220 protein-coding genes, 1 tRNA gene and 1 pseudogene (1 of these 222 cut by a window edge) are annotated in these 230,686 nt (G+C 35.5%); 136 read left to right on the plus strand and 86 right to left on the minus strand.

The window, feature by feature from the left end:
• Nucleotides 1-137 precede the first annotated feature (137 nt).
• The 7 genes and pseudogenes from J3T98_RS07755 to J3T98_RS07785 all read left to right on the plus strand — a co-directional run bounded on the left by J3T98_RS07755 (nt 138) and on the right by J3T98_RS07785 (nt 5,481).
• Nucleotides 138-704: a pseudouridine synthase gene (locus tag J3T98_RS07755; protein ID WP_065733537.1), complete on the plus strand. Its 567-nt coding sequence runs from the start codon at nt 138-140 to the stop codon at nt 702-704.
• Nucleotides 705-858: 154 nt separating this feature from the next.
• Nucleotides 859-1,782: pseudogene (gene ftsY / locus J3T98_RS07760) on the plus strand (signal recognition particle-docking protein FtsY); the annotation flags it as partial.
• A gap of 9 nt (nt 1,783-1,791) precedes the next feature.
• The gene (ftsE, locus tag J3T98_RS07765; RefSeq protein WP_267362552.1) at nt 1,792-2,451 is read left to right on the plus strand and encodes a cell division ATP-binding protein FtsE; all 660 of its coding nucleotides are present in this window, start codon (nt 1,792-1,794) and stop codon (nt 2,449-2,451) included.
• On the plus strand, nt 2,451-3,419 hold the full coding sequence (ftsX, locus tag J3T98_RS07770; RefSeq protein WP_267362553.1) for a permease-like cell division protein FtsX: 969 nt from the start codon (nt 2,451-2,453) through the stop codon (nt 3,417-3,419). The genes ftsE and ftsX overlap by 1 nt, the downstream gene beginning before the upstream one ends.
• A 163-nt stretch (nt 3,420-3,582) precedes the next feature.
• Nucleotides 3,583-4,443, plus strand: coding sequence for an RNA polymerase sigma factor RpoH (rpoH, locus tag J3T98_RS07775; protein WP_065733540.1), 861 nt, complete (start codon nt 3,583-3,585; stop codon nt 4,441-4,443).
• Between the two features lie 168 nt (nt 4,444-4,611).
• Nucleotides 4,612-5,196, plus strand: a complete 585-nt coding sequence (locus tag J3T98_RS07780) for a DUF2975 domain-containing protein (RefSeq protein WP_267332154.1) — start codon at nt 4,612-4,614, stop codon at nt 5,194-5,196.
• 75 nt (nt 5,197-5,271) lie between these two features.
• Nucleotides 5,272-5,481 (plus strand): helix-turn-helix domain-containing protein, encoded by a 210-nt coding sequence (locus J3T98_RS07785; protein WP_065733542.1) that lies wholly within the window; start codon nt 5,272-5,274, stop codon nt 5,479-5,481.
• A gap of 4 nt (nt 5,482-5,485) precedes the next feature.
• On the opposite strand, the gene J3T98_RS07790 is transcribed toward J3T98_RS07785, so the two are convergent.
• Nucleotides 5,486-6,175 (minus strand): aspartate/glutamate racemase family protein, encoded by a 690-nt coding sequence (locus J3T98_RS07790; protein WP_267362554.1) that lies wholly within the window; start codon nt 6,173-6,175, stop codon nt 5,486-5,488.
• A 148-nt stretch (nt 6,176-6,323) separates the two neighbouring features.
• Here J3T98_RS07790 and J3T98_RS07795 point away from each other — a divergent pair, with 148 nt between their 5' ends.
• The 3 genes from J3T98_RS07795 to cobB are packed head-to-tail and all read left to right on the plus strand — an operon-like array spanning nt 6,324 to nt 8,701.
• Nucleotides 6,324-7,163 (plus strand): VanW family protein, encoded by an 840-nt coding sequence (locus J3T98_RS07795; protein ID WP_267362555.1) that lies wholly within the window; start codon nt 6,324-6,326, stop codon nt 7,161-7,163.
• Nucleotides 7,156-7,962 carry a hypothetical protein gene (locus J3T98_RS07800; protein ID WP_267362557.1) on the plus strand — a complete coding sequence of 269 codons (807 nt, stop codon included), beginning with the start codon at nt 7,156-7,158 and terminating at the stop codon, nt 7,960-7,962. The genes J3T98_RS07795 and J3T98_RS07800 overlap by 8 nt, the downstream gene beginning before the upstream one ends.
• A gap of 46 nt (nt 7,963-8,008) precedes the next feature.
• A complete protein-coding gene (cobB, locus tag J3T98_RS07805) occupies nt 8,009-8,701 on the plus strand; it encodes a Sir2 family NAD+-dependent deacetylase (RefSeq protein WP_267362559.1) in 693 nt (230 codons plus the stop codon).
• On the opposite strand, the gene mtgA is transcribed toward cobB, so the two are convergent.
• Together mtgA and mobB are read right to left on the minus strand one after the other, a co-directional pair.
• The gene (mtgA, locus tag J3T98_RS07810) at nt 8,698-9,390 is read right to left on the minus strand and encodes a monofunctional biosynthetic peptidoglycan transglycosylase (RefSeq protein WP_065563836.1); all 693 of its coding nucleotides are present in this window, start codon (nt 9,388-9,390) and stop codon (nt 8,698-8,700) included. The genes cobB and mtgA overlap by 4 nt on opposite strands.
• A gap of 45 nt (nt 9,391-9,435) precedes the next feature.
• Nucleotides 9,436-9,930 (minus strand): molybdopterin-guanine dinucleotide biosynthesis protein B, encoded by a 495-nt coding sequence (gene mobB / locus J3T98_RS07815; protein ID WP_065563835.1) that lies wholly within the window; start codon nt 9,928-9,930, stop codon nt 9,436-9,438.
• A gap of 62 nt (nt 9,931-9,992) precedes the next feature.
• On the opposite strand from mobB, the gene J3T98_RS07820 reads away from it, so the two are divergent.
• Nucleotides 9,993-11,024 carry a threonine aldolase family protein gene (locus J3T98_RS07820; protein WP_267362560.1) on the plus strand — a complete coding sequence of 344 codons (1,032 nt, stop codon included), beginning with the start codon at nt 9,993-9,995 and terminating at the stop codon, nt 11,022-11,024.
• 115 nt (nt 11,025-11,139) lie between these two features.
• Here J3T98_RS07820 and mobA read toward each other — a convergent pair whose 3' ends face one another.
• Nucleotides 11,140-11,733: a molybdenum cofactor guanylyltransferase MobA gene (gene mobA, locus J3T98_RS07825; protein WP_267362561.1), complete on the minus strand. Its 594-nt coding sequence runs from the start codon at nt 11,731-11,733 to the stop codon at nt 11,140-11,142.
• A gap of 230 nt (nt 11,734-11,963) precedes the next feature.
• Here mobA and J3T98_RS07830 point away from each other — a divergent pair, with 230 nt between their 5' ends.
• Nucleotides 11,964-12,233: a YihD family protein gene (locus J3T98_RS07830; RefSeq protein WP_267362562.1), complete on the plus strand. Its 270-nt coding sequence runs from the start codon at nt 11,964-11,966 to the stop codon at nt 12,231-12,233.
• Between the two features lie 14 nt (nt 12,234-12,247).
• On the plus strand, nt 12,248-12,991 hold the full coding sequence (locus J3T98_RS07835; protein WP_267362563.1) for a DsbA family protein: 744 nt from the start codon (nt 12,248-12,250) through the stop codon (nt 12,989-12,991).
• Nucleotides 12,992-13,067: 76 nt separating this feature from the next.
• Here the strand turns inward: J3T98_RS07835 and J3T98_RS07840 are convergent, their stop codons facing one another.
• Entirely contained in the window at nt 13,068-15,035 is a 1,968-nt protein-coding gene (locus tag J3T98_RS07840) for a MacB family efflux pump subunit (RefSeq protein ID WP_267362564.1), read from the minus strand.
• Between the two features lies 1 nt (nt 15,036).
• Nucleotides 15,037-16,227: an efflux RND transporter periplasmic adaptor subunit gene (locus tag J3T98_RS07845; protein ID WP_267331090.1), complete on the minus strand. Its 1,191-nt coding sequence runs from the start codon at nt 16,225-16,227 to the stop codon at nt 15,037-15,039.
• A gap of 580 nt (nt 16,228-16,807) precedes the next feature.
• Between J3T98_RS07845 and J3T98_RS07850 the strand changes: the two genes are divergently transcribed.
• Nucleotides 16,808-17,062, plus strand: coding sequence for a YfhL family 4Fe-4S dicluster ferredoxin (locus tag J3T98_RS07850; RefSeq protein WP_065733593.1), 255 nt, complete (start codon nt 16,808-16,810; stop codon nt 17,060-17,062).
• Here the strand turns inward: J3T98_RS07850 and ispH are convergent.
• The 6 genes from ispH to folE form a co-directional block, all read right to left on the minus strand.
• A complete protein-coding gene (gene ispH, locus J3T98_RS07855) occupies nt 17,059-18,009 on the minus strand; it encodes a 4-hydroxy-3-methylbut-2-enyl diphosphate reductase (protein WP_065563829.1) in 951 nt (316 codons plus the stop codon). The two genes, J3T98_RS07850 and ispH, sit on opposite strands and share 4 nt — an antisense overlap.
• A gap of 1 nt (nt 18,010) precedes the next feature.
• Nucleotides 18,011-18,475 (minus strand): signal peptidase II, encoded by a 465-nt coding sequence (gene lspA, locus J3T98_RS07860; RefSeq protein WP_220225366.1) that lies wholly within the window; start codon nt 18,473-18,475, stop codon nt 18,011-18,013.
• A gap of 102 nt (nt 18,476-18,577) precedes the next feature.
• Nucleotides 18,578-21,385, minus strand: a complete 2,808-nt coding sequence (ileS, locus tag J3T98_RS07865; RefSeq protein ID WP_267362566.1) for an isoleucine--tRNA ligase — start codon at nt 21,383-21,385, stop codon at nt 18,578-18,580.
• A gap of 38 nt (nt 21,386-21,423) precedes the next feature.
• On the minus strand, nt 21,424-22,362 hold the full coding sequence (ribF, locus tag J3T98_RS07870) for a bifunctional riboflavin kinase/FAD synthetase (protein WP_267354194.1): 939 nt from the start codon (nt 22,360-22,362) through the stop codon (nt 21,424-21,426).
• A gap of 187 nt (nt 22,363-22,549) precedes the next feature.
• Nucleotides 22,550-23,047 (minus strand): hypothetical protein, encoded by a 498-nt coding sequence (locus J3T98_RS07875; RefSeq protein WP_220225363.1) that lies wholly within the window; start codon nt 23,045-23,047, stop codon nt 22,550-22,552.
• A gap of 16 nt (nt 23,048-23,063) precedes the next feature.
• A complete protein-coding gene (gene folE, locus J3T98_RS07880; RefSeq protein WP_065733552.1) occupies nt 23,064-23,720 on the minus strand; it encodes a GTP cyclohydrolase I FolE in 657 nt (218 codons plus the stop codon).
• Nucleotides 23,721-23,925: 205 nt separating this feature from the next.
• Here folE and polA point away from each other — a divergent pair, with 205 nt between their 5' ends.
• The 12 genes from polA (at nt 23,926) to J3T98_RS07940 (ending at nt 37,580) form a co-directional block, all read left to right on the plus strand.
• Nucleotides 23,926-26,700, plus strand: coding sequence for a DNA polymerase I (polA, locus tag J3T98_RS07885; RefSeq protein ID WP_267362568.1), 2,775 nt, complete (start codon nt 23,926-23,928; stop codon nt 26,698-26,700).
• 230 nt (nt 26,701-26,930) lie between these two features.
• A complete protein-coding gene (gltX, locus tag J3T98_RS07890; protein ID WP_267362569.1) occupies nt 26,931-28,355 on the plus strand; it encodes a glutamate--tRNA ligase in 1,425 nt (474 codons plus the stop codon).
• 44 nt (nt 28,356-28,399) lie between these two features.
• Nucleotides 28,400-29,986 carry an intermembrane phospholipid transport protein YdbH family protein gene (locus tag J3T98_RS07895; protein ID WP_267362570.1) on the plus strand — a complete coding sequence of 529 codons (1,587 nt, stop codon included), beginning with the start codon at nt 28,400-28,402 and terminating at the stop codon, nt 29,984-29,986.
• Between the two features lie 18 nt (nt 29,987-30,004).
• Nucleotides 30,005-30,190, plus strand: a complete 186-nt coding sequence (locus tag J3T98_RS07900; protein WP_065563820.1) for a YnbE family lipoprotein — start codon at nt 30,005-30,007, stop codon at nt 30,188-30,190.
• A 106-nt stretch (nt 30,191-30,296) separates the two neighbouring features.
• Entirely contained in the window at nt 30,297-30,635 is a 339-nt protein-coding gene (locus J3T98_RS07905) for a YdbL family protein (RefSeq protein ID WP_267337758.1), read from the plus strand.
• 158 nt (nt 30,636-30,793) lie between these two features.
• Complete coding sequence (gene asnB / locus J3T98_RS07910; RefSeq protein ID WP_065563818.1) at nt 30,794-32,467, plus strand: asparagine synthase B; 1,674 nt, start codon at nt 30,794-30,796, stop codon at nt 32,465-32,467.
• A 313-nt stretch (nt 32,468-32,780) separates the two neighbouring features.
• A complete protein-coding gene (locus tag J3T98_RS07915; protein WP_065733558.1) occupies nt 32,781-33,761 on the plus strand; it encodes a D-isomer specific 2-hydroxyacid dehydrogenase family protein in 981 nt (326 codons plus the stop codon).
• 48 nt (nt 33,762-33,809) lie between these two features.
• Entirely contained in the window at nt 33,810-34,628 is an 819-nt protein-coding gene (locus J3T98_RS07920) for a PTS mannose/fructose/sorbose/N-acetylgalactosamine transporter subunit IIC (RefSeq protein ID WP_416380420.1), read from the plus strand.
• A gap of 38 nt (nt 34,629-34,666) precedes the next feature.
• On the plus strand, nt 34,667-35,527 hold the full coding sequence (locus tag J3T98_RS07925) for a PTS system mannose/fructose/sorbose family transporter subunit IID (RefSeq protein WP_065563815.1): 861 nt from the start codon (nt 34,667-34,669) through the stop codon (nt 35,525-35,527).
• Between the two features lie 27 nt (nt 35,528-35,554).
• On the plus strand, nt 35,555-36,052 hold the full coding sequence (locus J3T98_RS07930; protein WP_267362572.1) for a PTS system mannose/fructose/N-acetylgalactosamine-transporter subunit IIB: 498 nt from the start codon (nt 35,555-35,557) through the stop codon (nt 36,050-36,052).
• Between the two features lie 16 nt (nt 36,053-36,068).
• A complete protein-coding gene (locus J3T98_RS07935) occupies nt 36,069-36,512 on the plus strand; it encodes a PTS sugar transporter subunit IIA (RefSeq protein WP_267362573.1) in 444 nt (147 codons plus the stop codon).
• 126 nt (nt 36,513-36,638) lie between these two features.
• Entirely contained in the window at nt 36,639-37,580 is a 942-nt protein-coding gene (locus J3T98_RS07940; RefSeq protein WP_267362575.1) for a hypothetical protein, read from the plus strand.
• 72 nt (nt 37,581-37,652) lie between these two features.
• Here J3T98_RS07940 and satP read toward each other — a convergent pair whose 3' ends face one another.
• Nucleotides 37,653-38,225 carry an acetate uptake transporter gene (satP, locus tag J3T98_RS07945; RefSeq protein ID WP_065733562.1) on the minus strand — a complete coding sequence of 191 codons (573 nt, stop codon included), beginning with the start codon at nt 38,223-38,225 and terminating at the stop codon, nt 37,653-37,655.
• Between the two features lie 228 nt (nt 38,226-38,453).
• Between satP and dnaK the strand changes: the two genes are divergently transcribed.
• Together dnaK and dnaJ are read left to right on the plus strand one after the other, a co-directional pair.
• Entirely contained in the window at nt 38,454-40,367 is a 1,914-nt protein-coding gene (gene dnaK / locus J3T98_RS07950; RefSeq protein ID WP_267331099.1) for a molecular chaperone DnaK, read from the plus strand.
• 126 nt (nt 40,368-40,493) lie between these two features.
• Nucleotides 40,494-41,630, plus strand: coding sequence for a molecular chaperone DnaJ (dnaJ, locus tag J3T98_RS07955; protein ID WP_065563809.1), 1,137 nt, complete (start codon nt 40,494-40,496; stop codon nt 41,628-41,630).
• A 200-nt stretch (nt 41,631-41,830) separates the two neighbouring features.
• Here the strand turns inward: dnaJ and grcA are convergent, their stop codons facing one another.
• Both grcA and J3T98_RS07965 read right to left on the minus strand, forming a co-directional pair.
• On the minus strand, nt 41,831-42,214 hold the full coding sequence (grcA, locus tag J3T98_RS07960) for an autonomous glycyl radical cofactor GrcA (RefSeq protein WP_065563808.1): 384 nt from the start codon (nt 42,212-42,214) through the stop codon (nt 41,831-41,833).
• Nucleotides 42,215-42,381: 167 nt separating this feature from the next.
• Complete coding sequence (locus J3T98_RS07965; RefSeq protein ID WP_267362576.1) at nt 42,382-42,948, minus strand: DJ-1/PfpI family protein; 567 nt, start codon at nt 42,946-42,948, stop codon at nt 42,382-42,384.
• 242 nt (nt 42,949-43,190) lie between these two features.
• Between J3T98_RS07965 and J3T98_RS07970 the strand changes: the two genes are divergently transcribed.
• The 7 genes from J3T98_RS07970 (at nt 43,191) to J3T98_RS08000 (ending at nt 51,684) form a co-directional block, all read left to right on the plus strand.
• Nucleotides 43,191-44,711, plus strand: coding sequence for an MFS transporter (locus tag J3T98_RS07970; RefSeq protein ID WP_267362578.1), 1,521 nt, complete (start codon nt 43,191-43,193; stop codon nt 44,709-44,711).
• A gap of 38 nt (nt 44,712-44,749) precedes the next feature.
• Nucleotides 44,750-45,889, plus strand: a complete 1,140-nt coding sequence (locus J3T98_RS07975) for a glycoside hydrolase family 88/105 protein (protein ID WP_065563806.1) — start codon at nt 44,750-44,752, stop codon at nt 45,887-45,889.
• Between the two features lie 95 nt (nt 45,890-45,984).
• Nucleotides 45,985-46,674 (plus strand): uracil-DNA glycosylase, encoded by a 690-nt coding sequence (ung, locus tag J3T98_RS07980; protein ID WP_267362580.1) that lies wholly within the window; start codon nt 45,985-45,987, stop codon nt 46,672-46,674.
• The gene (gene gntR / locus J3T98_RS07985; protein WP_267357775.1) at nt 46,671-47,669 is read left to right on the plus strand and encodes a gluconate operon transcriptional repressor GntR; all 999 of its coding nucleotides are present in this window, start codon (nt 46,671-46,673) and stop codon (nt 47,667-47,669) included. Before ung ends, gntR begins: the two co-directional genes overlap by 4 nt.
• 149 nt (nt 47,670-47,818) lie before the next feature.
• The gene (gene upp / locus J3T98_RS07990) at nt 47,819-48,445 is read left to right on the plus strand and encodes a uracil phosphoribosyltransferase (RefSeq protein ID WP_065563803.1); all 627 of its coding nucleotides are present in this window, start codon (nt 47,819-47,821) and stop codon (nt 48,443-48,445) included.
• 116 nt (nt 48,446-48,561) lie between these two features.
• Complete coding sequence (locus J3T98_RS07995) at nt 48,562-49,788, plus strand: uracil-xanthine permease family protein (protein WP_416380635.1); 1,227 nt, start codon at nt 48,562-48,564, stop codon at nt 49,786-49,788.
• 642 nt (nt 49,789-50,430) lie between these two features.
• Nucleotides 50,431-51,684, plus strand: coding sequence for a hypothetical protein (locus tag J3T98_RS08000; protein WP_267362582.1), 1,254 nt, complete (start codon nt 50,431-50,433; stop codon nt 51,682-51,684).
• 167 nt (nt 51,685-51,851) lie between these two features.
• On the opposite strand, the gene lysS is transcribed toward J3T98_RS08000, so the two are convergent.
• From lysS to J3T98_RS08020, 4 genes are all read right to left on the minus strand, one after another.
• Nucleotides 51,852-53,366 (minus strand): lysine--tRNA ligase, encoded by a 1,515-nt coding sequence (gene lysS / locus J3T98_RS08005; protein WP_065733572.1) that lies wholly within the window; start codon nt 53,364-53,366, stop codon nt 51,852-51,854.
• 25 nt (nt 53,367-53,391) lie between these two features.
• Nucleotides 53,392-54,490, minus strand: a protein-coding gene (gene prfB / locus J3T98_RS08010; RefSeq protein ID WP_141677433.1) for a peptide chain release factor 2 whose coding sequence is annotated in 2 segments (ribosomal slippage) — nt 53,392-54,414 and nt 54,416-54,490 — 1,098 coding nt in all. Because the reading frame shifts where the segments join, the coding sequence is not laid out codon by codon here.
• 166 nt (nt 54,491-54,656) lie between these two features.
• On the minus strand, nt 54,657-55,283 hold the full coding sequence (locus J3T98_RS08015) for a Fe-Mn family superoxide dismutase (protein WP_065563798.1): 627 nt from the start codon (nt 55,281-55,283) through the stop codon (nt 54,657-54,659).
• Between the two features lie 186 nt (nt 55,284-55,469).
• Nucleotides 55,470-56,192, minus strand: coding sequence for a type 1 glutamine amidotransferase (locus J3T98_RS08020; RefSeq protein WP_267362583.1), 723 nt, complete (start codon nt 56,190-56,192; stop codon nt 55,470-55,472).
• 636 nt (nt 56,193-56,828) lie between these two features.
• Here J3T98_RS08020 and J3T98_RS08025 point away from each other — a divergent pair.
• From J3T98_RS08025 to J3T98_RS08070, 10 genes are all read left to right on the plus strand, one after another.
• Nucleotides 56,829-59,261 carry an excinuclease ABC subunit UvrA gene (locus tag J3T98_RS08025; RefSeq protein WP_267362584.1) on the plus strand — a complete coding sequence of 811 codons (2,433 nt, stop codon included), beginning with the start codon at nt 56,829-56,831 and terminating at the stop codon, nt 59,259-59,261.
• 17 nt (nt 59,262-59,278) lie between these two features.
• The gene (locus tag J3T98_RS08030; RefSeq protein WP_267362586.1) at nt 59,279-60,289 is read left to right on the plus strand and encodes a serine hydrolase domain-containing protein; all 1,011 of its coding nucleotides are present in this window, start codon (nt 59,279-59,281) and stop codon (nt 60,287-60,289) included.
• A gap of 240 nt (nt 60,290-60,529) precedes the next feature.
• Nucleotides 60,530-61,912 (plus strand): MATE family efflux transporter, encoded by a 1,383-nt coding sequence (locus J3T98_RS08035; protein WP_267362587.1) that lies wholly within the window; start codon nt 60,530-60,532, stop codon nt 61,910-61,912.
• A gap of 625 nt (nt 61,913-62,537) precedes the next feature.
• Nucleotides 62,538-63,128, plus strand: a complete 591-nt coding sequence (locus tag J3T98_RS08040; RefSeq protein WP_220225343.1) for a hypothetical protein — start codon at nt 62,538-62,540, stop codon at nt 63,126-63,128.
• Between the two features lie 51 nt (nt 63,129-63,179).
• Nucleotides 63,180-63,620 (plus strand): hypothetical protein, encoded by a 441-nt coding sequence (locus J3T98_RS08045; protein ID WP_267362588.1) that lies wholly within the window; start codon nt 63,180-63,182, stop codon nt 63,618-63,620.
• On the plus strand, nt 63,571-63,855 hold the full coding sequence (locus tag J3T98_RS08050) for a hypothetical protein (protein ID WP_267362589.1): 285 nt from the start codon (nt 63,571-63,573) through the stop codon (nt 63,853-63,855). The genes J3T98_RS08045 and J3T98_RS08050 overlap by 50 nt, the downstream gene beginning before the upstream one ends.
• Nucleotides 63,856-63,931: 76 nt before the next feature.
• Nucleotides 63,932-64,516 carry a hypothetical protein gene (locus tag J3T98_RS08055; RefSeq protein ID WP_141673979.1) on the plus strand — a complete coding sequence of 195 codons (585 nt, stop codon included), beginning with the start codon at nt 63,932-63,934 and terminating at the stop codon, nt 64,514-64,516.
• A 402-nt stretch (nt 64,517-64,918) separates the two neighbouring features.
• Complete coding sequence (locus J3T98_RS08060) at nt 64,919-65,896, plus strand: hypothetical protein (RefSeq protein WP_267362590.1); 978 nt, start codon at nt 64,919-64,921, stop codon at nt 65,894-65,896.
• A gap of 30 nt (nt 65,897-65,926) precedes the next feature.
• Nucleotides 65,927-66,211: a hypothetical protein gene (locus J3T98_RS08065; RefSeq protein WP_267362591.1), complete on the plus strand. Its 285-nt coding sequence runs from the start codon at nt 65,927-65,929 to the stop codon at nt 66,209-66,211.
• Between the two features lie 78 nt (nt 66,212-66,289).
• A complete protein-coding gene (locus J3T98_RS08070; RefSeq protein WP_267362592.1) occupies nt 66,290-66,706 on the plus strand; it encodes an SUKH-3 domain-containing protein in 417 nt (138 codons plus the stop codon).
• 308 nt (nt 66,707-67,014) lie between these two features.
• On the opposite strand, the gene J3T98_RS08075 is transcribed toward J3T98_RS08070, so the two are convergent.
• From J3T98_RS08075 to tyrA, 18 genes are all read right to left on the minus strand, one after another.
• Nucleotides 67,015-67,090 (minus strand) — tRNA-Asn (locus J3T98_RS08075).
• Between the two features lie 49 nt (nt 67,091-67,139).
• Nucleotides 67,140-67,742: a YiiX/YebB-like N1pC/P60 family cysteine hydrolase gene (locus J3T98_RS08080; protein ID WP_267362593.1), complete on the minus strand. Its 603-nt coding sequence runs from the start codon at nt 67,740-67,742 to the stop codon at nt 67,140-67,142.
• Nucleotides 67,718-68,296 (minus strand): biotin transporter BioY, encoded by a 579-nt coding sequence (locus tag J3T98_RS08085; protein ID WP_065633178.1) that lies wholly within the window; start codon nt 68,294-68,296, stop codon nt 67,718-67,720. Before J3T98_RS08085 ends, J3T98_RS08080 begins: the two co-directional genes overlap by 25 nt.
• Before the next feature lie 120 nt (nt 68,297-68,416).
• Nucleotides 68,417-69,049: an MBL fold metallo-hydrolase gene (locus J3T98_RS08090; RefSeq protein ID WP_267362594.1), complete on the minus strand. Its 633-nt coding sequence runs from the start codon at nt 69,047-69,049 to the stop codon at nt 68,417-68,419.
• 19 nt (nt 69,050-69,068) lie between these two features.
• A complete protein-coding gene (locus J3T98_RS08095) occupies nt 69,069-70,451 on the minus strand; it encodes an MFS transporter (protein WP_267357751.1) in 1,383 nt (460 codons plus the stop codon).
• Between the two features lie 112 nt (nt 70,452-70,563).
• Entirely contained in the window at nt 70,564-71,529 is a 966-nt protein-coding gene (gene panS / locus J3T98_RS08100; protein ID WP_267362596.1) for a ketopantoate/pantoate/pantothenate transporter PanS, read from the minus strand.
• A gap of 43 nt (nt 71,530-71,572) precedes the next feature.
• On the minus strand, nt 71,573-72,364 hold the full coding sequence (locus J3T98_RS08105; RefSeq protein ID WP_267362598.1) for a TatD family hydrolase: 792 nt from the start codon (nt 72,362-72,364) through the stop codon (nt 71,573-71,575).
• An 8-nt stretch (nt 72,365-72,372) separates the two neighbouring features.
• Nucleotides 72,373-75,534 carry an exodeoxyribonuclease V subunit gamma gene (recC, locus tag J3T98_RS08110; protein ID WP_267362600.1) on the minus strand — a complete coding sequence of 1,054 codons (3,162 nt, stop codon included), beginning with the start codon at nt 75,532-75,534 and terminating at the stop codon, nt 72,373-72,375.
• A gap of 262 nt (nt 75,535-75,796) precedes the next feature.
• A complete protein-coding gene (locus J3T98_RS08115) occupies nt 75,797-76,222 on the minus strand; it encodes a F0F1 ATP synthase subunit epsilon (RefSeq protein WP_065734998.1) in 426 nt (141 codons plus the stop codon).
• Nucleotides 76,223-76,248: 26 nt separating this feature from the next.
• Complete coding sequence (gene atpD, locus J3T98_RS08120; protein WP_025314341.1) at nt 76,249-77,631, minus strand: F0F1 ATP synthase subunit beta; 1,383 nt, start codon at nt 77,629-77,631, stop codon at nt 76,249-76,251.
• A gap of 47 nt (nt 77,632-77,678) precedes the next feature.
• On the minus strand, nt 77,679-78,548 hold the full coding sequence (gene atpG / locus J3T98_RS08125; RefSeq protein ID WP_065563776.1) for a F0F1 ATP synthase subunit gamma: 870 nt from the start codon (nt 78,546-78,548) through the stop codon (nt 77,679-77,681).
• Nucleotides 78,549-78,562: 14 nt separating this feature from the next.
• Nucleotides 78,563-80,104: a F0F1 ATP synthase subunit alpha gene (gene atpA / locus J3T98_RS08130; RefSeq protein ID WP_065563775.1), complete on the minus strand. Its 1,542-nt coding sequence runs from the start codon at nt 80,102-80,104 to the stop codon at nt 78,563-78,565.
• Between the two features lie 11 nt (nt 80,105-80,115).
• The gene (atpH, locus tag J3T98_RS08135; RefSeq protein ID WP_065563774.1) at nt 80,116-80,649 is read right to left on the minus strand and encodes a F0F1 ATP synthase subunit delta; all 534 of its coding nucleotides are present in this window, start codon (nt 80,647-80,649) and stop codon (nt 80,116-80,118) included.
• A 13-nt stretch (nt 80,650-80,662) separates the two neighbouring features.
• Nucleotides 80,663-81,133, minus strand: a complete 471-nt coding sequence (atpF, locus tag J3T98_RS08140; protein ID WP_065563773.1) for a F0F1 ATP synthase subunit B — start codon at nt 81,131-81,133, stop codon at nt 80,663-80,665.
• A 24-nt stretch (nt 81,134-81,157) separates the two neighbouring features.
• The gene (gene atpE / locus J3T98_RS08145) at nt 81,158-81,394 is read right to left on the minus strand and encodes a F0F1 ATP synthase subunit C (RefSeq protein ID WP_065563772.1); all 237 of its coding nucleotides are present in this window, start codon (nt 81,392-81,394) and stop codon (nt 81,158-81,160) included.
• A 36-nt stretch (nt 81,395-81,430) separates the two neighbouring features.
• Nucleotides 81,431-82,213, minus strand: coding sequence for a F0F1 ATP synthase subunit A (gene atpB / locus J3T98_RS08150; RefSeq protein ID WP_267362601.1), 783 nt, complete (start codon nt 82,211-82,213; stop codon nt 81,431-81,433).
• 246 nt (nt 82,214-82,459) lie between these two features.
• Nucleotides 82,460-83,791, minus strand: coding sequence for a phosphoglucosamine mutase (gene glmM, locus J3T98_RS08155; protein WP_065563770.1), 1,332 nt, complete (start codon nt 83,789-83,791; stop codon nt 82,460-82,462).
• Nucleotides 83,792-83,878: 87 nt separating this feature from the next.
• A complete protein-coding gene (tyrA, locus tag J3T98_RS08160) occupies nt 83,879-85,000 on the minus strand; it encodes a bifunctional chorismate mutase/prephenate dehydrogenase (protein WP_065734995.1) in 1,122 nt (373 codons plus the stop codon).
• A 114-nt stretch (nt 85,001-85,114) separates the two neighbouring features.
• Between tyrA and xthA the strand changes: the two genes are divergently transcribed.
• The 3 genes from xthA (at nt 85,115) to J3T98_RS08175 (ending at nt 89,069) form a co-directional block, all read left to right on the plus strand.
• Nucleotides 85,115-85,921, plus strand: a complete 807-nt coding sequence (gene xthA / locus J3T98_RS08165; protein ID WP_370632635.1) for an exodeoxyribonuclease III — start codon at nt 85,115-85,117, stop codon at nt 85,919-85,921.
• A gap of 18 nt (nt 85,922-85,939) precedes the next feature.
• A complete protein-coding gene (gene xseA / locus J3T98_RS08170; protein ID WP_220225329.1) occupies nt 85,940-87,283 on the plus strand; it encodes an exodeoxyribonuclease VII large subunit in 1,344 nt (447 codons plus the stop codon).
• A 109-nt stretch (nt 87,284-87,392) separates the two neighbouring features.
• Nucleotides 87,393-89,069, plus strand: a complete 1,677-nt coding sequence (locus J3T98_RS08175; RefSeq protein ID WP_220225328.1) for a molecular chaperone HscC — start codon at nt 87,393-87,395, stop codon at nt 89,067-89,069.
• 109 nt (nt 89,070-89,178) lie between these two features.
• Here the strand turns inward: J3T98_RS08175 and J3T98_RS08180 are convergent, their stop codons facing one another.
• Together J3T98_RS08180 and J3T98_RS08185 are read right to left on the minus strand one after the other, a co-directional pair.
• Nucleotides 89,179-91,794 carry a J domain-containing protein gene (locus J3T98_RS08180; RefSeq protein WP_267362603.1) on the minus strand — a complete coding sequence of 872 codons (2,616 nt, stop codon included), beginning with the start codon at nt 91,792-91,794 and terminating at the stop codon, nt 89,179-89,181.
• Nucleotides 91,791-92,489 carry a DUF1266 domain-containing protein gene (locus J3T98_RS08185; RefSeq protein WP_267332107.1) on the minus strand — a complete coding sequence of 233 codons (699 nt, stop codon included), beginning with the start codon at nt 92,487-92,489 and terminating at the stop codon, nt 91,791-91,793. Before J3T98_RS08185 ends, J3T98_RS08180 begins: the two co-directional genes overlap by 4 nt.
• Before the next feature lie 243 nt (nt 92,490-92,732).
• Here J3T98_RS08185 and dolP point away from each other — a divergent pair, with 243 nt between their 5' ends.
• Nucleotides 92,733-93,305: a division/outer membrane stress-associated lipid-binding lipoprotein gene (dolP, locus tag J3T98_RS08190; protein ID WP_220225325.1), complete on the plus strand. Its 573-nt coding sequence runs from the start codon at nt 92,733-92,735 to the stop codon at nt 93,303-93,305.
• A 25-nt stretch (nt 93,306-93,330) separates the two neighbouring features.
• On the opposite strand, the gene J3T98_RS08195 is transcribed toward dolP, so the two are convergent.
• The 5 genes from J3T98_RS08195 to J3T98_RS08215 all read right to left on the minus strand — a co-directional run bounded on the left by J3T98_RS08195 (nt 93,331) and on the right by J3T98_RS08215 (nt 98,105).
• Complete coding sequence (locus J3T98_RS08195) at nt 93,331-93,741, minus strand: SufE family protein (RefSeq protein ID WP_220225324.1); 411 nt, start codon at nt 93,739-93,741, stop codon at nt 93,331-93,333.
• A gap of 52 nt (nt 93,742-93,793) precedes the next feature.
• Nucleotides 93,794-95,008, minus strand: coding sequence for a cysteine desulfurase CsdA (csdA, locus tag J3T98_RS08200; RefSeq protein ID WP_267353558.1), 1,215 nt, complete (start codon nt 95,006-95,008; stop codon nt 93,794-93,796).
• Nucleotides 94,965-95,843, minus strand: a complete 879-nt coding sequence (locus J3T98_RS08205; RefSeq protein ID WP_220225322.1) for a U32 family peptidase — start codon at nt 95,841-95,843, stop codon at nt 94,965-94,967. Before J3T98_RS08205 ends, csdA begins: the two co-directional genes overlap by 44 nt.
• Nucleotides 95,844-95,963: 120 nt before the next feature.
• Nucleotides 95,964-96,959: a ubiquinone anaerobic biosynthesis protein UbiU gene (ubiU, locus tag J3T98_RS08210; protein ID WP_065563761.1), complete on the minus strand. Its 996-nt coding sequence runs from the start codon at nt 96,957-96,959 to the stop codon at nt 95,964-95,966.
• 195 nt (nt 96,960-97,154) lie between these two features.
• Complete coding sequence (locus J3T98_RS08215; RefSeq protein WP_267362605.1) at nt 97,155-98,105, minus strand: tetratricopeptide repeat protein; 951 nt, start codon at nt 98,103-98,105, stop codon at nt 97,155-97,157.
• 181 nt (nt 98,106-98,286) lie between these two features.
• Here J3T98_RS08215 and J3T98_RS11235 point away from each other — a divergent pair, with 181 nt between their 5' ends.
• Nucleotides 98,287-98,364, plus strand: coding sequence for a hypothetical protein (locus J3T98_RS11235; protein ID WP_416380636.1), 78 nt, complete (start codon nt 98,287-98,289; stop codon nt 98,362-98,364).
• A gap of 96 nt (nt 98,365-98,460) precedes the next feature.
• Here the strand turns inward: J3T98_RS11235 and J3T98_RS08220 are convergent, their stop codons facing one another.
• From J3T98_RS08220 to J3T98_RS08235, 4 genes are read right to left on the minus strand one after another with little or no spacing between them, the layout of a single operon-like run.
• Nucleotides 98,461-98,790, minus strand: coding sequence for a hypothetical protein (locus tag J3T98_RS08220; RefSeq protein ID WP_267362607.1), 330 nt, complete (start codon nt 98,788-98,790; stop codon nt 98,461-98,463).
• Nucleotides 98,791-98,792: 2 nt separating this feature from the next.
• Nucleotides 98,793-99,035, minus strand: a complete 243-nt coding sequence (locus tag J3T98_RS08225) for a hypothetical protein (protein WP_267337276.1) — start codon at nt 99,033-99,035, stop codon at nt 98,793-98,795.
• Nucleotides 99,025-104,850 (minus strand): hemagglutinin repeat-containing protein, encoded by a 5,826-nt coding sequence (locus tag J3T98_RS08230; protein ID WP_267362609.1) that lies wholly within the window; start codon nt 104,848-104,850, stop codon nt 99,025-99,027. Before J3T98_RS08230 ends, J3T98_RS08225 begins: the two co-directional genes overlap by 11 nt.
• Before the next feature lie 58 nt (nt 104,851-104,908).
• Nucleotides 104,909-106,597 carry a ShlB/FhaC/HecB family hemolysin secretion/activation protein gene (locus J3T98_RS08235; RefSeq protein WP_267362611.1) on the minus strand — a complete coding sequence of 563 codons (1,689 nt, stop codon included), beginning with the start codon at nt 106,595-106,597 and terminating at the stop codon, nt 104,909-104,911.
• 318 nt (nt 106,598-106,915) lie between these two features.
• On the opposite strand from J3T98_RS08235, the gene suhB reads away from it, so the two are divergent.
• Nucleotides 106,916-107,719 carry an inositol-1-monophosphatase gene (gene suhB / locus J3T98_RS08240; protein ID WP_267362612.1) on the plus strand — a complete coding sequence of 268 codons (804 nt, stop codon included), beginning with the start codon at nt 106,916-106,918 and terminating at the stop codon, nt 107,717-107,719.
• Nucleotides 107,720-107,793: 74 nt separating this feature from the next.
• On the opposite strand, the gene J3T98_RS08245 is transcribed toward suhB, so the two are convergent.
• The gene (locus J3T98_RS08245; protein WP_416379940.1) at nt 107,794-108,108 is read right to left on the minus strand and encodes a winged helix-turn-helix transcriptional regulator; all 315 of its coding nucleotides are present in this window, start codon (nt 108,106-108,108) and stop codon (nt 107,794-107,796) included.
• 198 nt (nt 108,109-108,306) lie between these two features.
• Here J3T98_RS08245 and J3T98_RS08250 point away from each other — a divergent pair, with 198 nt between their 5' ends.
• Nucleotides 108,307-110,481: a heavy metal translocating P-type ATPase gene (locus J3T98_RS08250; RefSeq protein WP_267362613.1), complete on the plus strand. Its 2,175-nt coding sequence runs from the start codon at nt 108,307-108,309 to the stop codon at nt 110,479-110,481.
• 40 nt (nt 110,482-110,521) lie between these two features.
• Here J3T98_RS08250 and tilS read toward each other — a convergent pair whose 3' ends face one another.
• Both tilS and metC read right to left on the minus strand, forming a co-directional pair.
• Nucleotides 110,522-111,829 carry a tRNA lysidine(34) synthetase TilS gene (gene tilS / locus J3T98_RS08255; protein WP_267362615.1) on the minus strand — a complete coding sequence of 436 codons (1,308 nt, stop codon included), beginning with the start codon at nt 111,827-111,829 and terminating at the stop codon, nt 110,522-110,524.
• 11 nt (nt 111,830-111,840) lie between these two features.
• The gene (gene metC, locus J3T98_RS08260; RefSeq protein ID WP_267362616.1) at nt 111,841-113,058 is read right to left on the minus strand and encodes a cystathionine beta-lyase; all 1,218 of its coding nucleotides are present in this window, start codon (nt 113,056-113,058) and stop codon (nt 111,841-111,843) included.
• A gap of 97 nt (nt 113,059-113,155) precedes the next feature.
• On the opposite strand from metC, the gene J3T98_RS08265 reads away from it, so the two are divergent.
• Nucleotides 113,156-113,773: a 4'-phosphopantetheinyl transferase family protein gene (locus J3T98_RS08265; RefSeq protein WP_267332100.1), complete on the plus strand. Its 618-nt coding sequence runs from the start codon at nt 113,156-113,158 to the stop codon at nt 113,771-113,773.
• 68 nt (nt 113,774-113,841) lie between these two features.
• Here the strand turns inward: J3T98_RS08265 and J3T98_RS08270 are convergent, their stop codons facing one another.
• A complete protein-coding gene (locus J3T98_RS08270; protein ID WP_267362617.1) occupies nt 113,842-114,615 on the minus strand; it encodes a tyrosine-protein phosphatase in 774 nt (257 codons plus the stop codon).
• A 101-nt stretch (nt 114,616-114,716) separates the two neighbouring features.
• Between J3T98_RS08270 and pepB the strand changes: the two genes are divergently transcribed.
• The 3 genes from pepB to J3T98_RS08285 all read left to right on the plus strand — a co-directional run bounded on the left by pepB (nt 114,717) and on the right by J3T98_RS08285 (nt 117,453).
• Nucleotides 114,717-115,997 carry an aminopeptidase PepB gene (gene pepB / locus J3T98_RS08275; RefSeq protein ID WP_267362618.1) on the plus strand — a complete coding sequence of 427 codons (1,281 nt, stop codon included), beginning with the start codon at nt 114,717-114,719 and terminating at the stop codon, nt 115,995-115,997.
• Nucleotides 115,998-116,055: 58 nt separating this feature from the next.
• A complete protein-coding gene (locus tag J3T98_RS08280) occupies nt 116,056-116,649 on the plus strand; it encodes a tetratricopeptide repeat protein (RefSeq protein WP_065734983.1) in 594 nt (197 codons plus the stop codon).
• A gap of 210 nt (nt 116,650-116,859) precedes the next feature.
• On the plus strand, nt 116,860-117,453 hold the full coding sequence (locus J3T98_RS08285) for a tetratricopeptide repeat protein (protein WP_267362620.1): 594 nt from the start codon (nt 116,860-116,862) through the stop codon (nt 117,451-117,453).
• Between the two features lie 82 nt (nt 117,454-117,535).
• Here the strand turns inward: J3T98_RS08285 and J3T98_RS08290 are convergent, their stop codons facing one another.
• Complete coding sequence (locus tag J3T98_RS08290) at nt 117,536-118,105, minus strand: peptidylprolyl isomerase (protein WP_220225316.1); 570 nt, start codon at nt 118,103-118,105, stop codon at nt 117,536-117,538.
• Between the two features lie 244 nt (nt 118,106-118,349).
• On the opposite strand from J3T98_RS08290, the gene J3T98_RS08295 reads away from it, so the two are divergent.
• The 3 genes from J3T98_RS08295 (at nt 118,350) to robA (ending at nt 120,711) form a co-directional block, all read left to right on the plus strand.
• Complete coding sequence (locus tag J3T98_RS08295) at nt 118,350-119,021, plus strand: phosphoribosyltransferase family protein (RefSeq protein ID WP_176713969.1); 672 nt, start codon at nt 118,350-118,352, stop codon at nt 119,019-119,021.
• 102 nt (nt 119,022-119,123) lie between these two features.
• Nucleotides 119,124-119,702, plus strand: coding sequence for a Fe-S biogenesis protein NfuA (gene nfuA / locus J3T98_RS08300; RefSeq protein ID WP_065562971.1), 579 nt, complete (start codon nt 119,124-119,126; stop codon nt 119,700-119,702).
• Nucleotides 119,703-119,787: 85 nt separating this feature from the next.
• Entirely contained in the window at nt 119,788-120,711 is a 924-nt protein-coding gene (robA, locus tag J3T98_RS08305; RefSeq protein ID WP_065562955.1) for an MDR efflux pump AcrAB transcriptional activator RobA, read from the plus strand.
• A gap of 32 nt (nt 120,712-120,743) precedes the next feature.
• Here the strand turns inward: robA and trpR are convergent, their stop codons facing one another.
• Entirely contained in the window at nt 120,744-121,034 is a 291-nt protein-coding gene (gene trpR, locus J3T98_RS08310; RefSeq protein ID WP_267362621.1) for a trp operon repressor, read from the minus strand.
• A gap of 11 nt (nt 121,035-121,045) precedes the next feature.
• Nucleotides 121,046-122,974, minus strand: coding sequence for a murein transglycosylase (gene sltY / locus J3T98_RS08315; RefSeq protein WP_267362622.1), 1,929 nt, complete (start codon nt 122,972-122,974; stop codon nt 121,046-121,048).
• Between the two features lie 163 nt (nt 122,975-123,137).
• On the opposite strand from sltY, the gene iscR reads away from it, so the two are divergent.
• From iscR to rplQ, 35 genes are all read left to right on the plus strand, one after another.
• Entirely contained in the window at nt 123,138-123,593 is a 456-nt protein-coding gene (gene iscR, locus J3T98_RS08320; RefSeq protein WP_065562952.1) for a Fe-S cluster assembly transcriptional regulator IscR, read from the plus strand.
• A gap of 37 nt (nt 123,594-123,630) precedes the next feature.
• A complete protein-coding gene (locus J3T98_RS08325; protein WP_065734977.1) occupies nt 123,631-124,845 on the plus strand; it encodes an IscS subfamily cysteine desulfurase in 1,215 nt (404 codons plus the stop codon).
• 15 nt (nt 124,846-124,860) lie between these two features.
• Complete coding sequence (iscU, locus tag J3T98_RS08330; RefSeq protein WP_267362623.1) at nt 124,861-125,247, plus strand: Fe-S cluster assembly scaffold IscU; 387 nt, start codon at nt 124,861-124,863, stop codon at nt 125,245-125,247.
• On the plus strand, nt 125,247-125,570 hold the full coding sequence (gene iscA / locus J3T98_RS08335) for an iron-sulfur cluster assembly protein IscA (protein ID WP_065562949.1): 324 nt from the start codon (nt 125,247-125,249) through the stop codon (nt 125,568-125,570). The genes iscU and iscA overlap by 1 nt, the downstream gene beginning before the upstream one ends.
• Before the next feature lie 14 nt (nt 125,571-125,584).
• On the plus strand, nt 125,585-126,103 hold the full coding sequence (gene hscB, locus J3T98_RS08340) for a Fe-S protein assembly co-chaperone HscB (protein ID WP_065562948.1): 519 nt from the start codon (nt 125,585-125,587) through the stop codon (nt 126,101-126,103).
• A 38-nt stretch (nt 126,104-126,141) separates the two neighbouring features.
• Nucleotides 126,142-128,001, plus strand: coding sequence for a Fe-S protein assembly chaperone HscA (gene hscA / locus J3T98_RS08345; RefSeq protein WP_267362624.1), 1,860 nt, complete (start codon nt 126,142-126,144; stop codon nt 127,999-128,001).
• Between the two features lie 14 nt (nt 128,002-128,015).
• Nucleotides 128,016-128,354 carry an ISC system 2Fe-2S type ferredoxin gene (gene fdx, locus J3T98_RS08350; RefSeq protein WP_065562946.1) on the plus strand — a complete coding sequence of 113 codons (339 nt, stop codon included), beginning with the start codon at nt 128,016-128,018 and terminating at the stop codon, nt 128,352-128,354.
• Nucleotides 128,355-128,685: 331 nt separating this feature from the next.
• Nucleotides 128,686-128,997: a 30S ribosomal protein S10 gene (gene rpsJ, locus J3T98_RS08355; RefSeq protein ID WP_006120582.1), complete on the plus strand. Its 312-nt coding sequence runs from the start codon at nt 128,686-128,688 to the stop codon at nt 128,995-128,997.
• Nucleotides 128,998-129,028: 31 nt separating this feature from the next.
• Nucleotides 129,029-129,655: a 50S ribosomal protein L3 gene (gene rplC, locus J3T98_RS08360; RefSeq protein WP_034902384.1), complete on the plus strand. Its 627-nt coding sequence runs from the start codon at nt 129,029-129,031 to the stop codon at nt 129,653-129,655.
• 16 nt (nt 129,656-129,671) lie between these two features.
• Nucleotides 129,672-130,274 carry a 50S ribosomal protein L4 gene (rplD, locus tag J3T98_RS08365; RefSeq protein ID WP_065562944.1) on the plus strand — a complete coding sequence of 201 codons (603 nt, stop codon included), beginning with the start codon at nt 129,672-129,674 and terminating at the stop codon, nt 130,272-130,274.
• Nucleotides 130,271-130,573, plus strand: a complete 303-nt coding sequence (gene rplW, locus J3T98_RS08370; protein ID WP_034885052.1) for a 50S ribosomal protein L23 — start codon at nt 130,271-130,273, stop codon at nt 130,571-130,573. The genes rplD and rplW overlap by 4 nt, the downstream gene beginning before the upstream one ends.
• 18 nt (nt 130,574-130,591) lie before the next feature.
• Complete coding sequence (gene rplB / locus J3T98_RS08375; RefSeq protein ID WP_065562943.1) at nt 130,592-131,416, plus strand: 50S ribosomal protein L2; 825 nt, start codon at nt 130,592-130,594, stop codon at nt 131,414-131,416.
• A 19-nt stretch (nt 131,417-131,435) separates the two neighbouring features.
• Complete coding sequence (gene rpsS / locus J3T98_RS08380; RefSeq protein WP_024496505.1) at nt 131,436-131,714, plus strand: 30S ribosomal protein S19; 279 nt, start codon at nt 131,436-131,438, stop codon at nt 131,712-131,714.
• 13 nt (nt 131,715-131,727) lie between these two features.
• Nucleotides 131,728-132,060, plus strand: a complete 333-nt coding sequence (rplV, locus tag J3T98_RS08385) for a 50S ribosomal protein L22 (protein ID WP_034884235.1) — start codon at nt 131,728-131,730, stop codon at nt 132,058-132,060.
• A gap of 14 nt (nt 132,061-132,074) precedes the next feature.
• Nucleotides 132,075-132,812 carry a 30S ribosomal protein S3 gene (gene rpsC / locus J3T98_RS08390; RefSeq protein WP_065562942.1) on the plus strand — a complete coding sequence of 246 codons (738 nt, stop codon included), beginning with the start codon at nt 132,075-132,077 and terminating at the stop codon, nt 132,810-132,812.
• A 12-nt stretch (nt 132,813-132,824) separates the two neighbouring features.
• Nucleotides 132,825-133,235, plus strand: coding sequence for a 50S ribosomal protein L16 (rplP, locus tag J3T98_RS08395; RefSeq protein WP_025314389.1), 411 nt, complete (start codon nt 132,825-132,827; stop codon nt 133,233-133,235).
• A complete protein-coding gene (gene rpmC, locus J3T98_RS08400) occupies nt 133,236-133,427 on the plus strand; it encodes a 50S ribosomal protein L29 (RefSeq protein WP_034902373.1) in 192 nt (63 codons plus the stop codon).
• A gap of 1 nt (nt 133,428) precedes the next feature.
• Complete coding sequence (gene rpsQ / locus J3T98_RS08405) at nt 133,429-133,689, plus strand: 30S ribosomal protein S17 (RefSeq protein WP_025314391.1); 261 nt, start codon at nt 133,429-133,431, stop codon at nt 133,687-133,689.
• Between the two features lie 195 nt (nt 133,690-133,884).
• A complete protein-coding gene (rplN, locus tag J3T98_RS08410; RefSeq protein ID WP_025314392.1) occupies nt 133,885-134,256 on the plus strand; it encodes a 50S ribosomal protein L14 in 372 nt (123 codons plus the stop codon).
• Between the two features lie 10 nt (nt 134,257-134,266).
• Nucleotides 134,267-134,581, plus strand: coding sequence for a 50S ribosomal protein L24 (gene rplX / locus J3T98_RS08415; protein WP_034884230.1), 315 nt, complete (start codon nt 134,267-134,269; stop codon nt 134,579-134,581).
• A 17-nt stretch (nt 134,582-134,598) separates the two neighbouring features.
• Nucleotides 134,599-135,138, plus strand: a complete 540-nt coding sequence (gene rplE / locus J3T98_RS08420) for a 50S ribosomal protein L5 (RefSeq protein WP_025314394.1) — start codon at nt 134,599-134,601, stop codon at nt 135,136-135,138.
• Between the two features lie 11 nt (nt 135,139-135,149).
• A complete protein-coding gene (rpsN, locus tag J3T98_RS08425) occupies nt 135,150-135,455 on the plus strand; it encodes a 30S ribosomal protein S14 (RefSeq protein ID WP_025314395.1) in 306 nt (101 codons plus the stop codon).
• Nucleotides 135,456-135,472: 17 nt separating this feature from the next.
• The gene (rpsH, locus tag J3T98_RS08430; RefSeq protein WP_034884228.1) at nt 135,473-135,865 is read left to right on the plus strand and encodes a 30S ribosomal protein S8; all 393 of its coding nucleotides are present in this window, start codon (nt 135,473-135,475) and stop codon (nt 135,863-135,865) included.
• Nucleotides 135,866-135,876: 11 nt separating this feature from the next.
• Nucleotides 135,877-136,410, plus strand: coding sequence for a 50S ribosomal protein L6 (rplF, locus tag J3T98_RS08435; protein WP_065562941.1), 534 nt, complete (start codon nt 135,877-135,879; stop codon nt 136,408-136,410).
• A 9-nt stretch (nt 136,411-136,419) separates the two neighbouring features.
• Complete coding sequence (gene rplR, locus J3T98_RS08440) at nt 136,420-136,773, plus strand: 50S ribosomal protein L18 (protein WP_025314398.1); 354 nt, start codon at nt 136,420-136,422, stop codon at nt 136,771-136,773.
• 14 nt (nt 136,774-136,787) lie between these two features.
• Nucleotides 136,788-137,288 carry a 30S ribosomal protein S5 gene (rpsE, locus tag J3T98_RS08445; RefSeq protein ID WP_025314399.1) on the plus strand — a complete coding sequence of 167 codons (501 nt, stop codon included), beginning with the start codon at nt 136,788-136,790 and terminating at the stop codon, nt 137,286-137,288.
• Between the two features lie 6 nt (nt 137,289-137,294).
• Nucleotides 137,295-137,474 carry a 50S ribosomal protein L30 gene (rpmD, locus tag J3T98_RS08450; protein WP_025314400.1) on the plus strand — a complete coding sequence of 60 codons (180 nt, stop codon included), beginning with the start codon at nt 137,295-137,297 and terminating at the stop codon, nt 137,472-137,474.
• 5 nt (nt 137,475-137,479) lie between these two features.
• Nucleotides 137,480-137,914, plus strand: a complete 435-nt coding sequence (rplO, locus tag J3T98_RS08455; protein WP_065562940.1) for a 50S ribosomal protein L15 — start codon at nt 137,480-137,482, stop codon at nt 137,912-137,914.
• A gap of 8 nt (nt 137,915-137,922) precedes the next feature.
• Nucleotides 137,923-139,260, plus strand: coding sequence for a preprotein translocase subunit SecY (gene secY, locus J3T98_RS08460; RefSeq protein WP_065562939.1), 1,338 nt, complete (start codon nt 137,923-137,925; stop codon nt 139,258-139,260).
• A gap of 26 nt (nt 139,261-139,286) precedes the next feature.
• Nucleotides 139,287-139,400 carry a 50S ribosomal protein L36 gene (rpmJ, locus tag J3T98_RS08465; RefSeq protein ID WP_034884218.1) on the plus strand — a complete coding sequence of 38 codons (114 nt, stop codon included), beginning with the start codon at nt 139,287-139,289 and terminating at the stop codon, nt 139,398-139,400.
• Between the two features lie 171 nt (nt 139,401-139,571).
• On the plus strand, nt 139,572-139,928 hold the full coding sequence (rpsM, locus tag J3T98_RS08470) for a 30S ribosomal protein S13 (RefSeq protein ID WP_034884217.1): 357 nt from the start codon (nt 139,572-139,574) through the stop codon (nt 139,926-139,928).
• Nucleotides 139,929-139,943: 15 nt separating this feature from the next.
• The gene (rpsK, locus tag J3T98_RS08475; RefSeq protein ID WP_025314405.1) at nt 139,944-140,333 is read left to right on the plus strand and encodes a 30S ribosomal protein S11; all 390 of its coding nucleotides are present in this window, start codon (nt 139,944-139,946) and stop codon (nt 140,331-140,333) included.
• A gap of 46 nt (nt 140,334-140,379) precedes the next feature.
• Entirely contained in the window at nt 140,380-141,000 is a 621-nt protein-coding gene (rpsD, locus tag J3T98_RS08480; RefSeq protein WP_065558591.1) for a 30S ribosomal protein S4, read from the plus strand.
• A gap of 25 nt (nt 141,001-141,025) precedes the next feature.
• Nucleotides 141,026-142,015 (plus strand): DNA-directed RNA polymerase subunit alpha, encoded by a 990-nt coding sequence (locus J3T98_RS08485; RefSeq protein WP_065562938.1) that lies wholly within the window; start codon nt 141,026-141,028, stop codon nt 142,013-142,015.
• 29 nt (nt 142,016-142,044) lie between these two features.
• On the plus strand, nt 142,045-142,431 hold the full coding sequence (rplQ, locus tag J3T98_RS08490) for a 50S ribosomal protein L17 (protein ID WP_034884211.1): 387 nt from the start codon (nt 142,045-142,047) through the stop codon (nt 142,429-142,431).
• A 180-nt stretch (nt 142,432-142,611) separates the two neighbouring features.
• Here rplQ and J3T98_RS08495 read toward each other — a convergent pair whose 3' ends face one another.
• The 3 genes from J3T98_RS08495 to slyD all read right to left on the minus strand — a co-directional run bounded on the left by J3T98_RS08495 (nt 142,612) and on the right by slyD (nt 144,261).
• Nucleotides 142,612-142,815: a SlyX family protein gene (locus J3T98_RS08495; RefSeq protein WP_065562937.1), complete on the minus strand. Its 204-nt coding sequence runs from the start codon at nt 142,813-142,815 to the stop codon at nt 142,612-142,614.
• 48 nt (nt 142,816-142,863) lie between these two features.
• Entirely contained in the window at nt 142,864-143,535 is a 672-nt protein-coding gene (gene radC, locus J3T98_RS08500) for a RadC family protein (protein WP_065562936.1), read from the minus strand.
• Nucleotides 143,536-143,694: 159 nt separating this feature from the next.
• Nucleotides 143,695-144,261: a peptidylprolyl isomerase gene (slyD, locus tag J3T98_RS08505; RefSeq protein ID WP_267362626.1), complete on the minus strand. Its 567-nt coding sequence runs from the start codon at nt 144,259-144,261 to the stop codon at nt 143,695-143,697.
• Between the two features lie 242 nt (nt 144,262-144,503).
• On the opposite strand from slyD, the gene ppnP reads away from it, so the two are divergent.
• Nucleotides 144,504-144,794: a pyrimidine/purine nucleoside phosphorylase gene (gene ppnP / locus J3T98_RS08510; protein ID WP_065562934.1), complete on the plus strand. Its 291-nt coding sequence runs from the start codon at nt 144,504-144,506 to the stop codon at nt 144,792-144,794.
• Between the two features lie 105 nt (nt 144,795-144,899).
• Here the strand turns inward: ppnP and fabI are convergent, their stop codons facing one another.
• On the minus strand, nt 144,900-145,688 hold the full coding sequence (fabI, locus tag J3T98_RS08515) for an enoyl-ACP reductase FabI (RefSeq protein WP_065562933.1): 789 nt from the start codon (nt 145,686-145,688) through the stop codon (nt 144,900-144,902).
• Between the two features lie 190 nt (nt 145,689-145,878).
• Between fabI and tehB the strand changes: the two genes are divergently transcribed.
• Nucleotides 145,879-146,748 carry an SAM-dependent methyltransferase TehB gene (gene tehB / locus J3T98_RS08520; RefSeq protein WP_267353583.1) on the plus strand — a complete coding sequence of 290 codons (870 nt, stop codon included), beginning with the start codon at nt 145,879-145,881 and terminating at the stop codon, nt 146,746-146,748.
• A 34-nt stretch (nt 146,749-146,782) separates the two neighbouring features.
• On the opposite strand, the gene fmt is transcribed toward tehB, so the two are convergent.
• A complete protein-coding gene (gene fmt / locus J3T98_RS08525) occupies nt 146,783-147,742 on the minus strand; it encodes a methionyl-tRNA formyltransferase (RefSeq protein WP_267362628.1) in 960 nt (319 codons plus the stop codon).
• Nucleotides 147,743-147,994: 252 nt separating this feature from the next.
• Nucleotides 147,995-149,863, minus strand: coding sequence for an SLC13 family permease (locus J3T98_RS08530; protein WP_065562930.1), 1,869 nt, complete (start codon nt 149,861-149,863; stop codon nt 147,995-147,997).
• A gap of 260 nt (nt 149,864-150,123) precedes the next feature.
• On the opposite strand from J3T98_RS08530, the gene J3T98_RS08535 reads away from it, so the two are divergent.
• A complete protein-coding gene (locus J3T98_RS08535; RefSeq protein WP_065562929.1) occupies nt 150,124-151,845 on the plus strand; it encodes a thiamine pyrophosphate-dependent enzyme in 1,722 nt (573 codons plus the stop codon).
• 89 nt (nt 151,846-151,934) lie between these two features.
• Here the strand turns inward: J3T98_RS08535 and edd are convergent, their stop codons facing one another.
• The 5 genes from edd to J3T98_RS08560 all read right to left on the minus strand — a co-directional run bounded on the left by edd (nt 151,935) and on the right by J3T98_RS08560 (nt 157,387).
• Complete coding sequence (gene edd, locus J3T98_RS08540) at nt 151,935-153,740, minus strand: phosphogluconate dehydratase (protein ID WP_267337340.1); 1,806 nt, start codon at nt 153,738-153,740, stop codon at nt 151,935-151,937.
• 48 nt (nt 153,741-153,788) lie between these two features.
• Nucleotides 153,789-154,319 carry a gluconokinase, GntK/IdnK-type gene (locus J3T98_RS08545; protein WP_267332089.1) on the minus strand — a complete coding sequence of 177 codons (531 nt, stop codon included), beginning with the start codon at nt 154,317-154,319 and terminating at the stop codon, nt 153,789-153,791.
• A 215-nt stretch (nt 154,320-154,534) separates the two neighbouring features.
• Complete coding sequence (locus tag J3T98_RS08550; protein WP_218058430.1) at nt 154,535-155,698, minus strand: ABC transporter permease; 1,164 nt, start codon at nt 155,696-155,698, stop codon at nt 154,535-154,537.
• On the minus strand, nt 155,695-156,831 hold the full coding sequence (locus J3T98_RS08555; RefSeq protein WP_267362629.1) for an HlyD family secretion protein: 1,137 nt from the start codon (nt 156,829-156,831) through the stop codon (nt 155,695-155,697). The genes J3T98_RS08550 and J3T98_RS08555 overlap by 4 nt, the downstream gene beginning before the upstream one ends.
• Nucleotides 156,832-156,889: 58 nt before the next feature.
• Nucleotides 156,890-157,387, minus strand: a complete 498-nt coding sequence (locus J3T98_RS08560; protein WP_065562925.1) for a MarR family winged helix-turn-helix transcriptional regulator — start codon at nt 157,385-157,387, stop codon at nt 156,890-156,892.
• 278 nt (nt 157,388-157,665) lie between these two features.
• Between J3T98_RS08560 and nirB the strand changes: the two genes are divergently transcribed.
• From nirB to cysG, 4 genes are all read left to right on the plus strand, one after another.
• A complete protein-coding gene (nirB, locus tag J3T98_RS08565) occupies nt 157,666-160,188 on the plus strand; it encodes a nitrite reductase large subunit NirB (protein ID WP_267357703.1) in 2,523 nt (840 codons plus the stop codon).
• A 3-nt stretch (nt 160,189-160,191) separates the two neighbouring features.
• Nucleotides 160,192-160,524, plus strand: a complete 333-nt coding sequence (nirD, locus tag J3T98_RS08570; RefSeq protein ID WP_065562923.1) for a nitrite reductase small subunit NirD — start codon at nt 160,192-160,194, stop codon at nt 160,522-160,524.
• 22 nt (nt 160,525-160,546) lie between these two features.
• On the plus strand, nt 160,547-161,314 hold the full coding sequence (gene nirC, locus J3T98_RS08575) for a nitrite transporter NirC (protein ID WP_267357702.1): 768 nt from the start codon (nt 160,547-160,549) through the stop codon (nt 161,312-161,314).
• Nucleotides 161,315-161,425: 111 nt separating this feature from the next.
• Nucleotides 161,426-162,799 (plus strand): siroheme synthase CysG, encoded by a 1,374-nt coding sequence (cysG, locus tag J3T98_RS08580; protein ID WP_267362630.1) that lies wholly within the window; start codon nt 161,426-161,428, stop codon nt 162,797-162,799.
• A 37-nt stretch (nt 162,800-162,836) separates the two neighbouring features.
• On the opposite strand, the gene narL is transcribed toward cysG, so the two are convergent.
• Together narL and narX are read right to left on the minus strand one after the other, a co-directional pair.
• The gene (gene narL, locus J3T98_RS08585; protein WP_065562920.1) at nt 162,837-163,490 is read right to left on the minus strand and encodes a two-component system response regulator NarL; all 654 of its coding nucleotides are present in this window, start codon (nt 163,488-163,490) and stop codon (nt 162,837-162,839) included.
• A 3-nt stretch (nt 163,491-163,493) separates the two neighbouring features.
• The gene (gene narX, locus J3T98_RS08590; protein ID WP_267362631.1) at nt 163,494-165,302 is read right to left on the minus strand and encodes a nitrate/nitrite two-component system sensor histidine kinase NarX; all 1,809 of its coding nucleotides are present in this window, start codon (nt 165,300-165,302) and stop codon (nt 163,494-163,496) included.
• 232 nt (nt 165,303-165,534) lie between these two features.
• Here narX and rplU point away from each other — a divergent pair, with 232 nt between their 5' ends.
• From rplU to cgtA, 4 genes are all read left to right on the plus strand, one after another.
• A complete protein-coding gene (gene rplU, locus J3T98_RS08595) occupies nt 165,535-165,843 on the plus strand; it encodes a 50S ribosomal protein L21 (RefSeq protein WP_065562918.1) in 309 nt (102 codons plus the stop codon).
• 15 nt (nt 165,844-165,858) lie between these two features.
• Nucleotides 165,859-166,119, plus strand: a complete 261-nt coding sequence (gene rpmA, locus J3T98_RS08600; protein ID WP_034883716.1) for a 50S ribosomal protein L27 — start codon at nt 165,859-165,861, stop codon at nt 166,117-166,119.
• An 86-nt stretch (nt 166,120-166,205) separates the two neighbouring features.
• Nucleotides 166,206-167,186 carry a DMT family transporter gene (locus tag J3T98_RS08605; RefSeq protein WP_065562917.1) on the plus strand — a complete coding sequence of 327 codons (981 nt, stop codon included), beginning with the start codon at nt 166,206-166,208 and terminating at the stop codon, nt 167,184-167,186.
• Nucleotides 167,170-168,333 (plus strand): Obg family GTPase CgtA, encoded by a 1,164-nt coding sequence (cgtA, locus tag J3T98_RS08610; protein WP_267362632.1) that lies wholly within the window; start codon nt 167,170-167,172, stop codon nt 168,331-168,333. The genes J3T98_RS08605 and cgtA overlap by 17 nt, the downstream gene beginning before the upstream one ends.
• Before the next feature lie 334 nt (nt 168,334-168,667).
• On the opposite strand, the gene J3T98_RS08615 is transcribed toward cgtA, so the two are convergent.
• Genes J3T98_RS08615 through nth form a run of 3 tightly spaced genes read right to left on the minus strand, consistent with a single transcriptional unit; the run spans nt 168,668 to nt 170,236 of the window.
• The gene (locus J3T98_RS08615; RefSeq protein WP_267357696.1) at nt 168,668-169,027 is read right to left on the minus strand and encodes a hypothetical protein; all 360 of its coding nucleotides are present in this window, start codon (nt 169,025-169,027) and stop codon (nt 168,668-168,670) included.
• A gap of 33 nt (nt 169,028-169,060) precedes the next feature.
• Nucleotides 169,061-169,591 carry an endonuclease SmrB gene (smrB, locus tag J3T98_RS08620; protein WP_065562914.1) on the minus strand — a complete coding sequence of 177 codons (531 nt, stop codon included), beginning with the start codon at nt 169,589-169,591 and terminating at the stop codon, nt 169,061-169,063.
• A 6-nt stretch (nt 169,592-169,597) separates the two neighbouring features.
• Nucleotides 169,598-170,236: an endonuclease III gene (gene nth, locus J3T98_RS08625; protein ID WP_065562913.1), complete on the minus strand. Its 639-nt coding sequence runs from the start codon at nt 170,234-170,236 to the stop codon at nt 169,598-169,600.
• 256 nt (nt 170,237-170,492) lie between these two features.
• Between nth and putP the strand changes: the two genes are divergently transcribed.
• The 11 genes from putP to adk all read left to right on the plus strand — a co-directional run bounded on the left by putP (nt 170,493) and on the right by adk (nt 181,597).
• Nucleotides 170,493-171,980: a sodium/proline symporter PutP gene (gene putP, locus J3T98_RS08630; RefSeq protein WP_416380637.1), complete on the plus strand. Its 1,488-nt coding sequence runs from the start codon at nt 170,493-170,495 to the stop codon at nt 171,978-171,980.
• 41 nt (nt 171,981-172,021) lie between these two features.
• Nucleotides 172,022-173,293, plus strand: coding sequence for a tyrosine--tRNA ligase (gene tyrS / locus J3T98_RS08635; protein ID WP_218060057.1), 1,272 nt, complete (start codon nt 172,022-172,024; stop codon nt 173,291-173,293).
• A 4-nt stretch (nt 173,294-173,297) separates the two neighbouring features.
• Nucleotides 173,298-174,164: a pyridoxal kinase PdxY gene (pdxY, locus tag J3T98_RS08640; protein WP_267362634.1), complete on the plus strand. Its 867-nt coding sequence runs from the start codon at nt 173,298-173,300 to the stop codon at nt 174,162-174,164.
• Nucleotides 174,165-174,250: 86 nt separating this feature from the next.
• Nucleotides 174,251-174,691 carry a helix-turn-helix domain-containing protein gene (locus J3T98_RS08645; RefSeq protein ID WP_267362635.1) on the plus strand — a complete coding sequence of 147 codons (441 nt, stop codon included), beginning with the start codon at nt 174,251-174,253 and terminating at the stop codon, nt 174,689-174,691.
• 86 nt (nt 174,692-174,777) lie between these two features.
• The gene (gene ispG, locus J3T98_RS08650) at nt 174,778-175,887 is read left to right on the plus strand and encodes a flavodoxin-dependent (E)-4-hydroxy-3-methylbut-2-enyl-diphosphate synthase (protein ID WP_267362636.1); all 1,110 of its coding nucleotides are present in this window, start codon (nt 174,778-174,780) and stop codon (nt 175,885-175,887) included.
• Between the two features lie 24 nt (nt 175,888-175,911).
• The gene (hisS, locus tag J3T98_RS08655; protein ID WP_267362637.1) at nt 175,912-177,189 is read left to right on the plus strand and encodes a histidine--tRNA ligase; all 1,278 of its coding nucleotides are present in this window, start codon (nt 175,912-175,914) and stop codon (nt 177,187-177,189) included.
• A gap of 23 nt (nt 177,190-177,212) precedes the next feature.
• Nucleotides 177,213-177,980, plus strand: coding sequence for a YfgM family protein (locus tag J3T98_RS08660; RefSeq protein ID WP_065734950.1), 768 nt, complete (start codon nt 177,213-177,215; stop codon nt 177,978-177,980).
• A gap of 26 nt (nt 177,981-178,006) precedes the next feature.
• Nucleotides 178,007-179,179 carry an outer membrane protein assembly factor BamB gene (gene bamB, locus J3T98_RS08665; RefSeq protein ID WP_267330564.1) on the plus strand — a complete coding sequence of 391 codons (1,173 nt, stop codon included), beginning with the start codon at nt 178,007-178,009 and terminating at the stop codon, nt 179,177-179,179.
• A gap of 18 nt (nt 179,180-179,197) precedes the next feature.
• Nucleotides 179,198-180,664: a ribosome biogenesis GTPase Der gene (gene der / locus J3T98_RS08670; protein WP_267362638.1), complete on the plus strand. Its 1,467-nt coding sequence runs from the start codon at nt 179,198-179,200 to the stop codon at nt 180,662-180,664.
• A gap of 3 nt (nt 180,665-180,667) precedes the next feature.
• The gene (locus J3T98_RS08675; protein ID WP_267362639.1) at nt 180,668-180,919 is read left to right on the plus strand and encodes a zinc-ribbon domain-containing protein; all 252 of its coding nucleotides are present in this window, start codon (nt 180,668-180,670) and stop codon (nt 180,917-180,919) included.
• A gap of 33 nt (nt 180,920-180,952) precedes the next feature.
• Complete coding sequence (gene adk / locus J3T98_RS08680) at nt 180,953-181,597, plus strand: adenylate kinase (protein ID WP_267330565.1); 645 nt, start codon at nt 180,953-180,955, stop codon at nt 181,595-181,597.
• 46 nt (nt 181,598-181,643) lie between these two features.
• Here the strand turns inward: adk and J3T98_RS08685 are convergent, their stop codons facing one another.
• Complete coding sequence (locus tag J3T98_RS08685; RefSeq protein WP_267337355.1) at nt 181,644-182,921, minus strand: bifunctional O-acetylhomoserine aminocarboxypropyltransferase/cysteine synthase; 1,278 nt, start codon at nt 182,919-182,921, stop codon at nt 181,644-181,646.
• A gap of 67 nt (nt 182,922-182,988) precedes the next feature.
• Complete coding sequence (gene ybeD / locus J3T98_RS08690) at nt 182,989-183,255, minus strand: DUF493 family protein YbeD (RefSeq protein WP_034883735.1); 267 nt, start codon at nt 183,253-183,255, stop codon at nt 182,989-182,991.
• A 181-nt stretch (nt 183,256-183,436) separates the two neighbouring features.
• On the opposite strand from ybeD, the gene gss reads away from it, so the two are divergent.
• The 13 genes from gss to J3T98_RS08755 all read left to right on the plus strand — a co-directional run bounded on the left by gss (nt 183,437) and on the right by J3T98_RS08755 (nt 203,886).
• Nucleotides 183,437-185,329, plus strand: a complete 1,893-nt coding sequence (gss, locus tag J3T98_RS08695; RefSeq protein ID WP_220225278.1) for a bifunctional glutathionylspermidine amidase/synthase — start codon at nt 183,437-183,439, stop codon at nt 185,327-185,329.
• 212 nt (nt 185,330-185,541) lie between these two features.
• Entirely contained in the window at nt 185,542-187,182 is a 1,641-nt protein-coding gene (locus J3T98_RS08700; protein WP_267362640.1) for an SrfA family protein, read from the plus strand.
• Nucleotides 187,183-187,190: 8 nt separating this feature from the next.
• Nucleotides 187,191-190,217 (plus strand): virulence factor SrfB, encoded by a 3,027-nt coding sequence (locus J3T98_RS08705; protein ID WP_065562899.1) that lies wholly within the window; start codon nt 187,191-187,193, stop codon nt 190,215-190,217.
• Nucleotides 190,214-192,886 carry a putative virulence factor gene (locus tag J3T98_RS08710; protein ID WP_267362641.1) on the plus strand — a complete coding sequence of 891 codons (2,673 nt, stop codon included), beginning with the start codon at nt 190,214-190,216 and terminating at the stop codon, nt 192,884-192,886. The genes J3T98_RS08705 and J3T98_RS08710 overlap by 4 nt, the downstream gene beginning before the upstream one ends.
• Nucleotides 192,887-193,012: 126 nt before the next feature.
• Nucleotides 193,013-194,074, plus strand: a complete 1,062-nt coding sequence (locus J3T98_RS08715; RefSeq protein WP_267362643.1) for a hypothetical protein — start codon at nt 193,013-193,015, stop codon at nt 194,072-194,074.
• A gap of 12 nt (nt 194,075-194,086) precedes the next feature.
• On the plus strand, nt 194,087-196,051 hold the full coding sequence (locus J3T98_RS08720) for a vWA domain-containing protein (protein WP_267362644.1): 1,965 nt from the start codon (nt 194,087-194,089) through the stop codon (nt 196,049-196,051).
• 3 nt (nt 196,052-196,054) lie between these two features.
• Nucleotides 196,055-196,768 (plus strand): ABC transporter ATP-binding protein, encoded by a 714-nt coding sequence (locus J3T98_RS08725; protein ID WP_267362645.1) that lies wholly within the window; start codon nt 196,055-196,057, stop codon nt 196,766-196,768.
• A 10-nt stretch (nt 196,769-196,778) separates the two neighbouring features.
• On the plus strand, nt 196,779-198,002 hold the full coding sequence (locus tag J3T98_RS08730) for an ABC transporter permease (protein WP_065562894.1): 1,224 nt from the start codon (nt 196,779-196,781) through the stop codon (nt 198,000-198,002).
• The gene (locus J3T98_RS08735) at nt 197,959-199,566 is read left to right on the plus strand and encodes an SUMF1/EgtB/PvdO family nonheme iron enzyme (protein ID WP_267362647.1); all 1,608 of its coding nucleotides are present in this window, start codon (nt 197,959-197,961) and stop codon (nt 199,564-199,566) included. Before J3T98_RS08730 ends, J3T98_RS08735 begins: the two co-directional genes overlap by 44 nt.
• Entirely contained in the window at nt 199,566-200,255 is a 690-nt protein-coding gene (locus J3T98_RS08740; RefSeq protein ID WP_065562892.1) for a hypothetical protein, read from the plus strand. Before J3T98_RS08735 ends, J3T98_RS08740 begins: the two co-directional genes overlap by 1 nt.
• A gap of 1 nt (nt 200,256) precedes the next feature.
• Nucleotides 200,257-200,742, plus strand: a complete 486-nt coding sequence (locus J3T98_RS08745) for a hypothetical protein (protein ID WP_065562891.1) — start codon at nt 200,257-200,259, stop codon at nt 200,740-200,742.
• Nucleotides 200,743-200,800: 58 nt separating this feature from the next.
• On the plus strand, nt 200,801-202,255 hold the full coding sequence (locus tag J3T98_RS08750) for a VWA domain-containing protein (RefSeq protein WP_267362649.1): 1,455 nt from the start codon (nt 200,801-200,803) through the stop codon (nt 202,253-202,255).
• A 53-nt stretch (nt 202,256-202,308) separates the two neighbouring features.
• Nucleotides 202,309-203,886, plus strand: coding sequence for a VWA domain-containing protein (locus tag J3T98_RS08755; protein WP_267362651.1), 1,578 nt, complete (start codon nt 202,309-202,311; stop codon nt 203,884-203,886).
• 105 nt (nt 203,887-203,991) lie between these two features.
• Here J3T98_RS08755 and gyrB read toward each other — a convergent pair whose 3' ends face one another.
• The 7 genes from gyrB to J3T98_RS08790 form a co-directional block, all read right to left on the minus strand.
• Nucleotides 203,992-206,403 (minus strand): DNA topoisomerase (ATP-hydrolyzing) subunit B, encoded by a 2,412-nt coding sequence (gene gyrB, locus J3T98_RS08760; RefSeq protein ID WP_220225268.1) that lies wholly within the window; start codon nt 206,401-206,403, stop codon nt 203,992-203,994.
• 42 nt (nt 206,404-206,445) lie between these two features.
• Entirely contained in the window at nt 206,446-207,516 is a 1,071-nt protein-coding gene (gene recF / locus J3T98_RS08765; RefSeq protein WP_065562887.1) for a DNA replication/repair protein RecF, read from the minus strand.
• A 46-nt stretch (nt 207,517-207,562) separates the two neighbouring features.
• A complete protein-coding gene (gene dnaN, locus J3T98_RS08770) occupies nt 207,563-208,666 on the minus strand; it encodes a DNA polymerase III subunit beta (RefSeq protein ID WP_267362653.1) in 1,104 nt (367 codons plus the stop codon).
• Nucleotides 208,667-208,681: 15 nt separating this feature from the next.
• Nucleotides 208,682-210,034: a chromosomal replication initiator protein DnaA gene (gene dnaA, locus J3T98_RS08775; protein ID WP_065562885.1), complete on the minus strand. Its 1,353-nt coding sequence runs from the start codon at nt 210,032-210,034 to the stop codon at nt 208,682-208,684.
• A gap of 157 nt (nt 210,035-210,191) precedes the next feature.
• Nucleotides 210,192-211,292, minus strand: coding sequence for a porin OmpA (ompA, locus tag J3T98_RS08780; protein WP_267339095.1), 1,101 nt, complete (start codon nt 211,290-211,292; stop codon nt 210,192-210,194).
• A 180-nt stretch (nt 211,293-211,472) separates the two neighbouring features.
• Entirely contained in the window at nt 211,473-212,381 is a 909-nt protein-coding gene (locus J3T98_RS08785) for a recombination-associated protein RdgC (RefSeq protein WP_065562883.1), read from the minus strand.
• A gap of 97 nt (nt 212,382-212,478) precedes the next feature.
• Nucleotides 212,479-213,228, minus strand: coding sequence for a MipA/OmpV family protein (locus J3T98_RS08790; RefSeq protein ID WP_267362655.1), 750 nt, complete (start codon nt 213,226-213,228; stop codon nt 212,479-212,481).
• 170 nt (nt 213,229-213,398) lie between these two features.
• On the opposite strand from J3T98_RS08790, the gene J3T98_RS08795 reads away from it, so the two are divergent.
• The 3 genes from J3T98_RS08795 to J3T98_RS08805 all read left to right on the plus strand — a co-directional run bounded on the left by J3T98_RS08795 (nt 213,399) and on the right by J3T98_RS08805 (nt 216,792).
• Nucleotides 213,399-214,808 carry an aspartate aminotransferase family protein gene (locus tag J3T98_RS08795; protein WP_110422514.1) on the plus strand — a complete coding sequence of 470 codons (1,410 nt, stop codon included), beginning with the start codon at nt 213,399-213,401 and terminating at the stop codon, nt 214,806-214,808.
• A 65-nt stretch (nt 214,809-214,873) separates the two neighbouring features.
• Nucleotides 214,874-215,923: a GNAT family N-acetyltransferase gene (locus J3T98_RS08800; RefSeq protein WP_065562882.1), complete on the plus strand. Its 1,050-nt coding sequence runs from the start codon at nt 214,874-214,876 to the stop codon at nt 215,921-215,923.
• On the plus strand, nt 215,920-216,792 hold the full coding sequence (locus J3T98_RS08805; protein WP_267362657.1) for an arginase family protein: 873 nt from the start codon (nt 215,920-215,922) through the stop codon (nt 216,790-216,792). The genes J3T98_RS08800 and J3T98_RS08805 overlap by 4 nt, the downstream gene beginning before the upstream one ends.
• 49 nt (nt 216,793-216,841) lie before the next feature.
• Here the strand turns inward: J3T98_RS08805 and J3T98_RS08810 are convergent, their stop codons facing one another.
• From J3T98_RS08810 to J3T98_RS08825, 4 genes are read right to left on the minus strand one after another with little or no spacing between them, the layout of a single operon-like run.
• The gene (locus tag J3T98_RS08810; RefSeq protein WP_220225264.1) at nt 216,842-217,243 is read right to left on the minus strand and encodes a DMT family transporter; all 402 of its coding nucleotides are present in this window, start codon (nt 217,241-217,243) and stop codon (nt 216,842-216,844) included.
• Between the two features lies 1 nt (nt 217,244).
• The gene (locus J3T98_RS08815) at nt 217,245-217,601 is read right to left on the minus strand and encodes an EamA family transporter (protein WP_065562879.1); all 357 of its coding nucleotides are present in this window, start codon (nt 217,599-217,601) and stop codon (nt 217,245-217,247) included.
• Nucleotides 217,602-217,606: 5 nt separating this feature from the next.
• Complete coding sequence (locus J3T98_RS08820) at nt 217,607-218,434, minus strand: alpha/beta hydrolase (protein ID WP_267362658.1); 828 nt, start codon at nt 218,432-218,434, stop codon at nt 217,607-217,609.
• Nucleotides 218,435-218,444: 10 nt separating this feature from the next.
• A complete protein-coding gene (locus J3T98_RS08825; protein ID WP_267362659.1) occupies nt 218,445-219,173 on the minus strand; it encodes an MtnX-like HAD-IB family phosphatase in 729 nt (242 codons plus the stop codon).
• A 158-nt stretch (nt 219,174-219,331) separates the two neighbouring features.
• Between J3T98_RS08825 and J3T98_RS08830 the strand changes: the two genes are divergently transcribed.
• The 3 genes from J3T98_RS08830 to glnS all read left to right on the plus strand — a co-directional run bounded on the left by J3T98_RS08830 (nt 219,332) and on the right by glnS (nt 223,283).
• The gene (locus J3T98_RS08830; protein ID WP_267357656.1) at nt 219,332-220,060 is read left to right on the plus strand and encodes a winged helix-turn-helix domain-containing protein; all 729 of its coding nucleotides are present in this window, start codon (nt 219,332-219,334) and stop codon (nt 220,058-220,060) included.
• On the plus strand, nt 220,057-221,400 hold the full coding sequence (locus J3T98_RS08835) for an ATP-binding protein (protein WP_065562875.1): 1,344 nt from the start codon (nt 220,057-220,059) through the stop codon (nt 221,398-221,400). Before J3T98_RS08830 ends, J3T98_RS08835 begins: the two co-directional genes overlap by 4 nt.
• 206 nt (nt 221,401-221,606) lie before the next feature.
• A complete protein-coding gene (gene glnS / locus J3T98_RS08840) occupies nt 221,607-223,283 on the plus strand; it encodes a glutamine--tRNA ligase (protein ID WP_220225260.1) in 1,677 nt (558 codons plus the stop codon).
• A gap of 74 nt (nt 223,284-223,357) precedes the next feature.
• Here the strand turns inward: glnS and J3T98_RS08845 are convergent, their stop codons facing one another.
• Both J3T98_RS08845 and J3T98_RS08850 read right to left on the minus strand, forming a co-directional pair.
• On the minus strand, nt 223,358-224,764 hold the full coding sequence (locus J3T98_RS08845) for a DUF3999 family protein (protein WP_267362660.1): 1,407 nt from the start codon (nt 224,762-224,764) through the stop codon (nt 223,358-223,360).
• A 131-nt stretch (nt 224,765-224,895) separates the two neighbouring features.
• On the minus strand, nt 224,896-227,907 hold the full coding sequence (locus tag J3T98_RS08850) for a DUF2339 domain-containing protein (RefSeq protein WP_267362661.1): 3,012 nt from the start codon (nt 227,905-227,907) through the stop codon (nt 224,896-224,898).
• Between the two features lie 294 nt (nt 227,908-228,201).
• On the opposite strand from J3T98_RS08850, the gene purL reads away from it, so the two are divergent.
• Nucleotides 228,202-230,686: the 5' portion of a phosphoribosylformylglycinamidine synthase gene (gene purL, locus J3T98_RS08855; protein WP_267362662.1), read on the plus strand. Its footprint extends 1,418 nt past the window's final position; only the first 2,485 of its 3,903 coding nucleotides appear in the window; its start codon is at nt 228,202-228,204; its stop codon lies beyond the right edge, outside the window.

Raw genomic sequence — 230,686 nt, forward strand, 5'->3', positions numbered from 1 at the left:
GCCGTAGTGCCGATGGTAGTGTGGGTATTACCCATGTGAGAGTAGGGTGCCGCCAGACTTTTAAATTAGAGCGAAAGCCCAGCAGCAATGCTGGGCTTTTTTGCATTCTAAGGTTATTTAATTCTTCTGAGGATAGAATGAGTTCATTAATCGCTTTTAATAAACCATTTAATGTCGTGACACAGTTTTCTGCTCATGAAAAATATCAGACATTAAAAGATTATATATCCATGCCTAGATTTTATCCTGCTGGTCGTTTAGATACTGACAGTGAAGGATTATTATTACTGACCAATGATGGTAAATTGCAGTCTAAAATTAGTTCTCCAAAATTTAAATTACCTAAAACCTATTGGGTACAAGTTGAAGGGTTAATTGATAAGCAAGCGATTGATAAATTAATCAGTGGTGTACAATTAAAGGAATTTCACACCGCACCTGCAATCGTGGATTTTTTGGAAGAGCCTATTAATTTGTGGCAACGAGTCCCACCTATTCGAGAACGCAAAACAATTCCCACTTCATGGATAAGTATTACTATAACAGAAGGAAAAAATCGACAAGTTAGAAGAATGTGTGCCGCCGTTGGATTTCCTTGCTTACGTTTAATTCGAGTTCAGATTGGCAAGTATAATTTATTTACTCACAACCTACCCCAAGGCGAATGGCGATCTATTACTCTCAACGATCTTTATATTAAATAATTAAATTTAATTCACGATCCTTAAAAGATTCAAGGATCAAATAGATCAATAATATGACTCTCTTTGATCGAATACGTTGGGCTTTATAATAAAACTAAGATAAAATGATCATTGATATTGATCATGGGATAAGTTATTTATGATTGAACAAAAAAAAGAAGGTTTTTTTTCTCGTTTAAAAAAAGGTCTTTTTAAAACTAAACAAAATATAGGATCTGGTTTTCTTAGCTTATTTAAAGGAAAAAAGATCGATGATCAACTGTTTGAAGAATTAGAAGAGCAATTGATCATTGCTGATGTTGGTTTCGATACCACACAAAAATTAATAAGCACATTAACACAACAAGCTTCAAGAAAAGAATTAAAAGATGCTGATGCATTACATGATCTATTAAAAAATGAAATGAAATCTATTTTAGATGGTGCTCAACAACCTCTAAATATAGAAAGTCATAAACCTTTTGTTATATTGATGGTTGGTGTAAACGGTGTTGGAAAAACGACGACAATTGGCAAATTAGCTCGTCAATTTCAACAACAAGGTAAATCAGTTATGCTTGCAGCTGGCGATACTTTTCGCGCTGCTGCTGTTGAACAATTACAGGTTTGGGGTGAACGTAATAATATCCCAGTAATCGCACAACACATTAATGCTGATTCTGCATCGGTAATTTTTGATGCCATTCAAGCTGCAAAAGCGAAAAATATTGATGTATTAATTGCTGATACTGCAGGACGTTTGCAAAATAAATCACATCTGATGGATGAATTAAAAAAGATTGTACGAGTAATAAAAAAACAAGATGAAACTGCTCCTCACGAAATCATGTTAACAATAGATGCAGGAACAGGCCAAAATGCTATTAGCCAAACTAAATTATTTAATGAAGCTGTTGGTGTAACAGGGATGACATTGACTAAATTAGATGGTACTGCGAAAGGTGGTATTATATTCAGCATTGCTGATCAGTTTAATATTCCAATCCGTTATATCGGTGTCGGTGAAAAAATAGAAGACCTAAGACCATTTGTTGCTGATGATTTTATTAACGCACTGTTTGATGAAGCAGAAGAATAGAGATAAATCATGATTCGATTTGAACGTGTTAGTAAAGTTTATTCTGGTGGAAAGCCAGCTTTGCAAAATATAACATTTACTTTATCGCAAGGGGAAATGGTTTTCTTAACAGGCCATTCAGGTGCAGGTAAAAGCACATTAATGCGTTTGATTTGTGGTTTAGAAAAAGCGAATGATGGTAAAGTATTACTTAATGGTGTTGATGTTTCTCGTTTAAAAAAACATCAAGTGCCGTTTTTGCGTCGTACAATAGGTATGATATTTCAAGATCACCAATTATTATTAGATCATACTGTTTATGAGAATGTGGCTTTTCCATTAATCATTTTAGGAAAACCAGCCGAAGAAATTAAAAGACGAGTTTCAGCAGCATTAGATAAAGTTGGATTGATTGATAAAATGAAATTTTATCCAATACAGTTATCTGGCGGGGAGCAGCAGCGCGTAGGAATAGCTCGAGCTATTGTTAATCGCCCAACCGTATTACTTGCTGATGAACCTACTGGTAATTTAGATGATAAACTTTCAAAAGATATATTGAAATTATTTGAAGAGTTTAACCAGACTGGTGTAACTGTACTGATGGCAACGCATAACATGGGGCTTATTCGTCGAAAACACCATCGAATACTCAATTTAAATCAAGGACGTTTAGAGGTTAAAAGTTGATGATAAAGGCCAAGATTAAACCATCTAAACAAAAAAAGAATAATAGCTTTCTAGGGCGGTGGAAAAGGCAGATTGGCTATGCATGGCATAATGTATTTAACTATTTTTATCAAAATATATTTGCCTCTTTGCTGACTATTTTTGTTATTGCTATTTCAATTACTTTACCGACAATAGGCTATTTACTATTAAAAAATGCAAATCAAGCAGCAGAGCAATGGTATCCAACTCCTAACGTAACAGTTTATATAAATAAAACACTAACGCCAGAGCAAACTAATAATTTAATTGACCAATTTAAAACGATTCCTGAAGTTCAAAATGTGACTTATCTTTCTCGAGATGAAACACGCGATGAATTCAAAACTTGGTCAGGATTTGATGATGCACTTGATTTACTTGCTGACAATCCATTGCCTGCAGTTGCTATCATTTTTCCAGTTGAAGAAGCTAAGCAAACTAATAAATTACATGATCTACAAGCACAATTACGAAATATAGATGGTGTCGATGATGTACAGCTTGATGACAGCTGGTTTACGCGATTAACAGCATTAACCAATATGGTCAAATCAATAGTATGGACGATTTCAATCTTTATGATCATTGCTGTGTCACTGGTTATTGGGAATAGCATTCGGTTAAATATATTTGCTCGCAGGCAAACGATTATGGTTATGCAATTGATTGGGGCAACGGAAGGCTTTATTTTACGACCATTTTTATATAATGGTATTTTTACTGGATTAATTAGTGCTATTTTGGCTTTGGTTCTATCGAAAGTATTTATCCTTCAAATAGATTCAACCATGTTGCATGTATCGGATGTTTTTGGAACAATAGTTAATATAAATGGTCTTTCATGGGATGAAAGCTTATTAATTATCTTATTCTCGATGATTATAGGTTGGTTTTCAGCATTTATTGCTACTAAAAAGTATTTGAATAAAATGGTTATAGCTTCATAATGGTGAATTAAATATTTGCCATTTTTACCAGATCCTACATAATAAAAATTATGATAAAAATGTGAACTAAATCACTTTTTAGTGGTCTAAATTAAAAGAAAGAATTTAAATTGTTACACAAGTAAGATGTAACAAAATTAGTCTAATTTAAGGGGGGAATTAAATGAGTACTGATTTAAAAATGCAAGCAGGTGCTTTAATCCCACAAGGAAATATTGAATCATATCTTCGTATGATAAATACTTATCCGATGCTAACAGCTGAGGAAGAAAAGTCTCTAGGTGAAAGACTTTATTATCATGATGATGTTGATGCAGCAAGACAATTAATTTTGTCTCATTTACGCTTTGTTGCGCATATTGCGCGTGGATATTCTGGTTATGGTTTACCACAAGCTGATTTGATTCAAGAAGGTAACATTGGTTTAATGAAAGCGGTACGTCGTTTTAATCCAGGAATGGGAGTACGTTTAGTCTCTTTTGCGGTACACTGGATAAAAGCTGAAATTCACGAATACGTACTAAAAAACTGGCGTATTGTAAAAGTCGCAACCACTAAAGCGCAAAGAAAATTATTTTTTAATTTGAGAAAAAATAAACAACGTTTAGGTTGGTTTAATAGTGCTGAAGTTGATATGGTTGCTGATGAGCTTGGCGTAAGTCGTAAAGATGTACTAGAGATGGAATCACGAATGTCAGCGCAAGATATGTCATTTGATATTGATAGTGATGACGATGATAATTCAATTGTTGCTCCTGCGCTTTATTTAGAAGATGTTAATTCTGATTTTTCTAAATCAATTGAAAATGACAATTGGGAAAATGATGCAACTGATAAATTACATGATGCATTATCTCAATTAGACGAGCGTAGCCAAGATATTATTAAAGCGCGTTGGTTAGATGCTGATGATAGCAAATCAACATTGCAGGTTTTGGCTGATAAATATAGTGTTTCGGCTGAGCGTATACGCCAACTCGAAAAAAATGCAATGAAAAAACTACGTGTTGCTATTGAAGCATAAATAATTAGTTAATTTTTTGAAGCCTTGCCGTTAAACAGTAAGGCTTTTTTATAATCACAAATAAGTGAATAACGATAAATTATTATCGTTTCACTTTAATAAATTGTTGTTTTTTTATTTCCCTCAGCTTATACTCTATTTGGTAAATTTAACCAAAAGGAAATAAAAATGAACACAGATATAGCTAAAAATCAGACTCGCTTAAATCAATATTGTAAATTGATGTCAGTATTAATTTTGATCCCTATCTTATTATGTATGCTGATTGGAACGATATCGCCTTTGTTATTTTACTTTTTTGATAAGAACAATATTGGGTTTGGATCGGATGGATATTCTTTTTTCATTTCCACGACAATGGATGATAGCATCGACATTTCTACAGACCTAAACTTTTGGCAAGCTGCCTTAGCAACACTTATTGATACCGGCAGAATTGTTATTTTAATTTATGCTTTTAATCAACTACGATTAATGCTGGTTAATTTTGCGCAAGCAGACTATTTTTCTGTTAAATCAACAAAATACTGTTATAACTTTGGTAAATTTTTGGTGATTTGGGCGGTAATGGGCGTACTTTCAGAACCGGTAATAACGGCAATATTAAGTTACAATCAACCTGAGCGTTATTTTACGGTATCGTTTACTAGCGAAGATTTTATGACATTACTTTTAGCAATCAGTATTATGCTAATTGGTCAGATCTTAAAAAAGGCCTGTCAGATCGCTGAAGAAAATAGACAGTTTATCTAAATATGGCATATAAATAATAACGTTGAGTACGATACAATGACGTTAACCTAGAAAACGATTTAATAGGATCTTAATGTGGCAATTATTATAAATTTAGATGTAATGCTGGCTAAACGCAAAGTTAAATCCAAAGACTTGGCAGCCGCAATCGGTATTACTGAACAAAATTTATCATTACTAAAGCAAGGTAAAGTAAAAGGATTCAGACTGGCAACCCTCGAGGCAATCTGTAAACACTTAGATTGCCAACCGGGTGATATATTAGAATATACTGATAAAGAGTAAATGATTAACTTATTGCAAATAAGGCGGCTTCCTCGGCATGCAATAAAGCGGTATCAAAAAATGGCGTCAGGCAATCTGCCTGTTGGATTAACAAGCCAATTTCAGTGCAACCCAGTATAACGCCTTGTGCTCCTTGCTTAACAAGTTTATCAATAATATCAAGATAAGCTTGTTTAGCGCTTGGCTTAATTATGCCATGGCAGAGTTCATCATAGATAATTTGATTGATGATCATTCTATCTTGCTCATCGGGAATAAGCACTTTTAAACCTTTATTAATCAGTTTTGATTTATAAAAGTCTTGTTCCATCGTATATTTTGTTCCAAGTAAAGCAACGGTTTGAATATTTTCTTTGATTAAGTGCTGTGCCGTAACATCAGCAATATGAAGAATGGGAATATCAATGGCAGCTTTAATCTGATCTGCGACTTTATGCATAGTATTAGTACAAATCACGATGAAATCTGCCCCAGCTAATGCTAGTCTTTTCGCTGCATCAATTAAAATAAGCGCACTTTTATCCCACTCACCATTGGCTTGGCAATGTTCAATTTCTTGAAAGTCTACACTATATAAAAGCGTTTTCGCTGAATGTAATCCCCCTAATGATTGTCCTACCATTTGATTGATCACTTGATAATAAGTTACGGTACTTTCCCAGCTCATTCCACCGATTAAACCTATTGTTTTCATTTTATTCATCCTTAACGTACTAAATCATAATACAACTTCTTTAAGATAGATTTTAATTTATTATTAAAAGTTTATGTATCTCTTCTCTCAAAAAGATAGTACTAATGTTATAATTTATCTTATTGGAATTTAAGATAAAAAACAATTAATGTCTAAACCTTTATCCAGTTATCATCCCTTACTTTATTGGTTAAGGGTAAATCAGCGTCGCTTGTTTCGTCATTTGTTTTGGTATTGTTCTTCACGTCAATATAGCTTAAAACGTAGTCATGATTTACGTTTACCTTTTCGCTATAAAAAACATACCTCTAAATTAATATGTCGATTGGGTAACAGCGATATTCAGCTTCAATACAATAAAGTCACAAACCTAAAAATTGCCGTTGATTCGTTAAATGGAATCTTAATTAAACCTGGTGAATATTTCTCGTTTTGCCGATTAGTCGGAAAACCAACTAAAAAGCGAGGATTTTTGAATGGAATGGAACTTTCATTTGGTGTAGCTCGTTCCGGTATTGGTGGTGGTATATGCCAGATTAGTAATCTAATTCATTGGTTAGCTCTCCATTCAGAACTCCAAATAGTTGAACGAGCAAATCATAGCTTTGATCCTTTTCCTGATGATGGTCGAGTGTTGCCTTTTGGTTCGGGTGCCGCTGTTTTTTATAATTATATTGATCTTATTATTTATAATCCTACCGATAAAACATTTCAAATTATGCTTTATGTTGGAGAGCACCAACTAGAAGGTGAGCTATTATGTGATGAAGAAAGACTATACAGCTATCATGTTTATGAAAAGCAGCATGCCTTTATTAAAAGGCAAGGTGTTATCTATAGAAAAAATGAAATCTGGAGAGATACCATGACCAAAAACAATGTCGGTGGTGCCCCGGTATGTATTCGTTCTGAAATGATGTATAAAAATAATGTAATTGTAAAATACGAAGTGAATGGAGATTTGATAATAAATGGAGAAAATGAGTAAATATCTATTATTAATACCAATAATGTGTTTAGTTTTATCTTTTTCATGTTTTGCTGATTCAAAAGTGATTCATGTTGTTGTCGCTTTATGTGATAACAAATATCAGCGAATAGCTCCGGTTCCTAAAGCAATTGGTAATGGTCAAGATCCAAAAAATAATCTTTATTGGGGGGCGGCCTATGGTTTTAAAACCTATTTTGATAAACAAAAAGAGTGGCAACAGATAAAAATAAATAAACCAGAGAATAGTAAAATTTTGGAAGAAATAATTTATAAACATAAAACAAAAGATGTCTATATTATAGCACAGGCTTATGATGGTAAATATATTGATGATGCTGTTAATGATTTTATAACCTATTCAGCTGGGAAGAAAGAAGCGTCTTATTCAATCGATAATACTCAAATTATCGCAGGGGGAAAAGCCAATTTAGTTATTTATATTGGTCATGACTCCTTAATGGAGTGGTCATGGCGAAATTATTTACCCGATAATTTACGCTGGGACACTTTGCCCAAAAATGTACAAGAAAAACAAAAATCACGCTATGCAGCAGTATTTGCTTGTAAAAGTCAGAAATATTTTACACCACCACTATCTCGTTTAGGTATTAACCCGTTGATCTTAACCTTGCACCGTATGGCGCCAGAAGCTTATAGTATTCATGCTATGATCAATAGTTGGTTGGATGGTAAATCAAAAGATGAAATAAAATTTGAAGTAGCAACAGCTTATAGTCAATATCAAAAGTTAAGCAAACCAGCCTTACATATATTTACGACAGAATATAGTCAATAATCTGTTTCATTGATAATAAGGCTTATTAATAAGAAGGAAGATAGATATGCTGCAAAAACCTAAATTTGTTATCTTAACTGGTGCGGGTATTTCTGCGGAATCTGGACTATCGACATTCCGTGCACAAAATGGATTGTGGGAAGGGTATGATGTTAATGATGTTGCAACCTATGAAGGTTATAGTCGCGATCCCATTGCGGTCCATTCTTTCTATAATATGCTACGAAAAAAATTACAAAGCCCTGAGGTAAAACCAAACTTAGCGCATTTTGCTTTAGCTGAGCTTGAACATAAGCTCGGCAGTGAAAATGTATTAATTGTGACACAAAATGTTGATAATCTTCATGAGCGGGCGGGTTCTAAAAATATTATTCACATGCATGGCGAATTATTGAAAGTTCGTAATGAGCAAACCGGGCAAATTATTGATTGTCATCAAGATGTGGATTATGTAAAAAATAAGCTTATTCGTCCTCACATAGTATGGTTTGGTGAAATCCCATTAGAGATGAATAAAATTTACCATGCGCTTTCACAAGCTGACTATTTTATTTCGATTGGTACATCGGGCAATGTTTACCCGGCAGCGGGTTTTGTAGAGGTTGCTAATCAATCGGGGGCAAAAACTGTTGAGCTCAATTTAGAGCAGAGTTTGGGGGAAAGTTTATTTCAAACCAAAATTTACGGCCCAGCAAGTAAAATTGTGCCTGAATTTGTAGAAACATTAAGCGTTAATTAATTAAGTTTCTTCAAATATTTTTTCGTATCTAAATTTTCCATTTGGCCTAGGATCCATTTTGCTTTTTTTTGTGTAAGGATATTAGGATTAACTGGACTCCATTTTCTAGGATTAGGTAAAATTGCAGCCAGTAAACTAGCTTGCTCTTTGGTTAATTGCTTTGCACTGACACCAAAGTAGTGGCGTGAAGCGGCCTCAATACCAAAAATCCCTTCCCCCCATTCAACGCTATTTAAATAAATCTCAAGTGTCCGTTGCTTTGACCAAATAAGCTCAATCCAAACTGTGAACCATGATTCAACACCTTTGCGGATCCAATTTCGCGATGACCATAAAAAAATATTTTTCGCAACTTGCTGAGTGATGGTACTGGCGCCACGGATTTTTCTATTATTTTTATTATAATTTAGCGCACGGTTTATTGCCTTAAAATCAAATCCCCAATGATTGGCAAATTGCTGATCTTCAGCAGCTATAACGGCAATCTTAATATTATCTGAAATTTGATCCCAATCTTTCCAAATTCGTTGTTGATTAATATTCCAGTTAGCGATCTTTCTTTCGACCATCAGCATGGAACCCCAAGGATTAACCCAACGCATAAGCAGAATAAGAAAAACAGAGAAAAGCATTAATCCAATTAGGACTTTCTTGGCAATGCTTATAGTTTTTCTTAGTCGAAATTTCATAATGATAATATTAGTTAAAAAAACAGTTAAGTAAAATACGATATATTAACGGCAAAATAAATAATTATTTATAAAATTCACAATTTGCTCTGGTTGATTAATATCTAATACAGGTAAAGATGTTATTAACGGCTCATCGCTAGCAACAGCAATGGTGAAATCATCAATAAATAATGGTTTTTGACATTGTTTTAGATGACACATAATTTTAGGAATTTGTTCATCTTTAAATCCCTCAATTAATATCACATCAACATCGGTAAACCGATTAATAAGCGTTTTTAGATCTGCTGGGGTATCTGGTGTTTCTTCAATCAATGCGTAACGTTTATCGCAGGCAACAATAGTTTGTAATGCCCCCGATTTGCGTAGCTCATAACTATCTTTACCAGGGATATCTAACTCAATATCATGATGGGCATGTTTTAATGAACCTACTTTAATATTTTGCAAAACCATTAACTGAATAATCTTTTTTAGCAAAGTGGTTTTACCACATCCACTATATCCAGTAATACCAATAATTTTTTTATTATTCATAGATTCTCAACAATAACGTGCTATATTTAAACGTAAATATTATTTTATACAAGATTAATGATATGTACGATTTTTTAAATGATTATAATCAAACAGTACACCCTAAATTGTTAGAAGAATTTATCAATATCAATAATAAAAAGTTGATTGGATATGGCTTAGATGATTGTTGTAATGATGCAATCGATCAGATTAGGAAAAGATTAAAATCCCCGAATGCAGACATACATTTTATGGCTGGTGGGACAATTACCAATTTAACAACCATTTCACATATGCTAAAACCATATCAGGCTGTGATTGCAGCGGAAACCGGACACATCAATGTGCATGAAACGGGTGCAATTGAAGCCACAGGGCATAAGGTTGTAACGGTGAAAACTGAAGATGGAAAATTAACACCAGAATCCATAAAACCTGTTTTAGATTATCATTGTGACGAGCACATGGTCCAACCAAAGCTCATATACATTTCCAACACTACCGAATTAGGTACCCTATATACCAAACAAGAGCTAAAAAAACTGTATCAATTTTGTCAAAAAAATCATTTATATCTTTATTTAGATGGTGCGCGTTTAGCTATGGCATTAGGCGCTAAAGATAATGACATTACTTTCCCTGATTTAGCCAAATATACCGATGTATTTTATATTGGTGGCACTAAAGTTGGTGGTTTTGCTGGTGAAGCGTTGGTATTTAATAATCATAATATTAATCGCGACTTCCGTTTTAATATGAAACAAAAAGGAGCAATATTAGCTAAAAGTTGGATTATAGCTGTACAATTTAAAGCGTTAATGCAAAATAACCTTTATCTTTCATTAGGCAAACATAGCAATATGATGGCTGAAAAACTTACAAACTTATTTGAAAATGAGGGATTCACCTTTGCAGCCAAACCACAAACCAACCAGCTGTTTGTCAATTTACCGAATCAATTAGCCAAAAAAATTACTTCACGTTATGCTGTGGATAATTTAGGGCAAAGTGATCCAAACCATATTTGTTTACGTTTTTGCACTTCGTGGTCAACACAAGAAGTTGAAATAGAAAGCTTTGCTCAAGAATTAAAAAAATTGCTTAAAAAATGACAGTAAGTTTTTATCTATCAAACTGTTAATAATTAAAATATAAAAAAAGTTGAGGAACGGGGTTTTTAAACAAAAAAATCAATAAGCTAATGCATAAAAAGGCCCGATTTGTGATTTATTTATTCGCCTCAATTGCCAAATTGGCACTTTCTAGCATATCAACTGTATTAATATTGATAAAACTAGTAGGCGTATCGCTAAAATCAACAGCAGTTGCATGAATCTTCTTTAAAAACAGCATCAGTTTGCGATCACCGTTTTCTAAATATTTTTTTAGTTGAGCAATGACAGATTTATTGATTAATAAAATGGTTGGATGATTATCCTTACCATCAAAAGGAAAAATAGCTTGATGAGTAGCTGAAAATTTTGCTAATCGAGCGAGCAAATCATCTGGTAAAAAAGGGGTATCACAACTAACAAATAAGTTCCAATCTGTATTGCTTCGTAATAAGCCACTATAGATTCCGGCAAGCGGCCCTAAAAATCCTTTTAAATCATCACCAAAAATAGGGTAGTTTAGCGAGCCATACTGATCAGCATGCTGATTACAATTAATCATTATAAAATCGACTTGAGGTTTGATGTGATCAATTACATGTTGAAAAAGTGGTTTCCCAGCTAATAACATCAAGCCTTTATCCACACCATTCATGCGGTTACTCTGACCACCAGCTAAAATAATAGCAGTAATAGGCAGTTTTTCCATAAATTCTTTCTCTTTTACATTGCCAAAAAGCAAAATAACATTACTATATAGCAAAGTTATTTTTTAGACATAAAAAATATATGTTTATGAATCTCTCTAAATGGACAATTGAAATTTAAAGCCGAGTATATACTAGAAGCTTATTAATATATAGATTGTAAAGTAAAGATTAACATAAAGGTTTATGTCATCACCTATCAACTTAGTTGAATAATTAAAAGGTAGTTATTATGAAATGTCATCGTATTGATGAGTTAATTGAGTTATTACAACCAGCTTGGGAAAATGATTCAGATCTCAATTTATTACAGCTTTTAGATAAATTGGGTAAAGAAGCTGGTTTTGAGGGTAATTTAAAAGATCTTAGTGATGAAGTTTTAATTTATCATTTAAAAATGCGTAATTCAGATAAAAACGAAGCTATACCTGGATTAAAAAAAGATTATGAAGATGATTTTAAATCAGCAATATTAAAAGCTCGCGGAATTATTAAAGAATAAGGAGAATAAATTAAATGAAAAAAACGCTTATTGCTATTGGAGTATTATTAACTTCTATAACCTGTTTTGCGCAAGAAGCGCCGGCAGATAATAAAAATGATACTCAACCAACTACAGCAAATGTTGCTGAGCAATTAAAACCGATTGAACAAGGTGAACAATATGGTGTTTTACCATTTGAACCCTCTCCAGATAAAGAAGTTGTAGAGTTTTTCTCATTCAATTGTCCTAGCTGTTTTAAATTTGAAAGCGAATATCATGCAACAGACGCGATTGCTAAAGCTTTACCAAATGGTACTAAATTTAAACGTTACCATTTAGAAAATTTTGGTCCATTAGCTAAAGAGCTAGCTGAAGCATGGGCGGTGGCTAATGTATTAGGTATTGAAGATAAAGTGTCAGATGCTCTTTATAAAGCAGTGCAAACCGAGCGTAAATTAAAAACTGCTGATGATATTAAAGCTGTCTTTGCTGACTTAGGTGTTGATGCTGAACAGTTTGATAAAACCAAACAAAGTTTTTTAGTTAAAGCGTTTATGACACAACAAACTGAGGCCTATAATCAATTAACACCGGAGTCAATTCCAACTGTTGTGGTTAATCGTAAGTTTTTTGTGAACTCGCGTGGTCTTAATACTAAAAATACCACTGATTATGTCAAAGATTATGCGAGAGTTACTGCCTACTTAGTGGATTTAGATCCGCATGTTAAGGTAGAAAACGATAAAAAAACTGAAAGTGAAGAACAAAATAATTAATTTTTAAACAGTTATTAACAAATTGTCATCCCTTTGCAGTTTATCGTGCAAAGGGATTTTATTTTAACAGCGCTTTTTATTCTCTTTCTAATGCATAAATTGGATCAAGTTTTGCGGCTCGTTTTGCTGGAAAATACCCAAAAATTATGCCAATTATACTTGAACAGCTAAAGGCAGCAATAATTGAAATGATTGAAAAACGCATTGCAAATATTGTGACAAAATAATTAAAAATTCCACCGACCATAAATGATAATAAAATACCTAATGTTCCGCCGATTAGACACACTAATACTGCTTCGATTAAAAACTGTTGCAGTATATCACTTGAACGTGCACCCACTGCCATGCGTACGCCAATTTCTCGGGTTCTTTCTGTGACGGATACTAGCATGATATTCATAACACCAATCCCACCCACTAACAGTGAGATAAATGCAATGGCTGAGATTAATAATGTTAATAGCCAAGCCGAAGAATTAACCGTTTCACGGATGCTATCTGAATTAAAGATAAAAAAGTCTTTAACACCATGCCGTTGTATCATGATTTTATTAATCGCTTGTTCAGCAACTGATAAATCAACATTATCATTAATCCGAACCGTAATACTTCTTAACGATGTTTGTCCAACCATGCGATTAATGACAGTGGTATAAGGTAACCAGATATTAAGACTCTCATTATTACCAAATCCCTGTTGTTGTTTGGCGGCAACACCGATTATTCTTACCGGTAATTGACCCACCATAAGAATTTTTCCAATTGGATTTTCATTCTTAAATAACTGTTTAACGGTATTTTCATCGATAACGGCATCTTGTGCTGATGATGCAACACTAGCTTGGTCAAAAGCAATACCTTGGGTGATGTTATAACCACGAACGGCAAAAAATTGCTCTCCCACACCATTTACTGTACCAGTCATCGCCAAATTTTTGACTCGAAAATAGACTGATGTTGCCAGATTTGGGGTCGTGCTATGAACAAAATTCTGTTTCGCTAAAAAGTCAGCATCGGATGAGCGAAGGGTGGTAATTTTATCTGCATTACGATCCCCAAATCCGCTACCGGGATAAATCTCTAGCGTGCTTGTTCCTAATGAGTTTATATTCGAGAGTATTTTTTGTTTTGTGCCTTCTCCTAATGCAACCATAGAAACGACAGAGGCTATGCCAATGATGATACCAAGCATGGTTAGAAAAGTGCGTAATCGTTGAGAACGCATCGACAATATCGCCATATTAAAGGCGTCTCGAAAACGATTGTATTTAGCTTGAAAGTTGTCTTGGGTTTTAGTGGTTTCAATCTGTTTAACTTGGCGATTATCTTTTTTTTCTTCTACCTGATAATTAGGATTGATTGAATCTGAGATAATATTTCCGTCACTGATTTCAATAATTCGCTCTGCACTTTGGGCAATATTGCTATCATGCGTTACAATAATCACCGTATGCCCTTGTTTATGAAGTTCTCGCAAGATAGCCATAACTTCTAATCCGCTTTTACGGTCAAGTGCGCCTGTTGGTTCATCTGCTAAAATAACTTGTCCGCCATTTATTAAGGCTCGAGCAATACTGACACGCTGTTGTTGACCTCCTGATAATTGACTGGGTTTATTACTAATTTTATCTTCAAGCCCTAAACGCGTTAATATTTCAATAGCTCGTTTTTTTCGTTGTTCATTAGTGATTCCTGCATAAATGGCGGGAATTTCAACGTTACCTTGTGCAGTTAAGGCGCTTAATAAATGATAGCGTTGAAAGATAAATCCAAAATGTTCACGACGTAATTCAGCTAATTCATCGGGTGATAATTTATTGGTGGTACGACCTCCAATGGTATAGCCCCCCGAGCTTGGTTTATCTAAACAACCTAAAATATTCATTAACGTCGATTTGCCTGAGCCAGATGCACCAATAATGGCAACCATTTCACCGGCATTAATCGTTAAATTGATATTTTTAAGCACTTGTATGGTTGAATCACCGGCTGGAAATTCACGAACAATATTTTCAAGTTTGATAAGTGGATTATTTGTCATATCAAAATCTTATCCTCGGCGTGCGTCCATTAGGATTAAATAATGCGCCATTGTTACTACCAATAATGACGACTTCACCTTCTTTAAGTCCCGATTTGATTTCCACATTGATATTATTATTGATACCTAGACTGACTTCTCGTTCTTCAACATTATTATGTTGATCAAGTAGATAAATAATCGCTTTATTATCTGCTAAATTTTTTTGAACAGCTTGGGATGGAATAGTCAGTACATTTTTCGCTTCAGCTAACACAATATATACTTGAGCTGTCATTGAAATACGTAAAAGATGATCAGGATTATCAACATCAAATAATCCATTGTAATAAATTGCGCTTTTGGAGGTAGATGATGAGCTTAACGTAGAGTTTTCGCTATTAATTGAGTCAGGTGCAGGCTCAATCGATCTTAATGTTAATCCCTCAAACCGCTTGTTTGGTTGTCCTAATATAGTGAAATAAACGGGCATACCTTTTTTAACACCAATAACATCGGCTTCCGAAATTTGTGCTTCAATGGTCATTTTATCCAATTGAGCGACTTTAACGATAGTCGGAGCACTTTGTACCGAGTTTACCGTTTGCCCTTGGTCGACAGGAATGGCAACAATAACACCATCAATTGGTGAGCGTATTTTGGTATAACCTAAATTAACTTTTGCAGTATCAACTGCCACTTGAGCGCTAACAATATCTGCATCAAGCGCTGCAATATCAGCTTTGATTGCATCAAGATCGGCTTTTGCTGAATCTAAATCTGATTGGACACCAACCCCTTTTTTAACTAGTTTTAATTGGCGTTCATAAGTTAGTTGATAGTTAACTAATTTTGCTTGCTTAGATGTACGCTGAGCTTCCAAGCTGTTTAATTTTGCTTCAGATTGTTTGAGATCGTTACTTTGTTTAAGATCATCAATCTCAGCTATCATATCTCCCTGCTTAACTTCATCGCCAAGTTCAACATACAATTTTTTGATTTGTCCAGAAACTTGTGCACCAACACTAACTTGTTTAAAAGCGCTTATAGTGCCATCAGCAAGAACCGTTTTCTCAACATTCCCTTTTGTTACTGGTGACGTAATATAATTAACGGCCTGCTCTGAAGGAAAAAAAATTAATTTTCCTAGATAAAGCACAACTAAAGTGGCAATAAAGATAACGATATATTTGAATCTAAAGAATTTTGCCAATTTTTCATCCTTTCGTTTTTGTTATTTTTTGAGCATTGTATCGTATTAATTTCATTTGCAATGATAACTAAAGATAATAAATTGTAATTTTTATGAAAATTTTTAACTGTATTAAAGATATTTCTGAATTGATAGAAAAAATCACCTTTCTTTCAATATGTACTTAAAAATTTAATTATAAATATCATTAGATAATCATACATAGGAATACCTGTTTATTGCACAAAAGAAGTAAGCAATTCCTAATTAACTTACTAATGAAAATTAGTGAAGCTTTGAGCCGTTCCTTTGTTCAATTTACTAATAAAACTATTTTCGCGTCAAGCTGATAAGTTTCTAAAATAATTCTAAAATTCCAATAACTATTTAGGTGGATAATCTGATTAGGAACACTTATTTTGATATGCATTAGGCGTTAATTTCCAAATTTATGCAATTTTAGACCTTCAAAAACCCCGTTCCTCAAAATTTTTTGCAAAAGTTTTGTCAATACTCAATGTAAATGTAGATCCGTATTAGGATTTATTTAGGATTGCGTTATAATGGCGCAAATTTTTTATTCGTTAAAGATATTGTAGCAATGGCGTTAAAAATAACTGATAAGTGTATTAATTGTGATATGTGTGAACCTGAATGTCCAAATGAGGCCATTTCAATGGGGTTCGATACTTATGAAATTGATCCAAATAAATGCACTGAGTGTGTCGGTTATTATGATCATTCTACCTGTCAACGCGTCTGTCCAATTCAAAATGCGATTATTGCTGATCCAGAGCATGTCGAAACCCAAGAAGAGTTATTAGAAAAATTTAAGCAACTAACACATGCTTCTTAATCAGTTGTTTTAACTTCTATACGTAACTCTTTGGGAATTTCAAAAGTAATATTTTCTGAAATACCTTCGGTTTCAATCATTGATGTGCAACCTAAACTTTTTAGATGCTCAATAACTTGTTTAACTAAAATTTCTGGGGCAGAAGCGCCAGCGGTGACACCAATAGTTTGAGCATTTTCTAGCCATTTAAGATTGATGTCTGAGGCGTAGTCGATTAAGTAGGCATTTTTGCTGTTTCGTCTTGCAAGCTCTGCTAATCGACTGGAGTTTGATGAATTTTTAGATCCAACCACTAAGACAATATCGGCTTGAGATGATAACTGCTTAACTGCTTGTTGGCGGTTAGTTGTGGCATAACAAATATCGTTTTTACGAGGGCTACGAATATTGGGAAATCGATTTTTTAACGCTTCAATGATTTCTGCGGTATCATCAACCGATAAGGTTGTTTGTGTTGTAAAACAGAGATGATTGTCATTTTTTACTTGCAAGTTTTGTACATCTTTAATTGATTCGACTAAATAGATTCCACCTGCTGGATTACTATATTGTCCCATCGTGCCATCTACTTCAATATGGCCAGCATGACCAATAAGAATAACCTCTTCACCTCGATAGCTTGCTCTGGCGACTTCCATATGAACTTTAGTTACTAAAGGGCATGTTGCATCGAATATTCGTAGCTGACGACGTTTGGCCTCATCACGAACTGTTTTAGATACCCCATGGGCAGAAAAAATAAGGATACTATCGTCTGGGACATCATTGAGATCTTCGATAAATATTGCGCCAAGTTCTTTAAGACGGTTAACTACGTAGCGATTATGTACAACTTCATGGCGAACATAAACAGGAGCACCAAATAGCTCAAGCGCGCGTTCAACGATAGTAATAGCTCGATCTACTCCAGCACAAAAGCCACGAGGATTAGCGAGTATAATCTGCATATTAGTCAGTCTTTTTAGCATAATTGCTTAGGATGTAAAATCCAATACCTAAACAAATCGCACAATCAGCAATATTAAAAGTTGGGTAGTGCCAATCACCAAAATTGACATCTAGAAAGTCGACAACAAATCCATGGTAAAGACGGTCAAATAGGTTTCCTAATGCACCACCTAAAATTAATGCTAATGAAAAATTTTCTAATTTTTGCTTATGGTTACTGCGATATAACATATAAACAATTACGACACTAACAGCAAAAGCTACGGCAGCAAGTATCCATCGTTGACCTTCAAAAATACTGAAAGCTGCGCCAATATTATGTACATAGGTGATAGAGAAGAAGGGTAAAAGATTTACAGATTCAAATAAGTAAAAATTATTTATAATCCAGAATTTACTTGCGATATCGATAATAAAAACTACAACCGCAAATAATAACCAGAGAAGTCCGTTATCTTTTTTCATATAATTTATGCTCATTATTATAATACCGCCGACAATCGTCGGCGGTAAGTGTTCTTAATTGCTATAAAATTATTTTTATAGCCCTATTTATTTTTATATCACTTAGGCAAAATGTCTAACTTCACCATTACCATGAATGTTTTGTTCACAACGTTTACATAAGTGAGTGGTTGGGTTGTTATCAACTGTAAAATGCCAGCAACGAGGACATTTATCGCCTTGTGCTTTAGCAAGTTCAATTTTAAGACCTTGAATATCACTTTGTACCGCATGTTGTGGTGCATTTTCTAAAGGTTTCACCGTCGCTTGTGAAGTCAGTAATACAAAGCGTAATTCGTTTTCTAATTTAGCGAGAGCCGTTGCTATTTCGCTATTAGCATAAAGGGTTACCGCTGCTTCAAGTGATCCCCCGATAACTTTATCATTACGGCCTTGTTCTAAAACTTTATTGACTTCACTTCGAATAGCTAAGATTTGAGCCCAATAAGCACTGTTTAATGTTTCACTATCTGATAAGGTAAATAGCAAGGTATACCATTCATCTTCAAATACAAATTCAGATTTTTCAGAAGCAGGTAGATATTGCCAAATTTCATCAGCAGTGAATGATAAAACTGGTGCAATCCAACGAACCATCGCTTGAGCGATATGATATAACGCAGTTTGACAACTATGGCGCGCAACACTATCGCTTTTTGCAGTATATTGACGATCTTTGATAATATCTAAATAGAATGAGCCCATTTCGATTGAGCAAAATTGCATAATACGTTGTACGACTCTATGGAAATCGTAGTTTTCATAAGCTTGAATGATTTGCTCTTGAGCTTCTTTAGCTATACTGACAGCCCAACGATCAAGTACTACCATATCTTCTGGTTTAACCATATCTTTAGCTGGATCGAAACCATTTAAGTTAGCCAGTAAGAAGCGTGCGGTATTACGAATACGACGGTAGCTATCGGCTGCACGTTTAATGATTTCATCTGAATAACTCATTTCGCCTGAATAATCAGTCGATGCAATCCACAAACGTAAAATATCTGCCCCAAGTTTATTCATCACTTCTTGTGGGGTCACAATGTTACCAAGTGATTTAGACATCTTACGTCCTTGTCCATCGACCACAAAACCGTGAGTTAATACTTGTTTATACGGTGCTTTGTTATCAATTGCCGTTGATAGCATTAATGAAGACATAAACCAACCACGATGCTGATCTGAACCTTCTAAGTACATATCAGCTTCGTGTCCTGCAAATTCAGGACGCACGCCAACCACTGAGTAGAATGTTGAGCCTGAATCAAACCATACATCTAGTGTATCGGGCACTTTACGATAATCATCAGCATCAGGACCTAATAAATCTTTAATATCGGCACCCCACCATGCTTGAATACCGTTTTGTTCAACCAATTTAGCCACTTTCTCAACTAGTTGTAGTGTGTCTGGATGTAACTCTTCAGTTTCTTTATGCACAAATAGCGTCATAGGCACGCCCCATGTGCGTTGACGTGAAATACACCAATCAGGACGGTTCGCTACCATAGTTTCAATTCGAGCTTGTCCCCAATCTGGAATCCAACGAACTTGTTTGATCTCTTTTAGTGATTGAGCACGTAAACCTTGTTTATCCATACTGATAAACCATTGTGGTGTTGCACGGTAGATAACAGGCGTTTTATGTCGCCAGCAACAAGGATAGCTATGTTCAATGTTTTCAAAGTGTAGTAAAGCATTGCGTTCTTTTAATAGTTCAACTACCACTTTATTAGCTTTGAAAACAAATAAACCATCTAAACCAACACCTGTTCCAGGTAAATAACAGCCATTGCCACCAACTGGGTTAGCAACTTCAAGCCCATATTTTTGACCAACTAAAAAGTCTTCAACACCGTGACCAGGCGCCGTGTGCACTGCACCTGTACCTGCGTCAACTGTCACATGTTCACCAAGTACAATTGGTTCATCAAACTCAAGGAAAGGATGTTTAAAGCGTAATAGCTCAAGCGCATCACCTTTACAGCTGCCAAGTACTTTCCATTCTGAAATTTCGGCACGTTTCATGACTGATTCGACCAGATCAGCGGCTAAAATTAAGCATTCTTTATCGTTTATTTGTACTAGTTGATACTCAAATTCAGCATTTAAGGCAATACCTCGGCTGGCAGGTAATGTCCAAGGTGTTGTCGTCCAAATCACGGCATAAATAGTTAGGTCGGTATTAACACCAAATTTACTTGCAACAGCTTGGTTATCTACGGCTTTGAATTTTACATCTATTGCGGGCGATGATTTATCATAATATTCGACTTCAGCTTCCGCTAAAGCTGACATACAATCTGTACACCAATAAACTGGTTTAGCACCTTTGACTAAATGCCCATTTTGAATCACTCTACCTAAAGCACGAATAATATTCGCTTCAGTATCATAGTCCATTGTACGGTATGGATTTTGCCAATCCCCAAGCACACCCATGCGAATAAAATCAGCTTTTTGTAGTTCAACTTGTGAGGCAGCATAATCGCGACAAATTTGGCGAAACTCAGCTGGTGTTACTTTTACACCTGGTTTACCGACTTGCTCCTCGACTTTTTGCTCAATCGGCAAACCATGACAATCCCATCCTGGAATATATGGGGAGTCATAACCACTTAAGCCTTTTGATTTGATAATAATGTCTTTAATTATTTTATTAACGGCATGACCAATATGAAGTTTTCCGTTTGCATAAGGAGGGCCATCATGCAGAATAAAAGCTTTTTTGCCTTTTTTGCCTTGACGGATTTTGCGATAAAGTTCTTTATCGTACCAATTTTGCAACATCGCCGGTTCACGTTTAGCAAGATCACCTCGCATAGGGAATCCGGTTTCCGGTAAATTCAATGTGTTTTTATAGTCTGTCATGCTGATTTATTCCAGTTAATTTTTGTTGAAACTACTTTTTAATTGGTTAATTTTGCACTGATCTGTTTCGCAGTGCAAACATCTTGTGCAATTTGTTGTTTTAAATCGGTTAGCGAATCAAATTTTTTCTCGTCGCGTAACTTATGAACGAATATAACGTCTAAATATTGTCCATAAATATCACCTGAAAAGTCAAATAGATTAACCTCTAAAATAGCCTTTTTGCCTTCAATGGTTGGTCTTATACCGATATTGGCAATGCCATGATAATGCTGATTACTACAACAGTTTTTGACTTTTACAAAATAGACGCCTTGTAAAGCGGTTTTTTTTCGATTTAAATGAATATTGGCTGTCGGAAATCCTAATTGTCTGGCTAACGCATTGCCATGAACCACTTTCCCTTCAATGGCATAATTACGGCCTAAAAGGCAATGAGCCAATTTAAAATCACTATTAAATAACGCCTCACGAACAGCTGTACTGCTGATCCTTAAATCATTCCAAACAAACGTGGGCATACTCTCAACTACAAATTGATTGTTATGAGTATATTGTTGTAAAAGATTAATATCACCTTTACGCTCACGACCAAATCGGAAATCATCGCCAATAACAATATATTTAGCTTGTAATTTGTTTATCAACCAATCTTGAATAAAATCTGGGGCTAACATATTGGCAAAGGTTTGGGTAAATGGCACCGCAATAATATAGTCGATACCCAATTTTTTAATTAATTCCACTTTTTCTTTAAAAGACGTTAACCTAGCGGGAGCATTTTGTTTGCAAAAAAACTCTAAAGGTTGAGGCTCAAATAACATAACCACTGTTGGTAAGTTTAATTTCTTACTTTGTTTTATTAAATGGTTAATTAATTGTTGGTGTCCTAAATGCACGCCATCAAAGTTGCCCAATGTAAGTACACATTGAGTAAATTGATTGTTTAAATTATCAATACCGCGAATGATCTTCATGAAAGCGTGCTATTAATTGTGATGTTTTAACTAAAATAGCTGTGAATTATACCAATCTTTCTTAAAGATGCACGTAATATAAAGTTGATTTTCGGTTGTATTTGATTTTGGGATTTTGATGAATAATCAATTCCCATACGACTGTCACAAAAATCCACTGAATTTAGATTGGCGTGAATTTGGATTGTTACCAAAAAATCCGACAATAAGCCAGTTCTTTTGCCCGTTTTTTATATTCAGCTTGTTGCTCATTAGGAATAAAAAAACGGTTTTTTTCTATCTCTTCGCACTCTTTTACATCGCGTTTAATGTGCTCTGCTTCTTCTTTTGAAATTCGAAAGAAATGGGTATTAAATATACCGATTTTTGTATCATCATCCATAGTCACTTTGTTTTCTAAACCAAAATTTCTTTCTGATGGATAAGCCAGTCCGTCGAAATTGTCTTGTGATTTTGTGAGTTTTCGCATCGCAATGGTTTGACCATTACCATAAACGTAGTTTTCATTGATAAAGTAATTGTCTCCTTGTTTACTTATTTCAACAAGATTGGCGATCGACGCCGTATGTTTATAATCCGGACCACCTTCAACCCAAAAACCAATAAATTTATCATTATGATTAGATTCCTGTTCAGAACAGGCTGTAATAAACAGTATCATAAACATGAGTGATAAATATTTCATTCAATATCCTTTATTATTAATGATTTAATGCGCGTAAAAACTCTTGTCGGGTGCTTGGATTAGTTTTAAAGCCTCCCCCTAATGCGGTCGTGGTAGTTAAACTATTGGAATCTTTAATACCTCGAGCTTTAACACAATAGTGAGTAGCATCAATTGAAACAGCAACATTAACTGTTCCTAATAGCGTCTGTAGTGCCACCAAAATTTGTTGGGTTAATCTTTCTTGCACTTGCGGGCGCTGGGAAAAGAATTCAACAATCCGATTGATTTTTGATAAACCAATCACTTTATCTTTTGGGATATAAGAAACGGTGGCTTTACCGTCAATGGTCACAAAATGGTGCTCACAAACACTGGTTAAAGTAATATCACGAACGGTAATCATTTCATCAACCTGCATTTTGTTTTCAATCAGGGTGATTTTGGGAAAGTTATGATAGTTAAGTCCGGAAAAGATCTCATCAACATACATTTTTGCAACGCGGTGCGGAGTTTCAGCAAGACTATCATCACTTAAATCGAGTTCCATAAGTTTCATGATTTCTCGAAAATGTGCTTCTATTTTTGCTTTCCTTTCGCTATTGTCCATAGGTAAACGACATGATGGGGTTTCAAGATTTTTAGCTGCTAGTGCTTTTTTGACCTCTTGTGCTGCAGGACTTAATTCTGTCATTTATTTGATACTCAGACGAAAATAGATATCAGTATTATATAATAGTGATATAGGGATATACAGTATTTTTAATTAATCAATTTGACTTAAAGATCGATGCGATCTCGAATATTTTTACACTATATTATCGGTACTCACAAGAATATTGTTACTAATTAGGTTATACTAATAATAACTGTATTAAATAACATTTGGGTAACTATTAATGCCAAATAATACGCCAATTATTTTGATTGATGGCTCTTCTTATCTTTATCGTGCTTTTTTTGCATGCCCTCCATTAACTAATTCCAAAGGTGAACCTACTGGGGCTATTTTTGGTGTGGTCAATATGATACGCAGTCTAATAAATCAATATGATCCAACTCATATTGCTGTCGTTTTTGATGCAAGTGGCGGATCTTTCCGTAATGAACTTTATAGCGAATATAAAGCTACTCGTGAAGAAATGCCTGAAAATTTACGACCTCAAATCGAACCAATTCATACTATTTTAAAAGCGATGGGATTACCACTGCTTTGCGTAGATGGAGTTGAGGCTGATGATGTGATAGGCACATTGGCTAGACAAGCGGAAAAAGAAAATCTTGAGGTACTAATCAGTACTGGTGACAAAGATATGGCACAATTAGTCAGTGATAAAATCACACTAATAAATACCATGAATAACACAATTCTTGACCCAGAAGGTGTTATGAAAAAATTTGGTGTTCCACCAGAAAAAATGATTGATTATTTAGCACTAAGAGGTGATACGTCTGATAATATTCCTGGTGTTCCGGGAATTGGTGAAAAAACGGCACTAAATTTATTAACGCATTTTGAAAGTTTAAATGATATTTATAGCCATTTGGATGAAATTCAAAAATTGCCTATTCGTGGTGCTAAATCATTGAAAAGTAAATTGGCTGATCATAAGAAAGAAGCTGACCTTTGTTATTTATTGGCGACAATTAAAACGGATGTTCCATTAGATTTTACGACGGAACAATTGCTTATAGGTGATATCGATACAACTAAATTAGTTGAATTGTTTGCTTATTATGATTTCCACCGTTGGCAAAAAGAATTAATCACGGGTAACTTTTTAAATCAGCAAAGTCAAATTCCTGTCGAAATTGAAGGGGAATTGTCCTCGATTGACCAAGAGGAGCTAGAGACTGAAGTACACGAAAAGGATTATCAATGTATTTTAACCAATACACAATTAGATGAATGGATTGCAAAATTAACTAGTTGTGAAGCCTTTGCATTTGATACGGAAACGGATAATGTCGATCATTTCCATGCTAGGCTTGTTGGGATATCGCTAAGTGTTACTCCACATCAAGCTGCTTATATTCCTCTAGCTCATCAATACCTAGGTGTTCCAGAGCAGTTACCGCTTAATGATGTATTGGCAAAATTAAAACCAATATTAGAGAATCCTCAAATTAAAAAAATCGTCCAAAATGCCAAATTTGATTACAGTGTATTGGCGAACTATGGCATTCAAGTGCAGGGTATTGCTTATGACACCATGTTAGAGTCCTATGTATTAAATAGCACTCAACGACATGACATGGATAGTATGGCAAAACGCTATTTGAAATATAAAACAATTACTTATGATGAATTAACTAAAGTTGGTAGAAAGCAATCAAGTATCGATACTATTGATGTTGAAAAAACAACCCAATATGCAGCAGAAGATGCGGATATTACTCTTCAATTACATCAAAAATTATGGCCACAGCTAGAAAAAAATGAAAAACTGACTAAGTTATTTTCAGACATTGAAATGCCGCTAGCAATTATTTTAGCTGACATGGAAAGAACAGGGGTTCTTGTTGATGCTGAACAATTAAAAGCGTATTCAAAAGAACTTAGCAAAATATTAAAGGATACTGAAGAAGAGTTACAATTCCTTGCGGGTGAAAAATTTAATCCGGGTTCACCAAAACAAATTCAAGCAATTTTATTTGATAAACACCAATTACCCGTACTCAAAAAAACGCCTAAAGGTGATCCTTCAACAAGTGAAGAAGTATTAAATGAATTAGCAAATACATATGTATTACCTCGTAAAATTTTATATTACCGAGGGTTAGCCAAATTAAAAAATACTTATACCGATAAACTACCGTTGATGATTAGTCCAATTGATCACCGAATTCATACCAATTATAACCAAATTGGTACTGTAACAGGACGATTATCATCAAACGACCCTAATTTACAAAATATTCCTGTTCGAACCGAGGAAGGTCGCCGTATTCGTCAAGCATTTATCGCCCCAAAAGGTTATAAAATTATTTCAGCTGATTATTCGCAAATTGAGCTACGTATTATGGCGCATTTATCGCAGGATAAAAGTTTGCTAAATGCTTTTGCTAATGATAAAGACATTCATCGGGTGACAGCGAGTGAAATTCTAAGTAAACCAGAGCCAGAAGTTACCGCAGAAGAGCGAAGAAGAGCTAAAGCTGTAAATTTCGGATTAATTTATGGCATGAGTGCTTTTGGGTTATCTAAACAAATTAATATTCCTCGTAAAGAAGCAAAATTCTATATTGATCGTTATTTTGAACGTTATCCTGGTGTACAAGTGTATATGGACAGAATTCGTCAACAAGCATCCGAGCAAGGCTACGTTGAAACCTTATCAGGAAGACGATTATATTTACCAAAAATTAGCTCATCTAGAGTTAATGAAAAACGAGGTGCTGAGCGTGCAGCAATTAATGCGCCAATGCAAGGTACAGCAGCTGATATTATTAAAACAGCTATGATCAAGATGAGTGAATGGATTAAAACCCAGCCTAACGGGAATATCAGAATGTTAATGCAAGTACACGATGAACTTGTATTTGAGGTTAAAGAAGAGCTTGTTAGTGAATATAGTAAATCTATTAAATCTATCATGGAAAATTGTTATCAACTCTCAGTACCATTAAAAGTGGATGTTGGTATTGGTAATAATTGGGATGAAGCTCATTAATAACTTTGATAATTTATATTTTTATACTCGATTTTATATTGAGTAACTACTTAAATTAGTTGCTAATTTTGTCTATTACTGACGGCTTGCTCAAACCTTTTGACGTGTTAAAATAAGCAACTAAATTGAACTTATTGCAATTGCCTTTCCTATTGATGGAAAGCGGTTAAATAAAAAGAGCATAAGTGATAAATTGACATTTTAGGGCTCTTTATTAATAGGATTATTTCATGAAAATTAAAACCCGTTTTGCACCAAGCCCAACTGGTTACTTACATGTTGGTGGTGCACGTACTGCGCTTTATTCGTGGCTTTATACCCGCCATGCGCATGGCGCCTTTGTATTGCGTATTGAAGATACCGACCTTGAACGTTCAACACCAGAGGCGATTGATGCGATTATGGAAGGTATGAATTGGTTAAAATTATCATGGGATGAAGGCCCATATTTCCAAACCAAACGTTTTGATCGTTATAATCAAGTTATTGACGAAATGTTAGCCAATGGAACGGCTTATCGTTGCTATTGCTCAAAAGAACGCTTAGAGAAATTGCGCGAAGAGCAAATGGCAAAAGGCGAAAAAGCGCGTTATGATGGTCATTGTCGTTGTGATGAAGTACAAAAACAGCATTCACATACCGAACCACATGTTGTTCGCTTTGCTAATCCGGTCGATGGCGTTGTTATTTTTAACGATTTAATTCGTGGTCCTATTGAAATTGCCAATAAAGAGCTGGATGATTTAATCATTCGTCGCACTGATGGTTCTCCAACTTATAACTTTTGCGTCGTTGTTGATGATTGGGATATGGAAATCACCCATGTTATTCGTGGTGAAGATCATATTAATAATACGCCTCGTCAAATTAATATTTTAAAAGCACTAGGGGCACCATTACCTGAATATGGTCATGTATCAATGATTTTAGGTGACGATGGACAAAAACTCTCTAAACGTCATGGCGCAGTGAGTGTGATGCAATACCGTGATGATGGTTATCTGCCAGAAGCCTTGCTTAACTATTTAGTTCGTCTAGGCTGGTCTCATGGCGATCAAGAGATATTTTTCGTACCAGAAATGATTGATTTCTTTTCATTAGATGCAGTAAGTAAATCTGCCAGTGCATTTAATACTGAAAAATTACTTTGGTTAAATCATCATTATATTAATCATTTAGATGCTGATTATGTTGCACAGCATTTAGTTTGGCATATGAATCAGCAAGGTTATGATTTAACACAAGGTCCTGATTTAATTACTATAGTGAAACTATTTGGTGAACGTTGTAAAACATTGAAAGAAATGGCAGAGTCATGTACTTATTGCTATCAAGATTTTGATGAATTTGATGCTGATGCAGCTAAAAAACATTTACGACCTGTTGCAAAAGAACCTTTAGAGGCAATCAAAGCTAAAATTGCAGCAATTTCAGATTTTGATTGGCAAATTGATAAAATTCATCATGCTATTGAGGCAACAGCCACCGAGCTTGAAGTCGGGATGGGTAAAGTAGGTATGCCACTTCGTGTTGCAGTGACGGGAATTGGGCAATCGCCTTCTGTTGACGCAACTGTTTATGCTGTTGGTAAAAAACGTACATTAGCAAGAATTGACAAGGCATTGGCTTATATTGCTAACAGAGAACAAGCATAATAATCGCCGATACTATTCGGCGATCCACTTGTTGAGAGTTTATTATGGCTCGCTTAAAAAAACGTTATTGGATTCCATCTCTTATATTACTCATAATAGTGATATTAAGCTTATATGGTTGGCGATATTGGTTATCATTCAAGGATGAACATAATCTTTCTATAGATTGGCAAGGTATTGATATCGGCCTCGGCGGATTATCTTTTGATGAGCTAACTATTTCACAACAGCCACAATTATCGTTAAAAGCGAGCAATGTCAAACTATCGTTGTCAACCTTTACGGCAAAAAGTATTGATATTTACTGGTCCGATTCAACTGATAAATCAGGCTTGCCAAAGGTGACAGATACACAAGAGCTCAATCAATCTTCTTCTAATTCTTCCACTGTATCGACTATCATTTATTGGCTTCCAAATAATATCAATGTCGACTCTTTAACATTTTATCAACAGAAAAAAGAGTTAGTTAATCTGAAAGTTCAGGCCACTAAAGAGCAAAATACAATACAACTTAATCTATCAAGTAATAATCAACACACATTAACTGCTAACCTTTCGTTTGATCAGTTAAATTCTTGCTTCGAAATCAAAGAGGGGGTCTTGACGACTTCCTTGAATCAATTTGGAATAGAAAAAGGTAATCTGACTTTACCATTTACTGGGGTTTTAACTAGCGATAAAGTTATTTTAAAGAGTTCAGACAACGCTTTTTTTAATATTGAAAAAGCGAAATTTTCAGATGACTTAATTGTTAAACCATTAGTAGGAAAGCTGACCTTTGAAGTAACAATACCTATTTCGCTTGAATCGAAACAAATTAATGCAAAATCAACATTAACAATTAATAAATTTGATGGCATATTTAAAGCGAGTGAATTTAAATCCGCAGTTGGCAACATCGATATTTCATTTAATAACAATCAATTTACTATTTCAACGCCCGCATTGACTATTCAACAAGTTAATATTGGTGTTAATTTCGAGAAGATTAGATTAGCAGGTAGTTATTCAGCATCGCTAAATGCACCGAGTAAAGGGTTAGTGAAATGGACGAAAGCGCAAGCCGCTATTTTTTCTGGCTCAGTTTTTCTTGATCAGGGACAATTGAATTTAGCTAAATTACCCCAACAATTTAATTTAAGGCTAAAAAAGATACAATTGAAAGATATCTTGGCTAAATATCCTGCCGATGGTTTAGCTGGAGATGGGGCAATTGATGGCACTTTGCCAATAACATTATTACCGTCCAGTAAAAAAGGGACAGCTTTTAATGAAGTCGTCATAAAAAACGGCCAGTTAGTTACGGTTAATGAAGGATATTTACAGTTTGAAAATACGGCACTGAAAAATTATGCCCAAGCTAACCCGAATATGAAAATTCTCACTGATATAATCAAAAATTTTCATTATACTAAGTTGTCGGGTATGGTGAGTTATCAAAATGAAATTGCTAAATTAGGACTAAATATTCAAGGTAATAACCGTGATGTTGAAAATGGTAAAGCGGTGAATTTGAATATAAATCTTGAAGAGAATATTGCAAAACTATTAATAAGTTTACAACTTTCCGATCAAATTAACGAACCTATTCGCAAACGTATTGAAGCGTATTTAAAAAGGAAATCTTGATAGATAAGAGGTTATTCTATGATTAAAACTATTATTACAATTATAGTGTGTAGTGCTGTACTAATGGGTTGTACGCCAACGGTTAAAGTGCAAGCACCAAATGAACCAATTAATATCAATTTGAACGTTAAGATTGATCACGAAATTAATATCAAAGTGGACAAAGCGCTAGATAATATTATTAATAAATCAGGTTTATATTAATATTAATGAGTGCATAAACACGACTTTTATAGCAAAACATTTAAATTTCAACCGTTTTTACATATTTAATTCATCTTAATACGATGTATTTAATAAGGAGTCTGTTATGAATAAAAAAGCGATAGTAGCATTATTATCAATCTTATTAGCTATGCCAGTTTTTGCTTTAAATTTAGATCAAGCGATTAATTCACTACCTCAAGCAAAAGCAAATGGTTTAGTTGGAGAACAAACCGATGGTTATTTAGGCGTTGTAAAAAATGAAGGTAATGCAAGCGAAATTGCCCAATTAATTAATCAGGCTCGTAAACAAGAGTACCAAAAAGTATCAGCTGAAAGTAACGTGCCACTAGTTGAAGTTCAAAACAAAGCAGGAAGTAAAGCTCAAGAAAAAACGCCTGCTGGTCAATACATCAAACAGCAAGGGCAGTGGATAAAAAAATAAAAGCAATCTTTATTATAGGAAAAGTATAACGATATTGTACTTTAATTGTTAATCAATAATGTGTATCCTGTTATTTTTGTGATTTGCTTGCAATAATATTTAATATAAATTTTATTAGTAAATAGTATCGCTATAGCGATTTTAAATGGAGAAATTCAATGTGTTCGATTTTAGGTATTCTTGATATTAAATCAGATCCGGAACAGCTACGAACAAAAGCATTAGAGCTATCAAGCCTGCAACGTCATCGTGGCCCTGATTGGTCTGGTATTTTTGCTTCTGATAAAGCGATTTTAGCTCATGAACGTCTATCAATTGTAGATGTTAATACTGGATCTCAACCGCTTTATAATAAAGATAAAACATTAGTTTTAGCGGTTAATGGCGAAATTTATAATCATCAAGAACTCCGAAATCAGTACAAAGATCGTTATGAATTCCAAACAGGCTCTGACTGTGAAGTGATCTTAGCTTTATATCAAGAAAAAGGTATACACTGTCTTGATGACTTACAAGGTATGTTTGCGTTTATTCTTTATGATATTAATAAAGGCACCTATTTTATTGGTCGTGATCATATCGGTATCATTCCGATGTATATGGGACATGATGAAAACGGCACGTTTTACGTTGCGTCTGAAATGAAAGCATTGGTTCCGGTTTGTAAAACGATTGAGGCTTTTCCTCCTGGAAGTTACTTATCAAGTACAGAAGGTGAAATTAAAACCTATTACAAACGTGATTGGATGGAATATGATAACGTCAAAGATAATAAGACAGATATCAATGAACTTCGTGTTGCACTAGAAGAGTCTGTAAAAAGTCATCTTATGTCAGATGTTCCTTATGGCGTTTTATTATCTGGTGGACTTGATTCTTCTGTTATTTCAGCAATTACTAAAAAGTTTTCTGCTCGTCGCGTTGAAGATCATGAAAAATCAGAAGCATGGTGGCCACAATTGCACTCATTCGCGGTTGGTTTAAAAGGTGCCCCAGATCTCAAGGCTGCACAAGCAGTTGCTGATCATCTAGGTACTGTTCACCACGAAATTAACTTCACCATTCAAGAAGGTATTGATGCAATCCGTGATGTTATTTATTTTATCGAAACGTATGATGTAACAACGATTCGTGCCTCAACCCCAATGTATTTAATGGCAAGAAAAATTAAAGCAATGGGTATCAAAATGGTCCTATCAGGTGAAGGTGCTGATGAAGTATTTGGTGGTTACCTCTATTTCCACAAAGCGCCAAATGCCAAAGAGTTTCATGAAGAAACTGTCCGAAAATTAGCCGCGTTACACATGTACGATTGTGCACGTGCTAATAAAGCAATGGCTGCATGGGGCGTTGAAGCGCGTGTACCTTTCTTGGATAAAAAATTCTTAGATGTGGCAATGCGTATTAATCCGAAAGATAAAATGTGTGGTAGTAACGGTAAAATGGAAAAACACATTGTTCGTGAAGCATTTGAATCTTACTTACCAGCATCAGTGGTATGGCGTCAAAAAGAACAATTCTCTGACGGTGTAGGCTACAGTTGGATCGATACCTTAAAAGAAATTGCTGAAAGCAAAATTACGGATCAACAGCTAGAAAATGCAAAATTCCGTTTCCCATACAATACGCCAACATCAAAAGAAGCGTATATGTATCGTGAGATTTTTGACGAATTATTCCCTGTTGAAAGTGCAGCACACTGTGTACCAGGTGGTCCAACCGTTGCTTGTTCAACTGCAAAAGCAATTGAATGGGATGAATCATTTAAAAATCTAAATGATCCGTCAGGCCGTGCAGCAGTTGGTGTACATAATGATGCTTATAAAAAATAGCAATCTTAAATTTTATAAAGGGCATGATTGCCCTTTTTTATTATGTCTTGAACTAGCTAATGCTACATTCCTAAAGCTATATTCTTAAAGCCCTCCAGCATTATTAGTATATTTTCTGATAGAAAATAATTATCCCCTTATCAAAGCTGATTTTTATAATATTTGTTAAATATGTGATCTAAATTCACTTTTTTTTAAATCATATTAATTATAATCAATGTTACCTGTCACATTTAAGTCAGAAAAAGGATGAATAACGTTCATTTTAAATAAAAAGCAGTGACGTTTATCATTCATTGATTAGGAGTATGGAGTGGATAATTATAAAATTGCGATAATTAACTCAAGTAGTTTTGGAAAATATTTTCCAGATCATTTAAAACGATTAGAAAAAATTGGTGAAGTAAAGCATTTTACTTTTGATAATGATATACCAGGGAAGGAATTAGCAAAGGCTTTAGAAGGTTTTAATATTTTTATTGCTAGTGTTAGACCTTTTTTTAACAAAGATTTTTTTGATAATAAAAAAGACCCTTTGTTTTTAATTTCTCGTCATGGAATAGGTTTTAATAATGTTGATGTTGTTGCTGCAAGGGAACATGGAACGATTGTAACAATTGTACCGCCTCTAGTGGAGCGAGATGCTGTAGCCGAAAATGCAGTGACTAATTTACTTGCATTAATTAGGCAAACAGTTCAGTCACAAGCTGCAGTGAAATCAAATGATTGGAAAAAAAGAGCCTCTTTTTTGGGTATCAATGTTACGGGTAAAGTTGTTGGCGTTATTGGCTGTGGGAATATTGGAAGCCGTGTGGCAGAAATTTTTAAACACGGATTTAATGCGCGCTTACTTGTTGTAGATCCAAACGTAAATAAACAATGGGCTAATCAACATAATATTGAAATTGTTGATTTAGAGTATTTGCTAAAACATGCGGATATCATTTCTCTAAATGCTTCATTAAATGAAACTAGTTATCATATCTTAAAAGATCACCAATTTTCTTTAATGAAAAAAGGCGTTTACATCACCAATACAGCTCGAGCTGAACTAATTGATGAAAATGCACTATTACATGCATTGAATGAGGGTATTGTTGCGGGTCATGCTACTGACGTAATGTATGTCGAGCCTTCATATAACGACAATCCTCTAGTTCAGCATCCAAAAGTTCTTGTTACTCCACATACATCAGCTTATGCCATTGAGTGTTTGCAGGGTATGGGTGAGAAATGTGTCGAAGATGTAGAGAAATTTGTCAATAAGCAAGAATTACAATCAATTGTTTCTTAAAATTTTTTAAATATTATAAAAAAATCGAGGAGTTTATATATGCAAGAAATGCATGTAACGTTTCTTCAAGCAACCATTATTTCAATATGGGTTGCAATGGTAATGTCTCGGGGGCTGGGTGGAGCAACATTAACACTCAGATTCTCACCGATGATGACGGGGTTAATTGTTGGAATAGTCTTTAATGATATTTCAAACGCGATGATAATAACCGCAGCAATACAGTTAATTTATATGGGTGTGTTTTCTCCTGGCGGACAAATGCCATCAGAACCCGCAATTGCAACAGCTGTCGCTGTACCTGTCGCATTACTCGGCGATATGCAACCAGCAGCAGCGGTGGCGGTAGCCGTACCTGTTGGTTTGTTAGGATCGTATTTATACCAATTAAGATTTTTCCTCAATACAATGATTATGAAATTAACTGAACGATATGCTGACGAAGCTAACAGTTCGGGATTAACTTTATCAATTATTATCTTACCAATCATTTGTAGTGTCGCACTCTTTTTACCATTTATGTTTGTCGCACTCTATTTTGGTGCGCCAATAATTGCAGATATCATTAAATCCAATGCTGGTGGACTTGTTTTCCATGTCCTTAATGTAATTGGTGGTGGTCTTGCTGCAGTAGGTATTGCGCTAACTATTTATGTTATCGGTAAGAAAAATTACATCATTTTCTTCTTATTAGCTTACTTCATGGCCGTAATTGCAAAACCACTGAATATCACAATGGTTACCTACGCAATTGTCGGCGCTATTGTTGCGTTTATCTTTGTCCTTGCAAAGAATGAAGCGGTTAATTCTGCGGCTGAGCAACCTAGAAGTAATTCAAATAATCAAGTAGATGATGACGATTATTAATCTTTAATTGATTAATAAATTAAAAAGAGGAATTTATAATGACTGAAATCGTACAAGAAAGTATTGATCTCAAACCAGAAGCAATAACTAAAAAAGATATCACTATTGCATGGTTACGTTGGTATTATGCAAATGAAATCCCACACTCATTTGACCGCTATCTAGCCGCTTCTTTAATGTGGGGATTGATGCCAATTCTCAAAAAATTATATAAATCAAAAAGTGAGCTTTCAGCAGCTTATCAAAGACACTTATTGTTCTTTAACACTCAATTAACCTGGGGTGGCGGAACAATTTCAGGAATTATGGCGTCACTAGAAGCTGTAAGAGCAGATGAAGTTTATCAAAAGAAACCGATCAGCATTGATAACGACGTTCTCTATAATACAAAAGCTGGTTTAATGGGGGCTTTAGCCGGAATAGGTGACGCAATCGACTCTGGAACAGTGCAATATATCTTTATTGCAATTGCGCTTCCTTGGGCTCAAGAAGGCCTAGCAATTGGTGCTTTATTTCCTTTCATTGCATTTGTTATCTATCAACTTTTTGTTGGGTACTATTTTGCTCAGTTAGGATTCAAATTGGGTAGAAATGCAGCTACTGAAGTGGTTGGTAATAAAATGCAAATGGTCATTGAGGGCTTATCCATTCTAGGTCTATTCATGATGGGTATTTTAGCTGCTAACTACATAAAAGTATCATCAAGTTTGAAATTCAATTTATCCGGTAAAGAATTTGTCATCCAAGATACGTTGGATAAAATCCTACCGGGTGTATTGCCTCTTATGGTCGTGATGGGATTATATTTCTATTTTTCTAAGAAAGGGTTAAAAGTAACTCAAGCATTAGTTGGATTAACAATAATACTTGGTGTATTAGCAGCCATTGGAATTTTATAAAATTAAAAAAAATATAGAGGTTAAATTATGGGAAAAGTAGTGTTAGCGCGTGTAGATAGCCGCCTTATTCATGGTCAAGTTGCAACTAATGTCTCTAAAGCAGCTGGAGCAAATGCGTTATTTGTAGCCGATGATTACTCAGCAAATGATGAATTTACTAAAAATATTATATTAGGTGCTGGGGCAAGTACAGGACACAAAATAAGAGTATTAAAAGAAGATGGCGCGGTAAGATATTGGAATGATCGCCAGTATGATGATTTTAATGTTATTTTGATAACAAAAAATATAGAAGTTATATATAAAATCATTAAAGCGGGTGTGCCAATAACTAATCTTAATATTGGAGGTTTACCGCTAGTACCTGGAGCAACTTCAATAATTAAAGAAGTATCGATTAATAAAGAACAACTTGATTTACTAATCGATTTACAAAACAGCTTCCCTAATATGGATATCTATTTTCAAGCGACGCCTTCGTTGAAAAAAGTCACATTAAACGAAGCGATTAAGATGTTTGAATAATATAGGTATCGAAAATATGATAGGTGTTTTATTAGTTAGTCATGGCAAAATGGCTGAAGGGATTAAAGATAGTGTATCAATGATTGTTGGAGAACAAGATAAATTTGAATCGCTATCACTCAATCCAGGACAAGATATTGAACAATTAAAAGATAATTTATTTGATTGTTCAAAATCTCTAGACTCAGGGCAAGGTGTCTTAATTTTTGTTGATTTATTGGGTGCCTCGCCTTATAACGCATCAATGCGATGTTTGCCAGAATGGGAAAAATTAGGTATGAATGTCCGCGTCATTACCGGTATGAATTTGCCAATGGTAATTAATGCTGTATGTAATAGAGATTCATTACCACTACTTGATTTGGCAAAAGAGTGTGTTGAAACTGGACATGAGAATATCCAAGAAGCGATTGGCAATATGGCTAATTTTTCCAAATCTCAAAATGAAGATGATTATTGATTAAACTAACATCTTCTATAGATAATATTATTTGATAATTATTATTTTAATATTATCTATTTGTTTCGCTGTTAGTGTGACTAATATCGCACTAACAGTTCTTCTAAATTTAAATAATTATTAAAAATGGATAAATTTAAAGACCTTGTACTAAGATACTGTGTCATTTTTGGCAAAAGATTTACGTCTAAAGAAAAAATCACTTTTTTAAGAGTGATATCTAAAGAACTTACTCAATTGGGCTATATAGTTGATGCTAAATTAGCAAAATTAAAGTTAGCAACAAGACGGTATGAAAATTATTACAACGCTTATATTGGTAATTTAGATCAAGCTGAATTAATCATTTGTACCTATTATGATACTGGTATTAAAAATTTTAATTTTAATAAAAAATATGCATTCACGCCTCACTTTAGTAAATTAGGCTATTTTATAAGTATTTCGCCAATTATTTTCTTATTCATCACCTCATTGGTATTAAATTACTGGGTGTTCATACCAAAAATTCAGTCGCAGGGTTTTTTTAGTATTCCCGGCATATCGTCTATTGTTTCGACTATTTTATTATTTTTTATTATTTTGAAATACAAAAGTGGCATTCCGAATCAAAAGAATTTTGTTTGTAACTCTTCAAGTATTATTACAATTATCAATTTAATTAATAAATTAGATAAAAAAGAAAAGAAGAAGATTGCTTTTGTTTTATATGATGATGGTAATAATGGACAATATGGCCTAAAGATGCTGGAAAGCTATGCAAAACAATTGAAAAATAAAAAATTCATATTTATTGATAGCATTGGAAATGGTGATGAATTGATTTATTTAAAACCTGAAGGGTCAAACATTCATTTAGAAAATATTGTTTTTAAACAAGGAACAATGGACATTCAATTTCCAAATTACATTATGATGACATCGGGAACAATGGATAACAGTGGTAAAATTATGATAAATAACGCTTTTAGCTCAAAAGATAATAATTTATCTGAAGAAACAATAAATAAACATACCCAGTCTCTTTTAAATGTATGTAAATCATTGATAAATTCAAATAAAAATTAAAAGCTAGATTTTTTATTTTCCTTTTCAAAAAAATCACATCTACCAATTTTGTTAGTAGATGTGATGTTCTTATCAATGCTGAGATTTTGCACCAACTGGTAAAATTGTACGTCCATATTGTTCATTTAGCACTTCAGCCATCGCTAAATAAATAGCACTGGCACCGCAAATAATACCCTCAAAACCGGCAATATGAATGATGTCATGGTTACCACAAATGTTACCAATTGCTAATAAAGCAAATAAAACAGTTAAACTTGCAAAAACAAATTGTAATACTCGATTACCTTTTAAAGTACCGATAAACATAAATGCGGTAAAAATTCCCCATAATGCCAGGAAGATACCCACAAAAGTTGCATCAGTTGGTGCTGTTGCTGGTGATGTCGGTAAATACCAAATACCAACAAGAGCGATCCAAAAGAAACCATATGAAGTAAACGCTGTAGTACCAAAAGTATTACCTTTACGAAATTCTAAAATTCCAGCGATCACCTGTGCCAGTCCTCCATAAAAAATACCCATTGACACAATGGCCGTCATGACAGGAAAAAAACCTGCGTTATGAATATTTAATAAAATTGTAGTCATACCAAAACCCATTAAGCCGAGAGGACCAGGGTTTGCTAATTTAGTTTGTTCCATAAAGATCCTATAAAGTAATTCTTATAATAAAAAAGGCGGCAATAATAAGTGTAGAGAGCTCTATAATCAAGATTTAAGAAAAAATAATTTATTTTGCCCCTTGATATTAAAAATATTGTTCCCATTTATGTGAAAACAATTACATATCTTTGTCAAAATAAAGACTTGAAATTAAATATTTAAGACTTATATACAAAGAATAAAATACAGGTTTGAGGAGAAACGATTATGGGTAAAATTATTGGTATCGACTTAGGTACAACAAATTCATGTGTTGCAGTAATGGATAACGGCCAAGCAAAAGTATTAGAAAATGCCGAGGGTGATCGCACAACCCCATCGATTATTGCTTACACACAAGATGGCGAAATTCTAGTTGGTCAACCAGCTAAACGCCAAGCAGTAACCAATCCACAAAATACATTATTTGCGATTAAACGTTTAATCGGTCGTCGTTATGAAGACGCTGAAGTACAACGTGATGTTGGCATCATGCCATATAAAATTGTTAAAGCAGACAATGGCGATGCATGGGTTGATGTTAAAGGCCAAAAAATTGCTCCACCACAAATTTCTGCTGAAGTATTGAAGAAAATGAAAAAAACAGCAGAAGATTATCTTGGTGAGCCAGTAACTGAAGCAGTAATTACTGTTCCTGCTTATTTTAATGACGCACAACGTCAAGCAACTAAAGATGCTGGTCGTATTGCTGGTTTAGATGTTAAACGTATTATCAACGAACCAACAGCAGCAGCATTAGCGTATGGTTTAGATAAAGATGTCGGTAACCGCACCATTGCAGTTTATGACCTTGGTGGTGGTACATTTGATATCTCAATTATCGAAATTGATGATGTTGATGGTGAAAAAACATTCGAAGTATTAGCAACTAATGGTGATACTCACTTAGGTGGTGAAGACTTTGACTCTCGTTTAATTAACTATTTAGTTGATGAATTTAAACGTGAACAAGGATTCGATCTTAAAAATGATCCACTTGCAATGCAACGTTTAAAAGAAGCAGCTGAAAAAGCGAAAATTGAATTATCATCAGCACAACAAACTGATATTAACTTACCATATATCACTGCTGATGCAACTGGACCAAAACACTTAAATATCAAAGTGACTCGCGCTAAACTTGAATCATTAGTTGAAGATTTAGTTAAACGCTCAATGGAACCAGTTAAAACAGCATTAAAAGATGCAGGTCTTACTGTTTCTGATATTAAAGATGTGATTTTAGTTGGTGGTCAAACACGTATGCCAATGGTACAAAAAGCCGTTGCAGACTTCTTTGGCAAAGAACCACGTAAAGACGTTAACCCTGACGAAGCAGTAGCAGTAGGTGCTGCGGTACAAGGTGGTGTATTAGGTGGTGATGTTAAAGATGTATTATTACTTGACGTAACACCATTATCATTAGGTATTGAAACAATGGGTGGTGTAATGACTACCTTGATTGAGAAAAACACAACTATTCCAACTAAACATAGTCAAGTGTTCTCAACTGCTGAAGATAATCAATCTGCGGTAACCATTCATGTGTTACAAGGTGAACGTAAACGTGCAAGTGATAACAAATCATTAGGTCAATTTAACCTTGATGGAATTCAAGCTGCACCACGCGGTATGCCACAAATTGAAGTAACATTTGATATCGATGCTGATGGTATATTGCATGTATCAGCAAAAGATAAAAATACTGGTCGTGAACAAAACATTACCATTAAAGCTTCTTCAGGATTAAGTGAAGAAGAGATCCAAAAAATGGTAAATGATGCAGAAGCAAATGCTGATGCTGACCGTAAATTTGAAGAATTAGCTCAAATTCGTAACCAAGCTGATCATCTTGTTCACTCAACTCGTAAACAAGTGACTGAAGCTGGCGATCAATTATCAGCTGATGACAAAACCGCTATCGAAAGCGCCGTGAGTGATTTAGAAAATGCTGCACGCGGTGAAGATAAAGCAGAAATCGAAGCTAAAATTAATGCATTAATGGAAGCTTCAAAAAAATTACTTGAGTTAGCTCAACAACAAGCTCAAGCTGATCAATCTGCAAGCCAAGCAAATAGCGCAAACTCTGCTGATGATGTAGTTGATGCGGACTTCAAAGAAGTTGATGATGAGAAAAAATAAGCATTAACTAATATGTTTTTTAATGAGTTATTTCAACGAGTTTTAAACATGTAAAACATTAAACGGGCGCGAGGTAACTCAAGCCCGTTTAGTTGTTTATATAATGATTAAAGTTAAAGGTTAATTATGGCGAAGAAAGATTATTATGAAACATTAGGCGTAAGTAAAAGTGCTACTGAAGCTGAGATAAAAAAAGCCTACAAACGCCTAGCCATGAAATATCATCCGGATAAAAATCAGGATAATAAAGCAGAAGCTGAAGCGAAATTCAAAGAAGTCAAAGAAGCTTATGAAATCTTAACCGATCCACAAAAGAAAGCCGCTTATGATCAGTATGGACATGCTGCTTTTGAACAAGGTCAAGGTGGTGCTGGAGGCGGTGGCTTCGGCGGATTTGGTGGTTTTGGTGGAGGTTCTGCATTTGATGATATCTTCAGTGATTTCTTCGGTGGTGGACGAGGACGAGGTCAAACCGCGTCACGAGGCGATGATTTACAATACAACATCTCATTAACGCTAGAAGAAGCAGCAAGTGGCGTAAGTAAAGAGATAAAAGTACCAACATGGGTAACTTGTGATGTATGTCATGGACAAGGAACAGAAAAATCATCTGATGTCGTAACGTGTGATACATGTCATGGCGCTGGTGTTGTACAAATGCGACAAGGCTTCTTTGCTGTACAGCAAGAGTGTCCAACCTGTCACGGTCGTGGAAAAATCGTTAAAAATCCATGTAAAAAATGTCATGGTGAAGGACGTATTCAGAAAACGAAAACACTATCTGTTACCATCCCTGCTGGCGTGGATACCGGAAACCGTATTCGACTTTCAGGCGAGGGTGAAGCGGGACTTAATGGCGCCCCAGCTGGAGATTTATACGTTCAGGTACAAGTAAAACCACATGCAATCTTTGAACGTGATGGTACAAACTTACATTGTGAAATTCCAATTAACATTGTTTTAGCATCACTTGGTGGTGAAGTTGAAGTACCAACACTAAATGGTAAAGTCAGCTTAACCATACCAGCTGAAACTCAAACAGGTAAAATGTTCAGATTGCGTGGAAAAGGAATTAAATCATTACGCGGTAGCGCAGTAGGTGATCTATACTGCCACGTAGTGGTTGAAACCCCAGTAAACTTAACTGGCAAACAAAAAGAGTTACTAAAAGAATTGGGTGAAAGTTTCAAAGCGGACAAAAACTCAAAACACAGCCCAAAAGAAAAAAGCTTTTTTGATAAAGTGAAAAAGTTTTTTGGATAAAATCAATTATCACTTAATAGCGAAGCAGGGTTTCCTACTTCGCTATTTTTTTGATACTCAAACAAGACTAAATGTATCTGTAAATATTAAATGTAAATTTGACCCGGCGCAGTAGTTAACTTGGGTGAAATAAAACCTAAATTAAAAGTTAAAAAAAACCCAGCATAAAGCTGGGCGAAACTTATTGTCAAATAAGAAACTTAGATTTTAGTTGTAAAAGTACGAGCAATAACATCGCGTTGTTGTTCAGCTGTTAACGAGTTAAAACGAACAGCATAACCAGAAACACGAATAGTTAATTGTGGATATTTTTCTGGATGTTGAACAGCGTCTTCTAAAGTCTCACGACGAAGAACGTTCACATTTAAGTGTTGACCACCTTCAACTTTAATTGTTGGTGCTACATCTAATGGAATTTCACGATATTCGATTTGACCAAGTTCAGCAGTTGGGACAACTTGATCTTCTTTATAAACTGATTTTGCAGCAACACAACGAGCTTCTTTTGTTGAATCATCTAATAACCAGAATGAGTTAAGTAGTGCTTTATTATCAGCTTTAGTAATTTGGATACCTGTAATCATTTTAAATCCTCCTAATGGATCTGGACGTTATTGTCCTAAACTATTGAGACTAATATAGCACTTTCAAAATTTGATTAAAATCAAAAAAAGCTATTAATCTGATAAGTTTTACCGTTGATTAGCTTTTTAACAATTAATAAGGTATAAACTTCAATTATATTGGGGGGTTAATAATTGATATAAATATGTTCGGCTTGAAAGTGAACTTCATCTTTATCTATTTTTAACGATTCTGCTAGTGTAAAAGCGAATTTAAATGCCATACCCAGCCCTTTACCACTCAAAAGATTTCCGTCACAGACAACATCTTGATCAACAAAGATCCCATCTTGAACATTTTTATATAAATCACCAGAACAGACATATTTCCGACCATTTAATAGCTTATTCTTACTCAAAACTTTTGCTGCTGCCGAGCAAATCGGGCAAATCCACTTATTTTCCTTATCGTGGCGTTTAATAAAATTAATCACATTGGGATTATTGCCTAAATTAACTGTGCCATCTGGCCCACCTGGTAAAATCACTGCATCGTATAGCGTTGTTTGTTTATCCTTAAGCAATGCATGAGCTCTCATCTCAATACCATGGTAACTTTTAACCTCAATATCATCTTGGCAGGCTAATAGATGAACGGCTATTTTTACTCGGCAAAGTGCGTTATAGATAATAATGGCTTCAGCTTCTTCAAAACCTTCAGCTAATAAAATGCCTACTTTTGGGATCTTCATCATAAATACTCATAATAATGATTGAAATTTGAATCATTGTTTCATAAATTTTTTTACCAAATAAAAATTATTTTATAAAAATAAGATATATGTGAACAAAATCACATCGACTTTCAAAATTTTGCCATTTTTATAAAAAGTTGGCATATATATTAAAGTTTAAGAAAAGCACCCACCATAGACTAGCTAAAGAATGTGAAAAGGATATTTATTTTTTGAAATAAGGAAAAATGAGTGGGGCAAATATGAAAAAGAGAGTGATAGGTTTAAAAAATTACTTAGCTTATGGCGCTGGTGATTTTTTAGGTGCGGGAACAACAGCATTGACTGCTGTGTGGTTATTATATTTTTATACAAATTTTTGTGGACTAACGCCTATCGAAGCCACATTTATTTTTGCGGCAGCAAGGGTTCTTGATGCAGTGATTAGCCCATTGATGGGTTATTTAACGGATAACTTTGGCCGAACTCGATTAGGTAAACGTTTTGGTCGTCGTAAATTCTTTATCTTACTTGGTATTCCACTCATATTTAGCTATAGCGTAATGTGGGCACCTGGTATGAATTATCTCTACTACTTAATCACCTACCTCTTCTTTGACATGGTCTACACCATGGTGCTGGTTCCATACGAAACATTAGTTCCTGAAATGACCGATGATTTTAAACAAAAAACCAAATTTTCCGGTGCACGAATTTCAATGGCACAATTATCGGCAATATTAGCCGGGTTCTTACCGGGGATTTTACTCAACTATTTTGGTAAAGATAATGCAATATCATTCTTCTATGCAAGTTTAGTCTTCTCAATCCTATGTTCTTTTGCCCTTTGCATGGTATACCTATTTACATGGGAAAGACCAAATGAACTAAAATCGAAAGAGGCTTTACAAGCAGAACAACTAGCTGCTTCATTATCCTTTAAAGAAAGTATCCGCCATTTGGTTATCGAATTATTATCCACCTTCAAAATAAAAATCTTCAGACAGCATTTAGGCATGTATCTTGGTGGATATATTGCTCAGGATGTATTTAACGCCGTCTTTACCTATTATGTAATTTTCGTTCTATTACAAGAGCCAACCGTTGCTTCAATGCTAATTGGAACCATGTCTATCACCCAATTTGTTGCTGTACTTTGTATGATGCCATTATGCATAAAATATGGTCCAGCGCCGGCATACCGAGCTGTCGTAACTATCTTTGGCTTAAGTTGCCTCTCTTATGGCATCATTTGGTATTACAACTTAAGCCACATTCACACTTTACTTGTTACCATCTCCGCAATAGCTGGATTAGGTCGAGGTGGTATCAACTACGTACCTTGGAATATCTACACTTATATTTCAGATGTTGATGAAATTATTACCGGCAAACGCCGAGAAGGTATTTTTGCCGGCGTAATGACATTTACCCGAAAAGCTTCACAAGCGGGAGCAGTAATGTTGATTGGTGTATGTTTACAATGGTCGGGCTTTGTGAGTGGCCAAAATCAGCAACCTGAACAAGTCTCGCTAACTATCTTATTCTTATTAGTGATTGGAACAATATTCGTTCTCTCATTAGGATTTTTCATTTCGTTAAAATTCAAATTAAATCTAACCACTCACAATATTTTAATCAATGAAATTAATAATATAAAAGGTATTGGAACAAGTTCTGAAAGACGAATTAGTGATGAAGGCAAACCGGTTGTAGAAATGTTAACTGGTATGCCGGTTTCCCAGCTCTGGGGAAATAACAATATAGGTTATAAAAATAAATAAAAAAAGAATTCAAATTTAATGATTAGTAGAGGTACAAAATGCAGATATTTCCTGTAAAACATAGCAAATTACTTTGTAAACCTGAATATATAATTTCACGTTCTGAATTAAAACAACTGATACATAAAATTATTAATAATCTAATTAATATCAAAGATGAAACCGGTGAATTTCTATTACGCTTAGATGATGGACGTGTAATAGACACTAAAGGTTGGAATGGCTGGGAATGGACTCATGGCATTGGACTTTATGGTATGTATCAATTTTATCAACAAACAGGCGACAAACCGACGCTCGACATTATTGACGACTGGTTTACACAGCGCTTATCAGAAGGAACACCAACCAAAAATGTGAATACGGTTTGTCCATTTCTAACGTTAGCCTATCGATATGAAGAAACCAAAAACCCTGTTTTTCTACCATATTTAGAACGTTGGGCTGACTGGGTAATGTATGAAATGCCAAGAACGAAATTTGGCGGTTTACAACATATTGTCTACAACAATGAAAATCACCAACAACTTTGGGATGACACGCTCATGATGAGTGTATTACCTATCGCCAAAATCGGTAAATTACTCAATAGACCAGAATATATACAAGAAGCCATTTACCAAATACTGATTCACATCCAATATCTAATGGATCGCCAAACTGGGCTTTGGTTTCATGGATGGACTTTTGACGGCAACCATAACTTTGCCAAAGCCAGATGGGCAAGGGGAAACAGCTGGTTAACCATCGTCATTCCGGAATTTATTGAACTACTTGATCTTGATCAAAATGATCCATTTCGAAAACTACTAATTGAAGTACTAAATGCCCAAATTCAGGCATTGGCTAAATACCAAAATGAAAATGGGTTATGGCACACAATCATCGATGATCCAGATTCCTACTTAGAAGCATCGGCAACCGCTGGATTTGCCTATGGTATTTTAAAATCGATAAGAAAACGTTATATCTCTGATGAATATACAGTAATGGCAGAAAAAGCAATTAAAGGAATATTAACAAACATAGATGACAACGGAACACTACTCAATGTTTCATTTGGCACTGCAATGGGCAGCGACTTAGCATATTACAAACAAATACCATTAACATCGATGCCATATGGTCAATCCATGGCAATTTTGTGTTTAACTGAATATTTAAGAGTGTTCATTTAATATCATCCAGCATTGATTAGCATTAGGTTTATTATTATTTTTAGGTATAATTATTATCAATGCAGTACCAGATAAAATAATAGTAAAGGTAAAATATGAGTAATCAATTAATCTGGAACGATGTTATTGGCTCTGAAAAAGAGAAGCCCTATTTTCAACATATAATGCAATTTGTTGCCACACAACGCGCTGAAGGTAAAACCATTTATCCTCCTCAGCGCGATGTGTTTAATGCATTTCGTTTCACTGAATTTAATAACATCAAAGTGGTAATCCTCGGGCAGGACCCTTATCATGGTCCAAACCAAGCTCATGGTTTATCCTTTTCTGTATTACCGGGAATCAAACCACCGCCATCACTACTCAACATCTATAAAGAACTCTCAACGGATATTGACGGATTTACTATTCCAAATCATGGTTACTTAGGTTACTGGGCAACTCAAGGCGTACTACTACTTAACAACGTATTAACGGTTGAAGCTGGACAGGCCCACTCTCATGCCAAAATAGGTTGGGAAACCTTTACCGATCATGTTATTGCTGCGATCGATAAACATTTGGAAGGCGTGGTATTTTTACTTTGGGGCTCGTCGGCTCAGAAAAAAGGTCAATTTATTGATCGGCAAAAACATCATGTATTAACCGCGGTACATCCATCGCCATTATCTGCACATCGTGGCTTTTTTGGATGTAAACACTTCTCAAAAGCAAATGCGATCATTACACAGCATGGTAAAACACCAATCGATTGGCAACCAAGATTACCGGAAAATAAACAATGAGTAAAAAACGTCGCCCTGGCTTACAAGAAATCGCCAACTTAATCGGCATCAGCAAAATGACAGTCAGTCGCTTTTTGCGAGATCCCAACCTAGTATCAGAATCACTCCGGTTAAAAATCTCATCGGCTATTGATAAATTAGGCTATATTCCAAATAAAGCGCCTGACATGCTATCTAACGCCAAAAGTTATGCTATTGGCGTGGTATTACCCTCATTAACTAACCAAGTATTTGCTGATATTTTAAAAGGTATCGAAATGGTTACTGATGTAAAAGGGTACCAAACCATGATCACCCACACTGGATACAGTGCGGATAAAGAAGAGCTACGGGTTCGATCATTACTCTCTTATAACATCGATGGACTAATATTAACAGAAAGAATACACAATCCGGCTACGCTCAAAATGATCGAAATATCTGGCGTACCAGTAGTTGAAATAATGGACAGTATCTCACCTTGCATAGATATGGCTGTTGGCTTTGATAACTTTACTGCCACCAAAAATATGATTCATCACATGATAGAGAAAGGGCGACGCAACATAGTCTACTTCAGTGCAAGGCAAGATCAGCGAAGCATCATACGTCAGCAAGGTTATGAAAAAGCCATGCAAGAGGCTGGATTAACGCCTAAAACATTAGCAACCAAAGAAGCCTCATCCTATGAACTAGGCGCAAGATTTTTACACCAAATACTAAAAGAGTACCCAAGTGTCGATGGTATATTTAGTACTAATGATGATTTGGCGCTAGGTGTGCTACTTGAATGTCAACGTATTGGTATTAAAATACCGAAACAAATAGCCATCGTTGGATTCCATGGTCATAAAATTGGTCAATATATGAATCCCAAGCTAGCCTCAATTCAAACACCAAGAATCGAAATGGGCAAAATTGCTGCTGAATTACTACTAAAGCGTATCAATGGCGAAAAAATAGACCAAAAAGTTATCGATTTACCAGTTGAATACCTCGAAGGTGAAAGTTTATAAAAAAATGACAAGCAAGTATTCACATCATCAATAATAATGCCTTTATTGGGATTTCGGGTTTTCATGATTTGATAACTCTGCTATAATTACCTCTCAGTGGTTATTTATACCTACTAATTAGATCATCGAAAAATAACACTGAGGCCCCCATGAAAATTGTTGAAGTAAAACACCCTCTAGTTCGCCATAAAATCGGCTTAATGCGTGAACACGATATTAGCACAAAAGATTTCCGAGACCTTGCTAGTGAAGTTGGTAGCTTATTAACTTATGAAGCGACAGCCAATTTACCGACTGAAAAAGTCACAATTCAAGGTTGGTGTGGACCTGTTGAAGTAGAACAAATCAAAGGTAAAAAAATCACCGTTGTGCCTATTTTACGTGCTGGTTTAGGAATGATGGATGGTGTCTTAGAACATATACCTAGTGCAAGAATTAGTGTTGTTGGTTTTTATCGTAATGAAGAAACGCTTGAACCAGTCCCTTATTTCCAAAAACTAACTTCTGATATTGAAGAACGAATGGCATTAGTCGTTGATCCAATGCTTGCTACCGGTGGTTCAATGGTTGCAACTATTGATCTGCTTAAAAAAGCAGGATGTAAAAATATCAAAGTACTTGTATTAGTTGCTGCGCCAGAAGGAATCAAAGTATTAGAACAAGCTCACCCAGATGTAGAACTTTATACCGCATCAATCGATGAACGGTTGAATGAAAAGGGCTACATTTTACCAGGACTTGGTGACGCCGGAGACAAAATATTCGGCACTAAATAAAATCTCAAATTTTAGACCGGTTTTAACCGGTTTTTTTATGCCTACTATTTGATTATAAATAGATATGATTAACATTAAGTGGAATAAGAGAGGACAATGTGTCTAAAACTACCAATATCAATAATGATGCATCACAACATTCGTGGCAAGATATTTTTACCGGCGCTCAAATGCTATTTGTTGCATTTGGTGCATTAGTACTTGTGCCATTATTAACCGGATTAAATACCAATGTTGCTTTATTCACAGCAGGATTGGGCACACTATTATTTCAACTCACCACCAAAGGAAAAGTCCCGGTATTTTTAGCATCATCCTTTGCTTTTATTGCACCGATCTCTTTTGGCGTTGCACAGTGGGGAATTCCTGCAACATTGGGTGGACTTGTTGCAGCCGGTTTTGTGTTTATGTTTTTTGCCTTTTTGGTCAAAATTAACGGAAAGCACGTAATTGATCGCATTTTACCGCCAGTGGTTACTGGACCGATCATAATGGTTATCGGTCTATCACTTGCACCGGTAGCCGTCAAAATGGCAATGGGAACCGACAGTGGAATACCCGCCGAAAACTATCAATTAATTTTGATCTCAATGGCGTCACTATTAACCACCTTAATTGTAGCAATTTGGGCCAAAGGCTTTTTTAGATTAGTCCCGATCATTGCAGGTATTGTTGTGGGATACGCATTGTCTTGCATAATGGGCATAGTCAATTTTCAACCCATTATTGATGCGCCATGGTTTAAAGTACCAGATTTCACCTTTCCAGAGTTTCACTGGCAAGCTATCTTATATATGATCCCAATTGTAATTGCACCGACGATCGAGCATGTTGGTGATATTATGGCGATCAGCGCCGTAACCGGAAAAGATTATACCCGAGATCCGGGCTTACAAAGAACATTGCTTGGTGATGGATTAGCAACCTCAAGTGCAGGCTTCTTTGGTGGTCCACCTTGTATTACTTATGCCGAAGTTATTGGTGCGGTCACATTAACCCGTAACTTCAAAACACGAGTAATGACTTGGGCGGCAATTTGGGCGATTTTCATGTCATTTGTTGGAAAGATCGGCGCTTTTTTAAGTACGATCCCAACAGTTGTTATGGGTGGAATTATGGTGCTTTTATTCGGATCGATTGCATCAGTCGGTATTAATATATTGATCAAACATAAAGTCGATCTTTCTATATCACGCAATATGTGTATTGTTTCATTAGTATTAGTTTTTGGGATCGGCGGAATGATCTTTGATTTTGGATCTTATGCACTACAAGGCATTAGCTTATGTGGAATTTTAGCGATTTTATTAAATTTAATCTTACCTAAAAAATCAGCTGACTAATAAATAGCTGTTAATCATCAAATTGATTAACGGCTAAAAAAATTACTGATTTTTACAAAAAAAGTGAGGAGTGGGGTTTTTGGCATTTCCCCCCCTAAAATCAATAAATTGAAAAAAATTCCAAAAAAATAAAATTTTTCTAGAATTAAAAATTATGGTTTTTAAGGATTTGTAAATTTGATATTTATCAATTAAAACATAATTTAATTAACAATTGTTTAGTTCTTTTTCTGAAGAGCTTTACAAAGATTAACGATATAAAATGAAAAATTTATTGCGCCATATTTTTCCAGTTATTATACTCTCGAATCATTTTAGCTGAGTAGCTAAAATTCAACCAATAAATATAAATTAGTAAATAAATCAAATGTTTACTTGACAGGATAGTCGAATATGTATTACAATTTGCAAAAGCCTAGGGCAACCTATAATTTAAATTTGCCTAAATTAAACTCTCAGTCTTTTTTTTTTCACTCTAGCTTATTAATCGACGAAAATTTAAGATCACGCATTAGATCGTCACGCGGATTATCATTCCGAACATCTCTCGGACCTAAATTATGCCGACAGATCTTTTTACCGCTTGGATTGTTACTAATACCTTTTTATTCTAGCCATGCATTAACCTCTCAAACCTCAAATATGATTCAGGGCAATGCGCCTTATTTAACTTTTGATGGTGGTAAGACTCGTGCTCTTAATATTGAAGCTTTGCTCGGTATTACACTATCTAACGGAAAGCAGTACACGCCTACAACTAATACTTCATCATCTTCAAAACCCATTGAGTTACCGGTTGCAGGTCAAAGTTTTACTGATATAGATATGATCGTTCCAACAAATGTAGATTCAATCACTTTAAAAACGCTTATTGGTTCGCCCAATAATTATTGGTGGGATGATGACGGTGATGGTGAGATTAATGTTAATGGTTTTTTAGAGTTATCTCTCCTTGATGAAAGAAATAGAACAGTATCACGTAATACAGTGTTAAGACCTTGTAAAGCGCCTTATGAGGTTATATTAACTAGTACAAATGGTACATTAACAACGCGTTATGGTATTCCAAATAGTAGTGATTTCAATCCTAGTCGGGTCACTTATTTTGTCAAACCTAAGGGGCAGGAAATTTGTTTTGCCAGTCCAAATCTATCTTTCGAAGGCAATGGAGGTGTAAAAGCGGGTCCACCTGAAATTTTTGATCCATCTCTTGGTTTTTTGCCTCAGTCAACTGACTCATATGATAAGAACTTTCCGACTACAGCTGCTAACAACATGTACTTTGATTTAAGCATTGCAGGTAATAAACAAGCATTGTCTTGGTCTCCTGTCTCGCGTGGTGGTATCACGGCGACTATGACCAATTCTACAGCGACAGGCGTACGGGTTACCTTAACTGGCCCTGTTGCAACTGAATCTCAATGGAATTCCAGCAATCCTGGTCCTATTACTATGCCTACTTTGCCCCAGACCTTCGAGTTAGTTGGTCGAGATAGTAGTGGTAACGCTATCGTTAAATATGGATTTACGTTAAAACAATGGTTTGTCAACCGAGGTAAAACTTATTACAGTTATCCTAGCATGGAATCCTGGTGTAACAGTATTGGTTATCGCTTGCCTAAAGTTAAGGATTTAACTAATGCAAAACGTTATGAAATTACTGGAGGTACACCTTCATCATCAGGTGATTATTATATGCGTACAATTGGTGCAGGCTTGCTTGCGGAGTGGGGTAATATAGGCAAATATAATCGAGCCAACTTTGACGCCGTCCGATGGTACTGGACCAGTGATATAAAAGGTTTAAGCCGGTTCGTTGTTTTTCCTCAAGATGGTCATGTACATTGGGCTGAGCCCTCGTATGATAAATCGGTAGGGCTTTGCACTTTGCCTTAGCATGGTCTTACAATAAAAGCAATTTTGTGGGCATAGTCCACATAAACCCCCACCTTGGTGGGTTTATTTTTGTCTTTTTTATAGCAAAAAAAGTTGAGGACCGGGGTTTTTGATATAAAAAAACTCACTTATTGGTGAATAAGTGAGTTTGATTAACTTTGTCGAAACTATTTAACTGGGCGCATTGTTGGGAATAAAATGACGTCCCGGATGGTATGGCTATTGGTAAATAGCATTACGGTTCGGTCAATCCCAATTCCTAGCCCTGCTGTTGGCGGTAAGCCATGTTCTAATGCAGTGATGTAATCTTCATCATAAAACATTGCTTCATCATCACCCGCGTCTTTTTGTGATACTTGGTCGGCAAAACGTTGTGCTTGGTCTTCGGCATCATTAAGTTCTGAGAAGCCGTTACCAATTTCACGTCCACCAATAAAGAATTCAAAGCGGTCTGTTACAAATGGGTTTTCATCGTTTCGACGAGCAAGTGGTGAGACTTCTGCCGGGTATTCGGTGATAAATGTTGGTTGAATGAGGTTAGCTTCAGCCACTTCTTCAAATATTTCAGTTACCACTCGACCAAGTCCCCAGCCTTTTTCCACTTTGATTCCCACTGCTTTTGCAATGGCACAAGCTTTGTCAAAATCATCTAAATCAGCATTGTTGGTTTCTGGGCGATAATGGCAGATTGCTTCACGCATGGTCATTTTGATAAATGGTTTGCCGAAATCAAAAGTGTGTTCGCCATATTGCACTACTGCATTCCCGGTCACGGCAATGGCTAAACGACGGAATAACGCTTCAGTTAATACAATCAAATCTTTATAATCAGCATAAGCCATATACATTTCCATCATGGTGAATTCAGGATTATGTCTTGGCGATACCCCTTCGTTTCGGAAATTGCGGTTGATTTCAAATACACGCTCAAATCCACCTACCACTAGACGTTTTAAGTAAAGTTCTGGCGCAATTCGTAAATACATGTCTAGATCAAGCGCATTATGGTGCGTAATAAATGGTTTGGCTGATGCACCACCTGGGATGACTTGCATCATTGGGGTTTCAACTTCCATAAAGTGGTTTTCTAACATGAAGTTACGGATTTCAGTTACCACTTTTGAGCGCGCAATAAAGGTGTCACGTGATTGTTGATTAGTAATTAAATCAAGGTAACGTTGACGATAGCGCATTTCTTGATCTGCTAAGCCGTGGAATTTATCGGGTAATGGGCGTAATGCTTTTGTTAGTAGGCGGATTTCTTCACAGTGGATTGATAGTTCGCCTGTTTTGGTTTTGAATAAGTAGCCTTTAGCACCAACGATGTCACCAAGATCCCATTTTTTGAATTGTTCGTTGTAGTAGTTTTCGGGTAGATCATCACGAGTGACATAGAGTTGGATTTGCCCTGCAACATCTTGTAATGATACAAATGAGGCTTTACCCATAATACGGCGCATCATCATTCGACCCGCAACGGTTACAATAATTTTGTTTTCAATTAACTCTTCGTTAGTTTTTTCATCATACAATTTATGAAGATCGCTTGAAATTGCGTCACGACGGAAATCATTCGGGAAAGCAATGCCTTGTTCGCGAATTGCAGCTAGCTTTTCACGACGTATTGTAAGCTCGTTATTTAACTCTTCAATATGGTTTTGTTGCTCTTGCTGTGTTGACATAATTTTACCTTTTATTTATCACCAGTTATAAACCGGCTTTTAAGCTTTCTTCAATAAATTGATCTAAATCGCCGTCTAATACGGCTTGAGTATTGCGTGTTTCAACGCCGGTGCGTAAGTCTTTGATTCGTGAATCATCAAGTACATACGAACGAATTTGGCTGCCCCAACCAATGTCGGATTTGTTTTCTTCCATTTGTTGTTTTTCGGCATTCTTTTTGTGCATTTCAAGCTCATACAGTTTTGCTTTTAACTGTTTCATGGCCTGATCTTTATTGCTATGTTGCGAGCGGTTATTTTGACATTGTGTCACAATTCCGGTTGGTACGTGGGTAATACGTACAGCAGATTCGGTTTTATTGACATGCTGACCACCCGCACCCGATGCCCGATAAACGTCGATACGTAGATCGGCTGGATTGATGTCGATATCAATATTGTCATCAACCTCTGGATAGACAAATACCGATGCAAATGAGGTATGACGGCGGTTTCCTGAGTCAAATGGGCTTTTTCGTACTAAGCGGTGCACACCGGTTTCAGTGCGTAACCAGCCATAAGCATAATCGCCGGTTACTTTGATTGTGGCTGATTTTATGCCAGCTACATCGCCGTCTGATACTTCCATCACTTCAGTTGTAAAACCTTTCGATTCAGCCCAGCGTAAATACATTCGCAATAACATTTCAGCCCAATCTTGAGCTTCAGTACCCCCTGAGCCTGATTGGATATCTAAGTAACAGTCAGCACTGTCATAATCACCCGAGAACATTCGGCGAAATTCAAGACCGGCTAGCTTTTTTTCGAGTTGTTCAACTTCTTGATTGGCTTCGTCAAAAGTGTCTTGATCTTCTGCTTCAATAGCAAGTTCAAGTAGACCTTCGACGTCGTCCAGACCTTGTTCTAAAGTATTGATGGTATTGATGATCTCTTCTAGCGCAACGCGTTCTTTGCCTAATGCTTGTGCCTTTTCTGGATCGGCCCAAACTTCGGATTGTTCTAGTTCGGCATTGACTTCCTCTAGACGCTCTTTTTTGAGGTCATAGTCAAAGATACCCCCGAATGACATTCGTTCGTTCGGTTAATTCGGTTATTTTTGATTTGATAGGATTAATTTCAAACATGTTTTGCTATTTTTGCTGTTTTTAACTAATCGTACATTGTAACGGATTTAAGTATAACTTAGCAATGACTTTGCTTTCGCGATTTGAGTAAATGCGATCGTTTAACGCTATGGTAAAAAATAAAAATGACGCATAAAGCGTCATTTTTTAGGTTTATTTGAGATGATTATTTTTTGGCTGCTGCATATAATTGAGCGACTTTGTCCCAATTGATGACATTCCAAAATGCACCAATGTAATCCGCACGGCGGTTTTGGTATTTTAAGTAGTAAGCATGTTCCCAAACATCAAGCGCTAGAATTGGTGTGCCTGACACGCCGGCAAATTTTTCGCCCATAATTGGGGTATCTTGATTCGCGGTTGACACGACTTCAAGTTTGTCATTTTTCAATACTAACCACGCCCAACCTGAACCAAAACGGGTTGCAGCCGCTGCTGAGAATTTTTCTTTAAACGCATCAACCGAACCAAAATCTTTTTCTATTGCCGCTTTAAGTTCACCCTTAAGCTCGGTTCCAATTTTTAGCAGTTCCCAAAATAGGGTGTGATTAACGTGACCACCGACATTGTTTTTAATTCCAGTCAATTTGTCTGCTGGTACTTTGTCTAAATTTTTTAATAATGTTTCTGGACAAAAATCGTTTAATTCAGCAGGTAGGGTTTCTAATAATGCGTTGGCATTGTTTACGTAAGTTTGATGATGTTTATCATGGTGTAGATGCATTGTTTCAGTATCAATATAAGGTTCTAAAGCATCATAAGCATAAGGTAGAGGGGGTAGTGTGTAAGCCATGGAATCGCTCCTTTCATCTAATCGGAATTATTAACTACATTATTTTATGAGTATACGAACTATCAATATATCTCACAAACTATTACTTAGATAGCTGGTGGCTATCCTAATTTTTGTTTAATTTTCGTTACTTATGATTTTTTGATGATATAGCTTTGGATTGTTTCTATATCATCATCAAATTTATTATTTTTGGGTCTGTGATAAAAGGCTTAACTTGTCTAGAAATCCAAAAAGCTTTTGATTCATTTCAGAATAGTCATGTAAACGAAGTTGCTGGGGAGTATCAATAAAACGGTATTTCTCGGCTTGTTTTAGGTCGTTTTCAGAGTGAGCAATAAGTTGTTCAACCACGTCATGGGTTAGCTCCATATGACATTGGAAACCATACACGAATGGACCATAGGCAATGATTTGCCGTGGACAGCCTTCACTATAGGCAATGATTTGGGCATCTTGAGTTAAACCTGGCATATCATTGTGCCAGTGGCCGACAGCCAAACTATCACCGAAATGCGCAAAAAGCGGATTTTTTTTGCCTGCTTCAGTCAACGTAATTGGGAATTTGCCAATCTCTTTTTCCGGACTATGCTCGAAATGTGCACCTAAGGCTTCACCAATGAGTTGCGAGCCAAGACAGACACCGATGACTATTTTTTGTGATTTGATTGCCGTAGATATGATGGCTTGCTCGGCTAATGAGTCAAAATGTGGACACTTTTTTTTAGTCGTTGCTGGTGATTGAGGACCACCCATGATAATCAACATATCAATCTTATCTATCTTATCGGGAAGCGGCTGACCAAGATAAACACGAGAATAACTAATGGTGTGTTGATGCATTTTTGCCCATTGCTCATATGCGCCAGGTGCTTCGAAATCTTCGTGGATGATAAAGTGCACATGCATTGGTAAATCTCCTTTAATCTTATCGATCTGGGTTCTATTTTATATCGAATATGGACAATTAAACGCGAAGTTTATTATGAATCTTTTATTATGAAATGTGAAGATTTGGCGTTTTGTGGGGGAGATATTTGGTATAAAAATCTGTTTTAGTCGGATTTAGAATTCGTAAAGTTGGTTCTTGTGAGAGATTTTATGGTTTTAGCGCGAAAATGACAGTCGCTTTTGTTTGATGATAGATGCACATAATTTCTAATACGTTATTTTTGGATAATAAATACTGGGACATTTAAAAAAACAATGTCATTTTTTAATTTTAAACTTTTTCTTAAACAGTTTTATCCTTTTGAATTTTTATTAATAAATTTTTTAATTACTAATTAAGTTACCTAATTTAGCTAGGCAAAAGAAGCGAAAGCCAATATAAAATTATTAGATAATTTTTCGATGAAGTTTGAGTAAAAATATTGGTCAAATAAAACCAATGCACAAAATTGCAATTTTGTCAATAAATTTTAAAAAATATAGATATTTCATTTCACTAATAAAAAATAATGCTCTATATTTCCTCAATAGTTTGATCTTAACGATAAATAAATTAGTTGAAATTTCTTAATTAAAAAGACAAGGTGTGATTAGATGAAAAGTATAAAAATAACAGGAGCTCGCATTCACAATCTTAAAGACGTTGATATTACTATTCCCAAAAACAAATTAACCGTTGCTACCGGTATAAGTGGATCAGGAAAGTCTAGTCTGATGTTTGATATAGTGTTTGAAGAAGGACGTAAAGGGTATCTTCAATCATTAGGAATATTTCCGGGACTTGAAAATGAGAGAAAATTTGCAAGCATAGAGGGTATTGGCCCGACAATTGCTGTTAAGCAAAGCGTTGTACGTCAAAATAACCCAAGATCAACAGTAGGTTCTAAAACAAACATATTCAACCTTCTTGCCCTACTGTATTCAAGTGAAGGGCAGGTTAAATGTTCAGAGTGCAACGAAACTATTGGACAAGATAAGGTCTGCGCTAAGTGTGGACATGAGGAAGAGCGCCTTGAATTAGGCTATTTTTCCTATAATAACCCTAACGGAATGTGTATGAAATGCGCTGGCAGAGGCGCATATTATCACGTTAATATGGAAAAGCTTATTGCAAATAAAAATCCCACCGTTCGAGAGTTATTTAATTTTATCGGGGTAACCCCCGGTATACTTCGCGTCTTGGAAAGGAATTTCAAAGGCTATATGGATCAGCCTTATTTAGAAATACCGGATGAAATAAAAGAAAAAGTGGTAAACGGCCATTATGTCAGCAATAACAGTGCAAATCAAAGCTTCTGCTTATCAAGAATTTTGCAAGCTAAACACAAAAGAGGCGAATATTTAAATGGTCTGTACGAAATAACCCTCTGCTCAGAATGCCACGGATATCGCATAGGTGAAGAAGCTCGCAACATATTAATTAATGATAAACATATTGGTCAAGTCGGCAAAATGACTTTAGACGAGGCTAAAACGTTTTTTGAATCGGCATTGGAACTAAACGAAATAACGCAATTTGGGAAAAATCTTCTTAAAGATATTTTGGGTAAAACAAACTCATTAATTGCTTCTCGTTTAGGTCATTTGTCACTTTATAGAGAAATGTCCTCACTAAGTGGCGGGGAAATACAACGACTCTTCCTTAACTCGCATTTGGAATCCAAACTTGAGTCACTTATCTATATTCTTGATGAACCCACAGTAGGTCTACATGAATCAGAAAAACTTGAACTTTTACAATCTATAAAAGCGCTTAAAGATTTGGGCAACACGGTTATTGTTGTGGAACATGACAGAAGTACGATAGAAATAGCTGAACATATCATTGATATTGGCCCAAAAGCGGGAATTGAAGGCGGAGAAGTGATTTATGAAGGTGATTATGCTGGTCTGTTAAAATGCGATAAATCATTGACAGGACAATATCTTTCCGGCAAAGCAAAAATGCCGGTAAGGATGTTAAAGCAAAATATCGATGATTCTGCTATTCCCCGTTTAGTCATTCGACACGCCAAAACCAACAATTTAAAAGATATTTCAATCGCATTTCCATTAGGCGTTCTTATTGGGGTTTCGGGCGTTTCTGGAAGTGGTAAAAGCTCCTTGATATCGAACACGCTTACGCCCCTGTTAAAAAGTTATTTTCGCTTAGACGCCAATAAGAACAATAGCAATGGAGAAGAAATAGATCTTGAAGAAGAATCACTATTAATCGAAACAATAGCCGAAAGGCTTGATGGCGCAGAAAATATTTCTGGCTTTGCTGAAGTATCGCAGGCACCAATAGGAAGAAATATAAATTCGAATCCTGTTACTTTTACCAAAATATGGGACAAGATACGCAGATTATTTGCAGAACAACCCGAAGCAAAACGGTTAAATTTAACGGCTGGACACTTTTCCTTCAATTCCGAGGGCGCTTGCCGAGAGTGTAATGGTAGTGGACGTAAAGCTATTTTTCCTGAAGGTAGCTTAAAGATGTACGCAACGTGCGAAAAATGTAAAGGTAAAAGATATAACAACGAAGCTTTAACTGTCACGTATAAAGGGAAAAATATTTCAGAAATTCTTGATATGCAGATTTCTGAAGCGATAGCCCTATTTAGTGATAATGATTTCATCGTTCGTCCGTTACAGATAATGGAACGGATTGGTATGGGATATATAAAGCTTGGGCAACCCACCTCAACAATGAGCGGGGGGGAAACCCAAAGACTAAAACTCGCGAAGGAATTAGGACGGCAACGAAAAGGTCATATCTTGTATATCATGGATGAACCCACTACTGGTTTAAGCCTTTATGATACAGCTCAGCTAATAAAACTGTTGGATGAATTAATCAAAAGCGGAAACTCTGTGATTGTTATTGAGCATAATCATGAAGTTCTTGAATCGTGTGATTGGATCGTGGAGCTTGGCCCTGAAGGAGGATTAAAAGGCGGTGAAATCATTGCCGAAGGAACCCCTAAAGACTTGGTGAAAAATCCAAAATCACTAATCGGAAAATATTTAACTCCTACGACTTAAAAAGTGGATACTTGATTATGGCTAATATAAAAGAATTAGAAACCATTGATGCAGAATCGGTGGATATGAATCCAGATAAATTGAGAGAGCTGGATGTCGCCTTGAATTTTCAACTAGGCATTATTAAAGGAATCGCAATTTTGCGAAAAGGCGGCATTGTGTTTGAAAAATATTTCAAAGGTTACCATGCTGAAAATACTCATCATCTCACTTCAGTAACACAAAGCGTTACTTCCGCTTTAGTGGGAATAGCCATTGATAAAGGATATATAAAAAGCGTCGATCAACCAATACTGGATTTCTTTCCAGAAGCGAAATCCAAAGCTAGTGATATGTTAAAGCGAAATCTAACAATCAAACATTTACTAACCATGACTGCACCCTATTTTTGGAAAAAGAGTGAGCCATTAGATAGGTTGAGAAGGCAAAAGAATTGGACGATGTTTATGCTTGAAATGTTGGGACAAAAAGGCCAGCTTGGGGAGTTTCAATTCAATATGTCTAATGCCCACCTTCTTTCAGCGATTATTACGCGGAGTACGGGGCTATCAACCCGAGAATTTGCCAATAAATCATTATTCAGCCATTTAGGGGTGAAAGAGATCGTTGACCAGCAGATGAAATCCTTTTCTAAAGAAGAGGTCTATGGTGAAAATATTACCGGTTGGATAAAAGATCCTCAAAATATCAATACTGGAGGCTGGGGACTGTCTTTAACTCTGCGTGATATTCTTCGTTTGGGATATTTGTATTTGAATAAAGGCCATTGCAATGATAAGCCGATCATTTCAGAAAACTGGATAACTGAATCGCTAAAACAGCATACGGAAGATTGTGGCTATATGTGGTGGCTTAGAGAAGATAAGGGTATTAACACTTTTCTCGCGGCAGGCGTAGGCGGAACTTATCTCTATTGTGTTCCCGAAAAGGATCTGATAGTGGCAATCGTATCGAAAGTCGACAAGATGATAATCGACAGGTGGGAACTCATGGCGGATTATATTATTCCATCAATTACAGACAGTTAATATTTTCGTCGTAAATAAAATATCCCTTCTGCGATTCATTCCACCAAAAGGCAAGAAGGTTTTACCGCCATGAACTGTCTAACAAAACGTTTTAGGTTGGGATAGGTGCTGTTCGGGCAGGTACTATAAAGTGAAAAATATAATGGATATTTTGCTCTCGATAAAATGTCGATTAGAAGCTTTTTTGCGCTAGAGAAAAAATAACATCACTATTTAAAAAATAAACTTAAAGAGAAATCTATGTCAAATTTTCAAGAAAAATTGCAAAAAGGCATGTTTGAAGGTCCAATCATGCCAATAATTATAAAAATAGGGATTCCCATTCTCATTGGTCACTTATTAAATTATGCTTACTTAATAATCAATACCTATTTTATTTCATTGATCAATCCTACTTCTTCAGCCCCGTTGTCGGGAACCGGTCTTTTATTTCCATTATTTTTTGTCTTTGAAGCTATCGCCTCAGGTTTAGCCGTTGGACTCAGTACTACAACGGGGCGATTGATCGGCGAAAAACGATTTAATCATTATCAAAATCTGGGTGTTACAGGTGTCGTCATAGCTTTACTGCTAACCGTGCCATTTATGATTATGTGTTATGCTTTTGGCCCACAAATTATTAATTTATTATCAGGTGATAAATTAAGCCTAGAAGCAACAGTCTATAGTCTACAGTTTTTATATTCATTAGCTCCAGGTTTACTGTTCATAATATTATTACAGGTTTATGGGGGTATTCTTATTGGCGAAGGCCTGACATATGTTACTGCAATATCATTTATGATTATGGTAACGCTCAATATCATACTTGATCCGATATTGATATTTGTACTCGATGTGGGGGTGGCTGGTGCAGGTTTAGCTACAACAATATCGTTATTTATGGCTTTTATTTATTTAATCCGCTTTATACACAAAGGAAAATCAAGAATTCCGTTAACATTTAACCTTGCTCACTTTAACGGAAAAATTGCCAGAGAAATCATTCGAATTGGATTGCCTCAGTTTTTAATGACAGCCTCAACTTATATCATTATCGTTGCATATAACAAAATGATCACCAATACCTTTGATGAAAATGCAATGAATGCATGGACATTGGTTGGGAGAATTGATCAGATTTTAGTTATTCCGATGATTGCTATTGCTGGTGCAATGACGGTCTTTATTTCGCAAAATTATGGACGTAATCAACTTGATCGGATTAAAGAAGCTTTAAATCTAAGCTTAAGGACAATAATGATATTATGTAGCATCATTGCAGCACTTTATGTATTACTTTCTCCTTGGTTATTTTCAATATTTACTTCAATACCAGAAGTGATTGATCTTGCCAGAAAACAAGTGCTAATCGTATCATTTACCTTTTGTTTTATGGCAATAACGTGGATAATCGCATCATTCTTTCAAGCGACAGGAAAACCCCTACCTGCGGTAATTATCCTTTATATTAGAATGATCATTATTTTTTCTATAGGACTATATTTAGTCTATGTTCAAAAAATGGGAATGAATGGCATTTTTATCTCTATGGCAATCGGAAACCTAATTTCATGTTTATTGTCATTTTTGTGGGTGAAGAAAAGGCTGAAATCATTAAAATTCAAATCAATTTTGGAATAAGTTATTTTCGTCTATTGCTACGCTATTATCTCAAACAATATTAAGCAAATAAGCTAAGTACAAAAGTTAATCAAGTAGAAAAAAGACATATTGTAAAAAATAATTGGGTAGATATTGAATATCATTATATTATTGGAAGAAAAGAATAGGGAAAAATTAATATCTATGAAGCACATCCCCGAATTAAAGTCGAAATTCAATCAGTTCAATAAGATTATAAATGGATGACAATATGAAATTATTAAAGATCTTAATAATACTATTGCTATTAATTAAATGTTTTACCCAAATTCTTATTTGCAAGGATGATCCTACTGTCTTTTTGGCGCTAAAATTGAATCCTCTTTCTGAAAATTATAATTATATTAATTATTTAAGTCACAATAGTTATTATGTTTTGTTTTCTGATGAAAATGAAATGATAGGACAAAATATCATTGATATGATTTATAAGATTCCTTTAATTCTTTATATTTCAGTTTTACTTATACTGTTTTTTTTAAAACGTAAAAATACAAAAGAGAAAACCCTATGAAGCAATTTTTACCACATATTACTTTTTGGGGTTTAAATTTTTTTGCTTTTCCTGTCAGTCGACTTAATAGTAAAAGGAAACAATTTTAAAATGAGAATATTATTACTGATTCTATTGTCTTTGGCTAACATAGCGTGTAGTCAAAAAATTGAGAGTCAACAAGCTGATGATCATGTCACTCCCATTGAATATGATTACGTAGTTACTGAGGTTTTTTTAGAGTCTCCTCCTTCTTCTACTCCTAAGGTTTCTCCTAAGATAGATCTGCAGTCTGATACGCATTTATCTGGTCAATCAGGCTATGCCTATAAACTAAAAATCAGCGATCAAGAAGAATTAATCTTCTTAAATTATATTAAAGATTACAAACTTTATTCAGAACCAAGACTAAGTAGAAATGGTGTTATATCTAAAATCGAAGGATATGAAGGATACGATGACGTATATGCAGGTATTTATTCAATTGATTTTAAAATATCTGAAAATAAACATTATGTTGAAATGGATACTATTAGCAAAGGTTATGTTGGAACATCAGAGGAACTAAACGGAAACTATCAATGTATCATTATCGATATCAAAAACTCAAAAGTTGTTAGGTCAGGGGTAGATATGTGTGACGGCGAGTGGAAAGATAATCAATGGATAAGTCAAGGAAAAGTTGAATTTGATGGCAAATGAAGTTTAAGTTCGAAAGAAAGATAAACAACTAAAAAACATGGGAATTTTAAAATGAGAATATTATTACTGATTCTATTGTCTTTGGCTAATATAGCATGTAGTCAAAAAATAGAAAATCAATCAGCAGTGACTCAAACAATCCCACATTTTGATGCTACGGTTTATCAACTTATTGACTTTTTTAATAAAAAAAATTTTAAAGGAATTAACCAATATATTAATAAAGATATAGGTCTTTTCATTGTATATAATGGAAGTACCAGCCCAACAATGAGAAGAATTGAACAATTTAAATCGAATAATAAGATAACTGAAAATACAATACCGTCATGGGTAGACGATGAATTGCTAGGGGTTTCAATATCTGGCAATCCTAAAATACAATATGAACAATATCCTACATTTGATCCATGTAGTGAAAAAGTCACTAAACTAGGTCTGTATGCCAATTCAAAAGAAAAAAATATCGAGGCTATTAAAAATAGCGCTTGATTATTATCATTGGGAACTAAAACACTATCAATTTGAAAAAAATCCTGTTTGGGAGGAATATCAAGCCATTGCCGATAAAATAGCCCCTAAAACAGTTAAAGTTGTCTATATAGAAAACTTTCCAGGTATAATACCGAATCATGAAAAAAATATTTTTATATTTTATCTAACCCAATTAGATAATAAATGGTATTTATCCATTCTAGATTTTTATACTATGGATTGCAGTGCATAAAATGCGTGGTAATAAAAAAATATATCGGCAAAAATTAGACTAAATTCCTATAATACCAAAGATGAAGATGATGAAAATGAAAATAAACCGCACTAAAATTAAAAACTATTTGATTAGTTTATTTTTAGCAATTTTTTTACCATTCAGTTGTAATGCCTACGAAAATCAATATATAGATACAAAATTTGTCTATGAAGAATATGATCGAAATAATGATTATTTTAAATCAAAAGAGTTAGACAAGCTTTTTAATCTTAATAATGAAGACTATTTGCTTCCAGATACTTTTGGTCTTGATACAGAGTTTTATTATGTTCGACCCATTGAAATTAAAGATAATCATAAAAATTATTATATTCTCTTATATGATAAAAATGACATTTTAAGAGATGTGCTCCCCGTTGCTAATAAATATGTATATTCTATTGATGTTCGATTAGAAAATAATAAAAATGGAATTTGTTTGGGGACATTTGATGAAGAAAATGTTTTTTTTGAGATTGAAAAAATTTATGAAGTCACTAAGGAAATAAAATTAAAACCTTTACCAATTGAGACCAAAATATTGGACTGCCCTATACCTGCTGATTATAATACTGAGGATAATATAGGTATGGAAGATTACTTCAAATATGGCGTATTAGGCAATAGAAAATTATAGTTTTAAAAAAGAATTAGTTTTAAATAGTTTTATAGAAAATCAACATAAAAATCCTGAATAATGATATACCAATTTATTGCGACTAAATGATATATAATTATTCAGGATTTTTCACTATGGATTGCCGTGCATAATATGCGTGATAATAAAAAAATATATTGGCAGAAATTGTTAATATTCATAGTAACTTATCAATTAAAAATTCACCTAAAATAAAGCGGAAATAAATTCACTATTATCTGAAATTAGGTATATACTCTCCATAAATTCTGAAAACCGCACTCATATACTGCACCCGTTATTCTATACAAGCGTTTTTTAAAGTACGGGGGAAACATTGTAAAAAATAAACAAGGAATATTGGCAATGAGATTGATAATAGCATGTATAACCCTCTTATTTATGAGTAATCAAATAGCGAATAGCCAACCGATTAATAAAAATAAAAAAGACGATCTTATTACCCAAATTATGCAAGCTCCGCTTGCCAGCCCGCCAATTGGTGATAAACATGTTTTATATCCCTTTGCAACACATTGGCAACATGCAGAAACAGAAAGTGAACGTTCGGGGAATGAAAAGGCTTTTGATGAATTAGCCAGGAATTTATATAAGCAGTCCCAATCAGAACAATCCTATAAGATTACTTTAACCCAAGAAAATTTAAAGCAGATTGTTCAGGATTCCTATGATATCCCATTTAATATCAACGATATTTTAAACCAGAAGATTACAGTTCATGTGGAAAAAATAGCCGGCTTTCCTCAGTTTGATCTGTTTCTACTCACCACCGAGAACCTTGAGTTAGAATGCAACCATTGCGAGTATGGAAGACACCTTATTTTTCAATCCATTATCTCTATCAGCTCTGATCAAATTGTGGATAAATTAGCAGCCACTTACGAATATGGAAATGATCTGGGTAGAAGCTATCGATTTTTCTATTATGATAATGGGAAAATAATTATTAGGGATTTTGGTAGTGATGAGACAGACAGTGCTGCTAATGAAAAAAGAACATACCAACTGACACCCCAAGGCAAATTCATCCGCTATTATGATACTAATGGTTCTTTTCAAAATACAGATCTTAATGATACAGAGGAAGGTTTAGTTCAAAACCATACTCGCGAGGGGGTATGGATCGAGATAACAGGCAGTAAATATGCGCCTTTAGGTATCGGTTATATTTATCTCGAATCGGAATACAAAAATGGCCTGCCTGTTGGTATTTGGAAATGTCATCAATTAGAACATAATGAACTGAATGAACCCATCTTATCCACTCGCAAAAAAGGCAAACTTTTGTACACAGAAACCTATAAAGACGGTGAGCTTGTCGAACGCAAATTTGTGGGACCATTGTTAATGATGAAATAATTACAAAATTTTGCAGAAATAGAAAAATTTATGAGTAAACTTCGAAAAATAGAATCTAGTTACCAGTTTGAGAGAATGTTTCTACATATTGGAAGTATAGCGAGTCCAACTAGGTTACTTGATGAGTTAGAACAAGATAAATTAATATTACATGAAGGTATTTTTGATAAAGATCCCTCTTTTTATAAAAATATTTTGACAACAAAAAAAGGATTGGATTATTTAAATGAAAAATTAAAAAACACTTCATTTTCTACAAAAGAATTGACTGGGCAAAGAATTGATATATTGAAAAAAATATTTGGTATAGATTAATTTTATTTTGTGTTTAATAAGGGATAAATAAAATCTGATGAAAACAAAGGAAACGATAGAAATATTAAAAAAAGCAGGATGGGAATTAGGGAGAGAGAAAAAAATAAAAAAGAAATAGAATTTTTAGCAATTAAAGGCTATATCATATCAGATTCTTTTGTTTCTTTTTATAAAGAATATGGGCAATTGTATATTGATATTAAGGTAAAAGGAAACGATAGAGTAATTGATTTTAATATATATACTCCAGTAAGTTATGATTATGATGAAGTTATTATAAATGATTACCCTAAAATAATAGGTTCTAAAAATTCAATTCCTATAGGAAATATTGATGGAACATCTTATTTAATCATAGACGAAAATAAAAAAATATATTCTTTATATGATGGAAGTGTTCTGATTATAGGTGAAAATCCAGATAATGCATTAAATAATTTATTTAGTAAGGAATGGAGAGAATTTCAGGAATTACCCATACCTGATTGGTGGTAGAGTATTAAAAAACAAAACCTTACTTATAACTTATTTTAACTATAACGAATAGAATTTAAATCTTCTAATTTGTTCTTTTCTTCCGAGAGATAGATTATCATGCAGCAATCGAAAGCGATCCTCAAAGTATCGCTTTACTTCTTATTTGAAAAAAAAGAGCATTTTTGCTGACCCGCATTTAAACCCGAAAAAATATTGAATTGATAGAAAAATTGATAGATGTATATGGATGAGCGGTATACTAAAAAATATAATATATTGATTTATAATCAAATAGAGACGTATAGATATGAGATGAAGTGGAAAGTTGGCTCCTCCAACAGGACTTGAACCTGTGACATACGGATTAACAGTCCGCCGTTCTACCGACTGAACTATGGAGGAACCGAAATGTAGCGCGCATATTATAGATTTAATCGCCCCATGTCAACTGTTAAATTTTTTTAACTGTATTTTTAACGCATTTATGATGATTCACGATTGTTTTGAATAAGGCTTTTTGTCTAAGTAATTGCTGAGGGTGTGAGCCAAGTTCGCCTTGCGGGATGGGTTGTTTTTGGTAGTATTTGATCCAATAAGGAATAATTTGACCAGTCGCAGAATCTTTGAAATTCATTGGATAGCGCTGAAAATAGTCTTCACCTGATGGGTATTTAAAGGCATAAGTAATTAATTCGCTACAGTAAAATCCTTCATCTTCAGCACGGAAACTATGGTTATAGGGCAATCCTAAACACGTTTTAACTCGGGTTATTGCATTTTTTATGACTGAATCATCATAAATGGTTGCGATCAGATTATATTTAGCCCTCGCTAAAAAGTCATTAAGGGGTTGTTGAATCACGCCATGCTGTTGAGTGGCTTCTATGACGATATTATTACCAACATATAACCCAACATGGTTTATCTGTTTGATTATTTCATCCGTGTCGGCACCAGAATGCGTCACTGCGGTATTGAATTCGCTTTCTTCATTCTGGGCTTGGAAAATAATATCGCCAATTTGCATGGTTATTTGCGTGCGTGGTGGCGCCATAATGAGAACATTACGCAAGTTGCAATAATAAATTTAGCTGCATCAACACCAACAAAAGGTAAGTAGCCGACTTTTAGTGCTTCGATAAGTGAAATATGCATATATCCCATTAGATAAACGACACCAAATACAAATAAGAGTTGATGTGCACAAGCGAAGGCAATTAAACCTAAAATAAAGTGACGATCGTATCCTTTTTCGGCAGCAAAACCGGCTAAATAAGCACTAAATATATAACCATACAAATAACCTGATGACGGTGAAGCTAATGCCATAATTCCACCGCTACCGTTAGCGAATAGTGGTAATCCCATTGCACCTAAAAAGAGATATTGAAGTATGGTTAATGCACCTAGTTTACGACCTAAAAAAGCGCCAATTAACAATACGGCTAACGATTGAAGTGTGAATGGTACTGGGTAGGTGGGAATACTGATATTAGCTGCTAACCCTAGCAGTAGGGCCGCCCCTGTAGTTGCACACAGTTTGCGTTGCCAAGATGATAAGTTAAATAGTGTATTGATATAAGTTGGATAATATGTTGTGAGTTTCATTATTTTCTACCATTAAAAGATAAACAGTAGTGCAATAATAATACAAAAATTTATAATGTAAACTTTTTTGTTTTAAAAATGTTTACATTATTCTTTAATCTATTTAAACAAATAGTGACGTTATACTAAGTAAGGGTTAGTCATTCGTTCATTACCAAAGCTCGACATCGGGCCATGACCAGGTACAAAGATAAAATCGTCGCCTAATGGAAAGAGTTTATGGGTAATTGATGAGATCAGATCTGCATGATTTCCGCGAGGAAAGTCGGTTCGTCCAATACTGCTTTTGAACAGCACATCACCCACAAACGCAATTTTATCTTGTTTGTTAATAAATACGATATGACCCGGAGTATGACCTGGGCAGAATAAAACATCTAAAGTGACATTTCCTACTTTTATTTGTTCACCTTCGGTTAACCAGCGATCGGGTAAAAAGCTATCAATATGAGGAAAACCAAATTGTATGCATTGTTGTGGTAAGCCTGACAGTAAAAATTCATCTTCTTGGCTAGGTCCAATAATTTTAACGTTATAGTGTTTAGCTAATTCCACCGCTGCACCAACATGATCTAAATGACCGTGGGTAACCAGTATTTGTTTAATATCTACATTAAGCTTTTCAACTGCTTTTTTTAGTAGTTCTGGCTCACCACCTGGGTCGATAAATGCGGCTTGATTTGTTTCATCACACCAAATAATGCTACAGTTTTCTTGAAAAGCTGTAACGGGAATGATTTGATACTGAAACATATTGTTATCTCCTTGTTGTTTAGTGCCGAGCCGTTAAATTTTGACCATCTTCTTTTGTTAATTGAGCAAAGATTATGCTTGATAGCATAGTTACCACACCTAGTATAACAAAGGATAGCTGAAATGCGTGAATAGTCGTTGTTGAGTTGCTAAATAATCTAACCAATACCGCACCAAAGCCAGTACCAAAACTGATAGCTAATTGTTGATTGACCGCCATTAAACTATTGCCACTGCTAGTGTTTTCGCCTTGTAGGTTAGCTAAAGTTATACTATTCATTGAGGTAAATTGCATTGAGTTAACGCCACCAATACAAAATAGTAAAATACCTAATATGACTAGTGGTGTGGTTAAATTTAATAATGACAGTAAAAGAATCAATATTCCCGCTAAAATAGTATTTGCAACCAACACAAAACGATAGCCTAATCGAGCCAATAATTTGGTAATAAAAAATCGCGTAAAAATTGAAGCGATCGCCATTGGTACTAACATCATTCCGGCAAACATGGCTGAATAGCCAAATCCAACCTGTAAAAATAACGGAATAAGAAAAGGTACACCTGAAATACCTAAGCGACAAACTAAATTCCCGATAATGCCAATTTTGAATGTACGGATATTGAATAATGAGAGTGGAAACAGCGGTGCTTGTCTCTTTTGGGCGTAGCTACGATAAATAAAGAGAAATACGATGCTAATAATAGCAAGCGATAGCGGTAAATAATATTGTTGACCTTCATTTAAACATTCAATACTCAGCGTCGCGCTGATGAAGGTTATAACAATAAAAATAAATCCAAATGCGTCAAAAGGCATATGTTCACCTTTTAGGTTCGGCATATATTTTAAGCTGACAAGCACGCCTAAAATACCAATGGGCAAATTAATCAAAAAGACCCAATGCCAACTTACCATATCAACCAAATAACCACCTAAAACAGGTCCGAGTACCGGTCCAATTAATCCGGGAATGGTGGCAGTATTTAATGCGGATAAAAACTCATTACGTTTAAATGCCTTAATTAAAACCAAACGGGAAACGGGGACCATCATTGAGCCACCAATGCCTTGAATTACTCTTGATATATCTAAGAATATTAACGAATTAGATAGCGCACAAAGCAATGATCCTAATGTAAAGAGTGCGACCGCCATGACAAACACGTTTTTGGTACCAAATTTGTCAGATAAAAACCCACTTACCGGAATAAATAGTGCCAAGGTTAATGCGTAACAAATTACCGCTGATTGCATATTTAATGGCGATTCATTGAGATCTTTAGCCATGGTTGGCAGCGCAGTATTTAAAATCGAGGTATCAAGCGATTGCATAAAAAAAGCAAAGGCTGCAATCCAAGGTAATATTCGATAGACAAAAGGAGGTAATTCGCGATTCATTTTATTCAGCCTAATATTATTAAATTGCACGAACGATATGCTTAGCGCTAAGATTATGCTCTCTTACCTTTATGATTGGGTAAGAGAGCCCATGAATGCTATTTTATGATAATTAATTATTAGCTTTTTTCTTATCTTTAACCGGTTTGCCTTGCCAATAACCCGCCAAGAGTGAGCCAGAAATATTGTGCCAAACAGAAAATACCGCAGCTGGCAGTGCTGATAAAGCTGAAAAATAGGTGGTACCCAGTGTTGCAGCTAATGCTGAGTTTTGCATTCCCACTTCTAAAGACATGGTTCGGCAGGTCGATTCATCAAATCCAAATAAACGTCCTCCCCAATAACCACCTAACAAACCAATTCCATTATGGATGATTACTGCAAAAATGACCATTATACCGACTTGACCAATGAGCGCATGACTACCCGCTACAACTATGCAAATAATTAATAAAATACATAACATTGAGAGTAATGGTAGGAAGCGCTCACATTTTTTTACTACTGAATATAAAAAGTGATGAACAATTAATCCCAATAATATTGGAACAAGTACGATTTGGACAATATGCACTAACATATCCCATACAGGTACTTCAACAGTGGTGCCGACTAATAGTAGTGTAAGTAGTGGGGTGACCACGACACCAACAAGTGTTGATACTGATGAGATGGTGACTGATAAAGCCACATCACCCTTAGCTAGATAAATCATTACATTCGAGGCGGTTCCACTCGCAACACTACCAACTAAAACCATGCCAACTAATAACTCAGGTCGCATGGTAAATAATTTAGATAAGATCAATGCGGTTAGTGGCATAACAATATAATGCAGTAGGGTGCAAATTATTACCGCTTTAGGTTTGGTAACGACGCGTTTAAAATCATCAATACTTAACGTTACGCCCATGGTAAACATGACAAACATTAATAGTTGTGATGTATGAGGGCGAATTGGAAGGAATGCGTTAGGTAAAAAATAGGCGATTATTGCGCAAAGCACTGCCCATAGAGGAAATAATCGAGTAAGTGAAATAAGGGATTGCACAAATAACTGACTATAGCGTCGAGACATAAGCACCACCTTGTGGCTGAATAATTTTTTAATAATTATATGGTTAAGTTTGATTTAGTCTTTCCATTTTATTGATTCTATTAAATAGCGTCAAGGTATTTGTTAGAATTGTGTCGCGTATTTCTATCGGATTTTCAGGACGTAATTGACAAAGAATCTTAAAAATATCGACAATATTTTCTGGTCGATTGATTTGTCCTTGCCGGCCACTTAACGGCATGTCAGGTGCATCGGTTTCTAACACTAAACTTTCGAGCGGTAATTTGGCGATGGTTTGACGAGTTTTATTGGCTCGCGCATAGCTTATTACGCCACCCACACCAATGTAATAGCCTAATTTAACAAATTGCATGGCTTGTTGATAACTTCCAGAAAAACCGTGGATCACGCCACGATAGGGTAAATTGGCTTGATGTAATTCATGATAGATAACATCGTGTGTTTTGCGGGAATGGATTAAAACCGGTAAATCAAAGCGCTTGGCTATACTCAATTGTGCTCGAAAAAAATCAAGTTGCTGTTGCCACGCAATCGAGTTGTCATAACGATCCAAACCGATTTCGCCAATAGCGACTATTTTTTTTGAGTGAGTACTAACTTTATCTACTAATATTTCAAGGTCAGTAGGGGAGTGTTGATATATAGGATGTAGGCCAAGTGCAGCATAAAGTTCATGATACTGTCCGCTGAGTTGCAAAATTTCGCTAAAATGATCGGCACATACGGCCGGAATAATTAAACCAGTAATCTGAGCTTGGCGAATGTGGTTGATTGAATTATCTAAATCGGTAACAAAAGCAGGAAAATTGAAATGGCAATGTGTATCAATAAACATAATGCCTCCTATTCTTCGACTTGATGTAATAATACCGGTAATAAAAATCGCTGAGCAAGATGGATTATTTGCTCAATTAATTCATTGTTCAACTCAGGGTATAATCTTGCGTAATAACTATCACATTCAGCGGAGTGAAATTGTCCACCTTGCCATGCATTTAATAATTTACTGATAGCTTTTTCACTCGGCTCAATTTCTGCTGTTTTTGGATTATATGCGGTAATTAACCAACTCCATGCACTTTGTAATGGTAACAACATCGGTTGATTAATACCTTGTATATAACCGTCAACCAAATCAGTTAATATTGCTAAAGCTTGGTTAGCATCAATGTGTGAAAAACGCCATTGATTGTCTTCTCGCCCATATAATCGACTTTGGCTTTTATCTGTATTTAAAATACAATAAATTAAATGGTCAATCCATAATGATATACCATCACGAATAGAGAGATTAGTCGGTCGCCAAGTTAAAATGCCATCTTGTTGAATATGAGTTAACCATCCTTGTAATTGATAATGTTGTTTATTTATCGAAATGGTTAAATTCACCTCTGACGTTGAAAGATCGGTTCGCTCTTTAAGGATTTTGTTAGCTAATGGCTGTAATAATTCACATTGTTCATCATAAATAATCTCACCAAAAAAACCATCTGGTAATTCACCCGTCAATGTCAGGCGTTGATACAAATTATCAGTTGAGTCCTTAGTGATCATCTCATTTAGAATCTGTAAATTGAGTTGATAGCGTTTCAAGCTATCTAGGCTAAAGTTTTCAGCATCGGGTAATGTATCATCTAAATAATTGATATAAAAATTAAAGCGTTTTTGTAAAAAGAATCGAATAGAGTGTTGATAAAATCGCTTTAGTTCATCCAATTTGATGTTATCAACAACCATATTGGTGATATCACTGATAAATGATTGGCTTTCCCCTGCTTTTAACGCTGCTGGTAACCACTCATCGGCATAACTTCTTGGCTCATTTAAGAAATTTAGCGGATTAAATGGGGTGCGGGTATGCAATGTTTTTAATTTATCTATTAGATGATTTTTTTTAGTGGAATTTTCATCCGTTGCATAATACTGCACAATATAATCCCAAAGTTCATCAACCAATATCGATGGATAACGTTCGCTATCATCTTTCATATCACGGCCAATATAACTGATATAGAGTTGATTTTGTGCCGATAAAATAGCTTCTAAAAATAGATAACGATCATCAATACGTCGACTACGATCGCCGCGTCTTGGATTTTGTGCAATTAAATCAAAATCTAAAGGTAATGATGTTCTTGGGTAGTCACCATCGTTCATACCTAATAAGCAAACCAATTTAAACGGAATAGAACGCATTGGCATCATAGTACAAAAGTTTATTTTACCAACTAAGAATCGATGCGCTAAGTGGCTTTGTTCCAATCGGGTTTGCATAGCATCATGTAAGACGGTTATCGAAATATTGTCGGTAAAATTGGCATTTAAACCACTGCTAATCAGTTTTTCCCACTCTTCTTGGATCATGAGTAAAATTGATTCACGCGATGTATTGCTAACAAAGAAGTCATTGATAAGCTCAATACAGCAACTTTGCCATTCAGATAACGGTTTGTCTTCACTTAAAATATTTAGCCATTTACGTACAGATTTTATAAATTCTGCTAATTGGCCAATTAATTCGGCATCTAATCCTGTAGCCCCATCATAAGGTAATATCTGTTGCCAGCCACCTTGTTCACTATTCATGGTATAACCAAGTAGTAAGCGCTCAATACCAAATAGCCAACTGTGAGCATTTTCGAGACCAAAACGAATACCAGACTCAATAATCCAAGTATGTAATAAAGTTAGTTGTGGCTCACTTATGGTAAATTTTTCAGCAATTGCTGGGATTTCTAGCAGGTTAAATAACTCTTCGGCAGTAAAGCGGCTTTCAGTAAAGTTTAAGATAGCAAAAAATCCTTGCACAATGGGATCGATGTTACGCGCTTTTTGATCGGAAATGGTAAATGGTAAATGACGTTGTCCTTCAGCATTTCCAAATACGGATCGAATATAAGGTACATACTTATCAATATCTGAAACCATGACAATACAATCACGTAATTCCAGTGTTGGATCGGCATCAAATGCCGATAATAGATAATCATAAAGTACTTCGACTTCCCGCTGTTCGCTATGACAAGCATGAAATGTTATCGATCTATCTTGGTTATCGATTTCATCTACTGGTGCTTCACGGTAGAGCTCTAAAATATCTTGCTGAATAGCATGTAATAGACAATTACGTTCATTGTCGACAAAGAGATCAATATCCTGCTTATTTTGAAACTCTTGCAATAAAAATAGGTTATCTCGTCCCAATTTTCCCCACGATGTCAGTAGTGGGTTTTGTGTATCCGATATTTCAACAATATCTCCCCAATACCATTTACAAGGGTTGTTAAACATGAGGTGAACGTCTATATGTTGTCCAAGTGCGGATAATAGTGATAGATAAATTGGGGGCAAAGAGGTGATGCCAAAAATATAAATCCGCTTAGGTAAATTGTTTAATCGGGCGCGATCAAAGTCACTATCTAACATAATCTCTAACATTTGTTGATAAATGTTAGCACGATGATAGGGTTGGCTAATCGAGATGAGTTGACGCCATAATTCCGCTTGCCACTTCTCATCCGGGTGGTTGTTTAATTCAGTTACTGTTTGATTGGCTTCCCATTTGGCTAGCCAGTCCGGGCGATAAACTAAATACTGGTCAAATAATTTTGCTATGCGAGTTGCTAATTGGTACTGTTTTCGTTCTTCTTTATCAATATTAAGATAAAATTTTATTGTTTCAAATTCTGGCCGCTCAATAATTTTTGGCAATAGATAATATAAACGCCAAGTCATTGATTCGACATTATAACTATTTTCAATTGGTGCCTCAGGCAGAAGGGCTTGGTATAACTGCCAAATAAATTGACTCGGAAAGGGAAAATCAACATTAGCCACAATACCAAGATCGTTAGCCAATTCAATTTGTAACCACTGCGCCATCCCTTGGCTTTGCACAATGACCATATCAGGTGTAAACACTTGCTCTAAGGGGTCTCTGCGCATTAATTCGCTGACTAATGATTTGAGTAAATCGACTTGATTAGAATGATAAATAGTAAACATGGTTACATTAGTTTTAATATAATTAAATTGATTATCGCCGATTGTTATTAATAAATCCAGTTACGTATAGGCTGTGTTTTTTATATCGTAATTATTCTTATAATATCCACTCACTTTTGTAAAAAAAGTTGAGGAACGGGGTTTTTGAAGGGGAAAGTTGTGTTTTTTCGTTATCAAATGATGCGATTAAGTCGCTAATAAAAAAGGCTACAATTTATTAATTTGTAACCTTTATTGCTTTGTTGAATGATCAACGTATATTTTATTGACCCATACGACGCGTTAACTCGATAACACGTATTTTTGCTAAGGCTTTTGACAGTTCAGCAGATGCTTGAGCAAAAGACATATCATCGCTTGGGTGATTAATGTGTTCTTGTGCTTGTCTTACTGCTTCTTGCGCCCTTGCTTCATCTAAGTCTTCACCACGAATAGCGGTATCAGCTAAGATTGTGACCAAAGTTGGTTGTACTTCTAAAATACCACCTGATAGATAGATAAACTCTTCTTCACCATTGGCTTTTACAATCCCGACCATTCCCGGCTTTATAGTGGTCAGTAACGGAGTGTGACCGGGATAAATTCCGAGTTCACCTTCTCGCCCTGTGACTCTGATTCGCTGAACATCACCTGAAAAAAGGTGAGATTCAGCACTAACAACTTCTAATTGATAGGAAGTTAGTGCCATAATGCTCTCTCCGTTCTATAAATCTCTTAGAGAGATTTTGCTTTCTCAATCGCTTCGTCGATTGAACCAACCATATAAAATGCCTGTTCAGGAATATGGTCATAATCACCGTTCATAATACCTTTAAATGCACTGATGGTGTCTTTTAATGGTACGTATTTACCTGGTGAACCAGTGAACACTTCCGCAACGAAGAATGGTTGAGATAAGAAACGTTGAATCTTACGTGCTCGAGCAACAGTTAATTTATCATCTTCCGATAATTCATCCATACCAAGAATTGCAATGATATCTTTTAATTCTTGATAGCGTTGAAGAATTGACTGTACGCCACGAGCACAATCGTAATGTTCTTGACCAACAACAAGTGGATCTAATTGACGACTTGTTGAGTCAAGTGGGTCAACCGCTGGGTAAATCCCTAATGATGCGATTTGACGACTTAATACGATTGTTGCATCCAAGTGAGCAAAGGTTGTTGCCGGCGATGGGTCAGTTAAGTCATCGGCTGGTACGTATACTGCTTGGATTGAGGTAATTGAACCGGTTTTAGTTGAGGTGATACGTTCTTGTAATAACCCCATCTCTTCTGCTAATGTCGGTTGGTAACCTACCGCAGATGGCATACGACCTAATAGTGCAGATACTTCGGTACCGGCTAAGGTATAACGGTAAATATTATCGATAAATAATAGTACGTCTTTACCTTCGTCACGGAATTTTTCCGCCATGGTTAAGCCAGTTAACGCTACGCGTAAACGGTTCCCTGGTGGCTCATTCATCTGACCATAAACTAACGATACTTTATCAAGTACGTTTGATTCTTTCATTTCATGATAGAAGTCGTTACCTTCACGAGTACGTTCACCCACACCAGTAAATACTGAGTAACCTGAGTGCTCGATCGCGATGTTACGAATTAATTCCATCATGTTAACGGTTTTACCCACACCCGCACCACCAAATAGACCAACTTTACCACCTTTTGCAAATGGACAAATTAAGTCGATAACTTTGATACCGGTTTCAAGTAATTCTGTTGAGTTAGCCAACTCTTCGTATGTTGGTGCTGCACGGTGAATCGCCCAACGCTCTTCTTCACCAATAGGACCTGCTTTATCAACAGGATCACCAAGTACGTTCATAATTCGGCCAAGTGTTTTTGTTCCCACAGGAACTTCTATGCCGTGACCTGTATTTACTACTTTAAGTCCACGTCTTAAACCATCAGATGAGCCCATTGCAATACAACATACAACGCCACCACCTAATTGTTGCTGAACTTCCAGAACTAATTTTTCAGTGCCAGTTTCCACTTCTAATGCATCATATACCTTTGGTACTGCATCTTCTGGGAATTCGACATCAACCACCGCACCGATGATCTGGACAATCTTTCCAGTAGCCATTTTTATTCCTCTACGTCTTTTTCTTAACTATAAGCCAATATTTAGCACTAACCTGAAACAGCAGCTGCACCCGATACAATATCAATTAATTCGTTGGTAATCGCACCTTGACGTGCTTTGTTATACACAATTTGTAATTCATTAATTAAATTTGCTCCGTTATCGGTTGCTGCTTTCATGGCCACCATTCTTGCTGCTTGTTCACTCGCTAAATTGTCAACCACCGCTTGATAGACTTGTGATTCAATATAACGACGTAAAATCACATCTAATAATGATTTTGCATCTGGCTCATAAATATAATCCCATGATGAAGCTTTTAGCTCTTTATCTTCTGAATGTGGTAATGGTAATAATTGCTGTATTGTCGGCTTTTGCGACATGGTATTAATAAATTTATTGGTTACTATATATAATTTATCAATTTTACCGTTGTCATATGCCTCAAGCATTGTTTTTACCGGACCAATTAAATCAGATAAAGTGGGTTCGTCACCTAAATTAGTTACTTGGGTTAAAATATTCGTTTTTACTGAAGAGAAAAACGATACCCCACGTGAACCAATTAAAGCCACATCTGCTTCAACACCTTTCTCTTGCCATGCTGACATATCAGCAATGACAGTTTTGAAAAGATTGATATTTAATCCACCACATAAACCACGATCGGTTGATATGATAAGATAGCCAACTCGCTTTACATCTCTTTCTTCTAAATAGGGATGTTTGGCGCCTATTTGAGCTAACGCTAAATGTCCAATTACTTCACGAATCATTTCAGCATATGGACGACTAGCAGCCATTCTGTCCTGCGTTTTACGCATTTTAGAGTTGGCTACCATTTCCATCGCTTTGGTGATCTTTTGCGTACTTTGGATACTGGCAATTTTCGTTCTAATCTCTTTTGCATTAGCCATTTGTTACCTCACCCTTACCAAGTTTGAGTTGATTTAAAGCTTTCAAGCAATGCTTTTAACTTACTTTCAATCTCATCGTTGTAATTGCCTGTCTCGTCGATCTGTTTTACAAAATCGGCATATTGACTATGGGCATAAGATAGAAGTGCTGTTTCAAATGATAATACTTTAGCAAGTTCAACATCTTCTAGATAACCACGCTCAGCGGCATAAAGTACAATTGATTGCTCTGCAACAGTCATTGGTGAATATTGCTTTTGTTTGAGTAATTCAGTTACTTTTTCACCGTGGCTTAATTGGTTTCTTGTTGCTTCGTCTAAGTCAGATGCAAATTGTGAGAAAGCGGCTAATTCACGATATTGTGCAAGAGCTGTACGAATACCGCCTGATAATTTTTTCATTATCTTAGTTTGAGCAGCACCACCCACACGAGAAACCGAGATACCTGGGTTTACCGCAGGACGGATACCCGAGTTGAATAAGCTGGTTTCAAGGAAGATCTGACCATCTGTAATCGAAATTACGTTAGTTGGTACGAATGCAGAAACGTCACCCGCTTGAGTTTCGATAATTGGTAACGCAGTTAATGAACCGGTTTTACCTTTTACTTCGCCTTTAGTGAACTCTTCAACATAAGCTTCGTTAACACGAGCAGCACGTTCAAGTAAACGTGAGTGAAGATAGAACACGTCACCAGGGTAAGCTTCACGCCCAGGTGGACGACGAAGTAGTAATGAAATTTGACGATAAGCAACGGCTTGTTTCGATAAATCATCATAAACAATTAGTGCATCTTGTCCGCGATCACGGAAGTATTCTCCCATAGCACAACCCGCGTAAGGTGCTAAGTATTGTAATGCTGCTGATTCAGATGCTGATGCAACAACCACAATGGTATTTTTAAGTGCACCGTGCTCTTCAAGTTTACGCACTACGTTAGCAATAGTTGATTGTTTTTGACCGATTGCGACGTAAATACATTTAACACCAGAATCACGTTGATTAATAATGGCGTCGATGGCTAATGCGGTTTTACCGGTTTGACGGTCACCGATGATAAGTTCACGTTGACCACGACCAATTGGAATCATTGAGTCAACCGCTTTATAACCAGTTTGTAACGCTTGGTCAACAGATTGACGATCGATAACGCCTGGCGCAACAACTTCTACAGGTGAGAAGCCGTCATGTTGAATCGAACCTTTACCATCAATTGGTTCACCAAGTGTGTTAATAACACGGCCTAATAAACCATCACCTACTGGTACCTGTAAAATACGGCCAGTACATTGTACTTTCATCCCTTCAGATAAGTCTTCGTATGGTCCCATGACCACCGCACCAACAGAATCTCTTTCAAGGTTTAATGCCATTGCATATCGGTTGCCTGGTAATGCAATCATTTCGCCTTGCATGACATCAGTTAATCCGTGGATTCGAAGGATACCATCACTTACTGAGATGATCGTTCCTTCATTGTGAGCATCACTCACAATATTGAACTGAGCTATCCGCTCTTTAATTAGTTCACTTATTTCAGTTGAATTTAGCTGCATTATCAGTCCCCTTAAGACTGTAGAACGTCATTTAGTCGATTTAGACGTCCTCTGATACTACTATCAATAACCATATCGCCCGTACGAATAATAAAACCAGAAATGAGCGATTTATCAATATGACATTTTAGTTTTACTTTTCGTGATAAACGTTTTTCGACAGCGACAGAAATTTTATCAAGTTGTTCACTAGTAAGCTCATTGGCAGAAATTACATCAACGTCTGCTTGGGCTTCTCTTTCTAAACAGTATTGCTCAAACAATGTTAACACTTCAGGAAGAAGGGATAAGCGTTTGTTTTCAGCCATCACTTTAATAAAATTAGTGCTAAACTCATCAAGCACATCTTTACAGATGTTGATGAGTAAGTTAGCCACTGAATCGGTTTTCATGTCAGATGTTAAAATGCTTTTTATTTGAGCATCTTTGCTCACTTCAGCAGTTAACACTAACATTTTGTGCCATGATTCGATGCTATTTTTTTCAACAGCAAAGTCGAAAGCGGCTTTAGCATAAGGGCGAGCAATCGTAATTAAGTCAGCCATTGCTCTATTCTCCTTATAGTTCAGCTACGAGTTTATCAATGATGTCGCTGTTAGCGGCTTCATTAACAGAACGTTCAATAATTTTTTCTGCACCGGCAATAGCGAGTGTAGCGACTTGTTGTTTAAGCTCTTCACGAGCGCGTTTACGCTCAGCCTCAACTTCAGCAAGTCCTTGAGCAACAATCCTTTCTTTTTCACGAGTAGCTTCTTGTTTAGCTTCTTCTAGAATGGCTGCTTTGCGTTTATTCGCTTGCTCAATAATTGCATTAGCCTCAACCTTAGCCTGTTGCATTATGTCAGATGTATTTGCTTTGGCTAATTCCAAATCTTTTTTTGCTGTTTCTGCTGAAGCTAATCCTTCCGCTATCTCTTTTTGGCGTTTTTCAATCGCTCGGATAACCGGAGGCCAAACAAACTTCATACAGAACCAAACAAACAATACAAATGTAATTGCTTGGCCGAGGAGAGTTGCGTTCATATTCATGAGACAATTCCTCTTAAATTATTATTAACCAGCAACAGCAAAAATAACATATAGCGCAATACCCACACAAATCATAGGAATCGCATCAACTAAGCCCATAACGATAAAGAATTGTGTACGTAACATAGGCATTAATTCTGGTTGACGAGCAGCACCTTCTAAGAATTTACCACCTAATAGACCGATACCAACTGCACCACCGATTGCAGCTAATCCCATCATTATGCCAGCGGCTACAAATAACATACTCATACTATCCATTATATACTCCAGTTTATTATCTAAAAAAAGTTAAAATTAATGATCTTCTGTTGTTGAGGCCATCGCTAAATAGACGATAGTCAACACCATAAAAATAAATGCTTGTAAGGTGATTATCAAAATATGGAAGATAGCCCATGGTAGTGATAATACCCATTGTGACCACCAAGGTAATAATGCTGCTATTAAGATGAAGATAAGTTCACCAGCATACATGTTACCGAAGAGTCGTAATCCTAAAGAAACAGGTTTAGCTAATAAGCTAACAAGTTCAAGGACTAAATTGATTGGTGCAAATGCCCAATGATTAAATGGATGCAAGGTGTATTCTTTAATAAACCCTGAAATCCCTTTATATTTGATTGAATAAATGATGATAAGTGCAAAGACACCGAGTGACATTGACATTGTGATACTCACGTCAGCTGTCGGTACGACTCTTAAATGAGATAGACCTAAATATTGTCCCGCATAAGGTAGGAAATCAACAGGAATTAGATCCATTAAGTTCATTAAAAATACCCAGATAAACACAGTAAGTGCTAAAGGGGCAATGAGTTTATTTTGACCTGTGAACATGTCTTTGACAGTATTATTTACAAATTCAAAGATCATCTCTACCGCACATTGAAGTTTACCTGGTACGCCACTCGTCGCTTTCCTTGCTACACAATGGAAAATCCATAAGAAAAGCACACCAAGTACAATTGAGAAGAACAAGGAATCAAGATTAAAGGTCCAAAAACCAGAACCAACTTGTAAGTTCTCCAGATGGTGTTTTATATAAGCTTGCGGTGAAGCTGGAGAGGAAACTGCCATATAACCCTCTTACCTATTTTAAAAATAAAAACTACAGTTTGTTTTTGCCTTAAAAGGTATAAACAATCACTGCAATAACCGAAGCTATTATTTTAAACCTAATTCCCTATAATAAGTCAACAACTGATTAAAAAAATAAAGAATTTAGACACTTTTTACTAATTTTGTGTAAAGAATAACAGCTTTACCGATCACTTTATTAGAAATATTGTTCATCAATAGCTTAATTAATGATGAAAAAATAGGCTAATTTGATGCTTTAACTGCATTGGCAATTTGTTCCGCTAATTTTTGTACTTGAGAGTGATTACTACCTTCTACCATTACGCGGATAAGCGGTTCGGTGCCTGATTTGCGTATCAATACCCGACCTTCATTGCCAAGTTGCGTTTCTGCCTGTTCAATTGCAGATTTGACCGCAGCATTGGCTAATGGGTTTCCTGTATAACGAACGTTAATTAATATTTGTGGTAGCATGGTCATGCCTTGACATAATTCAGCGAGTGACATGTTATTTCTTATCATTGCCGCCAGAACTTGTAAGCCTGCAACAATACCATCGCCTGTTGTGGTTTTATCAAGTAAAAGGACATGGCCTGAATTTTCTGCGCCTAATCGCCAATTTTTTTCAACCAGCATTTCAAGCACATAACGGTCCCCCACTTTTGCTCGTACAAATGGGATGCCAAGATTTTTAAGGGCGATTTCAAGTCCCATGTTGCTCATCAAGGTCCCGACAACGCCACCTTTAAGTTGACCTTGCCTTAAGGCTTCACGAGCAATAATGTAAATAATTAAATCACCATCAATTCTATTGCCTTTATGATCAACCATAATGATGCGATCACCATCACCATCAAGAGCAAAGCCTAAGTCAGCTTTTTCTTCAAGGACAGTTTTAGTTAATGCTTTTACATCAGTAGCACCACAGTTTTCATTAATATTGACTCCATCCGGTTCGCAACCAATTTTTATTACTTTAGCACCAAGTTCTCGAAGTACTTTTGGGGCAATGTGGTAAGTGGCTCCATTGGCACAATCCACAACAACTTTTAGTCCTGATAGACTTAAGTCGTGATCAAAGGTGCTTTTACAAAATTCGATGTATCGACCCGCTGCATCGGTTATTCGGCTTGCTCGACCAAGTTGTTTTGATTCAACACAGTCGATCTGTTTTTCAAGCTCGGCTTCGATTTCTAATTCAATGGCGTCATCGAGTTTTCGCCCTTCAGTTGAGAAAAATTTAATACCGTTATCATAAAATGGGTTATGGGAGGCCGATATGACTACACCCGCATCAGCCCGAAATGTGCGAGTTAGATAAGCAATGGCAGGTGTTGGCATTGGTCCAGTAAAAGCAGCAGCGACGCCCGCGGAGGCAAATCCTGCTTCTAAAGCCGATTCAAGCATATAACCTGAAATACGGGTATCTTTACCGATGAGGACTTTTTTAACACCATCTTTAGCCAGTACTCGTCCTGCTGCCCAGCCTAACTTGAGGGCGAAATCAGGCGTTATAGGATATTCTCCAACTTTTCCACGAATACCATCTGTCCCAAAATATTTCCGATTAGACATGTTATTTCCTCATACTAAAGTTTTTTATTTGACCAATTGCCTTTCTTATAAGTCGTTTTTTATCCTATAAAAGGAAGCGAAGTAAAATTATTCTCGATTGTCATTAGCAAATTTTAATAATACTTGGCTCTCTTTTATAAAACGTTCAGCATAACTGCCAAACCATTTAGTTACTTCATTAAAATTTTCAATGAATTTAGTTTTATCTCGTTGTTCAATTAATTTAACCATTTGTCCAAAACATTCATAATAGCGTTTGATTAACTCAATATTTTCATCTGACGCCATGATGATATCGGCATAAAGAACGGGATCTTGAGCAAATAAGCGACCAACCATCATTAACTCCAAGCGATAAATAGGTGATGATAAGGTAATTAATTGTTCTAAATCAGCGTGTTCTCGTTGTAAATTTACACCGTATGAGAACGAAGTAAAATGGCGTAATGCTTGAATAAACGACATACATTTGTCATGCTCTTTGGCATCAATCGCGCACAAATTGGCTCCCCAAATTCGCATCTGTTCAATTAACCATTGATATTGCTCAGGATATCGACCTTGGCAGTAGACAATGACTTGTTTGGCTAAATTTGGCACGTCAGGACCAAACATTGGATGCAATCCAACCACAGGCCCCGCGTGTTTGGCTAGCATGGCTTGTAAAGGTTTGACTTTGATTGATGTAAAATCGGTTAAAATGCAATCTTTAGGTAACGGTGGTAATTGTTCAATGATTTCGCATGTTTTGTTGATAGGTACTGTAACAATAACGGCAGCGGCATCAGCGACAACTTCGGCTGCTTGATGCATGGTTTTGGAACCTAAGGTTTTAACTTCATAACCTGATAGGGTAAATAGTTTGGCAAATAGTCTACCCATTTGTCCATTACCGCCAATGATGACAATCGAGCCTTTGCCGTTGTAAACTTTTTTAAAACCTTTGTCGTTTTCACTTATATAGGACTCACGCATTAATCGGCGTAAAATATCTTCAATTAAGGCGGGTGATATGCCTAAGTTTTCAGCTTCTTGTTTACGTTTAGCTAACATATCGGCTTCACGTTTAGGATCATAAATCGGAATTCCATGCTCGCTTTTTACCTCACCAACTTCAGCAACTAATGCTAGTCGTTGACTAATTAAAGCTAAAATTGATTTGTCGACTTCATCAATTTTATGACGCAATGAAAGTAATTCCTTAGACATATTGTTGATCCTTTAATCACTAGTTATAGCTTTCGCTGTAATTGCTTAACAGTATAACGTATTTTTGGTAGCATGGGTCAATTGCAAAATTAAATCAAATACAATAAATTTATGATTAAAGTTTTATCTTTTAATATTAATAGTATTCGTATTAGAATCCATCAATTAGCTGCGATTATTGAAAGACATCAGCCCGATATCATTGGTTTACAAGAGACTAAAGTTCATAATGACCAATTTCCAATCGAGGAACTTAAGCAATTTGGCTACCATTTATATTATCACGGTCAAAAAGGTTATTACGGTGTAGCTTTATTGACTAAGCAAAAACCGTTATCGGTCGAGTGTGGGTTTCCGACCGATGAAGATGGTGCACAATGTCGATTAATGGTAGCTGAGTTTCCGACTAGCAAAGGTAATTTAACCGTCATTAATGGTTATTTTCCGCAAGGTGAAAGTTTGCATAATGAAATTAAATATCCAGCTAAGCGTAAATTTTATCAAGATTTAGTTGAATATATACAGGATCGACAGCTGAATAGCCAATTATCACTCGTTATGGGTGATATGAATATTTGTCCAACTGATTTAGATATTGGGATTAATGAAAATAACCGCAAACGGTGGTTAAGTGCGGGTAAATGCTCTTTTTTACCTGAAGAGCGTGAATGGATAAATAATTTAATGGCAGCAGGTTATACTGATACTTACCGTCATGCCAACCCAGATACACAGAGATTTTCTTGGTTTGATTATCGTTCCAGAGGTTTTAGTGTAAAAACCGGATTACGAATCGATCTTATCTTAGCTAGTGAAAAACTTATGCAGTATTGTGGTGAAACCGGTATTGATTACGATATTCGTGGTATGGAAAAACCTTCCGATCATGCGCCAATTTGGGCCGACTTTGATTTAGATTAAACTTGTTAGGATAATAGTATGCACAATAGTTCGATTTTATCGGTAAAAGATCTTAATCAAATAGTTAAAGATCTGCTTTCTGATGCTATTGGGCAAGTTTGGTTGGTTGGTGAAATTTCCAATTTTTCTCGCCCAGCTTCAGGTCATTGGTATTTCACATTGAAAGATGATATTGCGCAAGTGCGTTGTGCCATGTTTCGTAATAATAATTATCGTACGGGATTTACCCCTCAAAATGGTCAACAAGTTTTAGTTAATGCCTCGGTAACTCTTTATGAAGCACGTGGTGATTATCAATTGGTTATTAATCAATTACAACCAGCTGGTGCTGGTTTGTTACAACAAAAGTTTGAGCAACTAAAGCAAAAACTGTCAGAAGAAGGATTGTTTGATCCGATTTATAAAAAGTCGTTACCTGATAATATTCGTACGGTTGGAATTATTACTTCGTCAACAGGTGCAGCTCTACATGATATTTGTCAGATATTAAACCGGCGCGATCCAAGTTTGAATTTGATTATTTACCCAACGTCGGTACAAGGTACTGAAGCAGCGGCACAAATTGCCAGAATGATTCAAATCGCGAATATTCGCCAAGAATGTGATGTTTTAATTGTTGGGCGAGGAGGGGGATCGCTTGAAGATCTTTGGTCATTTAATGAGGAGCTTTTAGCTAGAGCTATTTTTGCTAGTCAATTACCTATTATTAGTGCTGTTGGTCATGAAGTTGATTTCACCATTGCTGACTTTGTTGCTGATGTGCGCGCAGCTACCCCATCGGCAGCAGCTGAGTTGGTTAGCCGGGATAAGCTAGAGCAGATTAAAAGTTTACAAGTTCAAGAACAATACTTATGTATGGCGATTGATTACTATTTGGTACGTCGACGAGAATTATTAAATAAGCGTTATCAACGATTGCAATCACAGCATCCTCAAACTAAATTATCTAAGCAATTAAATCGTTTATTAACCAGTCGTCATGCTTTATTTGAAAATATGCAGCACTATTTATCTAAACAATCCTATCGTCATAATGTGCTGGATAAATATTTGTTACGTGTTTCGCCACAACATAAAGTGCTCTATTATGGTCAAAACCTAGAGAGAAAACAGCAACAACTGATTAATCTGGTTCAAAAAAGGTTAACGGATGCTAAGCATGAATTTGTATTAAAAACATCTCAGCTTAATAGTGTTAGTCCACTTGCTACTTTAGATCGTGGTTATTCTGTAACAACTAACCAGCAACAACAAGTGATAAGAACGGTTGAACAAGTGTCTATTGGTGACTTTATTTTAACCCAGCTTAAGACAGGTAAATTAATCAGCCAAATTGTTGAGATAGATAAAAAAAATAAGTAAAACTGCTCTTTTTTCAATAATGTTTAGCGCAACACATTGGATAAAATTGCACCTTAAATAGTATTAAGGATATAATATCTGACATGTTGGAAAATACTAAGAGAATAAAGTGGTTATACATCCTCCAATAGGTATTGATTTAGGTACTACCAATAGTTTAATTTGTGTTTGGCAAAACGGCCAGCCGACACTAATTCCCAATTCAATAGGTGAAGTTGTTACTCCTTCAGCTGTCAGCATTGATGAAGATAATACCATTTTGGTTGGTCATGCGGCTTTATCTCGTTTAACTACTCATCCTAGTCGTAGTGCAGCAGCATTCAAACGTTTTTTAGGTTCAAGTAAAGTTTTTGAGTTGGGCGATCAAAAATTTACCCCAACAGAACTTTCAGCATTAGTTTTAAAATCATTAAAAGCGGATGCTGAAGCTTTCTTGAAACAAGAAATTCGTGATGTCGTGATTTCAGTTCCCGCTTATTTTAATGACGAACAGCGTAAACAAACTCGCTTTGCTGCTGAGCTTGCAGGATTAAACGCAGTCCGTCTAATCAATGAGCCCACCGCTGCTTCAATGGCGTATGGATTACATGAAGAACAATCAGGAAATACGCTGGTTTTTGACTTAGGTGGTGGCACATTTGATGTGACAGTATTGGAATATGCAATGCCAATCATTGAGGTTCATGCATCAGCAGGCGATAACTACTTAGGCGGTGAAGATTTTACTCATGAAATAGTTAAAGCATGTTTGAGTGAATGGGAACTTAAACAAGAAGATATTCCTGTCGATGATTATGCGCGTTTATTGGATTTAGCTGAACAATTAAAATGTAAGCTAAGTGGCGAGCAAATGCATAATTTGACATGGTTTTGGCAAGATAAGCAATGGCAATTTTCATTAAATGAAGTAAGAGCTAAGTCAATTTGGTTGCCATTACTCAATCGATTACGAGCGCCAGTTGAACAAGCATTAAGTGATGCTCGCTTAAAGGCTAATGAACTCGAACATATTGTTTTAGTTGGTGGTTCATCGCAATTAGGTGTGGTTCGTGAATTAGTGACAAAGTTATTTGGTAAACTGCCTTATCGTCATATCAATCCAACTACTATTGTTGCACAAGGTGCAGCTGTTCAGGCGGCATGTCGTTTGCGAAATGCCGATGTTGAAGAGGTTATTCTAACCGATGTTTGCCCATATACACTTGGTATTGAAATTTCTTCGGGTAATATTAAAGGGTTATTTTCGCCAATTATTGAGCGTAATACGATAGTTCCAACTTCAAAGGTAAAAACGTTTTACACTTCATACCCTCAACAAAAAAGTATTATGCTTTCTGTTTATCAAGGTGAGAATCCAAAGGTTGAAAATAACGTTTTAATTGATGAATTTGAAGTGCCAGTCACACCTATGGAAAAAATACAAGGTATTGATGTTCGCTTTAGTTATGATTTAAATGGTTTGCTTGAAGTCGATGTGGTATTACTTGAAACAGGGGCATTGCATGGTAAAGTGATTGATCACAGTCCGATTGGATTAACCGATAAACAAAAACAGGAAAGCCATGACCGATTAGCGGCACTTAAAATTCATCCTCGTGATGAAATGTTAAATCGTACTTTATTAGCAAGATTAGAGCGAGCATGGGCACAATCATTGGGTGATGAACGACTACTCATTGGCTCTTATATCGAAGCTTTTATGGAAGTCTTAAATCAGCAAAATCTTGAAGAGATAGAACAGGTTCGAAGCGAAATTGAATCGAATCTTAACGATCTTAATCGATAATCAGATAGATTTAGAAAATCCCCTTTGGTCATAATTAAATATCTTTTCAAAGGGGATAGTATACAAAGGGGATAGTACACAACGGAAATAGTATAAGCCGTATCTTTGCTTAGCTATCTAATGGTGGTCCATAGCGATTAGTTTGATTAATTGAGGGAGAGAAAATAGATAGACGATATTTTCCGCTACTATATGCATCATTTGAACGTCGCCTAATTGCAAAAATAATATTAATTATAATTAATGCAAATAATATATAGTAAATCATATGATGAGATGATTTCACCCCACTTAACTTTATTATCAAAAAACTTAATATCGCGGTGACGCAACATATTTGATTATAGAAACCTTTGCCATTGGTTCGACCATTCCAACGCCATATTTGATTCGATTTATTTTTAGGTAGTGATTTTGCTTCAAGGTTCTTTTGATTTTCAATATTTTTTGCTAGAAGCAGTGTCGAGCATAAACGTAATATTAAATCATTATCCGTATCACCTTTAATATTTTCCAATTTATTAATTTTATCATCATTAAAAATCATATTATCGTCAGATAAATTTTCATTAAGGGCTTTCAATTGTTTTAATGATTCATAAATATCACGATTATTTTTCCTAAATGAGGAGGAGATTGATAGTTTGCTCTCAAATGCTTTAGCTAATTGTTGCAATGCTTTATCATCACCAGCTAATTTTTGTAAGATCTGATGTAACTCCTCTTTTTGATTCAGTTTATTTAAGATTATTGTATGGAGTAGCATTAAATATGCTGGTGAGTGGTTAGCTAATTTAGCTTGCCATAATTGATCTATATTTTGTTTGATATCGGTAAAATTAACATCCTCAGGTATATCAATAAAATATTCAATGGCATTAGGGTAATTACATAACATACTACTAGTTAGCTTGTTATTACAATCGATCAGATTATATAACTCAACTTCATTTTGCCATTCATTAGACTTAAAAGTATTTAATAGTGGTGTGAGTTGATCATCATCAGGCAAATGAAATAACTGATTATTTTTCCTAATGAAATTTGCAGCTTTAAACGGCGAATTACCAATAGTCACGACCAATAGACAATGACGATACCATTGCCAATATGCATCTTTATTATCAGTAATTAACTCGACTGGTAATTTGGGTAAATTATCTCGCCCTCTGAAATGAAAATATATTGGCCAGTCAAACATCTCCATATTGCGATAGTTAATATTTCTATATAAATTTAGTTTAGCTGTGTCTGGAATATCATCGAATCTATCTAGCCATAAACGACCAAATAAAACATATTCACCATTTTCATCTGGGTCAAACTTAGTTGGAATAATAGTATCATCATAATATAACCAAGCTTTAAATTCTTGGACTGGTGAAAGTTTTGTTAGCCATTCAAGGTGCTGTTTAGCCTGGCGTTGTAGATTTTGTAAGATAAATTGTTCAAATTGATCTTCAAAGTGATCATTTAAGATTGCATGTAATAATGTTTCATTACCGTGTCGTAACATAATTGCATGACGATATAAGCGATAAAAGCTACTGGTTCCATCATCATGTAATAATGTATATAACACTTGGCGATAATTCCAATTAATATCAGTTGCCCATCTAATAACATTAGCAATTTCTTCTGGGTAATCTTCTATTTTTAATTTAAATAATCGCGAGTTTGTAGATGTAGTAAGCTGGGGTATCGCATATAAATATTTATTATCAGTTTCAGCGGGTAGACAATATGATTGATTAAGTGCAAGGAGCAGTAAAGGTAAATAATTTTGATGGTTTTTGGTACACCACTCAATTAACCAAAAAGTAGCTTGCTCTTGATATTGTGGTAAATGATATAACTCTACCCAAAATTGAAAGGCATTTTCTTCATCTTCAAGTAAAGAGTATTGTATTGCTGCAACAACTTTCCATTGATTAGCTTCATCTTGATTGGAATTAGCGATGCGAGTTAAAGCATACTCTAATAAACTTTTATTTTTCACTTTAGCAAAGCTATGCCAATGAGCTAAATCTTCCATCAATTCCTGGTTATTGGGTAAGTAAATCACAGTATGAATAGAAAAATACTTATTTAATTCCTTATAAGGTTTATCCCAAAAAATCCATTGCGCATTACGCACATAATTGATAGTTTCATTTTGTACTGCTTTATTATTTTTAGGTAGGCAGTTATAGTCAAACAAATCACCTCGTTCAATGTGATCGAAAAAATTCTCGTACATTTCAATCTTATCAGGATAGTGATCCATCACTTGTTGGCGCCAACGTAAATTTTCTGCCAATATTTTTACGCAATTAAGTGATATGGTTAATGTATCATAACTGATATCTAACATTTTCCATTTGGCAATATCTAATACAGACATTGGGTAATCAAAAAAGGAGGCAATAAACTTTTGCCATTCATCAACATCATTGCAGCGAGCAGGATCATCTAGTAATGCTTGATAATTGTCACAGATCTCTTTGACTTGGCGTTCTTCTTCGGTAATGCTTACTTCCTCTTGCTCTTGATTGGAATGTTCATCTGTTTCTTCTGGTGACTTTGCGTATTGCATCGCCAATTCATAAGCTTCCCGTAAAGCTTTAAAGCCTACTGGATCTGTTTCGGGGTGATATTGCGGAAGTTTTGCTCGATAAGCATTACGAATTTCTGTTATATCAATGGTTTTATCAATACCCAATAATTGCCAAAAATTATTATTCATGACCAAGCATACTCCATTAAAGATTGTGGTTTTTCTATTTCTTCAAGTTCGATATACCAAGGTAAGTGATGATAGGGGGAGTCTTCATTGGAATATAACTTGGACATAGTCCAATTACGCGATGAGCGACATAATTCGCAACGTAGCTGCTCTAAATCTTCTTTATTGGATAATGATTCCCAATATTGATACCCAATAAACCATCCTGAAAAATAGTTTTGCCAAGATGAATAATAGTGTTGAGCTCGTAGCGCTATTCTATAAAAAATCCATAGTGCTTCATCTTCAGTAATGAACATATTGCTGGTGCCATTGCGTAATAGATAGCCCATTCTTGCATAATCAAAACTACGTATGCCACCAACACCACACTCGGAATAGGTTTTTTCTACATATTCAATTAAGACTTTATCGTAATCGCAGTGTTTTTCAATATATTTAAGCCAATGAGGAGCGGTTAATCTTGGGTACATAAAATAGTGTTTGGATAAAGCCGGCGCATGACCATCATCAACCATATCAAAAATCATTGATAATAGGCTTTCTCGAGAGTCAATGCCCCAATCTTTTTTCATATCAGTATAATTTCGTTCTGGATAAAAATAAGGTGAGGTATAACTTGCGCCTTCTTCTTTATTTAATGCAACCATTGGTGCAGATAATCCAAATAACCAATCGATACAATCTTGATGCATAGCTTAACTCTGTTAATGTTTATTATTAATCTGTGTAAAAAGATAGCAGATTTTATAGAAAAATAAATGTTTGTTTTAACAAGTAGAGTAATTGCTTTCTTGAGATATGTTAATTAAAAATAATCAAATAACTTTTACATTTCAGAATAATAAAATTATTTTGCAAATCATTATCTACAAGGCATAATAAAAAGAATTTATCAGTATTTGAATTTTACTGAGCTGTAAATAAAAGGAGTAATAATGAAAAAAATTGTCTTAGTTGCTGTATTAGTATCGGGTGCATTAATGCTACAAGGTTGTGTAGCGGCTGTTATTGGTGTCGGCGCTGGCGCTACAGCAAAAGTTGCAACCGATCCACGTACTACTGGAACGCAAGTTGATGATACAACGCTCAATACCAGAATGAATAATAAGCTAAGCGAAAATGGTCCTTTCTTTATAGGCTCTCGTATTTCCTCAAGTACCTATGATGGCAATATTATTTTAACTGGCCAAGCGAATGCAGAACAAATTGAAAAGGCTGAACGTCTTGCATATCAAGTTGAAGGTGTGAAGAAAGTTTATAACCAAATTCGCTCAGGTGAGCCTGTCGGTGCTGGAACTATCAGTAATGATATGTGGATAACAACAAAAGTTAAATCTCAACTTATCATGAATTCCAAAACCAAAGCACGTAATATCAAAGTGGTAACTGAAAATGGCGAAGTGTTTTTAATTGGCATTGTTACCAGTGAAGAAGGGCAAGAAGCCGCTAATGTTGCAAGTAAAGTTGCTGGCGTGAAAAAAGTTATTACGTTATTTACCCAACGCTAATCATAAATAATTAAAAAAGGAGAATTTATTCTCCTTTTTTTACATCATTAGTTAACAATTTAATTCGTTCAATCATTTTATCTAGTCCTTGCTGCCTGGATTGACTCAATTCATCAATAATTTTTAACTGATTTAATATCGCGTGAAAATCAAGAGCCTTAATTTGTTCTGCATTTTTATTATTGGCAATCATAATTAAAACAGCGAGCAATCCTTTAACAATTCGACCTTCGCTGTCACCTTGAAAAATAAAGGAATCATCAGGTTGTTTTTTGACGGTTAACCATACTCGATTTTCACAGCCATCAATCTGATTCGCTTCAGTTTTTTGGTCATCAGGAAAATCTGGTAATTGCTTTGATAAAGCAACTAATTGCCGATAACGATCTTGCCAGTTATGTTGCTTAGAAAATAGTTCAAATAGTGGTGATAACATAATAAAACCAGTTAGTAATTAGAGATAAAAGATAAGCGATTAGCGTAAAATCCTAAGTTAAAACCTCAATAGCATTTTTCAGTGCTGTAACAAAACTATCAATGTCTTGCTGATTATTATATGGCATTATTGAAATGCGAATAACCCCATGACAGCCAAGTTTATCCATCAACGGCTTTGCACATAATCCACCTGTTCGAATGGCTATGTTTTGTTCACTTAATAAAATAGCGATATCATTATGATGAATGTTATGCATATTAAAGCTAACTATTGGACTATTTTTAACACTGTAGAATTGGATATGGTTCAATTTACTTAATTTTGATTCAGCGTAATTTGCCAATTGTGTTATATAACCATTTAATTGTGCTTCATCCCATTTTTTTAGCCAATCTAATGTTGCTTTAAAACCAAGTATTCCTGCAATATTTTGGGTACCAGCTTCGAATTTATAAGGCAAATCTTCGACTTCAAAATCTGAAAATGTTGTATTTTTCAACATCTTACCGCCACCTTGCCAAACATCCATCTGTTCTAATAAATGTTGTTTTCCATATAGAACGCCAAGCCCTGTTGGGCCATATAACTTATGGGCAGAAAAAGCGTAAAAATCGATATCTAGCTTTTCAACATCAATTGGCTGATGAACAACACCTTGTGCACCATCTACCACTAAAATGGCATTATGCTGATGGACTAATTGACTAATTTTAACTAAGTCAGGGCAAAAGCCAGTAACATTAGACATCTGGGTTATGGCCACAATTTTAGTTTTGGGTGATAGTAATGATGAAAGTTCATTAACATCAGCAGTCCATTTAATTACCTTTGCACCAGTCTGTTTGGCTACGATCAGCCAAGGTAATAGGTTGCTATGGTGCTCTAATTCGCTGACAATTATTTCATCATCGGCCTGTAGTAAAGGTCTAGCATAACTTTGCGCAATTATATTTATTGATTCGGTGGTTCCACGAGTCCAAACAATTTGTTGGCTTGATTGGCTATGAATAAACTTAGCCACACTTTGCCGAGCTTCACTAATAGCTGTGGTAACTTTTAGTGCATCTTGGTGTAAACTGCGCTGTGCGGTTGCGGTATTATGTGCATAATATTCAACCGTTGTATCAATCATAGTTTGCGGTTTTAACGCAGTAGCAGCCGAATCAAGATAAACAGAGTGATTTAGAGCAGGGAAATCTGCTCTAAATTTTTCAGGTAGTTTATTGTGTAAGTTCAAGTCCAGCAATCCCATTCCAATAACCATTACAGTCTCGTTTATGTTCAATATGTAATGGGTTTGTACCGTCTTCATTGGCTTTAAATTGTTTAACTACATCAAGCGTTTCAATACCAAGTGGTGAAATACGCACAATATCGACTAACCCTTTCATATCTTTCAGATTATTACCTAAATTGTAACAATAACCACTTTGGGTTTGAATGCCATTTAGTACAAACACCTTTTGTTGTTCTTGAGAAAACACTTCTCGTCCTACAGGATATTTTATACAACAGGTTTCACATTTATCTTTTGGTCTATCTTCTGATCTGGCTGTAAAACAACGAGCAGAATAAGCTAATGGTAAATAACCATAACTAAACACTTCAACCTCAAATTTACGATCAATTTTTAAAGAATCAAATTGGTTGAGAACATTATTTAACCAATCACGAGATAGTTCTACGGGCATACACCACCGTACCATACCTTGTTTTTGTAATAATTTTAGCGTAAATGCGTTGTAACAGTTAATCGCTGGGCCAGCGACGAAAGGTACTTTATTATCGTGGGCAATATTAATGGCAGCCAAATCATTAGCTTCAACTAAAAAGTCACCATTATTTACTAATTGTCTTAAATCGTTCAGTTCTGATGGCGCTTCCAGTAATGCAAGGGTAGAGAGTACTACTTGTTTACCAGACTTAGCAATTTCTTTGGCTAAATCTAACCAATTAGGTACTTTCATTTCACGGCGTTTGGTGCATACCGTTTCGCCCATATAAATAATATCAGCTTCGCTATCTTTAGCGGCTTGATAAAAAGATTCAGTTTCAATTTTAGGCCAATAATAAAGCACTGGTCCTAATGCATATTTCATAGTTTTGCTCACTATATTTAAATTCTTGAATAGTCAATTGGCTAGCACATTAATATTGAAAACTACTAAGATTATTATATGTTTATTTTATTTTAAAATTTCAATATCAATGCTGGCCAATTATTGCCATTTACGGTGATAAGCACCTAAAGTTGTTTGTGTTCCTTCTGAAACAGAGCCCAAGGTATCCATCCAATTCTTTTCAGCTTGGAATGCTTGTGGATTCGCTTTATAGCGATCAATAGCTTGTCTCCATACTTTTGTGACTTGTTCAACATAAGCTGGACTGCGTTGCCTTCCTTCAATTTTAACGGAAGCGATATTTGCAGCAAAAAGCTCCGGTAATAGTTCAATTGTATTTAAACTGGTTGGCTCTTCAATTGGATGATAAAGTGTATTTCCAACAAAATAACGTCCCTTACAAAGTGTTGGATACCCAGCATTTTCACCTTGTTTATGACAATCAATTAAAACATTGTTGAGTCTTGATTCAAGCCCTTTATCGGTCTCTTCCCAACGGACAAATTTTGCAGGAGAGCAAGCGCCAACAGTATTTGGCGATTCACCTGTTAGGTATGAAGATAAATAACAGCGACCTTCCGCCATAATACATAAACTACCAAACGCAAAAACCTCTAAAGGTACGGGGGATACTTGTGATAACTGTTTAACTTGATGCATAGATAACACACGAGGTAAAACAATACGATGCACCTGAAAGTTATTATAATAAAACTTAATTGACTCTTCATTGGTTGATGACGCTTGCACCGAGACATGACGTTCAAGGTTCGGATACTTCTCAGCAGCATAATCAAGCATCGCTAAATCAGCAATGATTAAAGCATCAGCACCAATGTTAGCCGCAGTATCAACAGCATATTGCCATCGCTCAAAGTTTTCAGGATGAGCAAAGGTATTAATAGCTATATGTAATTTTTTACCGCGCTTGTGAACATAATCTGATGCTTCAACAAGTCGCTTTTCATTAAAATTTAAACCAGCAAAATGGCGAGCATTGGTATCATCTTTTAAACCAATATAGACAGCATCAGCTCCATTATCAATCGCCACTTTTAGGGATGGTAATGAGCCAGCGGGGCAAAGAAGTTCCATAATTATTCCTAACTTAAGTTCGGTATTTTATACGCCATATATTATGCAATAATTCCTAATTTAATGCGAATAATAAGCCGTAAAATGCTAAATTGTGGCAGGTCATAAATTCTTTTTAGAAAAAAGAAGCACACCTTAATTATATAACTTTTGATAGCAAAATAATTAAGGTGGTTATATCACTTAAGATGCAAATTATTGTAATTGGCAAGCATCTTCATCACCAATATTTTGGCAAGATAACTTAAAGTAATGTTTAGCCGTGTTTATATCTTTTTCTACCCCTAGCCCCTGTTGATATATAAGACCTAAATAATATTGTGCTTCACCACTATTTTGCTCTGCAGCAAGCTCAAACCACTTTTTTGCTTCTTGATAATCTTGTTTAACGCCATTACCGTTAAAATAGAGCCAACCTAAATTAAATTGCGAATAAACGTACCCTTGCTTAGCCGCATCTTCATCTAATTTTCTACCTTTTATATAATCTTGTTTTAAACCACCTTTTCCCAGATAATACAAGTTAGCTAAATTATTTTTAGACACAATTGCATTTCCCTTTGCACCTTGTTCATAATATTTTCTGGCTTTGACTTCGTCTGGTTTAACACCTTTTCCATCTTGATAGAAAACGCCCAAATTTCCGGCTGCTGCAGGCTCACCATGTTTCAAGGCTTTCTCATACCACTTTCGAGCCATAACATAATTCTTATTTATTTCGTCATTATTTAAATTTGCTTCTATGCCTTTTACTTGGGAATTTCGAGCCATTATTTCATAAAAAAGCCCCATATAAAACTCGCCACTGCTGTTACCGTTCAATGCACCTTTTTCAATCAGTTTTTTGGCTTTATTTAAATCTTGATCTACCCCTAAACCATTTAAATACAATGAACCTAAGTATACTGAGGCATTTTCATTATTTTGTTTTACGGCTTTTTCATACCATTGAACAGCTTTGGTATAACTTTGCTCAACTTCAATGCCTTTTTCATACATATAACCTATACGAAATTGCGCCTCTGCATCATTTTGGGTTGTTGCTTTTTTGTACTCTTTCTGATAATCCAACTCTTGATTTCCATAAGCGAAGAAAGGCATATTAACAGAAAGAAATAAGCACATAATCAATATTAGTTTCTTCATCCGTTTTTCCTCCTAAAAAACATAAAGTAATTGCATTGTAGCAAATTTCACTAATAATTGAGCATAATCGTTAAAAGTAAGAGTCTTGCGGTTGGTGGCTTGAGCGGATAGGGTTTTATGGAAGTTAACTATGGTTAGGATTCCATTCTAAGCTAAAATCAACTAGAGACCACATCTGACCATTAAAGGTAACTGGCTAAATGAACTCGGATTCACCATAAGACAACTCGTCACTATTACCGCTAAAAAAGCAAGTTGATTGTCGAGCTTGCGAGGTAGATCGTATTATTGATAAATAATTAGCTCGGTTCTGCGACCTAAATAGCAGAACTGATAAAATCACAAGAAAAATTAATTATTCTGGTCCTTTCCAAATCAATTTATCTTGTAATTCAATCGGTACTATTTTAAATAATTCTTTAATATAAAAAACCTGCTTTGGATAATTTATTGAAATTTCTGCATTACAATTATCATAATAAAATTTAGCTTGATAATTTAAAAAATGTATATCACTGTCTGTAAAGTTTGGTGTTAATAATTTTCTTGGTAAATTATGAACTAATTCTGCTTCATAATAACAAGATTTATCATTAGCTTTCCTAAACGAATTTTGTGACTGAACATTTCTTATATAAGGTAATGCCCATTCCAAAATTTCAATATATATTTCATTTTTTAACATAATTACCTTCTTTTTGGTGGAGGTTTAGCATCGATCGGAGGTTTTTGTGTTTCTGTCCATTTCCCATTTGATAATAATTTATTGATATAATAGGCATCTCCAGTTTTTTTATAAATTTCCATTACAGCAGCCATTCTATGATGGCCTTCCGTAATATAATAGTTTCCTTTAGCATCAACATATCCGGCTATGATATTTTCAGGTTTTTTAAAATCATATTTTCCGTTAATCATATCATATTTCATTGAATCTATTTTTTAAGTCGGTGTTGTTACCAACCTTGATGTCAAATCCGCCTTTGCCAGCATATATTCCCGATTGGTCGGTCACGCTTGCCCAATCACTGTTCATTTTTGTTGAGCTTGTTGAGGCATTCACACTGCTGGTGCCACCCCAAGAAAAACTGCCTCCCACCGATGTTGAACTGCTTTTTTGATGATAATGGTCAGTATCTTGTTTAGACTCGATATTTAAGTCATGACCAATATCGGCAACCACTTTGTCACCTTTTACTTGACCTGCAATGATATTGGCATCATTACCCGTAATCAGCGTCACTTTATTTCCAGCTTCTACTATGCTTTCTGTCCAGTCTGTACCATTGCCTTTTTCACGTGATTTACTTGTACTACCGCTAGCAGAAACAGTAAATCCATTTTTCTGTCCACCAAAGTTATAACCTACGCTCACTGAGCCATTGCTACTTTTCTCTTTGGTTTCTGTTTTAAACGTGTTTTCTTCACCAATAATGTTAATATCATGATTAGCATTAAGTATTGCGTCATGACCTGCCTGTACTTGGCTTCCCAGTATATTTATATCCCCACTGTCTTTGTCGCCATTGCCGGTTGCAATAATTGAAACATTTCGACCTGCTGAGACCGATGAACCTACCACGGTATGTTGTTCTTGATTAACAGTACGTTTTGTTTTTTCACTGCCAAGGCTGATGTTAATCCCTATCGAGGCGTCAGGTTGTCCATTTTGTAAATTCGCACCGGCTTCTAATGCCGCATTACTCGCTTGTAATCCGGCCTTAATTTCCATTAATGCTTTGGTTCGTTTGTTCGTTTGATTTCTTGAGTGCTGCAAGGTTTGGTTAGCGTTATAGATATCACTAGCTGTACCAGTAATGGCTACAGTAACACCAGATTTTTGATATTTATATTCTTCTTGATGTGTGGTTTTTGCGTCTAATGCTTCAATATTGACATTTTCGCCTTTCAATCTGATGTTTTGCTGTGCAATGACATCACTACCTTGAATATTGACATCTTTGCCTGCTTGAATATTTACGCTACCATTAGTACTGCCAACTATACTGCCAGCATAGGCTTGCTCGGTATCGGTTTGTTTTAAGTCTTGTTTCATTTTGCCGACAGTGACGCCTAGTCCACCGCTACCCATTAAACCTGATTCTTTCTTAATGGTTTGTTGGTGTTGATAATAGGATTCTTCTGCTGCAGTAATATTGACGTTATTATTTGCCAATAAATTAACATCCTGAGTACCAACCACTTGGCTACCATCGACTGTTAAATCATGACCTGCTTTTATTGTTACACTATCGCCGGAAAGTTCACTACCTTTTTGGGTTGTGTTGTCAATTTCAAGATGATGAATTGTTGATTTATTGTTTAATATTCGCTTGTTGTCTTTTTGGTGGTGGTCAGTTAATGCTTCATGCTCTTGTGAAGCTAATATGTTGATATCATTCCCAGCAATAACTTTTAGTGACTCATCAGCTGATACAATCGCTGCGTGAGTATTGATATCATTTCCTGCTAGTAGACTAATATTTCCGTTGGATTGTATTTCAGTTCCTACCACATGGGTTTCATCTATATCACGGTAATCTTTTTTGCCAAAATTAGCGTGCGAAGCATTTCCTGTATCTACTTTATTTAGGTTAATATCGTGGCCTGCTTTTATTTGTGTTTGGGAGTCATCACCACTATTAACGATTAAGGCACCATTCATGCTTACATCATTACCAGCATGAATTAAAATATCACCTTGTTTGCTTTGTACTGATGCTACTTTATCAATAACAGTATTACTATTGTGATTGCCACCGTAGGTAATGTCGGTAGTTTTTGTGGTGGTATTTAATAAGATATCTTTTACTGCTAATAATGAAATATTTTCATCAGCGACAAAAGCACCACTGCTTTTAAGGCTATCGTTAGCGTAAACAAAAATGCTGTCACCTTTCCATAGTCCTTCTTGGTCTATGTTTTGTCCGATTACATTGAGTTGGTTTTTGGCAAGGACATTTCCGTTGGAGTAAATATCATTTTGACTATTGATGTTGATATTTTTACCAGCAAGTAATGCGCCATCTGTTGATACTTCAGGTCTATTGACAACATAGACTTGAGGCACCAGTACTTGCTCTGGTTTTCCATTTACCATAACAGTTTTACTTACTAACCAAACAATATCACTGGTGAGTTTTTTCATCTGTTCAACTGATAGTGATACGCCTACTTGTAAATGATATTGTTCGGCAAACGAAACACCCGCATCCATCAGCGCTTTATACTGTTCAATATCATTTTCGTGACCGCCTAGATAACGTTGCCCAGTTAGCGCTACTATTTGCTGCTGGATGAGTTGTTGTTCATAGTAACCATCACCCAGTCTTTTTTGAAGTTCATCAGGGTCCATTTTTAATTGGTTAGCCATATAGTCAGAGCTTAACCATTTTTTTCGATTAGTAAAACGTGGGTCGGTTTCAATTAAATAATTACTTTTTGGATCTTTTTTTATTGCGTATAAGCTGTTATTTGGTAAATCAAGATTCGGTTCGATAGACGCAATTGAATTAATTTGGGTCTGTGAACGATCTCCCTGATCAACCTCTACATTTGTTGTCGTTTTGTCACGATCATCAATCGTTGTATTAGAAATGCTTTGATGTTCATCTATTTTACTTGAGCCTAAATCAATCGTGGTTTCAACGATATTATTATAGTCTGATTTTTTCTTTTTTGATGAATATTCTCGTTTAGTTCCCCCATGCCATTTTCTGTCATGGCTAATTTGTTTGCCAGAATCAATGATTCTATCGATACCTTTTTCAGAGATATTATCGAGTGATCCTACGTTTAACTGTAAGGTTCCACCAGCTACAATTTTACTGTTGTTATTGATAACACGATTTGCGTCAATTACTAAATGGTTACCCGAAACAATTTCTGCGGGGTCTGTTTGTGTAATTTGAGTTTGGTAATGCGTTTGTAAATAGTTATATTCAATATATTTATAATTTGATTGACTCGATCCATCTTCATTATAAACGGTTAATATCGGGTATTTATGTTTTCCTTTGCCCTGTTTTACTTGATAATTATTGCCACTGTACCGACGGTTACTGTTTCTGAAAGCAAATTCAGATTTATTTTGTTCACTAACTTTAACTACTTCAGTTTGAATATTATCGTTGATGTTATTAATTTCATTTGCATTAATTATCATATTATCACCCGATTCGATACGCGATGAGTGATTATTAATAGTATCAGCGTTAATTGTTAGTTTACCTAAGCTTAATAATAGTGCATGACTATAATTATTTAATGTTTCTGCATTAATTATAAAGTTATTACGCGCAGCAATAACTGGGGCTTGATTGCCATTGGCACGGTTATTAATGGTTTGGGCTTTTATCTGTAAATCATTACTATAAATTCGTCCTGTTTGAATATTATTCAGTGTGGTTGCACCGATATAGCTATTTTGACCATCTATAATCCCAAAATTTGTTACTATGTCATGCTCAAGTTGTATATCATCACTGCTGATTTCGCCATCTTCATTATTAGTTAGTTGCTTGCTGATTAGATTTACCTTTTTACCAGATAAAATCGTTTTATCATTGGTAATGTTTTGTTGGCTTTCAATCACAATGTTATTATTGGCAATGACTTCGTTTTGATTATGAAATGAATCAGTTAATTTTAAAGTTAAATTATTTTCTGCCAGTAATTGCCCGTCACCACTTAATTTATTTGATTGGATAAATAAATCATGAGCCAAAATTTTTGCGTTTTCATTGACTATTTCATCTGTGTCAAATGATGCTATTTTTTGAATCAGCATATTGGCATTTTTATTAAGTAAACGCCCGCTTTTTAAAATAAGTTGATCTACCCGCCAAACAGCATGTTGATTATCAATTAGGTTAGCAGTAATGGTTGCGGTACCTAAATTTTTTAATTTTGCATTTTGATTATTAATTTCACTGGCTGATAAGGTGATATGTCGATTACTAAATAGCTTTGCATATCGGTTAATTAATTGATTATTTGAAATTAGTGAAATATCTTGTTCGGACAGTAAAGTTGCATTGTCATTATCAATATGATTGGCTTTGATATAAAGGTTACCTTTGGTGCTAATTTGAGCCTCACGATTGAAACTATTTTGGTTTGCAATAAATGTACTATCTTTTTCTGATAAGGTATTTGCATTTTGTAGGGAGATGTCTTGACCTTGAGCGTAAATATTATCTTTAGCAACGATGGTACTATTGTCCATGTTGATAGTTTGTCCGGCAATCAGATTAATGTCTTTATTTGCAAAAATTTGACTATCGCTAACAATAAGATTGTTTTCAGTTGTCAAATTTACATCTTGGGTAGCTTTGATTACACTTTGTTTAGCACTCAATGCTTTAGTTTTTATATCGATTTGATTGGCGATTTGTTGTCCACCATCTAAATCAACCTTATCTTTACTTTCGACAGCAATTTTTTGATCGGCTAACAGTTTACCTTTAGAGGTTAATTGATGACTACTTACTGTTAATGAACCATGATTATTCAGTTTTCCTGCGCTATCAACACCAGCGGCAATCGTTCCCGATGATGCGTTATCAATTTTGTTTGCACTTAATTTGATATCTTTTTGAGCAACAATAGTGCCACTATTATTGATATTATTTGTACTTTTAATATTTATTTCATTTTTAGCGTAAAGTTGTTTATTGTTAATGACACCTTGATTGCTGTTTAATACAATATCTTTATTTGATTGCATGGCGCCATTGTTGACAATTTTTCCGTCAGCGCTAATCATGAGTGATTCACGGCTGGCGCCTAACTCACCGGCGTTATGAACGCCCACTCCTTTTTCAGTACCGACTAAGTTGATTTTGCCTGCATACATGCCACCCAACTGCGATACATCGATAGAAACCTCTGGTTTGTCATGTGTTGTGGTATCCAACGGACTAATCGTTTTTACGTCTAGACTCACGTTGTTACGACCCGTCACCACATTGGCTTCATTTGCCCAAACTGATGAGTTAATCGATACGCTACGAGCAATTAAATCTGTGTAACTTTGCCTTGAACTATCAAACCCCTTTCCGGTTACAGCAATCTGCCCTTGTTCAACTAAATATCCTTTTAATTCACCGTTTTCTATGACTGGCTTACCAGTGGTTAATGTGCCTCTGTTTGCATTAATAAAGCCACAACCATTACAGGTAATACCTGACGGGTTGGCAATGATTACTTGAGCTTTACCACCAGCAACTTCCACTACACCATTTAATTGGCTCGGGTTACGAGAATTAACTTCATTTAATATAATTTTAGCTGGACCACTGACTTTTAGATTCGGGTTACCTTGTATGTAACCACCAATTTGAGTTTGGCTAATTTTATTGCCGTTATTTAAGATCACTCCATTTTGTGACACATCAAATTGCGAGTATTTATTATGAGATAGACCTTTGCTGTTCGGTGCTTGAATATTCACTTGAGTCACACCATTAGCCGTTGAAACCACTTGTGGTTGTTGGTGATGAGAAGCCTGTTGGTCAGGCTTTATATCACTTCCATATGCCGGTGTGCTGAGGGCGACAAAACCTAATGAAATAGATATAAATAAGGTTATCGGTTTAAGTGTAACAAAAAGATTTTCTCGTAATGTATAGCTCGCTGATTTAGTCGTTTTTTCAACTACACTCGGCGTTTTTGCTATATCTGCAACTACCATTTGTATATTGCGCTTTTTATTAAAAATAACTCGATAGAAGTGCTTATTCATAATTTGTTTCATCCCTTATTTCATTATTTTTGTTATCTGATTAATGTCGTTTTATGGTCTAAAAGTTCCAATTCAAATTAAATCCCAATACTAAAGGATTTGTTTTGAATCCTTTGGGTTTTCTTATTGGCATGCCGGCAAATAAGTCATAATAAATGCCATAATTATTACCTCTTAAACCAATAACACCACCAGTCAAATGACGACCCAATAAGTATTCACTTTTGGCGCCAGATACTTCACCAGTATCGATACCTAAATATGGCTCGTGATTAAATGGTGCTTGCCAACCAAGTTCATTACGTAAATACCATCCACGATCAGCTCTAAGGGTTAATTCACCATCAAAGCCACGAACAGTCCATCGCCCTCCAATAGAGAATTGGTCTGGTGATGTTAAGTTATTCCCTCGGGTATATTGACCTTGATAATCAAGACGATAATGGAATTGTTGCTCACCTAAATTAAAAGGCACATTGGTTGAAAAATTTAGTGAAAATATATCGGATAACGCACTGGTATTATTTTCTGGATCACTTTCTTCAGGTGCTTTTTTAGCATTAAACCATCTCACGCCTTTTTGATAAGATACTCCGGCATCGATAGTAATATCTTTAATATAGTGTCGATGCTGTAATCCAAGTTGCCAATAAGTTGTTTTGCGTTGCTGGATTTCCATCTCTTCATCATTGATGTAGTTGTGAGATTGACGTAAAGTGATGCCATAATTTAAGGTCGTTTTTTGGGATTCATTTCGGTGTAAAACGCGGCTAAGTTGAACCGTGGCGTTACGACTGCGACCACTGTACTTATAATCTAAAACTTCACCAGCAATAGTTTGATGATATTTGTTACCTGATAAAGAAGTGCTTAACAGCCAATAACCAAAAGGGACTGAATAGGATAATAAAAAGTTGCGTGATCCATATTTACCTTTACCATTTAAGTCATGCCCACCAGAAGCATAAAATGAGTCGCTTAACGATAATAAGTTATCAAGATATAAGGTAATACCACCTTGGTCACGGCCAGTAGTTTTTGTGCCTGAATCATCAACCGATAACCCTAAACGCCACATTTTGCTTTGTCTTCGGTCAATGACAATATCACTTTCACCGGGTTTATCGCCAGGGACGAGTTGCATTTGAGCTGTCACAGTCGGTAAGCGCTGTAAATTTTCCAGCCCTTGTTCTATATCACGTAAATTGAGCGATTGATTTATTCTAGCTGGCATTGCGGTGTATAGCTGTGCATATTTGTCACTGTCATCGGTATAAAGAATATTTCTGACTTTACCTTCTACGATCAGTAATTTTAATTCTCCACTTGTTAAATCTTGCTCCGGTGCAACAACACGGGTTGTAATATAGCCATAGCTGATTAATCTGTCTTGTATTGCCGTCATTAATAGAGTAATACCTTCACCACCTAAACACCGATGTTCAGCTTGTTTAGCAAGCTTATTTAAGGGAATGTACCAAGGCAATTTATCTCGTTCGAGCAACTTGACTTGTTTTATGTTGAAACATAAAGATTCAGTTGGAAAGTTAAGTGCATTCTCTTTAGAATCGGGGGGTAATAAACGGATGTCGGGAGAAGCAGGGGTTAAAGAATCTTGTAGTGCTTTTTCACGTTCTTGTTGGTGGATTAGCTGTTTATCACTCAATTCTTTAATGGGTGGAGGCTCAGCCAACAAAGCGGAAAAGGGGTAGGTAACTAATGCTAAACTTAAAATATACTTTTTCATTCGAAAACTTCACAGTCTAATATTTACACAATTATTACACAAAATTTATACAATGATGTTAAAGGCAATAAATTGAAATGTCTATGTTAAATTTGTTAAATATCATAATATGATGATTTTAAATATGATATTTTGTTTTTTTATTACTTAGAAGCTTATTTATTGCCCAAATTTTTACTTTTGCGATTTCAAATCTAGATCCCAACATAATCTGGCAATAAATCGATAAAACCTTTATACTATGCCCTAAATTTTAGTATGACTTTGTAAGTTTGCTAAATTAACCCGTTCTTTAACATCATCAATTGGAAGAAAATTATGCATCCGATGCTTAATATTGCTATTCGTGCTGCTCGTAAAGCAGGTAATGTTGCCATTAAGGCCTATGAAAATCCTAGTTCAATCGAAATTGATACTAAAGGTGCTAATGATTTTGCGACTAATGCAGATCGTGTCGCTGAAGCTTTGATTATCGAAACAATCAAAAAAGCTTATCCAGATCATACTATTATTGCCGAAGAAAGTGGCCTTGCTAAAGGTAGTGATGCTGATACGCAATGGATAATTGACCCAATTGATGGTACTACAAATTTTATTAAAAATATTCCACATTTCGCTGTGTCTATTGCTGCTCGTGTCAAAGGTAAAACCGAAGTGGCGGTCGTTTATAATCCAATGAGTAATGAGTTGTTTACTGCTGCACGTGGTAAAGGTGCTCAACTTAATGGTTATCGTATTCGTGTAAGTAATGCTAAAGATTTAGAAGGTAGTGTGCTTGCAACAGCTTTCCCTTTTAAAGCGAAACAACATAGTGATAGTTATTTTGCGGTTTTACAAAAGTTATTTACTAAATGTGGTGATTTCCGTCGTACTGGCTCAGCTGCGTTAGATTTAGCTTATGTTGCATCTGGGCGTTTAGATGGCTTTTTTGAAATTGGTTTAAAACCATGGGATATTGCTGCTGGTGAATTGATTTTACGTGAAGCTGGTGGTGTGGTTACCGACTTTGCTGGCGGTAATAATTATATGGTTTCTGGTAATATTGTTGCAGGGAATCCGAAAATTGTTAAAGATTTGCTGGTGACGACTCAAAACGATTGGCCAGAAAAATTGCGTAATTAATTTTAATTTCTTTCTTTAAATGCAGGGATGTATTGTCCCTGTATCTATACTTGTCATTAACCACAAACAGTAATTTATTGATCTAATGCGGTCATTGAACAATTAACTTGTAAACCTTGATTATTTAAATAGTCACTGCCCCATAAATACATTGATTCAAGTACTGGTTTTATACTTTTGCCAAAATTAGTTAAAGAATATTCAACTTTAGGTGGTACCACCGGAAAAACCTGTCGATGAATTAAGCCATTTGATTCAAGTTCGCGTAGTTGTTGGGTTAGCATTTTAGCTGTGGCTGTTGGAATTTCTTTGTGTAACTCAGAAAATCTCATGGCGCTTTTTGACATCAATTTCCATAGTATTAGCGATTTATATTTACCACCAATCATATTAATTGTGACATCAACTGGGCAATAGGTAATTGTCTGGTCTTGTTTTTCACAATGGGGGTTGATAATCGAATTATTTTTCACTTGGTTATCTTTACAGTATCTTTTTGGGTAGTATATATCAAAAAGGTGCATTCTTGTTAAAAAGATAATTAATACTACAATATCTACCATACCTAAAATCAAGGAATGCCTCAAATGAAAACTATCGAATATAATTTTTTTGTTGAAGAGATGAGCTGCGCATCATGTGTTAGCCGTGTAGAAAAAGCATTAAGAAAGATTGATGGTGTGATTGATGTTAGTGTAAACCTTGCAACTGAAAAGGCCACGGTTAAGGCTAATGCTGATGTTAAATTAGAAACTTTAATGGCAGCAGTTGATAAAGCTGGTTACCATGCAGTGAAGATTTCCGAGCCGGAAATTCACGCTAAAGACGTGAGTAAGCAAGCATCAGTTTGGCCGATTATTATTTCGGTTATATTAGCACTTCCTTTTGTTTTGCCGATGTTATTTGAATTATTTGGAATTCATTGGATGATGCCCGCTTGGCTGCAATTAGTGATTGCTTCGATTGTACAATTTGGACTTGGCGCTAAATTTTATCGTAGTGGTTTTAATGCAGCTAAAGCATTGTCTGGGAATATGGATTTACTTGTTGCAATTGGTACCAGCGCTGCTTATGGACTTTCTCTTTATCAGCTTATTATTGGTCATGCCGATCACCTCTATTTTGAGTCATCAGTGGTTATTATTACCTTAATCTTGATTGGTAAATGGTTAGAGTCAAGGGCCAAACATCAAACGACCAAAGCGATTGAGGCACTTTCTGCGCTTCGCCCTGAAGTGGCATTAGTTCGACAAGGGGAGCAAGAGGTGAGTTTGCCAATAAGTCAGGTTAAGGTTAATGATGTGGTGGTTATTAAACCCGGTGAGCGAATACCCGTTGATGGTATTGTTCTTGAAGGCGCATCAAGTTGTGATGAGTCTATGTTGACTGGGGAAAGTTTTCCGGTTACTAAAACACTCAATAGTACCGTAACCGGTGGAACTATAAATGGCGAAGGACTATTAATTGTAAAAACAACCGCTATTCAAGCTGATTCTATGTTGTCTAAGATTATTGCTATGGTTGAGTCAGCCCAAGCAAAAAAAGCGCCAATTCAGCGTATTGTGGATCGGATTAGTGCTATTTTTGTACCCGTCATTTTATTGATTGCTTTAATTACATTGCTTGCTTGGGGCTTTATTTCTTATGATTGGCAGCAAGCTTTACTTCATGCGGTTGCGGTGTTAGTGATTGCTTGCCCATGCGCGCTAGGGTTAGCAACGCCAACAGCTATAATGGTTGGTACGGGGGTTGCTGCCCGTCATGGTATTTTGATTAAAGATGCCGAAGCACTTGAGACCTTACACAATATTAATACGGTAGCATTTGATAAAACTGGCACATTAACAATCGGTAAACCAGAGTTAGTTGAGCTAGATGTGCTGGGCATGGAAACAGCTGATCAAATTCTTTCTGTTGCAGCATCTATGCAAGCAGGTAGTGAACACCCACTAGCTAAAGCAATATTAGCTAAGGCTAAATCCTACAGTTATGCACAAAATATTACATCAATCGCGGGTTCAGGAGTGATGGCAACGATTGATAGCCATGAATATTATTTAGGCAGTCTGCGTTGGATGAAAACGTTAAATGCCTATTTTGTAGATATGCAGGATAAAGTTAATGAGCTTACGCAAAAAGGTTACACAATTTCATTTTTAGCCAAACAGCAATCAGAAAATAGTATTGTGATATTAGCCGTATTCGGTTTTTCTGATGTTATTAAGCCTGAAGCGAAAAGTGCTATTGATGCATTACGTCAATTAAAGGTAAATACGGTTATGTTAACCGGTGACAATCAACAAGCTGCTAATTATGTAGGACAGCAATTAAATTTAGATAAAGTTATTGCAGAAGTTTTGCCTCAAGATAAAGCGAACTATATTTATCAATTACAAAAAGATAGCCAAAGTAATAATAAAGTTGCCATGGTTGGTGATGGTATTAATGACGCACCGGCTTTAGCTGCCGCTGATATTGGTATTGCAATGGGGACGGGAACTGATGTGGCAATGCATACAGCCAGTATTACTTTAATGCGTGGCAATTTATTTTTAATTGCCGATGCTATTGATATTTCTCGAAGAACTTATAATAAAATTAAACAAAACCTATTTTGGGCGTTTTTCTACAATTTAATTGGTATACCTCTCGCTGCTTTAGGCTTTTTGAATCCAATGATAGCCGGTGCAGCAATGGCACTAAGCAGTGTGAGTGTGGTGACAAATGCGTTGTTGTTGAAACGATGGAAAGCGCGTTCTTAATAATTTGATATTTTGTAAATTGAGGAGACGGATTGTCTCCTTATTGTTTATTTATAAGGTTAAACCCAACTTGTGATCCTTTACCTTGCTCAGTAACAAATACCCCAACTGCGGTAATGAGTTGTTCATTATAATAAATTAAGGGAATACGCGTGCGCATCCAAGGTGGAATATGATGCTCTTGCCACAATTTTTTTATCGATCGCGATCTCTGGCGTTGAACAATTTGAAATTGTCCTTGAGCATGAAATCGGACTGATACGTATTCATCATTTTGTGGTAAACGACAAGTTAAATTGGTTTGGTAATTGGGCTGCAATATACCTAAATTATCCGGCAAAGTTAGCGAAGCGGTTAAATCCCAAGGTAAAATTTGTTGCTCAATATCTTGATACAAAGGCAACAAATAGAGCTGATTTTGATATCGGCGAATTTGCCAATTATGTAAAATAAATCGCGGGTTAGCATCTTGTTTAGCTTGAATAACCGTATGCCAAATTAGTGAAAGTTGCTTTTGGCTTGGCATTCCAATATGTTGCTCTTTGAACCACATTCGCAACATTGCATTACGTTTATATTCTGAATAATCATATAATGGTTGAAGGCTAAGTTGCTTCTTATCGCCAATAATATCTTTAAATTCTGGAAATAAAATTTCATGTATTAATGCTTCTTGCTGTTGGCATAACTCTGCACTGCGAGCAACCATTTGTGAAAAATGAGGCCAACGATGATTAAGTGTTGGCAGAACATTTAAACGTAAAAAGTTGCGATCATAATGGTCATCTTGATTACTTTCGTCCTCTATCCAACTTAATTGGTGTTGATTGGCATATTGCTCAATTTCTTGACGTGAAATTGTGAGTAATGGTCGAAGGTGTTGACCATTTTCAAGTGGCATACTTGATAATCCCGCTGGACCACTGCCACGTTTTAAGGCTAGAAAAAAAGTTTCACTCTGATCATCAAGATGCTGAGCAGTACATAAAAATTCATTATTTTTTAAATGTTGATAAATGGCTTGATAACGGGCTTCTCTAGCTTGTTCTTCAATATTGCCTGCTGTTTTATCAAGTTTGACTTTTTCAATAATCAAAGGGACTTGCCAAACTAGGCATTGTTGTTTGCAATGTTCAGCCCAATTATCGGCATTTTGACTCAAACCATGATGGATATAAATTGCTCTGAGTTGTAAATTTTGCAACTGTCGCTTTAAATTGACTAATGCTTGCATTAAAACGGTTGAATCGACTCCACCACTAAAAGCAACTAGTAGCGATTGCCGACCGTTTAGATGTTGTAAAATAGTTTGTTCAATCACATTGTCGCTCTTTGTTTGATGACCCATCTGCTATCCATTTATACTAAACTTTGTAATGCATTAACCTTGTTTTTATGTAGTTTGATTCTATCCAAACCAGCAGCCAAATCGGCAATTAAATCATCAGGATCTTCAAGACCGATATGTAATCGGATTAACGTACCAGTGAAATCAATGCCGGATATTGGTCGTATTTTTGCCAGATCTTCGGGTTGGTTGGCCAATATTAGTGATTCGAATCCACCCCATGAATATGCCATTGAGAAGTGAGTCATATTATCTAAGAAATCAGATAATTGCACTTCGCTTAAATGATCGTTAAGTACAAATGAAAATAGACCACTAGCGCCACTAAAATCACGTTTAAAAAACTCATGTCCTTTACAACTTTCAAGTGCTGGATGATTAACGGTTGCCACTTTGGGGTGATTAGCTAACCAATTTGCCACTTTTATACTGCTTTCATGATGTTGTTTTAATCTAACGGCTAAAGTTCGCAATCCTCGTGCTGCCATATAAGCGGTATCTGCATCACACATTTGCCCCATTAAATAGGAACGTTCACGTAATTTATCCCAACAGCGTTGATTGGCAACAGCCGTTCCTAGCATGGCATCTGAGTGACCAATTAAATACTTTGTACCGGCTTGAATTGAGATATCAACATCATGCTCTAACGCTTTAAATAAAACACCTGCTCCCCATGTATTATCCATCATAATCACAATTTCTGGATTTACGCTGCGGATTGCTTTAACAATTGCAGGCACATCATGCAGTTCCATGGTAATTGAGCTTGGTGATTCAAGAAATACCACTTTAGTATTCGGTTTTATATATTTAGTAATATATCGACCAATGAGTGGCGGGAAATAATCGGTTTCCACTCCAAAATCTTTAAGTATATGCTCGCAAAATTCTTGGGTTGGTTCGTAACTGGCTTCTGATACCAGAATATGATCTCCTGCTTTTACAAAAGCTAAAATGGCATTTGCAATTGCTGCTGCTCCACAAGGATATAGATAACAGCCTGCTCCTCCCTCTATTTCTACCATGGCATCTTGCAAAGCAAAATGAGTTAAAGTGCCACGACGACCGTAAAATAGAGCCCCTTTAGTACGATTTTCCATTGCTTCTTTTTTTTCTTTGATTGAATCAAAAACTAGCGATGAAGCTCGCTGAATAACGGAATTGACTGCACCTTGGGTATAGCGTTTTTTTCGACCAGCATGAACTAATTTTGTTTGTAATGACATGATGCATCCTTAGTGATCTGATAAATTTCGATAACAGTTAGCATAGCATGCTGTTAAAATAGTAAAAAATAATTTTTGTTTAAACTGGCTTACACACATGGTAATTGTCAAACTTGCCCATTTAGATTCGGTGGAATTAAATTATTCTCTGTTATCACCACAAGTTATTAATGATGCGGAATCGTTAAATGGAACACGTAAAAAACAGTTTTTAGCTTGCCGTTCAATATTAGCGAGTTTGCTTAAACAGTATTGCCATATTGATACTTTGCCGAGGATGATAATTGCCGACAATAATCGCCCAGGCTTTTTAGATAGTCATCTTCCTGATTTTAATATCAGCCATAGCCAAGATTGGGTAGCCGTTGCAATTTCGCTTAATGGTAAAGTTGGGCTCGATATTGAAGTTTCTCGACAACGTCAAAATTATCTGAATGTTGCCAAAAGTTTTTTTGCTAATGATGAATATCAATGGATGTTAGCACAGAGTGATACTTTAAACGCGTTTTGGCAACTTTGGACATTAAAAGAATCGGCACTTAAACTATATGCCAAAGGGGTTTGGCAAATGAAATTGGTAAAAGTAGATATTGAAAACCAATTAATTAGCGCGCCGTTTGGTCAGCATTTTTATTATCATTATCAACAACAGGCACCAGTTCATCTTGCTGTAAATCATGATAAACCTATCACAAATTTTGTCTTACAATCTTAATGCATTAGCAATTACTTACTGACAGCTTTTTGATAAACGTAAGGTGGCTGTCCAAACATTAAGCTAATTTAAATCAAATAAATATCTTGAAGAATTTTTTTGTTTTTATCGTCCAATTGATATTCTTTTGCTAACCAATTATCGATAGTGTCATAACGTTTTTTTATTTCCTCAATAGCTGCGGTTAAAAACTCTTTTTTAGCCGCAAAGATGATCTTATGTTTTTCAAGTTCTTCTGGCGATAATTTACTTTTATTTTCGCTAAGTACGGCTTCACGATAGTCGTTTAAATAGCGTTCGGTAAGCAAATAATCTTGCATAACAATTTCTTCACTCACACCTAATGCAAATAAGGTTAAAGCGACACCGATACCAGTTCTATCTTTACCTACAGCACAGTGTTGGACTAAAGGTCTTCCGTTAGCATTAAGTAATAGTGATGTTAACTTTTTATACGCGAGATTATTAAAAGGTAACAATTGATAAAGCTTAACCATAAAATCAAACGGTGAGTATTTTTTTAACACAAAAATATCCTTACCTTGTTCACTCGTTAAACTTGCCGTAAATTCATCACTTAATGGATTGGCAGGGATATTAATATATTGGCTATTGTTCCAAAGATTATCTGGATGACGATCGATTTCATGTTGATCGCGATAATCTAAGACATAATGTAAATTAAGCTCATCAGATAAAAAATCTTTTTCATCATCATTTAGGCGTGAAAACTCACCTGAACGATACAACATTCCAGCTCGAATTTGGCGACCATCACTAGTTTTAATTCCACCTAAGTCACGAAAATTAATTCCATTTTTGATCGGTACAACTGATGTCATTATAGGTCCTTATTTATGCTTAACTTTGCTTGCTATATTAGCATGTTTCTGATTAGAATTGATTCATTGTTTTCGCATTATTATTGCTTGAGGAATTTATTATGTCGATGTTATCTATATTACTTTCGGAAAAACCTGCTCCATCAAAGTGGGGCAAAGATGCATTACTTAGTTTTTCAGAAGATGCTGTTACTATTCATTATCGACCTGAGCATCGGCATGGTGCTATTCAACGAGCTGCACGAAAACTAGATAATCAAGGTATTAGATCGGTTAAATTGAGTGGTGACAATTGGGATTTAGAGTCATGTTGGCATTTTTGGATGGGTTATCGTAATGCTAAGAATAATAATAAAATCAGTTGGTCAAAGCTAAGTAATAAAGATAAACAAGAACTAAAAAATCGCTTAGCCATTATTGATTGGTGTCGAGACATTGTTAATCAACAAGCGGAAACATTAAGCCCTTTCGAACTGGCAACGCAAAGTGCAAACTTAATTAGCCATTATTCCTCTGATGTAGCTTATAACATTATTTCAGGTGAAGCATTAAAAGAGCAAGATTATATGGGTATCTACACAGTTGGCAAAGGGTCTCAACGACCGGCTGCCTTGCTTGAGCTTGATTATAATCCTACTAAAAATCCTAAAGCACCAATCATTGCTTGCTTGGTTGGCAAAGGAATTACTTTTGATTCAGGTGGATATAGCTTAAAACCAAGTGGTTTTATGGAATCAATGCGATCGGATATGGGGGGAGCAGCATTGGTGACAGGGGCTCTAGCCCTTGCGATTGCACGTGGAGTTAAACACCGTATCAAACTTTATTTATGCTGTGCAGATAATTTGGTAAGTGGTAACGCTTTCAAACTTGGCGATATCATTCGTTATCGTAATGGTAAAACAGTGGAAGTTGATAATACCGATGCCGAAGGGCGTTTGGTTTTGGCTGATGGATTAATTAGTGCTGATAATGATAACCCCCATTATATCATTGATTGTGCAACCCTTACTGGGGCAGCAAAGATTGCTGTAGGTAATGATTATCAATCATTACTTTCATTTGATGACAAATTTGCTAATCAGTTATTAGCAAGTAGTCAAGCTGAACATGAAGCCTTTTGGCGATTACCATTAGCTGATTTTCATCGAGCCCAATTCCCATCTTCGTTTGCAGATATGGCAAATTCTGGATTACCGAACACCGCTGGTGCAAGTACAGCAGCGGCATTTTTATCCTATTTTATTAAAAATTATAAAAAAAATTGGCTCCACATTGACTGTTCAGCAACCTTTCGTAAAAGCGCAACCGCATTATGGGCAACAGGTGCAACAGGTATTGGCGTAAGAACGCTTGCTAATTTATTAAGCAAATTGAAGTAAACTGTAATAAAATTGAATCGCTAAGTTATTTATAAATATATAAGGAATGAGGAATAGTATGAAAAAGTTATTAACACTGATACCCCTTTTATTTTCAGTTTCTGTCTATGCAAGTGATTGTAAAACAGAATTTGAAAAAGAAAATTTTGAAAAAGCTTTTGAGGCATGTACAAAAGAAGCGCCGAATGGTGATTCTGTTGCACAGTTTTATTTAGGGGTTATGTATGATAAAGGCGAAGGTACTGAAGAAGATAAACAAAAAGCTTTTAATTGGTACTCTAAAAGTGCTGAACAAGGTGACTCTGATGCGCAATTTAATTTAGCAGTTCTGTATGATGATGGCGAGGGTGTAGAGCAAGATAAAGAAAAAGCTGTATTGTGGTATACAAAATCGGCAGAACAAGGTGATGCCGATGCTCAGCATAATTTAGCTATTATGTATGATGAAGGTGATGGTATAGCTCAAGACAAAAAAAAGGCAGCATTTTGGTATAAAAAAGCAGCAGATCAGGGCAAAGCTGAATCAATGAATAATTTAGCTGTTATGTACTATGAGGGCGAAGGTGTTGAAAAAGATAAAGCTTTAGCCAAAAAGTATCTAAAACAAGCTTGTTCATTGGGGCTACAAATTGCTTGTGATAATACTTTGTAGAAATAATTAAATAAATTAGAAAAACTATCTTCAATATGAAGATAGTTTTACACAAAAGCATTTATTTCAATTAATTGAAAAGCGTTTGATTATCTTTAATCTTGATAATTAAAGGTGAATTTAAGAATTATTTATAATATTTATCAATAATTTTATAGGTACTAAATTTCTAATTAAGCTATTGTTGATTATAGTGAAATAAGGAAAGCCATGAAAAAAATATTATGGATTATATTATTATTTTTTCCCGCCGTTCACGCTAGCCTGTGCGAACTAAATTTTCATAAAATAAATTTTGAAAAGTTTTTCGCTCAATGTCATCAAGAAGCAGAACAAAATAACCCTAATGCTCAATTCAATTTAGCACTTGTATATGATGAGGGTAAAGGCGTTGGGCAAGATAAACAAAAAGCAGCTTATTGGTATACTAAAGCGGCAGAACTGGGTCACCTTGAAGCCCAATTCAATTTAGCGCAGATGTATTATCAAGGCGATGGAATTGAGCAGGATAAACAAAAAACTCTTTTTTGGTACACTAAAGCTGCAGAACAAGGTTACTTAAATGCTCAAAACAATTTAGCAGCTATGTATTTTAATGGTGAAGGAACCGAAGCGGATAAACAAAAGGCATTTCTCTGGTTTGAAAAAGCGGCAGCACAAGGTAATCCTTTTTCACAGTACAATGTCGCTATCATGTACTATAATGGTAACGGAGTGGAGCAAAATAGATCGTTAGCTAAAGAGTATTTCAAGCAGTCTTGTGATCAAGCTTTTCAAAAGGCTTGTGACGAATTAGAAAAATAATACTATTATTTGATGATTTGAGAAAAACCACCTTAAATCATTAAGATGGTTTGCATGAAATATTTATTGGTTTTAAATAAACTTATTGTTTATCTTCAACAACTGTAACTTTTTTAATATAAACTGGCTCAACAGGCACATTTTGATGTGGTCCCATACGTTTAGTTGGTACATTCACAATTTTATCAACAATATCCATTCCTTTGGTGACTTTTCCAAAAACAGCATAGCCATATTTTTCTGGTCCTTGGTAGTTGAGGAAATCGTTATTCACAACATTAATGAAGAATTGGCTAGTTGCGCTATCTACAGCATTGGTTCTTGCCATTGCGATAGTTCCACGATCATTTTTTAAGCCATTATTAGCTTCATTTTTGATGGGTTGTTTAGTTTCTTTAAATTTTAATTGATCATCAGCACCACCACCTTGAATCATAAATCCAGGAATGACACGATGGAATGTTAGATTTTCGTAATAACCACTATTAGCATAATCAAGAAAGTTTTTCGTAGTGATTGGAGCATGTTCGCTATCTAACTCAACTTCAATATCGCCCATGCTGGTTTGAATTAATACTTTAGTATCAGCCAAAGTAATGGTTGAAAAGAGGGTTAATAATATTCCTATAAATAACACTTTGATTTTTTTCATTTTATGAATCCTTATTATTATATTGCCGGCAAATTATACCTAATATTGGTTTAATTGAAATCATAAATATGCAAAATCAATTAAAATTTTGTGTGGTAAATCGCAATATTTTTCTAAACCAGTAAAAAATGACTTATATTCACTATAATCCAGAATATTATTAAATTGATATTCTTCTTTATGACTATTTTTAATCCATTAATTAGCTCAAAAACCCCGTTCCTCAACTTTTTTCTGAATGATGATGCGATGTATTTTATGTAATATGCCTTTGGTGTTATCTCACCATGGAATTTGCAGTCAATGTATAGAAAACTTACCGAAGCTTAATAAAGTTTGCCATCAATGCTGCCTTCCTCACTCATTATCAACAAATGAATGTTATCGATGCCGAGAGAAAAGACCTTATTGGGATGAAATGGTGGCTGTAACAGGCTATATCGATCCATTAAAAAAATTAATTCAACATTTAAAATTTCATAATAAAATTGAATTAACCAACGCATTAGCTAGGTTAATGTTTTTAGCCTGGTATCAACGTCGATTAAGTGATGGTCTTGCTAAACCTGACATTGTGACTTGTGTCCCTTTACACCATTTTCGTTATTGGTCTAGAGGTTTTAATCAAGCGGCATTATTGGCTAAGCCAATAGCTAGATGGTTAAATCGAGAATTTAAGCCTTACCTATTGTCGCGAAAATTTGCAGCTCGCGATCAGAAGAACCTATCGCTTAAGCAAAGAATGAGTAATGTAGAAACACTTTTTCGATGTCACTCTGATTTAACCAATCAATCGGTAATGCTTATTGATGATATTGTTACTACCGGTAATACGATAAATGTTATTAGCCAGCAATTAAAAGAGAGTGGTGCCGCTTATGTGCAGGTAGTTTGTTTGTGTCGGACCGTCTTGTAAAATCCAAAACACCCCCTATAATAACCAAGAGAGTAAGTCAACTATTATCGATGATGTTGAGGATTATCAATGTCAATCGTGTCAAAGTGAGGGATTATGTCTATTATTACCATTTCTGAATCAGCTCAACAACATTTTAAAAAATTGCTTGCTAATCAGCCTGATGGTACTCAAATTCGGGTTTTTGTTATTAATCCTGGCACGCCATCTGCTGAATGTGGGGTTTCCTATTGTCCGGCAGATACTGTTGAAGATGGTGATATCGAAGAAGAACAACAAGCAGGTTTTTCTGTTTATATCGATGAAATTAGTGCACCTTTTTTAGAAGAAACCGTGATTGATTACGTGACAGATGAATTAGGTTCACAGTTAACTTTAAAAGCGCCAAATTCAAAAATGAAAAAGGTTGCGGATGATGCCCCATTAATTGAGCGCGTTAATTATGTTATTCAAGCTCAGGTTAATCCGCAATTAGCTAGTCATGGTGGCCATGTTAGCTTAGTGGAATTGACTGAAGATAATTATGCTATATTGCAATTTGGTGGTGGTTGTAATGGTTGTTCAATGGTTGATTTTACTTTAAAAGAGGGTATTGAAAAGCAATTGCTTGCGGAATTCCCTGAATTAGCAGGCGTTAAAGATATTACTGAACATCAAGCGGGAAGCCATTCTTATTGTTAAAAATTTTTCGATTTAAATCTTGCTTATTGCTGGGATTAAGTCATAATCGCATGATGTCTGCCAATTCACTTTATGATGGGGTTTTATGAATCAAGTTAGTATTATTTCAGATCTTATCGTTTGGATTGAAAAAAATTTGGAGCAGCCCTTATCTATTGATAATGTTGCCCAAAAATCAGGTTATTCAAAGTGGCATTTACAACGGATGTTTAAAGAAGTAACCGGTCAAGTGCTCGGTACTTATATTCGTCACCGCAGATTAACTTATGCGGCATTATCTTTGCGAATGACAAGCAAACCTATTTTAGATATTGCTATGCAATATCGTTTTGATTCACAACAAACTTTTACCCGATCTTTTAAAAAACAATTTAATGAAACACCAGCCAGCTATCGACGAGGTGAATTTTGGGATCCAACTGGCTTAACCCCGGCTATTGAATTAAATAAAAATCGACTCTCTTTACCTGAACCTAAATTCGTTAATATGCCAAAGCAAACATTTTGGGGAATTTCATATAAGAATAACTGTAATTTGAGCCAAATTTTAGATGAAGAAAATAAATTAAGATCGCAGTTTTTTCATAATTATCTGTCTCATTATGAGAACAAGAGTGAATGTTTACCCGACAAAATCTTTGCTTTTAGTCGTATTTTAAAAAGTAAAGATAATGCTAATGAGCAAGAACTTTTATATACCATTGCTTTAGATCACAATAACAATTTGGAGCATATTGAGCCTTTTGTTAGTGAAGGTGGTTTATATCTTTGTTTTAAATATATCGGTCCACCAGAAAATTTTAGTGATTTTATTTCTCAAGTCCATTTAGCGGCGATGCCAGCCTTAAAAGTGCGATTGCGTAGTTCAAGCTGTTTAATTGAAATCCATCATAATCACCATGATGATTCTGTAAAATGTTTTGAAGATATCCTTAGCATGGAATGTGATTATTGTGTCCCTGTTGTGGCGGATGAAGAAGTCAATATTCAATCAAACCTATCGTTATAACATGCTATCGTCATGAATATTGACGATAGTTTTTAGTCATTAGAGTTCAATAAAATCTTTTCTAGCCATGCTTTAAATTCAGGTGTTGCTTCTTTTAAACTGTTTGAACCTCTGGTGACTGTTGCAATACCGATTTTCAGTTGATCTTTAAGCTGGCGCTGATTAATTGATCCATCAAGTAATGAGCGTACAATTTTGACTCGTGTAATTAAAGCATCACGTTCATCAGATGTCATCAGTAGTTTTAAAATATCTAATGAATAACCGTTATTAAATGCTTGGTGTAATATTTCAGCCGTTTGGTTCCATTCTTTAGTTTTCATGTAATGCACCATTAGTATTGTCTATTAAATTCTTTTTTTGTCAGTATATGTGGGGTTTGTTCCCCTAAAATGTGCTGATAAATATAATCATATACTAATACACTTTTGACATAATTTCGTGTTTCATTGAAAGGAATACTTTCAATAAATTCGACTGCATCAAGCTTTCCGTTGCTATTATTCAACCATTTTTTTACTCGGCTTGGACCTGCATTATAGGCTGCTGAAGATAAAATACGGTTGTTATCATTTTGTAAATAAACGCTGTTTAGAAAATAAGTGCCTAATTGTACATTAGTCATAGGCTCAAATAATTGGTTTGGTGAATTATAGCTAATGTTGGTGACTTTTTTGGCCGTTTCTTTTGCTGTTGCTGGCATTAATTGCATTAAGCCACTTGCTCCGACAGGAGACTGTATTGCTGCATCAAAAGCACTTTCTTGACGCGTGATGGCTAAAGCGTAAGATAGCGGAATAGCTTTATCTTTTAAAGCTTCATTATATAGCTTTTTGTACATGATAGGTAATCGTTCTGTCCAATTATCCCATAATTTTCCATATATTGTTGCTTGAATACTAAGATCTCCCCAGCCTTTGTGGTAAGCATATTGAGCTAAATCGAGATATTCATTTTCTTTTGCTTTAAGTATATAACGCCATTCTTGTTTTGATTCCGCTAGCATACCTAAAAACCTTAGCTCTTTGATTCGAATGGCAAATGGTTTTTGATCATATTTGGCTTTCAAAGAATTTACTTCTGTTGTTGGCAGTTTTTTAGATAAATTGTTGATTATATATGGTTGATTAAGTGCTTGAGCACTGATCATTCCATAAAAACCTCGGTTGTTGCTCAATGTTTTTAAAATATTTTTGGCTTCATTGGTTTTCTTATTTTTAAGTAATACTCTGGCTTGCCAGTATTGCCATTCTTCTTTTAATTGGTCTTCTGGCTTTAATTGTTTTATCCAATGAGCAATATCTTTGTAGTTATTTGCATCAATAGCCATGCGAATACGTTTTTCAACTAATGCAGTATCATGGCTTTTAGTTAGGTAATTATCTCGCCATTTGCTCTGTTCTGTTGTTACTGAATCACTAAAATAGCTATTTGCTAAGCTACTTTGTAATCTATTTTGTTCCTCATCAGTTAGATTCTGTTTTTTTATCAGTTGTGGTAATAATGCTGCCGCAAGATTTTTGTCGGCTTTGACTAAACGAGGGTAAGATGCTAAGACTATTTTTTTGGTAAATGTGCTGGTTTTAATGTTTTTGGAAAATTCGTCAAGTTTTCTTGGATTATCAAGCACGGCCAATAAATAATTTGTTTGATTATTGTCATCTAATAAGTTGGTTAAATGACGAGCGAGTTTTAAATTATTGCTTTCAAATGCAAGCTCAATACGAGATAAAATAAGATTTGATGTACGTTTTCCACTTTTTGACCATGCATCCAACAATGGATCACAGGCTGAAGGTAATTCTTTCCCCGTTAACCATAGCGATTCGACACTATCTAAAACCGATTTGTCATTATTTTTTTGTAATTTTGCATATTGATATCGACAATTAGAGCTAATTGAATTGTCTTTAGGAAAAGAGACTATGGCATTCCAATCTTTGCGATTTGATAGTTCATTCAAATAAGCTTGCGTTAATGATGAAGTTAATGGAAAGTCATCATATTTTTTTACAAAACTACTGACGAGTTGTGGTGGTACCGTTTTGATATTTTTTTGAAAAAACTGCACAGCCGCATAAGGATAAAGTGAGTAATTATTTAATTGTTTTAGTAATGCTTGTTGCTCATCATAGTTTAATGATTGATAGGTGTTTTGCCATCTTTGATAATTTTGGCGCAACTCATGTTGTGATGCTTCTACAAATAGACTGTTTGCCAATAAAGTGCTTGATATTAAACACCAACGTATTACTAAATTCATTCCTTAACTCCAGTATCAAATCAGCCTATTAGATTAGCATATTTGGTTATATTTCGTCGATGATGAACTGATAACTTAATTCCCACTAAAATAGTCAACTAAATACTTGACTAAAATTAAAGGATATATAAAATATTTATTATTAAATATAGAGGAATGATTAATGAAATTGACATCAAAAGGGCGTTATGCGGTTACAGCTATGTTAGATGTAGCGCTGCATTCTGGTTCCGGCCCTGTATCACTTGCTGATATTTCAGAACGTCAGGAAATTTCACTATCTTATTTAGAACAACTTTTTTCTAGGTTGCGTAAAAATGGTCTAGTCTCAAGTGTAAGAGGTCCTGGCGGAGGTTATGTACTTGGCCGTAGTATGGATCAAATTGCGATTAGTTCGATTGTTAAAGCAGTAGACGAAACTGTTCATGCAACCAAATGCCATGGGCATACTGGATGTCAAAAAGGTGTAAGATGCCTTACTCATAGTTTATGGAATGATTTAAGTGAACGAATAAACGATTTTTTGACCAGCATCACATTAAGCGAACTAGTGAATAATCAGGAAGTAAGAGCTGTCGCAAATCGACAAAGTCATCTCCATCACGCCAGAATTAATTAAAGAAATAGAATACAGAATTTGTAATTGGGAGTAATTAATGAAATTACCTATTTATATGGATTATGCAGCTACTACGCCTGTTGATCCAAGAGTAGCTGAAAAAATGATGCAGTATTTAACACCGGATGGTGTTTTTGGAAATCCCGCTTCACGTTCTCATAAATTTGGTTGGCAAGCAGAAGAAGCTGTTGACATAGCACGTAACCAAATTGCTGATTTAATTGGTGCAGATTCACGAGAAATTGTTTTTACATCAGGAGCGACAGAAGCAGATAACTTAGCCATTAAAGGTGCAGCACATTTCAATCAAGCTAAAGGTAAACACATTATTACCTGTAAAACTGAACATAAAGCCGTACTTGATACTTGTCGTCAATTAGAACGAGAAGGTTATGAAGTTACTTATTTAGCGCCAGAATCAGATGGTATACTTAACCTTGATAAATTAGCTGCGGCAATGCGTAGTGATACAACAGTGGTATCTATTATGCACGTTAATAATGAAACTGGCGTTATTCAAGATATCGAAAAAATTGGTGAGATGTGTCGTGAAAGAGGTATTGTATTTCATGTTGATGCAACCCAAAGTGTTGGTAAGTTGCCAATTGATCTGTCTAAATTAAAAGTCGATCTTATGTCATTTTCTGGACATAAAATCTATGGACCAAAAGGGATTGGTGGACTTTATGTTAGACGTAAACCTCGTGTGCGCATTGAAGCTCAAATGCATGGTGGAGGTCATGAACGCGGTATGCGCTCTGGTACATTACCCGTTCATCAAATTGTTGGTATGGGCGAAGCTTATCGCATAGCCAAAGAAGAAATGGCTACAGAAATGCCCCGCCTTTTGGCATTAAAAAACCGTTTATGGAATGGTTTAAAAGATATCGAAGAAGTCTACCTTAATGGTTCATTAGAACATAGTGTTCCTAATATCTTAAATGTAAGCTTTGCTTATATTGAAGGTGAATCACTTATGATGGCTTTAAAAGACTTAGCAGTATCATCAGGTTCTGCATGTACATCTGCAAGTTTAGAACCGTCTTATGTATTGCGAGCATTAGGACTTAACGATGAGCTTGCACATAGCTCAATTCGATTCTCACTTGGGCGATTTAGTACCGAAGAAGAAGTGGATTATGTTATTAAGTTAATTAAAGATTCTATCGGTAAATTAAGAGATCTTTCTCCACTTTGGGAAATGTTTAAAGATGGTGTTGATCTAACAAAAATTAAGTGGTCAGCCCATTAAAATTAGGAGCAAATTATGGCATACAGTGATAAAGTCGTCGATCATTATGAAAATCCCCGCAATGTTGGCTCTTTCGATCAAAATGATCCTAGTGTTGGTAGTGGAATGGTTGGCGCCCCAGCGTGTGGCGATGTAATGCGATTACAAATCAAAGTTAATGATGATGGTATTATTGAAGATGCTAAATTCAAAACTTATGGTTGTGGTAGCGCCATTGCTTCAAGTTCATTAGTGACTGAATGGATCAAAGGTAAATCGTTAGATGAAGCTGAAGCGATTAAAAACACAGATATCGCTAAAGAACTTGCCTTGCCACCAGTTAAAATTCACTGTTCAATTTTAGCCGAAGACGCAATTAAAGCGGCAATTGATGATTATAAATCCAAAAAAGGACAACGTTGATGGCAATAACATTAACTAATAGTGCAGCCAATCGAGTTCAAGCTTTCTTAGCTAATAGAGGTAAAGGGGTTGGGCTCAGATTAGGAGTGAGAACCTCTGGTTGCTCAGGTATGGCTTATGTCCTAGAATTTGCTGATGCTATTAATGACGATGATAGTGTATTTGAAGATAAAGATATCAAAGTTATCGTTGATAAAAAGAGCTTAGTTTATATTGATGGAACAGAGCTTGATTTTGTCAAAGAAGGCCTAAACGAAGGCTTTAAATTCAATAATCCTAATTCTAAGAATGAATGCGGTTGTGGCGAAAGCTTTAATGTTTAGTTGGGACATGAATTTTGACTAATTATTTTGAATTATTTCAATTACCGATTAAATTGCCAATTGATAATGGCCAGTTAACGGTCAACTATCAACAGTTACAACGGCAATATCATCCTGATAATTTCGCTCAGGTAGCTGATAATGAAAAAGTGGCAATTATTCAGAAGTCGGCAATGATTAATGATGGCTACCAAACATTAAAAAATCCGATAAAAGCGGCTGAATATTTGTTATCTTTGCAGGGATTTGATGTCGCTACAGAACAGAATATTATTCACGATGCTGATTTTTTAATGGAACAATTCAGTTTGCGAGAAAAATTGGATGATATTGAAAGCCAAAATAATCTTGATCTTTTAGATAATTTTTATTCGGAAATTTCAGAACGAAAAAAACAAGTCTATCAGCAATTATTGGATTATATTTCGAAACAAGATTGGCAAACCGCACTTAATCAAATCTATAAAATCCGTTATCTGGCTAGGTTGATTGAACAAATCGAAAAGTTACAAGAAAAGCAATTTGCTTTATAATTTAAGATTAAGTCACACATCAATTAGAGATAGATCAAATGGTATTATTACAGATTAGTGAACCAGGGCAAACACCAGAACCTCACCAGCGTCGTGTAGCAATTGGTATCGATCTTGGAACAACTAATTCCTTAGTCGCAACAGTTCGTAGCGGGCAATCCGAAGTATTGCCTGATTTAGAAGGCGATGCCTTATTGCCTTCAGTTGTGCATTATGGTGTTGATCATGATGATAATACTATTATAACTGTCGGAAAAAATGCTAAAACTAATGCGGCAAGTGATCCATTAAATACTGTTAGTTCTATAAAACGTTTAATGGGCAGAAGCTTATCTGATATTGATATTTCGCGTTTTCCTTATACGTTTTCCCAAACTGATAATGGTGTTCCTTTATTAAATTTACCTAATCAACAAGTTAATCCCGTACAAGTTTCATCTGAAATTTTGATTGCTTTAGCTGAACGTGCTAAGCAGAGTTTAGCAAGTGAAATTGATGGGGCGGTAATAACCGTACCGGCTTATTTTGATGATGCGCAAAGACAAGCAACTAAAGATGCAGCTAAATTAGCTGGGCTGCATGTTTTAAGATTATTGAATGAACCAACCGCTGCCGCGATTGCTTATGGTTTAGATTCAGACAAAGAAGGGGTGATTGCTGTTTATGATTTAGGTGGTGGTACGTTTGATATTTCTATCTTGCGCTTACATAAAGGGGTATTTGAAGTTTTAGCAACGGGGGGCGATTCTGTGCTTGGCGGTGATGATTTTGACCGACTACTTGCAGATTATTTAAAAAGACAAGTCGGTTTAGAAAAGAACACTGATCCCCATATCAACCAAAAAATTATTGATGAAGCGGTTAAAATCAAAATTGCACTAAGCCAGAAAGATTCTGTTTTAGTCAACATAGAAGGTCAATCTTTAACTATAACGCGTGAGCAATTTGAAACGCTAATTGAACCTTTAGTCAAACGAACGTTGGCGGTTTGTCGTCGAGCATTAAAAGATGCTCAAATTAATGTTGAAGAAGTTAGTGAAGTTGTGATGGTCGGTGGTTCAACACGAGTGCCATTAGTAAGACAATTGGTTGGTCATTATTTTGAAACCGAACCTTTAACTTCAATAGATCCAGATAAAGTTGTTGCCATTGGTGCAGCAATACAGGCGGATATACTGGTTGGCAATAAGCCTGATTCGGATATGTTATTGCTTGACGTGATTCCTTTATCATTAGGCATTGAAACGATGGGAGATTTAGTGGAAAAAATCATCCCTCGTAATAGCACAATACCGTGTGCGAGAGCACAAGAATTTACCACATTTAAAGATGGCCAAACGGCTATGATGATTCATGTTTTACAAGGTGAACGAGAAAGTGTTAATGATTGTCGATCATTAGCAAAATTTACTTTAAGGGGCATTCCTCCTATGCCAGCAGGTGGAGCTCATATTCGAGTTACCTTTCAAGTTGACGCTGATGGCCTATTAAGTGTCACTGCAATGGAAAAATCGACAGGAGTTGAGGCAGCAATTCAAGTTAAACCATCTTATGGACTGACAGAAAATGAAATTGCGACCATGATTCAAGATTCAATCAATTATGCAAATCAAGATAAACAAATAAGAATGCTTGCAGAGCAGAAAGTGGAAGCAGTACGAGTTCTTGAAACATTGCAAAGTGCTTTAGATAAAGATGCCGATTTATTAGATGAAGAGGAACTTAACCTCATATTACAGGCTAAAAATCAATTACAGCAAGCGACTGGATCTGATGATTATTATTTGATTGAGCAAGAAATTAAACATGTTGATAATGCAACGCAAACTTTTGCAGCAAAACGCATGAATAGATCAATACGCCATGCCTTAACCGGGCATAGCGTTGATGATATTTAACCAATGAGATTATTATGCCAAAAATTACCTTTTTACCAAATGCTGATCTTTGTCCTGAAGGAAAAACTGTTGAGGCAGAAGAAGGCGAATCTATTTTAGAAGTTGCTTTGCGCAATGACATTGAAATTGAACATGCTTGTGAGATGTCTTGTGCTTGTTCAACTTGCCACTGTATAGTTCGAAAAGGATTTGATTCACTTGAAGAGAGTGATGAACAAGAAGATGACATGCTCGATAAAGCTTGGGGCGTTGAGCCTCATAGTCGTTTAAGTTGTCAAGCTCGAGTGACCGACGAAGATCTTGAAGTCGAAATTCCAAGATATAGCCTAAATCACGCTAAAGAAGATCATTAATTAGTCGCCTTTATGGCGACGTGATTTCCTCAAAAACCCCGCTCCTCAACTTTTTTGATAGCTATTAATGATCATATTTTCTCTATCTGTATGATAATTAATACTTGATGTTGATTAACTAACGGGGTATAATCCCGCCACTTTGTTTATTGTCTTTATGTAAGCAAATGAGTAAAAAGATATAATCTTTATGTAAAAATATTGAATTATATCAACAATATTCCCGATTTGGGAATTACGAAAAAGAACGGATTACACTCTCCTGTCAATCGAAACAGGGCAAGAGGAGTAATCTTTTGTTATAACTTTTAAATAGTGGAGCTCTGGTCTCATGTCGAACCAAAGAATCCGTATTCGGTTAAAAGCGTTTGATCATCGTTTGATTGATCAATCAACTGCTGAAATTGTAGAAACTGCGAAGCGCACAGGCGCACAAGTTCGTGGTCCTATTCCATTACCGACACGCAAAGAACGTTTCACCGTATTGATTTCTCCGCACGTAAATAAAGATGCGCGTGATCAATATGAGATTCGTACTCACAAACGTCTAGTTGATATCGTTGAGCCAACTGAAAAAACAGTTGATGCTTTAATGCGTCTAGACCTTGCTGCCGGTGTTGATGTGCAGATCAGTTTAGGTTAATCCTAAGCTGAATGATTGAGAGGTCTAAACAATGATTGGTTTAATCGGTCGTAAAGTAGGAATGACACGAATCTTCACCGAAGAGGGTGTTTCTATTCCTGTCACCGTAGTTGAAGTTCAAAGTAACCGCGTTACTCAAGTTAAAACTCTTGAGAATGATGGTTATCAAGCTATTCAGGTTACTACTGGCAGCAAAAAAGCAAGCCGCGTAAATAAACCTGAAGCAGGTCATTTCGCTAAGGCTGGCGTTGAAGCTGGTCGTGGTCTATGGGAATTCCGTTTTGAAGAAGGCGAATATACTGTAGGTCAAAGCATTAACGTTGATATTTTTACAGACGTTAAAAAAGTTGATGTTACTGGAACATCTAAAGGTAAAGGTTTTGCTGGCGTAACTAAACGTTGGAATTTCCGTACTCAAGATGCAACACATGGTAACTCTTTGGCACACCGTGGTCATGGCTCTATCGGTCAAAACCAAACTCCAGGTAAAGTGTTCAAAGGTCGTAAAATGGCAGGTCACCTAGGTAATGAACGTGTAACTGTTCAAAACTTAGATATTGTGCGTGTTGATGCAGAACGTAACCTTTTATTAATTAAAGGTGCAGTACCAGGCGCAATCAATAGTGACGTAATTGTTAAACCGGCAATCAAGGCTTAACGTCGAGGAGATAGAGATGGAATTAGTAGTAAAAGACGCGCAAGCGCTTTCTGTTTCCGAAACTACCTTCGGACGTGAGTTTAATGAAGCGTTAGTTCACCAAGTAGTTGTTGCTTATGCATCTGCTGCTCGTCAAGGCTCTCGCGCACAAAAAACTCGTGCAGAAATCGCTGGTTCAGGCAAAAAACCATGGCGTCAAAAAGGCACTGGTCGTGCTCGTTCAGGTTCTATTAAGAGCCCAATCTGGCGTAGTGGTGGTGTAACATTTGCAGCAAAACCACAAGATCATAGCCAAAAAGTTAACCGTAAAATGTATCGTGGTGCATTAAAGAGTATTTTCTCTGAATTAGTGCGTCAAGAACGTTTAATCGTGGTTGAAACATTTACTGTTGAAGCACCTAAGACTAAATTATTAACTCAGAAATTAAATGATATGAACTTAAATGATGTTCTAATCATTACCTCTGAAGTTGATGAAAATCTTTTCTTAGCAGCACGTAACTTATATAAAGTTGATGTGCGTGATGTGGCAGGTATTGATCCAGTTAGTTTGATTGCATTTGACAAAGTGGTTATCACTGTTGATGCCGTTAAACAAGTAGAGGAGATGTTAGCATGATTCGTGAAGAGCGTCTGCTTAAAGTCCTGCGAGCACCACATGTTTCTGAAAAAGCATCTATTTCAATGGAAAAAACAAATACATTAGTATTGAAAGTTGCTAAAGATGCTACTAAGAGAGAGATTAAAGCCGCAGTTGAACAACTATTTGAAGTTAAAGTAGATGACGTAAATACTCTTGTTGTTAAAGGCAAAGTAAAACGTCGTGGTCAACAAATCGGTCGCCGTAGCGACTGGAAAAAAGCTTACGTTACTTTAGCAGAAGGTCAAAACTTAGACCTTGCTGGCGTCGCTGAGTAATTCGGAGGAGTAAGAACAATGGCAGTTGTTAAGTGTAAACCTACATCTCCGGGTCGTCGCCACGTTGTTAAAGTGGTTAACCCAGAGTTGCATAAAGGTAAGCCTTATGCACCGTTGCTTGATTCAAAAAGCAAAACTGGTGGTCGCAATAATAATGGTCGTATCACTACCCGTCATATCGGTGGTGGTCATAAACAACATTATCGTATTGTCGACTTTAAGCGTAATAAAGATGGTATTCCAGCAGTTGTTGAACGTTTGGAATATGATCCGAACCGTAGTGCAAATATTGCATTGGTTCTATATAAAGACGGTGAACGTCGTTATATTTTAGCGCCTAAAGGCTTAAAAGCAGGTGATCAGATCCAATCTGGTGTTGATGCATCAATTAAAACAGGTAACTGTTTACCGATGCGCAATATTCCAGTCGGTTCTACCGTGCATAATATTGAAATGAAACCAGGTAAAGGCGGACAACTTGCTCGCTCTGCTGGTAGTTATGTTCAAATCGTTGCTCGTGATGGTGCTTATGTAACATTACGTCTACGTTCAGGTGAAATGCGTAAAGTATTATCTGATTGCCGCGCCACTATTGGTGAAGTGGGTAATTCAGAACATATGCTTCGCGTATTAGGTAAAGCGGGTGCTTCGCGTTGGCGTGGTGTTCGTCCTACTGTTCGTGGTACAGCAATGAACCCGGTAGACCATCCACATGGTGGTGGTGAAGGTCGTAACTTTGGTAAACATCCTGTGTCTCCATGGGGTCAAAAAGCCAAAGGATTGAAAACGCGTAGCAACAAACGTACTGATAAGTATATTGTTCGCCGTCGCAATAAGAAATAATTAATATAGAGGATTAGCTATGCCACGTTCTCTCAAGAAGGGTCCTTTTATTGACCTACACTTGCTGAAGAAGGTAGAGAAAGCGGTGGAAAGCGGGGACAAGAAACCAATTCGTACTTGGTCCCGTCGTTCAACGATCTTTCCTAACATGATCGGTTTGACCATCGCTGTCCATAATGGTCGTCAGCACGTTCCAGTTTATGTTTCCGACGAAATGGTTGGTCATAAATTGGGTGAATTCGCGCCGACTCGTACTTATCGCGGCCACGCTGCGGATAAGAAAGCTAAGAAGAAATAAGTAGGAGAAAGAGATGGAAACAATTGCAAAGTACCGCCACGCTCGTTCTTCTGCACAAAAAGTTCGCTTAGTTGCAGATCTTGTTCGCGGTAAAAAAGTGTCTCAGGCACTTGATATTTTAACGTACACCAATAAAAAAGCGGCTGTACTGGTTAAAAAAGTATTAGAGTCTGCTATTGCTAATGCAGAGCATAACGATGGTGCTGATATTGATGATCTGAAAGTTGCGAAAATTTTCGTAGACGAAGGCCCAACCATGAAGCGTATTATGCCTCGTGCAAAAGGTCGTGCAGATCGAATTTTGAAGCGTACGAGTCACATCACCGTGATCGTCTCTGATCGCTAGGCTGGAGAATAGCAATGGGTCAAAAAGTAAATCCAAATGGTATCCGACTAGGCATCGTCAAGCCTTGGACATCTACATGGTATTCGGGTACAAAGACATTCGCTGATAATTTAGAAAGTGATTTTAGAGTGCGTGAATTCTTAAATAAAGAATTAGCACAAGCATCTATCTCTAAAATTGTGATCGACCGTTCAGCAGAAACTAACGTTCGCATTACTATTCACACTGCTCGTCCAGGTATTGTGATTGGTAAAAAAGGTGAGGACGTTGAAAAATTACGTAATGCCGTAGCTTCTATTGTCAATAAATACAAAGACAAAAGAGAGAAACGTGATGTTGCAGTACAAATTAATATTGCTGAAGTTCGTAAACCAGAACTTGACGCTAAATTAGTTGCTGACAGTATTACCTCTCAGTTAGAACGCCGTGTTATGTTCCGTCGCGCTATGAAACGTGCGGTTCAAAACGCAATGAAAGCGGGTGCTAAAGGTATCAAAGTTGAAGTAAGTGGTCGTTTAGGCGGCGCTGAAATCGCTCGTAGTGAATGGTATCGTGAAGGTCGTGTGCCTCTACATACTCTACGTGCTGATATCGATTATGGTACATCTGAAGCATTAACTACCTATGGTATTATTGGTGTTAAAGTGTGGATCTTCAAAGGTGAGATCCTTGGTGGTATGGCTGCCGTTGAACAAGCAGAAAAACAACCTGCTGCTCAACCGAAAAAGCAGCGCAAAGGCCGAAAACAATAAGGAGCGTCGCTGATGTTACAACCAAAGCGTACAAAATTCCGTAAAGTGCACAAGGGCCGCAATCGTGGTCTTGCTGTAAGTACTGACGTTAGTTTCGGTACATTCGGTCTTAAGGCTGTGGGTCGTGGTCGTTTGACTGCGCGCCAGATCGAAGCGGCACGTCGTGCAATGACTCGTGCAGTTAAGCGTCAAGGTAAAATCTGGATTCGAGTTTTCCCTGATAAACCAATTACTGAAAAACCACTTGAAGTGCGTATGGGTAAAGGTAAGGGTAACGTTGAATACTGGGTTGCTCAGATTCAACCAGGTAAAGTCCTTTATGAAATGGACGGTGTACCGGAAGAAGTTGCTCGTGAAGCATTTGCGTTGGCAGCTGCAAAACTGCCAATTAAAACCACCTTTGTGATTAAGACGGTGATGTAAATGAAAGCAAAAGAGCTACGCGAAAAAAGCGTTGAAGAGTTAAATACTGAACTTCTTAATTTATTACGTGAGCAATTTAACTTACGTATGCAATTAGCTGGGGGTCAGTTAACACAAACTCATATGTTAAAACAAGTGCGTCGTAATATTGCACGAGTTAAAACGTTATTAACTGAGAAGGCGGGTGCGTAATATGACTACTGAAGTAAAAATTCGTACTCAGCAAGGTCGTGTTATTAGCGACAAAATGGATAAATCTATTACTGTAGCTATTGAACGTAAAGTGAAGCATCCGTTATATGGTAAGTTCATTAAACGTACGACTAAATTGCATGTACATGATGAAAACAACGAGTGTGGTATTGGCGATACTGTTGAAATTAAAGAGTGTCGTCCATTATCAAAAACCAAATCTTGGACTCTTGTTCGAATCGTTGAAAAAGCAGTTAGTTAATCTTTTTTGATTAAAAACTGTACATAATTTAATAAACGGCTCATCGGCCGTTTATTTTATGCTATCCATTTTATTTGAGTGGTGTTATACTATGCGCCCTCACATATGTGGGTTTTTGGTTGTCTATTCTTATCCATGGTAGTTGAGGTGGATGAAGGTAGATTAGACAATAATTAATTTATACGGAGCATTAAAATGATCCAAGAACAGACTAGGCTCGATGTTGCTGATAACTCTGGCGCACGTAGCGTAATGTGTATCAAGGTTCTCGGTGGATCGCATCGTCGTTATGCAGCTGTCGGTGATATCATCAAAGTTACCATTAAAGAAGCAATTCCACGTGGTAAAGTGAAAAAAGGTGATGTACTTAAAGCTGTAGTCGTGCGCACTAGAAAAGGTGTTCGTCGTCCTGATGGATCTGTCATTCGTTTCGATCGCAATGCTTGCGTTATTTTAAATAATAACAGTGAGCAACCGATTGGTACGCGTATTTTTGGACCGGTCACTCGTGAACTTCGTTCTGAGAAGTTTATGAAGATCATTTCATTAGCACCAGAAGTACTGTAAGGAGCGGGTAATGGCAGCTAAAATCCGTCGAGAAGATGAAGTTATCGTGTTAGCCGGTAAAGATAAAGGTAAACGCGGTAAAGTAAAAAGTGTTTTGTCTACTGGTAAAGTGATTGTTGAAGGTATTAATTTGGTGAAAAAACATCAAAAACCAGTACCTGCATTAAATCAAGAAGGTGGAATTGTTGAGAAAGAAGCGCCAATTAACGTTTCTAACGTAGCAATTTTTAACCAAGATACAGGCAAAGCAGATCGCGTAGGCTTTCGTTTTGAAGATGGAAAAAAAGTCCGTTTTTATAAGTCTACTAATAAATTAATCAATTAAGTAATTTGGAGTGTACGATGGCGAAACTGCATGATTACTACAAAGCACAGGTAGTAAATAAACTGCAAGAACAGTTTGGCTACAAATCTGTCATGCAAGTCCCTCGGATCGAAAAGATCACCTTGAATATGGGTGTGGGTGAAGCAATTACTGATAAGAAATTATTAGATAATGCGGTTGCTGATTTAGCAGCAATCAGTGGTCAAAAACCACTTGTCACTAAAGCACGCAAATCAGTTGCTGGTTTTAAAATCCGTCAAGGGTATCCTATTGGTTGTAAGGTCACTTTACGTGGCGAACGTATGTGGGAATTTTTTGAACGTCTAGTTTATATTGCTCTTCCTCGTACTCGAGATTTTCGTGGCTTAAGCGCAAAATCTTTCGATGGTCGTGGTAACTATAGCATGGGTGTTCGTGAACAAATCGTTTTCCCTGAAATCGATTATGATAAAGTTGATCGTGTTCGTGGTTTAGATATTACTATCACAACTACTGCACAATCTGATGAAGAAGGCCGAGCTTTATTATCTGCCTTTAACTTCCCATTTCGTAAGTAAGGTAGGGCATAATGGCTAAACAATCAATGATTGAACGCGATAAGAAACGCGTAAAGCTAGCAGAAAAATATTTTGCAAAGCGTCAAGAATTAAAAGCGATTATCTCTGATCTTAATGCATCAGATGAAGATCGTTGGAATGCAGTGCTTAAATTGCAAACGCTTCCTCGTGATTCTAGTCCATCACGTCAACGTCGTCGTTGTCGTCAAACCGGTCGTCCTCATGGCGTCCTTCGTAAATTTGGTTTAAGCCGTATTAAGGTTCGTGAGTCAGCCATGCGTGGTGAGATTCCTGGTCTTAAAAAGGCAAGTTGGTAATCAGGGGAGTGTTATAGATGAGCATGCAAGATCCTATAGCAGATATGTTGACCCGTATTCGTAACGGTCAAGCTGCGAATAAAGTTGCAGTCACCATGCCTTCCTCTAAGCTAAAAGTGGCAATTGCCAATGTGCTAAAAGAAGAAGGTTATATCGGGGACTATAAAGTAGTTGGTGACACTAAACCAGAATTGGAAATCACTTTAAAATATTTCCAAGGTAAGGCTGTTGTAGAAAGTATTAAACGTGTTAGCCGTCCAGGTTTACGTATTTATAAACGTAAAGATGAATTACCAAAAGTAATGGCTGGATTAGGTATTGCAGTTATTTCTACTTCTAAAGGTGTTATGACTGATCGTGCAGCACGCCAAGCTGGTCTTGGTGGTGAAATTATCTGCTACGTAGCGTAAGGGAGAAAAAAATGTCTCGTGTTGCAAAAGCACCTGTCGTTGTTCCTGCTGGCGTAGAGGTAAAACTCAATGGTCAGGTAATTACGATTAAAGGTAAAAATGGCGAGTTATCTCGCACAATAAATAATGCTGTTGTAATTAATCAAGAAGAAGGTCAAATTAAATTTGCACCTCGTGACGGCTTTGCTGATGCTTGGGCTCAAGCAGGTACAGCTCGTGCATTGATTAATGCAATGGTAATTGGTGTTACTGAAGGTTTTACTAAAAAACTTCAGCTAGTTGGTGTCGGTTATCGTGCACAAGTTAAAGGTAATGCAATTGGTTTATCTCTTGGATATTCACATCCAATTGAACATCAATTACCTAAAGGTGTAACAGCTGAGTGTCCTTCTCAAACTGAAATCGTACTAAAAAGTGCTGATAAACAGTTAATCGGACAAGTAGCAGCAGATATCCGTGCTTATCGTCGTCCTGAACCTTATAAAGGTAAAGGTGTTCGTTACGCAGATGAAGTTGTGCGTACTAAAGAAGCTAAGAAAAAGTAAGGTAACACTATGGATAAGAAATCAGCTCGTATCCGTCGTGCAACTAAAGCGCGTCGTAAGATGCATGAACTACTTGCAACTCGCTTAGTAGTTCACCGTACTCCGCGTCATATTTATGCGCAGATTATCGCACCAAACGGATCAGAAGTACTGGCAGCCGCTTCTACATTAGAAAAAGCTATCAGTGAAAGTTTAAAATACACTGGAAACAAAGATGCCGCAGCAGCAGTTGGTAAAGCAATTGCAGAGCGTGCATTAGCGAAAGATATCAAAGAAGTTTCTTTTGATCGTTCAGGTTTCCAATATCATGGTCGAGTTCAGGCGCTAGCAGATGCTGCTCGCGAAGCTGGCCTACAGTTCTAAGGTAGGAGTTAAAGATGTCAAACATCGAAAAACAAGCTGGTGAACTGCAGGAAAAATTAATCGCAGTTAACCGAGTCTCTAAAACCGTAAAAGGTGGTCGTATTTTTAGTTTTTCTGCACTAACTGTTGTTGGTGACGGTAATGGCCGCGTAGGTTTTGGATATGGTAAAGCACGTGAAGTGCCAGCAGCAATCCAAAAAGCAATGGAAAAAGCACGTCGCAATATGATCAATGTTGCGTTAAACAACGATACTTTACAGCATCCAGTTAAAGGTGCTCACACAGGTTCTCGTGTTTATATGCAACCAGCATCAGAAGGTACTGGTATTATCGCCGGTGGTGCGATGCGTGCTGTATTAGAAGTTGCTGGTGTTCGTAACGTTCTAGCTAAAGCATATGGTTCTACAAACCCAATTAACGTGGTTCGTGCAACGATTGATGGCTTAGAAAATATGAAATCTCCAGAAATGGTTGCTGCTAAGCGTGGTAAAACCGTCGAAGAAATTTTGGGGTAATTAGCCATGGCAAAGACAATTAAAATTACACAAACTCGTAGTTCTATTGGTCGTCTACCGAAGCATAAAGCAACGTTAGTTGGTTTAGGATTACGTCGTATTGGTCATACTGTTGAACGTGAAGATACACCTGCAATTCGCGGTATGGTAAACCAAGTTTATTACATGGTTAAAGTTGAGGAGTAATAGTAATGCGTTTAAATACTTTATCTCCTGCTGAAGGTTCAAAGCATGCACCTAAGCGCGTAGGCCGTGGAATCGGTTCAGGGCTTGGTAAAACTGGTACTCGTGGTATCAAAGGTCAAAAATCTCGTTCAGGTGGCGGCGTTCGTCGTGGCTTTGAAGGTGGTCAAATGCCTTTATATCGTCGTTTACCAAAATTTGGTTTTACCTCACGTAAAGCTATGGTAACAGCACAAGTTCGTCTTTCAGATTTAATGAAAGTTGAAGGTGATATTGTTGACCTAAATAGCTTAAAAGTTGCTAATGTGATTAATTCACAAATCGAATATGCAAAAATCATGTTATCTGGTGAAATTTCTAAACCAGTAACAGTTCGTGGTATTCGAGTAACTAAAGGTGCTAAAGCTGCAATTGAAGCTGCTGGCGGAAAAATTGAGGAATAATTAGAAAGATGGCAAAGCAACCAGGATTAGATTTTCAAAGCACACGAGGCGGTAGTAGTGAGCTTAAAAGACGTTTATTATTTGTGCTTTTAGCGCTTATTGTTTTCCGTCTTGGTTCTTACGTTCCGGTTCCTGGTGTTGATACTAAAGCGTTATCGGACTTACTACAAGCATCATCTAATGGTATTGTTGGTATGTTCAATATGTTCTCTGGTGGTGCTTTAAGCCGTGCTTCAATATTTGCTTTAGGGATAATGCCTTATATTTCTGCATCAATCATTGTGCAGTTATTGACATCAATTAATCCTAAATTAGCTGAATTGAAGAAAGAAGGTGAATCAGGTCGTAAGAAAATTAGCCAATATACTCGTTATGGCACACTAGCTTTAGCGATTGTACAGGCAGTCGGTATTGCGACTGGTTTACCGAATATTCCTGGTTATAGTCAGGTTGTGATTAACCCAGGATTTTCTTTCTATTTTATTGCATCGGTTAGCTTAGTTACTGGCACTATGTTTCTTATGTGGTTGGGTGAACAGATCACAGAGCGCGGTGTAGGTAATGGTATTTCTATCATTATCTTTGCTGGTATTGTGGCAAGTCTTCCTCATGCGATATATGAAACAATTGAACAAGCTCGTTCTGGTGATTTGCATCCGATTTTATTATTAGTAATCGCTGCATTAGTGGTTGGTGTGACTTACTTTGTCGTTTTTGTTGAACGTGGTCAACGACGTATTGTCGTTAATTACGCTCAAAGACAACAAGGTCGTCGTGTGTATGCCGCACAAAGTACGCATTTACCTCTTAAAATTAATATGGCAGGTGTAATTCCAGCAATATTTGCTTCAACAATTATTATGTTACCATCAATGATGGCTTCTTGGTTTCAAGGAAATGGTGAAGGATGGAGATATATCTTTGTTCTTATTGGGCAATATTTCTCTCATGATCAACCGTTATACATAATCTTTTTTGCAGCTGCGATTATTTTCTTCTGTTTCTTCTATACCGCATTGGTTTTCAATCCGAGAGAAACAGCAGATCAGTTAAAAAAATCTGGTGCATTTATTCCAGGTATCCGTCCAGGTGAACAAACATCTAAGTATATTGATAAAGTAATGACACGTTTAACGCTAATTGGCGCTATCTACATTACTTTTGTATGTTTGGTACCAATGTTTATGACAAGTGCGATGAAAGTTCCAGTTCAATTTGGTGGAACATCTTTATTAATTGTAGTTGTTGTAATCATGGATTTTATGGCACAAGTACAGACTTTAATGATGCCAAATCGTTATGAGTCAGTGTTAAAGAAAGCGAACCTTAAAGGCTACGGCCGATAAGTTAGCCAGAAGTTACGGAGAAAAACATGAAAGTTCGTGCTTCAGTCAAGAAATTATGCAGAAATTGTAAAATCATCAAACGCAATGGCATCGTTCGTGTTATTTGCATTGAAGGTAAACACAAACAACGTCAAGGTTAATATTATTTAACTGCGAAATTGAACTTTTGCATATTTTACTTGCCAAAGTATAGTAAAGCTGGCTAGAATAGCCAGCCTAAAATTTTTTTGTAGATCCGCCGTTTGAGTATCCTGAAAACGGGCTTTTCAGTATGGTGGATTTGCTGAACATTAACAATAAAGGAGTGCATAGTGGCCCGTATAGCAGGCATTAACATTCCTGATCAACAACATACTGTTATTGCGTTACAAGCAATTTATGGTATCGGTAATACCCGCGCTAAGACAATTTGTGCTGAAGCTGGTATTCCTGAACATGTTAAGATCAGAGAACTATCTGAAGATCAGATTGAAAAGTTACGTGAACAAGTCGCTAAATTCACTGTTGAAGGTGATTTACGTCGTGAAGTAACTATGAGTATCAAGCGTTTATTAGACCTTGGTTGTTATCGTGGTGTGCGTCATCGTCGTGGACTTCCTGTCCGTGGTCAACGCACTAAGACTAACGCTCGTACCCGTAAGGGACCGCGTAAGCCAATCAAGAAATAATTGAGGTGATAATAAATGGCAAAGACACCTGTTCGTACACGTAAACGTGTTAAAAAGCAAGTTTCTGATGGTATAGCTCATATTCATGCATCATTTAACAATACAATCGTAACAATTACCGATCGTCAAGGTAATGCGTTGGGTTGGGCAACCGCTGGTGGTTCTGGTTTCCGTGGCTCTCGTAAGTCAACTCCGTTCGCAGCTCAAGTAGCAGCAGAGCGTTGTGCAGAAGCCGTAAAAGACTACGGAATTAAGAATCTAGAAGTTATGGTAAAAGGACCTGGTCCTGGTCGTGAGTCAACAATTCGTGCATTAAATGCAGCGGGTTATCGCATCACTAATATTACTGATGTTACTCCGATTCCTCATAACGGTTGTCGTCCACCAAAGAAACGTCGTGTTTAATTTTTTATTAAACATCGAATGTTTATAGGATTATTGGAGAAAAAAAATGGCAAGATATTTGGGACCAAAGCTCAAATTAAGTCGTCGTGAAGGTACAGATTTATTCCTTAAGTCTGGCGTCCGAGCGGTTGACAGTAAATGTAAGTTAGAACAAGCTCCTGGACAACATGGTGCGCGTAAACCGCGTTTATCAGATTATGGTGTTCAGTTACGCGAAAAACAAAAAGTTAGACGTATTTATGGAATTCTAGAACGTCAATTCCGTAATTACTACAAAAATGCAGCACGTATTAAAGGTAATACAGGTGAAAACTTGTTAGGTCTTTTAGAACGTCGCTTAGATAACGTTGTTTATCGTATGGGATTCGGTGCAACTCGTGCTGAAGCTCGTCAATTAGTTAGTCATAAAGCTGTTCTTGTTAATGGTCACGTTGTTAACATCGCATCTTATCAAGTTTCACCTGAAGATGTGATTAGTGTTCGTGAAAAATCTAAAAAACAAGCACGTATTAAAGCCGCTTTAGAGTTAGCTGAACAACGTGAAAAACCAACATGGTTAGAAGTTGATGCTAGCAAAATGGAAGGTGTGTTCAAACGCTTACCAGAACGTTCAGATTTATCTGCTGACATCAACGAACATTTGATCGTCGAACTTTACTCTAAGTAAAGTTTAGCACTTAAGAGAGGACATAATGCAGGGTTCTGTAACAGAGTTTTTAAAACCTCACCTAGTTGACGTTGTTCAATACAGCCCAACTCATGCAAAAGTGACTTTAGAGCCACTTGAGCGTGGTTTTGGACATACTTTAGGTAATGCACTACGCCGCATTTTATTATCATCTATGCCGGGATATGCAGTGACCGAAGTTGAAATTGACGGTGTTCTGCATGAGTATAGTACTAAAGAAGGCGTTCAAGAAGATGTGCTTGATATTCTGCTTAATTTGAAAAAATTAGCAGTACGTGTACATACTAAAGATGATGTTATGCTGACTTTAAATAAATCAGGGGTAGGTGCGGTAACTGCATCGGATATCACTCACGATGGTGATGTTGAAATTGTAAATCCTGATTTAGTAATTTGTCATCTTACTGATGCCAATGCTTCAATTAGTATGCGTATTCGTGTACAACGAGGACGTGGTTATGTCCCTGCTTCTGCTCGCGTTAAGTCAGAAGATGAAGAGCGACCGATTGGTCGTCTATTAGTTGATGCATGTTATAGCCCAGTCGAGCGTATCGCTTATTCTGTCGATGCGGCTCGTGTGGAACAACGTACCGATTTAGATAAATTAGTTATTGATATGGAAACTAATGGTACGATTGATCCTGAAGAGGCTATTCGTCGTGCTTCAACTATTTTGGCTGAACAACTTGAAGCTTTCGTTGATTTACGTGATGTACGTCAACCTGAAGTTAAAGAAGATAAACCGGAATTTGATCCGATTCTTCTACGTCCAGTAGATGATCTCGAATTAACTGTTCGGTCTGCTAATTGCTTAAAAGCAGAAGCAGTTCATTATATTGGTGATTTAGTACAACGTACCGAAGTTGAGTTACTTAAAACCCCTAATCTTGGTAAGAAATCACTTACTGAAATTAAGGATGTGCTCGCGTCTCGTGGTTTGTCTTTAGGCATGCGTCTTGAGAACTGGCCACCAGCAAGTATTGTTGAAGACTAAAATAAAATTTATATAAGAAGGATAAAGTTATGCGCCATCGTAAAAGTGGTCGTCAACTGAACCGAAATAGCAGCCACCGTCAAGCAATGTTTCGTAACATGACTAGTTCACTTGTTGAACATGAAATCATCAAAACTACATTGCCTAAAGCAAAAGAGTTGCGTCGTGTTGTTGAACCGTTAATTACGCTAGCCAAAAGCGATAGCGTAGCTAATCGCCGTTTGGCTTTTGCTCGTATCCGTGATAAAGATACAGTGAAAAAATTATTTTCAGATTTAGGCCCACGTTTTGCTACCCGTCCTGGCGGTTATGTACGCATTTTAAAATGTGGTTTCCGTGATGGAGATAATGCTCCAATGGCTTATATTGAATTAGTTGATCGCCCTGCTGTAGAAGCAGAAGCAGCAGCTGAATAAATAATTAAAGCTTAAAATTAAAACCGGCTAATGAGCCGGTTTTTTATTAGCTAATTATTATAGAGTTATCAACCAAAGTTTAATATAAGTACCAGCAATTTTAAACGAAATGGCAAATGATATAGCCACCATTTTGTCCGTAATTAGTAGGAATTCTTCAAAACATTTTAATGCTATAAGTTAATAATGTGGAGGCGGAGTTTCTTCTGATAAACTTGCTATGTTCGATGTTTGGGTTGCTTGTAATTTTTGTGATAATAACGTTAATTGTTCTTTAAGTTTGCTGATATCGGACTGTAGATTAACCACCATTTGATTTAATTCTTCAATGGTCATCTCTTGAAATGCAACTTTTGTTTCTAATAATTCCAATTGTTGGTTCATAGTCTGTTACTTAATGGCTATTTAATTTTATATTGTAAGTAAAAGTTATTATAAAATCCATCCTCGTTCCGCAAAAGAGACGTATTCACCTTTACCAATGACGAGATGATCGATAACTCGGACATCAATTAATTCACAAACTTGTTCGATTTTTTTAGTTAATGCACGATCAGCTTGACTTGGTTCAGCTAAGCCTGAAGGATGGTTATGTGCTAAAATTAATGCTGCCGCATTGTATTGTAAGGCTTTTCTAGCGACTTCTCTAGGATGAACCTCAACGCAGTTGTATGTTCCTACAAACATCTCCTCACAATTAATCACGTGATTCTGGTTATCTAGAAAAATAACCATAAAAATTTCACGATCTTTATCCATTAAACGATTAGCTAGATAATGATGAGTTAAAGTAGGTGATGTAAGATAATTTTCTTTGGTCATTTTAACTTTTAAATAACGATGAGATAGTTCAACCACCGCTTTCAATTGAGTGTATTTAGCTGTTCCCAAACCTTCTTTTTTACAAAATTCATCATGACTTGCATTCATTAAATGGTAAAAGGAACCGAATTCATTTAATAATTTTTGGGATAAAGTTAATACTGGTAAATTACGAGTTCCTGTACGTAAAAAAAGAGCAAGTAATTCAGCATCTGACAGCGCTTCAACACCAAATTGTAATAATTTTTCTCGTGGCATCAAAAGTCTGCATTGTGTTGACATAATTATGGTATTCCCATTTTTTTAAAATGAGATTATTGATTAATTTTTATAAATTGATAACGAAACAGATGAAAAGTTGTGAAATGGTTCGCAAAGATCGAGACTATTTTACAAAAAAAGCGCTAATCAGCGCTTTTAAAATTCTATTTTATTTAAATATTAGTGACATCCGCAACTGCCGTTTCCACCGCCACAACAACCGCTTTCTTCATCATGGTCATGATCATCGTGACCACCACAACCACAGCCACCATGTCCATGATCGTGTGTACCATGAATATGACCATGAGATATCTCATCAGGTGTCGCTTCACGAATAGCAAGCACTTCAACATTAAAATTTAAGTCTTGGCCAGCTAACATATGGTTACCATCAATAGTAACGGTATCGCCATCAATAGCCGTGATTTCAACGGGTAAAGAACCTTGGTCAGTATCAGCAAAAAAACGCATACCAACTTCGAGGTCATCAACTCCAACAAAAACATCACGCGGTACATTTTGTACCAATGCATCGTTAAAATCACCATAAGGGTTAACTAATTCCACATCAAATTTATCACCAAGTTGACGGCCTTCTAACGCATTTTCAAGGTCTTGTAATAAGTTTCCTGCACCTTGTAAATATTCAAGTGGCGCAGCTGCTGTAGCTTCATCAACTAACACGCCATCTTTTGTACGAACTTTATATGCTAAACTTACAACTGTATTTTTTGCTATTTTCATGTTTTCTCCAACAAACTGTTACTGAGCAAATAATGTTAAATTTTAACGGAAAAAAACGCTTCTGTATGCTATTTTCTTTGTAATTTAGGAAGTTTTAATATTATCTTTGTTATTGATGCGATTTTGGTTTAAAAAATAACTTTTAACTAATAAATAATCGTTGGATAGCTAATTGAAATCAATTAAGCTGATAATAATAAGTTTAATAAAATTTATAAAAAAAGTTGAGGAGAGGGGTTTTTATGTTAGAAATTAATGATTATTTTGATGGAAAAGTGAAGTCTATAGGTTTTGAAAATGGCTCAACGGGTAAAGCCTCTGTTGGTGTGATGATGCCTGGCGAATATGTTTTTAGTACCAATAATCCAGAAGAAATGACAGTGATAACTGGTTCGCTCAAAGTTTTATTACCTACTGCAACTGATTGGCAAATTTTTGAAGCCGGGCAGATTTTTCATGTCGCCAAAGAGAGTCAATTTGATGTGCAAGTCAGCGAGACAACAGTTTATTTGTGTCGTTACTTAGCAAAATAGGCATTCAGATTAAATCTAAGAAAGCTTAATCATTGATAGATTTACTTTTATGCAATAAAAAAGGCTAATTTTACAATTAGCCTTTCATTAAAATATTCTACTATATTACTTAAGTTCTAATTCATTCATCGCTGCGATGCTAAAGCCACCATCAACATGAATGACTTCACCTGTAATACCTGACGATAAATTTGAACATAAGAATGCAGCTGAATTACCTACGTCTTCAATGGTTACTGTACGACGAATAGGGGTTACTGATTCACAATGTGATAACATCTTTTTGAAATCTTTAATTCCTGATGCAGCTAAAGTACGAATAGGGCCAGCAGAAATTGCATTTACACGAATACCTTCAGGTCCCATTGCATTTGCCATGTAACGTACATTTGCTTCTAAAGATGCTTTAGCAAGACCCATAACGTTATAATTAGGAATTGCACGTTCAGCGCCTAAATAAGAAAGAGTGACTAATGCTGAGTCAGGATTTAGCATTGAACGACAAGCTTTAGCCATAGCAACAAAGCTATAAGAGCTAATATCATGTGCGATGGCAAAACCTTCACGAGTTACCGCATTAACATAATCACCATCTAATTGATCACCAGGAGCGAAGGCAATTGCATGAACAAAACCATCGAATTTATCCCAAGTTTTAGCTAGCTCTGTAAATAATGTTGTGATGCTTTCATCATGCGCAACATCACAAGGTAAAACGATTTTAGAATTAAAATCAGCAGCAAACTCTTCAACACGGCCTTTTAATTTTTCGCTTTGATAAGTAAAAGCTAATTCTGCGCCTTCACGGTGCATCGCTTTTGCAATACCGTAAGCAATAGAACGATTACTTGCAACGCCGGTAACCAGTATGCGTTTACCTGTTAAAAATCCCATAAATTGTTCCTCTAATATTTTTTACTATATATTCTAGAATGCTGATGATTATATGTTGATATAGTTAACTTCGCTACTATAAATTTATTTTTCCTTATTTAATCGTCATTTTATTTCTAAAAAATAAGTTGTTTATTTAATTAATACTTGACTATAATACTCAACTATTAGATGACATTGTTGGTACTTCATGATGAAAGATAAAGATTTAGTTTGTTATAAAACGTTACCTGTTTGGGATGCAAAAACTTTACCCGATTTGTTTCGTGAAAAACATAATACACAACTAGGTACTTGGGCAAAATTAAACATCATAAAAGGTCATATCAATTTTGATATGTTAACCGAGCAAGGCGATATCGTTTCTCAATATGTTTTTGATGTTCAGCATCAGCCTCCATTTATTGAGCCTCAGCAATGGCATCGAATAGCTCAAGTTTCAGATGATTTGCAGTGCCAGTTGGCTTTTTATTGTCAACCTGAGGATTATAGTCAGAAAAAATATCAGATGACTAAAACCCATTCTGACGTGTTGGAAGTCTGTCAAATCATTCAGGCCGGAAAAGCGCTAGATTTAGGTTGTGGTTCAGGCCGTAATTCACTCTATCTACAGCTACTTGGTTTTGATGTTGATGCCGTTGATAAGTCAGAAATGAGTATTAGTAATTTACAAGAAATTATTGCAAACGATCATTTATCGCATATCAATGCATCTATTTATGATATTAATCAGGCTAATTTAAAAGGTAACTACGATTTAATTATTTCAACTGTTGTAATGATGTTTTTACAACCAGATAGAATTCCCGATATCATTCATAATATGCAAAACATAACTAAAACGGGTGGTTATAATTTAATTGTTTGCGCTATGTCAACTGATGATTTTCCTTGCACTGTAGGATTTTCGTTTACGTTTAAAGAGAATGAGTTACTTAATTATTATCAGAATTGGGACATCCTAAAATACAATGAAGATGTTGGCGAACTGCATAAAACGGATATCCATGGCAACCGAATAAAGCTCCGCTTTGCGACGCTGTTAGCCAAAAAACGATAATACTACAGGAATTTATCCTGTAATATCTTTTTAACTATTTCCCCAGTATCTTACCTACTTCAAACCATGCTTTGCGAGAGTTCAATAGATCTTGAGCAGACATTGTTTTTTTACCAGCAGGTTGTAAAAGTGTCATATTTAATGCGCCATCACTTGTTGCAATACATATTCCTTTTTTATCCGCTTGTAAAATAGTGCCAACAGGTCGATTGTGGGATGTTTTTATCACTTCTGCTTGCCATACCTTTACTGGCTCGCCATTAACGTCAAAATAACTAACAGGCCAAGGATTAAAGGCGCGAATGCAACGTTCAAGTTGCTGTGCCGATAGGTTCCAATCAAGTTTAGCTTCTTGTTTAGATAATTTTTCAGCGTAAGTGACCTGTGATGGATCTTGTTTTTCAGGTTGGATTTTTCCTTCGGTAATTTGTTTTAAGGTATCAAGTAGTCCTTCTGGACCTAATTGCGCCAATTTGTTATATAACGTTGCACTGGTATCAGAAGGTTCTATTGGACAGGTAAGTTTATATAACATATCACCCGTATCAAGCCCTGCATCCATTTGCATAATTGTGATACCGGTTAAAGTATCACCAGCCCAACAAGCGCGTTGAATAGGAGCTGCGCCTCGCCATCTTGGTAATAATGAACCATGCACATTTAAACAACCTAGTTTAGGCATATCAAGCACAGCTTGCGGTAAAATAAGACCATAAGCCACCACAATCATAATGTCGGCATTGAGCTCAGCAATGATTTTTTGATTTTCTTCAGTTTTGAGTGTAGCTGGTTGATAAACAGGAAGATGATTTTCGATTGCTAATTGTTTAACCGGACTTGCAGTTAACTTATTGCCACGTCCAGCAGGGCGATCGGGCTGAGTAAAAACTGCAATGACATTATGTTTAGCATCAATTAATGCTTTTAAATGGGTAGCGGCAAAATCAGGCGTACCAGCAAAAATAATCTTTAGGGGATTTGTTGTGTGTGACATGTGTAATATATCCATAATCAAAATATGACAGATATTATACTTTAAATTGACCTAATAATCCTTAATCACATCACTGTACTCATAATGGATATCATATGTATACCGAGTAAAGGTGGTTATAGCGTTAAGTGATCTTGAATCATAGCGAAATCTCATAATAGCTGGTGAAAAGTTTGTGGATAAATAATAGTAAAAATCCACAAACAACTTAGTAACCTTATATTTAACCAATTAATTATGTTTTTATTTTACTTAAAATGGAAAAAATATTGGTACCAACGCTATATCAACTAACATAACCAAGAAGGTTAACGGCACACCAACTTTAACAAAATCACTAAAGCTATATCCACCAGGTGCAACAACCATTGTTTTTACAGGTGATGAAACCGGTGTAATAAACGATGCAGATGTCGCAATAGCAACGGTCATAGCAAATGGATAGGGTGAATATCCAAATTTTATTGCTAAATCAATCGCAATTGGTGCAATTAAAATCGCGGTTGCGGTATTAGAAATAAACAATCCTACCGTTGAGCATAATAAAAAGATAAAAGTTAACACCATGTAAGGGCCAAATGAACGTAAGTGGATTTCAAGCCATTGTGATATGAGCGAAATCCCTCCCGTCTTATTTAATGCTACCGCGAAAGGCATCATACCAATAATGAGAATTAATGTTGGCCAATGAATTGATTTATAAGCATTTGCCATATCAATACAGCGGGTGGCACCCATTAATAAACAAGCAATCAGTGCAGCAACAACATTTGGGACAATACCTGTCACCATTAAAATAATCATTACCGCTAGATTAAATAGTGCGATAAAAGCCTGAGAGCTTGCTGGTGCAACATCATCAATGTCTGATGGGTAATCAAGTACCACAAAATCACTAGTCCGGGTTTGTAGTTTTTGTATAGATCCCCAGTCTCCGCATACTAAAAGTGTATCGCTCATTTCTAGTCGTTCTTGGAATAGGTTATTGGTTTCAACTGGTGCATGGTTTCGCCAGATTCCAATAACGGTCAGAAAATATTTTTCCCTAAAATCAATTTCATTAAGAGTCTTTCCACATAATGATGATTCAGGCAGCAATGCAACTTCAGCCATACCGACTTCTTTGACTTGTTCTGAAAAATATTCACCACGTAATACTTTTGGTTCAAGATTGTTAGTGGTTAGAAATGTGCGATAGTCAGCTTCGGAATGAGACATGTCCAATAAGAGAATATCGTTTTCTCTAAATTCAGTACTACCATTTACAGGGATGAGCACTTTTTGGAATTTTCGCCAACGTTCAATACCAATTACATTTACACCATGCTCAGTACGTAAATGTAATCCATCAATGGTTCGCCCAACAAAAGGAGAACCAGCAAGAATTTGTGCGCGGTGAGCTCGGCCAATTAATTTATAATCTCTAATTAAATCGGTAATTTTACGTCTTTGAGGTAAACTATTGTTAGCGGTGACTTGGTCCGCTGTAAGTAACCAATTGCGTGTTAATAAACAATAAATCACACCAACAACTAATACGCCAAGGCCTATTGGCGTAATTGAAAAGAAGCCAAACTCGGTTAATGCAGCTCGGCTAAGTTCACTATTTACTACAAGGTTTGGAGCTGTTGCGACAAGAGTCATCATGCCACTAATTAATGCTGCAATACACAGTGGCATCATCAATTTTTTTACATGGATACCTGTATGGTTAGCAATACTGATAGCAACAGGAATAAAGATTGCAACTACACCAGTTGAGCTCATAACCGAACCCAGTAAAGCTACACCTAACATAATAAAGGTAATAATTCGAATATCATTTTTACCTGCTGCTTTTAAGATATATTCACTCATTTTGTAAGAGATACCCGTTCTTACTAAACTTTCACCGATTACGAATAACAGTGCAATGAGGATAATATTGGGATCACTAAATCCCGCAAGCGCTTCAGCCGGAGTTAATACACCCGTGACGGTAATTGCAGTTATCGTCAATAACGCAATAATATCCATTCTTAATTTACTGAATGAAAACAATAAAATCGCAATAAAAAGTAACAAACAAACAGTAATGAGTGGGTAATATTCGATTATATAATTAGGTAAAAGAGCAGACATTGATGATAAAAAACTATGTCCAGATGACGAATGTTCCACAAAAGGTAGCTCATGAAGTTGATTATATTTTTGACATAATACCTTGATTTATTGTAATAGGGAATATCTTGAAGTAAAGATTCTTAAGTATCAACTATGGTTAAAATGACATTTTTAACATTTTTTGCTGTTTTATTTTTAAGCTCTTCGCATTCATAAAACTTAGGTGTAATTTAGTCAACTTGATGCGTTTAATTTTAAAACCATATTTAGGAGTCAATATGTCATCAAAAAAGTCTGTTGCGGAAATTATTATTGAAGTGTTATCTCAAGCGGGGGTTAAACATTGTTATGGTATTGTTGGAGATACTTTAAATCAAATTACGTCTGCTATCAAAAAAAGTGATATTGAATGGGTACATGTTCGTCATGAAGAAGTTGGTGCTTTTGCTGCAGGAGCTGAAGCTTATCTTACCGATCAAATAACCGCTTGTGCTGGTTCTTGTGGACCAGGAAGCCTACATTTTATAAATGGTATTTATGAAGCACAACGTAATAAAGTACCGTTGGTTTTACTGGCTAGCCAGTTAGTTACCTCTCAACAAGGAACTGATTTTCCGCAGGAGGTTGATTTTGAATCTATTTATAAAAACTGTTCTGTCTTTTGTCAGCAAATTTCGGATCCAACACAAGCACGACGAATTACTACAGCGGCTGTACAAGCAGCAATAAATCAACGAGGTGTTGCTGTTATAGTCATTCCTTATAATATAAGTTTAGTCAAAGTTGAAGATAATAGTGGACATAAAATTTTTCACCCGAAACCAGTAATTCGTCCATCTGATGAAGAGCTTGCACAAATCTCCGAAATTCTAAATAAAAACAGTAAAGTGGCAATATTTGCAGGTCATGGAGTATCAGAAGCTCATGATGAATTAGTTGCGTTAGCAAAAAAATTAAAGTCACCAATTGTTCATACTTCAAGAGCTAAAGATTTCGTCGAATATGATAATCCGTATAACGTTGGCATGACAGGGATGTTTGGTATGGAGTCTGGCGCAACGGCGATAAAAGAGTGTGATGTGCTTTTGATGTTTGGTGTTGATTTTGCGTGGTCACAATTTTATCCAGATGATGCAACAATTATTCAGGTAGATATCGATGCAACTCATCTTGGTCATCGCCATAGTGTAGATATTGGTGTTGTAGGTGCAAGTAAACCAACCCTAGCCGCTTTATTGCCATTAGTTAATGAAAAAGCAGACAGTGCATTTTTAGATAAATGTCGTGAATTACATACTAAAGCAATTGATAAATTAGGTAAGAAAGCGATACCATCAAAAACGGTTATTCACCCTCAATATTTAACCGAATTGATTGATAAATATGCCAATGATGATGCCGTACTATGTGCAGATGTTGGTTCTGCTATGGTTTGGGCTTGCCGTCATTTTTCAACCAATGGTAAAAGACGGACCGTTATTAGTTTAAAACATGGCACTATGGCCAATGCGATGCCACAAGCATTAGGTGTACAAAAAGCCTTTCCTAATCGTCAAGTAATTACCTTATCAGGAGATGGTGGTATTAGTATGTTGTTAGGCGATTTGTTAACCACAATCCAAGAAAACCTGCCAATCAAAGTTGTTGTACTTAATAATAGCTCACTTAACTTTGTCGAATTGGAACAAAAATCAGAAGGGCTTGTCGATCACTATACTGATTTAAAAAATCCTGATTTTGCTAAAGTAGCTGAAGCGATGGGATTATTTGCTATTCGTGTCGATAGTTCAGATTTGCTTGAAGCCGCAGTGCAATCATTTTTAGCTCACCCTGGACCTGCATTATTAGATGTTAAGACAAACGAATATGAATTAGTTATGCCGCCTGAAATTCATACTTCACAAGTAATGGGAATGGCGCTTTATAGTGTAAAAGCATCTTTGAGTGGCAAAATGAAAGATGTGGTTAATTTGTTGGTTGATAATTTTGTAAAAAAATAGACTAAGCAATAGATAAAAAAAAGTTGAGGAACGGGGTTTTTAGGGGGATTTTTACGATATCTGCCGCATTTTGCGGCAGATAAGTTTGATTAAAAACTAACAGCACCTTCTTCAGCTGAAGATAAATTTTCTCTAACAACTGTATAAAGTTCTCGACCAAAACCTTTATGGGAATCGGTTAAATCGATTGGTGCTGGACTGCGTTTTGCGAGTTCAGCTTCATCAACTAATAGTGTTATTTCACCGGTTTGACCATTGACTCTGATCATATCACCTTGTTCAACTTTGCTTAATAATCCACCTGCATAGGCTTCAGGTGTAACATGAATAGCTGCCGGTACTTTGCCTGATGCGCCAGATAGCCGTCCATCAGTTAATAACGCAACTTTATAGCCACGATCTTGCAAAACACCCAATGGTGTTATTAATTTATGTAGCTCTGGCATACCGATAGCTTTTGGACCTTGATAACGAACAACTACAACACAGTCTTTGTTGAGGTTGCCGGCTTTATATTCTGCATCTAAATCATACTGACTATTAAAGACTACTGCAGGTGCTTCGATAATTTGGTGCTCAGCGGTAACAGCAGACGTTTTCATTATCGCTCTCCCTAAATTGCCAGACATCACTTTTAAGCCACCATGAGAGTTGAAAGGTTTTTTTATTGAAGCAATCACATTTTCATCTAAAGATTCTTTAGGACCTTCGCGGAAGATGAGTTTACCATTTTCTAAAATTGGCTCTTTTGTGTAACGGCTCAGTCCATGGCCAACTACAGTTTCAACATCTTCATGTAACAAACCACCGGATAATAGTTCTCGGACCAATAATGAAGTTCCACCTGCTGCTTGGAAGTAGTTAATGTCGGCTGGCCCATTAGGGTATATTCGGCTCAATAACGGAACAACTGTTGATAAGTCTGAAATATCGTCCCAATTAATAACAATACCAGCCGCTTTAGCCATAGCGACAATGTGCATAGTCAAATTGGTTGAGCCACCTGTGGCTAAAAGCGCAACTAAACCATTAACAATTACTTTTTCATCCACCATTTTACCAACTGGCATATAGTTTCCTGATTGGTTAGTTAAACGAGTGATCTGTCTTGCAGCGGCATTGGTTAGTTCATTGCGTAATGTTGTTTCAGGGTGAACAAAAGCGGCTCCAGGTAAATGTAATCCCATTAACTCAATGACCATTTGGTTACTATTTGCCGTGCCATAAAACGTACAAGTTCCGCTGGTATGGTATGAGGCTGATTCAGATTCTAATAAATCTTCGCGAGAAGCTTTTCCTTCTGAATAAAGTTGACGAATGCGAACTTTCTCTTTATTTGGTAAACCTGAAGGCATCGGTCCAGAAGGAACAAAGATAGCGGGTAAATGCCCAAAAGATAGGGCTCCAATAAATAATCCTGGTAAAATTTTATCGCAGACTCCTAGATACAGTGCGCCATCAAACATATTATGTGATAACCCAACGGCAACAGACATTGCAATCACATCTCGACTCATTAGCGAAATTTCCATACCCGGTTCACCTTGGGTTACACCATCACACATAGCCGGTACCCCTCCAGCCATTTGGCCAACAGCGCCGACTTCATGTAGCACTTTTCGAATTTGTTCTGGATAAAATTCATAAGGTTTATGTGCTGATAACATATCGTTATAAGAACTGATAATACCGATATTACTTTTTAATATATTTTTAAGATCATTTTTCTCATCGAGGCAACAAGCGGCAAAGCCATGAGCTAAGTTACTACAAGGCAAACTTGCTCGGGTAACTTTCTTTAACATAGCATGTTCTATTTTTTGCAGATAAGCTTCACGTGTTGCTTTAGAGCGATTAATAATGCGCTGAGTTACAGCTAAAATAGTGGAATTCACATTAACCTCTTAGATTATATTTATTATAATTTCTAAACTTTTATAAATTTATTCACAATGACATATCGAATTAATAACCTTCATGCTATCTTCAATAACACCATTTAGTGATTGTTCAATATTGATAGCATAAACATCTTTTTCATTGGCTGTTGGTTCTTCTAATGCATCAAATTGCGACTGTAGCATTCCTGTTTTTTGATAATGTCCTTGGCGTTTAGCTAAACGTTGGGAAATAACATCAAAGCTTCCTTTTAAATAAATAAAGTGCACATTTTCATTTTCTCCACGAATAATGTCTCGATATTTTTCTTTTAATGCAGAGCAGATAATAATCGAAATATCATTGACATTACTCATTGCAAATGCAGCATTACTAATTAAGTTTAACCAAGGCATCCTGTCGTTATCATTTAGCGGGGTACCGCTGCGCATTTTCAATATATTGGCTTTGGGATGTAAAAAGTCCCCATCTAAAAAAGCGGCATTTAGGTTATCGGCTATTTGTTTTGCAACAACCGATTTACCACTACCTGATACACCCATGAATACGAAAACATTTTTCCTTTGTTGTGTCATTGCGTTATTCTCCAAAATAACCTGTTACGGGTAACATTTTGTCACTATAATTCTTTATTGCAATATAAAAAAGTTTTTTTTGTGATTTAGATCATGTTTTTATTAAAGGTTTATTTAGTGATCTTTTTGAAGTTTTATTTAACACATTAAAAAAGTTGAGGAAAGGCCTTTTTGAGCATTGATTTTTGCAAATTAGGCCTTTAGTTTGATAAGTTTTAATCAAGTTGATTGTCTGGTTTTTTCAAGCGATTAACAAACATCATCACGATAAAAGCAATAACGGTTAAATAAATAATGAATATTCCATATGTTGATAACATATCGACAAATGAACGTCCTCGTATACCTATATCGCGGAAAAAGCGGAAGAGCCAAACTAATGGAAATGCGTGGCTGACATAAAATGCCCAGATTGGCATAATGCCTACCGCCATGGTTGAGCCACCCATAATGAATCCAGGTGGAACAAGGAAAATCATTCTGCTAGCCCCTTCGCCTGGATGATTGGTATTCCAAGATAATAAGAAGCCTAACCAGCCAAAAGCGAGTCCAGTCATAAATACACTAGGTACAAAAATAAAGTAATTACCATCAAAACGTAATTGCCCAAATAAAACTAGTATTGCAGTAATTAAAGTTAAAGCAGTGGTATAAAATAGGGCATAAGGCACGGTTCTCGCTAATAGTGGTACAAAACCACGTTCTATTACGGTATTCCACATCCCCATTGTTTTTAATCGGCCAATTATCATTAATGATGTTAATCCATACGTTAATGACGAGAAGAAGTAAACGAAATAGATTATAGTGGATATTGTTGATGAACTAGACGGATTAAACATGGTCCTAGTTTTTAATTGCATTGGTGATAAGGTTGCTTCAGTTGCTTCTCTTCCAAGCCCTAATGCTGCAACTTTACCAACGCTCAATTCAGCACCCGATTCAGGAATGATTTCATTAAGACTTTGCATTACCTTGGCATTTTGTGCGTCATTTGAATCATCAGCAAAATAACCTAACTTAACGGTTTGATCCCCTTTTTTTAGAGACTTTTCAAGTCCTTTAGGAATATATAACACTCCTAAATTACGGTCGTGTGATACTAATGTAATTGGATTTATTGGTGAGCGAATTACTTCTGTTATTTCAATAAATGGTGAAGTATTTACTTTACTGATTAATTCAGTTGAGTAATTGGAACCATCAAGATCAATAACAGCAATTTTTCCTTCAAAAACTGAACCATGGCTTAGCACAATTGAAAAAACAAGTGATACGATAGCCGCTAAACCTAAGCACACTTTATAATATGGAATGAAGTGGCCTGATAACATAGCATCAAGCTCTTCAAGCATAGATTTAATGATGTTTTGCATCATTGATCAACCTCAATTGTCATACCAGTTAATAAATGCGGTATAGGTTCTATATAAATTCTGACTTGATAAGATGTTAAATCTGCCTGACCTCGTTCCCGAGTCATTCGTAAATCAGCAAATGAAGGCGCCGCTGTTGCAAAACGGACAGTTCCTTTTACTGTTTTGTCCAGAGCAATCACATTAGCTTTTACTTTAGTTTCAGGTTGATAATCATTAACCATTTTTTCGTTAACATAGATGTCAACATATTTACGGTCTGTTTCTAACAATACTGCTGGTGCGCCAGCAGGCACCATTTCACCATCTTCAAACATTAGTTTTAGTACTTTTCCATCTTCTGGTGCAACTAATGTAAGGCGGCTATAATTTACTTTTAGTTGTTTTAAATCAGCTTCGGCTTGTGCGAGTTGAGCTCGGATTTGAGCAAGTTGATTTTGGCGATTTTGCAGTTTTTGTCTAGCAATAGTAATCGACTGCAATGTCATACTCGTTGCATTTCTAGTTTGTTCAAACTGGGTGATTTGCTCAGGTGATGCACCAATCATCAATGTTGATAATTGACTTTCAATCTGTACAACTTGCATTTTTGAATTAATGTAGGCATTGCGTGCAGCATCAAGTTGTGATTGTGAAGAGCCTCCAGTTTTTCTTAATTGAGTATGACGTTGAAATTCAGTATTAGCTAAGTCTCGAGAAGATATTGCAGCTTCTAAGTTCGCTTTAACTTCTTCTATTTTCCGCCACGTTGATAATTCATTGAGGTTAGTTTCATTTTCAGTGATTTCGATTGCTGCTTGTTCTTGATTAACTGCGGCTGTTTGACTATCAACTAGCGCTTGTAAGCGATCTATTGATAGCTGCGTATCAGTATCTTCAAGTTGCATTAATGGATCGCCTTTTTTTACAAATTGTGATTCTTGGACAAACCGTTTAATGACTTTGCCACCTACATTTTGAAATGCAACATTGATTTCATCAGCAGTTAATACGCCTGATTTGATACTTTTAGCAACAGTTACTGCATCGTTCCTTGAACCAAGACAAATCAATGTTGATCCAATTAGAAGTAGCAATAAAAATATAGCAGGAATTTTAATGTTTTTTGGTAAATCTAAGTTTAGTTTATTTTTCATTTATTTAGTCAGCTAAGTATATTGTTAAAATATCATGATTTTTAGTGATTAAAAGCAATTATTTACGTAATAATTTACGTAACATTGCAATTAAAGATTCCTGCTCTTGTGCATTTAAAACCTGAGCAAAAGCACGAATCGATTTTAAGTGATTAGGTAGCGCTTTTTGTATAAGATTTACACCAGTTGTGGTGAGCCTGATTAGTCGAGAACGACCATCTTCCCCACTTTTCGTCATCGATATTAAAGGATCTTGCGCAGCTAACATCCGTTTAACCATTACTGAGACAGTTGCAGGAGTGACGCCAACTTTCAATGCTAGCTCGCTAGCGCAGGTTTCACCTTCACTATACAATGACATTAGTAATGCAAATTTTCCTTCAGAAACATCATAATCTTTTGCAAGTTGTGCATAAATATTAGAACGAATTAAATCGGCAGTAGTAATTAAACTTAGGACCAGATCAACGCCTGAAACCTCGATAATTTCATCATTAAAACTTTGTGCTTTTGCTAAAGTTTCGCGCGAAGGAAGTATTCTTGAGTTGTAATTCAATTGCTTTACCTAATTTATTTAGTCGGCTAATTATACTGGTTTGTCCTAAATTGGCAATTGTTTTTTTACTTTAGTTTGAGAGGTTGATCTCATTAATTTGTTAATTTTCATTGATATTTAGTTAGTCAATAATGATAACTTATTGTTTCAAAGCTTATTATTTAATCTACTACTAAAGTGGTAATCCTTGAGGGTAATTATATTCTATTTAAAGTTCCTTAAAATATCGTATAGATGAAAATTAAATAATTGAATTAAAAATAAATTTGGAGCTTTTTATGAGTAAAACCAATCTCGTTATTATAGGCAATGGGATGGTTGGACATCGTTTTGTCGAAGAAATTATCGAAAAAATGCAGTCTGATAATTTTAAAATTACCATCTTTTGCCAAGAACCAAGAGTAGCTTACGATCGTGTTCATCTTTCTTCCTATTTTTCAGGCCATACTGCAGAAGCACTGTCTTTAGTTCGGGAAGGCTTGTACCAAGAAAATGATATTAATATTTTACTTAATGAACGGGTTATTTTGATTAATCGCCAACGTAAAGAGGTGCATTCACAAACTGGGCGTATTGTTTCTTATGATAAGTTGATTATTGCAACGGGCTCTTATCCATGGGTTCCTCCAATTAAAGGTGCTGAAGGGGCGAATTGTTTTGTTTATCGTACCATTGAAGATCTCGATGCGATTCGTGATTGTGCTAGTAATTGTAAAATAGGTGCAGTTGTCGGTGGTGGTTTACTTGGACTTGAAGCTGCTGGTGCATTGAAAAACTTAGGAGTTGAAACTCATGTTGTCGAATTTGCTCCAGTCTTAATGTCAGAGCAACTTGATGCAATGGGTGGTGATCAACTGCGTAGAAAAATCGAAGAGATGGGAGTTGGAGTTCATACAAGCAAAAATACTCAAGAAATTATTCATACCCCATCAGGTAAAGTTATGCAATTTTCTGATGGTTCATCACTTGAAATTGATTTTATTGTTTTTTCAACTGGCATCCGTCCCAATGACCAATTAGCTAAAGCGTGTGAATTAGATATTGGACCTAGAGGAGGTATCGTTATTAACGATTATTGCCAAACTTCAGATCCGGATATTTATGCCATAGGTGAATGCGCCTGTTGGCAAGGTAAAGTTTACGGTTTAGTTGCACCTGGTTACAAAATGGCACAAGTTGCCTTAGCACATTTAATCGGTGAAAGCGCTAAATTTGAAGGTGCCGATATGAGTGCTAAACTCAAATTAATGGGAGTCGACGTTGGTAGTATTGGTGATGCAAAGGCTAAAACAATAGCTAGCAGAAGCTATGTTTATTTAGATGAAAGTGTACCAGTTTATAAAAAGTTAGTGGTATCTAATGATAATAAAAAACTATTAGGTGCTGTTTTAGTTGGTGATACATCTGATTATAGTAACTTGCTGCAACTGATGCTTAATGATATGGATTTACCTGAACATCCTGATTCTCTAATTTTACCATCACATGCAGGTGCTAAGCCTGCATTAGGCGCTGACGCATTACCTGATAGTGCACAAATATGTTCTTGTTTTGATGTGACAAAGGCAAAAATTGTTCAAGCTATTCATGCTGGTTGTCATACTGTTGCTGCAATTAAAGCTGAAACTAAAGCGGGTAGTGGTTGTGGTGGTTGTATACCACTAGTAACGCAAATCCTTAATTTGGAATTAGCGAAACAAGGTATTGAAGTAAGCCATGCACTTTGTGAGCATTTTAAATATTCTCGGCAAGAGCTTTTTCACTTAATTCGTGTTGAAGGATTAACTTCCTTTGATGAAGTGATAAAAAAACATGGTGCCGGCTATGGCTGTGAAGTTTGTAAACCAACAGTTGGCTCTATATTAGCTTCATGTTGGAATAATTATATTCTTAAACCAGATCTTGTACCGTTACAAGATAGTAATGATATCTTTTTAGGTAATATTCAAAAAAATGGTACTTATTCAATTATTCCTCGTAGTGCTGGTGGTGAAATTACTCCAGAAGGATTGATTGCGGTTGGTCAGATTGCTAAGAAATACAATCTCTATTCAAAAATTACTGGTTCACAACGTATAGCGTTGTTTGGTGCGCAAAAAGATGATCTTCCTGCTATCTGGAAAGAGCTGATTGATGCTGGTTTTGAGAGTGGTCACGCTTACGCTAAGGCATTACGTATGGCAAAAACTTGCGTAGGTAGCACTTGGTGTCGGTTTGGGGTAGGAGATAGTGTTAGTTTAGGTGTCGAATTAGAAAACCGCTATAAAGGTATTCGAGCGCCTCATAAATTCAAACTTGGTGTTTCAGGTTGTACCCGTGAATGTGCCGAAGCTCAGGGTAAGGATATTGGCGTTATTGCAACTGAAAAAGGTTGGAATCTTTATGTTTGTGGTAATGGTGGTATGAAACCTCGTCATGCCGATCTTTTAGCTGCAGATTTAGATCGAGAAACCCTTATTCGCTACCTAGACCGTTTCCTTATGTTCTATATTCGTACAGCGGATAAATTACAACGGACTTCTGTCTGGTTTGAAAACCTTGAGGGGGGGATCGAATATTTGCGTAGTGTCATTATTGATGACAAATTAGGTATCAATGACGAACTTGAAAAAGAGATGGCTCGTATTCGTAAGCTTTTTGTTTGTGAATGGAAAGAAACTGTTAATAATCCAGAAGCACAAATCCGGTTTGCTCATTTTATTAATAGTCCTAAACGAGACGATAATGTTCAGTTTGTACCTGAGCGACAACAACATCGTCCCGCCACCCTTGAAGAACGTCAAGTTATGTCAGGAGAGTAGATTATGAGTCAATGGGTAACTATCTGTAAAATTGAAGATATTTTTCCTGAAACAGGAGTTTGTGCTTTAGTTGGTAAAGAGCATGTCGCTGTTTTTCGTCCTTTTCATTCTGACGAGCTTTATGCGATTAGTAATATTGATCCTTTTGCTAATGCTAGTGTGCTTTCTAGGGGGATTATTTGTGAGCATGAAAATGAATTATGGGTTGCTAGTCCTCTGAAAAAACAACGCTTTCGTTTAAAAGATGGTTATTGTTTTGAAGATGCAAGTTATTCCATCGCACACTATGAGGTCAAAATTGATAATGATGGATTTGTTAAAGTTAAATTTAACTAATAAATAAAAATAGGAATAATAAATGTATACAGAAACAATTAATAAATGTGCTGTTAATGCAGCACGTATTGTTAAATTAGCTAAAACCAATCCTATAGGGTTTTGGCTAAGTTCTGCTATGGCTGGTGCTTATGTTGGTCTGGGTATCATATTAATTTTTACGCTGGGTAATTTGCTTGATGCATCAGTTAGACCTTTAGTTATGGGAGCAACATTTGGAATTGCATTAACTTTAGTTGTTATAGCAGGCTCGGAGTTATTTACTGGGCATACCATGTTTTTAACATTTGGTGTTCAAGCTAAAAAGATTACACACTTTCAAATGTGGTGGGTATTACCACAAACGTGGCTAGGCAATTTACTAGGATCTATTTTTGTCGCTGCTTTATTTTATTGGGCGGCAAGCCCATTATTGGCAACAGATACTTCCCTTATACATACTGCGGCATTAGCAAAAACATCCACTCCCGCAAAGGCTCTATTTTTTCGTGGAATTTTATGTAATTGGTTAGTTTGTTTAGCTATTTGGATGGCAAATCGAGTTGAAGGTTCAGCCAAATTTATTGCTATATGGTGGTGTTTATTGGCATTTATTGCTTGTGGGTATGAGCATAGTGTTGCTAATATGACGTTATTTTCTCTTTCTTGGTTTGGAAATCATACTGATGCCTATACTTTAGGTGGTATTGGGCATAACTTGTTATGGGTTTCATTGGGTAATTTAGTATCTGGAGCACTGTTTATGGGCTTAGGATATTGGTTTTCAACACCTAAAGCAGATCGACCTTAATCATTATTGAATAAGGTTGTAATTGTTTAGCTTACTGTTTTTAAGAATTATTGGATTATTAACAGTAAATTTTTTAGATCAATAAGATATTAATGGTTGTTTTTAAAGTCTATGGATTATTTACCTTTATTTTGTAAATTAGAAAACCGTGATTGCTTATTAGTTGGTGGTGGGGAAATAGCCGAGCGTAAAGCTCGGTTATTGCTTGAAGCTGGCGCAAATTTAACTGTCAATGCTCTTGAATTTACTCAGCAATTTGTCTGTTGGCAAGAACAAAAACAATTGGTTTTAATACAATGTGAATTTGATACACAACTACTCGATAATAAATGGTTAGTTATTGCTGCAACAGATTGTCAACAAACCAATCAGCAAGTCAGTATAGAATCAGAAAAGCGACGTATTTTTTGCAATATCGTTGATTCACCTAAAGGTGCTAGTTTTATTATGCCTTCTATTATTGATCGCTCTCCAATAATGGTTGCGATATCTTCAGAAGGTCATGCTCCTGTATTGGCACGGTTATTACGTGAAAAATTAGAAGCGATTTTACCGCAAAATATTGGAAAACTAGCGAAATATGCTGGTTATTTACGTAATAAAGTAAAAGCAACTTATCAAAGCATGACTGAACGTAGAAGATTCTGGGAAAAGCTATTTACACATGATAGGTTAGCTCAAGCTATAGCTAATAATGATTCAGAAAAAGTTGAAATGTTAACTAATGAATTATTTGAAGAGCCAGTTGATTATCGAGGTGAAGTGGTTTTAGTTGGTGCCGGTCCGGGTGACCCAGGGTTGTTGACATTAAAAGCTCTTCAACAAATTCAACAAGCCGATATTATTGTTTACGATCGATTAGTATCCGATGAAATAATGAATTTAGCTCGACGAGATGCTCAGCGAATTTTTGTCGGTAAGCGGCCTGGTTTTCATTGTGTGCCACAAGAACAAATTAACCAAATATTACTTGAGCAAGCCCAAAAAGGGTTGCGAGTAGTAAGACTTAAAGGTGGTGACCCCTTCATTTTTGGTCGAGGCGGAGAGGAGCTTGAAACACTATTTGATGCTAATATTCCTTTTTCGTTAGTACCAGGAATTACAGCTGCTTCAGGATGCTCAGCTTATAGTGGAATACCATTAACTCATCGTGATTATGCTCATAGTGTTCGTTTAATTACGGGGCATTTGAAAGATGGCACGCATTTGGATTGGCAAAGTTTAGCTGCTGAAAAACAGACTCTCGTTTTTTATATGGGGTTATCACAAGCAGAAAATATTAAAACACAATTAATTAAACATGGTATGGATAGTAATATACCTGTGGCTATAGTAGAAGAAGGTACAAAAGCCAATCAGAAAGTTGTAGAGGGATTGTTATGTGATCTTACTCAACTTGCATTACATGCTTGTAGTCCTAGTTTAATTATTATTGGACGTGTAGTTGCATTACGCAAAAAGTTAAATTGGTTTTCTAAACTTTAATGTTAGATAAAGTGGAGAATGGCATAATTAGTACTAGCTATTCTTTACTTTGTAAATACCATACAGTCATTTCCATTCTAGATTTAAAATTTAGTTTTTTAAATATACTTTTTATATGGACTTTTACTGTGTTTTCGACAATATCTAACTCTTTCGCTATTAATTTATTTGATAATCCTTGAACTAATAAATTAAATATTTCTCGTTCTCTTGGTGTGAGTAAATTAATATTATGGGACTGGCTTGTAGTCGTGCCTCCACCATGACGCATATAATCAAGAATAATAGGTGAAATTGCTTCATCCATGGTGATTTTGCCTTCAGAAATATCTATTAATGCTTTCAGTAGGTTTTCCGGTTCCATATCTTTTAATAAATAGCCATCAGCACCGGTTTTGATAGCAGTAATGATATCTTCTTTTGCATCTGATACAGTAAATATAATGATTCGCGCAGAAATATTTTTTTCTCGTAAATAACGCAAGATTTCTAATCCATTCACATCATTCATATTGATATCTAATAAAATAATGTCCGGATCAAGTGTTTCTGCAAGCATAACCCCTTCTAAGCCAGAGCCTGTTTCACCGATAACCTCAAAATTATTGATTGTTTTTATAAGCTGCTTAACCCCATTTCTTAACATGGGATGATCATCAATAAGTAATATTGAACTTTTAACTTGTTCCATTTGCTATTCTTCTATCATTTTAAATGGGATGATTGTAGTTGCTTTAAACGTTATTACAATCTCAGTGCCTAGATTAGGCTTACTATTAATGGTTAAATTGCCATTTAATATTCCAACTCTATCACGCATAATTATTAATCCATAATGATTATCTTGATTAGCATTATTTTGTAAACCAATACCATTATCTTTTATGCTGACACTAATAATCTGATTATCATCAATAGTTAAACTTATTTTAACTTTTGTTGCATTAGCATGTTTATAAATATTATTTAAAGATTCGCGTACACATTGCAATAGATGGAATGCATATTTGCTCTTAATGATATTGAGAGGTAGTTGATATTCAGCTTGTATTTTAAATTTCAATTTTTGATTAAATTCTTCGATCAACTCCATTAAGCTGGCATAAAAACCGGTTTGATTAAGTCGTAAACGAAAAGAAGTTATTAATTCTCTTAATTGAGAATAAGTAATATTAACTTCTGTACGCATAATAGCTAGCAAATCACTACTTGTTTGTGAGGTTAAATCTGGTTGCATTTGTAAGCAACTAAGATGAATTTTTAAACAAGAAAGAGATTGTGCTATAGAGTCATGTAACTCTCTGGCCATTGCTGAGCGCTCTTTCATTAATAGATATTGTTTTTGTTGTTCTATTTGCCTATCAAGCATTAGTGCTGTCGTCATTTGCTCGACTAAGGCTGTAATTAAATTTTCTTGTTCTGCACTTAGATGCATTGTTGATGGTTGTAGAGCAAATAAAATACCAAATTTTTCACCTTTTTCTTGAAGATACCAATAACGTTGAAATCCATTTTCTTGATAAGATTTTGATGGAATAAGGCAAGCGTTACATTCTGAATTTTGGCAATAAGGTAGTCTTTGTTGGTTGGCATAGCTGATTTGTTGATAATGTTCTATATTATCCGACTCATAAAAACGAATTTGAAACTGTGTTAATGGCACTAATTCCTCAAGCTGGCGGAGTATAATTAAAAAGCGTTCACATAATGGATCTGATGTGTGCAGTTGTTTTATAGCTTGATACTGAAACGACAATATTTTATTGATTTGTTGTAATTCGGCAGTTTTTTCTGTGACACGTTCTTCTAATAATTGGTACTGCAATTCAATTTGTTCTGCCATTTCATTGAAGGCTTGCCCCAATAAATCAAATTCGTTCTTTTTACTTTTCTTACTGTTAAATCGTTGGCTAAAGTTATGTTGCGAAATAGATTCAGCCATATTAATTAATTTGCGCCAAGGCGCAAGAAGATAACGACGTAAATAGTAAATTTGCGCAAGAAGAAATAGAACAATAAGAATGATAAAAACAAATTGCAATTGTGATATATAATGGATTTGATTTTCTGTTTTTTGATCAATTTGATGGACTAATTTATCGGTCTGAGTTACAAACTTATCAATTTCATTTTTTATTTCATCTATACTGTTTGCTTGTTTAATTTTGGGGACAATATCAGTTATCCATTGAGACTGTAATTGGTTAAGCTCATCAATTAAATGGTAACGTTCAAATAATTTTAATTGCTCAGAAGACGGAATATCATTAAAAATATTAAGTCGATCATAGTCCTTTTTCTCAATCGGGATCATAGCTAAAAATTGATAGCTTTTCATCCTAATTAAACCCAATTGGTTTATCATATAAGCACTGCCTTTAGTATCATTAGCTACTTGTATTGATAAAAACAAAGCTAATAACGCCATGGCACCTAAAGAAAACATTAAAAGTGTTAAACGATTTAAAATAGATGCACTGTAGCGAAATTTTCTTTTTAGCATATCGATACTCAATATTTTTGTGTTAAATATTGTTTAAATAAATAATAATTTAGCTCTATTGTATCGTGAAAACCGTTGATCAAAGATCTTTTTTATGACTTTTTGCGATCTTTTATTAAACAGCGCTTGCAACAAGCATAAATTTTGCGTAAAATTCACGCCCTATAAGATTAATCAATGCAGACATATATGTTAAATCAGGAATCGTCTGCTTTTTATTGCGGAGTTAAGTATGTACGCAGTTTTCCAAAGTGGTGGTAAACAACACCGAGTTAGCGAAGGACAAGTCGTTCGCTTGGAAAAAATTGAAGTCGAAACAGGTGCAGAAGTTGTTTTCGATAAAGTTTTAATGGTAGCAAATGGTGAAGACATCAAAGTTGGTGCTCCGTTTGTTGAAGGTGCAACAGTTAAAGCAGAGATTGTTGAGCACGGTCGTGGCGAGAAAGTGAAAATTGTTAAATTCCGTCGTCGTAAACACTATCGTAAACAACAAGGTCACCGTCAGTGGTTCACTGATGTGAAGATCACTGCAATCGCTTAATAGGAGTATCGAACAATGGCACATAAGAAGGCTGGTGGTTCATCACGTAATGGTCGTGATTCCCAGAGTAAACGTTTAGGTGTTAAACGTTATGGTTCTCAAGAAGTTCTTGCTGGTAATATTTTAGTTCGTCAACGTGGAACTCAATTCCACCCAGGTACTAATGTAGGTTGTGGTCGTGATCATACCCTATTCGCGTTAGTTGATGGACAGGTTAAGTTTGAAGTTAAAGGACCTAAAAACCGCCGTTATGTTAGTGTAGTTGCTAACAGCTAATAAACCAGCGGTTCATAAGTTATAGAAGCCTCACAGTTATTGTGGGGCTTTTTTCATTTCTTGAAATTTATATAAATTAATTCATTATGATAAAACAGCAAAATGTTAAATTAGGTTTTGCGCTAGCCATGTTGACGTCAGTGATGTGGGGACTCGTGCCAATTGCTATGAAATATGCATTAGTTGTTATTGATCCATTAACGTTAGCTTGGTCACGCTTAAGTATATCAGCAGTAGGTATAACGCTTTGGTTGGCTTATAAAAAACAATTTCCTAATTTGATGATGTTTAAAAAACGACGCCGTTTTATTCTATTAATGATTGCCGGATTTGGTTTATTAGGTAATTTTGCGCTTTTTGCTACAGCTGTTCAGTATTTATCTGCAACTACAGCTCAAGTTGTTGGACAAACTGGCATTGTCATATTTATGATTTCTAGTGCTTTTATTTTCAAAGAGAAATTAAGACCAACACAAATTATTGGTATTACTATATTGTTAATTGGTTTAGCGCTATTTTTTAATGAAAATCTAGCAGATCTCTTTGCCAATATGTCTTCATATGGTATAGGTGTGTGGCTTGCCTTATTAGCCTCTATATCATGGGCATGTTATGCATTAGCGCAAAAAGTATTATTAAGAAAATTAAGAGCAGAGCAGCTACTTTGGTTGATTTATCTTATATGTAGTATCTTTTTATGGCCTCTAGCATCGCCGACTAAAATTGCTAATGCTGATTTTAGTCAATTGTTTGCAATTATTTTTTGTGGTTTAAATACCATTATTGCTTATGGTGCTTTAGTTATGGCAATGGAGCGTTGGCAAGCTGCGCAAGTAAGTGCTATAACAACACTGACACCACTTTTTGCACTGATTTTCTCAGATTTATTTGCTTTACTATGGCCAGAAAAGTTTGTAATGCAATATTTAAATATTATAGGTTATATTGGCGCGGTATCTGTTGTAGCAGGTGCAATGTTTGCAACAGTTGGACATCATTTATGGCAACCTAGAAAGGGCTGGCTGATTAACCGAAAAAAGAGGACAAATAATGAAATTTGTAGATGAAGCTTCAATTCGAGTGGAAGCTGGTGACGGTGGTAATGGTTGTGTTGGTTTCCGTCGTGAAAAATATATACCTAAAGGTGGTCCTGATGGTGGCGATGGTGGAGATGGTGGCGATGTATTTTTTATTGCCGATGAAAATCTAAACACACTCGTGGATTTTCAATTTGAAAAGAACTATCGCGCTGAACGTGGTCAAAATGGACAAGGTTCTGATTGTACCGGCAAGCGAGGTAAAGATATTACCGTTAAAGTACCTGTTGGGACTCGTATCACTGACAAATATACTGGTGAAATTATTGGTGATCTAACTCATCATCAACAAAAAGTCCTTGTGGCTAAAGGTGGTTTTCATGGGCTTGGTAACGCACGTTTTAAATCATCAGTGAATCGAGCTCCAAGACAAAAGACTGATGGTACACCGGGTGAAAAACGTGATGTGATACTAGAACTTTTACTATTAGCTGATGTTGGTATGTTAGGTTTGCCTAATGCAGGTAAATCAACGTTTATTCGTTCAGTTTCAGCAGCAAAACCGAAAGTCGCTGATTATCCATTTACAACTTTAGTACCTAGTTTAGGGGTAGTTAGAATGGATAATGAGCAGAGTTTTGTTGTTGCTGATATTCCAGGGTTGATTGAAGGCGCATCGGATGGCGCAGGACTTGGTATTCGTTTTTTAAAACACTTAGAACGCTGTAGGATTTTAGTTCATCTAATTGATATTGCTCCAATCGATGAATCAGATCCAATTGAAAATGCTAAAGTTATTATTCAAGAACTTCACCAATATAGTGAAAAATTAGCCAATAAACCGCGCTTGTTAGTTTTCAATAAAATGGATGTATTGGGTGAAGAAGAAAGTGCCAAATGTGCAGCAGAAATTGCAAAAGCACTCGACTGGAATGATAAATATTATGTGATTTCAGCAATTAATCATGAAGGGGTAAAAGCCTTATGTTGGGATCTAATGGACTACATGAATGCGCATCCTCGTGAAGCAGAAGAAGCAGAAACGGCAGCAGAAAAAGTTGAATTTATGTGGGATGATTATCACCAACAAGCGATGGATGAGGCTTTTGATGACGATGATTTTGATGATTGGGATGACAGTAACGAAGAAGGGGTTGAATTTATCTATCAAAAATAGTAATAACCTAAAATAGGTTAAACTTATCACTTCAAATTATTAACTAAAAAATCACCATTGCGAAAAATACAGGGTGACATAGCCCTGTATTCCTCTCTATTATTCTAACGCTAACACAATGATTTCATATTAAAAAAATTGGTGGTTTACATTTTTCTTTTATTTTTTGAAAAAAGTCAAAAAAAACGCTTGCTTTTAATAATGAGAATTATTATCATTAAGATGTACTTGATTAGAGCGTCGCAAGACTTCTGAAAAAGTATGACATTGCTCACATTGCTTCCAATGTTTGCCAGCCTAGCGCAACTATGCTGGCTTTTTTATTTTAAAGTGATTAAAAATACGATGTTTTGATAACTAATTGATCATCAATGACCATTTTCCATTGACCCTCCTCAAAATAAGGAGGCTTACTTACTTTGAATAAAGAATTTAAACCTAAAACTCCTACTTTAAAATCATCACCAATAAATTCTTGTATCGGTCCTTCAACGCTTTTAGTTACCCCATCTTTTTTATAATTGTAAATAACTTTGGCGTCTTTAGTGATAGTTATCACCATATATTCACCTTGCCATTTGCCAATATAGTTACTTTTTTCTGAAGGAATTGCATCAAGTCCGCCACATGCAGTTATAAAGATAGCAAGTATTAGAAATAAATAAACATGTTTTATTTTTTTTAATAATTTCATTTTTTTATTCCTTATATATTTAAAATTTATTTTTTAGTTATTGATGGTATCAAATAAAATAAGTAATGCTGCACTGCCGCCAAATTCTTTCGGTGCTTGATGAAAACAAATGATATTAGGATGCTGGGCTAACCACATTGGTGTCTGTTTTTTTAATATGTTTTTACCGTGCCCATACATGATGCAAGCGCAATTGGCATTTTCTTTTAAACAAACGGCGATTAATGCTGCTATTTCTTTTTTCGCTTCTTGCAGAGTTAATCCATGTAAATCTAAAAAGAATTCAGGTGCATAAAATCCACGTCGTAATTTTTTCAATTCATTAGGATCTGAGTTTTCACGACTATAACGAATCGGATCTTCTTGTAATAGAGGTTGGTAATCATCAGAAAAGTAAAATTCATTATTTACTTTTTCATGTTGAATTTTTTGATTCTCTATTAGCTTTTGAGATCGTTTTTGAGGTTTATGAATCACAGTATCTTGTTTGAGCTGTTTGGTTTTACCAATACTATTTTTAAACAAGTCTATGTCTTCATGATCTAATATAAATTTATTCGACATTGATTCTTACTCTGGATAAACTTTTTCTTTAAATTCACACAAATCTTCAATAACACAAGATCCACAACGAGGTTTTCTAGCAATACACGTATATCTACCATGTAATATTAACCAATGGTGACAATTTATTTTGTACTCTTTTGGTACCACTTTTAGTAACTTCTCTTCAACTGCTTCAACGGTTTTACCTGGAGCAAAACCAGTTCGATTACTTACCCTAAATATATGTGTATCGACCGCAATAGTTGGCCAGCCGAAAGCTGTATTTAACACAACGTTGGCTGTTTTTCTACCCACACCAGGTAGCGCAATTAATGAATCAAAGTTTTCGGGGACTTGTCCTTGATATTTATCAACCAAAATCTGACAAGTTTTAATAATGTTTTCAGCTTTACTATTATATAAACCTATTGTGCGAATATAATCTTTTAATTTATCGACGCCTAACGCTAAAATTTGCTCTGCAGTGTTTGCAATCGCAAATAACGGTTTTGTAGCTTTATTAACACTAACATCTGTAGCTTGGGCTGAAAGCACAACGGCAATAAGTAGCTCGAACGGTGTTTGATACACCAATTCTGTTGTAGGATCTTTAATATGATCTTTTAGTCTTTCTAAAATTTGTATTCGTGTTGATTGTTTCACAATATATTATAAACATAAGATGGTTAATTAATATTATATACTTTTATTTTAGATTTAACCGTAGGATCTATTGAGTTTTTATAAAAGTTAAGACTATTAAAAATCTATCTATTGGAAAATAATAAAATATTTTTACTTTTGAATTGTTTTTTCTTTTTTATTTAACATTTACCTGCAGAAATCACCTGCTTTTTAGCATTGGCTTTTTGTGGTAAGCTAGCCAACTATTTTTTTATTTCATCATTCAAGGTTTATTATAAAAATGTCATTACCAATGATTGTCACCTTTGCTGTTTACATATTAGGAATGATTTCTATCGGTTTTTTTGCATTCCGTGCAACGCGAAATTTTGGTGATTACATATTAGGTGGGCGACGTATCGGTAGTGTAGTGACTGCACTTTCTGCTGGTGCTTCAGATATGAGTGGTTGGTTATTAATGGGATTGCCGGGTGCAGTCTTTTTATTTGGTATTTCACAAAGTTGGATTGCAATAGGTTTAATAATTGGAGCTTATTTAAATTGGCTTCTTATTGCGGGTAGGCTAAGAGTTTTTACTGAAATAAATCATAATTCATTAACTTTACCTGATTATTTTTCTCGTCGATTTGATGATAACAGCTCATTACTAAGAATTATTTCGGCAGTAATAATTTTAATCTTTTTCACGATTTATTGTGCTTCTGGTGTAGTTGCTGGCGCTAAATTATTTGAAAGTACATTTGGCCTTAGTTATGGCTGGGCTATGCTTGCTGGTGCAGGAGCAACCATTGCTTATACTTTTATCGGTGGTTTTTTAGCTGTCAGCTGGACAGATACTATTCAAGCTAGTTTAATGATGTTTGCATTAATTTTAACCCCAATCATGGTTATGATAAATGCTGGGGGTTTTTCAGATGCGTTGGCTAATATTCAATCATTAAATCCCGATTATACAAACATCTTTTCACATATGGATTTTATTGCCATTATCTCTTTATTAGGATGGGGACTTGGTTATTTTGGTCAGCCCCATATTTTAGCAAGGTTTATGGCTGCTGATTCACATGAAGTAATGAAAAACGCTCGTCGAATTAGTATGACATGGATGATTTTGTGTTTAGCCGGTGCTATTACAGTTGGTTTCTTTGGTATAGCTTTTTTTGCTAACAATCCAAATTTAGCTTATTTAATTGATGATGGTAAGCATGAGCGTATTTTCATCGAATTATCTAAATTACTTTTTAATCCGTGGATTGCAGGTATTTTGCTTGCAGCTATTTTAGCTGCAGTAATGAGTACTTTAAGTTGCCAATTATTAGTTTGTTCAAGTGCATTAACTGAAGATTTCTATCGAGCATTTATCAGACCAAAGGCTAAACAACGAGAATTAGTTTGGGTTGGGCGTGTTATGGTCTTATTAGTTTCAGTTATTGCTATTTTACTCGCAATAAACCCAAATAACAGTGTGCTTGATTTAGTCAGTCATGCTTGGGCAGGATTTGGAGCGGCATTTGGCCCTATTGTTGTATTTTCGGTTTTCTGGGCTCGAATGACTCGCAATGGTGCACTAGCAGGAATGATAACGGGAGCAATTACCGTTTTACTTTGGATAAATTTCAATTGGTTTAATTTGTATTCCTTGATTCCAGGTTTTTTATTTGCGTCAATAGCAATAGTTATTTTTAGTTTATTAGATAAAAAACCAAATGAAATAGTCGAAGATCATTTTGAACAAGCGTATAAAAGATATCATAATAAATAAATGTAATTAAATAGAATAGAAACGTTAATAGGTAAAATATCATGACAAAAAATGTGATCAAACAACTGCAAGAGCGTGGGCTTATTGCTCAACTTACTGATGAAAACGCGCTAATGGAATTAATCGAAAAAAATCCTATTGCGCTATATTGTGGTTTTGATCCAACAGCTGACAGTTTGCATCTTGGTCATTTAGTTCCATTACTTTGTTTAAAACGTTTTCAATTGGCTGGTCATAAACCAATTGCATTAGTTGGTGGTGCAACAGGACTAATTGGGGATCCAAGCTTCAAAGCAGTTGAACGTAAGCTTAACACTGAAGATACTGTTATTGAATGGAGTGAGAAAATCAAACAACAAGTATCGCCGTTTTTGGATTTTGAATGTGGTGATAATGCAGCTATTGTAGCCAATAACTATGATTGGTTTGGTGGCATGAATGTTTTATCTTTTTTACGGGACATTGGTAAATATTTTTCCGTCAATTCAATGATTAATAAAGAATCTGTTAAGCAACGTATTGACCGCGATGAGTCAGGTATTTCATTTACTGAGTTTTCTTATAGCTTGTTACAATCTTATGATTTTGCAAGCCTAAACAAAGCACATAATGTCGTGTTACAGATAGGTGGTTCTGATCAATGGGGTAATATTACCGCAGGTATCGATTTAACTCGTCGTTTACATCAAAAACAAGTTTATGGTTTAACCGTACCATTAATTACTAAATCGGACGGAACCAAATTTGGTAAAACTGAAAGCGGTGCAGTATGGTTAGATCCTAAAAAAACCAGCCCGTATAAATTTTATCAATTTTGGATTAATACTGCTGATGCCGATGTTTATCGTTTCCTTAAATTCTTTACATTCATGTCATTGGAAGAAATTGATGCATTGGAAGAAGAGGATAAGAATAGTGGCTTAGCCCCTAGAGCTCAATATGTACTTGCTGAGCAAGTTACTCGTTTAGTTCATGGCGAAGATGGCTTAACCGCAGCGAAACGTATCACTGAAAGTTTATTTTCTGGTAAGTTAACTGACTTATCTGAAGCTGATTTTGAGCAGTTAGCTCAAGATGGTATGCCTACATTGGCTGTTGAAGAAGAGCTAGATTTGCAACAAGCAATCGTTAATGCAGATTTTGCACCTTCAAGAGGCCAGGCAAGAACAATGATTGAATCAAATGCTATTTCTGTTAATGGTGAACGTAACTCCACAACAGATTATCGTTTTTCTAGTAGTGATAAACTCTTTAATCGTTATACATTATTGCGTCGAGGTAAAAAATACTACTGCTTACTCATTTGGAGATGATTTCATGAAAAATATTTTATCGATTCAGTCTCATGTTGTATTTGGTCATGCAGGTAATAGTGCAGCTGTATTTCCAATGCGTCGTTTGGGTGTGAATGTTTGGCCTCTAAATACGGTTCAATTTTCAAATCATACCCAGTATCGTCAATGGACTGGATCGGTAATGTCAGCATCTCATTTGGTTGATATTGCTGAAGGAATTAATGCTATTGGGGAACTAGAAAGATGTAATGCTGTATTAAGTGGATATATGGGATCTCCAGAGCAAGGTAATGCAATCATCGACATAGTTAAAAAAGTAAAAGCAGTAAATCCTGAAGCAATTTATCTTTGCGATCCAGTAATGGGACATCCTGAAAAAGGTTGTTTTGTTGCACCAGGTGTATCCGAATTTTTATGTAATATCGCTTTGCCTATTGCAGATATGATGGCTCCAAATATCTTAGAGCTAGAGGAACTTAATGGTAAACAACCAATCAGTAATGTTAATGAAGCAATTTTAGCCTGTCGTTCAATTTGTCAAAAAGGGCCTAAAGTGGTGTTAGTTAAACATTTAAGTCGCGCTGGTTATCAAAAAGATCGTTTTGAAATGTTGCTTGTAACTATGGATGAAGTTTGGCATATTGATCGCCCGTTAGTCGATTTTGGTGTTAAACAGCCAGTAGGTGTTGGTGATGTGACTAGCGGACTATTTTTAGCAAATATAATGCTTGGTAAATCAATGGTCGAAGCTTTCGAACATACTACCTCTGCAGTTTATGCTGTTATGCTTGAAACATTAAAACAAAATGAATATGAATTGCAATTGGTCGCTGCACAAAATGAAATTGAAACACCGAAACAATGGTTTAATGCAAAAAAAATTGATTAATTTTTAAAGTGTGTAAAAATATATAAAATTATGTAAAAGTAAGTTAAAAATACGTAAATTAATGAAAGGCCAAATAAGAGAGAATGATGGAAAACAATATTACTTTGGGTAAGATTCTTTCCGATTTAAGGGATAACATGGGCTTAACCCAAAAAGATATCTCTGCTCAACTTCATGTTAGAACTCAAGTTATTTCAGAAATAGAAAATAATCAGTTAGTTCATGCCCCTTATGTTCTTGTTAAAAGCTATATTCAAAACTATGCAAAAATTGTTGGTTTACCTAGTGAAGAATATCAACCTTATCTTGAGGTATTAGCAAAGCAATATTCAGTAAAACAACCTTTCAAACTTGAATCAATAGATAATAAAAAAAATCATAGTAAAAAGATTATCTTTATTGCTTTATCCATTTTTATTTTGTTATTAGGTATTGGATTATATTACGCTACTTGTCAAAACAAAAATAATTATGTTGAAGTTAGCCATTATATTTCTCCTGGCGCTTCCGATCGTGTTAACAGTTAGCAAATTTTCGAATTCACATACAGACATTTGCCCCAAATCTTGTTAAGATCGCGGCCTAGTTATTTTGTAATGTGATTAGGCATCTTATGAGTCATCAAGAATCACCAATTGTTAGGAGAGAATCTACCCGAATTTATGTCGGTGATGTGCCCATTGGCGGCGGAGCTCCAATTGCTGTTCAATCCATGACCAATACACGAACAACAGATGTAGAGAAAACAGTAGCTCAAATCCAGGCGCTTGAGCGTGTTGGTGTTGATATTGTGCGCGTTTCTATTCCCACGATGGATGCTGCTGAAGCATTTAGATTTATTAAGCAGCAAGTAAAAGTTCCCTTGATTGCCGATATTCACTTTGATTATAGAATAGCTTTAAAAGTTGCTGAATATGGTGTTAATTGTTTAAGGATTAACCCTGGTAATATTGGTAATGAATCGAGAATTCGTTCAGTTGTTGATTGTGCTAAAGATAAAAATATTTCAATACGTATTGGTGTTAATTCAGGTTCGCTAGAAAAAGATATCCAAGAAAAGTATGGTGAACCAACACCAGAAGCGATAGTTGAGTCTGCGATGCGCCATGTAGATATTCTTGATAGGCTTGATTTTGATCAATTTAAGGTAAGTGTTAAGGCGTCAGATGTTTTTACCGCAGTTGATTCGTATCGATTATTGGCAAAACAAATTAAGCAGCCTTTACATCTAGGAATAACTGAAGCCGGAGGCATTCGTACAGGTGCTGTAAAATCAGCAATTGGGCTCGGTTTATTGCTATCTGAAGGTATCGGCGATACATTAAGAGTTTCACTTGCTGCCGATCCGACGGAAGAAGTCAAAGTTGGATTTGATATTTTGAAATCTTTACGTATCCGATCTAGAGGGATTAATTTCATTGCTTGTCCAACTTGTTCAAGACAAGAATTTGATGTAATTAGTACCGTTAATACGCTAGAGCAACGACTTGAAGATATTATAACACCGATGGATGTCTCTATTATTGGCTGTGTTGTTAATGGTCCAGGTGAAGCATTAGCTTCCACAATGGGTGTTGCTGGTGGGCACAATAAAAGCGGTTTTTATGAAGATGGTGTGCGCATAGGGCGTATAGATAATGAAAAAATGATAGATGAGTTGGAAGCTAAAATACGGGCTAAAGCCTTAATTTTGAAAAATAGAATAGCAACCACTGAACTATAATCTTATTAGATAGCGAATAAAAATATGACTGAAAAAAAAATCCAATCAATACGGGGAATGAATGATTTACTCCCGAGTGATAGTGCAACATGGCAACAAATTGAAAAAATTGTCAAAGGTGTGCTAAATAGTTACGGTTATAATGAAATTAGAACCCCAATTGTTGAAGATACTGGATTATTTAAACGAGCAGTTGGTGAAGTGACAGATATCGTTGAAAAAGAGATGTATACTTTTAACGACCGTAATGATGAAAGTCTCACTCTACGCCCAGAAATTACAGCAGGTTGTGTTCGTGCAGGAATTGAACATGGACTGTTTTATAATCAAGAGCAGCGCTTATGGTATTTAGGGCCTGCATTTCGTTATGAAAAACCTCAAAAAGGGCGTTATCGCCAATTCCACCAATTTGGTGTTGAAGTATTTGGCCTTGAAGGACCGAATATTGATGCAGAGCTTATATTATTAACCGCTCGTTTTTGGAAAGCTCTTGGTATTGAAAAGCATACTATACTTGAACTCAATTCTATTGGCTCAGTTGAAGCTAGATCCAATTACCGTAACGCGTTAGTTAGCTTCTTAGAACAACATAAAGATAAATTAGATGAAGACTGTTTACGTAGAATGTATACTAATCCATTACGTGTGTTAGATTCAAAAAATCCTGTTGTACAAGAATTGCTTAATCAGGCGCCAAAATTATTTGATTATTTAGATGAAGAATCTAAAAATCATTTTGATGGGTTATGTCATTTATTGGACAACGCAGGAATAAAATATAATATTAATCAAAGATTAGTTCGTGGTTTAGATTATTATAATCGAACTGTTTTTGAATGGGTTACTACCAGTTTAGGTGCTCAAGGTACCGTGTGTGGTGGAGGGCGCTATGATGGGCTTGTTAGTCAGCTTGGTGGACAACCAACCCCTGCTGTAGGTTTTGCCATGGGAGTTGAGCGTTTAGTATTGCTTGTACAAGCGGTTAACCCTTCTTTAAATCGTGACAACTCGATTGATATTTATATGATATCTTCTGGTGATGAGCAAACAATATCTGCTGCACAAAGAACGGCGGAAACATTACGTGATGGTTTACCTGATAGAAGAATTGTTACAAATTACGGTAGTAGTAATTTTAAGAAACAATTTGCCAAAGCTGACAAATTAGGTGCTAAAATAGCTGTAATCATTGGCGAAAATGAAATTGCCAATCAAACAGTAACAATTAAAAATTTACAAACAGGCGAACAAGTTGAAGTTGCACAAAAAGAGATTGTTCAAACGTGTTTGGCAATATTGTAAGTTAAGGAAAATAGGAGAAAAACGTGAGTTATCAATTATCTGGCGAAGAACAAGTTTCAGAGATAAAAGAATTTCTTGCTAAAACGTGGAAAATCATTGTTGCAGTTATAGTAATTGGATTACTAGCTTTTTATGGCTGGCGTTACTGGCAATCTTACAAATTAGAAAAAACGATTGAATCTTCCGAACGGTATGAACAATTAATAGCTAATTTAGACAAAAATAATCCAGATTCAGTAAATGAATTAGTCTCTTTCGCGGAGAGTGATAATACTATTTATAGTGTTTTTGCTAATTTAAAAGCAGCTAAATTTTACGTTGAAGAATTGAAAGATTATCCAAAAGCTGAAAAGTTACTCACTGATTCATTAAGTAAAACTGATTCAGAAGTTATTAAATCAATCAGTTATATTCGTATTGCAAAAATACAATATCAACTTGAACGTTATCAGGATGTTTTAGCGACCTTAAATAAGGTAACTGAAAAAAGTTGGGTACCTGTAGTTAATGATATTCGTGGTGATGCCTATATGAAATTGAATAATTATGCTGAAGCTGTTGCGGCTTATAATGTTGCATTAGCTCCTGCTCCAGCTGATCAATCAGGGGAAAATTATTCTAAAGCTTCATTGCCTACAGAACAATTAGATAAAAATATCAAAATGAAGTTAAATCAGGCTCAATATCTTAAAGATAAGCAACAAGCTGAACAAGAAGCTCAAGCCGCCAAAGATAAAGCAAAGCAAGAAGCAGAAGCTAACGTAAATGCAGCGCAAGAAAATAAAAATTAATTTATCCTGATATAAGGGTTTATACAATGAAGTTAACAAAATGTCTTTCTATTAGTGTTTTTATGTTTTCACTTGCTGGATGTTCATTGTTTGGTGGAGAAGAAGAGATAGTACAAGTATCACCTTCGCCGAAAGTAAGTAACCAATTTTCAATAAAAGAAGTATGGCGAAATAGTACATCAGGCAATACACATATTTATTCATTATTAGGTCCTATTAATTATGATAATGCTATTTATGCTGCTAGCCGAAGCGGACAAGTTAAAGCTATTGATCTATTAAATGGTCATACAATATGGGATAAAAATTTATCAAAAAGTACATTATTTAGCAGCAAAACAGCGCTATTTTCTGGCGGTGTAAGTGCTGATGATAAATATGTATATGTTGGTAGTGAACGTGCTGTTGTATATGCTTTAGATCGTAATGATGGTAATGTTATTTGGGAAAAACCAGTAAAAGGCGAAGTACTTGCTCGTCCTATTTCTTCAGAAGATAAACTCATTGTTTATACCGCAAGTGGTAATTTACAAGCTTTGAATCGTAATACCGGCGAGGATGTATGGGATGTAATGCTTGAAGTTCCACCTCTTTCATTAAGAGGTAATTCTACCCCAACAATTGCACATGGTGCAGCAATACTTGGTGATGATACTGGTCATGTAAATGCTTACTACTTAAACGATGGACAACTGATTTGGCAACAACGTATTTCACAACCTAGTGGATCAACTGAAATTGCAAAATTGAATGATGTTGATTCAACCCCTGTTATCGAAGGTAATTTAGCTTATGCAATTGGGTACAATGGTAATGTTGTAGCACTTGACTTAAGTAATGGTCAGATTGTATGGCGTAAAGAGATGGGGTCTACGCATAGTTTTGCAGTTGATAGTCAACATTTATTTGTTGTAGATCAAGATGATAATGTACAAGCCGTCAGCAAAAATGGTGGTACAGTACTATGGACTCAAGCTGATTTGTTACATCGTCAATTAACCGATCCTGTTTTATATGAAAACTATATTGTTCTTGGTGATTTTGAAGGTTATCTATATTGGTTAAGTAAAGATAACGGTGAAGTCGTTGCTAAAACACAAGTTAGTAGTAGTGGATTGATTTCGAAACCATTAGTTGTCGACAATAAAGTTATTGTCCAAGCTAAAAATGGTGATATTTACGCATTCACAAAAAATTAAGGTAATTAGAGAAAAAATATGGTACCTGTTGTCGCACTAGTTGGTCGTCCGAATGTAGGAAAGTCGACTTTATTCAATCGATTAACTCGAACTCGAGACGCCTTAGTAGCTGATTTTCCGGGATTAACTCGTGACCGTAAATACGGACGAGCAGAAATCAAAGGGCATGAATATATAGTCATTGATACTGGTGGTATTGATGGCACCGAAGATGGGGTTGAAAGCTTTATGGCGGAACAATCCCTACAAGCAATTGAAGAAGCAGACATTGTCCTTTTTTTAGTTGATGCAAGAGCTGGTGCTATGCCTGCTGATCATGCAATTGCTAAGCATCTTCGCGCTCGTGAAAAAGCAACATTTTTAGTTGCTAATAAAATTGATGGTATTGATGCAGATAGCGCAATATCTGATTTTTATAGTTTAGGATTAGGGGACATTCATCCGATTGCAGCAAGTCATGGTCGTGGTGTAAATGTTTTAATTGAAACTGTACTCGATCCTATTTTCCATTTTGAAGATGATCAGCATGAAATCATATCAAATGATTCAGAAGATGAAGAGCTTCCTGAATCTTATGATGACATTGAAGATGAAGCTGACTCACTCATCAACCAGCCAATCAAAGTTGCTATTGTTGGAAGACCAAATGTAGGTAAGTCAACACTAACTAATCGAATTTTTGGTGAGGAGAGGGTTGTCGTTTATGATATGCCCGGCACAACACGCGATAGTATTTATATCCCCATGACGCGTGATGATCGTGAATATATCTTGATAGATACAGCAGGAGTTCGTAAACGAGGTAAAGTAACAGAAACCGTTGAAAAATTCTCTGTTATTAAAACCCTGCAAGCGATAGAAGATGCTAATGTTGTTATTTTAGTAATAGATGCTCGAGAAGGCATATCTGATCAAGATTTGTCCTTGCTTGGTTTCATTATTAATAGTGGGCGCTCACTTGTTATTGCAGTCAATAAGTGGGATGGTTTATCACAAGATATCAAAGAGCAAGTAAAAACGACGTTAGATGATCGGCTTGATTTTATCGATTTTGCTCGTTTACATTTTATATCTGCACTTCATGGCAGTGGTGTAGGAAACTTATTTGACTCGATCCAAGAAGCATATGATTGTGCGACACGTCGTGTTAATACTGCATTATTAACCAAAATCATGCAAATGGCACAAGATGACCATCAGCCACCATTAGTGAGAGGGCGTCGAGTAAAATTAAAATATGCTCATGCAGGTGGATACAACCCACCAATTGTTGTTATTCATGGTAATCAGGTTGAAGATTTACCTGATTCTTATAAACGCTATTTAATGAATTATTTTAGACGCTCATTAAAAATTATGGGATCACCAATACGAATTCAATTTAAAGAAGGCGCAAATCCATTTGAAGGCCGAAAAAATAGTTTGACGGCTTCCCAACAACGTAAACGTCGTCGATTAATGAAACATGTACGGGGGCGTAAATAACGTATGACAACAAAAAAGAGTACTGATGAGGGGCAAGAAGGTATTTGTCCGAAATGCCATAATAAAATGGACATTGTGTCGCCACAACATTATGACTGTCCTCATTGCAAGCAACATTATCTAGAACAGTATATCTGTCCAATTTGTCAGCAAAGTGCTCAAATAGTTAAAGGTTGTGGTGCTATAAACTACATTTGTCACACTGATGGCTTAATCTCCAGCAGTAAAGTGATATTTCATTATTTACCAGAATAGAAATTTATATTTAAAGCCATAAGAGGTTATTTTATGCGAATTATTTTGTTAGGCGCACCAGGGGCAGGAAAAGGAACTCAAGCTCAATTTATTATGCAAAAATATGGCATTCCCCAAATTTCAACGGGTGATATGTTGCGTGCAGCGGTAAAAGCAGGTAGCCCACTAGGTCTACAAGCAAAAGAGCTTATGGATAATGGTAAGCTTGTTACTGATGAGTTAGTTATTGCTTTAGTTAAAGAGCGTATTGCACAAAGCGACTGTGAAAAAGGCTTTTTATTAGATGGTTTTCCTCGCACAGTTCCACAAGCGGATGCAATGAAAGAAGCCGGAATTAATGTAGATTATGTGCTTGAATTTGATGTACCTGATGAAGTTATTATTGATCGTATGAGTGGTCGCCGTATTCATGCTGGTTCAGGACGTGTATATCATATTCGTCATAATCCGCCGAAAGTGGAAAATATTGATGACGTAACGGGTGAACCATTGACTATCCGTAAAGATGATAATGAAGAGATTGTTCGTAAACGTCTTGTTGAATATCATGATTTAACTAAACCTTTAGTTAACTATTATCAACATGAAGCGAAAGAAGGGCGAACTAAATATTACCGCATTGATGGAACACAAGCTGTTTCAGCTGTGACTAATGAATTAACTAAAATTTTAGGTTAATTTTTAAAAAGAGGGATGATACTCATCCCTCATATTATCAAATTTATTATTTAGCAGAGTTAAGTGCTTGCTCTAAATCTTCAATAATATCATCGATATGTTCAATACCAATTGATAAACGTATCATTTCTTGGCTTACACCAGCTTTTTGCAATTCTTCATCATTGAGTTGCCTATGCGTAGTTGATGCTGGGTGACAAGCTAATGAACGCGTATCGCCAATATTGACTAAACGAATAATCAATTTTAAGGCATCAATAAATTTTGCACCAGCTTGCTTTCCTCCTTTAATGCCAAAAGACAAAATCCCGGCAGGTAATCCATTATCCATTTGTTTTACGGCTAGATGATGTTCTGGATGATCAATAAGCCCAGCATAATTGACCCACTCAACTTGAGGATGTGAAGCCAAATACTTAGCAACTTTAAGTGTATTTTGGCAGTGACGTTCAATACGTAAAGAGAGTGTTTCAAGGCCTTGCAATAATAAGAACGTATTAAATGGCGATAAAGCTGCTCCCATATTTCTAAGAGGTATTACTCGACAACGTGCAATATAAGCTGCATCACCAAAGCTTTCAGTATAAGAAACACCATGATAAGAAGGGTCTGGTTGGTTTAACATAGGATACTTATCGGCATGCTCTTTCCAACGAAATTTACCAGAATCAACTATCATTCCACCTAAACTATTGCCATGCCCACCGATATATTTAGTTAATGAATGTACAACTATATCAGCGCCAAATTCAAATGGTCGGCAAAGAGCAGGGCTGGCAACTGTATTATCAACAATTAATGGTATACCATGCCGATGGGCAATATCAGCAAGTGCAGTCAAATCAACAAGGTTACCAGCCGGATTACCTATACTTTCACAGTATATGGCTTTAGTTTTGTCATCAATTTGGTTTTCGATAGCGTTTAGATCATTGTGTGGTGCAAATTTAGTTGTAATACCAAAATTAGGCAATGTATGAGCAAGTAAATTATATGTGCCACCATAGAGTTTAGACACAGAAACAATATTTTCACCAGCAAATGTGATGGCTTGTATTGCGTAAGTAATAGCAGCCATACCAGATGCTACCGCAAGAGCGCCTATACCACCTTCAAGAGCAGCAACACGTGCTTCGAGTACTGCATTTGTTGGATTTGTTATTCGAGTATAAATATTCCCCGCGACTTTTAAATCGAATAAATCGGCACCATGTTGTGTGTCATCAAAAGCATAAGATGTCGTTTGATATATGGGAACAGCGACGGAGTGAGTGGTTGGTTCAGGAGTATAGCCTGCGTGCAAAACAATTGTTTCTGGTTTCATATAAGAGCCTCATATTTACAACTATAAGACTCTTATTTTGTGCAAAAAATTACCAAAAAGTAAAGAATTATAAAACCATTCTCACTATATCTATTTCACCTAATTCTTTGTATAAACTTTCCACCTGATCAATATGTGTTGCATTAATCGTAATTGAAACAGAATGATAATTACCTTTACTACTTGGTTTAATCGACGGTGTATAATCTCCAGGCGCATGGCGCTGAATAACTGACACCACTTTATCAACTAATTCAGGTTTTGCTTCACCCATTACTTTATAAGTAAAAGAACAAGGGAAATCTAATAATTCATTTAATTTTGTTTGTTGCATAATAGTCTTTTTCTCGTTTTATCAATATAACTACTAACTTTTGCTAATATATATAGTCAATTTATTATTCTTCAAGCCATAAACATCACTTTTTAAAGCTTATAATTTGATCTATGATAAGTAAATTCTAACATAGCTTAGTAAAACCTACCTTACTATTATTCTAAAAGGCTAAAATAACATGTCATCCCAATCCGCTAATAAAGAACCTTTTGGTACATTACTTGGTTATGCACCAGGTGGTGTCGCAATTTATTCATCTGATTATGAAACATTAGATCCTGAACAATTTCCTAATGATGCTTCATTTCGAAGCTATTCTGGTCATGAGTATATGGGGTATAAGTGGCAATGTGTTGAATTTGCTAGAAGATTTTTATTTTTAAATTATGGTATTGTTTTTACTGATGTTGGCATGGCACATGAAATTTTCTCATTAAGGTTTCTTCGCCAGGTTATCAATGAAGCAATTTTACCATTACAAGCATTTGCTAACGGCAGTAAAAAAATGCCAGAAGCAGGAGCATTATTAATATGGGATGATGGCGGTATATTTGATAGAACAGGCCATGTTGCTATTGTTACTGAAGTTTTTGATAATAAAATTCGAATTGCGGAACAAAATGTTATCCATACCCGACTTCCTATTGGTCAGCAATGGACGCGTGAGTTGGAGATGACCGTATCTGATGATGGTTTTTATTTACATGATACTTTTGATGATACAAAAATTTTAGGTTGGATGATTCAAACAGATAATACACTTTATAGCCTACCACAACCTGAAGTTAATAAGCACTTACTCGATATCCACAGCGTACACATTGAAAATCATGGTCAATTTGATGGCAAATGGCTAAACGAAAACGATCCATTAGAAAGCGCTTATGTGTCAGCAACTGGCCATGCTATTAGTCATGATGATCAATATCGCTATTTCACTATTTCTGAAAGTGCAGAACAGGAACTTATTCGTGCCACAAATGAACTTCATTTAATGTATTTACATGCTACAGATAAAGTATTAAAAGATGACAATTTATTATGCAATTTCAATATTCCTGAAATTCTTTGGCCTAGACTTCGGTTATCTTGGCAGCAACGGCGTTATCAAATGATCACTGGCCGATTAGATTTTTGTATGGATGAGAGAGGCTTTAAAGTTTATGAATACAATGCTGATTCTGCATCATGTCATACCGAAGCTGGAAAAATATTGGAAAATTGGGCAATCCAAGCCGAATTAAATGTTGGGGTAAACCCGAGTGCAGGATTACTCAATGCTTTAGCTAGTTGTTGGAAGCATAGCGACGCAAAAGCATTTGTACACATTATGCAAGATAATGACAATGAGGAAAATTATCATGCACTATTTATGCAAAAGGCCCTGACCCAAGCTGGATTTAAAAGTAAAATTTTACGAGGACTAACCGGGCTAAGATGGGATAAACGCGGACGTTTAGTTGATGATGAAGATCGTCAAGTTACCTGTGTCTGGAAAACGTGGGCATGGGAAACTGTACTTGAACAATTACGCCAAGAAAGTGAAGCACAAGTAGCAGGATTGCCGATTCGAACATGGCATCCTGAAAATGCGGTTAGATTAATTGATGTATTGCTGCGGCCTGAGGTATCTGTTTTTGAGCCTTTATGGACTGTAATCCCAAGTAATAAAGCTATTTTACCTGTATTATGGTCTCTATTTCCGAATCATCGTTATTTGCTTGAATCTACATTTGAACTTAATGACAACTTAATCAAAAAAGGCTACGCAATTAAGCCTATTGCCGGGCGGAGAGGTAGTGATATTGAGTTAGTTGGTAGTCATGAACAAGTGTTGGATAAAACTGTTGGACGATTTGCAAAACAGGAAAATATTTATCAAGAATTATGGTGTTTGCCAAAAGTTGATGATCGTTATTTGCAAGTTTGTACTTTCACCGTTGGTGGTCATTATGGAGGAGCGTGTTTACGTTCTGATCCTTCTTTGGTTATAAGAGGAGAAAGTGATATGCAACCACTACGAGTGTTAACGGATGAAGAATTTTTAAAACAAAAATCAAAAAAAAGTTGAGGAACGGGGTTTTTGAGGTCTAATTTAACAATTTAGTCATTAATTAGTTGAATATTTATAGCTTAAATCATTATAAAGAATTAAATATGACAAAAAAATCATATTATCTTTTGGGTTAACAATGACAACAACTTGCTATTTCTGATAGAATTGATTTAATTAAATAATAATTACAAAAAATATAAGTAATTTAAAGGAATATCAGGAAATATATGGCAAACACATTACTCCGAAGTGGTGATATAAAAGATTTTAAAATGCTCGGGCATGATGGTAAAGCAGCTTATCTTGTTGCTTCTCAAATTCGAGAAATGTTTCGAGTCAAATTAGGGCGTCAATACTCAGATTGTTTAGCTATCCCACAACGTAATGATCAGGGTAATATTGTTGATTGGTATATCCCTTTCGATTCAGACTCACCTAATGGGGAATATGATATTGTTCCTTGGACATCGGCTAGTGAATCAGAAAAAGAATCTGCCTTAGTTTTGCTTAAAGATTTTGAAAACAAAGTTATCGAATTAGGTCAAAAATTATCTAGAAACCCCAATTTAGAAGGTGACCAACTACTTTTTAGTCGGCTTATCTATGATCCTAAACAAAGCGCAGATAGCCTTGAACCTAATTTGATGGCGATACGCTTTCCTAGCAATCAGTTTGTTTATATTGTTAATGGCAAACCTGTTATTACTTTTTGGGGCTTTGTTAATCCGCAAACACCACAAGCGACTTCGCCATTTTATTGTTTAGAGGCCTTTAGAAGTACAGCACCCGCACCTTCTCAAAAAATACCTGTTGTTGTTAAAAAGCCTTGGTGGAAGCGTTGGTGGGTTTGGTTATTGGGATTATTACTCCTTTTATTACTATTGTTAGCGTTGCTGTGGTTAAAAGGTTATTGGTTAAAACCAAGTATAACTTTAGATCCAAATATCTCAATAGATAATAAAGTTAATCCTTCTGTTGTTAACAATGAAAAGAAAGAAGAAAAACCAGAAGAACTCAAAAAAACAGAGGATGATAAACAGGATCCTGAGCAAAAACCTAAAGAAGTTATCATAGATCACAGACCTGTTGGTGTGGTTAATGGTGTCGTATCAAATCGGACTGTTGCTGTAGATCCTAATGCAGTGAATGTTGTTTCTACCGATTCTGCTGCTGTTGATAATTCAGCCGTACCACCTGCTGCTCCAAATGAAACAGTAGAAAATACTGCAAATGGTGTTACAGATCCACTTCAACCTACGCCTCCTGATGCAAATAATCCTAATGATAAAGGAAATAACGGTGATCAAGGAAATAAAGGGAGTGAAGATAATAATACCCCGAATAATCCTAATTCGCCTGATGATAAAAACGTTGATCAAAATGGTCAGAATAATGACGATAAAAATGCTCAAACGACACCACCAGATGTAGTTAATAATCCTGAAGCTAACACTTCTAATCAAGGTAATTCACCTGATACCAATGCTAATCAATCCCAAAATTTAGCTTTACCTACTGATGCATTAAAGCAAGGGTCAACGAACTTTTTAAATGGCCAATGGTCAGTTGGAGCCGGTATTCAAGATAAAGCAACCGGTAAACCATTACAATTAAGTTATAATTTTAATCAAGGCAATGGTGAAGTGACGCTTACTCGTAGCGATGGCGTCAAATGTGTTGGTAAGGTCGGTAGTGGGATTCAAAACGCGAATTTAAATATTGTGGGTAATACCGAAGCTACTTGTAGTGATAATACTAAATATAAATTACCAAATATTCAGTGTAAACCTGGCAAAAATAATCAAGCTGATTGTCAGGGAGTTTATGATAACGGGACTTCATTCCCAATTACGATGAAAAAACAATAGGTTTGTATATGCTTCCAGAAATACGCAATTATGGTCAAGAAGTCACACTTATCATGAATAGTGGAATTCAGTTTCTTGATTTTGCATTAAAAATAGATTGGAAAGATAATAAATGGCGAAGTAAAGTTAATGGCTGTTTTATTGATCCATCAGAAAGCGGAGCACTAGTTAGATTAATTGAAGATATCGATAGTGGTAAATTTTTTGCGCCGGATAATCTCTCTTTTGCTGTTACGCCAACTCAAGAGATAAGTGTTGACCAATCATTAAAACTGTTTGATGGCATTTGGTTGCCTGTGCCAGTTTTAAGATCAATGCCACCAGAGCGTTTTGATAAAGGCCCGCATAACTGGAGTCGAGTTCGAATTGTTAGTATTCCAGAAGGTGAAGATGCTGATGGCAATACACACCGCATTACATTCGCCTTCGATACAAAAATTTTCAGCAATATGCAGGACGTTGCTTATTTAGCGCCGACTGAAAATGATGTCAAAACAGGAGCTGTTTTTAGTTTAGCTCATCGTTCAGATCAAGTTGCTTGGTACTTAGAGCAAAAGTGGATCACCAGTTGGTTAATTGATCTATTTCAAGAGTTAGCGCCCCAACCAGAGCGACTAAAAATTCATAAAGATGATATTGAGTTAGAAATAAATAATAAAGCTTACTATGGTCATTATTTAAATATTCTTAATTTGCTTGCTGATTCATTACAGTTACCAAAAATCAAAATTGTCTCAAATAATCGAGATGATGTGGTCAAATCAATTCCTGTTGATATGATTTTAGATGTTGGTAATTCTAGAACATGTGGAATACTAATTGAAGATCACGTTCAAGATAAAGATAGCTTAAATCGTCGCTATGAGCTTGAAATTCGGGATTTAACTCAACCTGAACATATCTATAATGAACCGTTTGAGAGCCGAGTAGAATTTGCACAAACCTTTTTTGGTAAAGAGCACTTTTCTTTACAAAGTGGACGACGTGATACTTTCCGCTGGCCTAGTATTGTACGAGTTGGAAAAGAAGCCAGTCGTTTAGCTAGTCGTCGTGAAGGGAACGAAGGTGCAACTGGGCTTTCAAGTCCAAAACGTTATTTGTGGGATCAGGAGAAGTATGAGCAAGGTTGGCGATTCAATTCTCATTATGTGAAGAGCGATCATGAACCCTTTGCAACGGCAGAGCCGTTCTCTAGCTTAATTAATGAATATGGTGAAGCACTGCATGTCCTCAGTAATGAAATTGAGGAAGAATTTGATCGTAAAATGCCAGTGTTTCATCCAAAATATTCACGTAGTTCACTGATGACATTTATGCTATGTGAAGTATTAATGCATGCTTTAATGCAAATAAATAGTGTTGCTCAGCGTAATAAGCTTGAACACGCTAGAACGCCTCGTAATTTACGTTCAATTATTCTTACTATTCCCCCTGCGATGCCAAAACCAGAACAAGCTATCTTTAAAAGCTGTGTTTATCAAGCTATCGGTTTGGTATGGAAAAGTTTAGGTTGGGATAGTTCTGACGATGATATAGATTTTAGTGATCCTGAACAATTAAAAAGTATATGGCCAAACATCCCTGAAATTTACATTCAGTGGGATGAAGCGACCTGTGGCCAAGTGGTCTATCTCTTTAATGAAACTCAAAACAATTATAATGGTCGATCAGAAGAGTTTATAGCTTCAATGGTCAGACCAGATAAAACCAATAAACAAAAATTAACGATTGCGACCGTTGATATTGGTGGTGGCACAACTGATTTAGTTATAAATGATTATGAACTTGATTATGGTGCTAATAAACAGCTTAGTGGCAGTAATGCTTACATTGTTCCGACACAACGTTTTCGTGATGGATTTAAAGTCGCTGGTGATGATATTTTACTTGATATTATTCAAGATACTGTTTTATCTTCGCTAAACAATGGCCTAAAACAAGCTGGGCTTGCAGATCCTAATCCGATTTTATCTACTATTATTGGTTCTCAGCAGGTATCAATACAAGATGCAGTACTGCGCCAACAATTAACTTTACAACTGTTTACGCCAGTAGGCTTGCATGTATTAAAGCTTTATGAGCTTTATGATCCATTACATGCTGAGCAGCATGTTTATAACATGACATTTAGTGAATTACTGCAAAATAATGCGATGACCGATCATGTTCTGAATTTTATTAATGAACCGATTAGTCGAGCATTAAATAATCCTGAATTTTCTGTGCTTGATCTAAATGTGGAAATTGACCTTAAACGTATTCATCACTTATTTATTCGTGGTGATTATTACAATATTTGTAAAACGTTTGATGCGTTATCTGAGATTATTAGTTGTTATCAATGTGATGTATTGTTATTAACTGGCCGTCCTTCGCGGCTGCCTGGTGTTCAAAGTTATTTCCGTTCACGATTATCAATGCCAGTAGGACGTATATTACCATTACATGGTTATTATACAGGTGGATGGTATCCATTCCATAAACAAGAACGTATTGATGATCCAAAAACAACGGCTGCTGTTGGCGCTATGTTATGTTTTCTAAGTAAAAACTTAAGATTACCGAATTTCTATTTTAGATCATCGAATATGGATTTATATTCAACAGTCAAATACATTGGTTTGTTAGATAATCTAAACATGATAAAGAAAGAAAATATTTATTATCAAGATATTGATTTAGATGATCCTGATTATGATTTTCCTGACCATTCTTTCGAAATTAGAGGCACAACAAGGCTTGGTTTTAAACAGCTTGAAATCGATCGTTGGCCTGCATCACCAATTTATATTTTGACTATTGAAAATAGTGATGTTGCTAAACGGTTGAGTGCTGAGGGTGTGGTTTTAGAGGTAACTTTAGGCATTAAAAATCGACAAAAGACTGTTGAGAATTTTTATATTAAAGATGTCAAAGCTTCAGATGGACGTGCTTGTAACAAAACCAAGGATATCAAACTTAATTTAAACACAATGGTAAATTCAGGTTTAATTAGCACACAATATTGGCTTGATAGTGGAATGATAAAACGATGAAAAATTTAAATGAACAACTCCCTAAATCCTGGGAACAGGTTTATCAAGCATCAGAACAAGCAATAGAGTGGGTGAGTCAAACCCGAGATTCATCAAAGCGTTTGAACAATGAGGCTGATAATTTAATTCTAGATCTACGTCGTTTGCGTAATAGCGCAAAACGATTAGGTGATGTGTCAACTAAATCTGTTGCGGTGGGCTTTTTCGGATTGTCGCAAGCAGGTAAATCTTATCTCATTTCAGCGTTAGCTGCGGGTGAGAATGGTAAGCTTGAAACCGTTGTCGATAATGAAATATTAGATTTTATTGATCATGTCAATCCTGTTGGCGGTGGTAAAGAGGCAACGGGACTTGTTACACGATTTAGTCGTACCGCTAAAGGTGGCATTGCCAACTATCCGCTAGAGCTTAAACTTTTTCAAGAAATCGAAATTGTTAAAATTTTAATTAATGCATATTTTAAAGATTTTGATCAACAGAAAGTTGTGAATAAGATTGAATTTTCAGAGTTAAATCAACTTATTCAACAATCTGAAAATAAAAAACAATCTGATTATACGGGTGGTATAACTGAAGATGATATTGTTGATCTCTATGATTATTTATCTGAAAACTTTGGTAATTCACTTGAAGGTTTAAAAGGAGGGTATTGGGAGAAAGCTGTGTCTTTACTACCTTATCTTTCGACTGTAGACCGAGGTGCTTTATTCTCTGTGTTGTGGGGAGGCATAAGTGAACTCACTGCAATTTATGTGCAGTTAGCTACGACCTTGTCAAGTTTAAACCATGCTAATACTATTTATGCACCTCTTTCAGTATTGGTGAAGGAGCATGATGGTAAAAAGTCACAGATTGATAGCATAATGAATGTTGATATGCTTGAAAGGTTAAATACGGAGAAAGATTCATCTGTATCCGTTACACCACTTAATGGAATACCAACTTCGATATCATTAGCTCAATTAGCTTTTTTAACCGCAGAATTAATCTTCCCTTTAGTAAATCAAACTCGAGTACCAACTTTTGAGAAGGTCGATTTACTTGATTTTCCTGGATATCGAGGTCGATTAAATTTAATTTCTATCTCTGATGTTAAAGAAGGTAATCCAATTGCTCAACTTTTATTGCGTGGTAAAGTTGCTTATCTATTTGAGAAATATACTGATAGCCAAGAAATGAATGTTTTGGTTGTTTGTACTCCATCAGATAAACAGTCAGATGTTAATGATGTTGGTCCAGTATTAGAACGTTGGATTGATAAAACGCAAGGTGAAACTGCTGAGAAAAGAGCCACTAAAAAAGCTGGCTTACTATGGGCTATTACCATGTTTGATAAAAGAATTGGAGCATCATTACATCAATCAGAAGATAATCTAAGTAATACTTGGGGTAAAGGTGGCTTATTACAACAAACTATTTTAGAACGTTTTGGTAGCTATGATTGGTTATCCAATTGGTCAAATAATGGTAAATTTAATAATGTATTTTTGGTTCGTAAACCTGGATTTGATGTACCGTTTTTAAATGTCGACGCCAAGGCAAATCTTGAATTATCTTATAATGATAATTATCAACAAGAAATGTCAGTTTTGAAAAAGACATTTGTTGAAAATCCAGATATTAAAGAGTATGTAAGCGATCCAGACCAAGCTTGGGATGCGATGTTGAAACTAAATGATGGTGGAATTGGTCGAATTAGTCAATATTTAGAACAAGTCGCGATTACTGAAGTTAAACAACAACGAATTGTTGAGCAACTCAATGAGAAAATAGATTATATCATCAATATGCGTTTTGATACTTGGTATCAAGCTGGCAGTGATGAAGAACTTGGTAAGAAAAAACAAATCATTAGTGGTGTAGTAAAAGAACTACAAGGTAAAGCGTTATTATTAGGCGAACTACTTAAAGTTTTAGAATTGCCAGATCAAACTATTCGAGCCCTTTATCATTCAAGCCATATAAATAATGAAGTTAGCACTACAGGTAGTGATGATATATTAGATAATTCTTCAAACGATTTTGGTTTAAATACTGAATTTGAGCTGTTCCCCGATTCTAGCTCTCCTCTAAAACCTAAAGCTGTTGCTAGTTTACCTACTGAATCAAAATTTGCGAAAAACGTATTTACTGCATGGTTGGAGCATTTAAGAAATATTGTATTAGATAAACATATATTACAATTTTTTGGACTTGAGCAAAAATCACTCTCTTTTATTGTTGAAGAATTAATAACTGCCGCTAACCGTTTAAAACTTGAAGCAAGTTTAACGCAGAAAATTTTAGATATCGAAAATATGGGAAGTAAACGTGATGATCTTGAGTCTCGACAAATTAGCTCTATTCATCTCTTTTTGACCGACTTTATTGCTTGGCTTGGGTTTATTCAAGGGCAAGTAAATGAAATACCGACAAGCCGTGTTAATGAAGGTAAACCTATATTTTCTTCACCATTGAGCCAATTTTCAAGTCAATTATCTCATCCACTTCCAGTGCTTGATGATAAGACTAAAAATTATTCTCAGTTTGCTATATTTGATTGGTTTATTGCATTTGCGGTGCTGGCACAAGAAAATGTCGGGCATCACGCTGGGCGTGAAATTAGTCAAGAACAAAATTCTCAACTTGGTGAGGTTTTAACTATCTTTAAACAATCGCAAATAAAATAATATGTTGTGATTATATTAGATGGTTATCATTTAATAATTATAAAAAAGGTAGCTTAAACTACCTTCTATTATGAAAGATTTATCAATCCATATTGATAAAATTATAATTGTGAAATAGAGGATATCATGGCATTAAAAATTGAATTAGAAGGCTACAAGCCAGGTATTGCTAAATTTTTGGCACAAAAATGGAATGGTAATGCCGATATTGATATGCTTATTCAACGTAACCAGGATGGTTATTATTTATCAGGTCTTAATCAGTGGGGACCAGAAAAAAATTGGCATACATTAACTAATATGTCGGTAGATAATGAGCAATTAACTGGCCAAGTTGATGAGTGGTTAGTTGACTCATTATTGTCTCAAGAAAACCGTGTTAGATTTCTTATTCAGATCCGTGATAAGCAAAATGAAAGCTATACCGATAGTGGTGTTGTTAATATTGGTGAAACAGTATTTCCGTCATCTGCTCTAAATACTCAACAATCTGATGCTATAGAAGAAGATAAAATTGAACCTGATGAGATTGTTTCGAATTTTACTGAATCAGATTCGAAAGCACCTTCAGAATCTGCTGTTCCTCAAACTGAATTGCCTGTTGCTGAAGACGAAAATCAGGTAATTGCCGAGCCTGAAGTTGAAATAGAAGCAGCTCCTGAGCTTGAGCCTGAACCTGAACCTGCGATTGCACCAGAAGAAGTTTCTACTCCACAACCAGTTAAATCAAAAAGTAAAAAGGGATTAATTATCCTAATTTTTATCACATTATTAGTTTTAGCTGGTCTAAGTGTAGCGGCATGGTATTTCTTCTTTTCAAAAGATAAGAGTCCTTTGACTGCGACAATGAATAGTCAGTGTGACGTTACAAATGCAAACAGTAATGATTTATCTTTTATTCAACAGTGTTTACAGTCAAAACCTGATACGGACACAATAATTGAGATAATAAATCAAGCAAAACAAGCAAATAAATGTAATATCGCTCAGCGTTTATATGCTAATCAGTCTTTGCTGAATGCTAAAATTGCTTTACTTTATGCTAAAGAATATGATGAAAAATTTTATCAAGATAATCAGTGCTTTAAAATTGATAAAGGTACCGCAATTTATTGGTATGAAACATCATTGAATAATGATCCTAATAACGTTTTAGCTAAAGAACGCCTAGCTGAATTGCAAAAATAATAAGGTGCAGGTATGAAAAAAACATTAATTTCAATATTGATTATCGGATTTAGTCTTACTTGCTTACCTTTAGTTACGTCAGCTTTAGAACCATTAAAGCAAGCAGGTAAAACAACACTTTATCAGCGAGTTCTTAGTACTCCGACGTGTGAATTGAAGAAGAATATTAATGATGCTAAAGGCCAATCAGTACCTGCGTTTTCTCGTTATTATGTCTATGAACGTAAAAATGAGAATAATCAAGAATGGTTGAATGTTGGTCCAGATTCTTACGGTAATACAGTTGGTTGGGTTAATAATTCATGTGCGGTTGAGTGGAATATGCAATTGACGTTAGTGTTCACAAATCCAGTTGATCGTGACCCTCTGTTATTTTTTAAAGATAAAGCCTCATTATCCTCAATTGTTGATGCGGATAATCCTGAAACGTTATTAAAACCTATTCGAGATGCACTAAAAGATAATAAAGCCGTACCACAGATTCTGGCTCAAGAACCCAAGGAGTTTGTTGATTTCAAGAATAATTTTTATTTATTACCGATTTTACAAGGTGAGGAGGTAATGAATGGGCAAGGTTTTTACGAACGAATTTTAGAGGTGGCTTCAGTTAGTAAACAACAAGCGGTGGTTAAAAGTAATAATAAACCATCTACCTCATCTTCGGATGATAATACTAATCAAGTTGCTCCATTTAAAGCTGCAATTGTGTTTGTTATTGATTCAACGATTTCGATGGATCCTTATATATCGAGAACAAAAGAGGCTGTTGAACGAGTTTATCAGCGTATTGAAAAAGAGCAGTTACAAGATCAGGTTAAATTTGGATTGGTATCCTTCCGTTCAAGCTTAAAAGCTTCGGATAAATTGGAGTTTGTCAGTAAGATATTTGTAGATCCAAATCAAGTAAAAAATAAGGAAGAATTCAAAAAACTTAGTGCTTCTCTTAAACAAGCCACGGTCTCAACAACTTATTTTGCTGAGGACTCTTACGCGGGTGTTGCACAAGCGTTAAATGATATTAATTGGAATAATTTTGGCGCTCGATATATGATTCTAATTACTGATGCAAGCGCTATTCCTGGCGATGATAAGCTTTCAAGTACAGGTATGGATGCGGCTCAATTACGACTTGAAGCACAGCATAAAGGTGTTGCAATTTATGCTCTACATTTAAAAACGCCAAGTGGTGAAAAAGATCACCAAGTGGCCGAAAAGCAATATTCTGATTTGACCTATAACGATTTTATTCATAAGTCACTTTATTATCCTGTTAATGCTGGTGATGTAAATGAGTTTGGTAAAAAAGTAGATTCATTGGCTCAAGCATTATCAGAGCAAGTTAAATTAGCCTATAAAGGTGAGTCTTCAGTTGGTAATGCCCTTAATGCCAAAGATGATAATGACTCTAATATGTTAAAAGATGCTTTACTATTAGGTAAAGCAATGCAGCTTGCTTATTTAGGTGATACTAACGGAACTAAGGCTCCGTCAGTTTTTAAAGCCTGGATAGCTGATAAAGACTTTGTTAAACCGACAATCCCAACAGCAGAACCTAGAATTTTACTAACTAAATCACAATTAAGTGATTTAAGCGATATTGTAACTAAAATCGCTAATGCTGCTAATGATGGGTTAATTTCTGCCGATGATATGTTCTCACAATTACGTTCTGTTGCTGCTGCGATGGGGCAAGATCCAAGTAAATTAAAATCAGATTCAGTCACAAAAATTGCTGATTTAGGACTATTAGGTGAATATTTAGATAATATTCCGTATAAAAGTGATGTAACTAGTCTTGATCAAGAGACATGGAAAAGTATGAGTGGGATTGAACAAGAAAAATTCATACGTAATCTAAATAGTAAAGTACGTTATTACCAAAAATGTAATGCTGATGTTGATCGTTGGATATCACTATCTGAAGGTAGTGACCCTAGAGAAAACGTTTACCCGATTCCATTAGAAATGTTGCCATAAAATATGTTAACTATAAATAATTTGGTGATTTCTAGACCGATCGGTAAATCTTTTTTTAAGGTTTGTTTACCTGAGCTTTCGGTGAAAGCAGGGCAAGTGGTTGTCATTAAAGGTGATAGTGGTTGCGGTAAAAGTACTTTACTTGAGATGATAGGCTTGATTCTTAAGCCAGATGAAGTCGATTGTTATAATCTTATGGTTGATAATGAAACTTATGACATTGCTAATGTGATTCATCAGAATAATATTAATCAATTAGCCAATATTCGAGCGCAATATTTGGGTTTTATGTTACAAACAGGTGGATTATTACCATTTTTAAATATTAAAAATAATATTTTGTTATCAGCTAAAGTATTGCGAAAACCTGTTGATTCTAATCGATTTGACTATTTGGTTAATAAACTCAATATTGCTCATTTATTGAATAAATATCCAAAACAACTATCTATAGGTGAAAGGCAACGGGCATCTTTTATTCGATCTATTATTCATAAACCAGCGTTATTATTAGCTGATGAGCCAACCTCTGCTCTTGATCCTTATAATGCTAATTTGTTATTTGATTTAATAATAGAACAAGCTCAACAAGATAATATTACTGCAATGATTGTTACACATGATTGGCAACGAATTGAAAATAAAGGGTTGTTCACTTTATCGGCAAAATTAACATCTATGCAATCGTCAGAATTTTTACCGTCCGTTATAAAGTAAGGTGTAAAATATGGATAAAGTAACATCAAAGTGGCGGTTTATTTCTCGATTATCATTGGCCGATTTATGGTATGACAAGAAAGTATCATTTTGTATTATTGCTTCAATAATATCAGTTATTACACCCTTGTTACTTTTGTTTAGTTTAAAATATGGTGTTGTTGCACAGCTACGCCATCAATTACTTAATGATCCACAAAATTTAGAAGTAAAAATTGTTGGTAATTTACAATTTGATCAGTCAATGTTTGATTGGATTAAAAACCAACCTGAAACTGCATTTGTTATTCCTCTTACACGTTCATTGAATACCCAAGCAGATATGTTTAAAGATTCTGGACATTTTGTTAATAATGTTGAAGTTCTTCCAACAGCAAAAGGTGATCCGATAACCCAAAATATGCCATTGATTAGTCAAGAAAATCAAGTTTTATTGAGCGCTCTAGCTGCTGAAAAAATGCAAGCAAAAATAGGAAGCCGAGTAAAAATGGTAATCACAAGGCAACTGGATGGCAAAATTGAAAAAGGTATGACGGAATTGGATGTTATTGGCATTGTGCCTGAAACTTATTATGGACGTGCAGCCGGCTTTGTAAGTTTAGACCTTTTAATTGAAATGGAACATTTTTACGACGGTTTTCAAAGTGAAATTTTTTCAACCGGAACCGGTTTGGCTAATTCTACTTATCCTGATTCATTTGCCAGAGCGCGAATTTATGCCAATTCTCTTGATAATGTTGCGCCTTTATCATTGAAATTACGTGAAAAAAATATAGAAACTCGAACACAAGCAAATGCAATTGAAAATATGCAAGCAATTGATAAGGTACTTAGTTTTATTTTCAGCGTGATTGCTATTACCGCAATTTTTGGTTGTATATTATCCTTTAGTGGTTCATTTTTATCTAATATTGAGCGAAAGCGTAAAGATATTGCTTTTATGAGACTTATCGGATTTAAGTCTAAGGAAGTGATGTTTTATTTGCTTACTCAAGCGATGGCATTAAGTTGCTTAGCATTTATTGTTTCATGTGTACTTTTTTTATTAGGGAATTGTACATTTAATCTGGTCTTAGGTAAAAATTTAGTTTCACAACCAATTGTAAGTCAATTACAATTTTATCATTTTATTATCGCATTTGTATTAACGTTATTTATATCATTTGTTGTTGTTGCGATAGGAGGACGAGGTGCTATTAGTATTCAACCAGCAGAAAGCCTACGCGAAGCGTAATTTTAGACCAGTTTTCTTGTCAATTGGATTAGGTTTAATTTCGAGTGTAAGTTATGCTGAGCCATGGGACAGTAAATTTTATAATCCCAAACCTTCAAATGATGACGTTATTCTACCTATGCCATGTGAAGGCAGTTTGGTGATGAAAAAAGTTTTTACACCAACACGTAAACTACTAGATGATGTCAAAATTGTTTTAGGTAGTAATAATAAAGAATTAGGTTTTGCTGAGTATGCGACTCCTAATTATATATCTGGTAGTTTTTCCGATGCTGGTAAGGAAAGGTATTTTCTTATTGGTAAATATGAAATTACTGCACTTCAATATCAAGCTGTTATGAATGATACTTGTCCAACCGCTAAACCTAATCTTATTTTCCCAATTACTGAAGTTAGTTGGTTTGATGCCGTTGCTTTTACTGATAAATATAATCAATGGTTACTTAATCAATCTACAGTTAAATCAATTGATGTACCTAAAGGTTATGTTCGATTACCGAGTAATACTGAATGGGAATATGCAGCACGAGGTGGATCTAAAGTTACGGAATCGGAATTTAGAGAATCAAGATTTCCTATGACTAATAACTTAGAAAATTATGCTTGGTTCTCAGGTGCTAAATCAGCAAATGGTAAATTGCAGCTTATTGGCCGATTAGAACCTAACCCTCTTGATATCTATGATATTTTGGGTAATGCAAGTGAAATGATGTTTGATTCATTTCGTATGAATAAGCTTGATCGTTACCATGGACAACAAGGCGGTATGATTGTTCGAGGAGGTAGCTATTTGACACCTGAATCCTCAATGACAACAGCTATTAGAACGGAAAAACCTTATTATGATGCTCAAAGTGCATATAAAAGCAAAGATGTTGGTTTTCGTTTAGTTTATACAAGTGAAGTTATTCAGTCGAATGATCTGGTAAAACAGCTCGATCAAGAATGGAATGAATTAGGTAATGGTGCTGGCATTTCGAAGAATGAGAATGTTGTCAATGAACTTGAAAAAATCACTAAACAAGTTGATGATGAAAAAACTAAAAAGGAATTGAATCAACTAAATACCCTATTACGCAGCGCTAATCAAGCGCGAGATGAACAAAGAGATCGCTCGATTCAATCAGCACTACAATTAGGTGCTTTCCTCTGTGCTAATGTATCAGATTTGAATGATAAATTTGAATATAATAATAATCTGTATGAAACAATGACTGAAGAAATCTGTGATCCAAACGAAATAGATTCTTTAGATGATGAAAATATGTGCTCGAAAGTGAAATTAAATAATTTAAAAAATGTCTTAGATGAATCTAAAAAGGCGCGTGATTTTATACTAAAATATTATTCTGATACGATTGTAAATACTGCTACAAATTATGAAATAGACACGATTAATAATCAATCTAAACCCACACAATTTATTTTAGAAAATAGTGGTAAGGCTAATATGAGTGATTATTTAAAACTCTATTTCAAACATATTAATCAATATATTGAATCAGGGAAGATCGAGCGTTCCACTTGGCTTCAAACATGTAATGAAATAAAAGGGAAAAAATAATGAATAAACTAATAGTAACGATAACCTTATGTATCTCAATGGTTTTAACTGGTTGTCAGAATTCGGGTGGGGCAAGAACTAAAGGTGTAGATCCTACCTTAACTAAAAGTAATAGTGCTAAGTTCTTTAGTAAATCAGCATGGCAGTCTTGTGCTGTAGGTGCAGGTGTAGCTGGTGTTGGATGTTTTTTATTAGGTGGTAAAGCAGGTACTTGTATTGCGTCAGCTGCAGTGGGTTGTGGTGTAATGATGGGTGCAAATTACTATCTTGATACTAAACGTGCAGAATACGCTGATGCCGAAATGCGACTTGATGTTTATATTCAAGATGTTCAGCAAAATACTTATGAAGTTCAAGCTGTAACAGAAACAGCTAAAACTGTATTAGATAAAAATTTAGCAACACTTAAAACATTAAATAATCAAATTAAGTCACAAACAGTGAATAAAACCGAAGCTAAACGTGATTTAACTCAAATTGATGCTAACATTGCTTATTTAACAGATAAATTATCTCGTATGAAAAAAGTTGAAAGAGATTGGATATCAATTTCTGCTCAAGAACGACGATCAGGCGTAAACGTTTCAAAACTTGATAAACAAATTAACCAATTACATAAACAAATTGCTGTGCTTGAAAAGCAAGTCAACCTTGTTACTCAGCAACGCTCAGCAGTGAAGGTAAGCTAATATGAAAAAGATTTCACTTATTTTATTACTAAGCTCGCTCGTTTTTTTGAGTGGTTGTTCAACAACGCCAGAACAGTGCGATCCAACCAATACAAACATTGGTATTCTGGACAAAATTAGCTGTAATTATTCTGGTAATTATCAAGCTCGTATTGATAAGAAAGAACAAATATTAGAAAACGAGAAAAGAGCTAATGCGCAGTTTAGAGAAATTTACGCAACTATTGAGAGACAGAAAAACTCTACATCACTGAGTGTTAAACAAAAACAAGCTCAATTACAAAAATTAAAAACTGAGTTAACTCAGTTAACCAATGAGGTCAAAGCAAAAGCTAAAAATCGTAATGATCTTCAAGCTCAAGTTAAAGACATTGAACAGCAGATGAATAAAGTTAATAATTCAAATGCATCTGACATTGAAAAACAAGTTGAGTTAGATAAGTTAAATAAAAAGCTTCAACGATTACAAAAAGCGTTAAATATTTAACAATGATTTGATATTGATTAACTAAAAAATTTGTTGAACATAGGGAAATAAAGAAACAATGCAGCGAATAACAAGAATTATATTTGATAATGGTGATCCTAATAAAGCGTCTTTGTTAGAACAATATAATTCTTTGTTAGCATTGTTAAAAAGAAATTTAACAGAGCGGACGTTTTCAATTTTAGGTATTCCTAAGTTAATTGATAATAATCAATATGTTGGATGGTATAGTAATCTTGAAGGTCAACCTGTCTTACTTAGTAATATTGAAAACGAGGAACATAAAAAGCAGATTGAAAAAACACTATATACTCGGATTAATGATATTGAATTAGCGATTAAAACGATGTCATTAACAATCGAAGAACAAACTTTAATATCAACCTGGTTGCCGAGAATTAAAAGTTTGGGTAATACAATTTATGTTATCAACGATGATCCGGTTATAGTTAATACTTTTGAAGAACCTATTTTACCTAAATCTCCTATAACACCACCGGTAGTTCCACCAAAATCATTTTGGCGGTGGTGGTATTTCTTGTTGCTTGCCTTATTTTTAATTGGATTGCTTGGTTTACTTTGGTACTTCTTCTGTCCATATGGAAAAGAAAAAATACCTGAGCAAATTATTGCTCAAAATGTAGAAGAACATAAAACGGAACCAACTCCAATAGTTGAACCACCAAAAGAGCCTGAAATAAAATCGGTACCAGAAGATGTTAAACCTGTTGTTAAACCAGAACCGGTTCCTGAACCTATTCCTGAACCTGCACCTGCACCTGCACCTGCACCTGCACCAGTAGAAAAAGCAAAAGATTGTGTACCTAAAGAAGAAGTGCTCAATAATAAAGACGCACCTAAAATGGTTTTGATTTTCGATAATTCAGCTTCCATGACAATTACTTTAATGGAGTCACAAGCAAGTATTAATAAGTTTTTAAAAGCTAATTTTTATTCAATGACTCGGAAAGAAGCTGAAGCTTATGAAAAGCGGATGACCCGTTTACCTAATCGTTTATCAAAAAGCAAAGAAGTTGCAGTAACAAGTATTGATAAAATACAACAAAATATCGATATTTCACTTGTGACATTAACAAGCTGTCCGGCAGCACAAACAACACCATTTTATTCTTATCAAAATAGAGAAAAACTAAAAAATAAAATTAAACGATTGCGTCCTTTAGACTATAACAGTGCAACACCATTATACAGTGGTGTTAAACAGGCGAGTAAACTCCTTGATGGCGTTAATCGTGATGATTATATTTTAATTATCAGCGATGGTGAGGATAATTGTACTCGTGCTAATATTTGTACCCTTGCTACTAAAATTGCAGCAGAAAAACCACGTTTAAAAATAAATATTGTTGATATAGCTGGGCAACATAAAATAGATTGTGTTGCAAAAAGAACGGGGGGAAATGTTTATATAGCTAAAAGTCCAACAGAGCTTATTAATCAAATGAATAATGCAGTTTCAAATATGAATATTAGTAAGCCTATTTGCGAATAAAATACCGAGTAATTTTTCAAATTACCGGCTAATGATGAGGATTAAGTTAAGAAATGCAAAGAATAACTCGCATAGCTTTTGAACAAAGTAATTTAAACAAGATGCAGTTACTGGAACAGTATGGTTCTTTACTTTCAATACTTAAACCACATCTAACCGCTAGAACATATTCAATTTTTGCTACACCAAAATTAATTGAAGGCAATCAATATATAGGTTGGTATACAAATCTTGAAGGGCAACCCACCTTACTTAATGACATAATTGACGAATCTCATAAATCTGAAATTAAACAAAATCTAGCTACTAGAATCAATGATATTGAAACAGCAGTAAAATTAATTTCTTTAACTAATGAACAAAAAACTCTAGTTTCTTCATGGTTACTGAGAATTAAAAACCTAAAGAATAATATTTATGTAATCAATAATGAGCCGGTTATTGTCGATACATTTGAACCTATCGAACTACCAATTGATCCAGTAATAGTACCAAAACCTTTCTGGAAATGGTGGTATACTTTGATTTTAGCCTTACTTTTATTAGCAGCTTTAGGATTATTATGGTACTTTTTTAATCCTTTTAAAGAATCTAAAAACGTCGAGCCTATAACTGTCAAGGAAGAAAAAAAAGTAGAGCCAACTGTTGAACAACCAAAAGAACCAGTTATTAAGCCTCAACCAGAGCCTGAAGTAAAGCAAGAACCTAACGTTCCTGAACCCCAACCTGTTGTTAAACCAAAACCGGTTCCAGATCCGATTACTAATCCTGAGTCTAAGCCTGAAGTAAAACAAGAGCCTAAAGCTCCTGAACCTCAACCTGTTGTTAAACCAAAACCGGTTCCAGATCCGATTACTAATCCTGAGCCTAAGCCTGAACCTAAACCTGAACCAAAGCCAAAAGTAAAAAATCCACCAAATTGTATTACTAAAGAAGAATTAGCCAAAAATAGTAATCCATCTAAAATGGCATTAATATTCGATAATTCATTATCGATGACTGTAACTTTAGCTGAATCACCAATGGAAGTCGGGCAATATTTCAATTATTTAAGCTATGGTTATCCGAGAGGTATGTCTCAGCAAGATAAAATAGATTATGACAAACGAATGACGCGTTTACCCACTCGTTTATCAACCAGTAAAAAAGTTGCATTAACAAGTATTGATAAAATACAGCAAAATATTAATATTTCATTGGTGGCACTTAATGGTTGCCCAGTAGCCGATACTACGCCTTTTTATAATTATTCAAGTAGAGGTGCTTTGAAAAGTAAAATTAATAGATTAACACCAAGTGCTGCTGGTGGTGGAGGAACACCACTTTATAGCGGATTAGAAAAAGCCAGCCAAATGCTTGACGGTGTAAAACGTGATGATTATATTCTTATAATTAGTGATGGTGAGGATAATTGTACGCGTGCAAATATTTGTACTCTTGCTAATCATATAGCTACCCAAAAACCTCGTTTGAAGATAAATATAGTAGATATTGCAGGTGAACATAAAATAGACTGTATCGCAAATGCGACAGGTGGCAAAGTGTATATTGCACAAAGTCCTAAAGATATGATTAGGCAGATGAATAAAGCTGTTTCAGACTTAAAAATCAATAGGTCTGTTTGTCAGTAATTAAAGTTAATAGATGGTAATTTATCACATAAAATTACTTTTTAATTTTTAATAAATTTGCAAAAAAAACCAGACACAATGTCTGGTTTTTTATTAGATAATTAATTAGAAATCCAAATTAGCTGCTTTCAAGGCATTTTCTTCAATGAATAATCTACGAGGTTCAACCTCATCACCCATTAATGTAGTAAATAATTGATCTGCTTCAATGGCATCTTTAATGGTTACTTGTAACATTCTTCGGCTTGTTGGATCCATGGTTGTTTCCCATAATTGTTCTGGGTTCATTTCACCTAAACCTTTATAACGTTGGATAGTTAATCCTCGACGAGATTCACGAATTAACCAATCAACTGCATCTTCAAATGAGCTAACTGGTTGTTTTCTCTCACCACGTTGTATAAATGCGCTTTCCTCAAGTAAATCTTTCAATTGTGATCCTAAATGGCAGATATTTCGATATTCATTACTATGAATAAACACTTGATCTAACGCATAATTAGTATCCACACCATGTGTTCTTACTTTAATAACAGGTATATACAATTCTGCTTTTTCGTTGTAATCCGCACTATAAAGGTAGGTACTACCGTGTTGTTCTTTATTAGATAGTTTTTCAACAATAGATTTTGCCCAATTTTCAGCTTTGTGTTGATCTTTCAAGATATTTTCATCTAATACTTCCTGATAAACTAATTCTGATAATAAGGCTTTAGGGTAGCGACGTTCCATTTTAGTAATTAATTTTTCGACTTTCTGATATTCGGCAATTAATTTTTCTAAAGCTTCGCCAGCTAAAGCTGGAGCATGGTCATTAACATGTAATGATGCATCTTCTAATGCCAAAGCGATTTGGAATTGAGTCATTGCATCGTCATCTTTAATATATTGCTCTTGTTTCCCTTTTTTGACCTTATATAGTGGTGGTTGAGCAATATAGACATAACCTCGTTCAATGATCTCAGGCATTTGACGGTAGAAGAATGTTAGCAATAATGTTCTAATATGCGATCCATCAACATCGGCATCGGTCATAATAATAATGCTATGGTAACGCATTTTATCTGGATTATATTCATCACGGCCAATGCCACAACCTAAAGCAGTAATTAACGTTGCTACTTCTTGTGAAGAAAGCATTTTGTCAAAACGAGCTTTTTCAACATTTAGAATTTTACCTTTTAACGGTAAAATTGCTTGGTTTCTACGATTTCGTCCTTGTTTTGCAGAGCCACCTGCAGAGTCCCCTTCCACTAGGTATAGTTCAGATAAAGCGGGATCTTTTTCTTGGCAATCAGCAAGTTTTCCAGGCAAACCACCTAAATCTAAAGCGCCTTTACGACGTGTCATTTCGCGAGCTTTTCTTGCTGCCTCACGAGCTCTCGCTGCATCGATAATTTTACCTACTACAATTTTTGCATCTGAAGGATTTTCAAGTAAATATTCAGCTAGTTTTTCGCCCATTACAGACTCAACTGCTGATTTAACTTCAGATGACACCAATTTATCTTTAGTTTGTGATGAGAATTTAGGATCAGGCACTTTTACCGATACAACAGCAATTAACCCTTCTCGAGCATCATCACCTGTAGCACTAATTTTTGCTTTTTTGCTATAGCCTTCGGTTTCCATGTAGTTATTTAATGTACGTGTCATAGCGCCACGGAAGCCAGCCAAGTGAGTACCACCATCACGTTGAGGAATGTTATTTGTAAAACAATAGATATTTTCTTGGTAACCGTCATTCCATTGTAGTGCAACTTCGACACCAATATTATCTTTCTCAGTACTAAAATAAAAAATCTTTGGATGAATTGGGTTTTTATTTTTATTTAGATATTCTACGAAAGCTTGAATACCACCTTCATAATGGTAATGTTCACTTTTACCTGTACGTTCATCGGTGAGTTTGATTGAAACACCTGAATTTAAGAATGATAGTTCGCGTAATCTTTTTGCCAGATGGTCATACACAAATTCAATGTTAGAAAAAGTTTCTGGACTTGGCCAAAAACGAACATATGTACCTGATTCAGTTGTTTCACCAATGATTTTTAGCGGTTCTTCAGGAACGCCTAAATGATAAATTTGTTTATGTATTTTACCTTCACGATAAATCACTAATTCTAACTTATCTGATAAAGCATTGACGACTGAAACACCAACACCATGTAAACCACCAGACACTTTGTATGAATTATCATCAAATTTACCACCGGCATGCAAAACAGTCATAATAACTTCTGCTGCGGAAATACCTTCTTCTTCATGGATGCCAGTAGGTATACCTCGACCATCATCTCGTACAGAAACGGAATTATCAGGATGGATTGTAACTTCAATATGGTGACAATAACCAGCTAATGCTTCATCAATGGCATTATCTACCACTTCAAAAACCATATGGTGAAGCCCTGTTCCATCATCAGTATCACCAATATACATACCTGGGCGTTTTCGGACAGCATCAAGTCCTTTAAGTACTTTAATGCTGGAAGAATCATAAGAGTTAGACATGGATTTCTCGACTTATTTGATTATTTATATCATTTTGTATATTTAAGAAATTATACCAGAATTTATGTGAAAAATCTTATCATTTTCATCGATCATATGGCTAATTTGCTCTTGATTAACCGCTGTAATGAAAACTTGAGATTGTGCTGATTTTAATCGTTTTGCTAATAAGTTACGTTTATTTTTATCAAGCTCTGAAGCAAAGTCATCAATTAAGTAAATACAGGATTGGCCTGTTGTTTCTGAGAAATATTCACCTTGAGACAAACGTAATGCACACATGAGTAATTTTAATTGTCCCCGAGATAATAAATCTTCAACAGGAATATTATCTATTCGTAATTTTAAATCTGCTTTATGAGGACCTAGCGAAGTATAATTAATGAACTTATCTCTTTCAAATTGTCTATATAATATATCTGAATAACTGATTCCATGCTCCCAGCCTTGATAATATTGGCAATTAAGTTGATATTCTGGTAGAAAATCATGACAGGTTTGCATAATTTGAGGAAATATATTTTGACTATAACTAGCCCTAATCTGGCTGATTTTTTCTGCAATCGGTGCTAACTCTTTATCCCAAGGTAATAATTGATTATAGTTTGATGACTGTTTTAATAATGCATTACGCTGTTTAAAAAGGCGTTTTAAGTTATTCCAAAGTGATACAAATTCAGGATAGTGATGAAAACACCCCCAGTCTATAAAAGCACGGCGATATTTTGGTCCTCCGGTAAGTAGATCAAATCCTTCAGGCGTAATAAGTTGAATTGGTAATAATTTAGCTAAATCCGTCAACCGAAATCCTTCGTCACCATCAATTTTTATCGTATTATCGTTATGGCGTGTTTTTGATAAACCTATTGTTCGAGTTTTTTGTGCAGATTCAATTTGACTAAATAATACTAACTCTGGTTTTTCATGTTGTATTATTCGATTGGATTGAATATGTCTAAAAGCTCGACCATGTCCGAGCATATAAATCGCCTCTAGTAGGCTGGTTTTTCCGCTACCATTATCACCAACTATATAATTAAAATGTTTGGATAATGATAATTCAGCATAATCAATATTTCGAAAGTGATAAATTTTGATTTGAGAAAGTGTCATGTCGGTAAAGTTTCCGGCCGAGGCCGGAAGTTTAAATGATCGTTAATTATAAGCGCATTGGCATAACAACATAAGTTGCAGATTGGTTGTTGATATCTTCAATTTGCACACTTGATGTTGCATCGGTTAATAATAATTGGACGCTATCGCATTTTAATGTGTTTAATATGTCCAATAAATACGTTACATTAAAACCAATTTCAAGCTCTTGAGATTCGTATTTTACATCAATAACTTCTTCTGCTTCTTCTTGTTCAGGATTGTTTGCAGTAATTTTAATCTGATTGCTATGTACATATAATCTTATGCCGCGAAATTTTTCATTTGAAAGAATCGCAACACGAGATAAAGCATTTCTTAGTTCTTCACATGATACTTCAAGTGGTTTATCAGGATTACGAGGCATTACACGTTTATAATCAGGAAATTTTCCATCAATAAGTTTTGAAGTAAAAGTAAAATCGCCAAGACTAATACGTAAATTATTGTTACCAATTTGCATATTAACTAGCTCATCATTATCACCAACTAGTTTTGCCAGTTCAATTACGCCTTTTCTTGGTAAAATGACTGAACAGCATTCAGAGATCTCATGACCAACAGGTTGAGCACACACAGCTAATCGATGACCATCAGTTGCAACGGTTTTTAATAGACCATCTTCAATTTCAAATAGCATACCATTTAAATAATATCTTACATCTTGGTTAGCCATTGAGAATTGAACTGCGTCTATAAGTCGTTTGATAGTCTTTTGAGGTATAGAAAGTTCAACATCACTTTGCCAATTTTCTAGATTAGGAAAATCTGATGCAGGTAGTGTAGATAAAGAAAATTTACTTCGACCTGACTGAATAATCAATCGATTATCGTCAACGCTTATCGATATTTGAGCATCACTAGGAAGATTTCGACAGATATCAAGAAACTTTCTAGCTGGAACAGTTGTAGCACCCGCTTCACTAGGCTCTGTTAGGGGAATATGAGAAATCATTTCAATTTCTAAATCTGTTCCCGTCATGGATAGCGTGTTTTCACTCACCTGCAAAAATAAATTACCTAAAATGGGGAGGGTAGGTCGGCTACCTAATGGTGCACTAACAAGTTGCAATGGTTTGATAAGTTTTTCACGATCTATAATAAATTTCATAGTGTTAATTCTTTTTTAAGTTGATAATGTTCGAATTAAATTGGAATAATCCTCTTTAATGTCATTGCTTTCTTCTTTTAACTCTGCGATCTTCCGACATGCATGTAATACTGTTGTATGATCTCTTCCACCAAAACCATCACCTATTTCTGGAAGGCTTTTGTTGGTTAGCTCTTTCGCTAACGCCATTGCTACTTGTCTTGGTCTTGCGACAGAACGAGAACGGCGTTTAGATAATAAGTCAGAAACTTTAATTTTATAATATTCAGCAACCGTTTTTTGAATATTTTCAATAGTAATCAATTTTTCTTGTAAGGCAAGTAAATCTTTTAAAGCATCTTTGACAAAATCAATGGTGATAGATTTGCCTGTAAAATTAGCATTGGCAATAACTCGATTAAGTGCACCTTCTAATTCTCTTACGTTTGATCGTAGTCGTTTAGCAATGAAAAAAGCGACCTCTTCAGGTAATTTTATTTTGTTTTCGTCTGCTTTTTTCATCAAAATAGCCACTCGAGTTTCAAGTTCTGGTGGTTCTATAGCGATGGTTAATCCCCAACCAAACCTTGACTTTAAACGATCTTCTACACCATCAATTTCTTTAGGATAACGATCCGAGGTTAGGATAATTTGTTGGTTGCCTTCTAACAATGAATTAAATGTATGGAAAAACTCTTCTTGTGAACGCTCTTTATTTGCAAAAAATTGAATATCATCAATAAGGAGAGCGTCAACAGATCGATAATAGTTTTTAAACTCTTCAATAGCATTATTTTGTAAAGCTTTGACCATGTCTTGAACAAAGCGTTCTGAATGCATATAAACAACTTTAGCGTTAGCTTTACCTGCCATAATTTCATTACCAACAGCATGTAACAAGTGAGTTTTTCCTAAACCTGTTGAGCCATATAAAAAAAGAGGGTTGTAAGCTTTTCCTGGATTTTCAGCTACTTGTTTAGCTGCTGCAACAGCAAGTTGATTAGATTTACCTTCAACAAAGCTGTTGAAAGTATGCTTATGATTAATACCTGAATAATAAGTGTGATTATTATTATTCTCTTTTGTTGTTTTCCAAGAAGGTACAACATCAGATTTATTAATTTTAGATTTTTTTTCTACAGATAAAGTTGAACCAACTTCCAAATATAATTTTAGTGAATCATTACCCAGTAAATTATTTAATAATTGCGAAATAGTCGTTAAATATTTATTCTTAACCCAATCTAATACAAATCTGTTTGGAGCATAAATATAGAGTTTATTCTCAACCATTTCCACTTGTAACGGTCGAATCCATAAGTTGAATTCTGTTGTAGGAAGCGCTTCTTGTAATTGAGAAAGACAATCTTGCCAAATCGAGGTAGACATGGCTACTCCTTTAATTGGGATACTAACAATACTGGAATAATTATAATCTTTTTTGTGGATAATTTGTAGGGTTCAAGCAAGATATAATTTAATTATTAACATATAAATGAAAAAACCCAGCCGAAGCTGGGTTCAAAGGTGTAATTAATAACAAAAACTATTTTGTTTGATCAATTACTTGGACCTCTTGCACGTTACGTGCTTTAACTTCAATTTCAACACGACGATCTGGTGCTAAGCATGCTTTTAAGTCAGCGCCACGAAGTGCATTACATTTATTACCAGTAACTGGTTGTGCTTTACCCATACCGCGTGAAGTGATGATTTCAGCTGGAACACCTTTTTGAACTAAATAGTTCAATACAGTGTGTGCACGACGTTCTGATAGTTTTTGGTTATAGCTATCTGAACCGATACGATCAGTGTGACCAATTACTACGATAGCACTTTGAGTTGGGTTAATTTTAACAAGAGTAGTTAATAAATTATCAAGTGCTTGACGACCTTCTGCTTTTAAATCAGATTTTGCATAAGCAAATAACACATCTTCATTTAAAACATAACGATTTACTTCAGTTTTGATTTCAACTGGAGCTGCAACAGATGGAGAACCTAAACGGTAAGTAATACCTAAGCTTACAGTTCCTGCATCTGGAGATGCGTGAGTTTTAGTATGAATATGTTGAACATATTGGTATTCTAAACGAGTGGAGAAATCTTCGTTAAGACGATAATCAAGACCTAAAGCATAAACTGGTGATAAATCAGTTTTTGTTCCACCACTGCCGTAAGCTTCTTTGATATCACCACTATTTTTCCATTTAGCAATAGTTACCATTCCACCAGCACGACCATAAATATCTAAATCGTCAGAAATGAATGATAGTGGGTAACTTAATTTACCAGTTAAAGAAACGCCTTGTGCTGAAACTTTACTATTACCAGCGTTAGAATGATCACCAAGATAAGTTCTTTTATATTTTGCAGAACCTAACCAATCATAACCTAATTCAAAAGCTAAGTAAGGATTAGCTTGGAAACCAAGGAAAGCACCGCCAGCAACATTACTTCTATTAGAAGTTTTAATACCAGCTTCATCTTTATCATAACCACGAACTTTATTTGCGTCTAGATTATAAAGTTCTGACCAACCTAATTTAGCACCTACATAAAAAGTATTGTCTTCATATGCAGCATTAGCGGCAGTAGCGGTTAAACTTGCAACAGCCATTGCTAGAGCTAGAGTTGTTTTTTTCATTTTTTTGCCTCAACTTATTTGTTGTAATAGACGTTGTTTAATTTGCTTTTATTGTTTAATTTTACTTAATTTTTACGGTGTTTTATACTTAATGACCAATTATGTTACACATAATCTATTACGTATTATAGCACAATTATTATTCGGATCTAGAATAATTGATAATATATTGTAAAAAAATTAAACAATCTTATTTATAATAATATATAAATCGTTAATTGAGTTTGATAATGTGTTAGCCATAATATAGAAATCAGCTTCTAAACGTTTATCAAATTCATCAGATCCAATATCTTCATTTTCATCTAAAATAACAGAATCAAATTTAATTCTTTTCAATGTTAAGTCAGGATTAATAATAAAATTGATTCCACGTTCATCAATGATTTTAAGTTTGGTGACCCATTTACCAGAATCTAAATGAACTAACATTTCATCACTTGTAATATCTTGATTTTTACAACTGATAATCCCATTACCTTCAAGTGGATCTTTTAATTCTGCTTCATCACCCAATATAAAAGGAGGAAAACTAAGTTTTTCTCTAACCCAAGTTGTCATAATCTTTTCAAGCGGTTTTTCGATGGAAAGAGGCGTTAATGCTAATGCTCCAAGTTCTTTCCGTAAAATCGCTAGAATATCTTCAGCAAGTTTAAAACTACTGCAATCGATAATAATCCTTTTATTTTCAATGTCGATCCATAACCAATAATAGTTATATTTGCTAAATGCTCTAGGCATTAAATCGATCATCACTTCATCTTTTAATGTCGCTTTTTCATTTTTACTAAGTTTACGGCTTAATGCCTTCTCTTGCTTGTCAATCTTCTCATTTAAGGCTTGTTTGATGACGGGTGCAGGTAAAATTTTAGTTTCTTTCTTTATTTTTAATAATAAATGCCCTTGCATATCAATAATAAAATCATCCAAATTGTTATCATCGTAAGGGGATACCCAACCCATTTTGGTGGTATCTAAATTACCACAAGGAGAAAATAAAGCAGATTTGAGTGCATTTTCAATAGTCTGTTTATCCAGTAAATTATCATTATTAAGTTGATAGATAATTGCGTTTTTAAACCAAAGCATAGTGTAATTTTTCCAAAAATTAATTCATGAAAATTATTTAATTAAAATAAGATTTTCACAGAAAATAAAGTATTATTAATAAGATTTAATAAAAGTATTAAAATTTATAAGATAAGCCCATATAAATGGATGTTATCGTACTATCATCAACCATAGGGCTGTCAGCTGCATCACCAGTCAGTTTATCAATATGAATTCCGCCAAAAGTAGCGATATTATCTGTTAAAGAATATTGCGCACCGATTTCAAAGTAAGGTGTAAAAGAACTATCTGCATTGAAATAGCGTAATCCTGAACATGAAGATTCTTTATGAGATACACCATAATAATAGTCATTATGTTTACCATCAGCCCAGTTAATACCAATAGTAGGTGCGATAATTAAATTACCTTGTATATAAGGAACAGTATAGTCGGCATTAACTAAGATTCCATTACTATTATTGAGCATATCAGCGCCAATACTACTTGAAAAAATACCCCAATTAGTGGTGATATCATAATCAATTTCAGCTAACACAGTGGAATGACGACTATTAAGTTGTCTTAACTTATGATTGTCAGAATCATGAGGTTTAAATTCATTAGCAAGATAACGAACGCCAAATGATAAACTTTGATTATCGTTGTTAAAAGCGTAAATACCAGCTGATAGATCATCAATAAAAAAATAGCCATTATCATAATCAATATGAGGAACCGGATAGTAACTTGAACTATAATTTTTATATGGTGAGTTAGACCAACCCAAACCGACGCCTAATGAAGTAGGATCTGCTGACGCAATATGAGTATACCCTAAAGGAAACATTGATAATAGTGAGATTATGCAGCTTAATTTTTTCATTTTGATAACCACTCATACTGATATGATTTAAGACAATTATTGTAGTTATTTTGTCACTCAAGGCTTGTTGTCACAAAATCTATACATTAAATGTACATTGTTACAATCCATTTTCTCTGATAATAATGCCACATTTTGTCATATTTGAATATGGATTAGTGAGATAAATTATGAGTAAACCAACTTTAGAAATGATTAATAGTCGTCCCGACGATGCAACGTTATTAGCGGATGAAGCAAAATACTGTTCATTTGGTGATACCGTGCATTATGTTGAACCACCAAAGATTTTTGATGGTTGTGAAGGTAGTTACATGTATGATAAAGAAGGTAAAGCCTTCCTTGATTTACAAATGTGGTACTCTGCTTGTAACTTTGGTTATGCTAATGAGCGTTTAAATAACGTACTTAAAAAGCAAATCGATACTTTACCGCAATGTGCTAGCCAGTATTTACATCCAACTAAAATCGAATTAGCAAAAACAATTGCTCAAGGTATGGAACAGCGATTCGGTTACCAAGGACGAGTTCATTTTAATGTTGGTGGTTCACAATGTATTGAAGATTCATTAAAAGTCGTTCGTAATGCTACTGGTGGTAAATCCCTGATGTTTGCATTTCAAGGTGGTTACCATGGTCGTACTTTGGGTGCATCTTCAATTACTTCGAGCTACCGTTACCGTCGTCGTTATGGTCATTTTGGTGATCGTGCAATGTTTGTACCATTCCCATATCCGTTCCGTCGTCCAAAAGGAATGACAGCAGAAGAATATGGTGAACACTTAGTTGCTGAGTTTGCACGTTTATTTGAAACTGAGTATCACGGTGTATGGGATCCCAAAGTCGGACAAGCAGAATATGCTGCATTTTATGCCGAACCATTACAAGCAACGGGTGGTTATATTGTTCCTCCTCGTAATTACTTTAAAGGTCTGAAAAAAGTTTTAGATCAATATGGTATTTTATTAGTTGTTGATGAAATTCAAATGGGCTTTTATCGTACTGGTAAATTATGGTCAATTGAACATTTTGATGTTAAACCTGATGTGGTGGTATTTGCGAAAGCATTAACTAATGGTTTAAATCCATTAGGTGGTTTATGGGCTCGTGAAGAGTTAATCAATCCAGAAGTATTCCCAGTTGGCTCAACCCACTCTACGTTTGCTTCAAATCCTTTAGGTACCGCAGTTGGCCTAGAAGTATTAAAAATGACTTCTGAAACAGATTACGAAAAAATGGTAATGGATAGCGGTGCATATTTCCTTGAAGGATTAAAAACACTTGAGAAGAAACATAAAGAAATAGGCGAAGTTGATGGCCTAGGTCTTGCACTTCGTGCTGAAATTTGTACCGAAGATGGATTTACAGCTAACAAAGCATTAGTTGATAAAATGGTAGATATTGGTATGTCAGGTGATCTTGATTGGAAAGGTAACAAAATGGGCTTGGTGCTTGATATTGGTGGTTATTACAAAAATGTTATCACTTTTGCTCCTTCATTACATATTACTCGTCAAGAGATTGATCAAGGTATTGAACTACTCGATCAATTAATTACTCGAGCTAAAAAAGAACTTTAAGTCTTAAATCAAAATAATCCCGCTAATATCAATTAGCGGGAATTTCAGATCATTTATAGAAAGTTATGCGATATATCAATCAATTAGAACCTAATGAATTAATCAACAATTTTCTTTCTCATCCTCCGCGAGAGTTTACTAGCTGGATGAGTGAAGACGGTATACCTGCTTTTTCCGCTAAGTTTGATTTGCTCATAACTGCTGATGATGATTTTAAACATAAAGTTCATAAATTGCCTTTTTATAAAAAATGGCGGCATTGGTTACAACCAAAAACATGCTTTGTGGGTACAACCGTTTCAGAATATAGTTTATTGACTAATAAAATCGATGCGCATCAATTAGCTGACAATGTTAAGGCAGCTTATACAAAAAAATATCCATTTGTTATTGTTAAAGATTTGCCATCCGATTCACCTCTGCTTAGTAAGCAGGATAATCAATATTCTAAACAGATTATTGGTTCCTTAAAAGAACGGGGGTTTATTGAAGTTGAAGGACAAGCTTTAGCTTGGGTTCCAATTGATTTTGAGTCGATCGATGATTTTTTTGCAAAACTATCATACAGTCGTCGTAAAAATTTAAGAAGAAAACTAAAGTCCCGTGAAAAATTGGAGATTAACATCTTACAAACTGGTGATGATTGTTTTTTTGATGAGGCGACTCTTGATCTATATTATCAACTTTATCTGAATGTATATGAGCAGAGTGAAGTACATTTTGATTTATTAACTAAGCCATTTTTCACCCAATTACTGCAAAGCAAATCCTCAAATGGACGTATTTTTACTTATCATCATAATGGACAATTAATTGGTTATAACATCTGTTTTGTAGTGAACAATGTTTTAATCGATAAATACATAGGAATGGTTTATCCTCAAGCAAGAGAATTAAACCTCTATTTTGTTAGTTGGTTTGTTAATCTTGAATATGCATTACAACAAAAACTTAGTAATTATGTTGCAGGTTGGACTGATCCAGAAGTTAAAGCTTCTTTAGGTGCTAGTTTTACCTTAACTAAACACTTAGTTTATATACGAAATCCTTTATTAAGGGCTGTTTTGCGTAGATTAATTGGCCATTTCGAAACTGATAAGGAGAAAGTAGCATGACATCGCTAGTTATCCTTAACTTTGATCAAAGTGTAGGTAAAATTGATAATGCTAAAACGATTGATTTTACTCAGTGGCAAGATGTCATTCGCTTTGGTTGTAGTACAAAAAAATTCCAAAACTTTAAAAAGGTATTACAACAATCATTACCAGAAAGCTATGGTACGGTATTAATGGGTAGTGGTGATTACCACCATATTTCGTTATTACTTATTGAGCAGCTAGCTAAGCAATATACAGAAGAAAATCCCATTGAATTAGTTATTTTCGACAACCATCCAGATAACATGCGTTATCTGTTTGGCATTCACTGTGGATCATGGGTTAGCTATGTGGCTAGTTTACCTTTTGTTAGCCATGTACATGTATTAGGAATTACATCACATGATATTGGCTTATGGCATTTTTGGGAAAATAGATGGTCACCATTGTTTCATAAAAAACTGACTTATTGGAGCATAGATGTTAATGTCTCCTGGGCTAAGAAAATTGGTTTAAGTCATGCTTTTCGCTATTTTGATTCGCCAGATGATCTTATTACTCAGTTTCTATCCGAACAATACCGTAATACTAAACCGATATATTTATCGATAGATAAAGATGCCTTAAGTGAAGAAGTTATTCATACCAATTGGGACCAAGGAAAACTACAAACCTATCATTTATTAGATACTATTACATCTATTAAGCCTCGGATTATCGGTAGTGATATCACGGGCGAATTATCAATATGGCAGCCTAAAAATTGGTTTAAGAGATTACTAAGTTCACTGGACAAACAGCCTGAGATATCATTAGAAAAGTTAAATGATTGGCAACAAGAACAACATCAACTTAATTTAACATTATTAAAAGCTTTAAAAACCTAGCATTCAAGAACTGATATAGTTTGCCAGGTTTTTAATCCTTATCTTGAAGTTATTTAGAACGATGATGAGTATCTTTCTTCGCAAGTTTACTTTCTGCTAGTGCTAAAAACAAAATCCCTGAAACAATCAATATAGTTCCAATTAACTTAAATAAAGTGATAGGTTCATTAAATAGCCAAACTGAAGCAATCATTACGGTAACAACTTCAAAATGTGAAGCAGCAAAAGCAGGCCCTACAGGCGCTTTTTTTAATAAAGTCATCCAAGTAAAGAAGGTAAAAATGTAGCCAGCTATTGATACATAGATCCAATGACCGGAAAATACCCTAACTATCCATTCAACGCTCATCGAAAGTGGCTGGGCATGTTCGGCAGCCAATTTAAAGCTACATTGTGCAATCGTATCAAACATTAATAATACGGTAAAACCAATTAAATAGAACTTAGCCATATTAAGATAACCCCACAAAGATCACACCAGCAGTAATTAAAGACATACCAATAACACGATATACCGTCAGTAATTCTTTAAATAGAATCCGACCTACTAACATGATAGTGATGATATTAAATGAGGCGAGCAATACACCTTGGGAAAGTGGAACTAAAGTTAAAAAAGCTAACCACAGTAAAAATTCGGCAATGTAAGATGATATTCCTATCCAAATCCAATGATTTTTGGCGAGATCTAACCAATAGTACCATCCATCTCTATTAGTAGGTGATATTGCAGCATATTTAAAAGCAACTTGTCCTAAGGTATCAAAACAAATATTACTAACCCAAAGAAAAATAACTAAGGATGACATTATGCTTAAGTTCCTTCTGCCAGATTATTAAAAAATGAAGCGCACTCTTTAATTACTTCACGGCGTTGGCTATCAATAGTAATTAAATGATAACTATCATTTAATACAACTAATCGTTTTGGACCAGAAACATTCTTCTCAACTAATTTTGCATTAGTTTCAATATTGGCAATATCGTCATTACCTGAATGCATAATTAAACAAGGTGACGTAACTTTTGGTAATTCTTGGCGAACATGTTTTGCCAATAATTGCATTTCTGCTAATGCAGGAAATGGATTTCCAGCAAGTCCAGCGGATGCAGCGTCGCCACTTAACATGCTTTCTGATACCACCGCTCGGATACGCTCATCTTTAAGACCATAAGGCGGTTTTTCAATAAAAGAGACTTTTTGAAAAATACCCAGTTTTTTAAAATAGACCAATAAAAAGAAAAACTTTTTAGCCCAAAATGGCATACTCCAACCATCATAATAAAATGTAGGTGCTAGAACACCAACACCTTTAACTTGATTTGGACGATCTGCAGCAAGTTTCAACGCCAAAAGTGCGCCCATTGATAAACCTGCGACAAAAAGGTTGTCTACATGTTTAGCTAAATAATCAGCGCCATCTTGAACGCTTTTATACCAATCTTGCCAAGTTGTTTTACATAGATCTGCTTCAGTACCACAGTGACCTGCCAATTGTATTGCATAAACAGTAAATCCTACTTTATGTAAACCATTGGCTAAAATACGCATTTCATTTGGTGTGCCAGTTAAACCATGAATTAATAGCACGCCATTTTTATTTCCTGGTAAAAAATAAGATAAATCTTCAATTGTACTCATTATTGTTCCTTTATTTCACCATCATGACTGGAATTAGTGATTGCTCTGCTTGTTTTAAAGCCTCTGTTACATCAGCAAAATTAACAATAGCAGTGTGCTTAATGTTATTTTTTTCACAGTAATTGATCAGCTTATCTTTAGCAAAAACCAGATCGACATGATGTGAAACGCAAAAATCAGAAGTACCATCACCAACATACAATATTTGAGGAAAATGTTGCTGTTGTTTTACATGATTGCATTTGCAATTACCACTTTGTTTTATACAATCCTTATTAGCGTAAGGAAACTCAAGGCGCCAACTTCTGTGATTATCATGCATTAGTTTATTGGCATAAATAGGTAAATGTTTAATACCATGACGCTTTAATACAAATTGGATAGCATAATCTAAACCATCACTAACTACATGAACTGGTATATGTTTTTTTTCGGTATACTTAATGAATGATTTAAAGCTAGAATCAATTTCAATTTTTTCCAATGCTTGATTAAGCTCTTCTAAGCTTGCGTCCATTAAGGCAATCTGTTTACTCATACACTCTTGAGAACCAATTTTACCACTAACCCACAACTTTTCGAGCTCATCACAGCCATCTTGGCCGAACTGACTAAGTAAAGTATCAGTTACATCTTTAACACTAATTGTTCCATCAAAATCACACAAAATAATAGGGTTGTGATAGCGAGTGTAAGATGGTTGAAAAAGATGATTAGTAATTGATGAAAAAGTATTCATATTCCAAGTAAAAATTGCTAGTTATAGATATTGGCGACAATTTTCTCACAAAGTGGTAGCTAACTTTGTTGGCTCTTTGTATATATTTTGTAACGAGGTTCTATTTGCCTGTATAATGAAGCATCTCGAAGTCCACTTTACGGTAAAGAGAATCAGAAATGAGTGAACGCATATTAATTATCGAAGATGATGAAAGATTAGCCAATTTAATACAAGTCTACCTAATCCGTCAAGGATATAGGGTCGATTGGCATAATAGTGGTGAAGGAGCAGAAGAAAAAATACAACAAATCAACCCTGATTTGGTTATTTTAGATGTAATGTTACCTGAAAAAACTGGATTTGATATCTGTCGAGATATACGTTCATGGTTCAGTAACTATATTCTTATAATGACGGCTAGCGAAGATAATATTGATGAAATCGTGGGATTAGAGTTAGGCGCTGATGATTATTTAGCTAAACCGGTTGAGCCACGATTATTACTAGCTCGGATTCGAGCATTGCTACGCCGAAAGCAAAATGAAACAGACAAAGAAGGCCTAAAAGAGCAAATTGCTTTATTTAACAATAATACTTTAGCCTTTGAAAATTTAGTGATTGATGGTGAAAATCGTAAAGTGTTATTAGACGGGCATGAAATAGATTTAACGACTGCCGAATTTGACTTACTCTGGTTGTTAGCTAATAACGCAGGTAAGATTCTATCTCGAGACGATATATTTTCCCAAGTTAGAGGGATTGATTTTGACGGTAGCGATCGTTCAATTGATGCCCGAATTTCTCGGTTAAGACGTAAACTCCTTGATGATCCTGATAATCCTTCAAGAATTAAAACGGTTCGAGGAAAGGGGTATTTATTCATGCGCGAAGGGGAAAACCATTGAGACAGTTATTAGCTAAACCGCTATTTTTTAACCGCCGCATCGTCTTTTATCTAGTTATTTTACTTTCATTGCAATGTATTATCGCCTATGGCGCATTATTAGTGTTTGATTCACTACCTTCATCATTAACTGATATGCCAGATGATCATATCGTTTTTCGTGAATCACAAAGAGGAACAGTCAACTTAATTCGCAAACACATTGATGAAAATAAACAGCGCCCACTGCAAGCAGTAGTTGACGAGTTACAACCATATTTTGGTTATCCAATCAAAGTGTTACCTGCAAATACAGAATTATCTCATTCTGTAAAAAAAGAACTTGAAAAACTTGATTTTGCTTATGATGGTGATGACGAAGTTGTCTATATCAATCTCAATGATGGTCATTTATTACAATTGGGGCCGATTCTAATGCGAGATATATTAGAATCAAATACCATGTCGTTGAGCGTTTTCCTTATTATTTGGGCATTATTTAGTGCCATAATCTTTTTTATATTAATCTATTTCGCGTTTAGTGCTGTATGGAAAGATCTGGTCAACATACGTCAAACCGCAGAACAACTTGGACAGGGCAATTTGAAGGCTCGAACGGAAAATGTGAAAGGTTGGCTATTCAAACCATTAGCCAATGTTTTAAATAATATGGGGACTCACATTGAGCATCTTGTCAGCACTAACCAAACAATTTCACATGCGATGGCACATGAACTACGAACCCCTCTTGCACGAATGCGATTTGAGTTAAGTATGCTTGAAGAATCTACAGACGAAGTAGAAAGATCTGATTTACAAAAAGGAATGAGTGATGATATAGATGAACTTGAAACCCTCATTAATGCTAGTTTGAATTATTTTAAAATGCAGCAAAGTAATATTGAATTAAACTTTACTACTGTATCGTTAAAACAATGGGGTGAAAAAGTTTGTCAGTCATTAGCACTATTTAAACCTAAGGGCTTTGAGCTCATTTGCCATAGCCAAGATGCTAAAGCTAAAATTGATATCAATTTGGCAGAAACTATTGTCAAAAATCTGCTACTTAATGCGTTTAAATATGCAGCCCATAAAGCAGTATTAAATATAACCAAACAAGATAACCGAGTTATTTTGGAAATTGATGATGATGGTGCAGGCATTCCTTTCGATTCTCGAGAAAAAATTTTTATGCCTTTTGCTCGCCTTGACACCAGTCGTACACGATCAACTGGTGGATATGGGTTAGGCTTAGCTTATGTAAAATTAATGGCAGAATTTCATGACGGTAAAGCATTCGTGGTTACTAGCCCACTAGGTGGTGCACGATTTGTCGTTTCGATAAAATCAGGTGAGGAATAACTGAAGTTAAAATTAAAATAATTGTTAAAATTATTTAGGAGTGTTATCCGTTTGAGGGTAATTATTTTTTTCAGGTAACTGAAATCTCTTGTTTTAACGTTTCGAAAAAACAAAAAATTTGCTATATTCGTCGGTCGAAGTGATAAAAGTGATAAATCTCATTTCTAAATTGGTTATGAGTAAACATATATAATCAGAGGTTTTTTATGAGCGGTGATTTACCGACAGAGAACGAAACTCGTCCAAATAACTTTATTCGTCAAATTATTGATGCGGATCTTGCTGCGGGAAAATATAAAACAACGCATACTCGTTTTCCGCCAGAACCTAATGGCTATTTACATATTGGCCATGCAAAATCTATCTGTTTAAACTTCGGTATTGCCCAAGATTATCACGGTAAATGTAATTTACGGTTTGATGATACCAATCCAGCCAAAGAAGATATTGAATATGTTGAATCAATTAAGGAAGATGTCCGATGGTTAGGATTCGAATGGGATGGTGAGATTTGCTATTCGTCTGACTATTTTGACCGTTTGTATGAATATGCCATAGAGCTTATCAATAAAGGATTAGCTTATGTAGATGAACTATCTCCTGAAGAAATCCGAGAGTATCGAGGCACCTTAACACAACCAGGTAAAAATAGCCCTTATCGTGATCGAAGCATAGAGGAAAATTTAGCATTATTTATCCAAATGAAAGAGGGTAAATTTGCTGAAGGTAAAGCTTGCTTAAGAGCGAAAATCGACATGGCTTCACCTTTTATTGTTATGCGTGATCCAGTTTTATACCGTATTAAATTTGCCGAGCATCACCAAACTGGTAATAAATGGTGTATCTATCCGATGTATGATTTTACTCACTGTATTTCGGATGCTATTGAAAATATAACCCATTCACTTTGTACGCTTGAGTTCCAAGATAACCGTCGTTTATATGACTGGGTTTTAGATAATATTACTATTGAAGCTCGTCCTCATCAGTATGAGTTTTCTAGATTAAATCTAGAATATGCTATTACCTCAAAACGTAAATTAACACAATTGGTTGCCGAAGAAATTGTTGATGGTTGGAATGATCCTCGTATGCCAACCGTTTCTGGTTTACGCCGTCGAGGTTATACCCCAGCTTCAATTCGTGAATTTTGTCGTCGAATCGGGGTAACCAAACAAGAAAATACCGTTGAAATGAGTACTCTTGAATTTTGTATTCGAGAAGATCTCAACGAAAATGCACCTCGAGCAATGGCGGTACTTGATCCGGTAAAAGTGGTAATTGAAAACTTCTCAGAAACACTTGATGAAGTATTAAGTATGCCAAACCATCCTAACAGGCCAGAACTTGGACATCGTGAAGTAACATTTACACGCGAGATTTATATTGATCGAGCTGATTTCAGGGAAGAAGCTAATAAAAATTATAAGCGTTTAGTATTAGGTAAAGAAGTCCGTCTACGTAATGCTTATGTGATACGCGCTGATCGTGTTGAAAAGGACGCAGAAGGTAATATTCAAACTATTTATTGTAGTTACGATCCGGCAACATTAAATAAAAATCCTGAAGATGGACGTAAAGTTAAAGGCGTTATTCATTGGGTATCAGCCAAGTATGGTAAACCTGCTGAAATTCGTCTTTATGATCGTTTATTTAGTACCCCAAATCCTGGTAGCGCTGAGGATTTCTTATCAACTATCAATCCAAATTCTTTAATTATTAAACAAGGATTTGTTGAGCCTAGTTTGCAAAAAGCCAAAGCCGAACAAGCTTATCAATTTGAACGTGAAGGTTATTTCTGTCTTGATAGTAAGTATGCGACAGAAGATAAATTAGTCTTTAATCGAACCGTAGGTTTAAGAGATAGCTGGAACGAAGCTTAATCATAGAGAAGCTTAATCATAGAATAAAAACGCCAACTTTAGTTGGCGTTTTTATTGTCATCTCTGGTGCGATATTATTCTACTTTTTTTACTTCTTTTAGTAATTTTATAGCTAAAAGCATTAAAAATAGTGCACCTGCTATTAAAGCCATCCAAATTAGCCATTTAGATAAATAAGATGATTTGTCTGAATTATCATCGGTTTGAGATAATACATTTTTGTTGCCTAGTTTTATTTTATCGCCTAAATGGGCCATAGGCACATCTTGTGCAGATATTGTATCAGACAGTAAAGCTTTTTCACTTAAAGATGCTGGTTTAGCATTTGCCGCCCCCCAAGCGAGAATAAAAGGTCCATTATTAGCACTGTTAAAGATAATACTCATCCGGTATAAATGAGCAGTAACATAGGGTGCTTGATCTAAAGACGCATTAATTGCTTTAATTTTTAATTGTTTAATATTTAAAGTTGAATTATTAATATTGATTGATTGGCTTTGATTAGAGTCACTTATGCTTCGAAAAATAAAATCATCAAGTTTGTGCCATGTTTTATCATTATCATGGGTTTTATAAAAGATACTTGCAGGTAAGATTGTACGCTCATTTGGAAGTTTAACAGTAAGCTCTTTAATCGGTAGTGATGTAGGTAATTCATAAATTGCCTCTTGTTCATCAGCTGAAATTAAATTTAATTTGATCGGATAAAGTGCTCTTATTGGTGTTGCTTTTCTCGATGTGAATTCTACGCCTCTAATATTCGGCACTATTTGCTTGTCTGATTTTAATTGTAAAATCCAATAGGTAGATTTGAAATTCATACCCGAAGGTAAATCAATAGTATTAACATTTAATGATTGATTATTGTTATTATCCGTCAAAGACATTATTGGAACATTATCAATCGCAGTTTGCCATCTTTTTAAATCGCTACTATAAAGAAGGTTTGCAGTTGCCCTCCAATTTTGTGTTTTATCGAAATCGATAGATAAACGACTAAATGGTTGGCCAAGTTTAATCTCATTAGGAATTTCCAACAAGTATGTTGCCTGATACCCATCTGATTTATTGGTGCTATCAAAATTAATTTTTACATTCTTATTATTAATATTGATATTGTATTGACCAACTAGAGATTGATTTTTTTCATCTTGCCCATCTTCATTATCATTTTCATCCGTTTGAAGATTGTTATTTAACGTATAAACGGTAACTGGAAAAGTTTTATTTTCCTCATTTTCCTGATATACATTGACTAATGCAAATGGGACTGGTTGGCCTTTTTGATTGAAAACTCGAACATCATCTAATGTGCTAGATAATGCTTGAATATATACATCACGGGTTAGCTCAATTCGGTTATACATACTGCCACTGTCATTAAGTTCTATCATAGCGCCATAGGCATATTGATTTGTTTGATCAGCCGCATGACTTAATCCACTTATTAGCAAAAGCGAGCTTAATAAGATTTTTTTCATAACTTTTTATCCATTAGTTGAAATACTATTCAGCAATTCGTGGTTATTTCTGTTGTAAATAATTTAATTCTGTTCTTCCTGAATTTGCGAAATATTCGCTTAATATTTTAAATTGTTTTTTATCTTGATTGTTATTCATTTTCGACCAAGCTTTCATCATTCTGTTTTGGTGGTAAAGGTGCTAAATAACCAATTAATAACATTAACAACGCTACACCAATAAACGCAAAAGCTCTCAATAAACCGTCTATTTCTCGAATATCGACAAAAATCAGCTTAATAACAACAATGATTTGAATTAATTGGCCAATAAACCATATTTTTCGGAGTGAAGCTCTGTGTCCAATCATAATCAAAATGACGGCGGTTAACATCCAAACGAGTGATGCGGTCATTTGAACAATATTATTGTGCCATAAGTTATATGAACTCCAGGTGATATCAAATGCTTGACTCAGGCAACGTAAAACAATACTGTTAAACCAAAGGAATGTTAATGTCATTAACAAGACTACAATCAAATTAGGTAGCGGTATTTTAAAGTTAGTAAAATTGGTCGTTTTATTTTCAATTTGCAAATAACCCATAGACAGTTTTAACCATACGCAGAGCATGATTAAACTAAAAATTGCACTTTCTTCAAGCGGGTTAATAATTGGGATATAAGGCCAATAGATAATTTGTCCATTCATACCAATACCCATAATCAAATAGTATACCATGTAACCAACAAGTGGTAGCAAACCGACTAACCAATAACTTTTTATTAATAAAAATGAAGTAATATATTGGCGTTTAATAAGAATATAGAATAGCAAAGTGATTCCACTTGCAATAGTAGCCCAAAGACTCCATTTTATTACCTCATACCCCCAAGGCAATTCATTAAATATATGTAGTATTTCGCGAGCCAGCCAAAGCAATATTAGCCAAAATAAACAAATATGTAATAAAATAAATAGATGCTTTATGTCAGTGTTACAATTTATTTGGTTTGTCTGTAATTTATATAGATAAGCATAACCACTGATGAAGGCTATAATCCAAGCTAAACTGAAATAGACATAGTTAGATAAATAATAACATGAGAGAGCTTCACTTCTTAGCAAACATGTTGCTAACACCACCCAAAGTAATATCATTCCATGACAAATAATATTCCAATTAATCTTTTTACCAATGAAGTACCATAACCAAAACGAAACAGTAAAACATAATACAATTAATGATGTTTCTAAACTGATTTGATTTAAGAATAACGGAATACTTAATAAAATCCAAAACATCCATATAACAACAGACATAGATACGCAAGATAATTTGATTAATCTTGTGATGTCATTTTTTTGTCCATAGTGGTGCCATAAACAAGCATTAACAAATAAAGTAATACTAGTAGTTCCTAAAAGTGAAGAGTACAGGATTGGCGTTAATTGATTGTGCTCCAAAGATATTAGTGAAGAAATAATACCTAACAACATGATTAATGTACCAAATAAAGCAGTACGGTAGTGTTTTTGTGAGAACATAATCCATGTAATAGCCGTTCCTTCAAACATCCACAATGAAGCTGTCCAATTGGCGCTAAGAGCAAGCGGAATTGATAATGTAATAAATGAAACACCAATAGCCAGCCAATATAACGATATTGTTTTAGCTAATGATTTCCATAAATGGAGAATAATATAGGCACCGACAAGATAGAATAATCCAAAACCAAGCGATGAAAATGCTGGGCCAAATTCCCATTGTTGGGTAATAGCATATTGCAATCCGAATCCGCATAAGGGAGCACCAAACAGTAATAGCAAATCAATAGTATTCTGGTTTTTTTCTTGATTATTGATGCTTCGGATTGATAACAATACCGCTAAAACACCGTAAATTACTAAATTGATAAGAATGAAGATTTGGCATTCAGTATAGAATTCTGGCGTAAAACTTTTTATTCCCCAAACTAGCGATACAACAAAAGTAAATATAAATCCCAATAGATTAAGAATTCTCCAAGATTGCGTAATACTGATTACCAAAATTGCTGTTGAAATCATTAAATAATAACTAAATAACGCAATATGATTACCGGAACCATCGGATAGTAAAATTGGTGTTAGGTAACCACCAACACAGGCAATGATTGCCAAGCTCATTGCTCTTTGCAAGATGGCAAATATGATGCTGGTAGAACAAATCACAACTAAAACGGCAAAGGTGATTAAAGCAGGGACTAAGTCATATAATTTGAAGGCAGCAAAAATAGTCAGATATAAAATTGCAATAGCCCCACCTTGTAAAATAAGCGCGTAAATCTGGCGTTTAAGGCGCAATTTCCAGCCAATAGCCAATAAACCGATACCTAAAATCAGTGAACCTAAAACTCTAATTTCAGGTTTAAGATAATGATGATGATGTTCAATGCCGTATTTGAATAGATAAGACAGTCCCAAAAATAGAATTATAATCGCAATTTTAGTGATAATGTTGACTCTAATTAACCAATTAAACAATGCATAAGCAATACTTGGTTCATTATTACGAGAACGTTTATGGTATGATTCAAACGGATCGTATTTAGGTTGTGAAATCTCTAGTTGGTTATCAATTTGTTGATATTGTTCTGTGATTGGTTGTGTTTTGACTTCTGGCTGATCATGTTCAACACTCAAGGTATTTTCATCGGTTGTTGTTGAATCTGATTGCAGAGTAGTATCAACTAAAACGAGTTCATTTTTCTCATTAAGCACCAAACTTGAGAATGTTTCTTTTTGGTGAAGAAAAGGCTTTAATGGCTGTATTATTTCTGAAGTTAATGATTCTACATTGTTTTCTGTTATTTCTTCATTAGGTATGTTTTGTGTTGATTGAACCATGTCAGTTTTTTGTTCAATCTCTGTTTGGATAGCTTCGTCCTTAATTTCATGAGGATTATCTGTTACTAATTCTTCAGTTACTTTTGTTGTATTGCTTTCTTCTTCTACATATGTTTTATCTGATTGATAAAGTTGCTGTGTAAGAGATAAAAGATTTTTATGTAATTCTGTTATCTGGGTCTGTAAGACCGTAATTTGTTCCTTCAAATTAGCAAAATTGACAAATACCGCAATAAACAGCGCAATAATGAGGAAATAAAAAATGAATTCCACTCCACTTTCCTTATACTAAAAAATACTTACTACTTCAATATTTTTAAAAGTTGATAATACATATATATTTTTGTGAGTTGCAGTAAATCAATAATTATTCAATAAATCAACTATTTTTTTATTTAGCATATCATTGTTGATGACATTAAAGATTAGTCAATAAGCTTTCAAAAACCCCGTTCCTCAACTTTTTTATTAAATCATATAATGATTTTTAAGATAGCCTTTTTAGCTACTTACTTTTATAATGTTGTTCTATTTTTTCCCTTTTTTTGCTTAAAAAGAGTACTTAGCATGAAAATTTTAGCTGGTTCTTCTGCTCTATCGACATTTCGTATTAATAAAATTCTATCCTCATGTCGTGAACGATCTATCCCCATTGTCAATATCGAAGCTCAATATATTCACTTTATCGATCTGATTGATGAACTGACTTCCGAACAGAGTTTAACCTTGGATAAGCTGTTACAATATGGTCCTAAAAGTGCGCAGATAAAGATAGAAAATCCAGCAAATAAAATACTCTTTTTAGTTACCCCACGCGAAGGCACTATCTCACCATGGTCATCTAAAGCCACCGATATAGCACATAATTGTGGACTATCACAAATCCATCGAATAGAGCGTGGAATTGCTTATTATGTACAAGTTAGTTCATCCTTAACGGCAATACAACAAAATACTTTTCTTTCATTAATTCATGACCGAATGATGGAAACGGTATTAAGTAGCTTTGAGCAAGCTCAGCAATTATTTAAGACTGAACAGCCCAAACCAGTAACCATTGTTGATTTATTAGGAAAAGGGCGCAATGCTTTAGAAGAGGCTAATGTAAAATTAGGTTTAGCTTTAGCGCCGGATGAAATTGACTATTTAGTTGAAAGTTTCCAAAAATTAAACCGTAATCCTACAGATATTGAACTTTATATGTTCGGTCAAGCGAATTCTGAACATTGTCGCCATAAGATATTCAATGCTGATTGGGTGATTGATGGTATAAAACAACCAAAATCATTGTTTAAAATGATAAAAAACACCTTTGAAAATACGCCAGATTATGTGTCATCCGCTTATAAAGATAATGCTGCGGTAATGGATGGCTCAAAAGTGGGGCGTTTTTTTGCTGATTATGAAAATCGAACTTACGATTTTCATCAGGAATATGCAGATATTCTCATGAAGGTTGAAACGCATAATCATCCAACTGCGATATCTCCTTGGCCAGGAGCAGCAACTGGTAGTGGTGGTGAGATTCGGGATGAAGGTGCGACTGGAAAAGGCGCTAAACCCAAAGCTGGTTTAGTTGGTTTTTCCGTTTCAAATTTACGAATTCCTAATTTTGAGCAACCGTGGGAACAAGATTTTGGTAAACCGGATCGAATAGTGAGCGCCTTCGATATTATGATGGATGGACCTTTAGGTGGCGCTGCATTTAATAATGAATTTGGTCGTCCAGCATTGTTAGGTTATTTTCGTACTTATGAAGAAAAAGTAAACAGCTTTAATGGCGAAGAGGTCAGAGGTTATCATAAACCAATTATGTTAGCTGGTGGTATGGGAAATATCCGTCGAGAACATATCCAGAAAGGTGAATTTCCTATTGGTTCCAAACTAATTGTTTTAGGCGGACCAGCTATGAATATTGGTTTAGGTGGTGGTGCTGCGTCCTCAATGACTTCTGGGCAATCGGATGCGGATCTCGATTTTGCTTCGGTTCAACGTGATAATCCTGAAATGGAACGTCGTTGCCAAGAGGTCATCGACCGTTGCTGGCAACTTGGCGATAAAAATCCTATTTTATTTATCCATGATGTAGGCGCGGGAGGCTTGTCTAATGCTATGCCTGAACTTGTTAGTGATGGTGGCTGTGGTGGTCAGTTTGAATTGCGCAAAATATTAAGTGATGAGCCGGGGATGTCGCCTTTAGAAATTTGGTGTAATGAATCACAAGAGCGTTATGTATTGGCTATTCATCCGGAAAGCCTTGAGTTATTTGATGAACTTTGTAAACGTGAACGCGCACCCTATGCGGTTATCGGGGAAGCTACAATAAATAAAGCAGTAGTTTTACATGATGAGCATTTTAATAATAATCCGATAGATTTACCTTTAGATGTTTTACTTGGTAAAACCCCTAAAATGTTACGTGATGTAAAGTCAAGCCAAGCCGAAGGTGACCATTTTTCTACATCTGATATCAATTTATATGATGCAGTGAAACGGGTACTGCATTTACCAGTTGTGGCCGAAAAAACCTTTTTAATTACGATTGGTGACCGTTCGGTAACTGGCATGGTTGCTCGTGATCAGATGGTTGGACCTTGGCAAGTACCTGTTGCCGATTGTGCAGTGACAACAGCAAGTTTAGATAGTTATTATGGTGAAGCTATGTCAATGGGTGAACGCGCCCCTGTTGCTTTGCTTAACTATGCTGCATCAGCACGATTAGCTGTTGGTGAAGCAATTACCAACATTGCGGCGACAAACATTGGCGACATTAAGCGAATTAAGCTTTCGGCTAACTGGATGGCAGCCGCAGGTCATCCGGGTGAGGATGCTGGTCTTTATCAAGCAGTTAAAGCTATTGGTGAAGAACTATGCCCAACATTGGGTCTGGCTATTCCAGTCGGTAAAGATTCCATGTCAATGAAAACGACATGGCAACAAAATGGTGAACAAAAAACGGTAACTTCACCTTTATCATTAGTGATTTCGGCATTTGCTCGAGTTGAAGATGTCCGTAAAACAGTTACGCCACAACTTCGCACCGATCAGGATA

The sequence above is a fragment of the Gilliamella sp. B2772 genome, from assembly GCF_026536985.1.
Classification (GTDB): Bacteria; Pseudomonadota; Gammaproteobacteria; order Enterobacterales; family Orbaceae; genus Gilliamella; species Gilliamella apicola_E.

Coding starts and splice junctions, on each gene's coding strand:
- J3T98_RS07755 (WP_065733537.1), top strand. CDS start 138: ATGAGTTCATTAATCGCTTTTAATAAACCATTTAATGTCGTGACACAG.
- ftsE (WP_267362552.1), top strand. CDS start 1,792: ATGATTCGATTTGAACGTGTTAGTAAAGTTTATTCTGGTGGAAAGCCA.
- ftsX (WP_267362553.1), top strand. CDS start 2,451: ATGATAAAGGCCAAGATTAAACCATCTAAACAAAAAAAGAATAATAGC.
- rpoH (WP_065733540.1), top strand. CDS start 3,583: ATGAGTACTGATTTAAAAATGCAAGCAGGTGCTTTAATCCCACAAGGA.
- J3T98_RS07780 (WP_267332154.1), top strand. CDS start 4,612: ATGAACACAGATATAGCTAAAAATCAGACTCGCTTAAATCAATATTGT.
- J3T98_RS07790 (WP_267362554.1), bottom strand. CDS start 6,175: ATGAAAACAATAGGTTTAATCGGTGGAATGAGCTGGGAAAGTACCGTA.
- J3T98_RS07795 (WP_267362555.1), top strand. CDS start 6,324: ATGTCTAAACCTTTATCCAGTTATCATCCCTTACTTTATTGGTTAAGG.
- J3T98_RS07800 (WP_267362557.1), top strand. CDS start 7,156: ATGAGTAAATATCTATTATTAATACCAATAATGTGTTTAGTTTTATCT.
- cobB (WP_267362559.1), top strand. CDS start 8,009: ATGCTGCAAAAACCTAAATTTGTTATCTTAACTGGTGCGGGTATTTCT.
- mtgA (WP_065563836.1), bottom strand. CDS start 9,390: ATGAAATTTCGACTAAGAAAAACTATAAGCATTGCCAAGAAAGTCCTA.
- mobB (WP_065563835.1), bottom strand. CDS start 9,930: ATGAATAATAAAAAAATTATTGGTATTACTGGATATAGTGGATGTGGT.
- J3T98_RS07820 (WP_267362560.1), top strand. CDS start 9,993: ATGTACGATTTTTTAAATGATTATAATCAAACAGTACACCCTAAATTG.
- mobA (WP_267362561.1), bottom strand. CDS start 11,733: ATGGAAAAACTGCCTATTACTGCTATTATTTTAGCTGGTGGTCAGAGT.
- J3T98_RS07830 (WP_267362562.1), top strand. CDS start 11,964: ATGAAATGTCATCGTATTGATGAGTTAATTGAGTTATTACAACCAGCT.
- J3T98_RS07835 (WP_267362563.1), top strand. CDS start 12,248: ATGAAAAAAACGCTTATTGCTATTGGAGTATTATTAACTTCTATAACC.
- J3T98_RS07840 (WP_267362564.1), bottom strand. CDS start 15,035: ATGACAAATAATCCACTTATCAAACTTGAAAATATTGTTCGTGAATTT.
- J3T98_RS07850 (WP_065733593.1), top strand. CDS start 16,808: ATGGCGTTAAAAATAACTGATAAGTGTATTAATTGTGATATGTGTGAA.
- ispH (WP_065563829.1), bottom strand. CDS start 18,009: ATGCAGATTATACTCGCTAATCCTCGTGGCTTTTGTGCTGGAGTAGAT.
- lspA (WP_220225366.1), bottom strand. CDS start 18,475: ATGAAAAAAGATAACGGACTTCTCTGGTTATTATTTGCGGTTGTAGTT.
- ileS (WP_267362566.1), bottom strand. CDS start 21,385: ATGACAGACTATAAAAACACATTGAATTTACCGGAAACCGGATTCCCT.
- ribF (WP_267354194.1), bottom strand. CDS start 22,362: ATGAAGATCATTCGCGGTATTGATAATTTAAACAATCAATTTACTCAA.
- J3T98_RS07875 (WP_220225363.1), bottom strand. CDS start 23,047: ATGAAATATTTATCACTCATGTTTATGATACTGTTTATTACAGCCTGT.
- folE (WP_065733552.1), bottom strand. CDS start 23,720: ATGACAGAATTAAGTCCTGCAGCACAAGAGGTCAAAAAAGCACTAGCA.
- polA (WP_267362568.1), top strand. CDS start 23,926: ATGCCAAATAATACGCCAATTATTTTGATTGATGGCTCTTCTTATCTT.
- gltX (WP_267362569.1), top strand. CDS start 26,931: ATGAAAATTAAAACCCGTTTTGCACCAAGCCCAACTGGTTACTTACAT.
- J3T98_RS07895 (WP_267362570.1), top strand. CDS start 28,400: ATGGCTCGCTTAAAAAAACGTTATTGGATTCCATCTCTTATATTACTC.
- J3T98_RS07900 (WP_065563820.1), top strand. CDS start 30,005: ATGATTAAAACTATTATTACAATTATAGTGTGTAGTGCTGTACTAATG.
- J3T98_RS07905 (WP_267337758.1), top strand. CDS start 30,297: ATGAATAAAAAAGCGATAGTAGCATTATTATCAATCTTATTAGCTATG.
- asnB (WP_065563818.1), top strand. CDS start 30,794: ATGTGTTCGATTTTAGGTATTCTTGATATTAAATCAGATCCGGAACAG.
- J3T98_RS07920 (WP_416380420.1), top strand. CDS start 33,810: ATGCATGTAACGTTTCTTCAAGCAACCATTATTTCAATATGGGTTGCA.
- J3T98_RS07925 (WP_065563815.1), top strand. CDS start 34,667: ATGACTGAAATCGTACAAGAAAGTATTGATCTCAAACCAGAAGCAATA.
- J3T98_RS07930 (WP_267362572.1), top strand. CDS start 35,555: ATGGGAAAAGTAGTGTTAGCGCGTGTAGATAGCCGCCTTATTCATGGT.
- J3T98_RS07935 (WP_267362573.1), top strand. CDS start 36,069: ATGATAGGTGTTTTATTAGTTAGTCATGGCAAAATGGCTGAAGGGATT.
- J3T98_RS07940 (WP_267362575.1), top strand. CDS start 36,639: ATGGATAAATTTAAAGACCTTGTACTAAGATACTGTGTCATTTTTGGC.
- satP (WP_065733562.1), bottom strand. CDS start 38,225: ATGGAACAAACTAAATTAGCAAACCCTGGTCCTCTCGGCTTAATGGGT.
- dnaK (WP_267331099.1), top strand. CDS start 38,454: ATGGGTAAAATTATTGGTATCGACTTAGGTACAACAAATTCATGTGTT.
- dnaJ (WP_065563809.1), top strand. CDS start 40,494: ATGGCGAAGAAAGATTATTATGAAACATTAGGCGTAAGTAAAAGTGCT.
- grcA (WP_065563808.1), bottom strand. CDS start 42,214: ATGATTACAGGTATCCAAATTACTAAAGCTGATAATAAAGCACTACTT.
- J3T98_RS07965 (WP_267362576.1), bottom strand. CDS start 42,948: ATGATGAAGATCCCAAAAGTAGGCATTTTATTAGCTGAAGGTTTTGAA.
- J3T98_RS07970 (WP_267362578.1), top strand. CDS start 43,191: ATGAAAAAGAGAGTGATAGGTTTAAAAAATTACTTAGCTTATGGCGCT.
- J3T98_RS07975 (WP_065563806.1), top strand. CDS start 44,750: ATGCAGATATTTCCTGTAAAACATAGCAAATTACTTTGTAAACCTGAA.
- ung (WP_267362580.1), top strand. CDS start 45,985: ATGAGTAATCAATTAATCTGGAACGATGTTATTGGCTCTGAAAAAGAG.
- gntR (WP_267357775.1), top strand. CDS start 46,671: ATGAGTAAAAAACGTCGCCCTGGCTTACAAGAAATCGCCAACTTAATC.
- upp (WP_065563803.1), top strand. CDS start 47,819: ATGAAAATTGTTGAAGTAAAACACCCTCTAGTTCGCCATAAAATCGGC.
- J3T98_RS08000 (WP_267362582.1), top strand. CDS start 50,431: ATGATTCAGGGCAATGCGCCTTATTTAACTTTTGATGGTGGTAAGACT.
- lysS (WP_065733572.1), bottom strand. CDS start 53,366: ATGTCAACACAGCAAGAGCAACAAAACCATATTGAAGAGTTAAATAAC.
- J3T98_RS08015 (WP_065563798.1), bottom strand. CDS start 55,283: ATGGCTTACACACTACCCCCTCTACCTTATGCTTATGATGCTTTAGAA.
- J3T98_RS08020 (WP_267362583.1), bottom strand. CDS start 56,192: ATGCATGTGCACTTTATCATCCACGAAGATTTCGAAGCACCTGGCGCA.
- J3T98_RS08025 (WP_267362584.1), top strand. CDS start 56,829: ATGAAAAGTATAAAAATAACAGGAGCTCGCATTCACAATCTTAAAGAC.
- J3T98_RS08030 (WP_267362586.1), top strand. CDS start 59,279: ATGGCTAATATAAAAGAATTAGAAACCATTGATGCAGAATCGGTGGAT.
- J3T98_RS08035 (WP_267362587.1), top strand. CDS start 60,530: ATGTCAAATTTTCAAGAAAAATTGCAAAAAGGCATGTTTGAAGGTCCA.
- J3T98_RS08040 (WP_220225343.1), top strand. CDS start 62,538: ATGAGAATATTATTACTGATTCTATTGTCTTTGGCTAACATAGCGTGT.
- J3T98_RS08045 (WP_267362588.1), top strand. CDS start 63,180: ATGAGAATATTATTACTGATTCTATTGTCTTTGGCTAATATAGCATGT.
- J3T98_RS08050 (WP_267362589.1), top strand. CDS start 63,571: ATGCCAATTCAAAAGAAAAAAATATCGAGGCTATTAAAAATAGCGCTT.
- J3T98_RS08055 (WP_141673979.1), top strand. CDS start 63,932: ATGAAAATAAACCGCACTAAAATTAAAAACTATTTGATTAGTTTATTT.
- J3T98_RS08060 (WP_267362590.1), top strand. CDS start 64,919: ATGAGTAATCAAATAGCGAATAGCCAACCGATTAATAAAAATAAAAAA.
- J3T98_RS08065 (WP_267362591.1), top strand. CDS start 65,927: ATGAGTAAACTTCGAAAAATAGAATCTAGTTACCAGTTTGAGAGAATG.
- J3T98_RS08070 (WP_267362592.1), top strand. CDS start 66,290: ATGGGAATTAGGGAGAGAGAAAAAAATAAAAAAGAAATAGAATTTTTA.
- J3T98_RS08080 (WP_267362593.1), bottom strand. CDS start 67,742: ATGGCGCCACCACGCACGCAAATAACCATGCAAATTGGCGATATTATT.
- J3T98_RS08085 (WP_065633178.1), bottom strand. CDS start 68,296: ATGAAACTCACAACATATTATCCAACTTATATCAATACACTATTTAAC.
- J3T98_RS08090 (WP_267362594.1), bottom strand. CDS start 69,049: ATGTTTCAGTATCAAATCATTCCCGTTACAGCTTTTCAAGAAAACTGT.
- J3T98_RS08095 (WP_267357751.1), bottom strand. CDS start 70,451: ATGAATCGCGAATTACCTCCTTTTGTCTATCGAATATTACCTTGGATT.
- panS (WP_267362596.1), bottom strand. CDS start 71,529: ATGTCTCGACGCTATAGTCAGTTATTTGTGCAATCCCTTATTTCACTT.
- J3T98_RS08105 (WP_267362598.1), bottom strand. CDS start 72,364: ATGTTTATTGATACACATTGCCATTTCAATTTTCCTGCTTTTGTTACC.
- recC (WP_267362600.1), bottom strand. CDS start 75,534: ATGTTTACTATTTATCATTCTAATCAAGTCGATTTACTCAAATCATTA.
- J3T98_RS08115 (WP_065734998.1), bottom strand. CDS start 76,222: ATGGCACTAACTTCCTATCAATTAGAAGTTGTTAGTGCTGAATCTCAC.
- atpD (WP_025314341.1), bottom strand. CDS start 77,631: ATGGCTACTGGAAAGATTGTCCAGATCATCGGTGCGGTGGTTGATGTC.
- atpG (WP_065563776.1), bottom strand. CDS start 78,548: ATGGCTAATGCAAAAGAGATTAGAACGAAAATTGCCAGTATCCAAAGT.
- atpA (WP_065563775.1), bottom strand. CDS start 80,104: ATGCAGCTAAATTCAACTGAAATAAGTGAACTAATTAAAGAGCGGATA.
- atpH (WP_065563774.1), bottom strand. CDS start 80,649: ATGGCTGACTTAATTACGATTGCTCGCCCTTATGCTAAAGCCGCTTTC.
- atpF (WP_065563773.1), bottom strand. CDS start 81,133: ATGAATATGAACGCAACTCTCCTCGGCCAAGCAATTACATTTGTATTG.
- atpE (WP_065563772.1), bottom strand. CDS start 81,394: ATGGATAGTATGAGTATGTTATTTGTAGCCGCTGGCATAATGATGGGA.
- atpB (WP_267362601.1), bottom strand. CDS start 82,213: ATGGCAGTTTCCTCTCCAGCTTCACCGCAAGCTTATATAAAACACCAT.
- glmM (WP_065563770.1), bottom strand. CDS start 83,791: ATGTCTAATCGGAAATATTTTGGGACAGATGGTATTCGTGGAAAAGTT.
- tyrA (WP_065734995.1), bottom strand. CDS start 85,000: ATGTCTAAGGAATTACTTTCATTGCGTCATAAAATTGATGAAGTCGAC.
- xseA (WP_220225329.1), top strand. CDS start 85,940: ATGCACAATAGTTCGATTTTATCGGTAAAAGATCTTAATCAAATAGTT.
- J3T98_RS08180 (WP_267362603.1), bottom strand. CDS start 91,794: ATGAATAATAATTTTTGGCAATTATTGGGTATTGATAAAACCATTGAT.
- J3T98_RS08185 (WP_267332107.1), bottom strand. CDS start 92,489: ATGCATCAAGATTGTATCGATTGGTTATTTGGATTATCTGCACCAATG.
- dolP (WP_220225325.1), top strand. CDS start 92,733: ATGAAAAAAATTGTCTTAGTTGCTGTATTAGTATCGGGTGCATTAATG.
- J3T98_RS08195 (WP_220225324.1), bottom strand. CDS start 93,741: ATGTTATCACCACTATTTGAACTATTTTCTAAGCAACATAACTGGCAA.
- csdA (WP_267353558.1), bottom strand. CDS start 95,008: ATGGTTATTGGAATGGGATTGCTGGACTTGAACTTACACAATAAACTA.
- J3T98_RS08205 (WP_220225322.1), bottom strand. CDS start 95,843: ATGAAATATGCATTAGGACCAGTGCTTTATTATTGGCCTAAAATTGAA.
- ubiU (WP_065563761.1), bottom strand. CDS start 96,959: ATGGAACTTCTTTGCCCCGCTGGCTCATTACCATCCCTAAAAGTGGCG.
- J3T98_RS08215 (WP_267362605.1), bottom strand. CDS start 98,105: ATGAAGAAACTAATATTGATTATGTGCTTATTTCTTTCTGTTAATATG.
- J3T98_RS08220 (WP_267362607.1), bottom strand. CDS start 98,790: ATGTTAAAAAATGAAATATATATTGAAATTTTGGAATGGGCATTACCT.
- J3T98_RS08225 (WP_267337276.1), bottom strand. CDS start 99,035: ATGAAATATGATATGATTAACGGAAAATATGATTTTAAAAAACCTGAA.
- J3T98_RS08230 (WP_267362609.1), bottom strand. CDS start 104,850: ATGAATAAGCACTTCTATCGAGTTATTTTTAATAAAAAGCGCAATATA.
- J3T98_RS08235 (WP_267362611.1), bottom strand. CDS start 106,597: ATGAAAAAGTATATTTTAAGTTTAGCATTAGTTACCTACCCCTTTTCC.
- suhB (WP_267362612.1), top strand. CDS start 106,916: ATGCATCCGATGCTTAATATTGCTATTCGTGCTGCTCGTAAAGCAGGT.
- J3T98_RS08245 (WP_416379940.1), bottom strand. CDS start 108,108: ATGATTGGTGGTAAATATAAATCGCTAATACTATGGAAATTGATGTCA.
- J3T98_RS08250 (WP_267362613.1), top strand. CDS start 108,307: ATGAAAACTATCGAATATAATTTTTTTGTTGAAGAGATGAGCTGCGCA.
- tilS (WP_267362615.1), bottom strand. CDS start 111,829: ATGGGTCATCAAACAAAGAGCGACAATGTGATTGAACAAACTATTTTA.
- metC (WP_267362616.1), bottom strand. CDS start 113,058: ATGTCATTACAAACAAAATTAGTTCATGCTGGTCGAAAAAAACGCTAT.
- J3T98_RS08265 (WP_267332100.1), top strand. CDS start 113,156: ATGGTAATTGTCAAACTTGCCCATTTAGATTCGGTGGAATTAAATTAT.
- J3T98_RS08270 (WP_267362617.1), bottom strand. CDS start 114,615: ATGACATCAGTTGTACCGATCAAAAATGGAATTAATTTTCGTGACTTA.
- pepB (WP_267362618.1), top strand. CDS start 114,717: ATGTCGATGTTATCTATATTACTTTCGGAAAAACCTGCTCCATCAAAG.
- J3T98_RS08280 (WP_065734983.1), top strand. CDS start 116,056: ATGAAAAAGTTATTAACACTGATACCCCTTTTATTTTCAGTTTCTGTC.
- J3T98_RS08285 (WP_267362620.1), top strand. CDS start 116,860: ATGAAAAAAATATTATGGATTATATTATTATTTTTTCCCGCCGTTCAC.
- J3T98_RS08290 (WP_220225316.1), bottom strand. CDS start 118,105: ATGAAAAAAATCAAAGTGTTATTTATAGGAATATTATTAACCCTCTTT.
- J3T98_RS08295 (WP_176713969.1), top strand. CDS start 118,350: ATGCGATGTATTTTATGTAATATGCCTTTGGTGTTATCTCACCATGGA.
- robA (WP_065562955.1), top strand. CDS start 119,788: ATGAATCAAGTTAGTATTATTTCAGATCTTATCGTTTGGATTGAAAAA.
- trpR (WP_267362621.1), bottom strand. CDS start 121,034: ATGAAAACTAAAGAATGGAACCAAACGGCTGAAATATTACACCAAGCA.
- sltY (WP_267362622.1), bottom strand. CDS start 122,974: ATGAATTTAGTAATACGTTGGTGTTTAATATCAAGCACTTTATTGGCA.
- iscR (WP_065562952.1), top strand. CDS start 123,138: ATGAAATTGACATCAAAAGGGCGTTATGCGGTTACAGCTATGTTAGAT.
- J3T98_RS08325 (WP_065734977.1), top strand. CDS start 123,631: ATGAAATTACCTATTTATATGGATTATGCAGCTACTACGCCTGTTGAT.
- iscU (WP_267362623.1), top strand. CDS start 124,861: ATGGCATACAGTGATAAAGTCGTCGATCATTATGAAAATCCCCGCAAT.
- iscA (WP_065562949.1), top strand. CDS start 125,247: ATGGCAATAACATTAACTAATAGTGCAGCCAATCGAGTTCAAGCTTTC.
- hscA (WP_267362624.1), top strand. CDS start 126,142: ATGGTATTATTACAGATTAGTGAACCAGGGCAAACACCAGAACCTCAC.
- fdx (WP_065562946.1), top strand. CDS start 128,016: ATGCCAAAAATTACCTTTTTACCAAATGCTGATCTTTGTCCTGAAGGA.
- rpsJ (WP_006120582.1), top strand. CDS start 128,686: ATGTCGAACCAAAGAATCCGTATTCGGTTAAAAGCGTTTGATCATCGT.
- rplC (WP_034902384.1), top strand. CDS start 129,029: ATGATTGGTTTAATCGGTCGTAAAGTAGGAATGACACGAATCTTCACC.
- rplD (WP_065562944.1), top strand. CDS start 129,672: ATGGAATTAGTAGTAAAAGACGCGCAAGCGCTTTCTGTTTCCGAAACT.
- rplW (WP_034885052.1), top strand. CDS start 130,271: ATGATTCGTGAAGAGCGTCTGCTTAAAGTCCTGCGAGCACCACATGTT.
- rplB (WP_065562943.1), top strand. CDS start 130,592: ATGGCAGTTGTTAAGTGTAAACCTACATCTCCGGGTCGTCGCCACGTT.
- rpsS (WP_024496505.1), top strand. CDS start 131,436: ATGCCACGTTCTCTCAAGAAGGGTCCTTTTATTGACCTACACTTGCTG.
- rplV (WP_034884235.1), top strand. CDS start 131,728: ATGGAAACAATTGCAAAGTACCGCCACGCTCGTTCTTCTGCACAAAAA.
- rpsC (WP_065562942.1), top strand. CDS start 132,075: ATGGGTCAAAAAGTAAATCCAAATGGTATCCGACTAGGCATCGTCAAG.
- rplP (WP_025314389.1), top strand. CDS start 132,825: ATGTTACAACCAAAGCGTACAAAATTCCGTAAAGTGCACAAGGGCCGC.
- rpmC (WP_034902373.1), top strand. CDS start 133,236: ATGAAAGCAAAAGAGCTACGCGAAAAAAGCGTTGAAGAGTTAAATACT.
- rpsQ (WP_025314391.1), top strand. CDS start 133,429: ATGACTACTGAAGTAAAAATTCGTACTCAGCAAGGTCGTGTTATTAGC.
- rplN (WP_025314392.1), top strand. CDS start 133,885: ATGATCCAAGAACAGACTAGGCTCGATGTTGCTGATAACTCTGGCGCA.
- rplX (WP_034884230.1), top strand. CDS start 134,267: ATGGCAGCTAAAATCCGTCGAGAAGATGAAGTTATCGTGTTAGCCGGT.
- rplE (WP_025314394.1), top strand. CDS start 134,599: ATGGCGAAACTGCATGATTACTACAAAGCACAGGTAGTAAATAAACTG.
- rpsN (WP_025314395.1), top strand. CDS start 135,150: ATGGCTAAACAATCAATGATTGAACGCGATAAGAAACGCGTAAAGCTA.
- rpsH (WP_034884228.1), top strand. CDS start 135,473: ATGAGCATGCAAGATCCTATAGCAGATATGTTGACCCGTATTCGTAAC.
- rplF (WP_065562941.1), top strand. CDS start 135,877: ATGTCTCGTGTTGCAAAAGCACCTGTCGTTGTTCCTGCTGGCGTAGAG.
- rplR (WP_025314398.1), top strand. CDS start 136,420: ATGGATAAGAAATCAGCTCGTATCCGTCGTGCAACTAAAGCGCGTCGT.
- rpsE (WP_025314399.1), top strand. CDS start 136,788: ATGTCAAACATCGAAAAACAAGCTGGTGAACTGCAGGAAAAATTAATC.
- rpmD (WP_025314400.1), top strand. CDS start 137,295: ATGGCAAAGACAATTAAAATTACACAAACTCGTAGTTCTATTGGTCGT.
- rplO (WP_065562940.1), top strand. CDS start 137,480: ATGCGTTTAAATACTTTATCTCCTGCTGAAGGTTCAAAGCATGCACCT.
- secY (WP_065562939.1), top strand. CDS start 137,923: ATGGCAAAGCAACCAGGATTAGATTTTCAAAGCACACGAGGCGGTAGT.
- rpmJ (WP_034884218.1), top strand. CDS start 139,287: ATGAAAGTTCGTGCTTCAGTCAAGAAATTATGCAGAAATTGTAAAATC.
- rpsK (WP_025314405.1), top strand. CDS start 139,944: ATGGCAAAGACACCTGTTCGTACACGTAAACGTGTTAAAAAGCAAGTT.
- rpsD (WP_065558591.1), top strand. CDS start 140,380: ATGGCAAGATATTTGGGACCAAAGCTCAAATTAAGTCGTCGTGAAGGT.
- J3T98_RS08485 (WP_065562938.1), top strand. CDS start 141,026: ATGCAGGGTTCTGTAACAGAGTTTTTAAAACCTCACCTAGTTGACGTT.
- rplQ (WP_034884211.1), top strand. CDS start 142,045: ATGCGCCATCGTAAAAGTGGTCGTCAACTGAACCGAAATAGCAGCCAC.
- J3T98_RS08495 (WP_065562937.1), bottom strand. CDS start 142,815: ATGAACCAACAATTGGAATTATTAGAAACAAAAGTTGCATTTCAAGAG.
- radC (WP_065562936.1), bottom strand. CDS start 143,535: ATGTCAACACAATGCAGACTTTTGATGCCACGAGAAAAATTATTACAA.
- slyD (WP_267362626.1), bottom strand. CDS start 144,261: ATGAAAATAGCAAAAAATACAGTTGTAAGTTTAGCATATAAAGTTCGT.
- ppnP (WP_065562934.1), top strand. CDS start 144,504: ATGTTAGAAATTAATGATTATTTTGATGGAAAAGTGAAGTCTATAGGT.
- fabI (WP_065562933.1), bottom strand. CDS start 145,688: ATGGGATTTTTAACAGGTAAACGCATACTGGTTACCGGCGTTGCAAGT.
- tehB (WP_267353583.1), top strand. CDS start 145,879: ATGATGAAAGATAAAGATTTAGTTTGTTATAAAACGTTACCTGTTTGG.
- fmt (WP_267362628.1), bottom strand. CDS start 147,742: ATGTCACACACAACAAATCCCCTAAAGATTATTTTTGCTGGTACGCCT.
- J3T98_RS08530 (WP_065562930.1), bottom strand. CDS start 149,863: ATGTCTGCTCTTTTACCTAATTATATAATCGAATATTACCCACTCATT.
- J3T98_RS08535 (WP_065562929.1), top strand. CDS start 150,124: ATGTCATCAAAAAAGTCTGTTGCGGAAATTATTATTGAAGTGTTATCT.
- J3T98_RS08545 (WP_267332089.1), bottom strand. CDS start 154,319: ATGACACAACAAAGGAAAAATGTTTTCGTATTCATGGGTGTATCAGGT.
- J3T98_RS08550 (WP_218058430.1), bottom strand. CDS start 155,698: ATGATGCAAAACATCATTAAATCTATGCTTGAAGAGCTTGATGCTATG.
- J3T98_RS08555 (WP_267362629.1), bottom strand. CDS start 156,831: ATGAAAAATAAACTAAACTTAGATTTACCAAAAAACATTAAAATTCCT.
- nirB (WP_267357703.1), top strand. CDS start 157,666: ATGAGTAAAACCAATCTCGTTATTATAGGCAATGGGATGGTTGGACAT.
- nirD (WP_065562923.1), top strand. CDS start 160,192: ATGAGTCAATGGGTAACTATCTGTAAAATTGAAGATATTTTTCCTGAA.
- nirC (WP_267357702.1), top strand. CDS start 160,547: ATGTATACAGAAACAATTAATAAATGTGCTGTTAATGCAGCACGTATT.
- cysG (WP_267362630.1), top strand. CDS start 161,426: ATGGATTATTTACCTTTATTTTGTAAATTAGAAAACCGTGATTGCTTA.
- narL (WP_065562920.1), bottom strand. CDS start 163,490: ATGGAACAAGTTAAAAGTTCAATATTACTTATTGATGATCATCCCATG.
- narX (WP_267362631.1), bottom strand. CDS start 165,302: ATGCTAAAAAGAAAATTTCGCTACAGTGCATCTATTTTAAATCGTTTA.
- rplU (WP_065562918.1), top strand. CDS start 165,535: ATGTACGCAGTTTTCCAAAGTGGTGGTAAACAACACCGAGTTAGCGAA.
- rpmA (WP_034883716.1), top strand. CDS start 165,859: ATGGCACATAAGAAGGCTGGTGGTTCATCACGTAATGGTCGTGATTCC.
- J3T98_RS08605 (WP_065562917.1), top strand. CDS start 166,206: ATGATAAAACAGCAAAATGTTAAATTAGGTTTTGCGCTAGCCATGTTG.
- cgtA (WP_267362632.1), top strand. CDS start 167,170: ATGAAATTTGTAGATGAAGCTTCAATTCGAGTGGAAGCTGGTGACGGT.
- J3T98_RS08615 (WP_267357696.1), bottom strand. CDS start 169,027: ATGAAATTATTAAAAAAAATAAAACATGTTTATTTATTTCTAATACTT.
- smrB (WP_065562914.1), bottom strand. CDS start 169,591: ATGTCGAATAAATTTATATTAGATCATGAAGACATAGACTTGTTTAAA.
- tyrS (WP_218060057.1), top strand. CDS start 172,022: ATGACAAAAAATGTGATCAAACAACTGCAAGAGCGTGGGCTTATTGCT.
- pdxY (WP_267362634.1), top strand. CDS start 173,298: ATGAAAAATATTTTATCGATTCAGTCTCATGTTGTATTTGGTCATGCA.
- J3T98_RS08645 (WP_267362635.1), top strand. CDS start 174,251: ATGGAAAACAATATTACTTTGGGTAAGATTCTTTCCGATTTAAGGGAT.
- ispG (WP_267362636.1), top strand. CDS start 174,778: ATGAGTCATCAAGAATCACCAATTGTTAGGAGAGAATCTACCCGAATT.
- hisS (WP_267362637.1), top strand. CDS start 175,912: ATGACTGAAAAAAAAATCCAATCAATACGGGGAATGAATGATTTACTC.
- bamB (WP_267330564.1), top strand. CDS start 178,007: ATGAAGTTAACAAAATGTCTTTCTATTAGTGTTTTTATGTTTTCACTT.
- der (WP_267362638.1), top strand. CDS start 179,198: ATGGTACCTGTTGTCGCACTAGTTGGTCGTCCGAATGTAGGAAAGTCG.
- J3T98_RS08675 (WP_267362639.1), top strand. CDS start 180,668: ATGACAACAAAAAAGAGTACTGATGAGGGGCAAGAAGGTATTTGTCCG.
- adk (WP_267330565.1), top strand. CDS start 180,953: ATGCGAATTATTTTGTTAGGCGCACCAGGGGCAGGAAAAGGAACTCAA.
- J3T98_RS08685 (WP_267337355.1), bottom strand. CDS start 182,921: ATGAAACCAGAAACAATTGTTTTGCACGCAGGCTATACTCCTGAACCA.
- ybeD (WP_034883735.1), bottom strand. CDS start 183,255: ATGCAACAAACAAAATTAAATGAATTATTAGATTTCCCTTGTTCTTTT.
- gss (WP_220225278.1), top strand. CDS start 183,437: ATGTCATCCCAATCCGCTAATAAAGAACCTTTTGGTACATTACTTGGT.
- J3T98_RS08700 (WP_267362640.1), top strand. CDS start 185,542: ATGGCAAACACATTACTCCGAAGTGGTGATATAAAAGATTTTAAAATG.
- J3T98_RS08705 (WP_065562899.1), top strand. CDS start 187,191: ATGCTTCCAGAAATACGCAATTATGGTCAAGAAGTCACACTTATCATG.
- J3T98_RS08710 (WP_267362641.1), top strand. CDS start 190,214: ATGAAAAATTTAAATGAACAACTCCCTAAATCCTGGGAACAGGTTTAT.
- J3T98_RS08715 (WP_267362643.1), top strand. CDS start 193,013: ATGGCATTAAAAATTGAATTAGAAGGCTACAAGCCAGGTATTGCTAAA.
- J3T98_RS08720 (WP_267362644.1), top strand. CDS start 194,087: ATGAAAAAAACATTAATTTCAATATTGATTATCGGATTTAGTCTTACT.
- J3T98_RS08725 (WP_267362645.1), top strand. CDS start 196,055: ATGTTAACTATAAATAATTTGGTGATTTCTAGACCGATCGGTAAATCT.
- J3T98_RS08730 (WP_065562894.1), top strand. CDS start 196,779: ATGGATAAAGTAACATCAAAGTGGCGGTTTATTTCTCGATTATCATTG.
- J3T98_RS08740 (WP_065562892.1), top strand. CDS start 199,566: ATGAATAAACTAATAGTAACGATAACCTTATGTATCTCAATGGTTTTA.
- J3T98_RS08745 (WP_065562891.1), top strand. CDS start 200,257: ATGAAAAAGATTTCACTTATTTTATTACTAAGCTCGCTCGTTTTTTTG.
- J3T98_RS08750 (WP_267362649.1), top strand. CDS start 200,801: ATGCAGCGAATAACAAGAATTATATTTGATAATGGTGATCCTAATAAA.
- J3T98_RS08755 (WP_267362651.1), top strand. CDS start 202,309: ATGCAAAGAATAACTCGCATAGCTTTTGAACAAAGTAATTTAAACAAG.
- gyrB (WP_220225268.1), bottom strand. CDS start 206,403: ATGTCTAACTCTTATGATTCTTCCAGCATTAAAGTACTTAAAGGACTT.
- recF (WP_065562887.1), bottom strand. CDS start 207,516: ATGACACTTTCTCAAATCAAAATTTATCACTTTCGAAATATTGATTAT.
- dnaN (WP_267362653.1), bottom strand. CDS start 208,666: ATGAAATTTATTATAGATCGTGAAAAACTTATCAAACCATTGCAACTT.
- dnaA (WP_065562885.1), bottom strand. CDS start 210,034: ATGTCTACCTCGATTTGGCAAGATTGTCTTTCTCAATTACAAGAAGCG.
- ompA (WP_267339095.1), bottom strand. CDS start 211,292: ATGAAAAAAACAACTCTAGCTCTAGCAATGGCTGTTGCAAGTTTAACC.
- J3T98_RS08785 (WP_065562883.1), bottom strand. CDS start 212,381: ATGCTTTGGTTTAAAAACGCAATTATCTATCAACTTAATAATGATAAT.
- J3T98_RS08790 (WP_267362655.1), bottom strand. CDS start 213,228: ATGAAAAAATTAAGCTGCATAATCTCACTATTATCAATGTTTCCTTTA.
- J3T98_RS08795 (WP_110422514.1), top strand. CDS start 213,399: ATGAGTAAACCAACTTTAGAAATGATTAATAGTCGTCCCGACGATGCA.
- J3T98_RS08800 (WP_065562882.1), top strand. CDS start 214,874: ATGCGATATATCAATCAATTAGAACCTAATGAATTAATCAACAATTTT.
- J3T98_RS08805 (WP_267362657.1), top strand. CDS start 215,920: ATGACATCGCTAGTTATCCTTAACTTTGATCAAAGTGTAGGTAAAATT.
- J3T98_RS08810 (WP_220225264.1), bottom strand. CDS start 217,243: ATGGCTAAGTTCTATTTAATTGGTTTTACCGTATTATTAATGTTTGAT.
- J3T98_RS08815 (WP_065562879.1), bottom strand. CDS start 217,601: ATGTCATCCTTAGTTATTTTTCTTTGGGTTAGTAATATTTGTTTTGAT.
- J3T98_RS08820 (WP_267362658.1), bottom strand. CDS start 218,434: ATGAGTACAATTGAAGATTTATCTTATTTTTTACCAGGAAATAAAAAT.
- J3T98_RS08825 (WP_267362659.1), bottom strand. CDS start 219,173: ATGAATACTTTTTCATCAATTACTAATCATCTTTTTCAACCATCTTAC.
- J3T98_RS08830 (WP_267357656.1), top strand. CDS start 219,332: ATGAGTGAACGCATATTAATTATCGAAGATGATGAAAGATTAGCCAAT.
- glnS (WP_220225260.1), top strand. CDS start 221,607: ATGAGCGGTGATTTACCGACAGAGAACGAAACTCGTCCAAATAACTTT.
- J3T98_RS08845 (WP_267362660.1), bottom strand. CDS start 224,764: ATGAAAAAAATCTTATTAAGCTCGCTTTTGCTAATAAGTGGATTAAGT.